The sequence below is a fragment of the Acidovorax sp. FG60 genome, assembly GCF_057808995.1.
This window is the reverse complement of the sequence record NZ_JBMDJC010000001.1, coordinates 452,372-639,782: the sequence shown is the minus strand read 5'-3', so window position 1 is coordinate 639,782 and position 187,411 is coordinate 452,372. Positions and strand designations below refer to the sequence as shown.

168 protein-coding genes and 2 tRNA genes (1 of these 170 only partly in view) are annotated in these 187,411 nt (G+C 65.1%); 83 read left to right on the top strand and 87 right to left on the bottom strand.

What is annotated here, in order from left to right; translation table 11 throughout:
* The 9 genes from ACODS0_RS02880 to ACODS0_RS02840 form a co-directional block, all read right to left on the bottom strand.
* Positions 1 to 223 (bottom strand): hypothetical protein (locus ACODS0_RS02880; protein ID WP_488832634.1); only part of this gene is annotated, 223 nt, incomplete at its 3' end.
* Positions 223 to 387, bottom strand: a complete 165-nt coding sequence (locus ACODS0_RS02875; protein WP_158603296.1) for a hypothetical protein — start codon at positions 385 to 387, stop codon at positions 223 to 225. The genes ACODS0_RS02880 and ACODS0_RS02875, both read right to left, overlap by 1 nt.
* Positions 388 to 409: 22 nt before the next feature.
* On the bottom strand, positions 410 to 1,606 hold the full coding sequence (locus tag ACODS0_RS02870) for a ribonucleotide-diphosphate reductase subunit beta (RefSeq protein WP_488832630.1): 1,197 nt from the start codon (positions 1,604 to 1,606) through the stop codon (positions 410 to 412).
* A gap of 135 nt (positions 1,607 to 1,741) precedes the next feature.
* The gene (locus ACODS0_RS02865) at positions 1,742 to 4,681 is read right to left on the bottom strand and encodes a ribonucleoside-diphosphate reductase subunit alpha (protein WP_488832628.1); all 2,940 of its coding nucleotides are present in this window, start codon (positions 4,679 to 4,681) and stop codon (positions 1,742 to 1,744) included.
* A gap of 369 nt (positions 4,682 to 5,050) precedes the next feature.
* Positions 5,051 to 5,680, bottom strand: coding sequence for a 1,6-anhydro-N-acetylmuramyl-L-alanine amidase AmpD (ampD, locus tag ACODS0_RS02860; protein ID WP_488832626.1), 630 nt, complete (start codon positions 5,678 to 5,680; stop codon positions 5,051 to 5,053).
* On the bottom strand, positions 5,664 to 7,181 hold the full coding sequence (locus ACODS0_RS02855; protein ID WP_488832624.1) for a sigma-54-dependent transcriptional regulator: 1,518 nt from the start codon (positions 7,179 to 7,181) through the stop codon (positions 5,664 to 5,666). Before ACODS0_RS02855 ends, ampD begins: the two co-directional genes overlap by 17 nt.
* A gap of 11 nt (positions 7,182 to 7,192) precedes the next feature.
* Positions 7,193 to 8,896 (bottom strand): ATP-binding protein, encoded by a 1,704-nt coding sequence (locus tag ACODS0_RS02850; RefSeq protein WP_488832622.1) that lies wholly within the window; start codon positions 8,894 to 8,896, stop codon positions 7,193 to 7,195.
* Positions 8,897 to 8,904: 8 nt separating this feature from the next.
* Entirely contained in the window at positions 8,905 to 9,132 is a 228-nt protein-coding gene (locus ACODS0_RS02845) for a PP0621 family protein (RefSeq protein ID WP_121421116.1), read from the bottom strand.
* Positions 9,129 to 9,926, bottom strand: coding sequence for a cytochrome C assembly family protein (locus ACODS0_RS02840; protein ID WP_055395019.1), 798 nt, complete (start codon positions 9,924 to 9,926; stop codon positions 9,129 to 9,131). The genes ACODS0_RS02845 and ACODS0_RS02840 overlap by 4 nt, the downstream gene beginning before the upstream one ends.
* A gap of 69 nt (positions 9,927 to 9,995) precedes the next feature.
* On the opposite strand from ACODS0_RS02840, the gene ffh reads away from it, so the two are divergent.
* Positions 9,996 to 11,375, top strand: coding sequence for a signal recognition particle protein (ffh, locus tag ACODS0_RS02835; RefSeq protein ID WP_121421114.1), 1,380 nt, complete (start codon positions 9,996 to 9,998; stop codon positions 11,373 to 11,375).
* Positions 11,376 to 11,465: 90 nt separating this feature from the next.
* Here ffh and ACODS0_RS02830 read toward each other — a convergent pair whose 3' ends face one another.
* The 13 genes from ACODS0_RS02830 to ACODS0_RS02770 all read right to left on the bottom strand — a co-directional run bounded on the left by ACODS0_RS02830 (position 11,466) and on the right by ACODS0_RS02770 (position 26,820).
* Positions 11,466 to 12,326, bottom strand: coding sequence for a C13 family peptidase (locus ACODS0_RS02830; protein ID WP_488832617.1), 861 nt, complete (start codon positions 12,324 to 12,326; stop codon positions 11,466 to 11,468).
* Between the two features lie 246 nt (positions 12,327 to 12,572).
* Entirely contained in the window at positions 12,573 to 14,582 is a 2,010-nt protein-coding gene (mdoH, locus tag ACODS0_RS02825; RefSeq protein ID WP_488832615.1) for a glucans biosynthesis glucosyltransferase MdoH, read from the bottom strand.
* Positions 14,555 to 16,126 carry a glucan biosynthesis protein G gene (locus tag ACODS0_RS02820; RefSeq protein WP_488832612.1) on the bottom strand — a complete coding sequence of 524 codons (1,572 nt, stop codon included), beginning with the start codon at positions 16,124 to 16,126 and terminating at the stop codon, positions 14,555 to 14,557. Before ACODS0_RS02820 ends, mdoH begins: the two co-directional genes overlap by 28 nt.
* Positions 16,127 to 16,307: 181 nt before the next feature.
* Positions 16,308 to 17,723 carry a sigma 54-interacting transcriptional regulator gene (locus ACODS0_RS02815; RefSeq protein WP_488832610.1) on the bottom strand — a complete coding sequence of 472 codons (1,416 nt, stop codon included), beginning with the start codon at positions 17,721 to 17,723 and terminating at the stop codon, positions 16,308 to 16,310.
* Positions 17,724 to 17,753: 30 nt separating this feature from the next.
* Positions 17,754 to 18,296: a hypothetical protein gene (locus ACODS0_RS02810; RefSeq protein WP_488832608.1), complete on the bottom strand. Its 543-nt coding sequence runs from the start codon at positions 18,294 to 18,296 to the stop codon at positions 17,754 to 17,756.
* 133 nt (positions 18,297 to 18,429) lie between these two features.
* Entirely contained in the window at positions 18,430 to 19,893 is a 1,464-nt protein-coding gene (locus tag ACODS0_RS02805) for a sensor histidine kinase (protein WP_488832607.1), read from the bottom strand.
* Positions 19,894 to 19,915: 22 nt separating this feature from the next.
* Positions 19,916 to 21,259, bottom strand: a complete 1,344-nt coding sequence (miaB, locus tag ACODS0_RS02800; protein WP_121422855.1) for a tRNA (N6-isopentenyl adenosine(37)-C2)-methylthiotransferase MiaB — start codon at positions 21,257 to 21,259, stop codon at positions 19,916 to 19,918.
* A gap of 105 nt (positions 21,260 to 21,364) precedes the next feature.
* Complete coding sequence (locus ACODS0_RS02795; protein WP_436131313.1) at positions 21,365 to 21,817, bottom strand: hypothetical protein; 453 nt, start codon at positions 21,815 to 21,817, stop codon at positions 21,365 to 21,367.
* 206 nt (positions 21,818 to 22,023) lie between these two features.
* Positions 22,024 to 22,100 (bottom strand) — tRNA-Met (locus ACODS0_RS02790).
* A gap of 25 nt (positions 22,101 to 22,125) precedes the next feature.
* Positions 22,126 to 22,905, bottom strand: a complete 780-nt coding sequence (locus tag ACODS0_RS02785; RefSeq protein ID WP_488832605.1) for an enoyl-CoA hydratase — start codon at positions 22,903 to 22,905, stop codon at positions 22,126 to 22,128.
* Between the two features lie 115 nt (positions 22,906 to 23,020).
* Entirely contained in the window at positions 23,021 to 24,826 is a 1,806-nt protein-coding gene (locus tag ACODS0_RS02780; protein ID WP_488832604.1) for a M61 family metallopeptidase, read from the bottom strand.
* A 78-nt stretch (positions 24,827 to 24,904) separates the two neighbouring features.
* Positions 24,905 to 25,633 carry a DsbC family protein gene (locus tag ACODS0_RS02775; RefSeq protein WP_488832602.1) on the bottom strand — a complete coding sequence of 243 codons (729 nt, stop codon included), beginning with the start codon at positions 25,631 to 25,633 and terminating at the stop codon, positions 24,905 to 24,907.
* Between the two features lie 53 nt (positions 25,634 to 25,686).
* Positions 25,687 to 26,820 carry an FAD-dependent monooxygenase gene (locus tag ACODS0_RS02770; protein ID WP_218301731.1) on the bottom strand — a complete coding sequence of 378 codons (1,134 nt, stop codon included), beginning with the start codon at positions 26,818 to 26,820 and terminating at the stop codon, positions 25,687 to 25,689.
* Positions 26,821 to 26,910: 90 nt separating this feature from the next.
* Between ACODS0_RS02770 and ACODS0_RS02765 the strand changes: the two genes are divergently transcribed.
* The 5 genes from ACODS0_RS02765 to ACODS0_RS02745 all read left to right on the top strand — a co-directional run bounded on the left by ACODS0_RS02765 (position 26,911) and on the right by ACODS0_RS02745 (position 33,228).
* Positions 26,911 to 27,780: an MOSC domain-containing protein gene (locus ACODS0_RS02765; RefSeq protein ID WP_431150629.1), complete on the top strand. Its 870-nt coding sequence runs from the start codon at positions 26,911 to 26,913 to the stop codon at positions 27,778 to 27,780.
* An 83-nt stretch (positions 27,781 to 27,863) separates the two neighbouring features.
* Complete coding sequence (ychF, locus tag ACODS0_RS02760; RefSeq protein ID WP_121421105.1) at positions 27,864 to 28,958, top strand: redox-regulated ATPase YchF; 1,095 nt, start codon at positions 27,864 to 27,866, stop codon at positions 28,956 to 28,958.
* A 126-nt stretch (positions 28,959 to 29,084) separates the two neighbouring features.
* The gene (gene rarD / locus ACODS0_RS02755; RefSeq protein WP_121505505.1) at positions 29,085 to 29,963 is read left to right on the top strand and encodes an EamA family transporter RarD; all 879 of its coding nucleotides are present in this window, start codon (positions 29,085 to 29,087) and stop codon (positions 29,961 to 29,963) included.
* 245 nt (positions 29,964 to 30,208) lie between these two features.
* Positions 30,209 to 31,450: a GGDEF domain-containing protein gene (locus ACODS0_RS02750; protein ID WP_055393383.1), complete on the top strand. Its 1,242-nt coding sequence runs from the start codon at positions 30,209 to 30,211 to the stop codon at positions 31,448 to 31,450.
* A 140-nt stretch (positions 31,451 to 31,590) separates the two neighbouring features.
* The gene (locus ACODS0_RS02745) at positions 31,591 to 33,228 is read left to right on the top strand and encodes a bifunctional aminoglycoside phosphotransferase/ATP-binding protein (RefSeq protein WP_488832597.1); all 1,638 of its coding nucleotides are present in this window, start codon (positions 31,591 to 31,593) and stop codon (positions 33,226 to 33,228) included.
* 22 nt (positions 33,229 to 33,250) lie between these two features.
* Here the strand turns inward: ACODS0_RS02745 and ACODS0_RS02740 are convergent, their stop codons facing one another.
* Entirely contained in the window at positions 33,251 to 33,733 is a 483-nt protein-coding gene (locus tag ACODS0_RS02740) for a YqaA family protein (RefSeq protein WP_055393381.1), read from the bottom strand.
* 153 nt (positions 33,734 to 33,886) lie between these two features.
* Between ACODS0_RS02740 and ACODS0_RS02735 the strand changes: the two genes are divergently transcribed.
* The 4 genes from ACODS0_RS02735 to purH all read left to right on the top strand — a co-directional run bounded on the left by ACODS0_RS02735 (position 33,887) and on the right by purH (position 37,585).
* Positions 33,887 to 34,450, top strand: a complete 564-nt coding sequence (locus ACODS0_RS02735; protein ID WP_488832594.1) for a D-Ala-D-Ala dipeptidase — start codon at positions 33,887 to 33,889, stop codon at positions 34,448 to 34,450.
* Positions 34,451 to 34,611: 161 nt separating this feature from the next.
* Positions 34,612 to 35,658, top strand: a complete 1,047-nt coding sequence (gene dusB, locus ACODS0_RS02730) for a tRNA dihydrouridine synthase DusB (protein WP_488832591.1) — start codon at positions 34,612 to 34,614, stop codon at positions 35,656 to 35,658.
* The gene (locus ACODS0_RS02725; protein ID WP_015015597.1) at positions 35,655 to 35,888 is read left to right on the top strand and encodes a Fis family transcriptional regulator; all 234 of its coding nucleotides are present in this window, start codon (positions 35,655 to 35,657) and stop codon (positions 35,886 to 35,888) included. The genes dusB and ACODS0_RS02725 overlap by 4 nt, the downstream gene beginning before the upstream one ends.
* A gap of 95 nt (positions 35,889 to 35,983) precedes the next feature.
* Complete coding sequence (gene purH, locus ACODS0_RS02720; RefSeq protein WP_488832589.1) at positions 35,984 to 37,585, top strand: bifunctional phosphoribosylaminoimidazolecarboxamide formyltransferase/IMP cyclohydrolase; 1,602 nt, start codon at positions 35,984 to 35,986, stop codon at positions 37,583 to 37,585.
* A gap of 81 nt (positions 37,586 to 37,666) precedes the next feature.
* Here purH and pobA read toward each other — a convergent pair whose 3' ends face one another.
* Positions 37,667 to 38,851 (bottom strand): 4-hydroxybenzoate 3-monooxygenase, encoded by a 1,185-nt coding sequence (pobA, locus tag ACODS0_RS02715; protein ID WP_488832587.1) that lies wholly within the window; start codon positions 38,849 to 38,851, stop codon positions 37,667 to 37,669.
* A 201-nt stretch (positions 38,852 to 39,052) separates the two neighbouring features.
* Here pobA and ACODS0_RS02710 point away from each other — a divergent pair, with 201 nt between their 5' ends.
* Entirely contained in the window at positions 39,053 to 39,832 is a 780-nt protein-coding gene (locus tag ACODS0_RS02710; RefSeq protein ID WP_488832585.1) for an IclR family transcriptional regulator domain-containing protein, read from the top strand.
* 8 nt (positions 39,833 to 39,840) lie between these two features.
* On the opposite strand, the gene ACODS0_RS02705 is transcribed toward ACODS0_RS02710, so the two are convergent.
* The 3 genes from ACODS0_RS02705 to thiD all read right to left on the bottom strand — a co-directional run bounded on the left by ACODS0_RS02705 (position 39,841) and on the right by thiD (position 43,988).
* On the bottom strand, positions 39,841 to 41,592 hold the full coding sequence (locus ACODS0_RS02705; RefSeq protein ID WP_488832583.1) for an alkaline phosphatase D family protein: 1,752 nt from the start codon (positions 41,590 to 41,592) through the stop codon (positions 39,841 to 39,843).
* A gap of 142 nt (positions 41,593 to 41,734) precedes the next feature.
* On the bottom strand, positions 41,735 to 43,045 hold the full coding sequence (gene hemL / locus ACODS0_RS02700) for a glutamate-1-semialdehyde 2,1-aminomutase (protein WP_431150606.1): 1,311 nt from the start codon (positions 43,043 to 43,045) through the stop codon (positions 41,735 to 41,737).
* Positions 43,029 to 43,988 carry a bifunctional hydroxymethylpyrimidine kinase/phosphomethylpyrimidine kinase gene (gene thiD, locus ACODS0_RS02695; protein ID WP_055393365.1) on the bottom strand — a complete coding sequence of 320 codons (960 nt, stop codon included), beginning with the start codon at positions 43,986 to 43,988 and terminating at the stop codon, positions 43,029 to 43,031. The genes hemL and thiD overlap by 17 nt, the downstream gene beginning before the upstream one ends.
* A gap of 94 nt (positions 43,989 to 44,082) precedes the next feature.
* Between thiD and ACODS0_RS02690 the strand changes: the two genes are divergently transcribed.
* The 7 genes from ACODS0_RS02690 to ACODS0_RS02660 all read left to right on the top strand — a co-directional run bounded on the left by ACODS0_RS02690 (position 44,083) and on the right by ACODS0_RS02660 (position 55,446).
* Positions 44,083 to 44,256 (top strand): rubredoxin, encoded by a 174-nt coding sequence (locus ACODS0_RS02690; RefSeq protein ID WP_008903269.1) that lies wholly within the window; start codon positions 44,083 to 44,085, stop codon positions 44,254 to 44,256.
* Positions 44,257 to 44,314: 58 nt separating this feature from the next.
* A complete protein-coding gene (locus tag ACODS0_RS02685; protein WP_034692846.1) occupies positions 44,315 to 44,713 on the top strand; it encodes a response regulator in 399 nt (132 codons plus the stop codon).
* Positions 44,713 to 45,078 (top strand): response regulator, encoded by a 366-nt coding sequence (locus tag ACODS0_RS02680; protein ID WP_010459520.1) that lies wholly within the window; start codon positions 44,713 to 44,715, stop codon positions 45,076 to 45,078. Before ACODS0_RS02685 ends, ACODS0_RS02680 begins: the two co-directional genes overlap by 1 nt.
* Before the next feature lie 15 nt (positions 45,079 to 45,093).
* Entirely contained in the window at positions 45,094 to 45,621 is a 528-nt protein-coding gene (locus ACODS0_RS02675; protein ID WP_055393363.1) for a chemotaxis protein CheW, read from the top strand.
* Positions 45,622 to 45,642: 21 nt separating this feature from the next.
* Positions 45,643 to 47,931: a methyl-accepting chemotaxis protein gene (locus ACODS0_RS02670; protein WP_055393361.1), complete on the top strand. Its 2,289-nt coding sequence runs from the start codon at positions 45,643 to 45,645 to the stop codon at positions 47,929 to 47,931.
* Between the two features lie 47 nt (positions 47,932 to 47,978).
* A complete protein-coding gene (locus ACODS0_RS02665; RefSeq protein ID WP_488832574.1) occupies positions 47,979 to 54,155 on the top strand; it encodes a hybrid sensor histidine kinase/response regulator in 6,177 nt (2,058 codons plus the stop codon).
* A gap of 112 nt (positions 54,156 to 54,267) precedes the next feature.
* Positions 54,268 to 55,446 carry a PilT/PilU family type 4a pilus ATPase gene (locus ACODS0_RS02660; protein WP_055393357.1) on the top strand — a complete coding sequence of 393 codons (1,179 nt, stop codon included), beginning with the start codon at positions 54,268 to 54,270 and terminating at the stop codon, positions 55,444 to 55,446.
* Between the two features lie 9 nt (positions 55,447 to 55,455).
* Here the strand turns inward: ACODS0_RS02660 and ACODS0_RS02655 are convergent, their stop codons facing one another.
* Entirely contained in the window at positions 55,456 to 56,940 is a 1,485-nt protein-coding gene (locus ACODS0_RS02655; protein ID WP_488832571.1) for a cryptochrome/photolyase family protein, read from the bottom strand.
* 21 nt (positions 56,941 to 56,961) lie between these two features.
* Here ACODS0_RS02655 and ACODS0_RS02650 point away from each other — a divergent pair, with 21 nt between their 5' ends.
* The 7 genes from ACODS0_RS02650 to ACODS0_RS02620 all read left to right on the top strand — a co-directional run bounded on the left by ACODS0_RS02650 (position 56,962) and on the right by ACODS0_RS02620 (position 63,015).
* Positions 56,962 to 57,561: a YqgE/AlgH family protein gene (locus ACODS0_RS02650; RefSeq protein WP_055393353.1), complete on the top strand. Its 600-nt coding sequence runs from the start codon at positions 56,962 to 56,964 to the stop codon at positions 57,559 to 57,561.
* Positions 57,558 to 57,977 carry a Holliday junction resolvase RuvX gene (ruvX, locus tag ACODS0_RS02645; RefSeq protein ID WP_121505516.1) on the top strand — a complete coding sequence of 140 codons (420 nt, stop codon included), beginning with the start codon at positions 57,558 to 57,560 and terminating at the stop codon, positions 57,975 to 57,977. The genes ACODS0_RS02650 and ruvX overlap by 4 nt, the downstream gene beginning before the upstream one ends.
* Positions 57,974 to 58,495: a bifunctional pyr operon transcriptional regulator/uracil phosphoribosyltransferase PyrR gene (gene pyrR / locus ACODS0_RS02640; protein WP_228896299.1), complete on the top strand. Its 522-nt coding sequence runs from the start codon at positions 57,974 to 57,976 to the stop codon at positions 58,493 to 58,495. The genes ruvX and pyrR overlap by 4 nt, the downstream gene beginning before the upstream one ends.
* Positions 58,496 to 58,497: 2 nt before the next feature.
* Entirely contained in the window at positions 58,498 to 59,460 is a 963-nt protein-coding gene (locus tag ACODS0_RS02635) for an aspartate carbamoyltransferase catalytic subunit (RefSeq protein WP_008903259.1), read from the top strand.
* Positions 59,461 to 59,539: 79 nt separating this feature from the next.
* Positions 59,540 to 60,835 carry a dihydroorotase gene (locus ACODS0_RS02630; protein ID WP_431150591.1) on the top strand — a complete coding sequence of 432 codons (1,296 nt, stop codon included), beginning with the start codon at positions 59,540 to 59,542 and terminating at the stop codon, positions 60,833 to 60,835.
* 27 nt (positions 60,836 to 60,862) lie between these two features.
* The gene (locus ACODS0_RS02625; RefSeq protein WP_488832562.1) at positions 60,863 to 61,600 is read left to right on the top strand and encodes a lysophospholipid acyltransferase family protein; all 738 of its coding nucleotides are present in this window, start codon (positions 60,863 to 60,865) and stop codon (positions 61,598 to 61,600) included.
* Positions 61,601 to 61,782: 182 nt separating this feature from the next.
* A complete protein-coding gene (locus tag ACODS0_RS02620) occupies positions 61,783 to 63,015 on the top strand; it encodes a Yip1 family protein (RefSeq protein ID WP_121421089.1) in 1,233 nt (410 codons plus the stop codon).
* 85 nt (positions 63,016 to 63,100) lie between these two features.
* On the opposite strand, the gene ACODS0_RS02615 is transcribed toward ACODS0_RS02620, so the two are convergent.
* Positions 63,101 to 64,180, bottom strand: coding sequence for an ABC transporter ATP-binding protein (locus ACODS0_RS02615; protein WP_055402047.1), 1,080 nt, complete (start codon positions 64,178 to 64,180; stop codon positions 63,101 to 63,103).
* A gap of 118 nt (positions 64,181 to 64,298) precedes the next feature.
* On the opposite strand from ACODS0_RS02615, the gene ACODS0_RS02610 reads away from it, so the two are divergent.
* The gene (locus tag ACODS0_RS02610; RefSeq protein ID WP_121505519.1) at positions 64,299 to 65,927 is read left to right on the top strand and encodes an ABC transporter permease; all 1,629 of its coding nucleotides are present in this window, start codon (positions 64,299 to 64,301) and stop codon (positions 65,925 to 65,927) included.
* Between the two features lie 82 nt (positions 65,928 to 66,009).
* On the opposite strand, the gene ACODS0_RS02605 is transcribed toward ACODS0_RS02610, so the two are convergent.
* The 6 genes from ACODS0_RS02605 to ACODS0_RS02580 all read right to left on the bottom strand — a co-directional run bounded on the left by ACODS0_RS02605 (position 66,010) and on the right by ACODS0_RS02580 (position 73,430).
* Positions 66,010 to 66,327, bottom strand: a complete 318-nt coding sequence (locus ACODS0_RS02605; RefSeq protein WP_055402051.1) for a hypothetical protein — start codon at positions 66,325 to 66,327, stop codon at positions 66,010 to 66,012.
* A gap of 111 nt (positions 66,328 to 66,438) precedes the next feature.
* The gene (locus ACODS0_RS02600) at positions 66,439 to 68,049 is read right to left on the bottom strand and encodes a PepSY domain-containing protein (RefSeq protein WP_488832557.1); all 1,611 of its coding nucleotides are present in this window, start codon (positions 68,047 to 68,049) and stop codon (positions 66,439 to 66,441) included.
* Positions 68,050 to 68,068: 19 nt separating this feature from the next.
* Positions 68,069 to 70,279, bottom strand: coding sequence for a TonB-dependent receptor (locus tag ACODS0_RS02595; RefSeq protein WP_488832555.1), 2,211 nt, complete (start codon positions 70,277 to 70,279; stop codon positions 68,069 to 68,071).
* 135 nt (positions 70,280 to 70,414) lie between these two features.
* Positions 70,415 to 70,777, bottom strand: a complete 363-nt coding sequence (locus ACODS0_RS02590) for a DUF2946 family protein (RefSeq protein WP_121422557.1) — start codon at positions 70,775 to 70,777, stop codon at positions 70,415 to 70,417.
* Positions 70,778 to 70,942: 165 nt separating this feature from the next.
* Entirely contained in the window at positions 70,943 to 72,382 is a 1,440-nt protein-coding gene (locus tag ACODS0_RS02585; RefSeq protein WP_488832551.1) for an aldehyde dehydrogenase family protein, read from the bottom strand.
* A gap of 319 nt (positions 72,383 to 72,701) precedes the next feature.
* Positions 72,702 to 73,430, bottom strand: a complete 729-nt coding sequence (locus tag ACODS0_RS02580; protein WP_121505524.1) for a FadR/GntR family transcriptional regulator — start codon at positions 73,428 to 73,430, stop codon at positions 72,702 to 72,704.
* 127 nt (positions 73,431 to 73,557) lie between these two features.
* Between ACODS0_RS02580 and ACODS0_RS02575 the strand changes: the two genes are divergently transcribed.
* From ACODS0_RS02575 to ACODS0_RS02540, 8 genes are all read left to right on the top strand, one after another.
* The gene (locus ACODS0_RS02575) at positions 73,558 to 74,376 is read left to right on the top strand and encodes an NAD-dependent epimerase/dehydratase family protein (RefSeq protein WP_488832548.1); all 819 of its coding nucleotides are present in this window, start codon (positions 73,558 to 73,560) and stop codon (positions 74,374 to 74,376) included.
* A 64-nt stretch (positions 74,377 to 74,440) separates the two neighbouring features.
* The gene (locus ACODS0_RS02570; RefSeq protein WP_121422561.1) at positions 74,441 to 75,430 is read left to right on the top strand and encodes a TRAP transporter substrate-binding protein; all 990 of its coding nucleotides are present in this window, start codon (positions 74,441 to 74,443) and stop codon (positions 75,428 to 75,430) included.
* Between the two features lie 81 nt (positions 75,431 to 75,511).
* A complete protein-coding gene (locus tag ACODS0_RS02565; protein WP_176886896.1) occupies positions 75,512 to 76,030 on the top strand; it encodes a TRAP transporter small permease in 519 nt (172 codons plus the stop codon).
* A gap of 2 nt (positions 76,031 to 76,032) precedes the next feature.
* Entirely contained in the window at positions 76,033 to 77,316 is a 1,284-nt protein-coding gene (locus ACODS0_RS02560; RefSeq protein WP_176886894.1) for a TRAP transporter large permease, read from the top strand.
* 167 nt (positions 77,317 to 77,483) lie between these two features.
* A complete protein-coding gene (locus ACODS0_RS02555) occupies positions 77,484 to 78,515 on the top strand; it encodes a lactonase family protein (protein WP_488832543.1) in 1,032 nt (343 codons plus the stop codon).
* 43 nt (positions 78,516 to 78,558) lie between these two features.
* Complete coding sequence (gene garD, locus ACODS0_RS02550; protein ID WP_488832541.1) at positions 78,559 to 80,136, top strand: galactarate dehydratase; 1,578 nt, start codon at positions 78,559 to 78,561, stop codon at positions 80,134 to 80,136.
* A 287-nt stretch (positions 80,137 to 80,423) separates the two neighbouring features.
* On the top strand, positions 80,424 to 81,359 hold the full coding sequence (locus ACODS0_RS02545; RefSeq protein ID WP_488832538.1) for a DMT family transporter: 936 nt from the start codon (positions 80,424 to 80,426) through the stop codon (positions 81,357 to 81,359).
* Positions 81,360 to 81,369: 10 nt separating this feature from the next.
* A complete protein-coding gene (locus ACODS0_RS02540) occupies positions 81,370 to 82,497 on the top strand; it encodes an aldose epimerase family protein (protein WP_488832536.1) in 1,128 nt (375 codons plus the stop codon).
* Between the two features lie 176 nt (positions 82,498 to 82,673).
* On the opposite strand, the gene ACODS0_RS02535 is transcribed toward ACODS0_RS02540, so the two are convergent.
* Positions 82,674 to 83,609, bottom strand: coding sequence for a LysR family transcriptional regulator (locus tag ACODS0_RS02535; RefSeq protein ID WP_488832534.1), 936 nt, complete (start codon positions 83,607 to 83,609; stop codon positions 82,674 to 82,676).
* A 128-nt stretch (positions 83,610 to 83,737) separates the two neighbouring features.
* On the opposite strand from ACODS0_RS02535, the gene ACODS0_RS02530 reads away from it, so the two are divergent.
* The 5 genes from ACODS0_RS02530 (at position 83,738) to ACODS0_RS02510 (ending at position 90,056) form a co-directional block, all read left to right on the top strand.
* Positions 83,738 to 84,523: an SDR family NAD(P)-dependent oxidoreductase gene (locus ACODS0_RS02530; RefSeq protein ID WP_121505534.1), complete on the top strand. Its 786-nt coding sequence runs from the start codon at positions 83,738 to 83,740 to the stop codon at positions 84,521 to 84,523.
* Between the two features lie 285 nt (positions 84,524 to 84,808).
* Entirely contained in the window at positions 84,809 to 86,329 is a 1,521-nt protein-coding gene (locus ACODS0_RS02525) for a DegQ family serine endoprotease (protein WP_488832531.1), read from the top strand.
* 344 nt (positions 86,330 to 86,673) lie between these two features.
* Positions 86,674 to 87,333, top strand: a complete 660-nt coding sequence (locus ACODS0_RS02520; protein WP_055394326.1) for a response regulator transcription factor — start codon at positions 86,674 to 86,676, stop codon at positions 87,331 to 87,333.
* A gap of 169 nt (positions 87,334 to 87,502) precedes the next feature.
* Positions 87,503 to 88,822: an ATP-binding protein gene (locus ACODS0_RS02515; protein WP_488832659.1), complete on the top strand. Its 1,320-nt coding sequence runs from the start codon at positions 87,503 to 87,505 to the stop codon at positions 88,820 to 88,822.
* 241 nt (positions 88,823 to 89,063) lie between these two features.
* Positions 89,064 to 90,056: a 2-dehydropantoate 2-reductase gene (locus ACODS0_RS02510; RefSeq protein ID WP_488832528.1), complete on the top strand. Its 993-nt coding sequence runs from the start codon at positions 89,064 to 89,066 to the stop codon at positions 90,054 to 90,056.
* Here the strand turns inward: ACODS0_RS02510 and ACODS0_RS02505 are convergent, their stop codons facing one another.
* Complete coding sequence (locus ACODS0_RS02505; protein ID WP_488832526.1) at positions 90,057 to 90,548, bottom strand: Lrp/AsnC family transcriptional regulator; 492 nt, start codon at positions 90,546 to 90,548, stop codon at positions 90,057 to 90,059.
* 89 nt (positions 90,549 to 90,637) lie between these two features.
* Between ACODS0_RS02505 and ACODS0_RS02500 the strand changes: the two genes are divergently transcribed.
* The gene (locus ACODS0_RS02500; protein WP_121420984.1) at positions 90,638 to 91,528 is read left to right on the top strand and encodes an EamA family transporter; all 891 of its coding nucleotides are present in this window, start codon (positions 90,638 to 90,640) and stop codon (positions 91,526 to 91,528) included.
* A gap of 130 nt (positions 91,529 to 91,658) precedes the next feature.
* Positions 91,659 to 91,880 carry a hypothetical protein gene (locus ACODS0_RS02495; protein ID WP_488832523.1) on the top strand — a complete coding sequence of 74 codons (222 nt, stop codon included), beginning with the start codon at positions 91,659 to 91,661 and terminating at the stop codon, positions 91,878 to 91,880.
* 38 nt (positions 91,881 to 91,918) lie between these two features.
* Here the strand turns inward: ACODS0_RS02495 and ACODS0_RS02490 are convergent, their stop codons facing one another.
* Positions 91,919 to 92,746: a hypothetical protein gene (locus tag ACODS0_RS02490; protein ID WP_488832521.1), complete on the bottom strand. Its 828-nt coding sequence runs from the start codon at positions 92,744 to 92,746 to the stop codon at positions 91,919 to 91,921.
* A 450-nt stretch (positions 92,747 to 93,196) separates the two neighbouring features.
* On the opposite strand from ACODS0_RS02490, the gene ACODS0_RS02485 reads away from it, so the two are divergent.
* Positions 93,197 to 93,595: a hypothetical protein gene (locus ACODS0_RS02485; protein WP_488832519.1), complete on the top strand. Its 399-nt coding sequence runs from the start codon at positions 93,197 to 93,199 to the stop codon at positions 93,593 to 93,595.
* A 93-nt stretch (positions 93,596 to 93,688) separates the two neighbouring features.
* On the opposite strand, the gene ACODS0_RS02480 is transcribed toward ACODS0_RS02485, so the two are convergent.
* From ACODS0_RS02480 to ACODS0_RS02420, 13 genes are all read right to left on the bottom strand, one after another.
* Positions 93,689 to 99,205, bottom strand: coding sequence for a DNA repair ATPase (locus tag ACODS0_RS02480; RefSeq protein ID WP_488832517.1), 5,517 nt, complete (start codon positions 99,203 to 99,205; stop codon positions 93,689 to 93,691).
* 221 nt (positions 99,206 to 99,426) lie between these two features.
* The gene (locus ACODS0_RS02475; RefSeq protein WP_233559216.1) at positions 99,427 to 101,553 is read right to left on the bottom strand and encodes a flotillin family protein; all 2,127 of its coding nucleotides are present in this window, start codon (positions 101,551 to 101,553) and stop codon (positions 99,427 to 99,429) included.
* Positions 101,554 to 101,654: 101 nt separating this feature from the next.
* Positions 101,655 to 102,299 (bottom strand): OB-fold-containig protein, encoded by a 645-nt coding sequence (locus tag ACODS0_RS02470; RefSeq protein WP_121505540.1) that lies wholly within the window; start codon positions 102,297 to 102,299, stop codon positions 101,655 to 101,657.
* Between the two features lie 83 nt (positions 102,300 to 102,382).
* On the bottom strand, positions 102,383 to 102,781 hold the full coding sequence (locus ACODS0_RS02465) for a hypothetical protein (RefSeq protein WP_488832514.1): 399 nt from the start codon (positions 102,779 to 102,781) through the stop codon (positions 102,383 to 102,385).
* A complete protein-coding gene (locus tag ACODS0_RS02460) occupies positions 102,778 to 103,509 on the bottom strand; it encodes a PspA/IM30 family protein (protein ID WP_488832512.1) in 732 nt (243 codons plus the stop codon). The genes ACODS0_RS02465 and ACODS0_RS02460 overlap by 4 nt, the downstream gene beginning before the upstream one ends.
* A gap of 60 nt (positions 103,510 to 103,569) precedes the next feature.
* On the bottom strand, positions 103,570 to 103,986 hold the full coding sequence (locus ACODS0_RS02455; protein ID WP_121505542.1) for a YjfI family protein: 417 nt from the start codon (positions 103,984 to 103,986) through the stop codon (positions 103,570 to 103,572).
* Positions 103,987 to 104,236: 250 nt separating this feature from the next.
* Positions 104,237 to 104,311 (bottom strand) — tRNA-Arg (locus ACODS0_RS02450).
* Between the two features lie 54 nt (positions 104,312 to 104,365).
* The gene (locus tag ACODS0_RS02445; protein WP_488832509.1) at positions 104,366 to 108,781 is read right to left on the bottom strand and encodes a translocation/assembly module TamB domain-containing protein; all 4,416 of its coding nucleotides are present in this window, start codon (positions 108,779 to 108,781) and stop codon (positions 104,366 to 104,368) included.
* 14 nt (positions 108,782 to 108,795) lie between these two features.
* Positions 108,796 to 110,751 (bottom strand): autotransporter assembly complex protein TamA, encoded by a 1,956-nt coding sequence (locus tag ACODS0_RS02440; protein ID WP_488832507.1) that lies wholly within the window; start codon positions 110,749 to 110,751, stop codon positions 108,796 to 108,798.
* Positions 110,752 to 110,884: 133 nt separating this feature from the next.
* Complete coding sequence (locus ACODS0_RS02435; RefSeq protein ID WP_121420979.1) at positions 110,885 to 112,072, bottom strand: vWA domain-containing protein; 1,188 nt, start codon at positions 112,070 to 112,072, stop codon at positions 110,885 to 110,887.
* An 18-nt stretch (positions 112,073 to 112,090) separates the two neighbouring features.
* Positions 112,091 to 112,693, bottom strand: coding sequence for a GNAT family N-acetyltransferase (locus ACODS0_RS02430; RefSeq protein WP_121420978.1), 603 nt, complete (start codon positions 112,691 to 112,693; stop codon positions 112,091 to 112,093).
* 16 nt (positions 112,694 to 112,709) lie between these two features.
* Positions 112,710 to 112,946 (bottom strand): hypothetical protein, encoded by a 237-nt coding sequence (locus ACODS0_RS02425; protein WP_055401590.1) that lies wholly within the window; start codon positions 112,944 to 112,946, stop codon positions 112,710 to 112,712.
* A 10-nt stretch (positions 112,947 to 112,956) separates the two neighbouring features.
* Positions 112,957 to 113,811: an AAA family ATPase gene (locus tag ACODS0_RS02420; RefSeq protein WP_055401588.1), complete on the bottom strand. Its 855-nt coding sequence runs from the start codon at positions 113,809 to 113,811 to the stop codon at positions 112,957 to 112,959.
* 106 nt (positions 113,812 to 113,917) lie between these two features.
* Between ACODS0_RS02420 and ACODS0_RS02415 the strand changes: the two genes are divergently transcribed.
* Complete coding sequence (locus ACODS0_RS02415) at positions 113,918 to 114,580, top strand: c-type cytochrome (protein ID WP_055401586.1); 663 nt, start codon at positions 113,918 to 113,920, stop codon at positions 114,578 to 114,580.
* Between the two features lie 60 nt (positions 114,581 to 114,640).
* On the opposite strand, the gene ACODS0_RS02410 is transcribed toward ACODS0_RS02415, so the two are convergent.
* The gene (locus ACODS0_RS02410) at positions 114,641 to 115,096 is read right to left on the bottom strand and encodes a DUF3429 domain-containing protein (protein ID WP_488832500.1); all 456 of its coding nucleotides are present in this window, start codon (positions 115,094 to 115,096) and stop codon (positions 114,641 to 114,643) included.
* 240 nt (positions 115,097 to 115,336) lie between these two features.
* Here ACODS0_RS02410 and ACODS0_RS02405 point away from each other — a divergent pair, with 240 nt between their 5' ends.
* The gene (locus ACODS0_RS02405) at positions 115,337 to 116,599 is read left to right on the top strand and encodes a putative Na+/H+ antiporter (protein ID WP_199726962.1); all 1,263 of its coding nucleotides are present in this window, start codon (positions 115,337 to 115,339) and stop codon (positions 116,597 to 116,599) included.
* Between the two features lie 26 nt (positions 116,600 to 116,625).
* Here ACODS0_RS02405 and ACODS0_RS02400 read toward each other — a convergent pair whose 3' ends face one another.
* Entirely contained in the window at positions 116,626 to 117,060 is a 435-nt protein-coding gene (locus tag ACODS0_RS02400) for a DUF1841 family protein (protein WP_010459392.1), read from the bottom strand.
* A 200-nt stretch (positions 117,061 to 117,260) separates the two neighbouring features.
* On the opposite strand from ACODS0_RS02400, the gene ACODS0_RS02395 reads away from it, so the two are divergent.
* Positions 117,261 to 117,482 carry a hypothetical protein gene (locus ACODS0_RS02395; protein WP_176886849.1) on the top strand — a complete coding sequence of 74 codons (222 nt, stop codon included), beginning with the start codon at positions 117,261 to 117,263 and terminating at the stop codon, positions 117,480 to 117,482.
* A gap of 140 nt (positions 117,483 to 117,622) precedes the next feature.
* On the opposite strand, the gene ACODS0_RS02390 is transcribed toward ACODS0_RS02395, so the two are convergent.
* Positions 117,623 to 118,423: an IclR family transcriptional regulator domain-containing protein gene (locus ACODS0_RS02390; RefSeq protein WP_426305005.1), complete on the bottom strand. Its 801-nt coding sequence runs from the start codon at positions 118,421 to 118,423 to the stop codon at positions 117,623 to 117,625.
* 91 nt (positions 118,424 to 118,514) lie between these two features.
* On the opposite strand from ACODS0_RS02390, the gene ACODS0_RS02385 reads away from it, so the two are divergent.
* The 5 genes from ACODS0_RS02385 to ACODS0_RS02365 all read left to right on the top strand — a co-directional run bounded on the left by ACODS0_RS02385 (position 118,515) and on the right by ACODS0_RS02365 (position 123,048).
* Positions 118,515 to 119,216 (top strand): 3-oxoacid CoA-transferase subunit A, encoded by a 702-nt coding sequence (locus tag ACODS0_RS02385; protein ID WP_488832496.1) that lies wholly within the window; start codon positions 118,515 to 118,517, stop codon positions 119,214 to 119,216.
* Positions 119,217 to 119,245: 29 nt separating this feature from the next.
* The gene (locus tag ACODS0_RS02380; RefSeq protein ID WP_488832494.1) at positions 119,246 to 119,899 is read left to right on the top strand and encodes a 3-oxoacid CoA-transferase subunit B; all 654 of its coding nucleotides are present in this window, start codon (positions 119,246 to 119,248) and stop codon (positions 119,897 to 119,899) included.
* Positions 119,900 to 119,933: 34 nt separating this feature from the next.
* Entirely contained in the window at positions 119,934 to 121,142 is a 1,209-nt protein-coding gene (pcaF, locus tag ACODS0_RS02375) for a 3-oxoadipyl-CoA thiolase (protein WP_488832492.1), read from the top strand.
* On the top strand, positions 121,139 to 121,882 hold the full coding sequence (locus ACODS0_RS02370) for an SDR family NAD(P)-dependent oxidoreductase (protein ID WP_462390627.1): 744 nt from the start codon (positions 121,139 to 121,141) through the stop codon (positions 121,880 to 121,882). Before pcaF ends, ACODS0_RS02370 begins: the two co-directional genes overlap by 4 nt.
* 161 nt (positions 121,883 to 122,043) lie before the next feature.
* Positions 122,044 to 123,048, top strand: a complete 1,005-nt coding sequence (locus tag ACODS0_RS02365; RefSeq protein WP_488832490.1) for a Bug family tripartite tricarboxylate transporter substrate binding protein — start codon at positions 122,044 to 122,046, stop codon at positions 123,046 to 123,048.
* A 99-nt stretch (positions 123,049 to 123,147) separates the two neighbouring features.
* On the opposite strand, the gene ACODS0_RS02360 is transcribed toward ACODS0_RS02365, so the two are convergent.
* Positions 123,148 to 123,750, bottom strand: a complete 603-nt coding sequence (locus ACODS0_RS02360) for a short chain dehydrogenase (RefSeq protein WP_488832487.1) — start codon at positions 123,748 to 123,750, stop codon at positions 123,148 to 123,150.
* Between the two features lie 127 nt (positions 123,751 to 123,877).
* Here ACODS0_RS02360 and ACODS0_RS02355 point away from each other — a divergent pair, with 127 nt between their 5' ends.
* Positions 123,878 to 124,771 (top strand): LysR family transcriptional regulator, encoded by an 894-nt coding sequence (locus ACODS0_RS02355; RefSeq protein ID WP_488832486.1) that lies wholly within the window; start codon positions 123,878 to 123,880, stop codon positions 124,769 to 124,771.
* 21 nt (positions 124,772 to 124,792) lie between these two features.
* Here ACODS0_RS02355 and ACODS0_RS02350 read toward each other — a convergent pair whose 3' ends face one another.
* The 10 genes from ACODS0_RS02350 to kefC form a co-directional block, all read right to left on the bottom strand.
* Positions 124,793 to 126,082 carry a type II toxin-antitoxin system HipA family toxin gene (locus tag ACODS0_RS02350; protein ID WP_488832484.1) on the bottom strand — a complete coding sequence of 430 codons (1,290 nt, stop codon included), beginning with the start codon at positions 126,080 to 126,082 and terminating at the stop codon, positions 124,793 to 124,795.
* Positions 126,079 to 126,711 (bottom strand): helix-turn-helix transcriptional regulator, encoded by a 633-nt coding sequence (locus ACODS0_RS02345; protein WP_488832482.1) that lies wholly within the window; start codon positions 126,709 to 126,711, stop codon positions 126,079 to 126,081. Before ACODS0_RS02345 ends, ACODS0_RS02350 begins: the two co-directional genes overlap by 4 nt.
* Before the next feature lie 224 nt (positions 126,712 to 126,935).
* A complete protein-coding gene (locus ACODS0_RS02340) occupies positions 126,936 to 127,379 on the bottom strand; it encodes a PaaI family thioesterase (RefSeq protein WP_488832480.1) in 444 nt (147 codons plus the stop codon).
* Positions 127,376 to 128,068, bottom strand: coding sequence for a transglutaminase-like domain-containing protein (locus ACODS0_RS02335; RefSeq protein ID WP_488832478.1), 693 nt, complete (start codon positions 128,066 to 128,068; stop codon positions 127,376 to 127,378). Before ACODS0_RS02335 ends, ACODS0_RS02340 begins: the two co-directional genes overlap by 4 nt.
* Before the next feature lie 105 nt (positions 128,069 to 128,173).
* Entirely contained in the window at positions 128,174 to 128,818 is a 645-nt protein-coding gene (locus ACODS0_RS02330; RefSeq protein WP_488832476.1) for a trimeric intracellular cation channel family protein, read from the bottom strand.
* Between the two features lie 172 nt (positions 128,819 to 128,990).
* Positions 128,991 to 129,365 (bottom strand): hypothetical protein, encoded by a 375-nt coding sequence (locus tag ACODS0_RS02325; protein WP_488832474.1) that lies wholly within the window; start codon positions 129,363 to 129,365, stop codon positions 128,991 to 128,993.
* On the bottom strand, positions 129,362 to 130,216 hold the full coding sequence (locus ACODS0_RS02320; RefSeq protein ID WP_488832472.1) for a hypothetical protein: 855 nt from the start codon (positions 130,214 to 130,216) through the stop codon (positions 129,362 to 129,364). The genes ACODS0_RS02325 and ACODS0_RS02320 overlap by 4 nt, the downstream gene beginning before the upstream one ends.
* Before the next feature lie 47 nt (positions 130,217 to 130,263).
* Complete coding sequence (locus ACODS0_RS02315; protein ID WP_488832470.1) at positions 130,264 to 131,412, bottom strand: PepSY-associated TM helix domain-containing protein; 1,149 nt, start codon at positions 131,410 to 131,412, stop codon at positions 130,264 to 130,266.
* Between the two features lie 31 nt (positions 131,413 to 131,443).
* Entirely contained in the window at positions 131,444 to 133,603 is a 2,160-nt protein-coding gene (locus ACODS0_RS02310; protein WP_488832468.1) for a TonB-dependent siderophore receptor, read from the bottom strand.
* 1,262 nt (positions 133,604 to 134,865) lie between these two features.
* The gene (gene kefC / locus ACODS0_RS02305; RefSeq protein ID WP_488832465.1) at positions 134,866 to 136,764 is read right to left on the bottom strand and encodes a glutathione-regulated potassium-efflux system protein KefC; all 1,899 of its coding nucleotides are present in this window, start codon (positions 136,762 to 136,764) and stop codon (positions 134,866 to 134,868) included.
* A gap of 253 nt (positions 136,765 to 137,017) precedes the next feature.
* Here kefC and ACODS0_RS02300 point away from each other — a divergent pair, with 253 nt between their 5' ends.
* The 4 genes from ACODS0_RS02300 (at position 137,018) to ACODS0_RS02285 (ending at position 140,064) form a co-directional block, all read left to right on the top strand.
* The gene (locus ACODS0_RS02300) at positions 137,018 to 137,656 is read left to right on the top strand and encodes a LysE family translocator (RefSeq protein ID WP_055398576.1); all 639 of its coding nucleotides are present in this window, start codon (positions 137,018 to 137,020) and stop codon (positions 137,654 to 137,656) included.
* Between the two features lie 108 nt (positions 137,657 to 137,764).
* Positions 137,765 to 138,385, top strand: a complete 621-nt coding sequence (locus tag ACODS0_RS02295; RefSeq protein WP_121505563.1) for a ParA family protein — start codon at positions 137,765 to 137,767, stop codon at positions 138,383 to 138,385.
* A gap of 96 nt (positions 138,386 to 138,481) precedes the next feature.
* Positions 138,482 to 138,946 (top strand): MaoC family dehydratase, encoded by a 465-nt coding sequence (locus ACODS0_RS02290; protein WP_488832462.1) that lies wholly within the window; start codon positions 138,482 to 138,484, stop codon positions 138,944 to 138,946.
* Positions 138,947 to 139,119: 173 nt separating this feature from the next.
* Positions 139,120 to 140,064, top strand: coding sequence for a LysR family transcriptional regulator (locus tag ACODS0_RS02285; protein WP_055398579.1), 945 nt, complete (start codon positions 139,120 to 139,122; stop codon positions 140,062 to 140,064).
* 49 nt (positions 140,065 to 140,113) lie between these two features.
* Here ACODS0_RS02285 and ACODS0_RS02280 read toward each other — a convergent pair whose 3' ends face one another.
* Together ACODS0_RS02280 and ACODS0_RS02275 are read right to left on the bottom strand one after the other, a co-directional pair.
* Positions 140,114 to 140,641: a tRNA (cytidine(34)-2'-O)-methyltransferase gene (locus tag ACODS0_RS02280; protein ID WP_055398580.1), complete on the bottom strand. Its 528-nt coding sequence runs from the start codon at positions 140,639 to 140,641 to the stop codon at positions 140,114 to 140,116.
* 85 nt (positions 140,642 to 140,726) lie between these two features.
* Entirely contained in the window at positions 140,727 to 141,449 is a 723-nt protein-coding gene (locus ACODS0_RS02275; RefSeq protein ID WP_488832458.1) for a ComF family protein, read from the bottom strand.
* A 23-nt stretch (positions 141,450 to 141,472) separates the two neighbouring features.
* Here ACODS0_RS02275 and ACODS0_RS02270 point away from each other — a divergent pair, with 23 nt between their 5' ends.
* The 8 genes from ACODS0_RS02270 to ACODS0_RS02235 all read left to right on the top strand — a co-directional run bounded on the left by ACODS0_RS02270 (position 141,473) and on the right by ACODS0_RS02235 (position 147,836).
* The gene (locus ACODS0_RS02270) at positions 141,473 to 142,378 is read left to right on the top strand and encodes a biotin synthase (RefSeq protein ID WP_488832456.1); all 906 of its coding nucleotides are present in this window, start codon (positions 141,473 to 141,475) and stop codon (positions 142,376 to 142,378) included.
* A 151-nt stretch (positions 142,379 to 142,529) separates the two neighbouring features.
* Positions 142,530 to 143,006, top strand: coding sequence for a DUF2244 domain-containing protein (locus ACODS0_RS02265; RefSeq protein WP_488832454.1), 477 nt, complete (start codon positions 142,530 to 142,532; stop codon positions 143,004 to 143,006).
* A gap of 59 nt (positions 143,007 to 143,065) precedes the next feature.
* The gene (coxB, locus tag ACODS0_RS02260) at positions 143,066 to 144,235 is read left to right on the top strand and encodes a cytochrome c oxidase subunit II (protein ID WP_055398584.1); all 1,170 of its coding nucleotides are present in this window, start codon (positions 143,066 to 143,068) and stop codon (positions 144,233 to 144,235) included.
* A gap of 30 nt (positions 144,236 to 144,265) precedes the next feature.
* Positions 144,266 to 145,897, top strand: a complete 1,632-nt coding sequence (ctaD, locus tag ACODS0_RS02255; RefSeq protein ID WP_488832450.1) for a cytochrome c oxidase subunit I — start codon at positions 144,266 to 144,268, stop codon at positions 145,895 to 145,897.
* Between the two features lie 11 nt (positions 145,898 to 145,908).
* The gene (locus ACODS0_RS02250; RefSeq protein WP_212742253.1) at positions 145,909 to 146,019 is read left to right on the top strand and encodes a cytochrome oxidase small assembly protein; all 111 of its coding nucleotides are present in this window, start codon (positions 145,909 to 145,911) and stop codon (positions 146,017 to 146,019) included.
* A 13-nt stretch (positions 146,020 to 146,032) separates the two neighbouring features.
* A complete protein-coding gene (locus tag ACODS0_RS02245; RefSeq protein ID WP_488832447.1) occupies positions 146,033 to 146,668 on the top strand; it encodes a cytochrome c oxidase assembly protein in 636 nt (211 codons plus the stop codon).
* Positions 146,665 to 146,889 (top strand): DUF2970 domain-containing protein, encoded by a 225-nt coding sequence (locus tag ACODS0_RS02240; protein WP_055398587.1) that lies wholly within the window; start codon positions 146,665 to 146,667, stop codon positions 146,887 to 146,889. Before ACODS0_RS02245 ends, ACODS0_RS02240 begins: the two co-directional genes overlap by 4 nt.
* 65 nt (positions 146,890 to 146,954) lie before the next feature.
* A complete protein-coding gene (locus ACODS0_RS02235) occupies positions 146,955 to 147,836 on the top strand; it encodes a cytochrome c oxidase subunit 3 (RefSeq protein ID WP_488832443.1) in 882 nt (293 codons plus the stop codon).
* A 117-nt stretch (positions 147,837 to 147,953) separates the two neighbouring features.
* Here ACODS0_RS02235 and ACODS0_RS02230 read toward each other — a convergent pair whose 3' ends face one another.
* A complete protein-coding gene (locus ACODS0_RS02230; protein ID WP_055398589.1) occupies positions 147,954 to 148,178 on the bottom strand; it encodes a twin transmembrane helix small protein in 225 nt (74 codons plus the stop codon).
* 15 nt (positions 148,179 to 148,193) lie between these two features.
* On the opposite strand from ACODS0_RS02230, the gene ACODS0_RS02225 reads away from it, so the two are divergent.
* From ACODS0_RS02225 to ACODS0_RS02205, 5 genes are read left to right on the top strand one after another with little or no spacing between them, the layout of a single operon-like run.
* Positions 148,194 to 148,979, top strand: coding sequence for an SURF1 family protein (locus tag ACODS0_RS02225; RefSeq protein WP_488832440.1), 786 nt, complete (start codon positions 148,194 to 148,196; stop codon positions 148,977 to 148,979).
* A complete protein-coding gene (locus ACODS0_RS02220) occupies positions 148,921 to 149,664 on the top strand; it encodes a hypothetical protein (protein ID WP_488832438.1) in 744 nt (247 codons plus the stop codon). The genes ACODS0_RS02225 and ACODS0_RS02220 overlap by 59 nt, the downstream gene beginning before the upstream one ends.
* Positions 149,664 to 150,845, top strand: coding sequence for a COX15/CtaA family protein (locus ACODS0_RS02215; protein ID WP_488832437.1), 1,182 nt, complete (start codon positions 149,664 to 149,666; stop codon positions 150,843 to 150,845). The genes ACODS0_RS02220 and ACODS0_RS02215 overlap by 1 nt, the downstream gene beginning before the upstream one ends.
* Positions 150,842 to 151,744: a heme o synthase gene (gene cyoE / locus ACODS0_RS02210; RefSeq protein WP_426304974.1), complete on the top strand. Its 903-nt coding sequence runs from the start codon at positions 150,842 to 150,844 to the stop codon at positions 151,742 to 151,744. The genes ACODS0_RS02215 and cyoE overlap by 4 nt, the downstream gene beginning before the upstream one ends.
* A gap of 8 nt (positions 151,745 to 151,752) precedes the next feature.
* A complete protein-coding gene (locus tag ACODS0_RS02205; RefSeq protein WP_121508606.1) occupies positions 151,753 to 152,370 on the top strand; it encodes an SCO family protein in 618 nt (205 codons plus the stop codon).
* Positions 152,371 to 152,503: 133 nt separating this feature from the next.
* Here ACODS0_RS02205 and ACODS0_RS02200 read toward each other — a convergent pair whose 3' ends face one another.
* Together ACODS0_RS02200 and rpoH are read right to left on the bottom strand one after the other, a co-directional pair.
* Positions 152,504 to 153,541 (bottom strand): Bug family tripartite tricarboxylate transporter substrate binding protein, encoded by a 1,038-nt coding sequence (locus ACODS0_RS02200; protein ID WP_436131685.1) that lies wholly within the window; start codon positions 153,539 to 153,541, stop codon positions 152,504 to 152,506.
* Between the two features lie 116 nt (positions 153,542 to 153,657).
* A complete protein-coding gene (rpoH, locus tag ACODS0_RS02195; RefSeq protein WP_488832434.1) occupies positions 153,658 to 154,599 on the bottom strand; it encodes an RNA polymerase sigma factor RpoH in 942 nt (313 codons plus the stop codon).
* Positions 154,600 to 155,309: 710 nt separating this feature from the next.
* Here rpoH and cutA point away from each other — a divergent pair.
* Positions 155,310 to 155,657, top strand: coding sequence for a divalent-cation tolerance protein CutA (cutA, locus tag ACODS0_RS02190; RefSeq protein ID WP_121508607.1), 348 nt, complete (start codon positions 155,310 to 155,312; stop codon positions 155,655 to 155,657).
* Positions 155,658 to 155,727: 70 nt separating this feature from the next.
* On the opposite strand, the gene ACODS0_RS02185 is transcribed toward cutA, so the two are convergent.
* The 3 genes from ACODS0_RS02185 to ftsY all read right to left on the bottom strand — a co-directional run bounded on the left by ACODS0_RS02185 (position 155,728) and on the right by ftsY (position 160,991).
* Complete coding sequence (locus ACODS0_RS02185; RefSeq protein ID WP_488832431.1) at positions 155,728 to 156,792, bottom strand: hypothetical protein; 1,065 nt, start codon at positions 156,790 to 156,792, stop codon at positions 155,728 to 155,730.
* Between the two features lie 112 nt (positions 156,793 to 156,904).
* On the bottom strand, positions 156,905 to 159,574 hold the full coding sequence (locus ACODS0_RS02180) for an EAL domain-containing protein (RefSeq protein WP_488832429.1): 2,670 nt from the start codon (positions 159,572 to 159,574) through the stop codon (positions 156,905 to 156,907).
* A gap of 133 nt (positions 159,575 to 159,707) precedes the next feature.
* Positions 159,708 to 160,991 (bottom strand): signal recognition particle-docking protein FtsY, encoded by a 1,284-nt coding sequence (ftsY, locus tag ACODS0_RS02175; RefSeq protein ID WP_488832427.1) that lies wholly within the window; start codon positions 160,989 to 160,991, stop codon positions 159,708 to 159,710.
* Positions 160,992 to 161,018: 27 nt separating this feature from the next.
* On the opposite strand from ftsY, the gene ACODS0_RS02170 reads away from it, so the two are divergent.
* From ACODS0_RS02170 to rsmD, 3 genes are read left to right on the top strand one after another with little or no spacing between them, the layout of a single operon-like run.
* Positions 161,019 to 162,464, top strand: a complete 1,446-nt coding sequence (locus tag ACODS0_RS02170) for a M16 family metallopeptidase (protein ID WP_488832425.1) — start codon at positions 161,019 to 161,021, stop codon at positions 162,462 to 162,464.
* A gap of 21 nt (positions 162,465 to 162,485) precedes the next feature.
* The gene (locus ACODS0_RS02165) at positions 162,486 to 163,841 is read left to right on the top strand and encodes a M16 family metallopeptidase (protein ID WP_488832423.1); all 1,356 of its coding nucleotides are present in this window, start codon (positions 162,486 to 162,488) and stop codon (positions 163,839 to 163,841) included.
* Positions 163,838 to 164,530 (top strand): 16S rRNA (guanine(966)-N(2))-methyltransferase RsmD, encoded by a 693-nt coding sequence (gene rsmD, locus ACODS0_RS02160; protein WP_488832421.1) that lies wholly within the window; start codon positions 163,838 to 163,840, stop codon positions 164,528 to 164,530. Before ACODS0_RS02165 ends, rsmD begins: the two co-directional genes overlap by 4 nt.
* Positions 164,531 to 164,559: 29 nt before the next feature.
* Here rsmD and ACODS0_RS02155 read toward each other — a convergent pair whose 3' ends face one another.
* The 8 genes from ACODS0_RS02155 to ACODS0_RS02120 form a co-directional block, all read right to left on the bottom strand.
* Positions 164,560 to 166,284, bottom strand: coding sequence for a DUF4832 domain-containing protein (locus ACODS0_RS02155; protein ID WP_488832419.1), 1,725 nt, complete (start codon positions 166,282 to 166,284; stop codon positions 164,560 to 164,562).
* Positions 166,285 to 166,341: 57 nt separating this feature from the next.
* The gene (locus ACODS0_RS02150) at positions 166,342 to 166,755 is read right to left on the bottom strand and encodes a hypothetical protein (protein WP_488832417.1); all 414 of its coding nucleotides are present in this window, start codon (positions 166,753 to 166,755) and stop codon (positions 166,342 to 166,344) included.
* Positions 166,755 to 167,225 (bottom strand): lysozyme inhibitor LprI family protein, encoded by a 471-nt coding sequence (locus tag ACODS0_RS02145; RefSeq protein ID WP_306554688.1) that lies wholly within the window; start codon positions 167,223 to 167,225, stop codon positions 166,755 to 166,757. The genes ACODS0_RS02150 and ACODS0_RS02145 overlap by 1 nt, the downstream gene beginning before the upstream one ends.
* Positions 167,226 to 167,281: 56 nt before the next feature.
* Positions 167,282 to 167,602, bottom strand: coding sequence for a hypothetical protein (locus ACODS0_RS02140; RefSeq protein WP_488832415.1), 321 nt, complete (start codon positions 167,600 to 167,602; stop codon positions 167,282 to 167,284).
* A 16-nt stretch (positions 167,603 to 167,618) separates the two neighbouring features.
* Positions 167,619 to 169,328: a TPM domain-containing protein gene (locus tag ACODS0_RS02135; protein WP_488832413.1), complete on the bottom strand. Its 1,710-nt coding sequence runs from the start codon at positions 169,326 to 169,328 to the stop codon at positions 167,619 to 167,621.
* A gap of 202 nt (positions 169,329 to 169,530) precedes the next feature.
* Positions 169,531 to 170,712 carry a helix-turn-helix transcriptional regulator gene (locus ACODS0_RS02130; protein ID WP_488832411.1) on the bottom strand — a complete coding sequence of 394 codons (1,182 nt, stop codon included), beginning with the start codon at positions 170,710 to 170,712 and terminating at the stop codon, positions 169,531 to 169,533.
* 125 nt (positions 170,713 to 170,837) lie between these two features.
* Positions 170,838 to 171,638 (bottom strand): hypothetical protein, encoded by an 801-nt coding sequence (locus ACODS0_RS02125; RefSeq protein ID WP_488832409.1) that lies wholly within the window; start codon positions 171,636 to 171,638, stop codon positions 170,838 to 170,840.
* Between the two features lie 168 nt (positions 171,639 to 171,806).
* A complete protein-coding gene (locus ACODS0_RS02120) occupies positions 171,807 to 172,268 on the bottom strand; it encodes an IPTL-CTERM sorting domain-containing protein (RefSeq protein ID WP_218300414.1) in 462 nt (153 codons plus the stop codon).
* Positions 172,269 to 172,580: 312 nt separating this feature from the next.
* Between ACODS0_RS02120 and ACODS0_RS02115 the strand changes: the two genes are divergently transcribed.
* Together ACODS0_RS02115 and coaD are read left to right on the top strand one after the other, a co-directional pair.
* Positions 172,581 to 173,810 (top strand): helix-turn-helix transcriptional regulator, encoded by a 1,230-nt coding sequence (locus ACODS0_RS02115; protein WP_488832406.1) that lies wholly within the window; start codon positions 172,581 to 172,583, stop codon positions 173,808 to 173,810.
* 148 nt (positions 173,811 to 173,958) lie between these two features.
* On the top strand, positions 173,959 to 174,459 hold the full coding sequence (gene coaD, locus ACODS0_RS02110; protein WP_055395514.1) for a pantetheine-phosphate adenylyltransferase: 501 nt from the start codon (positions 173,959 to 173,961) through the stop codon (positions 174,457 to 174,459).
* An 85-nt stretch (positions 174,460 to 174,544) separates the two neighbouring features.
* On the opposite strand, the gene ACODS0_RS02105 is transcribed toward coaD, so the two are convergent.
* A complete protein-coding gene (locus tag ACODS0_RS02105) occupies positions 174,545 to 175,483 on the bottom strand; it encodes a LysR family transcriptional regulator (protein ID WP_488832404.1) in 939 nt (312 codons plus the stop codon).
* A 112-nt stretch (positions 175,484 to 175,595) separates the two neighbouring features.
* On the opposite strand from ACODS0_RS02105, the gene lysA reads away from it, so the two are divergent.
* Complete coding sequence (gene lysA, locus ACODS0_RS02100) at positions 175,596 to 176,840, top strand: diaminopimelate decarboxylase (RefSeq protein ID WP_488832402.1); 1,245 nt, start codon at positions 175,596 to 175,598, stop codon at positions 176,838 to 176,840.
* A 478-nt stretch (positions 176,841 to 177,318) separates the two neighbouring features.
* Positions 177,319 to 178,005: an N-acyl amino acid synthase FeeM domain-containing protein gene (locus ACODS0_RS02095; protein WP_488832400.1), complete on the top strand. Its 687-nt coding sequence runs from the start codon at positions 177,319 to 177,321 to the stop codon at positions 178,003 to 178,005.
* Positions 178,006 to 178,034: 29 nt separating this feature from the next.
* On the opposite strand, the gene ACODS0_RS02090 is transcribed toward ACODS0_RS02095, so the two are convergent.
* The 4 genes from ACODS0_RS02090 to ACODS0_RS02075 all read right to left on the bottom strand — a co-directional run bounded on the left by ACODS0_RS02090 (position 178,035) and on the right by ACODS0_RS02075 (position 180,577).
* Positions 178,035 to 179,048: an NAD(P)H-dependent glycerol-3-phosphate dehydrogenase gene (locus tag ACODS0_RS02090; RefSeq protein WP_488832398.1), complete on the bottom strand. Its 1,014-nt coding sequence runs from the start codon at positions 179,046 to 179,048 to the stop codon at positions 178,035 to 178,037.
* Positions 179,049 to 179,267: 219 nt separating this feature from the next.
* Positions 179,268 to 179,726, bottom strand: a complete 459-nt coding sequence (gene secB / locus ACODS0_RS02085) for a protein-export chaperone SecB (RefSeq protein WP_055395502.1) — start codon at positions 179,724 to 179,726, stop codon at positions 179,268 to 179,270.
* A gap of 108 nt (positions 179,727 to 179,834) precedes the next feature.
* Positions 179,835 to 180,092: a glutaredoxin 3 gene (grxC, locus tag ACODS0_RS02080; protein ID WP_015015481.1), complete on the bottom strand. Its 258-nt coding sequence runs from the start codon at positions 180,090 to 180,092 to the stop codon at positions 179,835 to 179,837.
* Positions 180,093 to 180,169: 77 nt separating this feature from the next.
* Entirely contained in the window at positions 180,170 to 180,577 is a 408-nt protein-coding gene (locus ACODS0_RS02075; protein WP_121420926.1) for a rhodanese-like domain-containing protein, read from the bottom strand.
* A gap of 86 nt (positions 180,578 to 180,663) precedes the next feature.
* Between ACODS0_RS02075 and gpmA the strand changes: the two genes are divergently transcribed.
* From gpmA to ACODS0_RS02055, 4 genes are all read left to right on the top strand, one after another.
* Complete coding sequence (gene gpmA / locus ACODS0_RS02070) at positions 180,664 to 181,407, top strand: 2,3-diphosphoglycerate-dependent phosphoglycerate mutase (RefSeq protein WP_055395498.1); 744 nt, start codon at positions 180,664 to 180,666, stop codon at positions 181,405 to 181,407.
* Positions 181,408 to 181,528: 121 nt separating this feature from the next.
* The gene (locus ACODS0_RS02065) at positions 181,529 to 182,965 is read left to right on the top strand and encodes a S41 family peptidase (protein WP_055395496.1); all 1,437 of its coding nucleotides are present in this window, start codon (positions 181,529 to 181,531) and stop codon (positions 182,963 to 182,965) included.
* A 91-nt stretch (positions 182,966 to 183,056) separates the two neighbouring features.
* Positions 183,057 to 183,806 carry a HesA/MoeB/ThiF family protein gene (locus tag ACODS0_RS02060; RefSeq protein ID WP_488832395.1) on the top strand — a complete coding sequence of 250 codons (750 nt, stop codon included), beginning with the start codon at positions 183,057 to 183,059 and terminating at the stop codon, positions 183,804 to 183,806.
* A gap of 113 nt (positions 183,807 to 183,919) precedes the next feature.
* Complete coding sequence (locus ACODS0_RS02055; protein WP_055395489.1) at positions 183,920 to 184,345, top strand: response regulator; 426 nt, start codon at positions 183,920 to 183,922, stop codon at positions 184,343 to 184,345.
* A gap of 110 nt (positions 184,346 to 184,455) precedes the next feature.
* On the opposite strand, the gene ACODS0_RS02050 is transcribed toward ACODS0_RS02055, so the two are convergent.
* Entirely contained in the window at positions 184,456 to 185,088 is a 633-nt protein-coding gene (locus tag ACODS0_RS02050) for a response regulator (RefSeq protein WP_010463169.1), read from the bottom strand.
* Between the two features lie 125 nt (positions 185,089 to 185,213).
* On the opposite strand from ACODS0_RS02050, the gene ACODS0_RS02045 reads away from it, so the two are divergent.
* From ACODS0_RS02045 to ACODS0_RS02035, 3 genes are all read left to right on the top strand, one after another.
* Positions 185,214 to 186,620 (top strand): sensor histidine kinase, encoded by a 1,407-nt coding sequence (locus ACODS0_RS02045; RefSeq protein WP_488832393.1) that lies wholly within the window; start codon positions 185,214 to 185,216, stop codon positions 186,618 to 186,620.
* 197 nt (positions 186,621 to 186,817) lie between these two features.
* On the top strand, positions 186,818 to 186,982 hold the full coding sequence (locus ACODS0_RS02040) for a DUF1328 domain-containing protein (protein WP_010463174.1): 165 nt from the start codon (positions 186,818 to 186,820) through the stop codon (positions 186,980 to 186,982).
* Between the two features lie 54 nt (positions 186,983 to 187,036).
* Positions 187,037 to 187,411, top strand: the 5' portion of a protein-coding gene (locus tag ACODS0_RS02035) for a hypothetical protein (protein ID WP_488832391.1). Its footprint extends 18 nt past the window's final position; only the first 375 of its 393 coding nucleotides appear in the window; its start codon is at positions 187,037 to 187,039; its stop codon lies beyond the right edge, outside the window.

The following is a 187,411-nucleotide window of genomic DNA, read 5'->3' as shown; positions in this document are numbered from 1 at the left end:
CTACTGCCTTCTTGGCGGGAGCGGCTTTCTTTGCCGGTGCTGCTGCCTTCTTGGCGGGTGCGGCCTTCTTCGCTGCTACTGCCTTTTTGGCGGGAGCGGCTTTCTTTGCCGGTGCTGCTGCCTTCTTGGCAGGTGCAGCCTTCTTCGCTGCTACTGATTTTGTAGGTGCAGCTTTTTTCGCTGGGGTCGCCTTCTTAGCGGCTGGTTTTTTCGCAGTTGCCATCATGTTCTCCTTGGGTCAATTTGCAAAGAGCACTTCCTGTCTGCAGTGGACACGAAGCGATCCATGGCGATGGAGAAATCCCCATCGCCATGAACACGGGAACGCCCTGCACCGCAACGCACTGCAGCGCTGCTTGTGGTGGTCGGCGTGGTGTAAAAATCCATGGTGGTGTGTTGCGAAAAGGCGCTAGTCCCAGGACAGCGCACCACCGGACTGGTATTCAATAACCCGGGTCTCGAAGAAGTTGCGTTCCTTCTTGAGGTCAATCATCTCGCTCATCCACGGGAACGGGTTTTCTTCATTGGGAAACAGGGTCTCCAGCCCGATTTGTGTGGCACGGCGGTTGGCGATGTAACGCAGGTATCCCTTGAACATCGATGCATTCATGCCCAGCACGCCGCGCGGCATGGTGTCTTCAGCGTAGCGGTACTCGAGTTCAACCGCCTTGAGGAACAGCGCCTTGATCTCGGCCTTGAATTCAGCGGTCCACAGATGGGGATTTTCCAGCTTGAGCTGGTTGATCAGGTCAATGCCAAAGTTGCAGTGCATCGACTCGTCGCGCAAGATGTACTGGTACTGCTCGGCGGCGCCAGTCATCTTGTTCTGGCGGCCCAGTGCAAGGATCTGTGTGAAGCCGACGTAGAAGAACAGGCCTTCCATCAGGCAGGCAAAAACGATCAGCGACTTGAGGAGCGTCTGGTCGGTTTCGGGCGTGCCAGTGTGGAAGTTCGGATCCATGATCGCCTCGATGAAGGGGATCAGGAACTGGTCTTTGTCGCGGATGGACTGGACTTCGTTGTACGCGTTGAAAATCTCGCTCTCATCCAGCCCCAGCGATTCCACGATGTACTGATAGGCGTGCGTGTGGATAGCTTCTTCAAAGGCCTGGCGCAGCAGGAACTGGCGGCACTCGGGCGCCGTGATGTGGCGATAGGTGCCCAGCACGATGTTGTTGGCAGCCAGCGAGTCTGCCGTGACAAAGAAGCCCAGGTTGCGCTTGATGATGCGGCGTTCGTCATCGGTCAGGCCATTGGGGTCCTTCCACAACGCGATGTCGCGCGTCATATTCACTTCCTGAGGCATCCAATGGTTGGCGCAGGTGGCCAGGTATTTTTCCCAGGCCCACTTGTATTTGAACGGGACCAGCTGATTGACATCCGTCTGCCCGTTGATGATGCGTTTGTCGGCGGCGTTCACGCGGCGTTGCGTGGCTGCGGCAGGTGTTGCGTGCGGTGCTGCAGAGGCCGTCATTGGTGCGTGCACTTCCTGCAGTGAGGGGGTTTGGAAAGGCAAAGGCGGCTGTCCCGCCGGGTGGCTTTGGTTCAGTCCACCGTCCAGTTGATTTTGCGATGAGGGCTTGACTTCTTCGTCCCAGGTCAACATAGATTTTCCAGTGTTCGGATTATGAAAGCAGTGCTGCGAAAAGAAAAGCACTGAAGCGTTGTGCAGCAAGGATTTGTTGCTTCACAGCACATGCGCGACACCTCGGAAGAGCCCAAGGTGTCGCGTGCGAAGTTCTTATTGGCAGGCTTCGCAGCCGGGATCATCGATAGCGCAGAACTTGACGTCAGTAGCAGGCACTGCTGATGCTTGATGGGTGGCTTCAACAACTGCCGCATCGAGTGCGCTGGGTTTCGCTGCAACGGGCACCGACGCTGCCGATGCGCCACTGTCATTGCCCGATGAAACGGCATTGAGCTGGCGTGTATTCACGGTGCTCATTTCGACGTGTGTGGCGCTTTGTGTGCGCAGGTAATACGTGGTCTTGAGGCCACGGATCCAGGCCAGCTTGTAGGTGTCGTCGAGCTTCTTGCCCGATGCGCCGGCCATGTAGATGTTCAGGCTCTGCGCCTGATCAATCCATTTCTGGCGACGCGATGCGGCTTCCACCAGCCACTGCGGCTCGACTTCAAACGCTGTGGAGTACAGCGCCTTGATGTCCTGTGGCACCCGATCGATGGGGTGCAGCGAACCCTTGAAGTGCTTGAGGTCCATGATCATCACGTCATCCCACAGTCCCAGGCGCTTGAGGTCGCGCACCAGCCCACCGTTGATGACCGTGAATTCACCCGACAGGTTGGACTTGACCGACAGGTTGCCGAACGAAGGCTCGATCGAGGCATCAACGCCGATGATGTTGGAGATGGTGGCCGTGGGGGCAATGGCGACGCAGTTGGAGTTGCGCATGCCGTCCTGTGCAATTTTCTTGCGCAGGGCATCCCAGTCCAGGGTGGACGAGCGATCCACTTCCACATATCCGCCACGGGCCTGCGAGAGCATGTCCAGCGTGTCGAAAGGCAGGATGCCGCGATCCCACAGCGAGCCCTTGTAGCTGGAGTACTGGCCGCGTTCCCGGGCCAATTCGGTGGAGGCCCAGTAGGCGTAGTAGCAGATGGCCTCCATCGACTTGTCGGCGAATTCCACGGCCTCCTGCGAGGCGTAGGGAATGCGCAGTTCGTACAGGCTGTCTTGGAACGCCATGACGCCCAGGCCCACGGGGCGGTGGCGCAGATTGGAGTCGCGGGCCTTCTTGACGGCGTAATAGTTGATGTCGATCACGTTGTCGAGCATGCGCATGGCAACCGTGATGGTCTTCTTGAGCTTCTCGTGGTCGATCTGGCCGTCCTTGATGTGCTGCAGCAGGTTGACCGAACCGAGATTGCAGACGGCGGTTTCGGTGTCGCTGGTGTTGAGTGTGATCTCAGTGCACAGGTTGGACGAGTGCACCACACCAGCGTGCTGCTGGGGCGAACGCACGTTGCAGGCATCCTTGAAGGTGATCCAAGGATGGCCGGTCTCGAACAGCATGGTCAGCATCTTGCGCCACATGTCGGTGGCCTGCACCGTCTTGGCGGGTTTGATCTCGCCGCGCGCAGCCTTCTCTTCGTAGGCCACATAGGCCTTCTCGAAGTCGGCGCCGAACAGATCGTGCAGGTCGGGCACGTTGGAAGGGGAGAACAACGTCCAGGTGCCCTTTTCCATCACGCGGCGCATGAACAGGTCAGGGATCCAGTTGGCCGTGTTCATGTCGTGCGTGCGGCGGCGGTCGTCGCCGGTGTTCTTGCGCAGTTCCAGGAACTCTTCGATATCCAGGTGCCAGGTTTCCAGGTAGGTGCAGACGGCGCCCTTGCGCTTGCCGCCCTGGTTCACCGCCACAGCGGTGTCGTTGACCACCTTGAGGAAGGGCACCACGCCTTGCGATTCCCCGTTCGTGCCCTTGATGTGGGAGCCCAGGGCACGCACGCGGGTCCAGTCATTGCCCAGGCCGCCAGCAAACTTGGACAGCAGGGCGTTTTCCTTGATCGATTCGTAAATGCCATCCAGGTCGTCGGGCACCGTGGTCAGGTAGCAGCTGGACAGCTGCGAGCGCAGGGTACCGCTGTTGAACAGCGTGGGGGTGGACGACATGAAGTCGAAGGACGACAGCACTTCGTAGAACTCGATGGCGCGGGCCTCGCGGTCGGTTTCATTGAGTGCCAGGCCCATGGCTACGCGCATGAAGAACGCCTGGGGCAGTTCGATGCGGGTTTTCTTGACGTGCAGGAAGTAGCGGTCATACAGGGTCTGCAGGCCGAGGTAGTCGAACTGCAGGTCGCGCTCGGCCTTGAGCGCGGCGCCCAGGCGGTTCAGGTCATATTGCTTGAGCAGGCGCTCGTCCAACAGCTCGTTGTCCACCCCCTTCTGGATGAAGGCGGGGAAATAGTCCCTGTAGGCCTGACCCATGTCGCTCTGGGCGACCTCGCGTCCCAGCACTTCGCGCACGATGGTATGCAGCAGCAGGCGGGCCGTGGCATAGGTGTAGTCAGGGTCTTTTTCGATCAGGGTGCGGGCGGCGAGGATGGACGCCTTGTAGACCTCGTCCATGGGAACGCCGTCATACAGGTTGCGCATGGTCTCGGCGACGATGGGCGCGGCCTGGATGTCGGCGCCGAGGTTGGCGCAGGCCGATTCGATGAGCCCGTGCAGGCGCAGGATGTCCAGCTGCACGCGTTGGCCGTTGTCGATCACGTTCAAAATGGGGGTTGCGGGCGCGAGCTGTTCCTGGTGGTGAGCACGCTCTTGCGTGCGGCGCTCGCGGTACAGAACATAGGCCCGGGCGACTTCGTGGTGTTCGCCGCGCATCAGGCCCAGTTCAACCTGATCCTGCACGTCTTCAATATGGAAGGTGCCGCCACCGGGACGCGAGCGCATGAGGGCGCGGACCACATTCTGGGTGAGCGTGTCCACCACCTCGCGCACGCTGGCGGAAGCGGCGCCCTGCGTGCCGTGCACTGCCAGAAATGCCTTCATCATCGCCACCGCAATTTTTTGCGGCTCAAAGGGCACGACTGCTCCGTTGCGGCGAATGATCTGATAGTGCGCCAGCGAGTTACCCGCCTCCGCTGGTGCGGACTGGGTGTTTGGGGCCTCGGGGGAGGCGGCATGGGGCGTGGAAGGCGTGTTCAAAGCAGCTTGCATGGGGGGTCCTCTTCTGTGGGCTGTCTGGGGTGTGGTGCGCGGCCTGGATGCCATCGCAGCGTGTGAGTGGTGCGGCGGACTACTGTCTGGCGCACACTATATATGGTGTGTCACATGCATTCAAGACACTACCGGTAGTGTACCGTCGTATTGCCCTCAGAAAAACGAAACAGCATGTCAGCGGCGCCGCAGGGCCTTCTGCTGACCCCGCAGGAACCCGTTGCCCCTGCGGAAAAGCAGGACGAAAACCTCGCAAAGACAAGCGTTTCGAGCGGATTTTCTGCGCGAGGCCGCGTGGTGTCTGGGGACGCGACGATGTGCAAATGCACATAGAAAAAAGTCGCTGAATGTGGCGCTGCCACAGCGCCCTCAGCGGGCGGCTTGAATGTCAGGCCAGGTGGCTGCCGGAAAACGTTGCACGGGCCAGTTCAGTGCTTTTTGTACCTGCGCCCAATCGAAGCCGGAGCCTGGGTCCTGCTTGCGCCCGGGCGCGATGTGCTCATGCCCTGCGATGTGTTCAATGGGGTAGCGCTGTTCGATGTCCTGGCAGAGCGTTGTCAGGGTCTGGTACTGCGCGGGTTCGAACGCAAGCCCTTCAAGGCCTTCCAGTTCAATGCCAATCGAGTCATCGTTGCACTGGCTGCGGCCACGGTAGGCCGACTGGCCAGCATGCCAGGCCCGAAGATCACAGTCCACAAACTGCCAAAGGGCGCCGGTGCGGTCAATGAAGAAATGCGACGAAACGGCCAAACCACGGATGCTCTGGTAGTAGGGGTGTGCGTCCCAGTCCAGCGAGTTGGTGAATAGCTGTTGCACCGCATTCCCGCCATATGTGCCTGGCGGCAAACTGATGGAATGCACCACGATCAGGTCGATGGAGGAACTTGCCGGGGCAGGGCGCACACCATGGTTGGGGGATTCCAGCCTGGTTGCTGCACGGTGCCATCCACCGTCCCAAGGCGTTGATCTGCCTGGTGCCGCGTCAGCCGATCTCGTCATGCGGGTCCTGGTCATTGGGGACGGCGATGTTCAGCCGGGCGATGCGGTAGCGTATCTGGCGCAGGCTGATGCCCAGCCGGGCTGCGGTGGCGGTTCTGTTGAAACCCGCTTCGCGCAAGGCTCGTATCAGAATGTCCCGCTCCTGCTGGTCCAGCCAGGCCTGAAGGTCATTGGGCAGAGGGACCGAGCAGCCCGAGCTGGCGGCAGGCTGTGGTGGTTGATGGGCAGGCTGCGCCTCGGTGTGGTTGGGGGGGGGGGCGGCTGGCAGCGTCCGCGCCCCCAATGGGGTGGGGGTGCCAGAGGGCCAGTCCACATGCAGTTCGTCTCCGTCGCTGAGTGCCACGGCCCGGTGCAACAGGTTTTCCAGTTCGCGGACGTTGCCGGTCAGGGGATGTGCGGCAATGGCTTGGAGCGCATGCTCTGTCAGAGAAGGCACTGGCATGCCGGATTCCTGGGCGATGCGCGCCAGAAGTGCGGCACACAGCACAGGCAGATCTTCGCGCCGCTCGCGCAACGGGGGGATCACGATTTCGATCACGTTGAGCCGGTAATAGAGATCCTGGCGGAAGCGGCCCGATTGCACGTCGGCGGCCAGGTCGCGGTGTGTGGCGCTCACGATGCGCACATCCACGGTCTCCTCCTGGGTGGAGCCAAGAGGCCGTACGCTGCGCTCCTGGATGGCGCGCAGCAATTTGGACTGCATGGCCAAGGGAAGGTCACCGATTTCGTCCAGAAACAGCGTGCCGCCACGGGCTGCCTGAAAGTAGCCGTCCCGATCCTGGGTGGCACCGGTGTAAGAGCCTTTCCGGGCACCAAAAAATTCTGCCTCCAGCAGGTTTTCTGGGATGGCGCCGCAGTTCACGGCAACCAGGGGACCATCGGCACGCTGGCTGCTGGCATGCAGCGCTTGAGCAACCAGTTCCTTGCCCGTGCCGGATTCCCCATGAATCAGCACGGGCGCCATGCCCCGTGCCACCTTGGCCACGCGCTGCTTGACGTTGCGAATGGCCTCTGAGGTGCCCACCAGCCGGTCCAGTGCGGTGCCCGCCGCCAAGGGGTCTGCGCTGAACGCCCCCTGCCGACCCTGTACGCCGCCGGTGCGTGCGGCCCGGGGCGCGGGGACACCCCCGGTGCCTTGTACGGCCGATGCGACGACCGAGCGGAACTGCTTCAGATCCACGGGTTTGGTCAGATAGTCGAAGGCACCAGAGCGCAGGGCTTCCACGGCGTTCTCGGCGGAGCCATACGCTGTCATGACCACGCAGCGCTCGCGGCGCTGCTGGTCGCGCAGATCCTGCAGTAGTTCCATGCCGAAACCATCGGGCAGGCGCATGTCGGTGATGACGGCGTCAAAGCGGTGAGCCTTGAGCTGGTCGCGCGCCTCCTGGACGCTGGATGCGGTCTCCACCCGATAGCCTTCGCGCAGCAAGGTCAGTTCGTACAAGGTGCGCAGGTCGGGTTCGTCGTCCACGACGAGGATGGAAGCGGTAGGTGCGTTCATGGCAGGGCGTTTCAGACCACGATGGTGTCAAACAGCGTGGCAGCATCGGCAGGGCGTGTGGTGCGGCGAAAGCCGACGGTAAAGGCGTTGCCGCCCACCTCGCCCCGCAGGGTGGTGCGGGTCAGCCGCTGGTAGCTGATGGACGCTCCATGGCGCTGACACAACTCGCGGCAAATATAAAGGCCCAGGCCGCTGGAGCGGCTTTCGGAGGAAAAAAACGGTTCGAACAGGTGACGCTCCACGGACTTGTCCATGGGGGCACCGTCGCTCCAGACTTGCAGGCTGGTCTGGCCGGAGGGCAAGGTGCGGGTGGTCACCGTGAGGGAGTCAGGCTCCTGTCCCACATAGCGCAGGGCATTGTCCAGCAGGTTCACGAGCACGCGGCGCAGGTGTTCGGTGTCGAATTCCACCTGCGGATTGCCCGCTTCCAGCATCACTACCGCACGGCGCTGCACGGGGTCCTGGGCCTGCCAGTCATTCCATATTTGCGACACCGTTTCGTCCAGGGGCAAGGTGGACGCGGGCGCATGGCTGATCTGGTGCTGCACGCGGGCGATGTCCAGTACCTCCTCGGCAATGCGCGCGAGGCGGTCGGCGTTCTGCTGCACCATGTGGGCCAGGCGCTTGTGTGCCGGGTCGTGCAGGTCTTCTTCGAGCAAGGCATTGGCCTGTACGATGGCTGCCAGCGGGTTGCGAATCTCATGGGCCACGGCGGCGGACATGCGGCCCATGGCCGCCAGCTTTTCCGTGCGCAGGCGGGCCTCCATCTCGCGCAGGTCGTGCAGGAACATCACGCACAGGCGCTCGGTCTGCGTCTGCCGCGCTGCCTCGCGCGTCGAAGTCAACCACGTGCGTACATGCAGCCCGGTAGGGCTTTGTCCCGGGTGCAGGAGGTCTACGTCGGCGGTCTGGGGCTGTTCCTGGCGGAAGGTGCGCCGAGCCAGGATCACGAGCGGATTCCAGGGGGTCTCGGATGCCAGGATGAATGGCAGCTCGGGCAGCGAGGTACCCCCGAGCAAATGCAGCCCTGCGGGGTTTGCAATGCGCACAACATCGCTTTCGTCCACGACCAACACCCCATCGGTCAGGTTCTGGATGACCAGTGCGCTGACCTGCGTCTGCACGCGGGCAGCAACCTGGCTTTGCTGCGCCACTTCCTGCTCGCGCGCCAAGCGTGTTGCCAGTTGGTGCACAAGATAGCTCACGATGAAATAGCCTGTGCCAGTCAGCGCGCTTTGCAGGTAGCGCGGTGCGTCGTCGCCCGCAGTGCCCGAGCCGAGCCACCAGGCCCAGCCCAGCAGCAGCAGCGTGACGCCTGCTGTGGTGCCCAGTGCCAAGGTCAGCGTTCCCAGCACGGCTGCCATCAGGATGGGCAAGCCAAACAGGGGGGTGTAGTTCATGGTGCCCGCGTTCAGCAGTTGCAGGGCGACAATCGCTGCAAGGTCAACACCAATGGAGGGGAGCCACTGGGGGCCGGTCTTGGGTGAAGGCGGTCTGTGCCTGCCGAGCACGCGCAGCATGACGGCGGCCACCAGATAGGCCACACACACTGCCAGCACGGCGGGTTCGGTGGTCTGGTTGATGGCCTGCCCGGCCCCTTGCAGTACCAGCAGGGCCAGTGCGACCATGACGCGGCCTGTCAGAAAACCGCGCCACAGGCGCACAAATGGCGCATCCATGGTGGACGCAAAGGTGCTTGCGGACAGCGGTGGCATGGTCGGTTTCAGACCGGGCCCAGGCGCCGGTGTTCTGTGCAGCAGTAGGCTTGTTCGCCCACCATCAGTGCGTCTGCCTGCGGAATGTGAACGCCGCAGTGGGCGCAGGCCAGCATATTCTGCGGGAGGGCCAGCGGAGGTGCAGGCGTTTTGGAAGCGTTTGCCTCTGGCGCGCGTCGGCTGCGCCAGATACCGATGGCGATGGCCAGAACCACCAGCAAGACCAGGTATTTCATGCGCTGCGGCCCAGGACGACTTCCATGACAAAGCGGGAGCCCACATAGGCCAGCAACAGCAGCGCTGATCCGGCGTAGAGCACGCGCACGGCATTGCGTCCCCGCCACCCGAAGCGTGCTCGGCCCACCAGCAACGTGGCAAACGTGATCCAGGACAGCAGCGAGAACACGGCCTTGTGGTCCCACCGCCAGGCCCTGCCGTACAGCGTGTCACCAAACAGCCAGCCCGCCAGCAGCGTGGCAGTCAGCAGGATGAAGCCCGCCGTCACAAACCGGAAGGTCAGGCGCTCCAGCGTGAGCAGGGGGATGCCGCTGTGGGGATCTTCGGCCTGCCGGATGCGTTGCTCTGCCCGTGTCATCAGCCAGGCGTGCACCACGGCGGCGGCAAACAAGCCATAGCAGGCAATGCCCAGCGCCAGGTGCAGCGGCAGCCAGGCGGAAGCGGTCACATGCAGCGGCTGGCCCGGAAAGAGCATCGCCAGCACAATGGCAACCGCCCCCAGCGCTGCCAGTATCCAGCGTGACTGCATCTGCGGAAACAGCTGCCGCTCTACCGCGTACACCGTCAGCACCAGCCAGGCGGTCATCGACAAGGCGGGTGCAAAACCAAATCGGGGGGAATCGCCCCACAGGCCCCATACCAGCACGGCGCCATGCAGCAACCAGGCCACCAGCAGTGCATTGCGCGCCGCTGTAGCGCCCAGCCGCGAGGATGCGGCAGCCGGAACGGCGTATGCCACGGCAGCGGCCAGGGCCAGGAGCCAGCTGGCAGGGGAAGCACTGGGTAAAATCATGGATCGCAGTTTAGCCTTTCGCCCCACCGCCAGCACCCTGGCGCGCAGGCAACACCGGACATCTCCCCTATGGCCTCCGCCCTTACCGACAAACTCACGCGCCTCGTCAAGGAGATGCGTGGCCAGGCCCGCATCACCGAAACCAATGTGCAGGACATGCTGCGCGAGGTGCGCATGGCCCTGCTCGAAGCCGATGTGGCCCTGCCGGTGGTGCGCGATTTCATCGCCCGTGTCAAAGAGAAGGCCCTGGGCCAGGAAGTGCTGGGCTCGCTCAAGCCGGGGCAGACGCTGGTCAGCATCGTCAATCGTGAACTGGCCGCCACCATGGGCGAGGGCGTGGCTGACATCAACCTGGCCGCCCAGCCGCCCGCCGTGATCCTGATGGCTGGTCTGCAAGGCGCGGGCAAGACCACCACCACGGCCAAGCTGGCCAAGCACCTGATCGAAAAGCGCAAGAAGAAGGTGCTGACCGTGTCGGGCGACGTGTACCGCCCGGCCGCTATCGAGCAGCTCAAGACGGTGACCAAGCAGGCCGGTGCCGAATGGTTTCCCAGCACGCCCGACCAGAAGCCGCTCGACATCGCCCACGCCGCACTGGACTACGCCAAGAAGCACTACTTTGACGTGCTGCTGGTCGATACGGCGGGTCGCCTGGCCATCGATGAAGCCTTGATGAAGGAAATCAAGGACCTGCACGCCGCGCTGAACCCGGTCGAAACGTTGTTCGTGGTTGATGCCATGCAGGGCCAGGACGCGATCAACACGGCCAAGGCCTTCAAGGAAGCGCTGCCGCTCACTGGCATCGTGCTCACCAAGCTCGACGGCGATTCGCGCGGCGGCGCTGCGCTGTCCGTGCGCCAGATCACGGGCGCGCCCATCAAGTTTGCGGGGGTGTCTGAAAAGCTCGACGGCCTGGAGGTGTTCGATGCCGAGCGCCATGCAGGCCGCATTCTGGGCATGGGCGACATCGTGGCACTGGTGGAGCAGGTCACAGCCGGGGTGGACATGGAGGCCGCGCAAAAGCTGGCGGCCAAGGTCAAGAGTGGCGACGGGTTCGATCTGAACGACTTCCTGTCGCAGATCCAGCAGATGAAGCAGATGGGGGGGCTCTCCAGCCTGATGGACAAGCTGCCGTCTCAGCTGACTGCCAAGGCAGGCGCACTGGACATGGACAAGGCCGAGAAGGACATCAAACGCAAGGAGGGCATCATCCAGAGCATGACGCCGCTGGAGCGCCGCAAGCCCGAACTCATCAAGGCTACGCGCAAGAAGCGCATCGCCAACGGGGCGGGTGTGCAGGTGCAAGAGGTCAACCGCTTGCTCAAGGAGTTTGAGCAGATGCAGGGCATGATGAAGAAGATGAAGGGAGGCGGCCTGATGAAGATGATGAAGAAGATGGGCGGGATGAAGGGTATGGGCGGGGGCGGCATGCCCAAGATGCCTTTCTGAGCCCCCGGCGCTGAAATGCAAAAACCCTGAAGAGGCACGGCTTCTTCAGGGTTTTTTGCATTCGGGGGAGACGGGCTTGTGGCGGCCGGCTTATGGCGCTTTCGGTGCTTGCAACCAGTTCTTCAGAGGTTGATTCGCCCAGGCCTTGGCCTCGTCACCGACAAAGATGCGCGGCTGGGATGCGGGGACCTTGCGGCGCCTTTCCTGCGCTGCGATGGATTTCTGCGCCTCGCCCATCCAGTCGGTCACAGAACGGTTTTCTGCGCCCGCCTGGCCAAACAGCGCTTCGGCAAACGGTGTGTGGTCGCCTTTGTACTGGCAATTGAAAGTGGTGCGGCGGGCGTCCGTGGCAGTGAGCAGCACGCGGTTCGGAGCTTTCAGGGGCTCGATGAACGCGCCGCTGTAGCAGGCGGAAAGCACCACCAGCGTTGGCACATCGTTGAGCGGGGCCAGCGCATTGCTAAGGATTTGGGGGGTGAGCGGCGGCAGGTGTTTGCCGCCCGCGTTGATGTTGAGCAGACCGGGGTTGCTGTGGGTCGAAATGAGCAGCAGAACGCGGTCTCGCGGGCGCGCCACTTCGGCCATTTTGGACATCACCAGCGCGAAGTTCTCGGGGGTGGCCTGCGGCCAGTCGGCGCTCTGATCGCGTGCCGGGTTGGCCAGCTTGAGCATCAGCGCATTCGGATCGATGTCTTTGACCAGCTTTTCGGCCAGAAGCACGTCGTTGCGGAAAACCTTGGATTGCGAATGCATCGCAAATCCCGCAAAAATGATGCGCCCAGGGGGCTCGGGTGGTGGAGCCGGTGGCGTTGGTGCAACGACCGGGGCCGGTGCTGCCACAGGCGCCTGTGCCGTGGGCACGGCGCAGCCAGCGATGACAAGGGTCAGGGCGAGTGCGCTGGCATGGCGCAACCGCCGACGGGCGGCAGTGAAAAACAGAGACGATTGCATCGATAACAGGGCCGCTCACCGCAGAAACCGCGATGAATCGGTTTCACGCACAGGGGCCGGTTGGAAGGGATGCGTATCGTAACGGTGCCCCATCAGCGGGGGGCGCCGCCCTGTTGCCGGGGAATTTGCTGCTTTTTCGGTGCTAGCGCTTGTTGGTAAACATTTTATTGCTATAAATAAAATAGCAATCGCAAAAAAGCCGGTGCATGCACCGGCTTGTGGTTTTGTGGGGCAATTGTCACATGCCTACAACGCTGCCAGCGGCGCTGGCCGTGCCAGCCGGCTTGCATGCAGCCAGGCTCGGCGCAGCACCGGCGGTGACCAGGACTCCTCAGGGATCAGCAACAGGCGTTGTGCGCGCATCGCCTTGCCCAACGCGATCTGGCTGGTGAACACGGCCAGCGGTATGGCCAGCGCCAGGGGCAGGCCCACAGGCATGAGCCACAGCAGGGCGCTGCTATCGATCACGGCGACACCCACTGCCAGCAGGGCAATCACCAGGCTCATGGGTGCCAGCTGGCGCACGGCGTGGCGCCAGGGCACGGCATGGGCTTCGCGCGGGGGCGACTTCCATTCCAGCTTCAGGCCGGTGAGCGCAATCAGCACGAACAGCGAATGCGCCAGCATGCGGATGGGGGCCTGCAGGATGGCCAGCACACTCTCCAGCGCGGCGCTCTTGAGCAGGCTGACGGCACCGCCGTATTCCTTTTGCTCGCGGCGCATGAACACGGCGGCCACACCCAGGATGCGGGGCAGGAACAGCATGCACAGCGTCCAGGCCCACAGCGACAGCAATTCGGCTGGCAGGATGTGCCAGTCGGCCACGAGCTTGGCGCCCGACAGCCACAGCGCCGTGCCCAGTGTCAGGAAGGCGAGCCACAGCGGCGCCGACAGGTAGGCCATGGCGCCCGTGATGAACATCGAGCGGTGCACCGCGTGGATGCCGGGCTCGGCCATCAAGCGTGCGTTTTGCAGGTTGCCCTGGCACCAGCGGCGGTCGCGCTGCAGTTCGGCCAGCAGGTCGGGGGGTTGCTGTTCATAGCTGCCAATCAGGTCCGACACCAGCCACACGTGGTAGCCAGCGCGGCGCATCAGCGCGGCTTCGACAAAGTCGTGCGACATGATGCCGCCCGCCAGGCCACCATTGCCCTTGATGGGCGCGAGGGCGCAGTGTTCCATGAAGGGTGCCACGCGAATGATCGCGTTGTGGCCCCAGTAGTGGGATTCACCCAGCTGCCAGTACTGCATGCCCAGCGTAAACAGGCGACCGGTGACGCGTGAGGCGAACTGCTGCGCGCGGGCGTGCAGCGTGACGTGGCCGATGGCCTGGGTTGCCGTCTGGATGATGCCCGCCGTGGGGTTGGCTTCCATGAGCTTGGCCATCGAGACGATGCAGTCACCGCTCATCACGCTGTCGGCGTCCAGCACCACCATGTAGCGGTAGTCCTTGCCCCAGCGGCGGCAGAAATCGGCCACATTGCCCGCCTTGCGGTGCGTGCGGCGGGCGCGCAGGCGGTAGTACACCTGCACCTGGGGTTGCTGGCTGTGCTGCGCCAGGGCGCTGCGCAGTTCCTCCCAGGCGGCGCGTTCAGCCTGGGCGATGGCGGGGTCATAGCTGTCGGACAGCACAAACACGTCGAAGGTGGCCCCGTGGCCGGTCGATGCCACCGACTCGCAGGTTGCCCGCAACCCCGCAAACACGGTGGCCACGTCCTCGTTGCAGATCGGCATGATGATGGCCGTGCGCGCGTCGGGTGCCAGTTCATGCTCCACCACACTGCGCACGGACAGCGCATGCCTGTCGCCGCGCAGCATGACCCAAAAGCCCATCAAGCCGGTGAGAAAGCCGGTGACCACCCAGGCCGACAGCAGGGCGAACAGCGCGATCTGCCCAAAGCCCAGCCAAGGGTTCTCATACTCAGGCTGCACGCCGGCAAACAGGAAACTCGCCAGGGCCGTGGTCAGCACCGTCAGCACCGCAAAGGTCCAGCGGCGGCGCTGCGCAGCGCCCTCCCATTCCTGGGCTGGCCGGTTTTCGGGCGATGCGGGAGGGCTGGTTTCGGTGCGACCGGTCAGCTTGAGAAGCAGGGCTGTGCCCATGCTGTTCCAGAAGCCGCGCCAGGGCACGGGTGCCATGGACCCCCGGTGGACGGGCGGCGCGGTGACGGCATTGGGATGCCGTTCCTCGCGCAGCGTGCTGCGTTGGGGGTGATGGGGCACTGGGGGGCTTACTCGGGAAGAATGATGTGCGTCCATGTTTCACTCACAGCGTTGTTGTCGTGTTGAAGAAAAGCGCGCAGCTCGATCGGGCGATCGGCCTTTTGGCGCTGTACGCGAACGGTCATGCGCCACTGCTCGGTGGCGGGATTGCGGTAGACGATGTTTTCCAGCACCTTGCCGTTGGCATCGCTGGTCACCACGGCTTTTACGGTCGCGTCAGCGGGCAAAGCCTTGAGGGCGGGGCCGTCGAAATCGACCACGTACTGCGCCTGCTGGCGCAAGGCGGCAGCGGTCTCTTTGGTGTAGCCCACGCCCCGGCGCGATTGCGTGGCCCAGGCCCCGGGCGGCCGCTGTTGTTCATCGCCTTGCCAGCTCAGCTCGTAGGCAAATTCCAGGGGCTGGCCGGGGGCGGGCATCTGGGCAGGCACCCAATACGCCACGATGTTGTCGTGCGTTTCGTCGGGGGTGTTGAGCTGCACCAGTTCGACGCGGCCAGCGCCCCAGTCGTGCAGGGGGCGCACCCAGGCACTTGGGCGGCGCTCATAGCGGGCCTCCACGTCCTCATAGTTCGACCATTGGCGGTCGCGCTGCATCAGGCCAAAGCCTTTGGGATTTTTGGTGGCAAACGATGTGACCAGCGTCTGCTTGGGGTTTTGCAGCGGACGCCAGAGCCATTCGCCTTCGCCCGTGGCAATCATCAGCCCATCGGAGTCATGGACCTCGGGCCGAAAGTCTTCTTTGCGGGGCTGGTTCTCGCCAAAGAAAAACATGCTGGTCAACGGCGCAATGCCCAGCGTGGCGATGGGCTTGCTGCCCGTGCTGGGCCGCACAAAAATGCGGCTGCGCACGGTGGTGGTGGTCTGCGTGCCCGGCTGGATGTCGAAGCGGTAGGCGCCGGTGGCACGGGGCGAATCCAGCAGCGCATACACGGTGACCTGCGTCGACAAGGGATCCGGCCGCACCAGCCAGAACTCGGTGAAGCGTGGGAACTCTTCGCCACTGCCCCCCACGGTGTCGATGGCCAGCCCGCGCGCTGACAGGCCGTATTGCTGACCCTTGCCCAGTGCGCGGAAGTAGCTGGCGCCCTGGAAGACCACCAGCTCATCCTTGTAGGCGCTGGAGTTGAGGTGGTTGTGCAGACGAAAGCCCGCAAAGCCGAGGTCGCCCCAGGCCTCAGGCCGCACCTGGTTCTTGCCGTAGTCGAAGTCCGCGCGGCTGTAGCCGATGTGGCGCGCGCCCTGCGGTGTCACCTCGTTGATCAGCACCGGCTCCTTCTGGTACAGGCCCAGGTGGAAGAACATGGCCTCGAACGGCAGCTTTTCGGCGCGCCACAGGGCACGGTCGGGGCGCCAGCGGATGTCGCGCACCTGGTCGTAGTTGAGTTTGGCGAGGTCGGCGGGGAGCTTGTCGCTGGATGCGCGATAGGGCTTCTCCGCCCGTTCCCGGGCGATGCGGGTGACGCTGTCGAAATCGAAGCTCTGGGCCTGTGCGGCGCCTGCCAACAGGGTGGCGGCCAGCGCTATCGTGGCCTGTGGGAGGCGGCCGGTGAAGCGTGAACAGTGAGAAAAAACAGCTTGCATGCTGAGACTAGGGCAAACCCTGTGCCAGCTTCAAAAAACTGTTTTAAATCAATGGTTTAAGTCATCAATTGCATGTAAGCAGTTGTGCGACTCGTGGATTGGGGGGGAAATCCAGTGTTTTTGTCGCCGAATGGCGACAGTGTGGCAAGGCGCTAGAGAAAAACTGAATCAAATCAACGACCTAGTCGTGTCGCTCATCAGCGACGTCTTCGTTGTCCACAGCGTCGTTCTTGAAGTTTCCGGGGGTCAATGCGTGCTTTTGCAGCAGCCGGTAGAACTCCGTGCGGTTGCGCTGTGCCAGGCGCGCCGCGTCGGCTACATTGCCATCCGTCATCTTGAGCAGGCCCACCAGGTACTCGCGCTCAAACCTTTGCCGGGCCTCGGCAAAGCTCAGCACCTGGGTAGATGGCGTGCGCAGCGCGCGCTGCACCAGCGTCAGGGGCACCAGGGGCGTGGTGGACAGGGCACACACCTGTTCGACGACGTTGTAGAGCTGGCGCACGTTGCCAGGCCAGGCGGCCAGGGTCAGTGCCTTGAGCGCCTCGGGTGCAAAGCCTGACAGGCGCTTGTCGTACTTGCGCGCCAGCTTGTCGAGAAAGTGGTTGGCCAGCAGCGCGATGTCTTCGCGCCGATCTCCCAGGGTGGGCAGCGCCAGCGTGACCACATTGAGCCGGTAGTACAGGTCTTCGCGGAACTGGGCCGTGGCCATGGCGGCTTCCAGGTCGCGGTGCGTGGCCGAGATGATGCGCACGTCGATGGGAATCGACTGGCTGGCACCCACGGGGCGCACCGCGCGTTCCTGCAGCACCCGCAGCAGCTTGACCTGCAGGGCGGGCGGCATGTCGCCAATCTCGTCGAGCAACAAGGTGCCGCCTTCCGCCGCCTGGAACAGCCCCTTGTGGTTGCTCACTGCGTCGGTAAAGGCCCCTTTGACGTGGCCGAACAGTTCGGATTCGAGAAGGGCTTCGGGGATGGCGCCGCAGTTGACCGCCACAAAGGGGTGGCGCGCGCGCGGGCTGGCGCGGTGGATGGCCTGGGCCAGCAGCTCCTTGCCCGAGCCGCTATCGCCCAGCAGCAGCACACTCGCGTCTGACTGGGCCACCATGTAGGCCTCGGCCAGCAGGTCGGTCATGCGGTTGGAACGGCTCACGATGTCGGCACGCCATGCTTCATGGGCGTGGGCATGTGTGACGGCGGGGGCGCTCAGGGCAAGTGCCTGGGCAATCTTTTCCAGCAGTTCTTTGCCGTCGTAGGGCTTGGTGAGGTAGGTGAACACCCCGCGCGAAGTGGCTTCCACCGCGTCGGGAATGGTGCCGTGGGCAGTGAGCAGGATGACCGGCAGCGAAGGGTGTCGCGCACGCACTTCGTCGAACAGCGCGAGGCCATCACGCCCAGGTAGGCGCACATCGCTCAGCACGAGCTGTGGGCGTGCCACGTCCAGCTGCGCTAAGGCCGCCTCGGCCGAGCCCACGGCGACCACGTCGTATCCGGCGGCCTGCAAGCGCAGCGACAGCAGCCGCAGCATGTCGGCATCGTCGTCCACCACAAGGACGCGGGCGCGGGGCGTTGTGCGGGATGGGGTGGGGGCAGCTGCCATGGCGGTTTCCTTTGACACCTTCCTGAGCGATCAGGGCGTGGGGCGCTGGGGGCTACTGCCCGGGGGCGAGGCGGGGGCGGCAGGAAGCGGGGCCGGGCGCGTGGTCAGGCTGCGTTCGATGGCGCGCACGGCCTCCAGCCGTTCGTTGAGCTGGTCGTTGCGGCGCTGCGCCTCGCGCAGTTGCTGGCCCTGCCGCTCCAGCTGGTCTTCCAGCCTGCGTTGCTGCAGAAGCCGCGACTCCATCAGCCGCGCCAGGGGGTGGAGGGCTTGTGCCGCTGCCGTCGTGTTGCTCATCACCCGCTGCACCAGGCCCAGGGCACGGGCCGTATCGACGGGCTGGCGCGTCTGGGCCAAAGCTGCGGCCAGAAGGAGGGGGGTCTCCACCGAGGCATCTTCCGCCTCGCCCAGGCGGGCAATCTCTTTGGCCAGCTCTCCGGGGGCCATGCGCAGGGTACGGTCCGTTTGCGCCAGCACCTGCAGCACCGGGGCGGCATCCGAAGGAGCGCTGGTGGCGGCGGCCGGGTTGGGGTTGGGGGATTCCGTAGCCACCGGGGTTGGCGTGGGGGCGGTCATGGGCGGAACAGGCGCCGCTACCGCTTGGGGCGCCGTCGCATTGCATCCGGCCAACGTGATGGCTGCGGCCAGCAACATAACCCATACCGGAAAGTCCAGGGCGCGCATGTTGGAGGGGTGGACGGGAAGACAACTAGGCAGCATGCGGTAGTTCCATGCGAAAAAAGGTGTGGACGCCATCTTCCACCAACCGCACCTGGCCGCCGTGGGCGACGATGTACTCTTGGACGATGGAAAGCCCGATGCCGGTGCCGCGCACTGCGTCGTCCGGCTGGCGGATGCCACGGTAAAAAGGTTCGAACACGCGGTCACGGTCTGCCTGGGCCACACCGGGGCCCTGGTCCGAAACGTCCACGCGCACGCAGCCCGCATGGCGCGAGAGCGACAGCCGCACCGTTCCCCCTTTGGGCGAAAAACGAATGGCGTTGGACAGCAGGTTGCTGATTGCCGAGGCGATTTTGTCAGCGTCAATGGGCAGAGAGATGGCGGATCCTTCCACCAGCACCCGCAGGCCCCGGGCTTGCCATTGCAGCCGCTGGGCTTCCACCTGGGCTTCCAGCAGCGCGAGCAGATCGGTGTCGCGCCGCTGCAGCTGGCGTGCCTCAAAGGCTGCAGCATTAAAGCGCAGCAAGGCTTCAATCTCACCTTGCAAAACCAATGTGTTGTGGTGAAGGATCTGTGTAACTTCGCGCTGGCCGGCATTGAGTTCACCGGTCACACCGTCCTGCAGCAGCGCCACGCCCTCGCGCATCGCGGCCAGCGGCGTCTTGAGTTCGTGCGAGACATGGCGCAGGAAGCGGGCCTTGTCCGAATCCAGTTCCAGCAGCCTCAGGCGCAGCCATTCCAGCTGCTGCCCCACGCGGCGTACATCGTCGGGGCCGGAGATCACCACGGGCGCTTCAAGCTGGTTCTCGCCCAAACGCCGGATCGTGCCTTCCAGCCGCTTGAAAGGACGGGCAAGCCAGATGCCCAGCGCCAGGGCCAGGACGAGCGCCAGGACGATCACCCCTACCACCTGGTGCGTCACGTTGCGGCGGCTCGCTTCCACCCGGTCCTGCAGCGCGCGGTTACGTTGTGCGTTGATCTCCTGGACCGATTGCACGATGGTGGTATGCAGCGCTTCAAGCGTGACAAATTCTTCCGCTACCCGTTGCTCGTTTTCCAGGGCCCGTTCCGGCGGTGCATCCAGCAGTGCCTTCACGGCGTCAAGATGCGCACGCCACTGGCTGGCCTGGTCTTCGGGAAGGCCGCCCTGGTGCAACTGGCCGAGAACGGCTTGTGCCTCTACGGACATTTCGTTGAAGCTGCGCCGCAGCGGCGCATCCCGCAGCACCAGGGACTGGCGTGCCGCGCGTTCCAGGGCCTGCCCGCGCTGGTTCAATGCCTGGGCCGCTGTGCTCAGCGTGGTGGCCTCGGCGGCACCAAGCCGGCTTTGCACCATGAGCTGTTCCAGGGTGTACAGCGCCCGCAACGAGCTCACCCCCAGCAGTCCCGCTATGAGCAGAAAGGCCAGCAGCAAAAGCTGCTGGAACGAGAGGCCGTGCAGCGGGCCGTCGGCCTTGCGAAGATCCGCGCTTGGCGGGGTGTCTGCCGTCATTGCCAAGGGCGCCGGGTGCGCGTCAGGCTGCGACTGCCGCCTCGCGGGTGAGCACTTCGCCGCGCAGCGTGTAGGCCTTGGCTTCGGTGATGGTGACATCCACCATCTGGCCTACCAGGCGTGACTGACCCACAAAGTTCACCACGCGGTTGCATTCGGTACGGCCCATCAGCTCGGTGGTATCGCGCTTGGAAGCGCCTTCCACCAGGATGCGCTGCACCGTGCCCACGCGGCTCTCGCTAATGGACTTGATGTTGGCGTTGATGACGCCTTGCAGGTGCTGCAGGCGGCGCAGCTTTACGTCGTGCGGCGTGTCGTCGTGCAGGCCTGCCGCTGGGGTGCCGGGGCGGGGGCTGAAGATGAAGCTGAAGCTGTTGTCAAAGTGGATGTCGTCAATCAACTTCATCATCTTGTTGAAGTCGTCTTCGGTCTCACCGGGGAAGCCCACGATGAAGTCGCTGCTCATGGCCAGGTCGGGGCGGATGGCGCGCAGCTTGCGCACCGTGCTCTTGTATTCCATGGCGGTGTAGCCGCGCTTCATGGCCATCAGGATGCGGTCGCTGCCGTGCTGCACGGGCAGGTGCAAGTGGCTGGCCAGCTTGGGCAGCTTGGCATAGGCCTCGATCAGCCGAGGGGTGAACTCATTGGGGTGGCTGGTGGTGTAGCGGATGCGCTCGATGCCCGGGATGTCGGACACGTATTCGAGCAGCAGTGCAAAGTCGGCAATCTCGGCCGTGCCACCCATCTTGCCCAGATAGGCGTTCACGTTCTGGCCCAGCAGGGTGATTTCCTTCACGCCCTGGTCAGCCAGCCCAGCCACTTCCACCAGCACGTCGTCAAACGGGCGGCTCACCTCTTCGCCCCGGGTGTAGGGAACCACACAGTAGCTGCAGTATTTGCTGCAGCCTTCCATGATGGACACAAAGGCCGAGGCGCCCTCCACGCGCGCGGGCGGCAAGTGGTCGAACTTCTCGATCTCAGGAAAGCTGATGTCCACCTGCGGCTTGTCCAGGCGCTCGCGCTGGTTCAGCATCTCGGGCAGGCGGTGCAGGGTTTGGGGGCCAAACACCACGTCCACATAGGGGGCGCGCTTGATGATCTCGGCGCCTTCCTGGCTGGCCACGCAGCCACCCACGCCAATCTTCACGCCGCGTGCCTTCAGGTGTTTGATGCGGCCCAAGTCGCTGAAGACTTTCTCTTGCGCCTTTTCGCGCACCGAGCAGGTGTTGAAGAGGATGAGGTCGGCTTCGTCCACGTTCTGCGTGGGCTCGTAGCCCTGGGCGGCATTGAGCACGTCGGCCATCTTGTCCGAGTCGTACTCGTTCATCTGGCAGCCGAAGGTTTTGATGAAGACTTTTTTGGCCATGGCAGGCTCTCTTGCAATCAGAAAAAAAAGGGCAGAGCACCGCAGCGCACCGCAAACATTCAAGGACCGCGCCGGGACACAGGGCGCGGCTGATGGGTCAACGCATCACTTGCGGATGGCGTCGTACTCGGTGCGGTAGTTGCGCTCGACCGTGTCGCTGCCCTTGCGGGGCTGCTCGGCTTCGCCCTGGGTCAGGATCCAGGCGGTGATCAGCATGCCGGTGCTGTTTTCGATCACGTAGTTCACCTTGTAGCTCTGCCCCAGCACCGTGTGCATCATGACCAGCGTGTTCTGAGGGCTCAGCAGGCGCATGCCAGGCGCCAGGCGGATGGTGCGGCCATTGAGCGTGGCCTCCGATGCCGTGTTGAGGGTCAGGGTGCCGCGCTGGGCCGCATCGGGAAAGGTCCGCATGCCGCCAAGCCCGGGCTGAACCTGGGCGGACACCGGCAGGGCGCCACAGAGCAGGGCGCAGGCCACTGCCGCGATGAGCTTTCGCGCGGGTGCCGTCGGCGAAGTGAGGGAGAAAGCAGGCGAGGAAGTCGTGGTGCAGCGGTTCATGGTTTACATCCAGGGGCTGAAACAGCGATTCTAAAAGCGGGCCAATCCCGCAGTTCTCAAAAATAATAGCTGCTCGCGCTTGGTTTTAAAGGATTTCCAGCGGTTTCCCATTGAAAACCAATGGTACCAAGCGTCGGCAGCTATGATTTTTTCGGTGCGGCTGCCCAATAAAAAACCCACAGTGCGCAGGCACTGTGGGTTGGATTTGGTGGTCGTAGGTGGACTTGAACCACCGACATCAGCATTATGAATGCTGCGCTCTAACCAACTGAGCTATACGACCGCAATCCAAGATTATAGAACAAAAATTATTGGTGTGTGAAGTTCGCGGTGCGCTTGTTCATGAAAGCGTCCATGCCTTCCTTCTGGTCCTGGGTGGAGAACAGGGCGTGGAAGAGGCGGCGCTCGAACATCACACCGTCCGACAGGCTGCCTTCGAAGGCGCGGTTGACCGACTCCTTGGCCGCCATCCCGGCGATCTGGGAGAAGCCTGCAATGATGATGGCGGCACCCAGCGCTTCGTCCATGAGCTTGTCGTAGGGCACCACGCGGCTGACCAGGCCGGAACGTTCGGCTTCCACCGCGTCCATCATGCGACCGGTCAGGGCCATGTCCATCGCCTTGGATTTGCCCACTGCGCGCGGCAGACGCTGCGTACCGCCTGCACCGGGGATCACGCCCAGTTTGATTTCGGGTTGGCCGAATTTGGCGTTTTCAGCGGCGATGATGAAATCGCACATCATGGCCAACTCGCAGCCACCGCCCAGCGCAAAACCGCTGACAGCGGCAATGACGGGCTTGCGGATGGAGCGGATCGCTTCCCAGTTGCGGGTGATGTAGTCGCCCTTGTAAGTGTCTGCGAAACTGTATTTCGCCATGGCGCCAATGTCGGCGCCTGCGGCAAACGCCTTTTCACTGCCTGTGACGATGATGCAGCCGATTTTTTCGTCTGCATCAAAGGCCTTCAGTGCCGCGCCCAGCTCATCCATGAGCTGGTCGTTCAGCGCGTTGAGCTGCTTGGGCCGGTTGAGCGTGACGATACCAACCTTGTCCGCCTCAATGCGAACCTCGATAGTTTCGTAAGACATGAAATCTCCTGGGTTTATCGGTAGTTATGAAAGCACGAACGAATATACCCAAGCATGCCCGAACCTATGCGCTGGTAGGTAGAACACCGTACCGCTCCGGTGTCGTGTCCCTGGCTCAGTTCAACCAGCGCCCCAGGGCGGCAGCGTTGGCAATCGACAGGCTCACCGTGTCTGGCACCGTGGCGGTGGTGGTGCGGGTGGTCTTCTTGGGGGGCGTGGACGCACTGCGGGCCGACAGTTCGAGCGGCAATCGCAGCAGTCGGGCGTCCCGCGCCACCAGCGCTGTCAGGGATGTCTCGGTGCCAGCATAGAACGCCACATCTTCCAGCTTGCTGATGCGCCACCCCTGGCCTTTCACATCGATGCCCAGCCACTCATCGCCAGCCGCCATGCCCGCCTTTTCCGCAGGGCCGTCTCGCAGCACGGTCTTGATTTGCACGCTGTGGTTTTCTCCCACCCGCAGCCCCAGCCGCTGCGCCCATTGGGGGGTCTCCGCCTTGAGCAAAACGCCGTTGGCTTCCAGCAACTCTGCCAGCGGCAGTTCTGCGGTGCTGTGCACCCACCGCGCCAGTTCTGTGTCGAAGGGCCGGTCGGACAGTTCTTTCAATACTGCCAGCAAATCGTCTTGCGACATCGGGCCGCCCTGGCACCGCAGCCACAGCGTGCGCATGACCTCATCGAGGCTGGTCTTGCCTTCGCGGCGCAGGGCCAGGTCCAGGCACAGGGCCACCAGCGAGCCCTTGGTGTAGTAGCTGACCGTCGCGTTGGGGGTGTTTTCGTCCTGGCGGTAGTACTTGACCCAGGCGTCAAAGCTGGCTTGCGCCACGGTCTGCACGGCCCTGCCTGGTGTCTGAAGCACCTGGTTGATGGTTTTGGTGATGAGCTTCAGGTACGCAGCGTCGTCAATCAACCCTGCACGGCGTAGCAGCAAATCGTCGTAGTAACTGGTAAAGCCCTCGAAGAACCACAGCAGCTCCGTGTAGTTTTCGCGGGTGTAGTCGTATTGGGCAAAATCGGCGGGGCGCAGCCGCTTGACGTTCCACGCGTGGAAGTACTCGTGGCTGATCAGGCCCAGCAGTGTGGTGTATCCATCACCAGTGCGGGTCTCATCGACCCGTGGCAGGTCGCGCCGGCCACAGATGAGGGCGGTGGAGTTGCGGTGCTCCAGCCCTCCGTAGCCGTCGCCCACGGCGTTGAGCATGAACAGGTAGCTCTTGAAAGGCGCCTTGCCTTCGCCATGCCAGAAGCGGATTGCGGTCTCGCAAATCTTCTGGGTATCTGCCAGCAGGCGCTTGCCGTCAAAAGAGGGCGCTGCACCAGCCACCACAAAGCGGTGCGGAACGCCGCAGGCCGTGAAGCGGCCGGTCCAGAAGAGGCCCATTTCCACCGGGCAGTCAACCAGCTCGTCGTAGTTCGCCGCAGCGTAGAGACCAAAACCCTTCTTGTCTGTCTTGACGGGGGACAAGCCGGTGGCCACTGACCAGGTGGCCGTAGCAGGCGTGCTGGCAATATCGAGCGTGTGGCGCTGCGTTTCCTGGCCCTGCACGCGCAGGCACAGGCTGGTGCCGTTGAAAAACCCGCGCGATGTGTCCAGCCAGGCCGTGCGCACCGAGGTGTCGTAGGCGCAGACGGCGTAGGACAGCACAAGGGGTTTGTTGGGGCTGCATTCAGCTTGCCACCGATGCTTGTCCAGTTGCGTGAGCTTCACTTCCCGCGCGCCCTGGTGGGCTTTGAGCTCTTGCAGATTTTTGGAGAACTCCCGCACCAGATAGCTCCCCGGAATCCAGATCGGCAGCGAGACCTCTTGCTGCTCCGAAGGGTGGGGAATCGTCAGTGCAATGCGAAACAGATGACCGTGCAGGTCCGCTGGCTCAACGTGGTAGTGAATGGCGGCGGATTCTGGCTTGCGGGTTGAGGGCATGGGCAACTGCAGGTTCGGGCCTTGTGGTCAGATGGCGCGGCCCGTGGGAGCGGGGCCTGCGCGCATGCAAAACGCGTATTAGTTGGCGGCAGGGGTTTCGCTGCTGGCCTCGGCCAGGCGCTTTTCCACTTCCTTGGCGCCGATGGCTCCCGGCACGCGGGCGCCGTTGGCAAAAATCAGCGTAGGCGTTCCTGTGATCTTGTGCTTGCGGCCAAATGCCAGGTTGCGCTGCAAGGCGCTGGTATCGCAGCTCGCTGCAGGCACAGGCTTGTCCCGCACCATGAGATCCTGCCAGGCCGTCACCTGGTCTTTGGAGCACCAGATGTTGCGCGATTTTTCCGCAGAGTCGGGGCTGAGGATGGGGTACAGGAACAGGTACACCGTCACGTTGTCCACGTTCTGCAGGTCGCGTTCAAAACGCTTGCAGTAGCCGCAGTTGGGGTCCTCAAAAACGGCCAACTTGCGTTTCCCGTCGCCGCGCACAATGGTGAAGGCGTCTTTGAGGGGCAGTGCCGAGAACTCGACGGCTGTGAGCTTTGCAATGCGGTCTTCGGTCAGATTTCGGCGCACTTTCGTATCGATCAGTTCACCCTGGATCACATAGTTGCCCTTGGCGTCCGTGTAGAAAAGGTCCGTCCCGATGCGTACCTCGTAGAGGCCTTTCATGGGGGTGGGGCGCACCTCGTCAATCTTGTCCATTTGGGGAATGCGTTCAGCGAGCGCCTTGCGGATGTCCGCTTCTTGTGCGGTGGCGGTAAAGCCGGAGGCCAGTGCGGCGGCAGCGAGCAGGGTGGGAATCAGTTTCATGGTGTTCTCGTTAAAACGGTCTGGTGGCTTCCAGAGGGCAGCCACCGGTGTGGTCAGTAATTTCCCATGGCCTGGCGGGCCACGAAGTGCTTCAGCGGGCCGCTCAGTTCAAAGCCCTTCATTCCCCAGTTGCGCAGCGCCTGCAGCGGCCCTTCCTGGCGGGAGAAGAGTTGTTGCAGGCCATCCGTCGCCAATCCCATCGGCAGCAGAGCTGCCTTGCGCTCGCGCTCGTAGCCCCGCAGCAAACGTACATCAGCCACACTGCGCCAGTAGTCGCGCCCATGCAGTGCGCTGGCCAGGGCTTGGGCGTCTGCCAGTCCCAGGTTCAACCCCTGGCCTGCGAGCGGATGCACGTTGTGCGCCGCGTCACCAGCCAGCACCCAGCTGCGCGGGTTTTTTCCGGTGGATGGCAAGCTGCCACACCAGCGGTCTGCTTTTGCAAGCTGCAGGGGCCAGGCTGCTCGTTCCGCACTGAGCGTCAGCGACCCCAGGGATTCCTGGCTGGCCATCTGGAGCTTCTGCGCGAATTCTTCAGGGGACAAGGCCATCAGCGGCGCGACCTGTTCCTGCAAGACGGACCAGACAACCGCCACGGAGTTCCCCTGCGGCCCGCCCAAAGGCAAAAAAGCCAGAATGCCGTCGGGCAAAAACCATTGCCGTGCCACCTGTTCGTGGGCGCGTTCACACTGCAATCGGGTGGCGATGGCGTGTTGCCCATACGGCGTCACCTGAAAACCCACACCAAACTCTTCGCGCGTGCTGCTGGCGCGGCCCTCGCACACCACGGTCAGGGCCGCCGGCACGGGGGCATCGACCATTTCCACCTGGGGCTGGTAGCGCAGAGCTTCGGCGAGGCGGGCCTCCAGGGCGGGCACGTCAACGATCCAGGCCAGGGCTTCCACCCCTTGGGTGGCCGCATCAAAATGCACGGCGCCATCCCGGTCTCCCTGTACCTGCATGGATCGCACGGCTGTGGCGTGCTCTGCATCGGGCCAGCTGCGAAGAGAATCCAGCAGTTTGCGCGATGCTGCGTTCAACGCATAGGCCCGCACATCGGCGGTTGCGGGGGCCTTCGGGCCGGGGGCAGGTAGCAGGGCCACTTTCAGCCGTTCGCGGGCCAGCAGCAGTGCCAGCGTCTTGCCCACAATGCCGGTGCCGCGAATACAGATATCAAAGGTTTGGGCCATGGCGGCATTGTAGGAGCGGGCCTGGGCCCTTGGGCGCGGTGCAAAATCGGGCTCGCTGTCCAACCGGTCATTTTTGAGGAGCACCTTCGCGTGAGTTTCCACCCTGATTCCGATCTGTCGGGCACCATCGCGCGCCTGTTTGTCTATCCCGTCAAGTCGTGTGCCGGCATTGAAGTGCAGCAGGCCTTGCTCACCGATACGGGGCTCGATCTGGACCGTGCCTGGATGGTGGTAGACGCTGAGGGCATGTTTGTAACCCAGCGCACGCTGCCGCGCATGGCGCTGATTCGCCCGCAGCTCAAAGGCGATGAGATGGTGCTGCGTGCGCCTGGCATGCTGGCCTTGCATGTGGCCATCGATGCGGTCGAGGCGCCCGCCAAGGTGACCGTGTGGCGCGACACGGTGCCCGCATGGGACATGGGTGCCGTGGCGGCGCAGTGGTTTACGGACTTCCTCGGTCAGCCCTGCCGCCTTGTCCGTTTTGATCCTGAATACCGCCGCTTGTCCAGCATGGAATGGACGGGCGGTGTCGAGGCGCCGAACCAGTTTGCCGATGGTTTTCCGTTGTTGCTCGCCAGCCAGGCATCGATGGATGAGCTGAACGTGCGACTTCAGGCTGCAGGCCATGCCGCCGCTGGGATCGAGCGGTTTCGGCCCAATGTGGTCCTGGCCGGGGTGGACGCACACGACGAGGACCGAGTGGATCTGGTGCGTGTGGATGCGCAAGAGGGTGAAATCCACCTGCAGCCCGTCAAACCCTGTTCGCGGTGCCCCATTCCTGACATCGACCCCGCGACAGCCGAAAGCAACCCATCGGTGGGGGACACCCTGCGGACCTATCGGAAGGACCAACGGCTCGATGGCGCCATCACGTTCGGAATGAATGCCATCGTGCGCCAGGGGGCGGGCCAGATGCTGCGCGTGGGTCAGCGGGTGGCGGCCAATCTGCGCTTCGACTGACGGTGTGAACACGGCGTGAAAGGGTGATAGCTGGCTGGCCCGTAAAATCGGCGGTTTGTCTCCGAAATCCAGAAAGCCCTGCCATGAGCCTCCAATGCGGCATCGTGGGCTTGCCCAACGTCGGCAAGTCCACCCTTTTCAACGCGCTGACCAAGGCCGGCATCGCCGCCGAAAACTATCCGTTCTGCACCATAGAGCCCAATGTGGGCGTGGTGGAAGTGCCTGACCCCCGCCTGCAGCAGCTCGCCCAGATCATCTCGCCCGAGCGCATCGTGCCCGCCATTGTCGAGTTTGTGGACATCGCTGGTCTGGTGGCTGGTGCCAGCCAGGGTGAAGGCTTGGGCAACCAGTTCCTGGCCCACATCCGCGAAACCGACGCCATCGTGAACGTGGTGCGCTGCTTTGAAGACGACAACGTGATCCACGTGGCTGGCCGCGTGGACCCGATCTCGGACATTGAAGTCATCCAGACCGAGCTGTGCCTGGCCGACATGGGCACCGTCGAAAAGGCGCTCAATCGCTACACCAAGGCTGCCAAGTCGGGCAACGACAAGGATGCCGCCAAGCTGGTGGCGCTGCTCACGCGCATCCAGGCTGCGCTCAATGAAGGCAAGCCCGCCCGCTCGGTCGAGATCACCAAGGAAGAGCAGCCGCTGCTCAAGTCCCTGTGCCTGATCACCGCCAAGCCCGCGATGTTCGTGGGCAACGTGAGCGAAGACGGCTTTGAGAACAACCCTTTCCTCGACCGCCTCAAGGACTACGCCGCCAGCCAGAACGCCCCCGTGGTGGCCATTTGCGCCAAGATGGAAGCCGAGATGGCTGAAATGAGCGACGAAGACCGTGACATGTTCCTGGCCGAAATGGGCCAGACCGAGCCCGGCCTCGCACGCCTGATCCGGGGCGCCTTCAAGCTGCTGGGCCTGCAGACCTATTTCACTGCGGGTGTGAAGGAGGTGCGCGCGTGGACCATCCACATTGGTGACACGGCACCCCAGGCGGCCGGCGTGATCCACGGTGACTTCGAGCGCGGCTTCATCCGTGCGCAGACGATTGCCTTTGACGATTTCATCGCCTACAAGGGTGAGCAGGGCGCCAAGGATGCTGGCAAGATGCGCGCCGAAGGCAAGGAATACGTGGTCAAGGACGGCGACGTGCTGAACTTCCTGTTCAACGTCTAAAAATCACTGAAAACGCCATCGGGTTATGGCCCGGTGGCCCGCAATCCCTGCAGGGCCCCTGGCATGCAGGGATTTTTTACGACCGTTTGGCAGGGGGGCCACGCATCCCCCTGAGCATCGATTTCTATGAACACTGGAATCCTCTACGCCGCCCTGGCTTACATCGCCTGGGGCCTGTTCCCCCTGTATTTCAAGCAGGTGGCAGACGTGCCCTCGCTCGAAGTGGTGATGCACCGCACACTGTGGTCGCTGGTGTTTGTATTTGGCGTACTGATGGTGCGCAGGCAATGGTCGTGGATGGGGACCGTGCTGCGCCAGCCCAAGGTGCTGGCGGCATTTGTGCTGTCTGCGATGCTGCTGTCGGGCAACTGGCTTACCTATGTGTGGGCGGTGCAAAACCAGCACGTGGTAGACGCCAGCCTGGGCTATTTCATCCTTCCGCTGGTCAACGTCGCGCTGGGCTTTGTATTTCTGCGTGAGCGGCCTCGCTCGGGCCAATGGATGGCGGTGGCCGTGGCGGCCGCTGGCGTGCTGTGGCTGGCGGTGCAGGCTGGGCGCCTGCCCTGGATTGCACTGGTGCTGGCCTTGAGTTTTGGCTTTTATGGGTTGTTGCGCAAGGTTGCTGTGCTGGGCGCACTGGAGGGTCTCGCGCTGGAGACGCTGGTGCTCGCGCCGGTGGCCGCCGTCGTGCTGGGCTGGTGGGCGTGGCAAGGCCAGGGTGCGCTGGTGCAGGGCACGCCCGCCACCGTCGGCTGGTTGCTGCTTGCGGGCCCCATGACGGCAGTTCCGCTGCTGCTGTTTGCGGCGGGTGCGCGCCTGATCCCCATGTCCACCTTGGGCATCCTGCAGTACATCTCGCCCAGCCTGCAGTTTGCGCTGGGCGTGTGGTTGTTCCATGAACCGTTCGAGCCAGCGCGCCTGGTGGGGTTTGTCTTGATCTGGGCGGCGCTGCTGGTCTACAGCATGGAAGGCTGGTGGACGCGCCGGCGGGTTGTAGTGGTCTGAAGAAGGGCCGTGTTCTCCCCGCACCGCATGCGTGGAACCGGGGCTGGGAGTCTTTTCGATGGGCTCGCGTCGCATTCATTGCACAGATTTGCTGCGCCGCTGGAGGCGCTACTGGAAAACACGGAGCGTGAGGGTGTCAGTTCTGCGTAAGATGCGCGGGCTCGTCTGCCGGGTGTTGGTGCCTGCAGCCTGCGCATTTCGGTGAAGCATCACCCGAACGAACCCGGGCTCAGGCCTGCCTCCACATGTTTTTTGGTCGCAAGAATCCGTTTTCGGCGACGGACGCCTTTCCCCTGTCCGACGCTGTCATGGAGTTCGATGACTCGTCTTCAGCCATGGTGCGCCCGGCCCGCCGCGCGCTGGATGGAATGGGGCCCCGCAGTGGGCGCAGTGCGCGCGAAAAATGGTTGCTGGCCGCAGGGCTGATGGGGCTCTATGCGCTGGCGATGCTGGGGTTTTGTGCGCTGGGCATGGTGGACCTCCAGGTGCTCGCCGTGTTGGGCGTGCTGGTGGCGGTGGTCTGCGCGACCTTCTGGGGCATTTTCAACACGGGCTTGCACAAAAATGTGCGGCATCGGCACCTGAAGCTGGCCATGGTGGCTACAGCGCTCGCGTGCATGCTCGGCATTGTCTACCTGGCGCCCGTTACGCAAATCCTGTTGGCGCCATTCACCTTTGTGGCCGTGGCCTATGGCATTTTCACTGTGCCACGGCCCACCCTGCTGGCACTGGCGGCCTGCATGTTGTGCCTCTATGCCGGGGTGGTGGGGCTGCACTACCTGGAGCAGCAGAACAACGCCCTGCTGCGTCTGGAGGCATTGCATTGGGTGGCTCTGGCGGTCTCTTTGCCCGCCTTCATTGCCCTCATGGGCCGCGTGCAGCGCCTGTACCGCAGCCTCTACCATGCAAGCCGCAAGATCAAGAACATCCAGGAAGACGCCCAGCGCGATCCGCTGGTGGGATGCTTCAACCGCCGCTACGTGTTGGCCGCGCTGGAAGAGCAAAAACAGCTGGCCGACGAAAGTGGCATCCCGTTGTGCCTGGCCGTGCTGGACATTGACCACTTCAAGCGCATCAACGATGAGCTGGGGCATCTGGGGGGCGACGAGGTGCTGCGCACCTTTGCGCGCATCGCGCAGCAGGGCGTTCGCGGGGGCGACGTGTTTGGCCGGTATGGGGGTGAAGAGTTTCTGCTCATCTTCCCTGGCACTTCGTTGCTGCCTGCGCTCAATACCTGTGAGCGCATTCGCGCGCAGGTGGAAACCCATGCCTGGACCGGATTGCTCAAGGGCCGGGTGACGGTATCGGTTGGGGTGACGCAGTATGTGTTGGGCGAGTCGGTGCTGGAGTTCTTCTCGCGGGCCGATACCGCCATGTACATGGCCAAGGAAGGCGGGCGCAACCAGGTGGTGGTCGAGGAGCCAGTTGCCAAAGGCGATTCGCAGCTGTCGGACTTGTCGATCTCCAGCAGCAACGCTTTCCTGTAGCTGCTGGCCGTTGTTTGTGCTGGCCGGGTTGACAAGCGGCCTTCGGTGTTCACACTGAACGCCTGTTTCCATCCCCCACGTTGGGTGGCATGGCTGCCTTTCGCGCTTGTGCGTTGGTGCCTTTCCCCCGCGTCCGTTCCATGCCCTCATCCACCGACCTGTCGGCCGAATTCGCCACCGCCCAGCAGCGTGTGCGTCTGCTCCAGCAACAACCGCAGGCTTTTCCCCACCCTGTAGAGCGCGTGGAATGTATCGAGACCCACATCTCCTGGGTGCTGCTTGCGGGTGACTTTGCCTACAAGCTCAAAAAACCCTTGCAGCTGGATTTTCTCGACTTCAGTACCCATGCCCTGCGGCACGCCGCCTGCGAGGAAGAGCTGCGCATCAATCGCCGCACGGCGCCGGGCCTGTACTTGGGCCTTGTAGGTTTGGTGGGTCAGGTGACTGCTGGGGCGGATGGCGCCCCCACCACGCTTCAGGTCGTGCCGTGGAAAGACGCTCTGCCAGGCGCCGAACCCGTCGTGTGGATGCGACGTTTTGCCCAGGACGCACTGCTCGCCACTGCACTGGATGCGCATCGCGTGTTGCCTGCGCAGATCGACCAGCTGGCGTGCCATGTGGCGCAGTTCCACGACGCAGCCGCCATCGCTGCGAGCACCGACAGCTGGGGCATGGCGGCAGCGGTGCAAGCGCCAGTGGATGACTGTGTGGCGGCTCTGCGCGCACCCGTGGCAAGCGCGCTGCCCGGTCAGGGCCCTCTGCTGGCGCAGGTGGTCGGCTGGTGCCGGCACCAGGGGCGGGCCCTGGCCACCACGTTCGAGGCACGGCGGGCAGCCGGTCGGGTGCGCGAATGCCATGGCGATTTGCATCTGGCCAACATTGCACTCATCGATGGCGAGGCCCAGCTGTTCGATGCCATCGAGTTCAACCCCGCCTTGCGCTGGATCGACTGTGTGGCCGATATCGCCTTTGTGGTGATGGACCTCGCGGCCCATGGCCGGGCCGATCTGGCCTGGCGGTTTTTGAACCGGTGGCTGGAGCACACGGGAGACTACGCGGGCCTGTCCGTTTTGCGGTACTACGGCGCCTACCGCGCTTTGGTGCGGGCGCGGGTTGCTGCCCTGCGGCTGAACCCAACCTGCGGTGATGGCAGTGCGCAGGCGGTGCAAACCCTGGAGGAATATCTGGAATTGGCGGCGGGTTTTGCGGGGCAACGGCCTGCGCGCTGGCCGGTGGGGCGCCCTGCTGCGTTGTGGCTGGCCCATGGCTTTTCGGGGGCGGGCAAGAGCACCCACGCGCTGACCCTGGCGTGCCAGCGTGGATTGGTGCGCGTGCGGGCGGATGTGGAGCGCAAGCGCCTGTTCGGCCTGGCGCCTAATGCTTCCAGCGACGGCGTACCTGGCGGCATCTACACCGCCGAGGCCACATTCCGCACGCACCAGCGGTTGTCGCAAGTGGCGCGCGAGGTGCTGGCGGCAGGCTACTCCGTGATCGTGGATGCCACCTTGCTGGACCGCGATGCCCGCGCGCTTTTCCTGGCGCTGGCCGATTCTGTGCAAGTGCCCTGCCACATCCTGTCGTTCGAGGCCCCCTTGCCGGTGCTGCGCGAGCGTGTGCGCCAGCGCGCGCTGGCCGGAGCCGGTGCGTCAGAGGCGGACGTGGCCGTGCTGGACGCCCAGTGGGCCCGCGCCCACCCGCTGCAGTCCCACGAAGAGGCGATCACGCTGCACGTGGACACCACGGTGCCCGTGAACTGGGACCATCTATTGCCGCCCTGATCCAGGTGCCTTCGGCGGGCCACTACATCGCCAGATGCCCAGGCATGAAGTACAGCAACACGCTCGTCATAACCAGATAGCGGAAGAATTTGCCCACAGCCATATAGGCCAGGCAAGGCCAGAACGGCAGCTTAAGCCAGCCTGCCACAGCACACAGCGGGTCGCCCACCACGGGCAGCCAGCTCATCAGGCAGGCGGGGGCGCCAAAGCGCCGAAGCCAGTTCAGCGCGCGAACTTCAGTGGCATTGCCACGGGCCTTGTCCACCACCTTGTGAGCGCCCAGGCCCATCCACCAGCTCACACCACCGCCCAGCGTGTTGCCAACCGTGGCCACCAAGATGGCGGGCCAAAAGAGTTCAGGGTTGATTTTGATCAAGCCGAACACCGCAGGCTCCGAGCCCAAAGGCAGCAGCGTGGCGGAGATGAACGCCACCACAAAGACCGTGCTCAGGCCGAACTGCGGCAGCGCAAGCCATTCCAGCAGCTGGTGCATCCAGATTTCCATAGGGGCCAAGTGTAGGGCTGCGCAGCCGGTGCTTTGGTGCCAGAGGGCGCTGTCCTACGCCGGGCTGCGCCATCTGCGCATGGCTTGCAAGGGGCTCCTTTCTTATCGTGGTAACCACACCGTCCCCCGAAAAATTCCCAAGGAGGAGGCAGCATGCAACGTTTTGAACCCCACGTCTTCCCCAGCACCACCCCTCTGGCTGGCGCGCCTGTAGGCTCTCGCTGGCTGCCTCTGGCCCTGGCGCTGCTGATGGCTGCCTGTGTGCACAGCCCACGGGCAGCGGTGCCTGAACTCCAACCCGCTGAGGTGCATGTCGCCAGCCCTTGCAGCGAAACCCCTTCTGCGCGTGCCGCCTTGCAGCGGGTGGGCCAAGAATTGCAGGCGCTGGGCATGGTGTTGCAGGCTACCTGCCCGGCCACTGGTGGCGGCTGGGTGGTGCAGGTGCGTGTGGTGGACGGCATGAAGGCCAGCAAGGTGGTGCGCGGGCCACTGGCCGATGGGCACGATGTGGACATGGGAACGCCTGCGGGTGCGGCGCTGGCGGGGGCAGAGTCGGCCGCCCAGGGCTTCTCGCCCGATGTGCTGCACAACCGCGCCTGGCTGCGTGCGACGATGGCCCGCCACCAGTTTGAAAACACCCCCGATGCTTGGTGGCACTTTGCGCTGCGCGGCGCTGCAACGGTGCACACCGCGGACGCTGACCTCGCCGCGCGATGACCTTGCTCCCTGCGGGGTGGTACTCGCCCCGGCTGCGCGTGAGGGTGACAAAGCCGTCCGATTTTCAGCGGTCGAGATATTTCATTTGCTGAAATTTTGAGCAGGTACAATCCTGCCTCCTTTTTCAGCATCTGCTGCTGCCTCCCTATCCCACCCCGCCCATGCACATCGGCCACATTCCTTTGGCGAACCGGTTGTTCGTCGCCCCGATGGCGGGCGTCACCGACCGGCCGTTCCGCCAGCTGTGCAAGGCGCTGGGTGCGGGCTATGCGGTGAGCGAGATGGTGACCTCGCGCAAGGACTTGTGGAACAGTCTCAAGACCTCGCGCCGGGCCAACCATGAAGGGGAGCCGGGGCCCATTGCCGTGCAGATCGCTGGCACCGATGCCCCGATGATGGCCGAGGCTGCGGTCTACAACGTGGAACGCGGCGCGCAGATCATCGACATCAACATGGGTTGTCCGGCCAAGAAGGTCTGCAACAAATGGGCGGGCTCCGCCCTGATGCAGAACGAAGCGCTGGCAGTGGAAATTGCCGCTGCGGTGGTCGAGGCCTGCGCGCCCTTCAACGTGCCTGTCACGCTGAAGATGCGCACCGGCTGGTGCCAGGAGCACAAGAACGCCGTGGCATTGGCGCGGCAGTTTGAAAGCGTGGGCATCCAGATGCTGACCGTGCATGGCCGCACGCGCGAGCAGGGCTACAAGGGCCACGCGGAGTACGACACCATCGCAGCCGTCAAGGCGGCGGTGAAGGTGCCCGTGGTGGCCAACGGCGACATCACCTCGCCCGAAAAGGCGCGCGACGTGCTCGCTGCCACTGGCGCCGACGCGATCATGATCGGCCGCGCCGCACAGGGCCGACCATGGATCTTCCGCGAGATCGGCCACTTTCTGGCCACGGGCGAACACCTGGCGCCGCCGCTGGTGGCCGAGGTGCGCCGCCTGCTGCTGGACCACCTGCAAGACCACTACAGCCTGTATGGCGAGCTGACCGGCGTGCGCAGTGCGCGCAAGCACATTGCCTGGTACCTGCGCGCGCTGCCGGGCGGCGAGGCCTTCAGGCAACACATCAACACGATCGAAGACTGCACCACGCAGTGGCAGGCCGTGGCCGACCACCTGGACGCCCTCGGGCAACAGATGGACCGGCTGCCTGCCGCCACGGGCTTGGACGCAGAACCAGAAGAACAAGAGGGATTGGCTGCATGAGCAAGAAACACATAGAAGAATGCGTGCGCGAGAGCCTGCAGGGCTACTTTCGCGACCTGGGCGGCGAGACGCCCGATGGCATGTACGACATGCTGGTGCGTGTGGTCGAAAGGCCGCTGCTGGAAGTCGTGATGCAGCAAGCCGACAACAACCAGTCCCGCGCGGCCGAATGGCTGGGCTTGAACCGCAACACGCTGCGCAAAAAGCTCGTCGAGCACAAGCTGCTCTGACGTCGTTGTGTTATTTGCTATTTAATTTGTAGCTACTTGCGCTTGATGGATAAGCGCTAGAGCCTGTTTTTATTCAAACTCTCCCCTCCCACACCATGAACGCACTTCTCTCCGTCTCCGACAAGACCGGCATCGTCGAATTCGCCCAAGCGCTGCACGCGCTGGGCATCAAGCTCCTGTCCACCGGTGGCACCGCCAAACTGCTGGCCGACAAAGGCCTGCCCGTGACCGAAGTGGCTGAGGTCACCCAGTTCCCCGAGATGCTGGACGGCCGCGTGAAGACGCTGCACCCCAAGGTGCACGGCGGCCTGCTGGCGCGCCGCGAGCTGCCCGAACACATGGCAGCGTTGAAGGAACACGGCATAGACACCATCGACCTGCTGGTGGTCAACCTCTACCCGTTTGAAGCCACCGTGGCCAAGGCTGGTTGCACGCTGGCCGACGCCATCGAGAACATCGACATCGGCGGCCCCGCCATGGTGCGCAGCGCCGCCAAGAACTGGAAGGACGTGGGCGTGATCACCTCGGCCGACCAGTACGAGTCCGTGCTGGCCGAGCTGAAGGCCGGTGGCAAGTTGAGCGACAAGCTGCGTTTCGCGCTGTCGGTGGCCGCGTTCAACCGCATCGCCCAGTACGACGGTGCGATCAGCGACTACCTTTCGTCCGTCACCTTCGAAGAAGAAAAGCTGTCGGAAACCTACGTGCCCACGCGCACCCAGTTCCCGGGCCAGAGCAACGGCATCTTCACCAAGGTGCAGGACCTGCGCTACGGCGAAAACAGCCACCAGCAGGCCGCGCTGTACCGCGACCTGTACCCCGCACCCGGCTCGCTGGTCACCGGCGTGCAATTGCAGGGCAAGGAGCTGAGTTACAACAACATCGCTGACGCTGATGCGGCGTGGGAATGCGTGAAGAGCTTTGACGCCGCCGCCTGCGTGATCGTCAAGCACGCCAACCCCTGTGGCGTGGCCGTGGGCCTGGACGCGCTGAGCGCCTACAGCAAGGCCTTCCAGACCGACCCCACCAGCGCTTTCGGCGGCATCATCGCGTTCAACCGCGTGGTGGACGGCCCGGCCGCCCAACAGGTGAGCAAGCAGTTTGTCGAAGTACTGATGGCCCCTGACTTCACGGCAGAGGCGCTGGAGATCTTCAAAGCCAAGGCCAATGTGCGCCTGCTCAAGATCGCGTTGCCCGCACACGGGGGCAAGACGGACTGGGAACGCGGCCGCAACGCCATGGACGCCAAGCGCATCGGCTCGGGCCTGCTGCTGCAGACCGCCGACAACCACGAGCTGTCGCTCATCGACCTCAAGGTCGTGACCCAGAAGCAGCCCACGCTGGAAGAAATGGAAGACCTGCTGTTCGCCTGGAAGGTTGCCAAGTACGTCAAGAGCAATGCCATCGTCTTCTGCAAGGGTGGCATGACCATGGGCGTGGGTGCGGGCCAGATGAGCCGCCTGGACTCGGCCCGCATCGCCAGCATCAAGGCGGGCCACGCAGGCCTGACCTTGCAAGGCACGGTCGTAGCCAGTGACGCCTTCTTCCCCTTCCGCGACGGCCTCGATGTGGTGGTGGATGCGGGCGCCACCTGCGTGATCCAGCCCGGTGGCTCCATGCGCGACAACGAAGTGATTGACGCCGCCAACGAGCGCGGCGTAGCCATGGTGTTCAGTGGCGTGCGCCACTTCCGCCATTGATTCGACCGGCGGTCATCCAGCAAAAAGCGGCTTCCAAGGAGGCCGCTTTTTTTATGCCCGTTGTCAGGATGAAGTTGAGGTTCAGGTGCCGAAATTCATCGGCAGTCCGACATAGTTCTCGGCCAGCGACACCGAAGCAGCGCGTGAGTTCACTAGGTAGTCCAGTTCGGCCTCCTGGATTTTCTGCCCGAATTCGCCGGTCTCGGGAAAGCGGTGCATCAGCGAGGTGAACCACCACGAGAAGCGCTCTGCGCGCCACACGCGTCGCAGGCAGCGGTCGGAGTAGGTGTCGATGCCCACGGCGGATTTCTCTGTGTAGAACTCGGTGAGCGCGGTCCACAGGTAACCCACGTCGCTGGCCGCCAGGTTCAGGCCCTTGGCGCCCGTGGGCGGCACGATGTGGGCCGCGTCGCCCGCCAGGAACATGCGGCCAAAACGCATGGGTTCGGCCACAAAGCTGCGCAGCGGGGCAATGCTCATCTCCAGCGCCGGGCCGGTGACCAGATTGGCACGTGCCTCAGGGTCCAGGCGGTTGCCCAGCTCGGTCCAGAACTGGTCGATGGTCCAGTTGTCGATCTTGTCGGTGTTGGGCACCTGCACGTAGTAGCGGCTGCGGGTGGCGCTGCGCATGCTGCACAGCGCAAAGCCGCGCTCGGTGTTGGCGTAAATCAGTTCGTGCGAGACGGGCGGCACATCGGCCAGCACACCCAGCCAGCCAAAGGGGTAGACGCGTTCGTAAGTCTTGAGCAGGTCGGCCGGGGCGCTGGCGCGGCACACGCCGTGGTAGCCGTCGCAGCCTGCGATGAAGTCACAGGCCAGCTCGTGCGTCTGTCCGTCCTTCTGGTAGGTCACGCGGGGGCTTTGGCCTTCGAAGTCGTGCACTTGCACGTTCTGCGCGTCGTACACGGTCGTCAAGCCTTCTGCCGCGCGCGCGTCCATCAGGTCGCGCGTCACTTCGGTCTGGCCATACACCGTCACGCGGCTGCCGCCGGTCAGCTCGTGCAGGTCAATGCGGTGGCGCTGCCCCTTGAACAGCAGCTCGATGCCATCGTGGGGCAACCCTTCGGCATGGGCACGGGCCCCGACACCGGCCTTGTCCAGCAGGTCCATGCTGACCTGCTCCAGCACGCCAGCGCGGATGCGGCCCAGCACGTAGTTGGGGCTGCGCTGTTCGATGATGATGGCGTCAATGCCGGATTTGTAGAGCAACTGGCCGAGCAGCAGACCGGCGGGGCCTGCGCCGATGATGGCAACCTGGGTACGCATGGTGGACAACCTCACAAAGGCGTTAGAAAGCGGTAAAGGAACAGGGCCAAGCGTAGGTTGATCCATGTCAATTGAAGCCCGGCCCACGCCGCTATCGTGCGATTGATGGATCTGATGTGCGATCATCGCGCAATCTTCCATAGCCTCGGCTCACCTCCAGTCTTCGACCGGGCGACCGACCCCAAGCGCCCCAGGCAAACCATGACCACCGTTCCCATCGCCAAGGCAGATTTCATCGAAGGCATGGCCAAGGGTATGGCGGTGCTGGAGAGTTTTGACACCGAGCGCCAGCGGCTCAATGCCACACTGGCCGCGCAGCGCACGGGTCTCACGCGCGCGGCGGCGCGGCGGCACCTGCTGACGCTGGCGCACCTGGGGTATCTGGAGACAGATGGCAGCTACTTCTGGCTGGCGCCCAAGGTGCTGCGGTTTTCAGGCAGCTACCTGGCCTCAGCCCGCCTGCCGCGTGTGCTGCAGCCCACGCTGAACCGGCTGGCTGCCCAGACGCAGCAGTCGTTTTCGGCCGTGGTGCTGGATGGCAGCGAGGTGGTGATCGTGGCGCGCAGCGGGGTGTACGGCGCGCCGTCGCGCGTGCTGGCCTATGGCCTGCACCTGGGCGCGCGGCTGCCGGCGCACCCCACGTCCACGGGGCGCGTGCTGCTGGCGGCATTGCCTCCTGCCCAACTCACTGCGTGGCTCAAGGCCTGCTCACTGCACCGCCTCACGCCCCACACCATCACCCAGGTCGGCCCGCTGCGGCAGGTGATTGCCAAGGTGCGGCGCGATGACTATTGCCTTGCGGTGGAAGAGCACGAGCTGGGCGTGCACGCGCTGGCCGTGCCCCTGCGCAACCTTCAGGGCGACACGGTGGCGGCGCTCAATGTGGTGGCGTCGCCCAAGCAGGTGGATGAGAGCCGCCTGCAGCGCGACATGCTGCCGCTGCTGCAGGAGGCAGCCCGCGAATTGCGCGGGCTGCTGTAAGCCTGAGCTCATGCCGCGACAATGCGCCCCGTGCCCGCCGCGCCCGCCAGCACCTTCAGAGATTTGTCGGTGCTGGCCGTGTAGTTGCGGCTGGTGATGGTGCTCACGTAAACCCAGTCGGCGCGGCACTCAGTGGCGGTGGCAGTCAGCACCATGTAGCCACGGCGCGAGGTATCGCAGTACTTCAGCGGAGCGATGAGCTGCTGCAGCGCACCGGCCAGTGTGGCGGGGTTTTCGTTCGGCAGGTATTCCTCAAACCCCGGCGAGGTGACGGACGAGGTGGCAAATTCCACACCCACGGCATTGCCGCTCATGTCCCGCAGCTCGTTGGCCCAGGCGTTGTGGGTGTCGCCCGACAGCACCACCAGGTTCTTGCCCAGGCTGCGCGAGGTGGCCAGCACCGTCTCGCGTGCCACCTGGTAGCCATCCCAGGCGTCCAGGTTGTAGGGAATGGAGGGCTGCGCCAGGATGGCCTGCTCGGCCGGTGTGAGGCTGGCGGGGTCTGTCTGCGCGCGTCCCACCAGGGCCGCGTACTGGCTGACGGTGACGCCTGCGCCGGGTTGCAGCGTTTCCATCAGGATGGGCGCTGGAATGTTCATGCGACCCATCAGTACCTGCTGCCCCAGCACCTGCCAGGTAGCGCTGGATGTGGCCATCTGCTGCTGAAGCCACTGTGTCTGCGTGGTGCCCAGCAGCTGGCGACTGGTGCTGCCCACGGCGGCGGTGAATGCGGCGGCGTCAAAGCCGGTGGCAGTGAAAAACTGGCCGTAGTCGAGCTGCTCATCACGTGCCACCACGCGGGTGTCGAGCATGTGCAGCGCCACCAGGTTGCCAAAAGCAAAGCTGCGGTAGATCAGCTCGGGCTGCGCGTTGCGGGTGGGCATCCACTCGTGGTACGCCTGCATGGCCGCGGCTTTGCGCGCGCTGAAACTGCCTTCGGTGGCGCTCTGGTGGTTTTCTGCGCCGTTGCTCCAGGTGTCGTTGGTGATCTCGTGGTCGTCCCACACGGCGATCATGGGGGCGGCTGCGTGCAGGTCCTGCAGGTCGGAGTCGGTTTTGTATTGGGCGTGGCGCTGGCGGTAGTCGGCAAGGCTCAGGATCTCGTGGGCAGGCTGCGACAGGCGCCCCAACGCGCCTGCGTTGGCCGACGCATATCCACCCCGGGCATATTCATAGACGTAGTCGCCCAGGTGGACGGTGGCATCCAGGTCATTGCGGCGGGCCGCGTCGGCATACACATTGAAGTAGCCGGCGGGGTAGTTGGCGCACGAAAAAACGGCCAGCTTGACCTGCGCCACGCTGCCGGTGGGCAGGGTGCGCGTGCGGCCGGTGGCGGTGTGGGCAGCGTACGCACGAAAGCGGTAGTAGTACGCAGTGGCCGCCTTGAGCCCGGTGGCATCGACCTTGACGGTGAAGTCCTTGCTGGCCAGCGCCGTGGTCTTGCCTTGGGCAGCGATGGAGGTGAAGTTGCTGTCTGTGGCAAGTTCCCATTCGACAGGGATATCGCTGGTGTGGCCAGCGGGTGGGGTCACCCGTGTCCACAGCATCACGCGGTCGGCCAGCGGGTCGCCGCTGGCGATGCCGTGTGCAAACTGCACGGCAGGCGCATCGTCATCGCCGCCGCTGCAGGCCGCCAGCGGCAGGGTGCCCAGCGCGGCTGCAGCGATGCCGAGCTGGCGCACGAAGCGCCGCCGCCCGGCATCGGCCTGCGCAGCGTCGCGGAAAGGGTGGGAGGTAGAGACGAGGGGTTTGTGTGCCATGGCGCGGGTGGTGTGGGGTAAAACACCCGAGCCTGCCCGCATTGCATGACGGCCGCGTGAAGCGAGGGCGCTGCGCCCTCTGCTACAAAAAAATATCAATAAAAAAAGCCTCTAGCGCTTGGTGTTAAAGCGCTGGCAGCTATTATTTTGATAGTTCTTTGAACACTGCGCGCGCGGCAGCCACGGTGGCGGCAATGTCTTCGGGCGTGTGGGCGGCGCTGACAAAACCGGCCTCGTACAGCGCAGGTGCAATATAGATACCGCGATCAAGCAGGCCGTGGAACAGCTGGTTGAAACGCGCGCTGTCGGTCTTGAGCACCTGGGCGTAGTTCTGGGGGAGCTCGGGCATCAGGAAGAAGCCGAACATGCCGCCTTCGCTGTCGGTGCTGAAGGGCACGCCTTCAGCCGCCGCCGCAGCGGCGAGGCCATCAACCAGGGAGCGTGTGGTGGCCGACAGTGCGTCGAAGAAGCCCGGCTTCTTGATCTCGCGCAGCGTGGCCAGCCCGCAGGCCGTGGCCACAGGGTTGCCCGACAGCGTGCCTGCCTGGTACACGGCGCCCAACGGTGCGAGGTTTTCCATGATGGCGCGCGGGCCACCAAAGGCTGCCAGCGGCATACCACCGCCAATGACCTTGCCCAGCACCGTGATGTCGGGTTTGAAGCCGGGGATGCTCTTGGCGTACACGCTCTGCGCGCTGCCCAGGGCCACACGGAAGCCCGTCATCACCTCATCCAGCACCAGCAGCGCGCCGTATTCGGTGCACAGCTCGCGGCAGCGGCGCATGAAGGGCACACTGGCGCGCACCAGGTTCATATTGCCCGCGATGGGCTCGATCATCACGCAGGCCAGTTCCTTGCCGTGCAGGGCAAAGGCCTCTTCGAGCTGAGCGACATTGTTGTACTCGAGCACCAGGGTGTGCTGCACCACCTCGGGCGGCACGCCCGCGCTGGTGGCGTTGCCAAACGTGGCGAGGCCCGATCCGGCCTTGACCAGCAGCGAATCGGCATGGCCGTGGTAGCAGCCTTCGAACTTGATGAACTTGCTGCGGCCTGTGGCGCCACGGGCCAGGCGGATGGCGCTCATGCCCGCTTCGGTACCCGAGCTGACTAGGCGGATCATTTCCATCGACGGCACGAGGCTCAGGATTTCCTCGGCCAGCTCCACCTCGCGTTCGGTCGGTGCGCCAAAGCTGAAGCCTTCGAGCGCTGCGCTCTGCACGGCTTCGAGCACAGCGGGGTGGCCGTGGCCCAGGATCATCGGGCCCCAGGAGCCGATGTAGTCGATGAAACGCTGGTCGTTGGCGTCCCAGAAGTAGGCGCCTTTGGCGCGCTTCACAAAACGCGGCGTGCCGCCCACGGCCTTGAAGGCCCGCACGGGCGAATTCACGCCGCCGGGGATCAGCGCCTTGGCGCGTTCGAACAGGGGGATGTTGAGATCAGTGCTTGGTGTCATGGGGGGGCATCACAAAGCCTTCGAGGGCCTGTGCTTCGTCAATTGGGGGTTCTTCTTCGTCACCATCGGCCTCGTCATCGTCGGGCTGGGCCCAGAACATGCGGTCGGGCACGATATGCCCCATGCCGGGGCGAAAGCCGGCATCCAGGCAGCGGTCGAGGTAGCCCAGAGCTTCGCTGGTGGCTTCGCCCAGGTCGTTGCCGCTGGCCACCAGGGCTGTGAGGGCGGCCGACAAGGTATCGCCCGCGCCGGAGAACGTGGCGTCGAACAGTTCGAACTTGCCACTGCCCAGCACGGTCTGGGGGGAGGCCAGCACGTTCTCGACAAACTGCTCGGGCAGGGGAATGCCGGTGACCAGGGTATAGGGCACGCCCATTTCGGAGGCTGCCCGGGCAATGTCCCGGGCTGTGGGGCTGCGGTCGCTGGTCCAGTCGGGCAACAGCCAGCGCCACAGGGTGCTGTGGTTTCCAACCAACACCGAGGTCTGCGGTAACAACAATTCGCGGAAGGCATCCAGGTACTCGTCGATCAGCTCATCGCGCCACCAGGACAGGTTGGGCATGTACGCTATCACTGGGACTTCATCATAGTCTGTGGTTATCTCGGCGATGGTGCTGATGTTCTCCGGACTGCCCACGAAACCGACCTTGATGGCCTGGACCGGCAGGTCTTCCAGCACGGCCCGGGCCTGCTCGGCCACCGCCTCGTCGTCAAAGCTGAAGTGGTCGAAAATCTGCGCCGTGTCGCGGGCATAGGCGCCTGTGACCACGGCAATCGGATGCCCGCCCACGGAGGCAATGGTGGTGATGTCGGCTGTCAGTCCGCCAGCGCCGCTGGGGTCGCTGGCATTGAAGACGAGCACGCATGCAGGGCTTGCGTCCTCCAAACCGTCATCTTCAATATCTATGCTTTCGGGGGGGGGAGGGGATGCTTTGATGGTCATGGACCAGATCCTGCTTGAGGGGTGGCACCGAAGCCGCAGCCCACGGAGATGACTAGATACAATCGTTGCATTCTATGTGAAGGCCCTTTAAGCTGTGATCGACTCTAAAACTTGGATGTGTTTGATTTGCGGTTGGATTTATGACGAAGCAGAGGGTTCACCTGAGCACGGCATTGCACCCAATACACCATGGGATCAGGTTCCGATGAACTGGACCTGCCCCGAGTGTGGGGCCCGCAAGGAAGACTTCGAGATGGTTCAGATTTGAGGCGCACCAGCATCATGTGCTGCTGCGTTGTTTTTTTCTCCATCAGGAGCAGTAACAATTGACTACAACAGGCGCATCTTTCAAAGTGCTCGTGGTGGATGACAGCAACACCATCCGTCGAAGCGCCGAGATTTTTCTCAAGCAGGGGGGGCACGAAGTCTTGTTGGCCGACGACGGCTTTGATGCTTTGGCCAAAGTCAATGATTACCAGCCTCAGCTGATTTTCTGCGACATCCTCATGCCCAAGCTCGACGGGTACCAGACCTGCGCCATCATCAAGCGCAATGCCCGTTTTGCAGATACTCCGGTGGTGATGCTGTCCTCCAAGGATGGTGTATTCGACAAAGCGCGCGGGCGCATGGTCGGCTGCCAGGAATATCTCACCAAACCGTTTACCAAAGACCAGTTGCTGCAAGCCGTGCAGCAATTTGGCAATGCCCAACAAGGAGCGATGTAATGCCCATCCAGAAAGTATTGGTCGTCGACGACTCGAAGACCGAGTTGATGTTTTTGACCGACCTGCTTCAGAAAAAAGGCATGCAGGTACGCACCGCAGAAAATGCCGATGAGGCTTTCCGCCGTCTGGCGGAGGAAAAGCCCGACCTGATCCTCATGGACGTTGTCATGCCCGGCCAAAACGGCTTCCAGCTCACACGTGCCATCACCCGCGACCCGCTGTACGCCGATGTGCCCATCATCATGTGCACCAGCAAGAACCAGGAAACGGATCGCGTCTGGGGGATGCGGCAGGGTGCGCGCGGCTATATCACCAAGCCCGTGGATCCCGCTGAACTGCAGGCCAAAATTGACGCTCTGAACTAAGGCTGCGGCGCGTTCATGGCCAACCGCGAAGCCCTGCGAGAGCTCCAGACCCGACTTGCCAGCCGCCTTCAGGCTGCAAGAACCGAAGGGTCCTCTGTTTCATCCTGGCTGGCTGTCGAGTCGGCCGGGAGTTTTTACTTGCTGCCACTGGGTCAGTCGGGGGAGATCTTTCCCTGGGTCTCGATCCAGGCGGTGCCCTACACCCAGCGGTGGTTTCTGGGTGTGGCCAACCTGCGCGGCGGGCTGGTCGGCGTGGTGGATCTGGCAGGCCTTCTGGGTTCAGCCGCTCCGCGCACGGAGCAGGCCTTGTCCGAAGCCAGCCTGCTGGCCTTCAATGCCGCCCTGGAGGTCAATGCAGCGTTGCTGGTGGATCGCCTTGCAGGCCTGCGTGGGACCGATGCATTTGTGTCTTCTGAGCCGCCCGCCGAGGATTCGCCCGCGTTCTTTGGCACCACCTATATCGATTCCAGCGGCACACGCTGGCAGGAGCTGAACTTGCAGATCCTGTCCCAACATCCCGCTTTCCTGAGCATCAGTGCTTGAGTTTTTCTGTAAGGCTGCACCATGTCCGTCGTCAATCAATTTGGAAAACTGTTCAACCGGAAACCTGCCACGCCGGAAACCGGCGCGACTGCCGGCGCCGCCGACGACGGGCAGGATCTTCTTGCCACGGGTTCGCTGGATGGTGCGCAGCTGCGCGACACCTACCAGGCTGAAGCGATGAACAGCGTGCAGGGCGATCCAGATGGTTATTCGCCGGAACTGGCCGCATCGGACGCAGAGGAAGACCTGATCGCACTGCCGGTGCTGGGGCGTGCCACGGCCGCCGCTCACCAGCGTCGATTGCTCGCGCTGCTTGGTATCGGTGTGGCGGTTCTCGCGTTGATTGCCTTCTGGGTGCTGCAGCAGGCAGACCGATCAGCTCAGCAGCTTGCGGCTACCGGCCAATCCCTGATGCAATCACAGCGTCTCGCCAAGTCCGTATCTCAGGCCCTGGTGGGTAGTCCCCAGGCCTTCCCGGACGTGGTGGAAAGCTCCGGCGTGCTGGCGCGCAATGTGCGTGCCCTCAACGCGGGTGATGGCGAACTTGGCGTGGAATCCCTGGGCGAGCCCTACAAGCCCGATCTGGACGCCGTGAACCCGCTCATGGAACGTGCCGAGCGCAATGCCAGCGTGGTGATGGGTCAGCAGAAGATCCTGACCCAGGTGGGCGATGCTCTGCGCACCATCAACCGCCAGTCCTCGGACCTGCTCGAAATCGCAGAAACTGTGTCGTCCCTGAAGCTGCAGCAAAACGCCCCCGCTGCCGAGATTTCTGCGGCTGGCCAGCTGGTGATGTTGACCCAGCGTATCGGCAAGTCCGCCAACGAATTCCAGACCATGGAAGGCGTGAGTCCTGAGGCTGTGTTCCTGCTGGGCAAGGACTTGAATTCGTTCAAGGAAATCGCCCAAGGCCTGCTGGATGGCAGTCCTGAACTGCGTCTGGCTGCCACCAAGGATGCCCAGACCCGCGAACAGCTGGAAGCTCTGGTTAAGCTCTATGAGCAGACCCGCACCCAGGCCAGCGCCATTCTGGGTAACCTGCAAGGTCTGGTGTCGGCCCGTGAAGCGCAGTCCGCCATCATTGCTGACAGTGAGCCTCTGCGCCGTCAGCTCGAAGGACTGCAAACCAAACTGTCGGCCCAGACGGGTGTGGGTGGCGGCCAACTGGCAGCTCTTGCGCTTGCTGGTTTGTTTGTGATCTTTTGCGGTGTGGGCATCTCTCGTGTTCAGCTGCTTGACAGCCGTGGCCGCCAGGCGGCTGCTGAAATGCAGCAGAAGGACGCCAAGCGCCAGGAGCAAGAAGCCAAGCGCGTCAACGACGCCAACCAGGCTGCCATTTTGCGTTTGATGAACGAACTGCAATCGGTCGCTGAGGGTGACTTGACGCAAGAAGCCACGGTGACGGAAGACATCACGGGCGCCATTGCCGACTCGGTGAACTACACGGTGGAAGAGTTGCGCCAACTGGTAGGCAGCGTGCAGAACACGGCGACCCGCGTGGCACAAACGACGGCTCAGGTGGACAACACCTCCACCGAACTGCTGGCAGCATCGACCGAGCAACTGCGCGAAATTCGCGAAACCGGCCGCTCGGTGCTTGACATGGCGACCCGCATTAACGAGGTGTCTACACAGGCGCAAGAATCCGCCACGGTGGCCCGCCAGTCGCTGCAAGCGGCTGACTCCGGTCTGCAGGCCGTGCAAAACGCCATCGGCGGTATGAACTCCATCCGTGACCAGATCCAGGACACCTCCAAGCGGATCAAGCGACTGGGCGAATCGTCGCAGGAGATCGGTGAAATCACGGAGCTGATCTCTGACATTACCGAACAGACGAACGTGCTGGCTCTGAACGCAGCCATTCAGGCCGCATCCGCTGGTGAAGCCGGTCGTGGCTTCTCGGTGGTGGCGGAAGAAGTGCAGCGACTGGCCGAACGTTCCGCTGATGCGACGCGCCAGATTTCTGCGCTGGTGAAGGCGATTCAGACCGACACCCAGGATGCCGTGGCCGCTATGGAGCGTTCCACGCAGGGTGTGGTGGAAGGGGCCCGCCTGTCTGACAGCGCCGGTACCGCGCTGACCGAGATTGACCGCGTGTCGCGTCGCCTCGCCGAACTGATTGAGCAGATTTCGTCTTCAACTTCGCGGGAAGCCGTTTTGGCCAACGAAGTGGCCGACAACATCCAGCACATTTTTGCGGTGACCGAGCAGACGGGTGAAGGTACCCGTACCACAGCGCAGCAGGTGCGCGAGCTGTCGCACATGGCTGAGGAACTGCGCCAATCGGTGGCACGGTTCAAGATTGCCTGACGCTGTAGTCATCAACCAGCTGGCTCATAGCAGCCGGGGACGAATCCATGTCATCTATTGATGTCAACAATGCACCGGCCGCGGATGGGACCCAGGGGGATCAGGACCTGGGTCCTTTGGCGTGGGTGCTTGACGAACTGCGCAAATCTCTGGATGGCGCTGTCAAGGCCATGCGCCGTTTTGTGCGAGATGCAGAAGCCGCACGCGAGTCGGATCTTGCAGCGCTGGACGCAGGCCCACTGCGCATCGCTCGCCAGCAGTTGCACCAAGCGTGTGGTGCGCTGGAAATGGTGGGCATGGGCCCTCCAGCTTTGGTCCTGCGCGCCATGGAGTCGGCAGTCCAGAAGTTCGTTCAACGGCCTGAGACCTGCAGCGACGATGCTGCCGCAGTGATTGAGCGTGCGAGCTTTGCGCTGATCGAATACCTGGAAACCGTTCTGGCTGGCAAGGCAGCGTCGCCTGTCGCGTTGTTTCCCCAGTATCGCGATGCCCAGGCCCTGGCAGGTGCAGACCGTGTCCATCCGGCCGATCTCTGGCCCGTGGAGCGCAGGTTTCGCGAGCCTGAGGGGGCTGTTGCAGCCACGCCGCTGCCCTACGGGCCTGAGGCGCGTGCTCGCCTGGATGCGGCAGTTCTAAGAATCGTCAAATCTGGCGATCTCAGGGCTTCGTTGAGTTTGCGGGATACCTGCCTGGGATTTGTGGCATCCCAGCAAGACCGCCAGTCCCGCGCTTTCTGGAAGATATGCGCAGGCTTTTTTGAGGCTTTCGGCTCCGGCCTTTTGCCTGCAGACGTCTACGTCAAGCGTGTGGCATCCCGCGTGCTGATGCAGTACTCCACCCTTGCCAAGGGTGACACGACGATTGCAGACCGCTTGGTTCAGGATCTGCTGTTCTTCTGTTCGCAGGCTAAGCCAGCCGAATCCAATGACAGTGCTGCTCCGTCTTTGCAGGCGGTCCGGCAGGCTTTTGCCCTTGATCGGTTCAAGCCGGTGGACTATGAAGCAGCCCGTTTTGGCAGGTTTGATCCTGCCATGCTGGCGCAGGCACGCAAGCGAATAGCTGCTGCCACGGAAACCTGGTCTGCCCTGGCGGGCGGCGACCGCAACAAGCTCAAGCCGGCGGCGGACCAATTCAGTCTGGTCTGCGACTCGCTGCGCAAGCTGCACCCCGGTAGCGAAAGCCTCGCTCAGGCGCTGACCCGCGCGCTGGAATCCACCACCCGCTCGGGTGAACCTCCTTCGGCCGCGCTGGCCATGGAAGTAGCTACCTCGGTCTTGTATCTGCAAGCAGCCTTTGAAGAGCTGGATGCGGACGGCAATCAGATGGAAATCCGCGCGGGCCGACTGGCAGAGCGCCTGGATGCGGTGGGGGCGGGCGCTGAGCCAGAACCTCTCGAGCAATGGATGGAAGAGCTGTACCGCAGGGTCAGCGACAACCAGACCATGGGCAGTGTGGTGGACGAATTGCGCTCCACGCTCGGCGAGGCGGAAAAGGCGCTGGATCAGTTCTTCCGCAGCCCGCAGGACACTGCAGTCCTGGCAACCGTACCGGGGCATCTTGCCCAAATGCGCGGCGTGCTGTCGGTGCTGGGGCTGGACCAGGCATCGCTCGCCGTGGTTCGCATGCGCGACATGGTGGAGCGTTTGCTCATCAATGAAGTCCCGGAGTCAGACCGCCAGGGCGTGTTCGAGAAACTGGGCAACAGCTTGGGCGCCCTGGGCTTCCTGATCGACATGCTCAGCTACCAGCGCACCATGGCGCGCAAGCTGTTTGTGTATGACGAGGAACTGGGCGAGTTGCGCATTCTCACGGGCAAGAGTCGGCCGCGTGCCTCGGACGCTTTGGAAGAGACTCCTGCCAAGCTGGAGGAGCGGTCGGCCGTTCCCCTGCCTGACGTGGTGCCGCGTTTTCCTGTGCAGGAGCCGCTCAGCGAGCCGACCGATTTCGGTTCGCTGCCTTCGTTGCCAGACATGCCCGCAGCGACCGCCGCTGAGCCATTGGCTCCCGTAGAGGCGGATTCGCTGGCCCCTGATATTTCGTTCGATCTGCCCGCTGTAGCAGGCAGCGAGCCGGCGCCCTTGCCAATGGCTGCGTCAGCGCCCGCACCAGCCCCTGCGCAGGTGCCTGAGGTCGAGGACGAATTGCTGGAGGTCTTCCTGGAAGAGGCGCGCGAGGTGGTAGTCAATGGTCTGGCTGCGATCGAGGTGCTGAAGGACGATCCGGGCAACTTGAGTGAGCAGACCACGCTGCGGCGTGCCTTTCACACGCTCAAGGGCAGTTCGCGGATGGTGGGGCTGAACGATTTTGGTGAGGCCGCTTGGTCGATGGAGCAGTTGCTCAATGCCTGGCTGGCTGAGCAAAAGCCCATGCACCCTGGTTTGCTGGAGCTTTCTTCCGACGCGTTGCGGGCCTTCAGCCGCTGGGCGGACGACATTGCGGCGGGCCAAGCCTCTGGCTGGCAACCGGACGCGTTCCGGCAATCTGCGGATGCCATGCGCCTGGATGGAACCCTGTTGCCGCTGGTGGTGCCGTCTGCCGACGGAGAAGCCCCGGTCCTGGCTGTAGTGGCACTTGAGCCTGAGGTGGCTGTGCTGGATGACCTTCCTCCTGAGGTGCCCGCGCCAACGGTTGCAGAAGTTCCGAAGGTCGTGGAAGAAGAGCTGGCGATGCCGGACTTCGAAGCCACCGAAATTTTCGACCATGTGCCCGAACTGCCGGCAGAGGCTATCGCTCCAGCCCCCGAGGTGGCCGAGGAGATCGATTTCTCCGTGTTCGCCGCTGCGCTCAATGAGGCGCCTGCTGCTCCTGAAGCTATCGCCCCCTCCAGTGTCGACTTTGTTCTGGATCTCGAACTCCCAGACCTGGAACCTGTCGCGACCGCTCCCGAGGTGGAGGCTCTTTCGCAGGCACCCGTGGTGCCCGACGAACCTGCAGAGGATGGGGCCTTTGTTCTGCCTGTCGAGTCGCTCGATGACATCGAATCCCATGAAGTGCCGAGCGAGACAGAGCCCGAGCATCAGCTGTCGGGTGCCGATGGGTCGGAATCTGTGGGTCAGGATGTACCCGCCGAAGTCATAGAAGCCGCAGAGGCTGTGGCCTTTGAGGCTGCCTCTGAAGTGCCGCAGGCCATCGAAGCCGTGCCGCAGGAGCCGGAAGACAGCGCCAGCGATGAAGCGGTGAAGGTCATTGACACCCTGCGCATTGGCATCCCGCTCTATAACGTTTATCTGAACGAGGCCGACGAGTGGTCGCGCCGATTGGTGACCTGCCTGCAGGAATGGTCGCTGGAGCTGCACGAGCCTCTGCCCGATATGGCCGTGGCATTGGCGCACTCGTTGGCGGGCAGCTCCGCCACGGTGGGATTCAATGCCCTGTCAGAGATGGCCAGGGTGCTCGAACACGCGCTTCAACACGTGACGCTGCAGTCTGGCGGCACACAGGAGCAGGCCCAGGCCTTCATGGCGGCGGCGGAAGACATCCGTCGTTTGCTGCACCAGTTTGCGGCAGGTTTCCTCAAGGAACCAAGTCAGGAGGTGCTGGAGCAGCTGCGCCAGATCCTGCAAACCGAGGTGGACAACACCTTGTCACCGCCTGAAGAGGAGGCTGCAGACGAGTTGTTGTCGGTGCAGGACCAGACTGCTGCGGTGGAAGCAGAAGTGGCGCAGCCACTGCCGCTTGTCGAACCCGAGCCGGACCTGCAAGCCATGCCGGAGCCTGCAGCCGTTGTGGAGCCCAAAGGGCATGTGGCCCCTGCTTTGTCGGCCGTCATCCACGACCACGATCAGCGTATTGATGATGCGATCGCCCATGCTGTGGCGCTTGGCTCGGATGTGGACGACGATATCGATGCGATTGACGTTATCGACCCGGATCTGTTCCCGATCTTTGAGGAAGAGGCTGCCGAGCTGTTGCCACAGCTTGGTGGTGCGCTGCGCCAATGGGCCTCGCGTCCCGACAACCTTGGTGCCCGCAGTGAAGTGCTGCGTGCGTTGCACACCCTCAAGGGAAGTTCGCGCTTGGCAGGTGCCATGCGCCTCGGTGAGATGGCCCACCGGCTGGAATCCGCCATCGAGCAGCTTGATGCTGAGACGGTGACATCCGATCAAATCGAGCCTTTGCAGGGTAGTTTTGACGGCATCCAGGCGAACTTTGATGCGCTGCGTGCGATTGGCCAGGGGCCCGCCGATACGGTGGTTTCTCTGCCCGTGGAAACACCGCGCAGCCAGCCTGAAGCCTCCGAGGCCCCATCAGCTCCAGTGCCAGCAGCTGCACCCGCGTCTGCCGTGTCCTCTGCTCCAGCGGTGCGCCTGCCTGGTCCTTCGCAGCTCGCGCCTTTGCGTGTTGCTGCTAACCAGTCGGTGCGTGTGCGTGCCCAGTTGCTGGACCGGTTGGTCAATCAGGCGGGTGAGGTGATGATCAGCCGCTCGCGCCTGGATGTGCGGCTGGGTCAGTTCCGCAGCTCGCTGACTGACCTGTCGGGCAATTTGGACCGTCTGCGCCAGCAATTGCGGGACATCGAGCTGCAAGCTGAGTCGCAAATGCAGTCGCGCCTGGCCCTGTCGAAGGACTCGGCGGCGGGCTTTGATCCGCTGGAGTTTGACCGCTTTACCCGTGTGCAGGAGCTCACACGCATGATGGCCGAGTCGGTGAACGACGTGGCCACCGTGCAGCGCAACCTGCAGCGTGCCATGGAAGGTGCCGAAGACGACCTGATTGCCCAAGGCCGCCAGGCACGGGAGCTGCAGCGCGACTTGCTGCGCACCCGTATGGTGGAGTTCGAAGGCATTGCTGAACGCCTGTATGCCGTGGTGCGCCAGGCCTCCAAGGAAACCAACAAACAGATCAAGCTCGACATCACCGGCGGCTCCATCGAGATGGACCGTGGTGTGCTGGACCGCATGACCCCCGCGTTCGAGCATCTGTTGCGCAACTGCGTGGCCCATGGGATCGAAGATCCGCAGGTGCGCACGGCCGCAGGCAAGCCTGCATCGGGCACGATCACTGTGGAGTTGCACCACGAAGGCAACGACGTGTCGGTGGAGTTCCGAGATGACGGTGCCGGACTGAACCTGCCCCGTATCCGTGAAAAGGCGTTGGCGCAGGGCATTGTGGCGCCCGATACCGAGTTGAGCGATGCCGAAGCTGCCAACCTGATTTTCATGCCCGGGTTCTCCACGGCTTCCGAGGTGACCGGCTTGGCAGGGCGTGGTATTGGCATGGACGTGGTGCGTGCCGAGATCAATGCACTGGGCGGTCGGATCGAGACCTCGACAGAAGCTGGCAAGGGCGCGGCCTTCCGCATGGTCCTTCCCTTGACCACGGCGGTGACGCAGGTGGTGATGCTGCGCGCGGGTGACCTCGCGATCGGCGTGCCGGCCAACGTGGTCGAGATCGTTCGGCGCACGTCTGCGGCAGACCTGGAGGTCGCATACCGCACGGGCCATTTTGATGACGGCATGGAGCAACTGCCTTTCTTCTGGGCTGGAGCGCTCCTGCAGGCTTCTTCCCGCAGCAACGAGCCTGCTGGAAAGACGCGCCCTGTAGTGATCTTCCGCAGCGCATCACAGCGCATCGCCATGCACGTGGACGAAGTTCTGGGCAACCAGGAAGTTGTGGTGAAGAACCTGGGTCCGCAGCTGTCCCGTTTGCCCGGCTTGGCTGGCATGTCGGTGCTGGCGTCGGGTGCTGTGGTGCTGATCTACAACCCCGTGGCGCTGGCGACGGTGTATGGCGACCAGGTGCGTGCCGCCAGTGCCGGTCTGCCTTCAGTGCTGGAGGCCGATGGCTCTTCGGGTGCGGGCAAGTCGGTCGTCTCGCCCCAGTTGGCGGGCCCCAGCCAGGTGCCCCTGGTTCTGGTGGTGGACGATTCGATCACGGTGCGCCGGGTTACGCAGCGTTTGCTGCAGCGCGAAGGCTATCGTGTGGCGCTCGCGGCCGATGGCTTGCAAGCGCTGGAGCGTCTGCAGGAAGAGCGCCCCACCGTTGTGCTGTCCGACATCGAAATGCCTCGCATGGACGGGTTCGACTTGGCGCGGAACATCCGTGCAGACGGTGCCCTGCGCGACCTGCCCATCATCATGATCACGTCGCGCATCGCTGAAAAGCACCGCGAGCATGCGATGGAGTTGGGCGTTAACCATTACCTGGGCAAGCCTTACTCCGACGAAGAACTGCTGAGCCTCATTCAGCACTACGCCCGCATCGCGGCAACCGCAGAGGCCTAGACAGCATGCATGTGCACCACAGGTCTGCCTTGAACCGGCGGGCCTGTGGCCTGCCAATATGCCTGTTGGTGCGGGCCACGGCCACGGCAGCTTCCCTTTGGAGGCTGTCCTGATGGAGCCGACGGCAACTGTTCCTTCTCCGGATCCTCGCCTCCTGGCTTGTCTGGCTGTGGTGGTGCGGGAAAGGGCCTCTGATCTATTCATCATGGCGGGTGCACCACCCACGCTCAAGCGGCAGGGCGTGTTTGTGGCCATGGGGCAGCAGCAGCTGTCCGCCGACGATGTCAGGCAGATGGCGTATTCCATCCTCCGCGAAACGCAGCGGCAGGAGTTCGATGCCACCATGGAGTGCGACCTGTCCTTGCAGACCCCGGAGGGCGAGCGGTTTCGTGTGAATGTGCACCGGCAGCGTGGGCAGGTAGGCATGGTGATCCGCCATGTTATTGCCCAGATCCCCAGCCTGGCAGCGCTCGGCCTTCCGCCCGTGCTCCAGCAACTGGCGTTTCTCAAAGGGGGGCTGGTGCTCACGGTAGGGTCGGCGGGTTCTGGCAAGACCACCACGTTGGCCGCGCTGCTGGACCACCGCAATGCCCACACGGGCGGGCATATCCTGACGGTGGAAGACCCCATCGAATACCTTCATACCCACAAGAAGTCACTCGTGACACAGCGCGAGGTGGGGCTCGATACGCTGTCCTATGACGAGGCCCTGCGTCGCGCGATGCGGGAAGCGCCGAACGTGATCATGATTGGTGAAATCCGCGACCGGGCCACCATGCAGCACGCGCTGCACTATGCCGAGTCCGGCCACCTGTGTGTTTCCACACTGCATGCCAACAATGCGAACCAGGCGGTGCAGCGCATTGTGAATTTCTTCCCCGAAGACGCCCACCGCCAGTTGCTCATGGACCTGTCCCTCAACCTGCGCGCTGTCGTAGCGCAGCGCCTGGTGGCGGGGCTGGCGGGTGGCCTGGTGCCTGCCACCGAGATCATGCTGCTCACGCCCTATGTGGCCGAGCTGATCCAGAAGGGGCAGATCGACGAACTCAAGACCGCCATTACCCGCAGCGCAGAGCAAGGCATGTGGAGCTTCGACCAATCCTTGCTGGCCATGGTCGAGTCCGGTGCCATATCGCCCGAAGAAGCGATTGCCAATGCCGATAACCGCACCGATGTGCGGCTGCGCCTTCGGCTGGCGGCGGGGGCGCCGCTGGGTGGTGAGGGCATGCAGATGAGCCCGGATGAGCCCGCTGGGCCCGACAGCGTTCCACCGCCTGCCACCCGCCGGTGAGTGCGGGGATCAGGCCGCAGCAGACTTTACGACCGCATACCGCTCCAGGGTGCGGTGCCGCGCTGCGTCGTGCTCCACCACCGGCAGCGGGTAGGTATCCCCCAGCCGCACTCCCGCATCCTGCAACTCCAGCGGGCGCGCCAGCCAGGGCGCGTGCAACGCCTTGGTGGGCAAACTCGCCAGCTGCGGCAGATAGCGGCGGATGAACTTGCCCTCGGGGTCGAACTTTTCACTCTGGCTCACGGGGTTGAAGATGCGGAAATAGGGCTGGGCATCGCACCCGCTGGAGCTGGCCCACTGCCAGCCACCGTTGTTGGCGGCCAGATCGAAGTCATTGAGGTGTGTGGCGAAATAGGCTTCGCCCCAGCGCCAGTCGATGCCCAGATCCTTGACCAGGAAGCTCGCCACCACCATGCGCAAGCGGTTGTGCATGTAGCCCGTCTGGTTGATCTGCGCCATGGCCGCATCCACCAGCGGGTAGCCCGTGCGCCCCTCACACCAGGCGGCAAACAGGGTGTTGGCCTCGGGGCCTGATTCCCACTGGATCGCGTCATACGCGGGCTTGAAACTGTGGCCCACCACATGGGGATGGTGGTGCAGGATCTGAAAGTAGAAGTCCCGCCAGATCAGCTCGCTGAGCCAGGTGGCGGCGCCCGGGTTGCCTTGCAGCATCAGCCCGTGCGCGGTGCGGGCCAGCAGGCGCGGCGAGATGGTGCCAAAACGCAGGTGCACGCTGAGGTAGCTGGGCCCTTTGACAGCTGGAAAGTTGCGCGTGTCCTCGTACCGCTCGATGCGGCCCAGGAAGTCGTTGAACAGTCGCTGCGCGCCGCTGGCGCCCGTGGGCAGATTGAGCTGCGATAGGGCCGTGGCCTCAAAACCCAGGCGTGCCAGGGTGGGCACCGCCTGGCAGTGCGCCTGCGGGCGCGGTGCCAACCGGTGTGCATGGCGCTCCACGGGGTAGCCGGTGAGTTGAAACGCATCCACCTTCTTGAGCCAGGCGTTCTTGTACGGTGTGAACACGCTGTACGGATTGCCGGTCTGCGTCAGCACCTCGCTGCGTTCCAGAATGGTGTGGTCCTTGAACGTGTGAAATGCCCTTCCGGCAGCGGCCAACCGTGTGCGCACCAGGCGGTCGCGTTCCAGGGCCTGGGGCTCGTCATCGTGGTTGGCAAACACGGCCTGCACGCCCAGGGCGTTGGCCAGTTCTGGAATGGCATCACTGGCCACTGCATGCAGCACGATGAGGCCACCCTGTTCATGCCCGGAAAGCGTGCGCAGCGTTTCATCCAGCTCCACCAGCGACTCGCGGATGAACTCCACCCGCCGGTCAGCCCGGGGCAGGGCGTCGAGGATCTCGCGGTCAAAAACAAAGGCGCAGTGAACCTCCTGGCATTGAGTCAGTGCGCGGTAAAGAGCGGCCTGATCGTTCGCGCGCAGGTCGCGGCGGAACCAGACCAGACCGCTGGGGTACGAGGGCTCGGAGGAGGGTGCCATGTTCACCGTTAAAATTGCCGAATGTCTTTCGATTCTGCGCCCATCAACCTGACGCATCACTTCCTGATTGCGATGCCCGGTCTGGAAGATGAGTCTTTCTCGCGCAGCGTCGTTTACCTGTGCGAGCACAGCGAACGCGGTGCACTCGGCCTCATCATCAACAAGCCTTCGGACATCACCCTCAAAGGCCTTTTTGACAAGGTAGACCTGTCCCTGCGGCGCGAAGATCTCACCCAGGAACCTGTTTTCCAAGGCGGCCCAGTGCAGACCGAGCGCGGTTTTGTGTTGCATGAGCCCATGCTCATGGACAAGGCAGAAACCGATGAATCGGCATATGCCTCCACCATGACCATCCCCGGCGGGCTGGAGATGACCACCTCCAAGGACGTGCTCGAAGCGCTGTCCACGGGCGCAGGCCCGCGCCGCGTGCTCATCACGCTGGGGTATTCGTCCTGGGGTGAGGGCCAGCTTGAATCGGAGCTGGCCGAGAACGCCTGGCTCACCGTGGCGGCCGATCTGTCCGTGATCTTCGACACCCCTGTGCCCGAGCGCTACGACCGGGCCCTTTCGCTGCTGGGCCTCAAGGCCTGGATGTTGTCGCCCGAGGCGGGGCACGCATGACCGGCCTGCCCGTTCAGCCCGCCGTTCCTGCGCATTTCCAGACCTTTCTTGCTTTCGATTTTGGCCTCAAGCGGACGGGGGTCGCCACGGGCAACCGCATGTTGCGCAGCGCCACGCCGCAGGCCACCATCAAGGCCGAGGGTGACGCCCGTTTTGTGCAGGTGGCGCAGCGCATCAAGGAGTGGCAGCCCGACGCCCTCGTGATCGGCGTGCCCTACCACCCTGATGGCGCAAGCCACGAAAACACCGAGCGCGCGCTCAAGTTCGGCCGCCAGCTGCGCGGCCGCTTTGGTTTGCAGGTGTTCGAGGTGGACGAGCGTTACAGCACCACCGAAGCCATCGCAGGTGGCGCCAAGGATGCCGACGCCGCTTCGGCCTGCATCATCCTGGAACAGTTTTTGAGGAATCTCCCATGACCACCCCATCCCCCGGAATGTCCGGCAGCCTGGTGCTTGACGCCGAGGCGCTGTACCGCGAACTGCTGCGCGGCGTGCGCAGCATGCTGACCCCCACCACGCGCCTGGCGGGCATTGCCTCGGGCGGTGCCTGGCTGGCTGAGCGCCTGCAAAAAGACCTGGGCCTCGAAGGCCCCGCCGGTGTGCTCTCGTCGGTGATGCACCGCGACGACTTCGCCCAGCGCGGCCTGTCGGCCAGCGCGCAGACGGCGCTGCCGTTCGATGTGAACGGTGCCGATGTGCTGGTGCTCGACGACGTGCTCTACACCGGCCGCACCATTCGCGCCGTGCTCAACGAGCTGTTCGACTACGGCCGCCCCGCCAGCGTGCGCCTGGCCGTGCTGGTGGACCGGGGTGGGCGCGAGCTGCCCGTGCAGGCCGACTTTGCCGCTGCCCGCGTGGCCCTGCCTGCCGCCCAGTCGCTGGCCCTGGCGCGCGACGACAGCGGCATCTTCCAATTCCAAGTCAAAGAGGCCTGACCGTGCTGCACAAGCGCAATCCCCAACTCAACGGCAACGGCGAACTCATCCACCTGCTGTCCATCGAAGGGCTGCCGCGCGACATCGTCACGCACATCCTCGACACGGCGGCCAACTTCGTGAGCGTGAACGACCGCGAAGTGAAGAAGGTGCCCCTCTTGCGTGGCAAGAGCGTGTTCAACCTGTTCTTCGAGAACAGCACGCGCACCCGCACCACGTTCGAGATCGCGGCCAAGCGCCTGTCGGCCGACGTGCTCAACCTCGACATCGCGCGCAGCTCGGCCAGCAAGGGCGAGTCGCTGCTCGACACCATCGCCAACCTGTCGGCCATGGCGGCGGACTTGTTTGTGGTGCGGCACAGCGAATCCGGTGCGCCCTACCTGATTGCGCAGCATGTGGCGCCCCATGTGCATGTGATCAATGCGGGCGATGGCCGGCATGCCCACCCCACGCAGGGGCTGCTGGACATGTACACCATCCGCCACTACAAGAAGGACTTCAGCAACCTCACCGTGGCCATCGTGGGCGACGTGCTGCACTCGCGTGTGGCGCGCTCGGACATCCACGGCCTCACCACGCTGGGCTGCGCCGAGGTGCGCGTGGTGGGCCCGCGCACCCTGGTGCCGTCGGATATGGCGCAGATGGGCGTGCGCGTGTGCCACACGCTCGAAGAGGGCATCAAGGATGCCGACGTGGTCATCATGCTGCGGCTGCAGAACGAGCGCATGAGCGGCGCCCTGCTGCCGTCGAGCCAGGAGTATTTCAAGAGCTTCGGCCTCACGCAGGAGAAGCTGCAACTGGCCAAGCCCGACGCCATCGTCATGCACCCCGGCCCCATCAACCGCGGTGTGGAAATCGACTCCGCCGTGGTCGATGGCAAGCAGAGCGTGATCCTGCCTCAGGTGACTTTCGGTATTGCGGTCCGCATGGCTGTCATGTCGATCGTTGCTGGTAACGAAGCATGACGCTTGGAATGAATACTCCTGTTTTCATAGCTGCTAGCGCTTGTCCAATAAGCGCTAGCAGCCAATTTGGCTTGAAATCATGAAGATACTGATCCAGAACGGCCGTGTGATCGATCCCGCTTCGGGGCTTGACCAGACCTGCGACATCGCGCTGGCGGCAGGCCGCATCGTGAGCGTCAACCGCGTGCCCCCCGACTTTGCGCCCAACCGCACCATCAATGCTGCTGGCTGCATCGTGTTGCCCGGCCTGGTGGACCTGGCGGCGCGCCTTCGCGAGCCCGGCCACGAACACGAAGGCATGCTCGAATCCGAAATGGCCGCCGCCGTGGCCGGTGGCGTGACCAGCCTGGTCTGCCCGCCTGACACCGACCCCGTGCTCGACGAGCCCGGCCTGGTCGAGATGCTCAAGTTCCGCGCCGAGAAGTTGCACCAGGCGCGCCTGTTCCCTCTGGGGGCCCTCACGCGCAACCTTGCAGGCGAGGTGCTGACCGAGATGGCCGAGCTGACCGAATCCGGCTGCGTGGGCTTTGGCCAGGCCGAGGTGCCGCTGGCCAGCACCCAGGTGCTGCAGCGCGCGCTGCAATACGCCGCCACCTTTGGCTACACCGTGTGGCTGCGCCCGCAGGAGATGCACCTGGGCAAGGGCGTGGCTGCCAGCGGCCCGCTGGCCACGCGCCTGGGCCTGTCGGGCGTGCCCGTGGCGGCCGAGACGATTGCGTTGCACACCATTTTTGAACTGCTCAAGACCACCGGCGCCCGTGTGCACCTGTGCCGCATCAGCAGCGCGGCGGGGGTGGAGCTGATCCGCCGTGCCAAGGCCGAGGGCCTGAAGGTGACGGCTGATGTCAGCATCAACTCGCTGCACCTCACTGACGTGGACATCGGCTTCTTCGACAGCCGCGCCCGCCTGTCGCCCCCGCTGCGCCAGCAGCGCGACCGCGACGCACTCAACGCCGCGCTGGCCGACGGCACCATCGACGCCCTGGTGTCCGACCACACGCCCGTGGATGAAGATGCCAAGACCCTGCCGTTTGCCGAGGCCGAGCCCGGCGCTACGGGGCTGGAGCTGCTGCTGTCGCTCGCGCTCAAGTGGTCGCAGGACAGCGGTGTGCCCCTGCAGCGTGCGCTCGCCACCGTCACGTCTGAACCCGCGCGCGTGCTCGGCAGCGCCCTGGGCACACTGCAGGCCAGCGTCGGCCAGATCGTGGAAGGTGGCGTGGGCGACCTGTGCATCTTTGACCCGCAGGCGGCGTGGACGGTGCAGGACGACGCATTGCGCAGCCAGGGCAAACACACCCCGTTCTCGGGCTACGAACTGCCTGGCTGTGTGCGCATGACCCTCGTCGGTGGCCAGGTGGCTTTTGACCGGGGTTGAGGTAGTGCGACGCTGCGAGGCCCTGCGGTGAAGTCTTTGCGTGCCTGCTGGCGCCTGCTGCGCCTGTTGGGCCACATTGTCAAAGGGCTGGCCATCGTGGCGTTGCGTTTTCCAGCGCTCTCGCCGGATCAGCAGCATGCCCGGGTGCAGGTGTGGTCGTTGCAACTGCTGGCGCACCTTGGCATCAGCCTGCGCATCTTTGGGCAGCCGCCGCTCACCGGCCCGGTGATGCTGGTGGCCAACCACATCTCGTGGCTTGATATCCCGGTGATGCACGCGGCGCGGCATTGCCGCTTTGTCTCCAAGTCCGACGTACAGGGCTGGCCGCTGATCGGCACCCTGGCCACGGCCGCAGGCACGCTCTACATCGAGCGCAGCTCGCGCCGTGATGCGCTGCGCATGGTCCGGTCGATGCAGGAGGCGCTGGAGCGGGGCGAGGTGCTGGCCGTGTTCCCTGAGGGAACCACGGGCGATGGGCGCGAGATGCTGCCTTTTCACGCCAATTTGCTGCAAGCCGCTGTGGTGGCGCAGGCGCCGGTGCAGCCCGTGGGCCTGCGTTTTGCCGACAAGGCCACGGGTGCCACCAGTTTTGCGCCCAGCTACATCGGCGACGAAACCCTGGTGGGCTCCATCTGGCGCACGCTGTGCGCCCCGCCCATCGAGGCTGTGGTGCATTACGGCCCCCCCGAGCTGGCGGGCGAGCGCGACCGCCGTACCTGGACGCAGCACCTGCACGATACGGTCGATCAGTTGCGCAAAGCCTGAGCTGGCGCTCTGGGGGCAGGGGGTGGTTTCCGTGGGCAAAAGCGTGCATATTCCACGTTTGCAGCAGCGCGGTCTGCACATCCGATCTCTATTGCACGCAATTTCCCGTATCGTCCGCGTCTTTCGCCTGCAAGCGCTTGCAAATGCGTGGGCAGGCTCATCCACACTGCCGGGAGGGCACCATGAACCTGATTGAGCGCGCCAAGAGCATTCTTCTGCAACCCAAGGACACCTGGGTCACCATTGAGGCCGAGAGCACCGACGCCGCCACCCTGTACACCCGCTACGCCATGATTTTGGCCGCCATTCCGGCAGTCTGCGGTTTCATTGGCATGTCGCTGATCGGTTTTGGGGGCTTTGGCGTCACCATCCGCGTGCCCTTTGTCTCGGGGCTGGTGAACATGGTGGTGTCGTATGTGCTCAGCCTCGTGGGCATCTTCGTGCTCGGGCTCATCATCGATGCGCTGGCCTCCACCTTTGGTGGCCAGAAAAACTCCATCCAGGCCCTGAAGGTGGCGGTGTATGCCAGCACGGCGGCCATGCTGGGCGGGGTGTTCAGCCTGCTGCCTGCGCTATCCATGCTGGGCCTGCTGGCGGCTTTGTACTCCATCTACCTGCTCTACACCGGCCTGCCGGTGCTCATGAAAAATGCCCCCGACAAGTCGGTGGTCTACACCGTGGTGGTCATCATCGCGGCCATTGTGATGGGGGTGGTCATCGGCGCCGTCAGTGCGCTCTTCCTGCCCCGTGGCGGAGCGATGTTTGGCGGGGCCGATGCGCCCGCCATCACGATGAATACGCCGGGCGGCAAGGTGTCCATCGACACCGCCGGCCTGGAGGCCGCAGGCAAGAAGATGGAAGAGGCTGCGCGCAAGATGGAAGAAGCGCAAAAGAGCCAGGACCCCGCCGCCATTGCCGCGGCTGCTGGTGATGCCGCCAAGGCCGCCGCAGGTGCGCTGGGGGGTGGCCAGGCCATTGCGGCGCAATCGCTCAAGGCGGCACTGCCCGAGAAGCTCGCCGGCCTGCCGCGAACGGGCTTTGATGTGCAGGACGGTGCCGCCCTGGGCCTGCCCACCAGCCAGGCCAGTGCGCAGTACGGCAGCGATGACAAGCAGGTGCGCCTGGAGATCGTGGACATCGGCGGCCTGGGGCAGATGGCGGTCATGGCCATGGGCATGGCCCAGGGCGAAAAAGAAGACCCAACGAGCGCCGAGAAGACCTGGCAGGAGGGTGGCCGCACCCTGCACCAGCGCTATGAAAAGGACGGCAGCCATGCCGAGTTCAAGACCATCCTGAAAAACGGCCTGGTGGTCAGCATTGAGGGCGACAACATGGGCGTGAAGGATCTGCGGGGCTTCATGTCGCAGGTGGATCTCAATGCCCTGGAAAGCCTGCAGCGCAAGGGAAAATCCTGAAGACTGCAGTGCGCCGTGGCGCCATGGGGTATCAAAAATAATAGCAACCAGCGCTTTGTGGATAAGCGCTAGAGCCTATTTTGGCTTAGATGGTGGTTCCCTGTTCGCGGGGGAACGTCACCACATGGTCCACCTGGGCGCGGATGCCTATCCATTCGCCCAAGGCGTGGTCATGGTGGCTGGGCACATGCGCCAGCACCGTGTGGCCGCTGGCCAGGCGCAGCGTGTACAGAAACTCCGAACCCCGGAACGACTTGCGCACGATCTGCGCCTGCACGGGGGCATGGTCGTCGTGCACGATGTCATCCGCACGCAGCAGCACATCACATTCGCCACCGGGGTAGCTGCTGGGCAGGGGGCATTCCTCCAGGTCGGTCAGCTCGCCCAGCGGCGTCTGCGCCACCACGTTGTTGCCGCGCTGCAGCAGCGTGGCAGGGGCGAACACGCCATGGCCGATGAAGTCGGCCACAAACCGTGTGGCGGGGCGGTGGTACAGCGTGTACGCATCGTCCCACTGGTGCAGATGGCCTTCGTGCATCACGCCGATCACGTCGCCAATGGCAAAGGCCTCGAACTGGTCGTGCGTCACAAACAGGGCTGTGGCGCCAGCGGCTTTCAGAATGCCGCGCACCTCGTGGGCCAGGCGCTCGCGCAGGTCCACGTCGAGGTTCGAAAAAGGCTCGTCCAGCAGCATGAGCTGCGGGCGTGGTGCCAAGGCCCGCGCCAGGGCCACACGCTGCTGCTGCCCGCCAGAAAGCTCGTGCGGAAAACGGTTCTCGCTGCCCTCCAGCCCCACCAGCTGCAGCACCTCGGCCACGCGCGCGGCCTGCTCGGCACGGGGCAACTGGTGGATGCCAAACGCCACGTTGCGGCCTACCGACAGGTGCGGGAACAGCGCGTAGTCCTGGAACACCATGCCAATGCGCCGCAGCTCGGGCGGCACGCTCAGCGTGGCGCTGCTGACCACACTTTTGGTCAGGCGGATCTCGCCGCCCGTCACGGGCTCCAGCCCTGCCACAGCGCGCAGCAGCGTCGTTTTGCCGCAGCCCGAGGGGCCGATCAGCACACCGATATCGCCTGCATGCAGGCCCAGCGTGACGCCTTCCACCGCCGCGTTGGGGCGGCCTGCGTAGCGCACTTCGAGTTGGGAGACCTCTAGAAACATCGCTTGATTCTAGGCGGGCAGGGACGAATGCTTAAAATTCGCATTTGCATTCCTGATCGTTGCCCGGCCTGAGCCTGCCAGCGGGTGTGCGCTTTCTTACTTTGCCGAGCCACTCGCCTTGCGCCGCACGCCATTTTCTGCCCTTCGCACCATCCCTTTGATCCTGTTCGCGGGGTTTCTGGCGCTGCCCGTGCTGGCCGTGCTCGCATCGTGGTTGCCCGTGGGGCAGGGCGATGCGCAGGCGGGCGCCATCCTGCGCGAGATGGCGGCCACCGTGTTGCCTGGCTATGTGTGGACCACCTTGTGGCTGAGCGTGCTGGTGGCCCTGGGCGCGGCCATTGTGGGCACAGGCACGGCAGCAGCGGTGACGCTGTTTGATTTCCCGGGCCGCCGCACCTTCGAGTGGCTGCTGCTGCTGCCCCTGGCCATGCCTGCGTATGTCACCGCGTATGCCTACACCGACTTTCTGCAGTTCAGCGGCCCGCTGCAGGTGGGTCTGCGCAACACCTTTGGCCTGGAAGGCCGCCTGCTGCCCGAGGTGCGCAGCCTGGGCGGCGCGGTGTGGGTGTTCATCTTTTCGCTGTACCCGTATGTGTACCTGCTGGCGCGCACAGCGCTGGGCGAGCGTGCCGCGCACCTCATGGAGGCCGCGCGGCTGCTGGGCGCTCCGCTGTCGCGCCGCATCCGCGCCGTGGCGTTGCCCCTGGCACGCCCAGCAGTCGCTGCAGGCGTTGCGCTGGTGCTGATGGAAACGCTGGCTGACTTTGGTGTGGCCAGCTATTTCGGCATCCAGACCTTCACCACCGGCATCTACAAGGCCTGGCTGTCGATGGACAACCGCCTGGCCGCCGCGCAGCTGGCCACCATGCTGCTGGTGGTGGTGATGGCGCTGCTGCACCTGGAACATCGCGCGCAAAAGCGCATGCGTTTCGCCACAGGCGGCGGGCGCGCAGGCTCGGCCGAGGCACAACCCCTGGCGCTGCGCGGCGCACGCCGCTGGGCCGCCTGGGTGGTGTGCGCGGTGCCGGTGGTGATGGGTTTTGTCGCCCCGGTTCTCTTCATGCTGCGCCCGCTGGCGGCCGACTGGTCGGTGCTGCCGTGGGAGCGTTTCATGGAATGGGCCTGGCACAGCGTGCGCCTGGGGGGCATCACCGCCGTGCTGGCCGTGGTCATCGCCCTGGCGCTGGCATTTGCAGTGCGCCGCCAGCCGGACGCCATCACACGCGGCGTGGTGCAACTGGCCAGCGTGGGCTACGCCGTGCCGGGCGCCGTCATTGTGGTGGGCCTGCTGCTGCCCGTGGGCTGGCTGCAGGCGGCCATGCCGCAGTGGGGCGTGGGCGCGCTGGTCACGGCCACGGCGTTGGGCATCGTATGGGCGTACCTGGTGCGGTTCTGCGCGGTGGCGCTGCAGTCCATTCAGAGCGGATACGCGCGAATTCCCCCCAGCCTGGATGACTCTGCTCGCATGCTGGGCATGGGCAGCGTGGGCCTGATGGCGCGCGTGCATGGGCCGCTGCTCAAGCGGTCTACCGCTGCTGCCGCGCTGCTGGTGTTTGTGGACGTGATGAAGGAGCTGCCCGCCACCATGGTGCTGCGCCCCTTCAACAGCGACACCCTGGCCGTGGTGGCCTACCAGCTGGCGCGCGATGAGCGGCTGGGTGAGGCGGCGTTGCCGTCCCTGGCGCTGGTGGCCGTGGGGTTGGTGCCGGTGATCTTGCTGAGCCGCACGCTGCGCAGCCGGGGGTGACCTGCGCTGAGGCATCCCGCTCCCGTCCAACAAAAAGCCGCCCGAGGGCGGCTGGCAGTGCGCTGCTGTGAGCGGACCCTTTTCATTCGCTCCAATCGGAGTGCTTCTCGCACAGCTTGTTGGTTTCCTTGCCCTTGCGGGTTTCGGCGAACTTCACGAGGTTGCCCTTGAAATCTTCGGGCGTTTCGTTCCACATGCAGGTGCACCAGGCCTGGGCCTTGGTTTGGCCCTTGATAGGGCTGGGCTCGTTGCCACCCTCGTAGACGGTGGCAGAGTAGCTCAGGCACTGCCGGTATTGCGCGTCGCCTGCAGGTGGGCGGTTGTAGTCGGTGGCGGCCCAGGCCGAAGTGCCAGCGGCCAACAGGAGGGCGGCGCCAGTGATGGTGCGGATCAGTTGCATGGGGAAAATCTCTGCGAGGGATGGAGCCCCCGCACGCCCGGGATGGACGTGCGGTGGGTGAAGCCCAGTGTAGTTGTTTGAAACAAAAAGTATCAAACAAAAAATGACGGCTCAGCCACCTGTCGTAGGCAAGACACGGGCGCGCCTGCGGCGGCCCTGTCCGGCAAGCTGCGACGCCGGGCCCGCTGCGAATGCGAACTTGGCGCCCAGCCGCCGCAATCCAATGACCACCCCCGTCGCGCTCAGCAACGTACCGCCCAGGCTCAGCACAATGAGAACGATGTCCCACAGCGGGCGCCGCTCCAGCAGTGGCAGCCAGTCCCAGCTGTGCAGCATGGAGAACAGCCAGCGGCTGGTACGGCGATAACTGTCGGTGCGGCCGAGTACGGCGCCGGTGTGGGGGTCGATGTGGACCCAGGTGGCATGGGGGTCGTCAAACACCAGGCGCAGCGCGGGCAGGGGCTTGTCGCCCCCACCCGTCATGGTGTGGGTGGCGCGGTCGTAGTAATGCAGGTCGTAGGCGGTCAGCGTTTCGGTGCGCACCACGGCGTGGGGCAGCAGGCGCGCTGCGGCCTCGGCCACCGCGCCTGGGGGCCACTGGTGGGGTGCGGCGGTGGTCGCATCGAGCAGCGCGGGGGCGCCGGTCGGGCTGTACGCAAGTACCAGCGGGTGGCCCGCGCTTTGCACCCAGCGCAGCTCCCGCGTGTTCGGCGAAACGCCTGACAGCAAAGCCTGCACGGCGGCGGCTTGCGGGGGCAACACCAGCGGGCCGCCGTTCATGGCCTGCTGGCGCAGTGGCGCGGCGCCGCTGTCAAAAATCTTCCATGGGTTCATGGACATGAGGCCGCTGAAGATCCAGGTGAATGTGATCAGCGCAAACACCAGCCCGAACACATGGTGCCAGCGCATCATGAAACCCCGGTAGGGCGTGCGCGAACCGGTCTTGTACCGGCCCTGGAAGCGCCAGCGCAGCACACCCACCACGGTGCCCGTCAGCGTGAGCACGATGCCCGCAATGGACAGCCAGTTGACGATGTCCGTCCAGTAGCCGTTGAAGACATTGCCCCGGAAGGGGTAGAGCCAGTGGATCCAGGCGCCTGCGTAGTTCCAGGCGCGCTCCTGCAGCGGCGCATCGCGCACCACCTCGCCCGTGCTGCCCGACACATACACCACGGTGCCCGCGCTGTCGCTCAGGTGCAGGCGGTGCAGGGGGCGGTGCACGTCGAGCGCGCGCGAGTGGGTGAAGGCGTCTTCGTCGATCGTGCCCAGGTGTGCGATCCGTGCGCCGGGCTCCTGCGCGAAGGCGCGAGCCGAAGCGAGGGCGTGCTCGGCGTCTACGCGCTGCAACCGTTCGCCCGTGAGGGCGTCGATGACCGCAGGCGCTGGCGCCCTGCTTGGGCGTGGTACGGAGTCTCCGGCAGGGGCGGCGGGAACCACCATGTACACCGCGCGCGCGCCGCTGGCCACGGCGAGCCTCAGGTCCTGCAGCGGGCCTGTCAGGCCTGCGTGCGCCAAGGCGTCAGCGGGCTCCAGCAGAGGCTCTGTGCCCAGCGTTGCGCTGCGCAGCGGCGGCAGGTGGGCCAGCCGCTCGGCCTGCGTGAGCTTGGGGTAGCCCACGTACATCATCACTACGCCCGAGAGGAACCACATGGCGAAGAAGGCGCACAGCAGCACGCCCAGCCAGCGGTGGACGAGGTACAGCCAGCGTTTGGCGTGTGGCATGTCCGGTTCCTTGCCTGCGTCAGAACGCGGTGTGCAGTGTCACGTCCAGCGTGCGCGGTGCGCCCAGGTAGACCTGGTCGCGCGTCTCTGCAGCGTAGATGCGGTCGGTGGCGTTGCGCACGCGGGTGGTGAGCGTAGTGGTCTTGTTGACCTTCCAGGCCAGGCCCAGGTCCAGCAGCGTGTACGACGGCCAGAACTTGGTGTTGGCTGCGTTGCCGTACACCTTGCCCACATGGCGCACGCCCACGCTGGCCGTGACGGTGGGCGTGATCGCGTACGAGGCCCAAAGGTTGGCCACCTGCTGCGGAACCAGTTGGGGCACATTGCCCGCGCGCGAGACACCGCCCTGCACATAGTTCTCGTACCGCGCGCGGGTCAGCGCCAGGTTGCCCTGCAACTGCCATTGCGGCGTGGGCCGAATGCCAGCCGACAGTTCGACGCCCTTGGACGACTGTTCGCCCACCAGCACCGTGAGGTTGGGGTTGGACGGGTCTTGCGAGGCGATGTTCTTGCGGCGGATGTCAAAGGCCGCCACCGTGGCGCTGCCCTTGCCGTCCCAGAAGTCGAACTTGCTGCCCACCTCGACCTGGCGGCCCGTGGTCAGTTCGCTGTTGTTGCGCACATCGGCAAACGAGGCAGAGGCCAGCGAGCCCGAGGGTGGGTCGGCCGCGTTGGAGGCCTGCGCATACAGGTTGGCGCCGGGCGCAATGTCCCACACCACGCCCAGGCGGCCAGTGGTGGGGCTGTAGCTGCGGCTGAAGGTGGCGGGCGCGGTGGCTGTGACGGCGCGGCGGTTCACCAGGTCGAGATCGATGCGCTCGTGCCGCAGCGCGGTGACGACGTTCACGCCGGAGGCCACCAGGGTGCGGTTTTCCAGGTACAGCGCGGTGTTGGTGATCTTGTTGTCCTTGTCAGGGTTCAGGACGGGTGACATGCCGGGAATGTCGAAGAAGTTCTCGGTGGAGAAGTGGTACGGGTTGACCGTGCTCACGGTGACCGAGGGGCCGAACGGGAAGCGCGTCTGCTTGTTCACGCTCACGTCCAGGCCAAAGGCCCAGTCGCTCTTTCGGCCCGCGAGCTGGCCTTGGTACGTACCCTCCAGCCGGTCGCCCACGAGCTGTTGGTCGTGGCGTTGCAACAGCGGGGACGTGCGCGTGACCGCCGTGTTGGTGGCATTGAAGGTGTAGGTCTCCACGTTGCGGTAGTCGCGCAGGGCGTCGTACACGTAGAACGTGTTCTTGAGCTGCAGCGCATCCGACACACGCCATTGCGCCACCGAGCGCAGCCATTGCACGCGCTGCTCGTACATGCCGTCGGCGCTGTTGTAGTTCTTGAAGCGCGTGCCCGGGTCGATGGCCAGCGCGCCCACGGCGGGATTGAGCACCGGCGTGCCCCAGTACGGGCGGTCCACGTGGTCCTTCTGGTATTCGTAGGCCAGTGTGTGCGTGAAGTCGCCGCCCAGGTCCGACAGCAGCGAGGTCGCCAGTTGGGTGGACTGTGTTCTGGTGCCTTCGATCCAGCTGCCTGCGTTGCGGTGGTTGATGTCGATGCGCGCGTAGTGCGCAGGGCCTGCGCTGCCATCGCCGCCTGCAATGCGGCGGTTCAGGCCTACCGACACTTCCTTCAGGTCGTAGGAGCCCAGGCGCAGCTGGCCCTCGGTGAAGTCGCTGCGCTCGGCCGTCTTGGTGATGTAGTTGATGGAGCCGCCCACGCCGCCCGATCCGTACAGAAAACTCGACGCGCCGCCGATGGCCTCGACCCGGTCGTAGATCCAGCTATCGACCGCGCGTGTGGCGCTGCCGTACTGCGGGTTGATGCCGTTGTACAGCTGCGCGACCGAGTTGCTGGTGAAGCCCCGGTAGTGCGCGGACATGGAGCCCGGCGCGTTGTGCGCCACCACGCCCGGCACGGCGCGCAGGATTTCCTGCGTGTCCTGTGCGCCGCGTGCGTCGATGGTGGCGCGATCCACCACGGTGACGGAGGCCGGGTTCTCGCGCGCCGTCAGGCCCAGGCGGCTGCCGGTGTCCACGGGTGTGTCCAGGTTCAGCTTGCCGTTGGGGGATGCGGCGGTGTCCACCACGTCCACGGCCTTGAGCGTGGGCGTGGTGGTCTGGGCAGGGACGGAGAGGGAGGCCAGCGCGCAGGTGGCGAACACGCCCCAGCACGAAGGAGAAAGAGGCAGGCGCGGAGAGCCCGCAGCATGGCGGGAGGAGGAGTACGAACGGGACATGAAAACGCTCTTGTCTTGAGGCGACAGCGCAACCAGGCCCGCGTGGAGTGCACGCAGGGCTGCGCGGTCTGGAAACCAGCGGGAACAAGGCAGCGCCCGACCACCAGGTACGGGGTACTGCCAACAGGCATCAGATCAAGAGCGCGATGGGGGCCCGCGTGCGGGCAGGGGGGCTGCCGTGGCCGCTGCGATGCGGGCGGCCTCGACGGGCTGCAGCGCATGGGCCAGGGGGTGGGGTGGCAGCACGGCGGCTACCGGGGTGGGGGGCGGCGCGCTGGGAGTGGCGCACAAGGGGCAGTCCATGCCCATGGCGCCCATCTCCACCGTGCCATCGTCGGTCTGCACCAGCAGCTTGATGGCGCCGGTGCCCGAGCAGATCACTTCGAAGGATTGCGGGTTCACCAGCGGCGATGCAATCGCCACCCCCATCGACGCCACGAACCATGCCAGCACCCACAGGCGCAGCGCGGCAAAGGTTGTTCGTGGGAGGGCGGTCATGGGGCGCGATGATACTGCGGCCACACAGCGGTGCGAGGCGATTTGCTATAAATGTTATAGCGTTACTCGCTTTCTGCATCGGCGCCAGGGCCGGATTTTGTGGCAATTTGACGCAGGGCAAGCACCGTGGCTGCTGGCGCCGCCGCGTCGGCGGCGGCGCCAGGTTCAGGCCTGGGTGTAGGCCGTCTTGACCGTGGTGTAGAACTCGGCCGCATACCGGCCTTGCTCGCGCGGGCCGTAGCTGCTGCTCTTGCGGCCGCCAAACGGCACGTGGTAGTCCACGCCCGCCGTGGGCAGGTTCACCATCACCATGCCGGCCTGGGCGTGGCGCTTGAAGTGCGTGGCGTGCTTGAGGCTGGTGGTGGCGATGCCGCTGGCCAGGCCGAAGGGCGTGTCATTGGCCATGGCCAGCGCTTCCTCGTAGTTCTTGGCGCGCAGCACGCTCACTACGGGGCCGAAGATTTCTTCGCGGTTGATGCGCATGCCGGGCGTGGTCTCGGTGAACAGGGCGGGGCGCAGGTAGTAGCCGGGCGCGCCGTCGGCGTTCTTCTCCAGGGCTTCGCCGCCGTAGGCGAGCTTGGCGCCCTCCTGCTGGCCGATGCCGATGTATTCCAGGTCTTGCGCGAGCTGGCGGTCGTCCACCACGGGGCCGATGTCGGTGCCGGCCTTGCGGGCGTCGTCCACCTTCAGGGTCTTCATTTTCTCGACCATGGCGGCCACGAAGCGGTCGTGGATGCCTTCGGTCACGATCAAGCGGCTGCTGGCGGTGCAGCGCTGGCCGGTGGAGAAGAACCCGCTGTTGATGGCGGCGCCCACAGCAACGTTCAGGTCGGCGTCGTCCAGCACCACAAACGGGTTCTTGCCGCCCATCTCCAGCTGCACCTTGGCACCGCGCGGCACGCAGGCGGCGGCCACACGCTGGCCCGTGCCGACGGAGCCGGTAAAGCTCACGCCCGCAATGCGCTCGTCTTCCAGCAGCACGGCGCCCACATCCGAGCCCCGGCCCATCACCAGGTTGAACACACCGGCAGGCAGCCCTGCGCGGTGCAGGATGTCGGCCAGCGCCCAGGCGGAGCCGGGCACCACCTCGGCGGGCTTGAACACCACGCAGTTGCCATAGGCCAGGGCCGGGGCGATCTTCCAGGCCGGAATGGCGATGGGGAAGTTCCACGGCGTGATGATGCCGATGGTGCCCAGCGGCTCGCGTGTGATCTCGATGCCCACGCCAGGGCGCACGGACGGGATCATCTCGCCGCCGGGGCGCAGCGCCTCGCCGGCAAAGAACTTGAAGATGGCAGCGGCGCGGCCCACTTCTCCGATGGCTTCGGGCAGGGTCTTGCCTTCTTCGCGGGCCAGCAGGTCGCCCAGCTCGGCCTTGCGCGCGATGATCTCGTTGCCCACGGCGTCCAGGATGTCAAAGCGCTGTTGGGGCGTGGACATGCTCCATGCGGGGAACGCCGCGTGGGCTGCCGACACGGCCTCCAGCGCCTGCTCGCGGCTCGCCACGGCGTAGTCGCCTATCACATCGCGCGTGTCGGACGGGTTGGTGTTCTGGTAGGTGCGAACGCCGTCAGTCCAGGCGCCGCCAATCAGGTTTGCATGCATGGTGGTGGTGTGGTGGTGAAGAAGAGGGTGTTGAGAAAAAAAGGGGCGGTTGCATGCCGAGTGCGCAGCGCAAACTGGCGCTGCACCCAGGAAGGATGTCTTTCAATGTGCGCTGAGGGCTTTACGACAGACAACTCCTGGTGGTTTGAACGGCGCCGCAGCCCCGAACGCGCGAAAGCATTGCAACATTTCGTTGTATGTCATCGTACAACATAAGAAGTCCCCTGGGGTGTCGGGTAACTACTGATGGGACAACCGTGTACCTCACCTTGGCCATGATTCCCCAGGGTTCATGAAGGAGTGACTCGGCTGGGGTGATTCAGCCCGCTTCGGCCTGCGCGCGCCGCCGACGTTCGCGGCTGTTGGCCAGGTGGGTGCGCATGGCGGCCCGTGCACCGTCGGGGTCCTGCCCCACGATGGCGTCGTAGATGCTTTCGTGTTCGCCGTTGACACGGCGCAGGTACTGGCGCCGCTCGTCATTGGCCGAATCCATGGCGGCCAGGCGGGCGCGCGGGATGATCATGCTGCCCAGCGTGCCCATCAGTTCGGCGAAGTGGCTGTTCTGCGTGGCACGTGCGATTTCCAGGTGGAACTGGAAGTCCGCCGCCACCGCGTCGCGGCCCGCATCCACGGCGGCTGCCACGGCGTCCAGCGCCTCGCGCATGGCTTTCAGGTTGGCCTCGGTGCGGCGTTGCGCGGCCAGCGCGGCGGCTTCAGTTTCTACCCCAATGCGCAGCTCCAGTACGGCAATCACGTCACGCAGGGTGCTGAACTGGTCGGGGGTGATCTTGAAGCCGGGCGCCTGCCCCAGCCCCAGCACAAAGGTGCCGATGCCGTGCCGCGTTTCCACCAGGCCAGAGGCTTGCAGCTTGGAAATCGCCTCGCGCACCACGGTGCGGCTCACGCTGAACTCGGCCATGATGGCGGCCTCGGTGGGCAGCTTGTCGCCCAGGGCCAGGCGGCCGTCGCGGATGCGGTCTCCCAGGGATTCGACAAGCTCCAGGGCCAGTGTGCGGGGCTTGCGGCGAAGCGGGGTATCGGTGGTCATTTCTTGGTGTTATCCCTATGGGGCGCCGGGGGCAGAAGCAGTACATTGCTTTTCGTTGTACGACAACTGATGACGTTCAACGGAATCTGTTGCCACTGTACCAAGAACCTCTGCCTTTGTAACCGCCATGCCTTGCCATCCGACGCCTATTCGTTTCCAACGCCTGCTATTGACCGGAGCTGCCGGAGGCCTGGGCCAGGAATTGCGTGCACGCCTGAAAGCCTACTGCGCCACCTTGCGGTTGTCTGATATCGCGAACCTGGGCGACGAAGGCGCAGGGGAGGAGCTGCGCCCCGCACGCCTCGAAGACGCGGGCGCCGTGCTCAGCTTGCTGGAGGGCGTTGATGCCTTGGTGCACCTCGGGGGCGTCTCCACCGAGCAGCCCTGGGAGCCCATCCTGCAGGCCAATATCGTGGGTGTCTACAACCTGTATGAAGCGGCGCGCAAGCAAGGCGTCAAGCGGGTGGTGTTTGCCAGCTCCAACCACGTCACCGGTTTTTATCGCCAGGACGAAGTGGTGGGCCCCAACGACCCGGCCCGGCCTGACGGCCTGTACGGCGTGTCCAAAGCCTTTGGCGAAGATTTGTCGCGCTTCTACTTTGACCGCTATGGCATTGAAACCGTGTGCCTGCGCATTGGCTCATCGTTCCCCGAGCCGCGCAACCGCCGCATGCTGGCCACCTGGATGAGCTACGACGACCTGGAGCGCCTCGTCGTTGCGAGCCTCACGGCACCGGTGGTGGGCCACAGCATCATCTACGGCATGGGCGACAACACCACCACTTGGTGGGACAACACCCTGGCGCGCCACATCGGCTACCGCCCGCAGGACAGCTCCGAGCCCTTCCGCGCCAAGGTGGAGGCGGCCGACCCGCACCCCGACTTGAGCGACCCCGCCGTCATCTACCAGGGCGGTCCGTTCGTGCGCACAGGTCCTTTCGAATGACCCTTGGCGCCGGGATTCCCGTCCATTTCGCATCACTCAAAAACCATTCCACCGGAGACAAACCATGACCTTTCGCCGATCCCTGCTGACTGCCTGCGCCGCCGCTGTGGCCGCGATGGCAATGCTTCCCGTTGCCGCCCAGGCCCAGTCCATGGTGTTGAAGGCGGCCGACGTGCATCCCGCTGGCTACCCCAATGTGGTGGCGGTGGAGAACATGGGCAAGAAGCTTGACGCCGCCACCAATGGCCGCCTGAAGATCCAGACCTTCCCCGGTGGCGTGCTGGGCGGCGAGAAGGAAATGATCGAGCAGACGCAGTTCGGCGCCATCAACATCCTGCGCACCTCGCTCGGCCCGGTGGGCACGGTGGTGCCTGAGGTGAATGTGTTCAACATGCCCTTCGTGTTCCGCAGCCAGGACCATATGCGTGCAGTGATCGACGGCGCCATTGGCGATGAACTGCTGGCCAAGATCAGCGCGTCGCCCGCCAAGCTGGTGGCCATTGGCTGGATGGATGGCGGATCGCGCAGCCTGTACACCAAAAAACCCGTGCGCAGCCCCGCTGACCTCAAGGGCCAGAAGGTGCGCATGATGGGCAACCCGCTGTTCGTGGACACCATGAATGCCATGGGCGGCAACGGCATCTCGATGGGTTACGGCGAAGTGTTCACCGCCCTGCAGACCGGCGTGGTGGATGGCGCTGAAAACAATGCGCCCAGCTTCTTCACCAGCAACCACTACAGCACGGGTGCCAAGTTCTACACGCAGACCAACCACCTGATCATTCCCGAACTGCTGGTGGTCTCCAAGGTCACGTGGGACAAGCTCTCCAAGGACGACCAGGCACTGCTCAAGAAGTTTGGCCGCGAAGCGCAGCTGGAGCAGCGCGCCCTGTGGGACAAGAGCGTGGAGGACTACACCGCCAAGCTCAAGGCAGCCGGTGTGGAGTTCATCAACGTGGACACCAAGGCCTTCTATGACGCCACTGCCCCCGTGCGTGCCAAGTACGGCGCCAACTATGCAGACCTGATGAAGCGCATTGAGGCGGTGAAGTAAGCACTGGATTTGCGTCTTGCGCGGGCGAGCTCCTGGTGGGTTGCCTGCGCCTTTTTTTCTTTGTCTTTCAGACCTGCTTGTATGGACCACCCCTTTTTGCGCTGGATGGACCGGCTCTACCTGGCCACCATTTGGGCGGCCGGCACCGCCATCTTCTTCATGTCGCTGATCATCCCCTGGGGCGTGTTCAGCCGCTATGTGATGGGCACGGGCTCGCAGTGGCCCGAGCCCATCGCCATCCTGCTCATGATGGTGTTCACCTTCATCGGCGCTGCGGCGGCCTACCGTGCGGGCGGGCACATCGCCGTCAACATGCTCACCGAAAAATTGCCCGCCCCGTTGCAGCGGCTGCTGGCGGTGCTGGTGGATCTGCTCATGCTGGTCATCTGCGGCTTTGTGGCCTGGTATGGCACCAACCTGTGCATTGAAACCTGGGGCCAGGGCATTGCGGAGCTGCCCTGGTTGCCCGTGGGCGCCACCTATGCGTCGCTGCCCATCGGCGCGGCCGTCACGCTGCTGTTTGTGCTGGAGAAGATGGTCTTCGGACCGCAGAACCACCGGCGCATCGTGCGCTTTGAAGAACTGACGGAAGGCGCCTGATCATGGATACCTTGGTACTGCTGGGCACGTTCTTCGTGCTCATGATGATCGGTGTGCCGATCGCCTATTCGTTGGGCCTCTCGGCCCTGGTCGGTGCGTTGTGGATTGACCTTCCGCTCGATGCCGTGATGATCCAGGTGGCCTCTGGCGTCAATAAGTTCTCGCTGCTGGCTATTCCGTTCTTCGTGCTCGCTGGCGCCATCATGGCCGAGGGTGGCATGGCGCGGCGTCTGGTGGCGTTTGCGGGCGTGCTGGTGGGCTTTATCCGGGGCGGGCTGTCGCTGGTCAACATTCTGGCGTCCACCTTCTTCGGCGCCATCTCGGGCTCGTCGGTGGCTGATACGGCGTCCATCGGCTCGGTGCTGATCCCCGAGATGGAAAAGAAGGGTTACCCGCGCCCCTTTGCCACGGCAGTCACCGTGAGCGGTTCGGTGCAGGCCATCCTGATTCCGCCCAGCCACAACGCGGTGTTGTATTCGCTGGCCGCAGGTGGCACGGTCTCAATTGCTGCGTTGTTCATGGCCGGTGTGCTGCCGGGGCTGCTCATGGGCCTCACGCTCGCGGCGTTGTGCCTGTTCACCGCGCACCGTGAAGGCTACCCCAAGGGCGAGGTCATCCCGCTCAAGCAGGCGCTCAAGATCTGTGTGGAGGCGCTGTGGGGCCTGATGACCATGGTCATCATCCTGGGCGGCATTCTGTCGGGCGTTTTTACGGCCAACGAGTCGGCGTCGATTGCGGTGGTGTGGGCGTTCTTCGTGACCATGTTCATCTACCGCGACTACAAGTGGCGCGACCTGCCCAAGCTGGTGCACCGCACCGTGAAGACAGTCACGGTGGTGATGATCCTCATCGGCTTTGCGGCGGCCTTTGGCTACCTGATGACGATGATGATGATCCCGATGAAGGTCACAGCCTTCCTCACCAGTCTGTCGGACAACAAGTACGTCATCCTCGCCATGATCAACATCATGCTGCTGCTGCTGGGCTGCCTGATGGACATGTCGCCGCTCATCCTGATCCTCACGCCCATCCTGCTGCCCGTGGTCAAGCTGTTGGGTGTGGACCCGGTGCACTTCGGCATGATCATGATGGTCAACCTGGGCATTGGCCTCATCACGCCGCCCGTGGGCACGGTGCTCTTCACCGGTGCTGCCGTGGCCAAGCTGCCGCTCGGTGTGGTTACCAAGGCCATGATGCCGTTCTTTGTGGCGCTGTTTGTGGTGCTGCTGATGGTGACCTACGTGCCCGCCATCTCGCTGTGGCTGCCCCGAGCGATGGGACTGTGAAGAAATGAAGCACCCCCTGAGTCGCCTTCGGCGCCTTCCCCCTCAAGGGGGACGACGCCCTCACTGCGGGGCGGCCCTTGCTCGGCGCCTCTGGCCTAGTCCCTGCTCGTTCCATCGGCCGAGGGTAGTGGGCAGCTCCGTGGTGCACTGAAATGGTTACACACACGATGGCTACCGATACCCTGGTATTTGTCTCCTGCGCTGACAGCGGTGAGTTGCATGGGCTCCGTCTGGCGTCGGATTCGGGGCAGCTGCGCACCGAGCAGGTCCTGGCGCTGGGCGGGCAGCTCATGCCCATGGCGCTCAGCCCGAACGGCACCCGCCTGTATGTGGCGCGCCGCAGCGACCCGCTGGCCGTGGTCACCCTGGCGGTGGATGCGCGCGCGGGTTGCGCCGAGGTGTTGAGCGAGGCCGCGTTGCCCGCCAGCATGGCCCACCTGGCCACCGATAACACGGGGCGCTGGCTGCTGAGTGCTTCCTACGGTGCGGACTTGGTCGCGGTGCAGGCCATCGCTGCCGACGGGGTTGTCGCTGCGGGGCGTGGTGCCACCACGTACGCCACCGGTCGCCACGCCCACAGTGCGCTGGTCAGCCCCGGCAACCGCTTCGTGCTGGCCGCCTCACTGGGGGGCGGGCAATTGCACCGTTACCGATTCGACGCCGCCACGGGCGCGCTGCAACCCACCGACCCTGCGGTGTTCGCCCTGCCAGCAGGCACAGGTCCCCGGCACTTGCGCTTCAACGCGCGGGGCGACCGCATCTATCTGCTGGGTGAGCTGGATGCCTGCGTGCATGTGCTGGCCTGGGACGAAGCCAGCGGAGGCCTGGAGCTGCTGCAAAGCCTGCCCACATTGCCACCGGGCTTTGCAGGCCCGGCCTGGGGCGCAGACCTGCACCTGAGCGCTGATGGCCGCTGGCTGTACACCAGCGAGCGCAACAGCCACACCCTGGCCGGGTTTGCCATCGATGCGGTCACCGGCCTGCTGGCCCCCATCGACCACTGGTCTACGCAACTGCAGCCCCGGGGCTTTGCCATCACTCCGGACGGGCGCCACCTGATTGCCGCAGGCCAGATCAGCCACCGTGTGGGTGTGCACTTGATCGCGCCTGGCAGCGGTGCCCTGACCCAGGTGGCCGAGCACGATGTGGGGCTCAACCCGAACTGGATTACCGTGCTGCCCATGCAGCCTGATGCCTGATACCTAATGAGATTGCATCAATTGACGAGAGACCGCGCCACCGATGAACCGACCCGCCCTCACCATCCGCATGCACCCGGATGACAACGTCGCCATCGTCGCCAACGACGGAGGCCTTCCTGCCGGCACGGTGCTGCCGCCCGGCGTGCCAGGCGCAGGCATCACATTGCGCGACAAGGTGCCGCAGGGCCACAAGGTGGCGCTGCAGGACATGGCCGAGGGAGATGTGGTGCGCCGCTACAACGTGCCCATCGGCTATGCGCTCAAGGCCATCCCGGCGGGAAGCTGGGTGCACGAGCGCCTGCTGCAGATGCCCTCGGCCCGCGCGCTCGAAGGCCTGCCCATGGCCACGGTGAAGCCTCCGGTGCTGGAGCCTTTGACCGGCTACAACTTCGAGGGCTACCGCAATGCCGACGGCTCGGTGGGCACGCGCAACATCCTGGCCATCACCACCACTGTGCAGTGCGTGGCGGGCGTGGTGGCCCTGGCGGTGCGCCGCATCAAGGACGAACTGCTGCCGTTGTATCCGCAGGTTGACGACGTGATCGGCCTGGAGCACACCTACGGCTGCGGCGTGGCCATTGATGCGCCCGACGCCATCATTCCCATCCGCACCCTGCGCAACATCAGCCTCAACCCCAACTTTGGGGGCGAGGTCATGGTGGTGAGTCTCGGCTGCGAAAAGCTGCAGCCCGACCGCCTGCTGCCCCCGGGCAGCTTCCCCATCACCGACGAGCGCGACGCCGCACTCGGACCCGAGACGGTGTGCCTGCAGGCCGACCACCACGTTGGCTTCATGTCGATGCTCGACGACATCGTGCAAAGCGCCAAGCCCCACCTCGCGCGCCTGAATTCCCGTCGGCGCGAGACAATCCCGGCCAGCGAGCTGGTGCTGGGCGTGCAGTGCGGCGGCAGCGATGCGTTCTCGGGCGTCACCGCCAACCCGGCCGTGGGCTTTTGCGCAGACCTGCTGGTGCGCGCGGGTGCCACGGTGATGTTCAGCGAGAACACCGAGGTGCGCGACGCCGTGGAGCAGCTCACCAGCCGCGCCGCCACGCCTGAAGTCGCGCAAGCCATCGTGCGAGAACTCGGCTGGTACGACCAGTATCTTGACCGAGGCCGCGTGGACCGAGCCGCCAACACCACGCCGGGCAACAAGGCGGGCGGACTGTCGAACATCGCTGAAAAAGCCATGGGCTCCATCATCAAGAGCGGCACCGCGCCCATTGCGCACGTGCTGGCCCCCGGCGAGAAGCTGCGGCGCGACCAGCGTGGCTTGGTGTACGCCGCCACGCCCGCCAGCGACTTCATCTGCGGCACGCTGCAGCTGGCTGCGGGCATGAACCTGCATGTCTTCACCACCGGCCGGGGCACGCCCTATGGCCTGGCCGAATGCCCGGTGGTCAAGGTGGCCACGCGCAGCGACCTGGCGCGCCGCTGGCACGACCTGATGGACATCAACGCCGGCAAGATCGCCGACGGCGAGGCCACCATCGAAGACCTGGGCTGGGAGATGTTCCACCTGCTGCTCGACGTGGCGAGTGGCCGCAAGAAGACCTGGGCCGAGCAGTGGAAGCTGCACAACGCGCTGGTGCTGTTCAATCCCGCACCGGTGACCTGAAGTGACACCCCCTGAGTCGCTTCGCGCCTTCCCCCTCTCTCTACGCGCTGCGCGCTACGGGAGGGGGACGCAGCCAGCGCACACAAGCAAAGCGCCGCATCCGCGGTGGGGCGGCCCTTGCGCGGCTGCCCGTGCCTTTGCTGCGCCCTTCGCATGCGTCGGTGGTGGCGCGTAGCGCAACGGATCACTGAAACGGTGGTCTTGCTGGCTGCGTCCTGGGGCTGCAAGCCTCCCCCTCACAGCCCGTCTTTGCACGGGCTGTTTCACTAGAAAGACCAAGAACTCGCATGGGACATCCCCGTTTTTCCGACCCCAGGGTTGTCATCGCGCTGGCGCTGCTGTGTTGCCTGCTCTGGGGCAGCTCCTACCCCGCTATCAAGACCGGCTACGCCTGGTTCGGCATCGCCCGCAATGACATTCCCACGCAGCTGGTGTTTGCAGGCTGGCGCTTTCTGGGCGCGGGGCTGATCCTGCTGGCCTGGGCCGTGGCCACGCGCAAGGCCATCTGGGGGCTGGGCTTTGCGGCCGGGCGCCAGCTGGTGGTGCTGGGCCTGGCGCAGACCACGCTGCAATACGTGTTCTTCTACGTGGGCCTCGCGCACACCACGGGGGTCAAGGGCTCCATCATGAATGCCACCGGCACGTTCTTCAGCGTGTTGCTTGCGCACTGGGTCTATCACAACGACCGCCTGAGCCACGCCAAGCTGTGGGGCTGCGTGGTGGGGTTTGCGGGGGTGATGGTGGTCAACCTGGGGCGCGGCACGCTGGACATGGACTTCACGCTGCTGGGCGAAGGTTTTGTGGTGATCGCCGCCTTCGTGCTGGCCGCTGCGAGCATCTACGGCAAGCAGGTGTCGCAGCGCATGGACTCGGTGGTGATGACGGGCTGGCAACTGGGGCTTGGCGGCGTGGCGTTGCTGGCCATTGGCTGGGGCCTGGGCGGCTCGCTCACGGGCTTTACCTGGGGCACCACCGTGCTGCTGGTGTACCTGGCGCTGCTGTCGTCGGCCGCGTTTTCGCTGTGGAGCATTCTGCTTAAGCACAACCGCGTGAGCCAGGTCACGGTGTTCAACTTCACGGTGCCGATCTTCGGCGCGGCGCTGTCGGCGGTCTTCCTGGGCGAGGCGCTGCTGGAGTGGAAGAACCTGCTGGCCCTGGTGCTGGTGTGCGGGGGCATCTGGCTGGTCACGCGCGATGCTCCCGCCGCATCCGCCACCAAATAGACTCGCAGCCATGGCCTATTCCCTTTCACGCAAAGCGTTTCAGCAAGAGCTTCACGGCCAGCCGACTGACCTCTTCACCCTGCGCGGTGCTGGTGGCCTGCAGGTGGCCGTCAGCAACTACGGCGCACGACTGGTGCAAGTGGCGGTGCCCGACGGGCAGGGCGGCCTCGTTGATGTGGCGCTGGGCTACGACAGCCTGCAGGGCTACCTGGACGGGCAACTCTCCATGGGCGCCCTCATCGGCCGCTGGGCTGGGCGGTTGCGCAGTGGCTTGTTGACTCTGCCCGATGGCGCACAGCGGCAACTGCCCACCAACAGCGGCCCCCACCACCACCATGGCGGGCCCAAGGGCAGCCGCTTTCAGGTGCTTGCGGTGGATGACGTGCAGGCCGATGCGCTCACCCTGAGCCACACCTTTCGCACCGAGGACGACGGCGTGCCGGGCACGCTCCGCCTGCAGCTGCGCCTGCACCTCACCGCCGACAACGCGCTGCACATGGCGTGGACGGGCGAGGCGCTGGACGCCCCCACGCTGCTCAACATCACCGGGCATGCGTTCTTCAACCTGGCGGGCGCTGGCAGCACCCACGGCCACACCCTGCAAGTGCCCGCCAGCCGCTATGTACCGCTGGCGGCTGATGTGTGTCCTAGCGGGTTGGTGCAGCCTGTAGATGCCACGCCTTTCGACCTTCGCGAAGCCCGCAGCGTGGGTGCCGCCGTGGCGGAGCCCAGCGAACAGCTGTCGCTGGCGGGTGGGCTGGACCACTACCTGGTGCTGGATGACCATGTGTGGGACGAAGAGGGCGCGGTGCGGACGCCACCGGTGTCACCCGTCACGCCCTCGCAAGGCCTGCGTCTTGCGGCGCTGCTGAGCGAGCCCCTCACTGGTCGCACCATGGAGGTATGGAGTACCGCGCCCGGGGTGCAGGTTTACGCAGGCCACGGCCTCAAAGCTGATCCGGTGCGCGACCTGGGGCGGGGCGCAGAGCAGGGCGTCTGGCTATGGCAGCCGGGCGACGGCATCTGCCTGGAGCCCATGGAGTATCCCGATGCGCCCAACCAGCCCGGGTTTCCGGTGCGTTGGCTGGCGCCGGGCGACGTGGTGCAGGGGGCCATCGTGTACCGCTTCACCGGGTGAGGCTGGGCGGGACTTGGTGAGGGTTGCGATGACACTGTTCATGTGATTTTTAAGTGATTTTTGCCTCTAGCGCTTATCCAGTAAGCGCTAGTAGCTATTCAATTAATAGCTGTTGATTCGGTCTCAATCCACTGGAAACCGTTGACTGCGCGTAGTCGAAGCGCCGCGCGAAACCTTCATGCGGCGGCAGGTGCGCCATGGGCCTCGCTCTGCAGATGCGCCTGCACCACGGCGGCCAGCCAGTCCATCACCACCCGCACGCGCTGGGGCAGGTGGCGCCGGTGGGGGTAGATCAGCGTCACCGGCATGGGCGGGGCAGGGTGGTGCGGTAGCACCTCCACCAGCAGTCCCCGGTCGATCAGCTCGCGCACGCCCAGCAAAGGCGCCTGGATCAGGCCCAGCCCTGCTGCACAGGCGCCCAGGTAGGCCTCGGCGCTGTTGACGGTGACACGCCCAGCCATGGGGTGAAACTGCGGGCTGCCGTCGTCGCCCATCGTTTCAAATCCGGCGGACTTGGTGCCCAGCGTGCTCACGTAGTGCACCAGGTCATGCTGCGCCAGGTCGGCCAGTGATTGGGGTGTGCCCTTGCGCGCCAGGTAGCCCGGGCTGGCGCAGCTGGCCACGCGCACCAGGCCCAGAGGGCGGGCCACCAGCCCGGGTTCTGCCACCGGGCCCACGCGGATCACGCAGTCAAAACCCTCGCGCACCAGGTCCACGCGGCGGTCTGTGCTGCTCAGCTCCACCTCCAGCAGCGGGTGGCGGGCCAGCAGATCGGGCAACGCGGGCAGCACCAGCTGGCGCGCGATGCCGGTGGACATGTCAATGCGCACGCGCCCGCGCAGCGCCGCGCCATCGGGCTGCTGAAACATGGCCTGCAGTTCGTCCACATCGTCCAGCAAGTCCTTGCAGCGCTCGTAAAAGGCCTGCCCGTCTTGCGTCAGCTGCACGCGCCGCGTGGTGCGGTGCAGCAGGCGCGTGCCCAGGTGGGCCTCCAGCTGCTGCACGGCCAGAGAGGCGCTGGCCTTGGGCAGGCCCAGCACCTGCGCAGCCTGGGTAAAGCTGCTCAGCTCGGCCACACGGGCAAAGATCTGCATGCGGTCTAAAGGGTTCATTGTTCTTCGTGGATGGACAATGAATCATATTTTGCATGGTTTATCTTTGATTGGCACTCCAATAAAGTTCATCTCCAGCCCCGGTCACGCGGTGTGACCGGGCTTCAGACACTGCAAAGGACCCTGCCATGACAAGCGCTTCATCCCTTTCTTCAGCCCCCACCCCCGTCGTTTTGATCACCGGCGGCAGCCGCGGCCTGGGCCGCAGCGCAGCGCTGGCCGCTGCACACAGCGGCATCGACGTGGTGCTGACCTACCGCCATCAGGCCGCCGAAGCCCAGGCTGTGGTGGCCGACATCGAAAAGCTGGGCCGCCGTGCTGTGGCTTTGCCACTGGATGTGGGCGATGTAGCCAGCTTCGAAGCCTTCGCTGCGCAGCTGCAGCAAACCCTGCGCAGCCACTGGCAGCGCGAGCGGTTTGACTTTCTGGTCAACAACGCGGGCATGGGCGTGCATGCGCCCATCACCGAAACCACCGAAGCGCAGTTCGATGCGCTGGTCAACGTGCACCTCAAGGGCGTGTTCTTCCTCACGCAGCGCCTGCTGCCGCTGATGAACGATGGCGGCCGCATCCTGAACCTGTCGTCGGGCCTGGCCCGCTTCGCCTTGCCCGGCTACGCCGCTTACGCGGCCATGAAGGGCGCTATCGAGGTGCTGAGCCGCTACTTGGCCAAAGAACTCGGCCCGCGTGGCATCACCGTGAACGTGGTGGCCCCGGGCGCCATCGAGACTGACTTTGGCGGCGGCGCGGTGCGCGACAACGCGCAGCTCAATGCGTTCGTGGCCGCGCAAACGGCACTGGGCCGTGTGGGCGTGTCGGACGACATCGGCCCGCTGGTCGCTTCGCTGCTGCAACCGGCCACACGCTGGGTGAACGCCCAGCGTATCGAGGCGTCGGGCGGCATGTTCCTGTGAAGCAGAGAACACCCCCCTGAGTCGCTTCGCGCCTTCCCCCCGCTCTCGCATCGCTCCGTGATGCGGGCAGGGGGACGCCACCCGTGCGGCGGGGCGGCCCTTGCACGGTGGCACTGGCGTGGGGCCGTGCGATATCAAAGACTGAGGTAGTTGCCGGGCCGTAGAAAACCAGGATGCGGCACCGATACCCGCGGGTTCATGGCTTACCGACTCCGCCTAAGTTTCGTCTAAGTGTCCGTGCCCACACTGCCTTCCATCGCAACCCTGATTGAAAAGGCAGACACCATGAACAACACGCTTGCATCCACTCCCCGCCGCCTGATCCTGGCCCTGGTGGCCGCGGGCGCTGTGGGCGCCACCGGCGCCGGCCTCATCAGCGGGCACCAGGCCCGCGCGGTCACACCCTCCACGCCCATCGTGGCGCAGACGGCCATGGCCCCGGGCGGTGCGCTGCCCAGCTTTGCGCAGATCACCGCGCAGAACGGCCCGGCCGTGGTCAACATCAGCGTCACGGGCAGCACCAAGACGGCGATGGCCAACGATGACGACGATGACGAGCAACCCGCTGCCCGCCAGGGCCGTGGCCCGCAGATCGACCCCAACGATCCGTTTTACGAATTCTTTCGCCAGTTCGGTTTCCCCGGCGCGGGCCCGCAAGGCCAGCCCAACGTACCCACCCATGGCCAGGGCTCGGGCTTCATCGTCAGCCCTGATGGCCTGGTGCTGACCAATGCCCACGTGGTCAAAGGCGCGAGCGAAGTGGTCGTCAAGCTCACTGACCGGCGCGAGTTCCGCGCCAAGGTGCTGGGCGCCGACCCCAAGACCGACGTGGCCGTGCTCAAGATCGACGCCAAGGATCTGCCCACCGTGCGCCTGGGCAGCACGCGCGAGCTGCAGGTGGGCGAATGGGTGCTGGCCATCGGCTCGCCCTTTGGCTTTGAAAACAGCGTGACGGCGGGCGTGGTCAGCGCCAAGGGCCGCTCGCTGCCCGACGACAGCCTGGTGCCTTTCATCCAGACCGACGTGGCGGTGAACCCCGGCAACTCGGGCGGGCCGCTGTTCAACGCGCGGGGCGAGGTGGTGGGCATCAACTCGCAGATCTACAGCCGCTCGGGCGGCTACCAGGGCGTGTCGTTCTCCATCCCCATCGAGCTGGCCGCCAAGATCAAGGACCAGATTGTGGCCACCGGCAAGGTGCGCCACGCCCAGCTGGGCGTGGCCGTGCAGGAGGTGAACCAGGCGTTTGCTGAATCCTTCCAGTTGGACAAGCCCGAGGGCGCGTTGGTCGCCAGCGTCAGCAAGGGCAGCCCGGCCGAGAAGGCAGGCCTGCAGGCGGGCGACGTGATTCGCCAGGTGAACGGCCAGCCCATCGTGGCCTCGGGCGACCTGCCCGCCTGGGTGGGCCAGGCGCAGCCGGGGCAGCAGGCCAAGCTGTCGGTGTGGCGCCAGGGCAAGCCCTTGGAGCTGACCGCCACGCTGGGCGACGCCAGCGACAAGGCGACCAAGCAGACGCGCAACGACGATGCCGTGGGCAAGGGCCAGCTGGGCCTGTCGCTGCGCCCGCTGGACCCCGAGGAGCGCCGAGAGGTAGGCGTGGCCGAGGGCCTGGTGATCGAACAGGCGCGCGGCCCTGCTGCGGCGGCCGGTGTGCAGCCGGGGGATGTGCTGCTGGCCATCAACGGCGCGCCCGCCAAGAACATCGAGCAGGTGCGCGCGGCAATGGCCAAGGCCACCACGGGCAAGTCGGTGGCGTTGCTGATCGAGCGCGATGGCAACAAGATCTTTGTGCCGGTGCGTTTGGGCTAAGCGGTCCCAAAGGCTCTCCTGGCGTCGTTGTTCCGTCTTGCCGTACTTTCGGTACCGTCTGCGACGAAACGCGTAGGAGAGGAGGCTGTCGGACTTGGAAATCGTCGGCTGCAAATTGGCCGCAGCGGTCCATTTTTTACCGTCTTTTTGCCCCATAGCTCGGCTATGAGGCTGCAAATCCGGCAAAAACTGTCCTCGCTGGGGCCAATTTTCGCTTCGACGCTCCAAGTCCGACAGCCTCCTAGCCAGGACCGCTGCGCTGAGCTTTGTGGTCCTCTGTGATGCGATGCCTGCACGGGCCACTTCGGTGGCCCGATTGATTTCATTGGCTATGCTTGCCCACCATGCGCCTCTTGCTAGTTGAAGACGACCCCATGATCGGCGAAGCCGTGCAAGACCTGCTGCGCGCCGAACACTACGCCGTGGACTGGGCGCGTGACGGCGACGCCGCCGACACTGCATTGCGCACCCAGCCCTATGACCTCGTGCTGCTGGACCTGGGTCTGCCCAAGCGCGACGGCCTGGCCGTGCTGCGCGACCTGCGGGCGCGCAAGAACCGCACCCCGGTGCTGGTGGCCACCGCACGTGATGCCGTGGCCCAGCGCATCGAGGGGCTCGACGCGGGGGCGGACGACTACGTGCTCAAGCCTTACGACCTTGATGAATTGCTCGCCCGCATCCGCGCCCTGTTGCGCCGCGCTGCAGGGCGGGCCGAGCCGGTGTATGAGCACAAGGGCGTGTGCATCAACCCCGCCACGCGCGAGGCCACGGTGAATGGAGTTCCTGTTGTGCTGTCGGCGCGCGAATGGGCGGTGCTGGAGCCGCTGATCGCACGGCCCGGCATGGTGCTGTCGCGCCAGCAGCTCGAGGACAAGCTCTACGGCTGGGGCGACGAGGTGAGCAGCAACGCGGTGGAGGTCTATATCCACGGCCTGCGCAAGAAGCTGGGGCCCGAGCTGGTGCTGAACGTGCGCGGGGTGGGCTACCTCGTGCCGAAGGCATGACCCCCCTGAGCGGCTTCGCCGCTTCCCCCCAAGGGGACGACAGCCTTTGCTGCGGGGCGGCCCTTGCTGGCTGCCCCCGCGCAATCTCCCGCCCTGAGCATGCGGCGGGGATGGATGGATAGAGATGAAGAACGTGCCAACTACCTCCTGGCGCAGCGCGCTGCAGTCCATGCTCCCGCGCTCTCTGCGCATGCGTCTGCTGGTGTTCCTGCTGGCCGCCATCGTGCTGGCCGGCGCAGTGCAGGGCGCACTGGCCTACCGGGGGGCGCTGGACGAGGCCGATGCGCTGTTCGACTACCACATGCAGCAAACCGCACTGGCCTTGCGCTCGGGCCTGCCGGTGGATGCGCAAGGGCTGGGCCCGGGCCTGGACCCCGAGGACGAAAACCACGAATTCATCGTGCAGGTGTGGACCAACGAAGGCCTGCGCATTTTTGAATCCGCCGTGGGCGCGGCCCTGCCGCAGATCGCCGTGCTGGGCTTTGCCAACGTGCAGGCGCGCGGCGGCACCTACCGGGTGTTTTCGATGCAAACGCGTTCGCAGGTGATCCAGGTGGCGCAGAACATGGCCGCGCGGCGCGACATGGCCCGCAGCCTGGCGCTGCGCACGCTGGCGCCGCTGGCCATCATGGCGCCGCTGCTGGTGCTGGCCGTGTGGTGGGGTGTGAGCCGGTCGCTGGCCCCGGTGGAGCGCGTGCGCCGCCAGCTGGCGCAGCGCCAGGCGGATGACCTCTCGCCCGTGAGCGATGCGCAACTGCCCGACGAAGTGCAGCCGCTGGTCAGTGAACTCAACCTGCTGTTCGAGCGCGTGCAGCGCGCCTTTGACGCGCAGGAGCATTTTGTGGCCGATGCCGCGCACGAACTGCGCTCGCCCCTGGCCGCGCTGCGCCTGCAGCTGCAGGGCCTGCAGCGCGCGGGCGATGATGCCGCGCGTGCCGTCGCCATCGAACGCCTGTCGGCCGGCATCGACCGCGCCACGCGCCTGGTGGAGCAATTGCTCACCCTGGCCCGGCAAGAGGCCAGCACCGCCACCACCGAACCCGTGGACCTGCACGCCGTGGCGCAGCTGGCCCTGGCCGACGTGGCCCCCGCCGCGCAGGCGCGCAGCATGGATGTAGGCCTGCTTCACTCCGACGCCGCCAACGTGCCCGTGACCGTGCGTGGTGATGCCGAAGCCCTGCGCATGCTGGCGCGCAATCTGCTGGACAACGCCATCAAGTACACCCCGCCCGGCGGCCGGGTGGACCTGCAGGTGCGCCGCGAGGGTGATGCTGCCGTGCTCACGGTGGAAGACAGCGGCCCCGGCATCGCCCCCGAGCACCGCGAGCGCGTGATGCAGCGTTTTGTGCGCGAAACCTCGGAAGGCGCCCCGGGCAGCGGCCTGGGCCTGGCCATCGTGCAGGCCATTGCGCAAGGCCATGGCGCCACGGTGCAACTCAGCGCTTCGCCGCGTCTGGGGGGACTGCTGGTGACGGTGCGGTTTGGCTGAGGGCTGCTGCTGGAAGTCCCGTTGGGCGCAGGTGGTGTTTGTTGATGGTGCTTCTATTTTGATAGCTATCGGCGCTTGATGAATAAGCGCCAGGGGCCAAAAAAGCTCAAAATATGCAGGCTGCAGGTGTCTGCAGATACCGTCGCCTCTGCGCCAGGCCCTGTGGGCGTGTCGCCGCACAATGCGCAGGCGCCGCATCCATCGCGGGGCACCGTCTTCCGTTGATCCAGAAAGCATCCGCATGCACTTCATCGTTCTCGGCGCAGGCGCCATTGGTTGTTATGTGGGTGGGCGCCTGGCCGCGCACGGCCAGCCGGTCTGCCTGGTGGGCCGTCCGCATGCGCTGGAGCCCATCGCGTTGCACGGCCTCAAAGTCACGGACCTGGATGGCTTTGACCGTACCGTGCCCGTGTCTGCGCTGCAACTGGCACACACACTGGCCGACGCTGCGCCGGGCCCGGACAGCATCATCCTGCTGTGCGTCAAAAGCGGCGCCACCGAATCCGCTGCGCGCGAACTGGCCGACGCCTGTGCGCCGGGAACGCCCGTCATCTCGCTGCAAAACGGCGTTGACAACGTGGCCCGTGTCACAGCCCGGGCGCCGGGCCTGAGTGTTCTGGCGGGCATGGTGCCTTACAACGTGGTGCTGCGCGGCGCCCAGGTGCACCGCGCTACAGCGGGCCATTTGCAACTGCAGCGTGATGCCGTCGCCGAACGCATCGCGCCGGTCTTCAACGCTGCAGGCCTGGCCACCGTGTTGCCCGCCGACATCCGTGCGGTGCAGTGGGGCAAGCTGCTGCTCAACCTCAACAACCCGGTCAATGCGCTGTCCGACCTGCCTCTGCGGCAAGAGCTGCTCGACCGCGACTGCCGCCGCGTCTTTGCTGCCCTGCAAACTGAGGCGCTGCGTGTGATGGCGCGCGCAGGCATCGCACCCGCCCAGGTCACCGCCGTGTCGCCCACGCTGCTGCCCCATGTGCTGCGCCTGCCCAACTGGCTCTTCACCCGGCTGGCAAAACGCATGCTGCAGATCGACGCCAAGGCGCGCTCGTCGATGTGGGACGACCTGGAAGCCGGGCGTGTGACCGAGATTGATGCACTCAGCGGGGCTGTGGTGAGGCTGGCGGCTCAGCAGGGCATGGAGGCGCCGCTGAATGCGCGCATGTGCGAGCTGCTGGGCGGCCCGCGCCAGCGCCTCACGGGCGCGCAGATGCGCAGGGCGTTGGGGCTGTAGTCAGGCAGTTGGAAGCGCGTGGTCCAGCGGCACACGCAGCCCGGTCTTCAGGCTGGCCAGTGCGACCGACGTTCTGAACCGCTTGATGTTGTCATCCCCCTCAAACAGCCGCTGCGTCAGCGCCTCGTAGTCGGCCATCGACGCCACGTTCACCACCAGCAGATAGTCCGCCTCGCCCGTCACGCTGTAGCACTGCTGCACCGCGTCTTCGGCGGCAATGCGCGCGCGCAGGGGAGCGGTGCGGTCGGGACGCTCGTTTTCGAGGTGCGCTTCCAGCACGATGGTCAGCGGTTTGCCCACTTTCACCGGGTCCAGCACGGCCACGTTGGCGCGGATCACGCCGCTGTCTTTCAGCCGCTGGATGCGCCGCTGCACAGCGGGTGCCGACAGGTTGACCGCCTGCGCAATCACGCGCTGGGGTGTGGTGTTGTCGGCCTGCAGGATGTCCAGGATGGCGATGTCAAAGCGGTCGAGTGCTGGGGTGGCGGGCATGGGGCGCCTCGTGGTGGTGAGCGAAAGTTGCGCGCGGGCCCTGAAAATCGAGCAAAAAGCACGCAGGGGTCACACTATATTTTCAACCCATGAGCGCTTCCCTTCTGCACCGTTTTTTCCCATTTCTCGCCGTTCTGGGCTCCGTCACCGCGTTGGGCATTGGTACCTCATGGGCCAAGCACTGGCTGTTTCCGGTGGTGGGGGCGCAGGGCACCACCGCCGTGCGCGTGGGCTTTTCGGCGTTGCTGGTGCTGTTGCTGTGGCGGCCGTGGCGCTGGCATCTGTCGCGGGCCGATGCGCGTGCCGTCATGTTGTACGGCGCAGCGCTGGGGGGCATGAACCTTATGTTCTACATGTCGCTGCGCACCCTGCCGTTTGGGCTGGCGGTGGCCATCGAGTTCTCAGGGCCGCTGGCGGTGGCGATCTGGTCTTCGCGGCGCGCCGTGGATTTTGTGTGGGTGGCGCTGGCCATGGCCGGGTTGGGCATGCTGCTGCCGCTGGGTTTGAACGGCAGCACGCTGGACCCGGTGGGAGTTTTGTATGCCTTGGGCGCGGCGGTGTTCTGGGCGCTGTACATCGTGTTCGGCAAGCGCGCCGGGCACCTGCACGCCGGGCACACGGTGTCGCTGGGCCTCTTGGTGGCGGCGCTGGTGGTGGTGCCGGTGGGCGTGGTACATGCGGGCGCTGCGCTGCTGTCGCCCACCGTGCTGCTCATCGGCTTGGCGGTGGCGGCGGTGTCCAGCGCCATTCCGATCTCGCTCGAAATGATGGCCTTGAAGCGCCTGCCCAAGGAGGCCTTCGGCATCATGATCAGCATGGAGCCTGCGGTGGCTGCTGTGCTCGCCTTGCTGCTGCTGGGCGAGCACCTCAGCGCCATCCAGTGGCTGGCCATTGGCTGCATCGTGGCGGCGTCCATGGGCAGTGCGATGACTGCTGGTCGGCCCTCTGGCGCCGACCGCGCAGCGCCTCAGGCGGCCTGAAATCGCGCACCGCCTGGGCATGTCCAGACCTCCGGGATGGCCATCACGCTGACACCCGGCCGTCGGCAAAGGATGACACGCACAGAGCGCGCTCCGTGGCCAGAATGGGTCTATCTCACAGGAGCCGCCCATGATGCGCACTTCGCCGTTGCCACAATCCAAGGTCGCTGAGGCTGAACGCAAGGTCAGCGCCATCCTGGCCGACCTGGAAGAAGTGACCCATTCAGAGGTCAAAGACATCGCTTTGGAAGACGTGGTGGAAACCGACGCCGCTAGCGGCCAGCCTGCCGTGCACCAGAGCGTCGACATCACCGTACAGCCGCGCGCGCAGCGCAAGTGGCTCACCAAATAACGCAATAGCCCGACGCCCTTGGCTGGGCTGCCAGCCGGTCAACCGGCGGTAGGTCGGCCGCCTTGGCGCAGCTGCAACACCCGTGCAATGAGGTTGGCATACCCTTCGTCTGCCTGCGCCAGCAGCGGTAAACCTGTCTCGCGCACGGCATGGTCCACCGCGTCGGTCCATGCGGGCGTACCGGGCGCCGCCTGTGCGCTGGCCATGGCACCCAGCACCAGTTCTTGCCCCCAGAAGTACACCTGGTCGGCGTGCACGTTGGCCTGCATGCGCTGCACCTCCGCCAAGGTTTGTGGCTCCGCCAGGTACAGCCAGATGTCTGCATACAGGAAGTCAACGGGCGTGCCCTGGGGGTGCCACTGCAGCGCGTCGGCCTGCACCAGCTCTACCTTGCGCGCTGCGGACTCCGGCAGCCCCTCCAGCACGCGGCAACGGCCAAACAGCTCCAGCACATCCCCATCCCGCTCCACCACGGTCACGCGCTCCACCGTGGGCTGCAGCGCGATGTTGGCCGCCACCCAGCCCATGCCCAGGCCCATCACGACTGTGTGGCCCCGCGCATGGCGGCAGGCCAGTTCCTGGCTTTCCACTTCCATCGGCGACAACGACATCCAGGTTTCCCACCCGCCCGCAGCGCTCTGGCGCATCAGCACCGTCGAGCTCGAGGTGACACACGGGCCGCTGTGGTAACCACGGTCCAGCCCCACCCCAGTGCGCTTCATCTGCCACGGCCCCACGGCCCCATCGGGGTATTGCGGCATGTGCCAGTGCGGGGAAAAAACGGGAATCCCCAGCGCCTGCGCCAGTGCGCTGGCGGAGGGCTGTGGGGCAAAGGGAAGGATGGAGGGGGAAGGGGATGCCGACATGGGGTGATCTTAGAACCTGTTCAAGCTCTTTTCGGGGATCGCATTGGAGTGCAATCGGGATGAGTGGATGCAGCGGATGCGCCGCATGGGCTTGTGCCCATGCAAGCAGCCGGGGCTTCCAATCGCCCGATTTCACTCCAACCCTTCGGGCAAGTGCCTTGCCGGGCGGTCTGCAGCGTTGCGGCGCTTGCCAATAGCCGAGCTATTGGCTACGCACCGCGCCTTGCATCCTATCCCGGCAAGGTACTTGTGCGACCCCGAAAAGAGCTTGAACAGGTTCTTAGGTGGGCAAGTGGCGTATTGACTTGAGAAAGTGCGCATCTGCCGGGGCACCGGGCATTGTCCGACAGCCTCACGGTCTGCAGGATGGCGCACACGGCGCTGAGTGGACCCTAAAAGAGAGGGAGATGAAACCGTTTTGTTTTGTCACCCACTTCCCAGGAGACGCACATGCATCCATCCACACTCCCTCATCCGGCCACCCCACCGGTGGATGAAGACCTGGCCGACCAAGCCCGCCCCGGCTACGGCATCCCGTCGCAAGACCCACGATCTGGCGCCCAGACCGCCCTGGAGCCCGAAGACGCAGAGCGCGAGGCCCATTCCGTGCTGGTGGGCGGCGGCATGATGGCGGGCGCGGCTGCCGGTGCGGCCGTGGGCGTTGCAGTCGCTGGTCCGGTCGGCGTGGTCGTCGGAGGCACCTTGGGCGGCATTGCGGGTGCCCTGGGCGGCGCGGCAGCGGGTACGGCGGTCAATACCGAAGAGGCTGGTGAGGTCCCCGATCCTGCCGTTAAAAACGCTGAGCACCCGGTCGCTGCAAAAGGCGGGCGGGGTGATCCGTCTGCCTGATCCGCCTGCGGCTGCGTCCCTCGCGAATGCAAAGCGGCAACCCAATGCGACTGCTGGCGGCAAGTGCGGTCCCGCGAGCGAGTTCGGTCGCCGTTACGCCTTCGGCGCACGCTCGCGCAGGTTATCGATCATGTTCTCCAGCCGTTCGACCTCCTGGTGCATCTTGGCGTCTGTGCCCACCCGTGCTTCCACGGCCCGCACCAGCGGCATGATGAGCTGGCGGTAGGTGACTGACAGGGACAGCAGCGCATCCACCATGCGCTGGTTCTGTGCCTGGTCGCTGTGGCTGTGCAGGGTCTGGGTGCTGGCCTGCAGGGCTTGCAGGGCCTGAGCAGTCGCTTCCAGGCTGGCGCGCATCTGGGCCTGCGTCTGCGTCGTTCCCGATTGCAGATGCTGGGCCATCTCCGCCAGGGCGGCCAGCGAAGGTTCGATGCGTGAGAGCGTGGCCGCCTGGGCCTGGGCCAGCTGCTCGGAGACCTTGCGGGGCTGCAGCGCTTCCACGCTGCGGGCAATGTCCAGCAGCCCGCGTGTTACGCGCACGCTGGGGTCGTCTTCGGCGCCGCCCATCTTGCGCTGGCGCTGGTAGTCGCCCCGGATCTGGTCCCAGCGCTCCTGCTCTTCGGGCGTGGGGCGGCCAATCAGTTGTGCCAATTGCAGCAGGTTTTCTTCGGCCCCGGTGGTCAGCGTTTGTGCCTCACCCCGGTAGTGGTCGCGCAGCAGTGCATCCAGCTCATCGTCCTGCATCAGCGGCGTGACCTGCGGCACCAGGCGCGACATGTTGCGATAGCTGCCCTGCAGTCGGAAAGGCGGTGCCTCGCGGTAGCGGTCGTCCTGGGCAGCCGAGGCAATGTAGGCCAGGTTCACCTTCAGCAGCACATCGCGCACCTTGAACAGGCGCTGCAGCAGGCCCTTGAGCTCCTGCAGCTCCACCGCGCTGTAGGGGTGGGCGAAGCTGTTGGTGTCGATGGCTTCTCCCTGCGCCATGTGCACCAGCAGGTGCACGTCCTGCGGTTCGCGTGCGGCTAAGGGCTGGGTCACGGGGTGGGCGGTCAGGCTGTTTTCGATGTACGACAGCGCAAACACGGCCTCGCGGCCCGAGAGCACGTCGCCCAGGTTGTAGATGTCGGCCCGGTTGGCCAGCATGTCGGGGATGCGGAACACGTCGCCGGACTCGGTGTACGGGTTGCCCGCCATCACGATGGCAAAGCGCTTGCCGCGCATGTCCCAGGTGCGGGGCTGGCCCTGCCACACGCCTTCGATGCGGCGGGTGCCGTCGGCCAGGGCGATGAACTTTTGCAGAAACTCGGGGTGCGTGTGCTGGATGTCGTCCAGGTACAGCATCACGTTGCTGCCCATGGCCAGGCCCAGGTTGAGCTTTTCCAGCTCTTGCCGGGCGGCGCTGTTGGGCGCGGTGCTGGGGTCGATGCTGGTCACGCCGTGGCCCAGGGCCGGGCAGTTAATGCGCACGAACACCAGGCCCAGGCGGTTGGCCACGTATTCCATCAGCGTGGTCTTGCCGTAGCCGGGCGGCGAGATCAGCAGCAGCATGCCCATGCGGTCGGTGCGTGCGTTGTCGCCTGCGGCGCCCAACTGTTTGGCTAAGTTGTTGCCCACCAGCGGCAGGTACACCTCGTCGATGAGCCGGTTGCGCACAAAGGTGGCCAGCGGCTTGGCCTGGAATTGCGCCAGGTGCAGACGCGCTTTTTCTTGCACGAGCAGCTCGTGCCGCAGGGCCTGCAGCTGGGTGAAGCCCTGCACCGCGTGGCTGCGGTGGTGGCGCACGCGGCGGCGGAAGTCGTTGAGGTTGAACACCAGCGCGCCATGCTGGATGCGCGTGTGTTCGCTGCGCAGCCCGGCCACCTGCGCGTCCAGCGTGGTATTGATACGGCGGCGTGTGCCCTGAAAGGTGAGCGCCGTGGCAGCGTCGTCAATCCAGGCCAGGCCCGGTGCGGCGCCATCGGCCGTGGCTTGTGTGGCTGCAAATGCGCGCAGCCAGCCACGCGCCAGGCGCCAGCGTTCCAGCGGCTCTGCTGCGGCCAGATCGCGCTGCCAGGCGCTGGCCAGGCCGCCATGGTCCAGCGCGCGCTGCAGGGCTTGCACCAGGTCGGCGCCGGTGTTGCTGATGACCCACTGGGGTGTAACGGGCGACAGCTCGGCGGTGCCGATCTCGGTCTGCGCCAGCTCACGCACCAGGTACGCACCGGATTCTTCCACCAGGGTGCGCAGCAGGGCCTCGTCGCTTGCACCTTCCGCGTTGCCGGTGCTTAGTGCCTGGGCCAGTTCGGGCAGCCATTCCGCGGTCAGCACGGGGTACTGCTCCACAAACTGGCGCAGGCCTCGTGCAGCTTCGGCCTCCAGCGTGTCGCGCAGGTGGGTCTTTGAAAACAGCTGGGCAATGTGCTGCGCGCTGCGGGCGCGGCGCGCCAGGGAGTGGCGGCTTTCCTCGCGCAGGCCCAGGTGCCAGTAGAGCTTGGCCAGCGCGCGCTCGGCCGGGCCATAGACCAGCAGCCCGGCCGCATCCTGGATGGGTGCGAGCACCCGCACGATGGCCAGGGCGTCGTCGTCATGAATGCCGCGCTGGTAGCCCTCTTGATAACGGCTGGCGGCAAAGCGGCGCAGTGAATCGAGCAGCACGGCGGGCGGGGCAGTGGGCTCGGTTCCATCGGTGCGGGCATGTTCGGCCAGTTGCACCAGCAGCTCGCTCCAGCCGGGTTCGGCCTCGCCGCGCTGCAAGGCGTCGAGCCATTCGACGGCCAGGTATTCGGCGCGCGCAAGCTGCGGCGTTTCGGACACCAGGCCCTGTTGCCAGAAAGGGCGCAGCGCCTCCAGCCGCGCATCGTGCGCCGGGGCCAGGTAGTCGGTGCCGGTGATCTGCCAGGCCAGGCCGTCGCCGTGGGCCACCAGGGTCAGGTCCAGCGGCTGTTTGTTGATGGTGAAGGTGTGGCTGCCCAGCTTCAGGCCGCCTTCTGTGCCGGCAGACAGGTCACGCTGGTCGCGCACCGCACGCACGGCCTGGTCGCGGGCGGTTTTGAGGCGCGTGTCGATGTCGTCCGCCGCCACGGCCGCGCCCAGGCGGCGCAGCTCGGCTATCTGCTCGCGCAGCTTGGCCAGCATGGGGTCGGATGCAAAGTAGCTGTGCACCTGGGCCAGCTCGCCAAAACCGGCGATGCGGCGCGGCACGCCATCCAGCACGCGTGTGGCCGCATCGGCCAGCGCCTTGGCGCGGCGCTGTTGTGCATCCACCAGGCTCTGGCGGCGGGCCGACAGGGCCTCGTACACGCTTTCGCGCTGGGTGGCGATGTCGGCCAGAAACTCTTCCTGCTCGGCAAAGCGGCCTTCGATGTCTTCCAGCTGCGCGAGCAGGCGTGTCAGCGCTTCGTCGCACTTTTCGGGCGTGTCCGACAGTTCTAGCGCGTTCTCCACGGCTTGGCCAAACAGCTTGAATTGCGCGCCAAACTCGGCGCGTTGCTCGGCCGCACCCAGGTTGCGGCGGCGCGCGCGGGCATCAGCGCGCAGGCGGTTGATGTCGGCATACAGCAGCGCAATGCGGTCGAGGATGGTGGTGCGCTGCACCGCGTCGCCGCCGGGCAGGCTGCCCAGCTGCTCGCTGAGCAAATCGAGACTCGCGGCCTCGGTGTCCAGCGTGGCCAGGTGCTCGGCCAGCTGCCCCGCCGTGGCGGCCTGGGGCAGGGCGGCGGCCACCTTGGCCAGGGCCTGGCGCTGGCCGTCAAAGGCTTTTTCGTCGGACAGGAACTGCAGGGCGCGTTCGCCCACACGCTGCTGTTCAGCCGTCAGTTGCGCGGCCATCGCATCGATGGTGGCCAGGTCGGCATAGCGCAACTCGCGCAGCAGGTGCAGCTCGCCCTGGCGCTGGCGCAGGCGGTTCAGCGCCTGCACAAAGTCGCTGGGGCTGCGCCATAGCTGGCTGGCGATGGCGGTCATCAGCTCGCGCTGCTGGCCTTCGGCCTTTTGCAGAGCGCGGGCCGTGTCCTGCCGGATGCTTTCGACCTTTTCAAACTCGCCCAGCGTGGCCTGCGCGGCCTGCTCGATGCCAGCGAGGTCGGCCGCAGCGTTTTGTACCTCGCCAGCGTCCAGCCAGAAGTAGGCATCGCGCGAGCGCTGGCACTGGCGGATCAGGTCTTCATACGCAGTGCGTGTGGGCACCTGCTCGCGCACCATGCGGGCAATGCCCAGCAGGTCCGAGATGCCGCGCACCAGGTCGGCATTGCCCACGCGCCCGAAAAAGCCCGTGCCTGCAGGTTGGCGGCTGGCGTGTTCTTCGGTCGCAAACGGCGTGCGCCACAGCTGCATGGGGTGCACGCGCGTGGCCTCCCCGCGCGCAGCCTGGAACACCAGCATGCGGCCGTCGGGGAAGGTGCTGTATCCGTCCGCCAGGATGGGCGGTGCGAGCGATTTTTCGATGAGGTTGTAGGTGAAGATGGCATAGCAGCCCGCATCCAGCGTAGCCGGGCTGCCCTGCGGCGGGGGCACGGTGCCGTAGAAGATGTAAGCCACGTCTTCACCGTTGGGCGAGCGCTTCATGCGCGTGAAGCGCAGCTGTGCGGTCAGCTCGGGCGGCAGGTCAAAGCGCTTGGTCTCGCCCGACTGCAGGTAGTACCCGCCGGGGAAGATGATGCCGTGGTCCTCCGGCAGCTGCATGCACGACGCGCCAATCGCGTCGATGCGCACCACCTGCTGCGTGCGCTGGTTGAACACCAGGTAGCGCGTGGTGCCTTCGCGGTAGGGGCGCACCTGCAGCAGGATCAACAGGCCCAGCTTGGCATACGCAAACTCGGCATCGCCCAGCGCCTGGTTGGCGTCGTCCACCGGTTCCTCGTAGATGCCCAGACCGGTTTCGGTGTTGTTCTCGACCTTGACGGTGAGCGTGCCGCCCACGGTTTCGACAAACACCGTGTCCAGCACGTTGATGTGCGGGTGGGCGCCGCCTACATGGTGTTCGCGTGTGAGTGGAATCCAGCTGAAGTCGTGGCTGGGCGGGGGCGTCAGGTCGCGCTCGCCCCGGTTGTCCACGTATTTGAGCAAACCATCGCTCTCGCGCCGCCAGCGGAACACGCGGATGTCCTGCGCCTGCTGTCCGATCTGGAACGCGGCCAGCAGAAACTCGGGCGTGGGCCGCAAGAGCTGCAGCGTGGCCTGCTTGTAGTAGGTGTACAGCTCGTTGAAGTCGGCCACAAAGCGTGGGTCGTCCAGAAAGCTGCCTGCGATGGGCACCTGCACCAGCTCATCGCTCTCGGGCGCGCCGTTGGCATCGTGGTGCGCCATCTCGTACAGCGCAAACACATCCTCAACCCGCGTCTCGCGCTTCAGCCCCATGAACACGTTGTAGCCAAACAGCAGCCGGTTGCCGCCGATGTAGGCCAGGTCGCGCGCCACGCAATTGTGCTCGGTGCGCGCACGCAGCCGCATCAGCAGCTGCTGGTCACGCTGGCCGAACTGTTCAATGCGTGCCGCATTGAGCGCCTGGGCCTTGGACAGCAGCTGGTCGCCCTGGGCTTCCAGGCGCTTTTTCAGCAGCTCGTAGCTGCTACTTTCGGCCACGCTGGTGTCGATGGCGTTCCTGGGGTCTGTAGGGGGGGCGTGATCGGTCATGAGCCGTTTCAGTTAACTTGACGGACTGGGCGCCTCAGGCGGCAGAAGGCGCTACCCTCGCTCACCCACAGAAACCATGCAGCAGCCTTTTCGCAAGGTCTGTGCAATCTGGGGCGGTGAGGGTGCTTCAAAATCAGGAGCGGCTGGCGCTTTTTCTTGTTCGGTTTCGGCTCGATAACAACCTGAATTCCTTACAAAAAAAGCGCAAGCAGCTATGGTTTTTATTTGCGCAAGCTCTGCACCAGCTGCTGCAGCGCCTGCTTTTGGCCATCGGTGCCCTGGGTGGCAATGCGGGTCAGCAGGGCCGAAACGCTCAGGTTCTGCAGCTCGCTGGCTGATCCGCCCGCAGCGCCGAGGATCTGTTTGAGGTCGTCCACGACATCCCGCTCGCCGCTTAACTGGTCCTTGAAGGCGACCTGTAGCGTCTGGCTCTTGCCCACCGTGGCGTCGATGCCCTTGCCCACCGACAGGGCGCGCACAAAGCTGTCGAAATAGTCACCCTGGCCGCCCACGATGTCGATCTTGGCGTTTTGCAGCGCTACGCCCAGCACCTCGGCCTGTTCCTTGGCGATGGCGGTTTGCGCCTCGATGCCCTTGAGGGTTTCGGTGTGTGCGCGCTCCAGGCGCATGCGATATTCCTCGTGCTCGCGAGTCTCGGGACTCATGGCCTTCATGGCCTCGAACTTTTCCTTCAGGCCGCGTGCTTCGGCGTTGAACTTCACGTCGATGTTGTGCGCCTCGGCATCGCCCATCTTGGCCAGGGCTTCGGCGTCCACGGTGCGCACCAGGGCTTCGGCCTGGCCAACTTTTTCCTTGCCGGCAGCTTCGGCCTCCATGCGGGCGCGCAGGCCCACGGCTTCGGCCTGGGCCTGGGCCTCGATCACCTGGGCCTCGGCACGGCCCACTTTTTCCTTGCCGCTGGCTTCGGCCTCCATGGTGGCCAGCTTGGCGCTGGCGCTGGCCATCTGCACCTTGGCTTCGGCCAAGCCGGGCGCTGCGGTCAGGGCTTCAATGCCTTCGGCATCGCGCTTTTTGGCTTCGGCATCGCGTTCGGCAACCTTCAGGCGGGCATCGGCCAGCACCAGGTCTTCGGCGGCCTTGTGGCGGGCCTTGCGTTCCTGCGCCTCGGCGGTCTTCACTTCCATGATGACTTTTTCTTCGGCAGCGGCCTCGGCGCCAATCACGATGGACTTGCGCGTGCGGTCGGCCTCTGCCACTTCCCGCACTTCCTTGATGGCTTCTTCCTGCTCGGCCACCGTGCGTTCGACCACGATGCGCTCGCGCACCACGTCGGCGATGGCCTTCTTTTGCACTTCCACGGCCTTGTCTTTTTCAATGCGCTGCAGCGTCACTTCCTTCTCGCGCGCCACCACTTCCAGCTCTTGCGCACGGGTTACGCGTTCCTGTTCGATCACCACGGCGCGTTTGCGGTTGTTTTCGGCCACTTCCTTTTCGCGCAGCACGTTTTCCTGCTGAACAGCGAGTTGCTGCTCCGACTGCAGGCGCGCCATTTCGGAGCGGGTGCGCTCCTCGGCCTGGATCTTGGAGGTTTCGGCTTCTTCGCGTGCCTTCACGGTGGCTACTTCGCGGGCCTGGCGGGCGGTGGCGTCGGCCTGCTGGCGCTCTAGCTCCAGCAGGGCTTCCTGTGTCTCCACGTTTTTCTTCTTGATCTGCATTTCCTCGTTGCGGCGCAGCTCGTTGGTCACCACGTGTTCCACGGCCGTGAGCTGGGTGATCTTCTTGATACCTTGCGCGTCAAGGATGTTGTTGGCATCGAGCTTGGACAGCGGCGTCTGCTCCAGGTAATCGATGGCCGCGTCTTCCAGCACATAGCCCGAGAGGTCATCGCCAATCTGCTCGATGATCTTGTCGCGAAAACGGTCGCGCGCTTGGTACAGGTCCACAAAGTCCAGCGACTTGCCGACGGTTTTGAGCGCCTCGGAGAACTTGGCCGAGAACAGGTCTTCCAGAATCTCATGGTTGGAGGCGCGCGCGCAGCCAATGCCCTGGGCCACGCGCAGCACGTCCTCGGCCGTCTTGTTCACCCGCACGAAGAACTTCACCTTGATGTCGGCGCGGATGTTGTCCGCGCAGATCAGGCCCTGGTCGCCAGAGCGGTCGATCTCGATGGTCTTGACCGAGATGTCCATCAGCTCGGCCTTGTGGATGATGGGGTAGACCATGCGGCCGGTGAAGGTGACTTCGGGCTCGGAGCGCAGGGTGTTGATGATGAGCGCGTGGCCTTGCTCCACCTTACGGTAGAACTTCGCGAACATGGCGAACATCGCCAGGATCAGGAAGACAAGGACGCCAACGGCAATCAGGATGACCATGAAGGATTGCTGCATGAGAACGCTTTCTGCTGAAAGGGTTGAATTGAAGAGAACGGAAGATCAGGGACCGGCTGGCGCACGGTTTTGGTTGTCGCACGCCATGGGTGGCTGCAAGGTCACGCGGGCGGCAGCGGCATGACGAGGTAGCGGTGGCTGCCCGAGTCGTAGTCGGTGATCAGCGCGGTGTCGCCGCGTTTGAGCAGGTTGGGGCTGGGCGACCACACGCGGATATTGATGCTGGCGCCGCGCTGGGCCACCTCGGCACGGCCCTGGCGCTCGTCCACCACGCCGGTCAGCACCTTGCAGGTCTGGCCCACCAGCGACGCATTGGTTTGCGCTGTGTGGCTCACAAACAGGCCTCGCAGCGGCCGCACGATGCGCGCGGTAATCACCAGCGACAGCGCGGCCGACACCACCAGAATCACCAGGCCCGCCAGCCACCGCAGGATGTCCGTCGGGATCCACGCCTGCAGCGTGACGCCCGCCATGCACGACAGCGTCCAGCCCACCAGCACCAGCAGGCTCACCACAATGGAAAACGGCACCCCGTTCAGGCCGAAGGCCACCACGTAGCTGGCGATGGCGCCCAGGTCGTCGGCGCTGGCATCGGCATGGGCCTCGATGTCCAGGTCAATGCCGCTGGACTCGAAATCGACCATGCCCACAATGGCCAGCAGCCAATACACCAGCACCACGCCCAGCAGCACGGTATAGATGGCGGTCGGAAACCCGGTGGCCGCAGCAACAAGATTGGCGAACATGAAACTCCCTCCTCCTCGTTGTGTTGGTTCTTGATCGAGGATTGCTTGTTTTTGATTTTGTTTTTTTGCGAGTCGGTGCCGTGTCAGGGCCTTGTCTCGCCTTTGCCTTTGCCCCTGCGGGCCGCCTTGGCCGGGCCAGGGCTGGGGGCAACTTGCGGCACTTGCTCTACAAACGCAATCAGCTCGCGTGTTGCCGCTTCCTTGATGCCCAGCCGGTCGTCGGGCGCCAGGCCGTAGCGGCTGGCCAGTACGGTGTAGTCGGCGGTGTCCAGCGTGACCGTAAGCCGGGGCCGCTTGGGACGCGCCGCCACGGGCAGGTTGAGCACGCTGCGGATTTGTGTGGAGGTCGACACGTTGGCATGGAAGGCCGCGACCCGGATGGCTTCCATCACCGCTTCCTCCACATCAAAGGCCACCTGCACGGCGCGCAGCGCGGGCTCGGAGCCCTGCCACCGCACCGGCTTGCGCGGGGCGGGGCTCATGGCGTGGCCGGGGGCGTGGTGGTGCCCGCAACGGCAGCTGCTTGGCGGGCACGAATGCGTTCCATCACCTGGGCGGCGCGCACCTTGTCGCTGTCGCCAATGCCCGCGTCGGCCAACTTGCGCTCCAGCGCGCGGTGGCCAAACTCCTGGTCCAGCTGTTCCGCCGCCGCCATGCGGTCGGCCAGGTCTTCGTGGCGCTTCTTGATGCGCTCCAGCGAATCGCGGGCGCTGGTCAGCTGTGAGCCCGTGGCGCCAATGCTTTCCGAAATGCTCTGGGTGGCGCGGTACACGCTCTCGGTGGTCTTGGCGATGCCAATCTCACGCTCGTGTTCGCGCACGCGGGTCTCTGCGGCGCGGATCAAGTCCTTGAGCCGCGACACCTGCATGGCGTAGCTGGCATGGGCCTGGGTCTGCGCGTTCAGCTCCGTCTCCAGGCCCGCCACGCGCTCGGCCACTTCCAGCGCCAGGTTCTCCTGCGCCTTGTCCAGCGCCTGCACGGCCAGGTCTTCGTGGCGCAGCAGATCGGCCTTGATACGCTCAATGTCGCGCGCCGTCTGCATCTGTTTGGCCATCACGCCCGTGAGTTCGGTCTTGGCCTCGGTGATGCTGGCCTTGGCGTCGATGATTTCCTGTTCGTAGATGCGCGTGGCATTGCCATCGACCACGCTCTGGCCCAGTTCGCGGGCGCTGCCGCGCAGCAGGGTGACGAGTTTCTTGATGACCGACATGGTGTTCTCCTGTCAACGTCGAAAGATCATGAAAAAGGGGACTGCAAGAGGGGCAGCCGTTCAGCGCAGAAATTCAGCCAGCGCATCAAGTGCATCCAGCGCGTTGTCGCTGAGCACCGCCACCTCGTGCGCCACATCTTCAGCGCGCGCCGCACGGGCCAGCGCACCCACCAGCACAAAGCGCCCATCCACACGGCCAAAGGCAGACAGCGGCACCGAAGGGTTCAGGTCCAGCAGCGCTTCCATCAGCTCGGCGCGCCGCTCGGGGCGCACATCGGCATCGGTCCACAGGTAGCACAGGCATATGACCTGCATGTCCGAGCAGGTCACAAAGATAGGCAGCTCATCGCGCCCCTCGATGCTGACCTGCACCACAGGCACATCCCCTGCGATGGGCTGCAACTGCACCGCTGCGCCGCCCATGAGTGCGGAGGTCAGCACGTCCAGGTTGTTGAGTTGTTCCAGCAAAGTGGGCACAGCGTCTCCTTCATCACACGGGTGGGACAGGCGGCCGGGGAAGATCCGTGTGCCTGCATGGATGGGGAGAATAGGTGCGTTGACATATCATGTCAATCTACGCATTTGTGACCAAATGCAAACGGCGATTGGATAGCGCAGCTCGATGGCTTGGTGCGCATTCTGCAGGCTGCGGATGCAGTGTTGGCTATTGATTAAATAGCTGCTAGCGCTTATCCACCAAGCGCTAGAGGCCATTTCGCCATGAATTTGGTCCCCTCGACAGGAATCGAACCTGTATCTAGCGCTTAGGAGGCACTCGTTCTATCCATTGAACTACGAGGAGCAAGACAGCCGCGCATTGTAGTGGGCACGCGCACGCTCTCTGGTGTGCTCAGCCTCAGTCGTACTTCACCGTGTAGATGATGTCCACCGCGCTCTTCTCGCCCGTTTGCCCGCGCAGCGTGAGGCTGCGGGTAAGGTCGTAAAAGATGTACAGCGTGCCCAGCGTGCCCGACAAGCTGCGTTCGTAGGTCACATACAAATCCTTGGACAGGCGTTTGCCGAAGGTGAGGGCGGCTGCGCTGGCGTCTTCGCCTGTGGTGGCGCTGCGAAAGCCGATTTCGTCCAGGCCAATGCGGCTGGCGATGTTGGCGCTGGTGTTGCCGCCGCCACGGCGGCCCAGCAGGGCCAGGGCGGCCTGCTGCATCACGGCGGCTTCGGCGCCGCCGGCGGAGGCGTTGCGGCCCAGGACCACCCACGAGAGTTTTTCGGCATCGGGCAACTCGGGGTCGGAATACAGCTTGACGCGCGGCGCCTGGGCGCTGCCGGTGACCTGCACCCCAGCGCGCACGCTGATGTTGGGGCGCAGTGCCAGGATATCGAGCGAGGGGTTGTTGTAGGGGCCGTTGAAGCGGATGAGCCCCGTTTCCACGTCCAGCATCTGGCCCCAGGCGCGGTAGCGGCCTTCGTCGGTGCGCACTTCGCCGGTCACGCGCGGTGGGGCGCCGGGCACGGCGCTGCTGCGGATGTCCACCTCGCCCGTGAGCCGCGTGGTGATGCCCTGGCCGCTCAGGGCAAAGTCGCGCCCCAGGTTCAGGGTGATCGCGATGTCGGGGGGCTTGGCGGTTTCGGCCTGGGCCGCCACTTGGTTGGCCTTGGCGGCGGCCTGGGCCTTGGCCTGGTCTTCGCGGTCTTTGGCGGCAGAGCGCACGACCACGTCGGAGCCCAGCGTAGGCGCGGTTTCATCGGGCAGGATGATGGTGGCGCGGTCTGTGGTCAGCTTGCCGCGCAGGCTGATCTGGCCTTGCTGGAGCTGTGCTTGCAGTTGGCCTGACACGCTGATTTGCCGGTCGGCCCGCACCAGCACTTGCAGGGCCTTGGCCTGCAGCGACATGGTGATGCCCGACAGGCCCGTGGTTGCGGTGGCGCTGTCGCCCCAGCTCACTCGGCCAGTAGCGGTGAGCATGCCGCCGTCTTGCGGTGCGGAAGTGCGGTTGCCGCTGAAGCCCGCAATGCGCGCGCCGCTGCCGCGCCCACCCTGCAGGCGGAACTCGGTGATATTGAGCTGGTTGCCTTGCAGCGTGGCGCGCAGGCGGCCGCCTTGCAGGTCTACACCATCGACCACCGAGCGCACGGCCATGTCGTCGGCGCCCAGCGTGCCGGCCCAGCGCGGCGCATTGCGGGTGCCTGACAAGGTGGCGCTGGCGTCCAGCGTGCCGCGCACGCGCCAGCCGGGCGGGGCCAGGGCCGACCACACGCCCACGTCGGGCAGGCGCGCGCGCAGGGTGCCAGCCAGGGGGGAATCGGGCGTCCAGGTGAAGGGCGAAGAGTTGACGGGCGAGGAGGGGCTGGCGCCCGCAGCGGCGGAGGCGCCGGGCGCTCCGGGTGTGAGACGGGTGCTGACGTTGGCCTGCACCTCGCCCGCCCGGTCGCTCGCCCAGGCGAGTTGGGCGCGCAGGGCCTCGCCTTCGATCTCGACGGTAACTTCGGCCTGGCGCACACCGGCGGCGGTGCCTGCCCCTGCACCGGATGCAGCAGCTGATGCCGAGGGGCTTGCCGAGGCCTCGGTGGCGATCACCGCCGTGGCGCCTGCGCCCGCGCCCTGGCCGCTGCTTTGCACGGCGGTGATGGCGGTGGCGTCGCCCGCCAGGATGCGCAGGTCGCCACTGGCGCGGCGCAGGCTGGCGCTGGCACGCAGGGGGCCTTGGGTGTTGTCCACTTTCCATTGCCCGTCCAGCACGATGCTGGTGGCCAGCCCCATGCGGGCCAGCAGCGGCTGGGCAGGGCGTCCTGCGGCGGCCGGGGTGTTGCCCAGGCCCAGCGCATCGACCCAGGCCATGGGCAGGCCCTGCACGGTGCCCTGGGTTTGCAATTGCACAGGGTTCGCGTCGGTGGCCACGCGCAGGGGCTGCCACCGCAGCACGGCGGTGCCGGGCAGGGGGCCGGTCAGGCGGGCCTGGCCTGCAGTGGCCAACACGGTGTAGCCCGCTGTTGGCGAGCGTGTACCGGTGGTGGCGCGTGCGGTGATGGATACGGGCTCGGCCAGTTGCAGCGTCCAGGGGCCGGGGCGTGCGGTGTCTTGTGCCACCAGCCGCAGTTCGCTGATCTGCACATGCGCCCCTTGCGTGGGTGTGGTCAGCCCGCCCGTGGCGCGGGTTTGCAGGGCCAGCCGCTGCATCTGCTGGGGCTGGGATGCATTCAGCCGGGCTTCGCCATCCAGCGTCAGCGTGGCCTGCGCCAGGGTGCCCGAGAGGCTGGCCTGCACAGCGCGCAGTTGCACGGCTGTGGAACCGCCGCCCTCATCTTTACCGGGAGGCAGTGACAGGTCCAGCAGCGGGGTGGAGAGCTTGGCTTGCAGCTCGAAGGTGGCTTTGTCCGATGGCGGCGTGCCGCCCGCACGGCTGGCGTTGGGGGATGTGCTGTCGCTGGTGGTTGCGGTGGCGGCTTGCAGTTGCCGGGCCGCTGTCTGCCAGCCACCTTTCCATCGCGCGTTCAGTTGCGCGGCGCCTTTGGCGGTGGCGCCCTGCAAGGCTTCTTGTAAACGGGTGCCCACCAGCGGCAGGCTGGCCAGCCAGCGTTGGGTTTGGTCCATGTCGGTCCATTGGACCTGCAGGTCGCCCGTACCCGCCTGGGGCGCTAGGCTGCCTTGGGCGCGCGCTGTGGCGCCGGGCACGGTCAGCGCAATCTGGCCCTGGCCCGACAGATCGCCGGGGGCCACACGCAGGTTGGTGGCTTCAATGCGGGCCTGCAGAGCGTCCAGCAGCAGGCGTTCCAGCTGCAAGGTGCCGCCGGGCTGGGTGGGTGACGGGGGTTGCCAGCTACCTTGGGTGGTCAGCGTGTTGATGCGCAGCAAGGCGGGGCGGTTGGTGGGGGTTTTGCCGGAGGCGGCGGTGCCGGTGGCGCGGATATCTGCCGTAAAGCGCACCACGTCGCCCTGCATCTGCGCGCCCACGCGGCCCGCCAGCGGGGCGGCTGCCCAGGCGGTGTGCAGGGCGTCTGGGCGCAGGTTGCGCAGTTCAGCCTGGCCCTCCAGCGCGCCAGTGCCAGGGGTGTAGCTGCCTTGCAGGGTGACTGCGCCGGTGCCTGTATTCACAGTGGCGCCGGGCACCGTCCAGCGGGTGCCGTCGTAGCTGGCATCGGCCTGCAGGGCGGTGATGGGCAGACGGGCCTGGTCCCACGGGCCTGCTAGTTCGTTGCGCAGCTGTGCCTGCAGGGACCAACCAGTGCCGGCCGTTGCTCCGCTCCCGGTGGGCCCGGCCTGCACGGTGCCATGCAGCCGGGTGGTCGGGGCCTGGGGCCACAGAGCTGCCAGGTTGACGGCACGCAGCGTGGCCTGGGCCGATTGCAGGGGCTGTGGGGACCAGGGTGCCAGCGTGGCCTGCAGGTCGGCCTGCATGGGTTCTGCGGCGGGTGGTGGCGGTGCTGCTGGCTTGGCGGTGGGTGGTTTGGCAGGGGCAGGGGGTGGCTGCGTGGGCCCGGCCTGGGCGGCGGTGGGGCTGATGCGCGCCTGCAGCTGTAGCTGCGCTGCCGCTGTGGCCAGCGTGCCTTGCAGGGTAGCGTGTGCACCCACCTGCAGGGCGGTGGTGCCGCCGGGCACGGCGGCGCTCACCGTGCCGTCCACAGTGGCGTTCAGCGCCATGGGGGCCTGGGCCTCCAGCGTCAGCCGCGCGGTGTATTGACCCTGGGCCAGCGCCACGCTGGCGATGTTGAGGCGGTGCTCGCGCCCGTCAAAGCGGTAGTCGCCGGCCAGGCCCTGGGCCTCCACGGCCGGGGCACCCGCCCATTGGATCTGGTCTACGCGGAACGGCACGCCGATCTGCAAGGGCAGCACCAGCTGTGTCAGGGGCGTGGGTGGCTCTGCACTGGGCTGGCTGCCCAGTGGCGTGATCTGCACGCGTGCGGCATGCACCTCGCCCAGCTCCAGGCGGCGTTGCAGCAACGGGGCCAGCTGCCAGCCCAGGCGGATGTCGGTCACCTCAACCGACAGGCTGGGGCTGCGCCAGCGCAGCCAGCCAATACGCCCCCCGCTGCGCAGTGATCCGGTGACCTCGCGGCTCTCCAGTTGCTGGTTGGCGGGCAGGTACTGCGCCGCGCGCGCCAGCGCCAGGGCCAGCGACGTGCTGCTGCCCGCCCACCACCACACGGCCGCTGCGGCGGCGATCAGCAGCGCAATCATTGCGACCAACAGCCAGCCCAGTGCACGCAGCGCACGGCGGCCACGGCGTGGCGAAGGGTGCTGGCCACCCTGGTGGTGCGATGCCCCTGCGCTGAAATCGGAGGAGCGTGCGCGGGGTGTCGGGGAGTGGGGGGGCATGGGTGCAGCGCTCATCAGAAGCTGAACCCCAGCCGCAGGTGCAGCCGCACCTCCTTGGTTTTCACGCCATAGGCCAGGTCGGCCTGCAGCGGCCCCACAGGGCTGCGCCAGCGCACGCCAGCGCCAATGCCCACGCGCGGGTCCAGGTCGCCCAGGCGGTCGGCCACCGCGCCAGCATCCACGAACAGCGTGCTCTCCCAGTCGGTCATGGCGCCCTGGTAGACGATGGGGCGCTGCCATTCGACGCTGCCCACGGCCAGGTAGCGGCCGCCGTAGAGCTGGCCGTTGTCGGTGCGGGCGCCGATGCTGCGGTAGCCGTAGCCACGCACCGTGGTGTCGCCCCCGGTCAGGAAGAGTTGGGTGACAGGGATCTGCGCGCCATCGCGCGCCAGCACGGTCCCGCCCTCTGCGCGCAAGGCCACGCGGGCACTGCGGCCCACGCCAGCGGCGTCCTGCACGCGGCCTGCGGGGATGAACGACTGCCAGCGCACCAGGGTGCGCACAAACGGGTCGCGCTCAGGCCGCAGCGTGGTGCCCAGCCCCAGCTCCACGGCGATGCCATGGCCGCGCGTGGGGGCGGTGGCGCTGTTGAAGTAGCGGCCCGTCCAGCCGTAGTTCACGCTCAGGGCCGTGCTGGTGTCGGAGGGTGACTGCACGTTGGCGGCAAGCCCCTGGCTGTTGGCGTAGTCGTACTGCAGGAAGTAGTTGCGGTCGATGTTCTTGGTGCTTTTGCTGCGGCCGTAGCGCACGCGCCCGCTGTTGACGTCGTAGTCGCCCGTCGCCTCGCGCTGCAGCTGGGCGCCTGCAAACCAGCGCCAGCCGTTGTTGTTGGGCAGGTCGGTCCATTCGCTGCTGGCGTGTTTGGTCTCGCGGTCCAGCGAGAGCTTGCTCACCGCGCGCCAACCGATGACGGGCAACTGGTTGTGGATGTGCTCCAGCGACAGGCGCGCGCCGCTGTCCGTCGAGAAGCCGGGGCCGAACACCAGCTTTTGCATCGGTGCCTCACGCACCTGGGCCACCACGGGCGCGGCCTGCGGGTCAGTGCCCTCGGTGTCGAGCGTGAGGAACACCGAATCGTAGTAACCGCTGCTGGCCAGCCGCAGCTGGGCGTCGAGCAGTTCGGCCTCGTCATACACCGCACCTGTGGCCAGGCGTGCCAGGCGCCGGGCGCCATCGGGGTCGTAGCGCTGGCTGCCCTCTACCCGCAGCGGTCCGAAGCGGTAGGGCGGGCCGGGCTCGTAGGTCACGCTGAGTTTTGCCGCGTGTTGGTCGGCATCGATCTCGGCCCGGCTGCTGGCGATGCGGGCGGTGGGGTGGCGGCGCGCCTGCAGCTGGCGCAGGCCGTCGTTCTTGGCCGAGTCCCAGGCAGACTGGGTGAACGGCTGGCCCGGCTGCAGGGACCAGTTGCGCTGCACGCGCTGCTGCTGGCGGATGCTGGCGCTGGTACCAGTTTCTTCTGTTGGTCGCTCCGCGCTGGAGCTGTCCGTACCGCCCGTGTTGCCCGTGAAGTCGATGTCCGCGCTGGCAATGCGGGTCTGCGGGCCGGGCTGTACCGTGACCACCACCGTGCGCGGGACAGCCTTGCTGTCGGGCGTTTCGGTCAGTTCCACCGTGATGGTGGGTGCAAAGTAGCCCATCGTGCCCAACAGTTCGCGGGCGTTGGCATTGGCTGCGCCCAGCAGGCGCTGCAGCTCGTTGGCGTGGAGATCGGGCAGGTGGCGAAAGCGCTGCAGCTCCAGGTGGCGCTCCAGCGTCTCGCGCACGTTGGCGGGGGCGTTGACCTGAACGGCGAAAGACGGCTTGCCCGATTCGGCAATGGCAGGGGTGGGCGCCGAGCCTGTGCTCTCGCTATCCTCACCGCGCGGCAGCAGGCTGCAGCCCTGCAGACACAGCGCGCTGAAAAGCAGCAACGCCGACCATGGGGCCGGCGTTGAGAAAAGGGCAGTGGGGCGCAGGACGCGAAAAGGCACGGCAGGAGAAGGTGGTTTGGGTGGTTGGGGCTGGCTTCAAAACCGGCCCACCGCCACTATGCACCCAAAATCAGCCCCGTCGTGTCAGACAGTTCCGCGCGATGGGCTCCAAAGCGCTGCGGCCCCATCCCGCCTACTTCGACAGCAGCCGCATGGTCTCTTCCAGCCCCTTGAGCGACAGCGGGTACATGCGGTTGCTCACCAGTTGCTGGATGATGCTGATGCTCTGGCGGTACTGCCATACGCCCTGGGGCTCGGGGTTGATCCACGCAAACTTGGGGAAGGCGTGCGTGAGGCGCTGAATCCACTCGGCGCCCGCTTCCTCGTTGTTGTATTCCACACTACCGCCGGGCTGCAGGATTTCGTAGGGGCTCATGGTCGCGTCGCCCACAAAGATCAGCTTGTAGTCCTTGTTGTACTTGCGGATGATGTCCAGGGTCGGAAACTTCTCGGCAAAGCGGCGGCGGTTGTTCTTCCACATGAAGTCGTACACGCAGTTGTGGAAGTAATAGAACTCGAGGTGCTTGAACTCGCTCTTGACCGCGCTGAAAAGCTCTTCCACCCGCTGGATGTGCTCGTCCATGGTGCCGCCCACGTCCATCAGCAGCAGCACCTTCACGTTGTTGTGCCGCTCGGGCACCATCTTGATGTCCAGGTAACCTGCGTTGGCGGCAGTGCTGCGGATGGTGTCTGGCAGGTCCAGCTCCAGCTCATGCCCCTCGCGCGCAAACTTGCGCAGGCGGCGCAGCGCTACCTTGATGTTGCGCGTGCCCAGCTCCTGCTGGTCGTCGTAGTCCTTGTAGGCGCGCTGCTCCCACACCTTCACCGCGCTCTTGTTCTTGCCCGCGCCGCCAATGCGCACGCCCTGCGGGTTGTAGCCGCCGTGGCCGAACGGGCTGGTGCCGCCCGTGCCGATCCACTTGCTGCCGCCTTCGTGGCGCTCTTTCTGTTCTTCGAGGCGCTTCTTGAGCGTTTCCATCAACTCGTCCCAGCCCATCTTCTCGATGGCGGCCTTCTGCTCGGGCGTGAGTTCGTTCTCCAGGATCTTGCGCAGCCAGTCGGCCGGGATCTCCTTGGTGAAGTCGGCCACCATCTCCACGCCCTTGAAGTAGGCGCCAAAGGCCCGGTCGAACTTGTCGTAGTGCTTCTCGTCCTTGACCAGCGTGAGGCGCGAGAGGTTGTAGAAATCGTCCAGGCTCCACGCGTCGTCCGACTTGGGACCCACCACACCGGCCTGCAGGGCTTCGAGCAGGGTGAGGTATTCCTTGACCGACACTGGCAACTTGGCCGAGCGCAGGGTGTAGAAGAAGTCGATCAGCATGATTTTGGCCTCCAGCGCTTATTTGGTAAGCGTTCGACGCTCTAAAAGATATAGCAACTGCGCCTTGGCCTCAGGCCACTCGCCTGAGCGCATGCTGTACATCACCGTGTCGCGAATGGTGCCGTCGCGGCGCAGCGCGTGGCCGCGCAGCACGCCGTCCTTCTTGGCGCCCAGGCGTTCGATGGCTTTTTGCGATGCAAAGTTGTAGTTGTCGGTGCGCCAGCCCACCACATGGCAGCCCAGCGTGTCGAAGGCGTGGCCCATCATCAAGAGCTTGGCGGTGGTGTTGACGTGGGTGCGCTGCACACTTTGGCAGTACCAGGTCCAGCCGATCTCCACGCGCTTCACGGCCGGCACGATGTCGTGGTAGCTGGTGGAGCCGAGCACCTTGCCGGTGGCGTCATCCACCACAGCAAAGGCAAAGCGGTTCCCGTCTTCGCGCATCTTCAAGGCGGCTTCGATGTACGCGCGGGTGTCCTGGGGCTCGGGTACCGAGGTGATGCGCAGCTTCCACAGCTCGCCATCGGCCGCAGCGGCGGCCAAGCCGTGTTCGTGGGAGAGCGCCAGGGGCTCCAGGCGGATGCCTCGGTCGCGCAGGGTGACTGGTTCTACAAAAGCCATGGGTCTTTTCTCTTCGTCAATCCTTGGAGGGCTTGTTGCGCCGACTGGTCTGCCAGCGCCGCGCAGCGTGCAGGCCCAAGCCGCCGCCCAGTCCCACCAGGGCAATGCCCACCAGGGCCGGGGTGCCGTAGCCTGGCGCAAAGATGTCCATGCCCAGCCACTGACCCAGCCAGAAACCGGCGAGTGCGCCGCCAACAAAACCAATGGCGTCGGCAATGCCGTCTGCCAGCGAAGGGGTAGGGTGTTGGGACATTGCCGGGGAGTCAGCGGTTGCGCTGATTCATGAACACCAGCTTTTCGAACAGGCTCACGTCCTGTTCATTCTTGAGCAGCGCCCCCACCAGCGGGGGTACCGCCACCTTGTTATCGGCGCTTTGCAAGGCGGTGAGCGGAATGTCTTCTGCCACCAGCAGCTTGAGCCAGTCGATCAGTTCGCTGGTCGATGGCTTCTTCTTGAGGCCCGGCAGATTGCGCACGTCATAGAACGTCTTCATCGCCACGCTGAGCAGCTCGCTCTTGAGCGTTGGGAAGTGCACGTTGATGATCTGCCGCATGGTGTCGGCTTCGGGGAACTTGATGAAGTGGAAGAAGCAGCGGCGCAGGAAGGCGTCGGGCAGCTCCTTTTCGTTGTTCGACGTGATGAACACCAGCGGGCGGTGCTTGGCCTTGATGAGTTCGCGTGTTTCGTAGCAGTAGAACTCCATGCGGTCGATCTCGCGCAGCAGGTCGTTCGGGAATTCGATGTCGGCCTTGTCGATCTCGTCGATCAGCAGTGCAACGGGCCGGTCGGCCGTGAAGGCTTGCCACAGCACGCCCTGGATGATGTAGTTGCGGATGTTTTTCACGCGCTCGGCGCTGTCGCCGTCGTTGAGCTGGCTGTCCCGCAAGCGACTCACGGCGTCATATTCATACAGGCCCTGCTGGGCCTTGGTGGTGGACTTGATGTGCCACTGCAACAGCGGCATGTCCAGCGCTTGGGCCACTTCCTCGGCCAGCATCGTCTTGCCCGTGCCGGGCTCGCCCTTGATCAGCAGCGGTCGTTGCAGCGTGATGGCGGCATTGACGGCGAGCATCAGGTCCTGGGTGGCGACGTAGTTCTGGGAGCCTTGGAATTTCATGGGGGAAAACACCGGATCGTTGATGAATGGGCTTGACAGGGCGCTGGCTATAATCGGCGGCTGATCAGAGCCCAGAGCTGAACTTCCACGAGATTGTGCGCGCAAAATGAACAAAACGCTGACCACGCTATTTGCCCTGGCTGTCGCTTCCGTGACCGCCTTGTCCCATGCCCAGGAAGCCAAAGGCGACGTGGAAGCCGGCAAGCAAAAGATTGCCATGTGCATTGGCTGCCACGGCATTGTTGGCTACCAGGCCAGCTTTCCTGAGATTCACAAGGTACCCATGATCTCGGGCCAGAGCGCCAAGTACATTGCGGCAGCGCTGGTCGCCTACCAGAAGGGCGAGCGCAAGCATCCCACCATGCGCGGCATTGCCGAGTCGTTGTCCGAGAAGGACATCGCAGACGTGTCGGCCTATTACGAACAGCACGGCAAGACGGGGGCCGAGCTGCCCGCCAAGCCCGGCCGCGAACCCAGTGTGCAGGTGGCCGAGCTGTTGAAGAAGGGCGCCTGCGTGTCCTGCCACGGCGACAACTTCGCCAAGCCCATTGATCCCTCGTACCCCAAGATCGCCGGCCAGCATGCCGACTACCTCTTCGTGGCCCTCAAGTCCTACAAGGTCGAGAAGAACGCCAACGTGGGCCGTGGTAACGCCATCATGGGCGGTGTGGCCAAGCAATTCACCAACGCTGAGCTGAAGGCGCTGTCCAACTACATCAGCGGCCTCGAAGGCGATCTGCACACGGTGCCCCAGTCGCGTTTCCGTTAAGCGACACCACCGTTGATAAAAAGCCCGCTTCGGCGGGCTTTTTGCTGGGCCATCCAATCGTCAGCGGCTGGCGGCCATGGCGCCAACGGCCAGGCACACGCAGGCCGTGGTTGTCAGGCGCCAGCGCAGCGGCAGGTACCACGCTGGCAGCGATGTGCGTGCGGCCAGCCGATGGTCTTGCACCAGGTGCGCCACAAAGCCTGTCACCAGCAGCGCTGCCCCTCCCGCTGGGGGTAACAGCGTCGCAGGCCAGGCCATCAGCGATGGCACCACACTCCACACAAAGCAGCGTGTGCGCTCGGCGGTGCTGAGGCCGCTCTGCGCCATGGCGAAGCCCCAGTGCAGCGCTCCCACAAAGCTCAGAATCACCGCGCCATAGGCCAGTAGCGCCGCGCTCCACCAGGGCGTGGTGGGTGCCAACAGGCCCACAGCCGCCAGTGCCACAAACGGCAGCAGGCCACCATAGCCCAGCCAGGCCACGGGACCAGGGATCGGCGCAGGGGGCGGTGAAGTCAAGGGTTGTGCGGATGGGTGACTGTGCATGGTGCCTCCGGGTGCGGTGCCCGCATTGTCTGGAAAGCGCGACTCCCGAGTGCGGTGCATGGTTGTGTGTATGCCGTGAGCGGCGTTCCAAGCGCGCTGCGCCTACACGGAGCCGCCGTTGTGCAACGGTAAAATGGAAGCTGGGTGTCGGCGCCATGGTGGCCTGGCAGGTTCATGCGCTGGTCGGGCCGCCACGCGGTTTTTCTGCGACCCATGAACTCCTCTCCCACCCTGATCCAGGTGATCGGTGCCGTCCTGTTCGGCCTGGCCATCCTCCACACCTTCTCCACCAAGTATTTCGAACGCCTGGCGCATACGCAGCCCAAGCATGCGGGCATCTGGCATTTGCTGGGCGAGGTCGAGGTGGTCTTCGGCTTCTGGGCGCTGGTGCTCATGCTGTTCATGTTCTCCATCAGCGGCAAGCAGGAGGCCACGGCCTACCTGGACTCGCGCAATTTCACCGAACCGCTGTTTGTGTTCGCGATCATGGTGATTGCGGCTACACGGCCGATTCTTCAGATGGCTGGCTCCGCGGTGCGGGTGTTGGCAAGGTGCATGCCTTTTCAGCGCGGTGTGGCGATGTACTTTGTGGTGTTGTCCGCCGTTCCGCTGCTGGGCTCCTTCATCACCGAGCCTGCTGCGATGACGCTGGCGGCACTGATGCTGCGTGACATCCTGTTTTCGCAGCCTTTGTCGAACAAGCTCAAGTATTCGACCATTGGCGTGCTGTTCGTCAACATCTCGATCGGCGGCACCCTCACGCCGTTCGCTGCGCCGCCGGTGCTCATGGTGGCGGCGCAGTGGAACTGGGACCTGTGGTTCATGGTGTCCAACTTTGGCTGGAAGGCGGCCGTCGCAGTGGTGGTCAACGCCGGTATCGCCACGCTGCTGTTTCGCCAACAGGTGGGGCACATGGGACGCAAGATCACGACGCACGAGGCGCCCGTGCCTGTGTCTGTGATGCTGGTGCATCTGGTATTCCTGGGGCTTGTCGTGCTGTTTGCGCACCACCCAGCAGTCTTCATGGGCCTGTTCCTGTTTTTCATGGGGTTCACCACGGCCTACCAACGCCACCAAAACCCGCTGATCCTGCGGGAGGCCTTGCTGGTGGCTTTCTTCCTGGCCGGGCTGGTGGTGCTGGGTGGTTTGCAGCAGTGGTGGCTGCAGCCGGTGCTCATGAAGATGGACGCCAATGCCGTGTTCTTTGGGGCGGCGGCGCTCACGGCCTTCACAGACAACGCTGCGCTGACCTACCTGGGCTCTTTGGTCGAAGGCCTGAGCGACGAGTTCAAGGTCGCGTTGGTGGCGGGTGCAGTAACGGGTGGGGGGCTGACTGTGATTGCCAATGCACCCAACCCCGCAGGCGCGGCAATCCTGAAAGAGAAGTTCGCTGACAACGCCATCCACCCCTTGGGGCTGCTGCTGGGTGCCTTGCCACCTACCATGGTGGCGGTGCTGGCGTTCAAGTTATTGTGACCGGCCAGCGGACGTAGCGTGGGTGGTCAGTCCCGTGTGGCGCGCCGCTGCACGCAGGCGATGTAGGCGTCGCCATCGGGCGGACGGCCTGCGCGCTGGCTCTCCCACAGCATCTCGCCCAGGCAGTCCATGGCGGCATGGTGCGCGTCGTGCAAGGAGTCGAGCCGTGCCGTCAGCAGCTCCACCGCCTGGCGGATGCCGCGCGGCTGGTCGATGCTGCACTGCTCGCTGATGGACAGGTGCATCGAGAGGTGCAGGAAGGGATTGGTCTGCCCCGGTGTTTCGTCGTAGTTGCGGGCCACGGCCGCATCGGCGTCGGACAGGTCGGCGTGGTACTCGGGGTGCTCGGCGATCCACAGGCTGGCCAGCGTCTCGATGGCTTCCATGGGGGCGCCGCTCTGGGTCTTGGCGTGCACACCGCATAGAAAGCGGCGCACATCGGCTTGGGAGGGGCTGAACATGGGGCGTGAGGGTAGCACGCAGGGCAAGAGCCTGGAGCGCACAGGGGAAGGCGGTTCGGATCGCGCCCGCCTGCTACATCGCGCCGGGGCGGCGTCCTACGCTGGCCCTGCGCTGGCGCACCTACATTGGGCTGGCGCAAAGGTCGGGAGCCGGGTCCACTTTGTCGCAGTCCTCCAAACCCGGCATCGGGAGAAGTGTCATGAATGCAATGCGAATCGTTGGTGTGCTGTTGTTGGTGGTGGGGCTGGCCGGGTTTTTGACCGGCGGCTTCAGCTTTACCAAGGACACCACCCAAGCCAAGCTGGGCCCGCTGGAGCTCACCGTGAAGGAAAAAGAATCCGTCAATATCCCCCAGTGGATGAGCCTGGGTGCGATGGTGCTGGGCGGCGTGGTGCTGGTGCTGGGGTTTCGCAAGAACTGATTTCACCTGTCATGGCGAGCGACTGGGGTTACGACTCCGGTTCTTGCCCTCTCCAACTAAGACGGGAGTCGGTGCTTTAGCACGGGCTGCTCGTTGCGAGGGTGATCACCGGCTCTTCTCGGTGTGCCTTCCTCCCTTCATCATCCCCTCGGTGCGCCCATCATCCGCGAGATGGTCCGGGCCGCGCTCAGCAGTGCAGGCAGCAGCGTCTCCTGCATCACCGCCGCACTCGTGCGATTGGCCTGGCCGCTGATGTTGAGCGCCGCCACCGTCTGCCCCGTGCGGTTGGTCAACGGCGCAGCAATCGATATCAAACCCTCTTCCAGTTCCTGGTTCACCAGGCACCAGCCCTGCTGCCGCGCCTGGCGGATGTGGGCCAGCAGCGCATCCACATCGGTGGTGGTGTGTTCGGTAAAACGCTGCATCGAGTGGCCCTGCAGCCGGGCCTGCAGTTCGTCGTCCGGCAACCCGGCCAGCAGCATGCGGCCCATGGACGTCCAGCACGCAGGCAGGCGCGAGCCCACGCCCAGCGTGGTGCGCATGATCTTGTGCGTGGGCACGCGCAGCACATAGACGATGTCCAGGCCGTCCAGCACGGCGGCCGATGACGACTCGCGCACCTCTTCCACCAGGTCTTCCATCACCGGCTCGGCCAGGTTCCAGATGGGCAGCGAAGACAGGTACGCAAACCCCAGGTCCAGGATGCGCGGGCTCAAACGAAACAGCTTGCCATCCGTCTCCACATAGCCCAGCGTCTGCAGCGTGAGCAGGATGCGGCGCGCGCCGGCGCGCGTCAGGCCGGTCTGCGCGGCGACTTCACTCAAGGTCTGCTGCGGTGTGGCCGCGCTGAACGAGCGGATCACCTCCAGCCCGCGCGCGAACGACTGCACATAGCTGTCGCTAGGTTTGGGGTCTTTGGCTTCAGGGGTTTGTGAATTCATACGTATGCCAACTATAATTCTTTAAGCGAACATTTGTTCTATATGCGAACAAATTTCAAAGAGACAACAGAGAAACCAAGAAAGCGTTGCAATGATCAACAAACTGGCGGACTCGGTGGCCCAGGCCCTTGCGGGGGTGAAGGATGGTGCCACGGTGTTGATAGGCGGGTTCGGCACGGCCGGCATTCCGGGCGAGCTGATCGATGGCCTCATTGCCCAGGGCGCGCGGGACCTCACGGTGGTCAACAACAACGCAGGCAATGCCGACCAGGGCTTGGCCGCGCTGCTCAAGGCAGGGCAGGTGCGCAAGATCATCTGCAGTTTTCCGCGCCAGGTCGACAGCTACGTGTTCGACGAGCTGTACCGCAATGGCAAGCTGGAGCTGGAACTGGTGCCCCAGGGCAACCTGGCCGAGCGCCTGCGTGCTGCGGGTGCGGGCATCGGCGCCTTTTTCTGCCCCACGGCCTATGGCACCGAACTGGCTGCGGGCAAGGAAACGCGCGAGATCAACGGCAAACACTACGTGCTGGAGTACCCCATCCATGGCGATGTGGCCCTGATCAAGGCGGAGAAGGGTGACCGCTGGGGCAACCTCACTTACCGCATGTCTGCGCGCAATTTTGGTCCGGTGATGGCGACCGCAGCCAGGACCACGGTGGCCACCGTGCACGAGGTGGTGGAGCTGGGCGCGCTCGACCCCGAAGCCATCGTCACCCCGGGCATCTACGTGAGCCATGTCGTGAAGATCGCGCGCACGGCCACGCAAGCGGGTGGTTTCAAGAAAACAGCATGAAATTGGTACCTACCGCCTGAGGAATAAGCGTGAGCAGCTATCAAAAACGTAGTAAAGAAGAACTGGCGAAGCGCGTGGCGCAGGACATCCACGACGGCGCCTACGTCAACCTGGGCATCGGCCAGCCGACCCTGGTCGCCAACCACATCCCGGCAGGCCGCGAAGTCATCCTGCAAAGCGAAAACGGCATCCTGGGCATGGGCCCTGCGCCCGCTGCGGGTCTGGAGGACTATGACCTGATCAACGCAGGCAAGCAGCCCGTGACATTGTTGCCCGGCGGTGCGTACTTCCACCACGCCGACAGCTTCGCGATGATGCGCGGCGGGCACCTCGACATCTGCGTGCTGGGCGCCTTCCAGGTCAGCGCCACGGGTGACCTGGCCAACTGGAGCACGGGCGAGCCCGGCGCCATCCCCGCCGTGGGCGGCGCCATGGACCTGGCCATCGGCGCCAAGCAGACCTGGGTGATGATGGACCTGCTGACCAAGCAGGGCGCGAGCAAGATCGTGACGCAATGCAGCTACCCGCTCACCGGTGTCGCCTGCGTGAAGCGCATCTACACCGATCTGTGCACACTGGCCTGCACGCCCACCGGGCTTCAGCTCATCGACACCGTGCCCGGCCTGTCGCACGCTGAGCTGGAGCAACTGGTGGGCCTGCCCATCCAGGCCCCTGCCGCCTGACCCAATCCCACCCGAGAACTGAGGAGACAACACCATGACCACACGCCAAGCCTTCATCTGCGACGCCATTCGCACCCCCTTCGGCCGCTACGGCGGCGCGCTCTCCAGCGTGCGCACCGACGACCTGGGCGCCATCCCCATCAAGGCGCTGATGGACCGCAACCCCGGGGTGGACTGGGCGGCCGTGACTGACGTGCTCTATGGCTGCGCCAACCAGGCCGGTGAAGACAACCGCAACGTGGCCCACATGAGCAGCCTGCTGGCGGGCTTGCCGATCGACGTGCCCGGGGCCACCATCAACCGCCTGTGCGGCTCGGGCCTGGACGCCGTGGGCACCGCAGCGCGCGCCATCAAGGCGGGCGAGGCGGGCCTGATGATTGCAGGCGGCGTGGAGAGCATGAGCCGTGCGCCCTTCGTCATGCCCAAAGCAGAGTCGGCCTTCAGCCGCAGCAACGCGGTGTACGACACCACCATCGGCTGGCGCTTCATCAACAAGCTGATGAAGGAAAAGTACGGCGTCGACTCCATGCCCGAAACCGCCGAGAACGTGGCCACCGACTTCAAGATCGAGCGCGAAGCCCAGGACCAGATGGCGCTGCGCAGCCAGCTCAACGCCGTGGCCGCCATCCAGGCCGGGCATCTGGCGCGCGAGATCGTGCCGGTGCACATCCCGCAAAAGAAGGGCGACGCCATCATCGTGAGCCAGGACGAACACCCGCGTGAGACCAGCATCGAAGCGCTGGCCAAGCTCAAGGGTGTGGTGCGGCCCGATGGCACGGTCACGGCGGGCAACGCGTCGGGTGTGAACGACGGCGCCTGCGCGCTGCTGCTGGCCGATGAAGCCAACGCCGCCAAACATGGCCTCAAGCCCCGCGCCCGCGTGGTGGGCATGGCCGTGGCCGGTGTGGCGCCGCGCATCATGGGCTTTGGCCCCACGCCCGCCACCCTGAAGGTGCTGGCGCAGACGGGCCTGACCATCGACCACATGGATGTGATCGAACTGAACGAGGCCTTTGCTGCGCAAGGCCTGGCCGTGCTGCGCGCGCTGGGGCTGAAGGACGACGATGCCCGCGTGAACGCCTGGGGCGGTGCCATTGCGCTGGGCCACCCGCTGGGCGCCAGCGGCGCGCGCCTGGTCACCACCGCCGTGAACCGCCTGCACGAACACGCCGGACAGTACGCGCTGTGCACCATGTGCATCGGCGTGGGCCAGGGCATTGCCGTGATCCTGGAGCGCGTGTGACCGTGATCGAGCGCAACCCCACGCCCGTCACCGTCATCACCGGCGCCAGCAACGGCATCGGCCGCGCGATTGCCGAGGCCGTGCTGGCCCAGGGCCACGCGGTGGTCAACCTGGACTACGTGTTGCCCACGTGGAGCCACCCGCAACTCACCTCGTACCAGGGCGATCTGACCGACGAGGCATCGACCCGCGAGCGCGCGGCCGAGATTGCGGCCAAACACAACGTCACCGCGCTGGTGAACAACGCGGGTGCCACGCGCCCCGGCACCATCGACACCGCCACCACCGCGCAGCTGGATGACGTGGTGGGCTTGCACCTGCGCGCGCCCATGCTGCTGGTGCAAGCGTTTCTGCCCACGCTGCGCGCCAGCGGTCAGGGCCGCATCGTCAACATGTCGTCGCGCGCCGCGCTGGGCAAAGGTGAGCGCATCGTCTACTCCGCCACCAAGGCCGGGATGATCGGCATGACACGCACGCTGGCCATGGAGCTGGGGCGTGACGGCATCACCGTCAACGCGATTGGTCCCGGGCCCATCGCCACCGAACTCTTCCGCCAGAGCAACCCCGACGGAGCGCCGCAAACGCAGCGCATCCTGAACAGCATTGCCGTGGGCCGCATGGGCACGCCCGACGACGTGGCGCGCGCAGCGCTGTTCTTCCTCTCGCCCGACAACGGTTTCGTGACCGGGCAGGTGTTGTACGTGTGCGGAGGCACCACGCTGGGAGTGGCGCCTGTTTAACAACCTGAACTGATCTTCCCTGCCGCCCCGCCAGGGGCACCCCCGTTCTCGCCCGGAGGCCTCGACGCCCGGTTGAGGCCATGGCGCGGCCAGACGCGGGTCAACGCGGCACTGGTGGCACCGACCCATTCATTCATCCACCTTCTTGAAGGAGACAAACCATGACCCGTTCCATTCACACCACCCGCCGCTTCGCGCTGTCGGCCGCTGCTGTCACCGCCCTCGCAGGTATCGGCCTGCTGGGCAGCAGCTCCGCACTGGCCCAGGCCTACCCGAGCAAGCCCGTCACCATCGTCGTTCCTTTTGCGGCAGGCGGCACCACCGACATCCTGGCCCGCATCATCGGCCAGGCGCTGACCACAGAGCTGGGCCAGTCGGTCATCGTGGACAACCGCGCGGGCGCGGGCGGCAACATCGGCGGCGCCATGGCGGCCAAGGCGCCGGCCGATGGCTACACCCTGTTCATGGGCACCGTGGGCACGCACGCCATCAACGCCAGCCTGTACAAGAAGATGCCGTTCGACCCCATCAAGGACTTTGCCCCGCTCACGCGCGTGGCCAACGTGCCCAACCTGCTGGTGGCCAACCCGGCCCAGCCCTACAAGAGCGTGAAGGAGCTGATCGCCTACGCCAAGGCCAACCCCGGCAAGGTCAACTTCGGCTCGTCCGGCAACGGCAGCTCCATCCACCTGTCGGGCGAGCTGTTCAAAAGCCTCGCCAAGGTGGACATGGTGCACGTGCCCTACAAGGGCAGCGCCCCGGCCGTCACCGACCTGCTGGGCAACCAGATCGGCATCATGTTCGACAACATGCCCTCGGCCATCCAGCACGTGCGCAGCGGCAAGCTGGTGCCCATTGCCGTGACCACGGCCAAGCGCTCGCCCGAGCTGCCCAATGTGCCCACCATCGCCGAAGCCGGCGTGGCGGGCTACGAAGCGACTTCATGGTTTGGCATGTTCGCACCCACCGGCACGCCCGCGCCGGTGCTGGCCAGGCTCAACACCGCGTTGGTCAAGGTGCTGAACCAGGCCGAGGTGAAGAAGAAGATCAACGAGCAGGGCGCCGAGACGTACAGCGAAACGCCCGAGCAGTTTGCTGCCTTCATCCAGGCCGAGTCGGTGAAGTGGGGCAAGGTCGTCAAGGAGTCGGGCGCGAGTCTCGACTGATCCGCGCCTTCGATCACTGCAGCTACCAAATTGATAGCTGCTGCCGCCTGTTCGACGGGCGGCAGCAGCTATTTTTCTTTCAAATCCAGGTGGTGTGGCTCACTGAACCCGGTACACCCGCCCCGTCTGCGCCCCTTCCACGCTGCGCTGGTAGCCGCGCGCGGCGCGCTCGGCAGACACCGTGTCGAACCCCGGGAAGAACGGCCCGTACACGCCCACGGATTCGGTGAGGATGGTGGGGCTCACGGCGTTGATGCGCAGGCCGCGCGGCAGCTCGATGGCGGCGGCGGCCACAAAGCCCTCGATGGCCGCGTTCACCGCCGTGGCATTGGCGCCGTTGCGGATGGGCTCGATCGAGAGGATGCCCGCCGTCAGCGTGATGGAGCCGCCATCGTTCAAGTACTTCTGGCCGACCAGCGCCAGTTGCACCTGGCCCAGCAGTTTGTCTTGCAGGCCCAGGTTGAATTGCTCGGCTGTCATCTCGGCCAGCGGGCCAAAGTGCAGGTTGCCTGCAGTGCTCACAATGGCATCGACTTTGCCCACCGCCTCGAAAAGCTTTGCGACCGCACCTGGCTGCGAAAAGTCTGCGCGGTGCGTGCCGCTGCTGCGGCCCACGGTGATCACCTCGTGGCGTGCGCCCAGGTTGGCCAGCACGGCCTGGCCGATGGTGCCGCTGGCGCCGATGAGAAGAATCTTGGACATGGTGTTTTCCTTGAAGGTTGAAAAAGAAGGGTGGAGGAACAGACAGGCCCCGATTCTTTTGCGAATCAATCAATGCATAAAGTACATTGAAGTTCTTCTTGTGCTAACCATTAATTAGGAATCCGCCGTGGACAAACTGCGCAACATGGAAGTCATGGTGGCCGTGGTCGAAGCCGGCAGCTTCGCCGCCGCCGCGCGCCAGCTGCAGATCTCCGCCGTGATGGTGGGCAAGCACATCCAGCAGCTGGAGACGCACCTGGGCGCGCGCCTGTTCCAGCGCAGCACGCGCCAGAACAGCCTGACCGAGGTGGGCGCCGCGTTCTACGACGACAGCAAACGTGTGCTGGAGCAGGTGCGTTGGGCCGAGTCCGCCGTGGAGCGCAGCCGCGCCGTGCCGCAGGGCCTGCTGCGGGTGAGTGCGCCTTTTACCCTGGGCAGCCATGTCATCGCGCCACTGGTGGCGGAGTTTCTGCAGCGCCATGAGCAGGTGCGTGTGGACCTGCAGCTCACCGACAGCGTGGTGGACATGGCGGGTGAGGGGTTCGATGCCGCCATCCGCATCGGCCGCATCGTGGACGAAGGCCTGGTGGCCCGCTCACTGCGCCCCTACCGCATGGTGATTGCCGCCACGCCCGCCTATCTGGCGCGCCATGGCACGCCACAGGGCGCGGCCGACCTGGCCCGCCACCAGTGCCTGAGCCACTCGGTGTGGCAGCGCCGTGTGGAATGGACGCTGCGCGATGGCAACGAGGAGTTCTTCTGGCCCGAGAACGCGCGCTTCGTGTGCAACCAGGGCGATGGCCTGCGCCAGGCGGCGCTGCGTGGGCTGGGTCTCGTCATGCAGCCCGAGGTGCTATTGGCCGACGACCTGGCCAGCGGCGCGCTGGTGCCCGTGCTGCAGCATTGCCTGCCCGCACAGCGCGATGTGCACTTGGTGTACGCGCCCGACCGGCGGCAACTGCCCAAGCTGGCGCGGTTTGTGGAGTACGTGGTGGGGACGCTGGGCGTAGATGGCCACTGACTGAGCTATACGGCAGCAGGCTCAGCAGAATGCTTTGCGCTGGTCCTTGAGTGCATTGCGGTCGATGCTCGCCGCGAGCTGTTCCATGTCGGCCGCGCAGACGCCGTGCTGCGCAAAATGCAGCGGCCATTGCTCTATCGCGTGAGCAACCTCCTGAATCAACCCGATGGCCCGGGAGCGGGTGAGACCGAAATCGCTCAAGTCGGTCAGCGCGTTGTCCAGCGTGGACTGCGCACCGTGCTGGCCCACCACCATGGCCTGGTAGCCCATGTTCTGCAGCGTGGGCACCACGTCGAACGCGGGGGCCAGGTCGTAGTAGCCGTCAAAGCCCAGGCGCAGGCAGTGGTTGCGCTCGTGGTCGTCGGTGTTGTCCATGAGGATGTTGAACACCATGCGCCGAAACAGCTCTTCGCGCTGCGCCTTTTGCCGGTCGGGGTGCGCCTGGCGCAGCAGCACGGTGGCCAGTGCGCCATAGCTTTCGGCCAGGCCCGCCGCAGCCAGTGCCGTCTTGGCAGAGATGCAGTGCACGCGCAGGCTCAGGGCACCCATCTGCACCCGGTCAAACCGTTGGATGGTCAGCGCATGGCGCTGCGCCCCCCGGCCCCGCCTGGATGGGATGGGCAGCACACCCGTGGTGGCAACGTGGATGCCTGCCAGGGCTGCCAGCGTCATGGTGGCGTGTTCGATGAGAGGCGTATCCACGGTGTCGTCCAGCTCGCTGAACTTGATGACGCAAGGCCCGCTGTCGGTTTGCAGCAGCGCCTTGGGCCGGGCGCCGCCCAGCGTCACGCCGGGCTGCACCAGCCGCTGAATTTCTGGTGTGACCGGGGCTTGCGACTGCACGTCTTCCACCGCCCGCACCATGGCCTCCAGATCACGCAATTGCGGGTACGGCCCGATGCGCCGGGGGATGTACTGTTCGGCTGAGGTGGAGATACCCAAGGCGCCAAAGCGGTCGTCACCAGCGAACAGCAGCATCTCCAGAATCGACAGGCGCGCAGGGCGGTCGATGTGGCGGATGATGCGCTCGCCCCAACGGTCGGGGCGCGCATCGTCAATGGCGCCGGGCGCGCTGTCCTTGTGGCCTGCGCTGAACATCTGGCCAGCCAGCAGGGGCAGGTCTTCGCTCAGCGCAAATTGCCACCAGTCTGCGGCATAGGTGAAGGTGGCGCAGTTGGGTACCAGCTGCGACAAGCCCACCGCCCCGGTCAGCACCGGCTGGGCGGGGTTGACCAGCGTCCAGACATACAGCGTGTCGTGCGGCACATAGGAGCGCGGCGTGACCTGCTGCGCGTGGTGCTGCTGGCTCATGGCCGCGCTTTCTTCTGGCCCGCGATCAGTGCGGCCAGGCCTGCGGCGGTGCTGTTGGGCTGGCGCTTTGGCGCGCCGAGTCCTGTAACTCGAATGGCTTGCCGGATCTGTTCTTCGGGGCCCAGTCCAGCGACCTTCTGCGCGGCCCCAATGGTTGGTTTGGCAGGGCTTGCTTCCTCGAAGGAGCCCTTCATCTCTTCGGCAACGTGCACGGTCCCCAAGTGGGCAGGTGCGTTGGTTTTGGAGACGGACGGCAAGGCGGCAGGCTTTGCGTTGCTTGCAGGCGTCTTTGCGTCTTTCTGCGCCGTCTTCTGTGCAGCGCGCCGGGGGCGGGCTTTGGCTACCTCAAGCTCCAGCGATGTGAGGTCGTTCTGCGGCGCAATCAGGTCGGCTAACCCATGGGCCTGGTTGATGAGCCACATGCACATCACATACGACGCCATCGACACCGACGGGTCGCCCCGCTCAATGCGCGCCATGGTCGGCTGGGACACGCCCAGCCGCTGGGCCCACTGGGCTTGTGTTTCCTTGCGGCGCTTGCGTGCAATCACGATGTTCTGCGCGAGCAACGCGATCTGCTGGAGGACCGCCTGGGGGTAGTCAGCGGGCTTGGTGTTTTGAGATGGCATTCATAGATATTAGTTCAAGAAGGATTTTTTGAGCATCTATGAATTATTTGCAGGTGACTAAAGGCAAGAGTTGAATGGTATAAATTATTCATATATGCACGTAAATGCGAGAAAAAATAATATCTATGATTAAATGGTGCTGAGCTGTCGGCATGGTCGTGCAACAAGGGGGCAATCAGCACAAGGACGTGCTGCTACGCGCCGCCATGCCGGGCCTACAGGGCTCACTCCACAGCGTCGCTGGGCACCGCAGGCCCGATCTTGAACACCCCGCTCACCCGCGCACAGGGCACGCCATCGGCCGTCACCAGTCCCTGAGCAAACACCAGCGAACGCGTGACGCGCAGCGGCTCGGCCTCGCCCTGCACCCAGGTGCCCAGCGGGGCGGGGGCCAGGTAGTCGATCTGCAGGCTGATGGTGGGCAGGAAACGGTCGGCCACCTGATCGCTTTTGCGGTGCACCGACAGCGGCAGCAGCATGTCGCAAAAGCTGGCCATCATGCCGCCGTGAAGGTTGTTCACGGGGTTCACATGGCGGCGCTCCACGCGAAAGCCGAACTGCACCACGCTGCCTTCGTGGCGCAGGTAGAGCGGGCCGTTGTGCTGGATGAACGGGCCGCCAGACTGCAGTGGCGCAAAGCCCGGTGGGATCTCGGCATGGCTGCTCATGCGCGGGCCTCCTTCTCCACATCCTGCGCAAAGCTGGCGCCCTCCAGGCTGCTGTGGGTGGCGCCGTCCTCGGGCAGCCAGCCGCTGTACACCGTGCGAAAGTCCGCCACGATCTGCGCCAGCGGCATGTCGTCAAACGCGCCGCGCTGGTGCACATACTCCATGTGGCGCGCGCCGGATTTGTCGAACGGGTGGTAGATCGAATCGTTTTCGCCATCGAACTCCAGCGGCAGCAGCCCAAAGCGCTCGCACAGTTCGATGTTGAAAGCGGGCGTGGCCTTGCGCCAGGCGCCATCCAGCCAGATGTCGGTGTAGCCGTGCCAGATGAAGAGGTCGGTCTTCATGGTCTCGCGCATGCGCTCGGTGCTGAGGTGGTTGCGCACGTCGGCAAAGCCCATGCGCGCGGGGATGCCCGCCGCGCGGCATGCGGCGGTTAGCAGCGCGGCCTTGGGCACACACCAGCCGTGGCCGTTGGCCAGCACGGTGCTGGCCGCCATGCCCTGGGGCGAGAGGTCGATGCGGTAGGGGTCGTAGCGAAAGCCGTCACGCACGGCCAGGTACAGGGCGACGGCGCGTTCGCGGTCGGTGGTGCCGCGTGCGTGTTGGGCGGCAAAGGCCTGGATGGAAGGTGCGTCGCTGTCGATAAGGGCCGTGGCACGCAGGTGGGCGGGCGTGGGGGTGCTGGTCATGGGCGGGTGTCTCCTGCAGTCTGTCGGGAATCAGTGTGTGGCTTCTGTGCACCCGATGCTGTCACAGGCGCGCCAGCCAGGCGCGGCTGGGGCTCGATGCCCCCATCACACCCGCCACGCAGGCAGCTCCCAGTTGCGCCACAGCGCCAGCCCGCGCAGCCCGGCCGTGAGCAGCACGCAGACCACCAGCGGTGCCCAGTCGGGCGCTTGCAGGTGGCGCAGGGCCACGTCGGCCCAGCCACCGGCAAAGGCACACAGGGCATACGGCCGGTGGTCGCTGAAGGCCTGGGGCACCTCGTTGCACAGCACATCGCGCAGCACGCCGCCGAACACGCCGGTGGTCACACCCATCATCACGCTGATGATGGGCGGCATGCCGATGGCGGTGGCAATGTCCACGCCCACGGCGGCAAACAGGCCCAGGCCGATGGCGTCGGGCAGCAGCATGGCTCGCTCGGTGGGCTGAAAGTGCCGCTGGCGCATGAACAGCATGGCGCCGATGCACAGCGCCAGAATGCCCCATACGAATTCGGTGTGGCGGATCCAGAAGAAAGGCCGCTGGTCCAGCAGCAGGTCGCGCAGCGTGCCCCCGCCAAACGCGGCCACAAAGGCCACGACACACACGCCCACGGCATCGAGACGCTTGCGCGCGGCCATGATCACGCCCGACAGGGCAAACGCGATGGTGGCGGCCACTTCCAGCGCGAAGCGCAGGGTGTGAATCCAGGGGGCGTCGAGCGGCAGGTCCATGGGCGCAATTGTGCCGTGGCGCTGTAGGAGCGGGCAGGGGCTTGCAGCACGCTGCCTGTCAAGTTTTTGCTACTGAAAATATAGCTTATAGCGCTTGCTGATCAAGCGCTGGCGCCTGTTTTTATCCAAAAACAATCTGCCAACGTCCCCGCTCCTGGGCAACTGGGGTGCTTCATGACACCAAGCCCCCCACCCGAAGAAGCTGCCAGGCCAGCGCCAGCAAACAGCCCGTGCCGCCCAGTGTGCCCAGGCGGTGTCCCCAGCGCAGGCTGCCCGCGGGCCATTGGTTCATGGCCAGCACCAGCAGCCAGCCCAGCACCATCCAGGCCGCCACCACCAGCGCCAGCCCCGCCGCCGGCCCCGCCGCAGCGGTGGCCGCAAGGGCCTGCAGCACGAGGGTGGCCAGAACCACAGCCCAGGCGCGCCGGGATGCCGCAGTGGCTGGGGGCGTGCCGTCGCCCCAGGCGCGCGTGGGCACGGTGCGCGCCCAGCGGGTCAGTGCGATCAATGAGGCCAGCGCGGCGCTGGCGCCGATGAGTTCGTTCATGCGGCCTCCGGCGGGTGGCGGTCGGGCCCTGGGTTGGGCGCGTGCGGCGCCCCGTGGCCCGCCCGCCGCCAGCGCAGCGCCCGCCGCGCGCGCGACCGCAGCGGTGCACCCACAGCCAGGGCACACAACGCCGACGCCACGGCCCACTGCACCATCCCCGCCTTGGCCGCCAGGCCGCCATAGGCCAACGCGGCCAGTGCCCACAGCAGCACGGCGGTGCGGGGCGTCCAGTGGCGCAAGGTGGCAGCGGGCAGGGCCACGAAGAAGGCGAGCAGCAGGCCCAGCATGCCCGACGAACGTGCGGGCTCGGTCGCCACGATGTGGGCCAGGCGGAAGGATTCCACCGCTAGTACACCGGTCAGCCAGAAGGGCCAGTGGGCTGACCCCACCCAGCGGGCCCAGCCGCGTGGGTGCCAGCGCGGGGGGGCGGTGGTTGTGTGCACTGCAGAGCCCGGTCGGGCCACGGCCGCAGACCGCGACGCCCTGCGCCGGTGCGCCTGCACCCGCTGGGGCCCGATAAAAACCGCGATGCCCCCGCAGATCAGCCCCATGGCGACCAGGCTGACCAACATGGCGGGTCCTTGGGCACTGCCCAGCACCAGCCCGGCCACACCGGCCACGGCCAGCAGCGCGCCCGCGCTACCCAGCGAGACGCGCCACAGCGCCAGCGTGCGCAGCGCCCACGCCGCCGCTGCCGACAGCAGCAGCCACACGCCGATGAGTGCCCACACCGCCCACACGGGCCGTTGCGCCAGCGAGGGCAGGCCCGCAGGCCCCCACAGGTGCACGAACACCGCCACGATGAGCGCGGCGGGCGTGGTGGCATGCAGGGCCAGAAGGAAACGTTGCATGGGGAGCGAAGCTGCGAAGCTATGAAGGGGGACGCTTGGCGTTGGTGTCAGCCCGCAGCCGCGATGCCGCCCGCTGTGGCCTGTGCAGCCTCCGCCTCGCGCCTGCGCTGCTGGCGCGCATCCAGCCAGATCAACGTACCCGAGATGGACAAAAACGCGGGCGTCATGCCCAGAAAGAAATACAGCCACTTCAGCGCCAGCCCGCCAAAGTCGCCAAAGTGCAGCGGCTCCATCAGGCCGTTGACCAGCGACCAGAAGCCCGCCGTGCGCGGGTCGTGCACCTTCTTGGGTACGCCGGTGGTGGCGTGGATGTCCACCCGCGCCGTGCTGGCCAGATGGTTGCTGAGATTGCCGGTAAAGCCCGCTTCGGCCGTGCTGGTGCCCCAGCGGCGCAGCGACACGTAGCGCGCCTCCAGGCCGGGCACGGCCTGCTGCGCTGTGGCGTACAGCGCATCCAGCGATTGCATGGGCACCGGCTCGGTGGCGTCACCGCCCGCCTTGCGCGCTGGCTTGGAGGCGGTGGCATCGGTGCTGGTGGTCACGTATTTGTAGCCCTGCTCAAACAGCGGCGCCAGTCCCATCCACGCCCCCGTGGCCGCAATCAGGATGTGAAAGCCCAGCCCCCAGATGCCCGCAGACTTGTGCAGGTCTGACATCACCACCCGAAAGCTGCGACCCCAGCGCTGGGTGAACAGCTCGGCCAGGATCTTGCGGTGGATGACGATGCCTGTGGCAATCAGCACCAGCATCGCCACCCCTAGGAAACCCACGATCCACCGCGGCCCGAAGAACAGGAACACATGCAGCATGCGCAGGTACTGGCCGAGCTGGCTGTCCACCGGGCCCACCACCGTGCCGGTGTCCGAGCGCAAGGCGACCTTGGTGCGGGTGTTGGCGGGCGCGCCATGCTCGCGCACAAAGGCGAAGTAGCTGGGGTTGACGGTATCCGGCAGCGCGATGGTCTCCACCATGGCGCCGGGGTAGCGGGTGTGCAGCTGTGCCAGCACCATGTCGAGCGACGCAGGTTTTTGAGAGCGCGGCAGCTGCGCCAGCGACGGATTGGCCCACAGGTCGATCTCGTGCTTGAACACCACCACCGCACCCGAAAAGCACACGATGAACATCAGCAGCCCCGTGACGATGCCCGCCCAGGAGTGCAGGGTGAAGAGGCGGTTGAGCGTGCGCTGGCTGGTCATGGCGTGCGGGCGGCTGGGGTGGAGCGTTGCGTCAGAAGAAGTACGTCACGCCCAGGCTGAAGTTGCGCGGCAACGCGGGCGAGACCACGTTGGCGTTGATCGCGCCGTCGTAATACGCCTTGTTGAATACGTTCTTCACGCCCGCGGTCACGCGGTAGTTCTCGCCCACGTAGCTCACGGACGCATCGGCCACAAAGTACGAAGGCAGTGTGAACGGGTACGAGCCAATCTGCTCGCTCACATACCGCCCGCCCAGGCCCAGCGTCACGCGCTGGTACTGCGGCAGCTTGTACGTGGCCCAGGCCGTGAGCGTGTGGCGCGGCGTGAGGTTGAGTGGCTTGCCCACGATGGCGGCGTTGGTGTCGCGCGTGACCTTGGTCTGCGTGTAGGTGTAGGCACTGGTCAGCTTCCAGCCGTTCTTCAGGTCCGCGCCCAGCTCCAGCTCCAGCCCGCGCGCGCGCTGCTCGCCGGTCTGCACGCTGAAGCCCGTGTTCACCGGGTCGGCCGTGGTCACGTTCTCGCGCACCAGGTCAAACACGGCGAGCGCGCCGGTGACCTGGCCGCCGGGGGCTTCGTACTTCACGCCCGCCTCCCACTGCTTGCCGGTTTCGGGCGCAAAGGCCGATCCCGCAAAGGTCAGGCCTGACTGGGGCAGGAACGACTCTCCGTAGCTCCCGTATGCGGCCCAACCCGGCTTGAACTCGTACACCAACCCGGCAGATAACGTGGTGGCGTTGTCCTTCTGGCGCGTTTGCGTCTTGGCTACGCGGTTGTCGGTGTCGGTGGTGGACCAGTCGCGGCGCAGGCCCACCAGGGCCGTCCAGCCCTGGCCGAACTTGATCTGGTCCTGCGCATACAGGCCCGCCACCGTCAGCTTGGCCGGTGCATCGGCGGTCAGCGCCTCGGGGCAGGTGGCCTGCATGCCATACACGGGCGCAAACAAATCCAGCGCCCCAATGCGGCAGGTGCGGCTGGCCAGCAGGCTGGTGCCGCTGCGCGCATCGAGGCCCGTCACCAGCTGATGCTTCACGCCCAGCGCTTCAAAGCGCGACAGCAGCGAGGTGTCGGTGGCCAGCAGGTCGTAGTCCATGTACTGGCGCGAGGCCTGGCGGTTCTGGAGCCGCTGGTTGGCCTGCAATGCCTGGTTGGAGACAAAGTTGCCCGTGCCCTTCTCGGTCTCGTAGCGCACGTTCTGGCGGAAGGTCATGGCCTCCGACATCTTGTGCTCCAGCGTGTAGCCCACGGTTTTGCTCTCCACGTCATACCCGCCAAAACTTGGGTCGCCCGTGAACATCGTGACGGGCAGCGTGCCGTTGCGGTTGGGCAGCAGCGTGCCGTAGGGCGTGATGCCCTGCTGGCGCATCCATTGGCTCTGGCTGTAGGTGGCAAACAGCACCAGGTCGGTCTGCGGGCCCAGGTCGATGGAGAGCGATGGCGCGAACCACCGGTCCTTGCGGTAGACGAACTGGGTGGGGTCGTCGGCGTTGGACACCTGGGCATTGATGCGCAGCGCCGTCTTGCCCGATTCGGACAGCGGCTTGTTCACGTCGGCCTGCAGCGTGCGCTGGCCGAAGCTGCCCACCTCCACGCCCACCTCGTTGATCGCCTCCTTCTTGGGCCGCTTGCTCACCGCGTTGACGATGCCGCCGGGCTGCACCTGGCCGTACAACACTGAGGCCGAGCCTTTGAGCACCTCGAAACGCTCGTAGCCGTAGGGCTGCAGCTTGGCCCACATGCCCGGGCTCTGCACCAGGCCATCGACCAGGATCGATTCGGTGGAGCGAAAGCCCCGGATGTTCAGGTCGTCAAACCCCCGGCGCCCAAAGTTGACCGGGCTGACCCCCGCCACCGTCTGCAGCGCTTGCTGCACGTTGGTGATCTGCCGCGACTCCATTTGCTCGCGCGTGACCACGCTGACGGACTGCGGCGTTTCCAGCCGCCGCATGGGCGCCTTGCTGGCGGTCTGCGCCTCGACGGGGGCAAAGCCCATGTCTTTTTCGGTGCTGGCGTTGATGCGGACTTCTTGGAGCTGGGGTGCGGTCACTGCCGCGTCTGCTGCAGGTGTGCTGGGCTGCTGCGCCATGGCGGCCTGGGCGAGGCACAGGGCCAGCGGGGTCAGGGTGAAAAGAGTGGCCGCGCGGACGGATGGCAAGCGCGGGGCGTGCGCGAAGCGCAGGGGCTGAGAAGACATGGGGGTCCCGATGGAGGTGAGCGGACAACAAACGCTGGGGGCGCTGGCTCACGTGGCAAGGGACGTTGGCTGGCGAGAAAGTGATGAATTATAATGCGAATGGTTATCGTTTGAAATTCTTCAATGAAGTGACTGGAGTGCGAGAAGTCGCAGTGCCTTCTTGAGGGAGTTGAGGTAACCACCACCGCCATGCGGCGCGAAAACTGGGACTTTCTGGGCTATTCCGGGACAACGCGAAACGTATCGTTGAAACGAAGTTGCAATCCATGTAGCAGCACGCGGCCCCGCCAGGAGCCCAATCTGAACTCCGAGGCTAGACTTCTGCCTTCGGCCAATAGCGGACATACTTTCATGAGCCACTCCAATCTCAGATTGTCTTGCGTCCGAATGGTCGCGATGCTGATTGTCTTAACGCTGGGCCTTGCTGGAAGTGCTCTTGCGTGTTCGTGCATCGCAGCTAGGTCGACATCCGAGCGCGTTGCAGATGCCACTTTTATCGTCGTGGCTCAAGTTATCGCGACGGATGCAACTAGCGATATAAAAGAGCCGCAAGGCTGGCCGGGTTTTGTCGCCCGCTACAGATTGTTAGAAGTCATCAAGGCGTCCACGCCTCCGCCCACCAAGCTCTATTCAGGAAAAGGCGCAGGTGACTGTGGCGTCCCTTTGTTCCCAGCAGTTACGTATATTTTCTTGGCTGGACCCGAAGGCAACGTCACTATGTGCTCCGGGACTTCTATCCTCACCGACGGTAGCAAGTTTGCAGGCGCCTACCTTTCACACGTTCGGTCTTTGTCTGACCAAACTGCGCCTCCGTCACCGCCCCCCTGGTCATGGGGGTACCAAACTTTCAATGCGCCAGCTGAATACGACGCGCTTTTCTTATTGGGTGCGAGCAATTGACGGAAATGGAATGACTGGTAGTACGCAACTTCTGCTCAGGGCTCATAGCGTAAGTTGCGACATGCCCCAGAAGCAAATCTTGCGGTGCTTGACGTCTAGGCATTGACCTAACGATTAGGCGTGGTGCGCTGGATGTCAGTAGGCCAGCACCGATGCGTCAGTTTGTGTGTCGCGAAAAGAAATCGCGCCAAAAGTAGGTGGCGCGAAAGCGATTTGTAGCTGGCGCGAAAGCGGTTTGCGCGCCACTTTGTTGAGCTGGTCACCCCTGCAGAAGCGCTTTCTGGAGCCCTCCGCACCGCGCGAGGTTTTTGCTATTAAATGTGTAGCTAAAAGTCATGATGGTCGAGCGGAGAAACCTATTTTTAATCCAATTTTTGGATGGAGGTAGCCCCCTCCCCATCCTCGGCCCCCTCCGCCCCGCCATACCCTGGGTACGCCCCTCCCGCCGCATTCAACGTCGCACTTTCCTGCCGCTCCCGCGCCATCTGCTCCGCAAACTGGTTGCGCCCTTCTCGCGCCACGGCGATGAACTTGGCGCGGTCCTTGTGGTGCGGGTACATGCGGTCGGCCAGCGCGATGTTGTGGGTGCGAAAGCGCTGGGTGATGGCGGTGGCTTGCGCGGGTGGCAGGCCCATCAGCTCCAGCACGGTGTGAGCGCTTTGCAGGCTGGACTCGAACAGCTCGCGCTGCACCAGTGTCACGCCCAGGTCGCGCAGCTTGTTCCAGTGCGTCACATCGCGCGCGCGGGCCACGATCTGCAGGTGCGGGAAGTGCTCGCGCGCCAGTTTGGCGATCTGCAGGGACTGCTCGGCATCGTCCACGGCCACCACCAGGATGCGCGCGTGTTCTGCCCCGGCGATACGCAGCAGGTCGAGCCGCGTGGCGTCGCCGTAGAACACGCGGTAGCCGAAGGTGCGCGCCACTTCCAGCATGTCCACGCTGTGGTCCAGCACGGTGGTGGGGATGCCTTGGGCCAGCAGCACGCGCGAGACGATCTGCCCATAGCGGCCGAAGCCCGCGATGATGATGGGCGCCTCTTGGGGTTCGGAAATTTCCTCGGCCTGGGGCGTTGTGTTTTTGAGCTGTGCGTAGCGGCGCAGCAGCACGCGGTCCAGCAGCACCAGCAGCAGCGGGCTGATCAGCATCGACAGCGCCACGGCCCCAATCAGCAGCGAGGCAGTCTCGGCCGGGAACACGCTGGCGCCGGCGGCGGCCTGGAACACCACAAACGCAAACTCGCCGCCCTGGGCCAGCAGCAGGGTGAACACCGGACGCTCCTGGTAGGGGATGCCGACGATCTTGGCCAGCGTGTAGATCACCACGGCCTTGGCCGCCAGAAAGCCGACCAGGATGGCGGCCATGAGGCCTGGCGAGCGCAGGATCACGCCGAAGTCGATGCTCATGCCCACGGCGATGAAGAACAGCCCGAGCAGCAGGCCCTTGAAGGGCTCAATGTCAGCCTCCAGCTCGCGGCGGTATTCACTGTCGGCCAGCAGCACGCCGGCGAGAAAGGCGCCCAGCGCCATCGACAGGCCCACCAGCACCATCAGGTAGGCGATGCCCACCACCAGCAGCAGCGCGGCGGCCGTGAAGATCTCGGGGGTGTTGCTCTTGGCGATCCAGCGCAGCACGGGGCGCAGCAGCAGGCGCCCGCCGAGGATGATGGCGGCGATCACGCCGACGATCTTCAGCACCTCCAGCACCATCTCACCTGGCGAGTGGCCCGCGCCTTCGCCGGCGGCTGCGCCCAGCACGGGCAGCAGGGCCAGGATGGGGATGGCGGCCACGTCCTGGAACAGCAGGATCGAAAAACCTGCCTGGCCGCTGCTGGTGCGCATCAGGTTGCGCTCGGCCAGCACCTGCAGCGCAATCGCCGTGGACGACAGCGCCAGGCCTAAAGCGCCCACCAGGCTCACGCGCCAGGGCAGGCCCGCCAGCGCACCCAGCGCAAATAGCACAGCCGCGCAGCCCAGCACCTGGGCGGTGCCGGTGCCGAAGATGGGGCGGCGCAGCGCCCACAGGCGGCTGGGTTGCAGTTCCAGCCCGACCAGGAAGAGCATGAGCACCACGCCAAACTCGGCAAAGTGCAGGATGTCCTGTACGTTGCTGACCAGCCCCAGGCCCCAGGGCCCGATGGCGATGCCCGCCGCCAGGTAGCCAATGATGGCGCCGAGGCCCAGCGCCTTGGCGATGGGCACGGCCAGCACGGCAGCGGTGAGGTACAGGAAACCGTAGGTGAGCCAGGTGGGGGCGTGTTCCATGGAGGCGCGGCAATAGTGGTGGCGTTGGGAGGGGCGTCGCAGGGGGCGGACCGGCGGGCGTGGGCGTGTCAGGATTCTGGCATTGCCGTAGCGATGCGGGGGTGCGCGTGGCATAGCATTGAAATGCTTCTATTTTGATAGCATGTAGCGCTTTATGGTCAAGCGCTAGCAGGCATTTTTATCCAGATCATGGCAGTGACACGGGGGCGTTGTTAAGATGCTCGCCCTTCTTCGCACACGGGCTTGGTGATTCATGGACTTTCAGACTTGGCTGGCTTTTTTTGCGGCATCGTGCCTGATTGCGGTGTCGCCGGGTTCGGGGGCCGTGTTGTCGATGAGCCATGGGCTGTCGTACGGCGTGCGCAAGACGGGCGCCACCATCCTGGGCCTGCAGCTGGGCCTGTTGCTGATTTTGCTGATTGCCGGGGCGGGCGTGGGTTCGCTGCTGCTGGCGTCCGAGGTGGCTTTCAGCGTGGTGAAAGTGCTGGGCGCCTGCTATCTGATCTATGTGGGCTTTGCGCAGTGGCGTGCCGGGGACAAATCGCCGGTGCAGGGCGATGAAGCAGAGTCGGCCGGCACCTGGCAAAAACGCTGCCTCACGGGTTTTTTGACCAACGCCACCAACCCCAAGGGCATCATCTTCATGGTGGCGGTGTTGCCCCAGTTCATGACCGACACGCGCCCACTGTGGACCCAGCTGGTGGTGATGGCCGCCACCACGGTGACGGTGGACGTGGTGGTGATGCACGGCTACGCTGCGGGGGCCAGCGCGCTGCGCCGCCTGATGCGCAGCGCGCGTGCGGTGCGGGCGCAAAACCGTGTGTTTGGCGGCTTGCTGATGGCGGTGGGCGCCGGGCTGTTCTTCGTCAAGCGCGGCGGGCAGCACGCTTGATAGGATGGTTGTGCTTCGATTTTAATAGCTGCTTGCGCTTGCCTATAAAGCGCTAGAGGCTGATTTGGCTTGGTTTTTCATGGATACGCAGATTCCAAGGAGGGTGTCATGCCAGTAGTTGTTGTCGCCAACCCGAAGGGCGGTGTGGGCAAGTCCACACTGTCCACCAACATCGCGGGCTACTACGCCAGCCAGGGGCATCCCGTGATCCTGGGCGACACCGACCGGCAGGAATCCGCCAAGCTCTGGCTTGGTCTGCGCCCGCCAGCCGCGCGCCCCATTGGCGCCTGGGATGGCATCAGCTCGGACGTGATCAGCCGCCCGCCCAAGGGCACCACGCACGCGGTGCTCGACACCCCTGCCGGGCTGCACGGCTGGCGGCTGAACGATGTGCTCAAGCTGGCCGACAAGATCATCGTGCCGCTGCAGCCCAGCGTGTTCGACATCTTTGCCACACGCAGTTTTCTGGATCAGCTGGCCGAGCACCGCCGCGCCGAAGGGGTGCAGATCGGCATCGTGGGCATGCGCGTGGACGCCCGCACCAAGGCCGCCGAGCAGCTGCACCATTTTGTGGACAGCCTGGGCTTCCCGGTGCTGGGCTACCTGCGCGATACGCAGAACTACATCCACCTGGCGGCGCATGGCCTCACGCTGTTTGACGTGGCGCCCGGCCGCGTGGCGCGCGACCTGGAGCAGTGGCAGGGCATCTGTGCATGGCTCAATTCTTGAAGGACAGCGTGAAGCAGAACGTACAACCAGTCCCTCGGGAAAACACCTGTCACCCGGCAGACAAGGCGCGCCTGGGTGCGGGGCTACATTGCGACGATGAAAATCTTCCGCTCTTATTCCGAAGTCAGCGCCTGCGTGGGCCAGGAGGTCGCCGTGACCGACTGGATCACCATTACGCAGGAACAGGTCAATCTGTTTGCCCAGGCCACGGGCGACCACCAGTGGATCCATGTGGACCCCGAGCGTGCCAAGGCCGGGCCGTTTGGCGCGCCCATTGCGCACGGGTTTCTCACGCTGTCGCTGATCCCGCAGTTTTTCGAGACGGGCCTGACCATCGAGGGGGCGCGCATGGGCGTGAACTACGGGCTGAACAAGGTGCGCTTCACGGCGCCCGTGCCTGTGGGCAGTCGCCTGCGCGCGCGCCTCACCTTGCAGGCTGCCGAGCCCGTGGCGCCCGATGGTATGCAGATGACCTGGCTGGTGACGGTGGAGCGCGAGGGCAGCGAGAAGCCGGTGTGCGTGGCCGAGTCGCTGGCGCGCAACTTCGGCGCTCCGGCATAAAGGGCACAGCAAACTCCCTCTCCCCTTGTGGGAGAGGGTGGGGGAGAGGGGGAGCGCAGGCACAGCGCCCAGATTGCAACCCCCTCTCCCCCGGCCCCTCTTCCGCGAGGGGAGAGGGGAGGTGTTGGGTGCGTCGGTTGGGGGCTGGCGCTGTTGGCCGGAGGGCTTGAACCATGGACCGCCTGCAAGCCATGAAAATTTTCGAGCGTGTGGTGGAAGAGGGCGGCTTTGCCGCCGCCGCCCGCGCCATGGACATGTCACCCCCTGTGGTCACCCGCATGGTGGCCGAGTTGGAACAGCATCTGGGCACGCGGCTGCTGCAGCGCACTACCCGCAAGCTGGCGCTCACCGACGCGGGTGATGCCTATCTGCAGCGCGTACGCACCATCCTGCACGAGATCGACGACGCCGAAGCGGCAGCGGCGGCCAACACGCGCGATCTGCGCGGCACCATCCGCATCGTTGCGGCGCCCGTGCTGGCGACCAACTTTCTGGCGCCCATGGTGGCGCTGTGGCATGCGGAATTCCCCAAGCTATTGCTTGACATCGACCTGGACGCCTATGCCTCGGCGAGGGTGGATGAATATGATGTGACCATCATGGTGGCAGGCGAGGATTTTGATGCCAACATCGTGGCACGCCCCCTGTTGAAGGGGGAGGCGATTGTTGTCGCATCACCCGACTACCTGGAGCGCAAGGGCATTCCGCGCGAGCCGCAAGACCTGCTGCAACACGACTATCTGCGCGACTCCGGCATGGCCGCGCGAGCGCAGTTGGGGCCAGCGCGCAAGCTGCGCCTGCAATCGCTCAACGGCAGCATGCCCGCGCAAGAGGTCGATGTGCCGGCAGTGCTGCAGTCGGTCAGCACCGAGCTGCTTCTGCGCGCGGCGGTAGACGGCGCGGGGGTGGCTGTCACCTCGCGCCTACTGGCCGAGGAACACCTGGCCCGTGGCGAACTGGTGCACATCCTGCCTGCGTGGATTTTTTCGCGCTACACCATCTATGCCGCGCTGCCGTCCGGCCGCATGCTGCCCGCGCGCACCAAGGTGTTTCTGGACTTTCTCAGCGAGCAGGTGCCCCTGGCCGTGGCGGACCAACGCGGGCAGCAGGCCAAGTAACCCAAGGCCATCGGCCAGGGTGGCGCGCCCACCAACAATCAGCCAGGCATCAACCCAGCTGCGCAAATCCGCTGATGATGGTGCCCTCTGGCTCCACGGCGATTTCGCCGTCGGGCATCGCAAAACTGTTCTGGCGCCAGGCTTCGAACACCGTCACAGCCACGGCGTTGGACAAATTCAGGCTGCGCTGGCCCGCCACCATGGGCAGGCGCAGGCGTTGTGCGGGCGGAAAACTCTCGCGCAGTTCGGGCGGAAGCCCCCGCGTTTCAGCGCCAAACACCATCCAGTCGCCCGGCAGGAAGCAGGTGGAATGCACGGGCTGCGAGCCGTGCGTGGTCATCGCGAACATGCGGGTCGGGTCTGGTTGGGTATCCCGCAGGAAGGCGGTCCAGCCTGCATGCACTTGCACCTGGGCGTATTCGTGATAGTCCAGCCCCGCACGGCGCATCTGGCGGTCTTCCATCGAGAACCCGAGCGGCTCGATCAGGTGCAGAGTGCACCCCGTGTTGGCCGCCAGGCGAATCACATTCCCCGTGTTGGGCGGTATCTCGGGTTCGACGAGGACGATATGGAACATGCCGCCAATTGTCATCGCTGGACGTGTGAGTTGAGCAACCGCTCGTAATCAAAAGTATCCCGCTGGTACTTCGAGGTTGCGGGGCTCAGTCGAGCCCCGTGCGCGCCAGGACGGCGGCGGTGACATGCGTCACGCCTGCCTCGCGCAGCGCCAGGGTGGCCGCCTGCAGCGTGGCACCGGTGGTCATCACGTCATCGATCAGCACCACCCGCTGGCCGCGCAGGGCTGCCGCGCGGCTGGGTTCAACGGCGAAGGCGCCGCGCAGGTTGCGCAGGCGCTGGGCGCGGGGCAGGCTGCTTTGCGCCTCGGTGGCGTGCAGGCGCAGCAGGGTGTGGAGGTCGGTTTTGGGGCCTACCAGGTGCCTTGCCAGCAGGGCCGACTGGTTGAAGCCCCGCTCGCGCAGGCGTTCGGTGGACAGCGGCACCGGAAGCACGCGGTCAGCCGCTTCCAGCGCCGGTTCCATCCACGGCGTGCTGCGCATCAGTGTGGCCAGCGCCTTGGCCCAGCCCGGATCACCGCGAAACTTGAACTGCGCCAGCGCATCGGCCCAGGGGTAGGCGTAGTCCACTGCTGCAATGCAGGCATCAAAGCTGGGCGGGGTCTGGATGCAGGCGCCGCAGACCTCTACCCCTGCAGGCACCCGCAGGGCGCAGCGCTGGCAGCGCGTGGTGGGCTGGGCAAACCGCGCCACGCAGGCGTTGCAGATGCGCTGCGAGGGCCAAGTGTGGCAGAACGCGCACTGGCCGGGCACTTGGTTGGCCCAGGTGTGGAGACGGCGCGAAATCCCTGTCAGGCCCGTAAAAAGCATGAATCAATATACTCGCGCGGCCCATGACGTCCTCCGAGCGCCCCCCCACCATTGACCCCGTTGCTGCGGCCCGCTGGCATGCAGCAGCCCCCGCCGTATCTCCCTGGCTTCATGAAGAAGTGGCCCGCCGCATGGAGGACCGCTTGCAGTGGATTCGCCAGGCCCCTGAATCGTGGTGCCATTGGGACGCAGTGCGTGGCGGCCTGCAGGCGCATGCGCTCGTGAGCGCACGCTATCCCAAAGCGCGTTGCCAGATCTACGAAACGTCAGCCCATTGCGAGGACTCTGCCCGGCAGGCGCTGGCCAAGCCGTGGTGGAGTCCTGCGCGCTGGAGCGCAGGCAACCCCCAGCTGGGTATGCCAGCATATGCGAGTGTGCAGATGCTATGGGCCAACATGGCGCTGCACACGGCAGCCGACCCGCAGGCGCTGATCGCGCAATGGCACCGTGCCCTGGCGGTGGATGGCTACCTGATGTTCTCGTGCCTGGGGCCCGATACCCTGCGTGAACTGCATGCGGTGTATGCCGAGCTGGGCTGGCCCCCGGCCGGGCATGCCTTCACCGACATGCACGATTGGGGTGACATGCTGGTGCATGCCGGTTTTGCCGAACCGGTGATGGACATGGAGCGCATCACGCTCACGTTTGCCACGCCCGAGCGGCTGGTTCAAGAGCTGCGCGAGCTGGGTTGCAATCTGCACCCTGATCGCTTTCCCTCATTGCGCGGTCGGCGCTGGCGCGAGAAGCTCTACCAAGTGCTGTCCGACCGGTTGGCAGATCCGCAACAAGGTGGTCAGTTGGCACTGACTTTCGAAATCATTTATGGCCATGCCTTCAAGCCCGCGCCTCGGGTGCGCGTCAGTTCCAGCAGCGCTGTGTCGCTGCAGGACATGCGCACCATGTTGCGCCAGGGCGGCAAAGAGAACTAGCCTGTAACGGCGTGTCAATGACATGGAACAAGGCACGCTACAATTCCGGGTTATTGAGATTTCGGGCATCTTCCCGCGCAACTTTGCGGGCTGCGTCTGTCTTGCCTTTGGCATGACAGGCACCCAGCTGGCAGTCTTGTGAGCACTTCTGGTGACGGGCTTGGTTTTTCGTTTTGCCACGGTGTCGGGTCAACGCATTGACTGGCGTCTCGTTCGCAACTGTTCGGTTACGCCGGTGCAGTTGGGCTGGATGTATCTGTCCTTGTGTGTGGTGTCCCTGGGTATCGCCACGTGCTTCTGGATACTCGGTGCTCGTCTGGTCATGCCCTTTGCGTGGCTGGAGATGGTGGCGGTAGGAATTGCATTCGCCGTGTACGGTCGCCATGCGGCGGATGGCGAGAGGATTTCGCTGCAGGGTTCGCGCCTTGTGGTGGAACTGGAGACAGCAGGCAAGCTGGAACGCGCCGAGTTTGACCGGAGTTGGGTTCGCGTAGAGCCCAAGTCTGGGGACCGTTCGCTGATCATGCTGTCTGCGCAGGGCCGAACGGTCGAAGTGGGGCGCTTCATGCGCCCCGAACTTCGACCGGCTCTGGCATCGGAGATCCGCATGGCCTTGCGCGCAGCCTGACCCCACGCAGGCGCGCGAAAGGGATTGGTTAAATTGAGGCTTAGAAGTAAGTGAGAACTATGAAGAGCATTTCCAACAAGCTGGCTTCTCTGCTGCTGATTGCCGGTGCATGGGTGGGCTCCGCAGCCCATGCCGTTCAGGACCTGCCTGGCGGCCCTGCAGTCAACCAGCTGAACCTGCATCCCCCGGTCACCAAGATCGCAGAAGAGCAACATTTTCTGCACTGGATGATGCTGATCATCTGCACGGTGATCTTTGTTGCAGTGTTCTCCGTGATGTTCTACTCGATTTGGAAACACCGCCGTTCCAAGGGCGCCAAGTCGGCCAATTTCCATGAATCCGTGACGGTGGAAGTGGTCTGGACCATTGTTCCGTTCATCATCGTGATCCTGATGGCCCTGCCTGCCACCAAGGTGCTGGTGGCCCAGAAGGACACCACCAACGCCGATCTCACCATCAAGACCACGGGCTACCAGTGGAAGTGGGGTTATGACTACATCACCGGCGAAGGCGAGGGCCTGGCCTTCATCTCCACGCTGGACAGCAGCCACCGCGTGATGTCCGACAGCGGCAATGTCAAGGATGCGCCGACTGACTACCTGCTCAAGGTGGACAACCCGATGGTGGTGCCGGTGGGCAAGAAGATCCGCATCATTACGACGGCCAACGACGTGATCCACGCCTTCATGGTGCCTGCCTTCGGTATCAAGCAGGATGCGATCCCCGGTTTTGTGCGCGACACCTGGTTCCGCGCCGAGAAGATTGGCGACTACTACGGCCAGTGCGCCGAGCTGTGCGGCAAGGAGCACGCTTACATGCCCATCCATGTGAAGGTCGTGTCTGCTGAGGACTACACCGCCTGGGTGGCTGATCAGAAGAAGAAGGCTGCTGCCAAGCTGGACGACCCCACCAAGGTCTGGGCGCTGGACGACATCATGAAGCGTGGCGAGAAGGTGTATGCCGCCAACTGTGCGGCCTGCCACCAGGCCAACGGCAAGGGCGCTGGCCCCATCAAGCCATTGGACGGTTCGGCCATCGTGCTGGACGCGGACCATGTCAAGCAGATCCAGGTTCTGCTCAAGGGCGCAGCCAATGGTGCCATGCCTGCATGGGCGCAACTGAGCGATACCGATATCGCAGCCGTTGCCACCTACACCAAGAATTCGTGGTCCAACAAGACCGGCCAGCTGGTGCAGCCTGCTGAAATCGTGGCCCAGCGCGGCAAGTAATCAGCGCCCTAACGTATTGAGGAATCCAAGATGAGTGCAGTTCTCGACAACCACGGGCATGCGGGCGACCACGCACACGACGACCATGGGCACCATGGTCCCACCGGCTGGCGCCGCTGGGTGTATGCCACCAACCACAAGGACATCGGTACCCTGTACCTGCTGTTTGCCTTCGCCATGCTTATGGTGGGCGGCGTCCTGGCGCTGGTGATTCGCGCCGAGCTGTTCCAGCCCGGCCTTCAGCTGGTGAACCCCGAGCTGTTCAACCAGCTCACCACCATGCACGGTCTGATCATGGTGTTCGGCGCCATCATGCCGGCCTTCGTGGGCTTTGCGAACTGGATGATCCCGCTGCAGATCGGCGCATCCGACATGGCTTTTGCCCGCATGAACAACTTCAGCTTCTGGCTGATGATCCCTGCGGCCATCATGCTGGTGGCATCGTTCTTCATGCCCGGTGGCGCTCCTGCTGCGGGCTGGACGCTGTATGCGCCGCTGACGCTGCAGATGGGCCCCTCCATGGATGCCGGCATCTTCGCCATGCACATCCTGGGTGCCTCGTCCATCATGGGTTCGATCAACATCATCGTGACCATCCTGAACATGCGCGCACCCGGCATGACGCTGATGAAGATGCCCATGTTCGCCTGGACCTGGCTCATCACCGCCTACCTGCTGATCGCCGTGATGCCCGTGCTGGCTGGCGCCATCACCATGACGCTGACGGACCGCCACTTCGGCACCAGCTTCTTCAACCCCGCTGGCGGCGGTGACCCGGTGATGTACCAGCACATCTTCTGGTTCTTCGGCCACCCTGAGGTGTACATCATGATCTTGCCGGCCTTCGGCATCATCAGCCAGATCGTGCCTGCGTTTGCCCGCAAGAAGCTGTTCGGCTACGCCTCCATGGTGTACGCCACGTCGTCCATCGCCATCCTGTCGTTCATCGTGTGGGCCCACCACATGTTCACGACGGGCATGCCCGTGACGGGCCAGCTCTTCTTCATGTACGCCACCATGCTGATCTCCGTGCCCACGGCAGTGAAGATCTTCAACTGGATCGCCACCATGTGGCGCGGCTCCATGACCTTTGAGACCCCCATGCTGTTCGCCGTGGGCTTCATCTTCGTGTTCACCATGGGTGGTTTCACCGGCCTGATTCTGGCCATGGCTCCCATCGACATCCAGTTGCAAGACACGTACTACGTAGTGGCCCACTTCCACTACGTGCTGGTGGCAGGCTCGCTGTTCTCCATGTTTGCTGGTGTCTACTACTGGCTGCCCAAGTGGACGGGTGTGATGTACTCTGAAACGCGCGGCCAGATCCACTTCTGGGGCTCGTTGATCACGTTCAACATCACCTTCTTCCCCATGCACTTCCTGGGTCTGGCCGGTATGCCCCGCCGCTACGCCGACTACCCCATGCAATTCGCTGACTTCAACGCGATTGCCTCGGTCGGCGCGCTGGGCTTCGGTCTGATGCAGGTCTACTTCTTCCTGGCGGTGATTGTTCCGGCCATGCGTGGCAAGGGTGAAAAGGCAGCTGCGAAGCCTTGGGACGGTGCTGAAGGTCTGGAATGGGAAGTTCCCTCCCCAGCGCCTTTCCACACTTTTGAGAATCCACCCAAGCTGGATGCCACGGCCACCCGTGTGATCGGCTGAGGATCACGACCATGACACCCGAGCAGAAAAAGAGCAACCTGCGGATGGCGCTGATCCTGGCGTCGATTGCGGTGGTGTTCTTCGTCGGGTTCATGGCCAAGGTGTTCTTCCTTTCCCGTTGAGTCCACACCTGCCATGAGCCTGCACCGCGAAAACGCCAAGATGGTCGGCAAGCTGGTCGTGATCGCGGCTGGCATGTTCGCCTTCGGCTATGTGCTGATTCCCATCTACAAGCATATCTGCGAGATGACGGGCATCAACATTCTGTCGCTCTCCGAGCGTCAGGTGCCTGGTAACGGCGTGGCGGGCAAGGATGTCAAGGTTCCTGCCAACACGCAGGTGGACAAGACCCGTACGATCACGGTGGAGTTTGATGCCAACGCGCGGGGTCCCTGGGATTTCAAACCTGCCCAGCGATCGGTGCAGGTGCACCCGGGTGAGCTGACAACGGTGATGTACCAGTTTCAGAACATCCAGAACCGCCGCATGGCTGCGCAGGCCATTCCCAGCTACGCGCCCCGCCAGGCTGCTGCACACTTCAACAAGCTGGAGTGCTTCTGCTTTAACCAGTACACGCTGGAGCCCGGCGAGAAAAAGGAATGGCCGGTGGCGTTTGTGATTGACCCCCGTATTTCAAAGGACGTGACGACCATTACGTTGTCCTACACGTTCTTTGAAGTGGGTGGCAAGACACCCGCAGCACCGCAGTCCACAGCAGCCGTGGGTGTATCCCTTCCGACCATTTCCTCATTGGAAGGGGCTGGCTCATGAATACCCCCCTGGAGCAGCCCGTGGTGAAGCCGCATGCGCGCAAAGGCTCGTTGCTGCGCACCGTGCGCGCCGTGGCCTGGTCGCTGATCGGCCTGCGCAAGGGCAGCGAATACCAGCAGGATGTCGAAAAACTCAACCCACTGCACATCATCGTGGTGGGATTGATCGCGGTCTTTCTGCTGGTCATCGGCCTGATCGGGCTGGTGAACTGGATCGTGTGAGTGAGTGTGTGTTGGTTGGTACGAACAAATACTGAAAACAAAGATTTTGAGAGTCAGGAGCTGAAATGAGTGCATCAACCCACGGCGGAACCCCGTACTACTATGTGCCTGCCGAGTCGCGTCACCCTGTGATGGCGGCTGCAGGCCTGTTCTTCGTCATTCTGGGCGCAGGGCAGTGGATCAACGGCCACCACTGGGGCAAGTATTCCCTGGCGCTGGGCCTGGTGTGGTGGCTGTTCACGCTGTACCAATGGTTCGGCGATGCGGTGCGTGAGAGTGAAGGTGGCCTGTATGGCCACAAGATCGATCTGTCGTACCGCTGGAGCATGAGCTGGTTCATCTTCTCGGAGGTGATGTTTTTCGGCGCGTTCTTCACGGCCCTGTGGTGGGCGCGTTCGCACTCTGTACCTGCCCTGGGAAGCCTGGACAATGCACTGCTGTGGCCTGATTTCAAGGCGGTCTGGCCCAGTCTGGCTGCTGGCGTGACCGCTTCGCCGGCTGGCATCGTCGAGCCCTTCCAGACGGTGGGCCCCTTCTGGCTGCCCACCATCAATACGGCTCTGCTGCTGACCTCGGGTGTGACGCTCACCATTGCCCACCACGCCCTGCGCGAGAACCAGCGTGGCAAGACGATTGGTTTCATGTGGGCAACCGTGCTGCTGGGTTTTGTCTTCCTGCTGGTGCAAGGCTATGAGTACTACCACCTCTACACCGACCTGAACCTCAAGCTCAACTCGGGCGTGTTCGGTTCGACGTTCTTCATGCTGACCGGCTTCCACGGTTTCCACGTGTTCCTGGGCATGCTGATGCTGCTGGTGATCACGCTGCGATTGCAAAAGGGCCATTTCACCGCCGACAAGCACTTCGGTTTCGAGGGCGCTGCCTGGTACTGGCACTTTGTGGACGTGGTGTGGCTGGGTCTGTACGTGCTGGTCTACTGGATGTAAACCGCGCCTGCCGTGTAAAAAAAGCGCCTCGCGGCGCTTTTTTTGTTGGCATGCATGCTGTCAGCGCAGAGTCTGGTCCATCGCTGGCGGCGTCCTGCTCGCCACGGTTGGAGGGGGTTAGCGGGCGGTTGCCGGCAGGCCAGTAGGCTGGATGTAGCCCAGCTGCCAGGCGACCAGGATACACAGGAACAGCACGATGGAGATCCCCACCCGCACGGCCAGCGCCTTGGCCATGTGGTTGCCCTTGGACTTGTCATCGCGTCCATTGCGCATCATGAAGAACAGGGCGGATGCCAGGCTGGCCAGAATGGCGATGAACGCCAGCACTACGAGGTATTTCATGGAGCACATTATCCCGTGACCACTTTCCGCCGTCCCGCAGACCTGCGTTTCTGGTTGATCACACTCGCCGCAGTGGCGGGCATGCTGGTCACGGCATCGCTGGGCCGCTGGCAGCTGTCGCGCGCAGCCGAAAAAGAGGCGCTTCAGGCCGCGCTGGACGAACGGGGGCGCATGCCTGCCATTGACGGCCGCGCCTTGCTTGCTGCTGCGGTGGCAGATCCATCCTCGAAGGACGCCTCTTCGTTGGTGCACCGTGCCGTGGTTCTGGAGGGGCGGTGGCTGTCGGAGCACACGGTGTACCTCGACAACCGCCAGATGCACGGGCGTCCGGGCTTTTTTGTGGTGACGCCCTTGCAGCTGGCAGGGCAAAGTGGCGCGGCGGTGCTGGTGCAGCGTGGCTGGGCGCCGCGCAATTTCCAGGACCGTACGCGGCTGCCACAGGTGCAGACGCCACAGGATGTGACGGTGCGGGTGCAAGGCCGTGTGGCGCACGCGCCTTCACGTTTGTATGAGTTCCAGGGCGCCGACAGTGCCCAGGGGTCTTCTCGCATCCGGCAAAATCTCGATCTGGCAGCGTTTCGCACCGAAACCGGTCTGGCGCTTGCCCACCTCACGGTGCTGCAGACGGGCGAAGCAGGCGAGGGGCTTCAACGCGACTGGCCCGTGGTCGGCGCAGGCGTCGACAAACACTACGGTTACGCATTTCAATGGTTCGGGCTCTGCGGCCTGATTGCACTTCTCTATGTCTGGTTCCAAATCGTCCGACGGTTCATTCGCCCGCGCAGCCACCCTGCCGCCTGAAGCCCAGGGGGACCATCCCCTGGGGCTCACCGTGCACACGCTGCCCGAAGCGGCGGGCGCCGTGGCCCTGACGCAGCGCACGCGCCATGGGCGTTTGAAGATGCTGGGCGTGCTGCTCATCTGCGCGGCGCCGGTCATCGCCTCGTATTTCACGTACTACGTCATCCGCCCCGAAGGCCGGCGCAACTATGGCGAGTTGATCAACCCGCAGCGCACCCTGCCGGACCTGAGCGCCACGGCACTCGATGGCCAGGCCGTTCCCCTGGCTTCGCTGAAGGGGCAATGGCTTTTGGTCAGCGTTGCGGGAGGGGCCTGTGATGCCGCCTGCCAGAAGCACCTGTACCTGCAGCGGCAACTGCGCGAAAGTGTGGGCAAGGAGAAAGACCGCGTGGACTGGGTCTGGCTGGTGAACGACGCTACCAGCGTGCCACCGGAGCTCACGCCCGCATTGCAGAAAGCGACGGTGCTGCGCATGGATGCCGCTGCACTCAATGCGTGGCTTGCGCCCGCCGAGGGGCACCAGATAGCGGACCACCTGTATGTGGTGGACCCCATGGGCAACTGGATGATGCGTTTTCCGGCAGCCATGGACGCGGCAGGCGCGGCCAAGGCCAAGCGGGATCTTGAACGCCTGTTGCGTGCATCCTCGTCATGGGATGAGGCCGGGCGTCCCGGGAAGCCGTGATGGACACCCCACAGCCGCTCTACGATCTGGCGCCCATCGCCCGGCTGATGCTGCTGGGCGTGCTGATTGCGCTCGGGCCGCTCGCCTGGGTGGGTTGGCGCAACCGCAACAGCTCCCCCATGCGGCGCCTGCAGGCACTCACGGTGCTCACCCTGTTCCTGACGTTTGATCTGGTGCTTTTTGGCGCCTTCACCCGCCTGACCGACTCGGGCCTGGGCTGCCCCGACTGGCCTGGGTGCTACGGCAGCGCCAGCCCCGTGGGGGCGCGCACCGAGATCGCGGCGGCCCAGGAGGCCATGCCCACGGGCCCTGTGACCCATGGCAAGGCCTGGGTTGAAATGATCCACCGTTACCTGGCCACGGGCGTGGGCGTGCTCATCATCGTGCTCACGGTGTCGGCGTGGGTGCAGCACCGCAAGGCGTTGCGCATGGGGGGCGAGCGTCCCCCCATCAGCCCGTGGTGGCCCACCTTCACGCTGTTCTGGGTGTGTCTGCAGGGGGCTTTCGGGGCGCTGACGGTGACGATGAAACTCTTTCCGGCCATCGTCACGCTGCACCTCATCGGCGGGCTGGTGCTGCTGGCGCTGCTGTGCGTGCAGGCAGTGCGCCACACCCAGAGCGCTCAGGGCAAGCTGCCTGTGCGTGTCTCCACCGGGTTGCGCTGGGGCCTGGTGATCACCGGCGTGCTCGTGGCGGTGCAGGTGGTGCTGGGTGGCTGGGTCAGCACCAACTACGCGGTGCTGGCTTGCACCACCTTTCCTACCTGTCAGGGGAGCTGGTGGCCAGCCATGGACTTTGGCCAGGGTTTTCAGGTCTGGCGCGCGCTGGGTATGCTGCAGGACGGCAGCCACATCAGTTTTGCCGGGCTCACAGCCATCCACTATGTACACCGGCTCATGGCTTATGTGGTCCTCTTGGCCCTGGGCATCGTTTGCTGGCGCCTTCGCCAGGCGGGCGTGCTCCGGGTTCAGTCCCGCTGGCTGGCCGCGTTGGCGCTGCTGCAACTGGCCACCGGCCTCTCCAACGTGGTGCTGGACTGGCCGCTGCTGGCCGCCGTGCTGCATACCGGTGGCGCTGCGGCGCTGGTGGTGGTGTTGACCTGGGCCTTGGTGTCCAGCCGCGCGGTGTCCGCGCCGCAAGAGTTTTCCGCGCCTTCGGGTGCATCGAGAGTTTCCGTATGAGTGTTGCTGCCCCCGCCGCTGTTTCTACGCCGTCGCGCATTGCGCAGTTCTATGCGCTGACCAAGCCGCGCGTGGTCCAGCTCATTGTGTTTTGTGCCCTCATTGGCATGGTGCTGGCTGTGCCTGGGCTTCCGTCGGCCTCGCAACTTGGGCTGATGGCCCTGGCCTGTGCCGGGGTGTGGCTGGTGGCGGGCGCTGCCGCCGCCTTCAACTGCATCGTGGAGCAGGGCATCGACGCCAAGATGAAGCGCACCGCCTGGCGTCCCACGGCCAAAGGCCAGCTGTCCAACGCCCAGACGCTGCTGTTTTCTGCCGTGTTGTGTGCTGCGGGGTCCGCACTGTTGTACTTCTGGGTGAACCCTCTCACGATGTGGCTCACGTTCGCCACATTTGTGGGCTATGCGGTCATCTACACAGTGATTCTCAAGCCCCTTACGCCGCAGAACATTGTGATTGGTGGTGCGTCAGGCGCCATGCCGCCCGTGCTCGGTTGGGCGGCCATGACCAACGATGTCGGCCCGGAAGCGCTCATCCTGTTCCTCATCATCTTTCTGTGGACGCCTCCTCACTTCTGGGCGCTGGCCCTGTACCGGGTGGAGGACTACCGCAAGTCTGGCCTGCCCATGCTGCCGGTGACCCATGGCAACGAGTTCACCCGCCTGCAGGTGTTTCTGTACACCCTGATCCTGTTTGCCGGGTGCCTGATGCCCTTCGTCTACGGCATGAGCTCGTGGATCTACCTGGCCGCCGCGGTGGTGCTGAGCGCAGGCTTCTGCGGCTACGGTTTTGCCCTGTGGCGCAACTATTCGGACGCGCTCGCGCGCAAGACCTTCCGCTTTTCCCTCATCCACCTGAGCGCCCTGTTTGCCGCCCTCCTGGTGGACCACTACGTGCTGTGAAGACCGCCATGACCATGCTGAAAAGAAGTGCTCTTAAAACGATAGCCGTTAGCGCTTTGTCTATAAGCGCTGCGGGCATTTTTAGTGCCTGTTCCGAGAAAAAGGCAGAGTTTCGTGGCGTGGACATCACCGGTGCGGACTATGCCCGTGACATCCCGCTGACCGACCACAACGGCCAGGCGCGACACCTCAAGGACTTTGCGGGCAAGGTGGTGGTGGTGTTCTTCGGCTTCACGCAGTGCCCGGACGTGTGCCCCACCTCCATGCAAGAGCTGGCCGAGGTGAAGAAGATGCTGGGCAAGGACGGCGACCGCCTGCAGGGCATCTTCGTCACGGTAGACCCCGAACGCGATACGCCGGAAGTGCTCAAGGCCTACATGGCCAATTTCGATCCCAGTTTTCTGGCCCTGTATGGCTCGCCAGAGCAACTGGCTGCGGTCGCCAAGGACTTCAAGATCTACTACAAGAAGGTCGATGGCAAAACGCCCACCAGTTACACCATGGACCACTCGGCGGGCAGCTACGTGTATGACACGGCGGGGCGCCTGCGCATCTATAACCGCTATGGCAGTGGCGCGCAGGCCCTGGCGGCAGACGTCAAGGCACTGCTGGCCGAGGCGGGCTGAGGTTTCTGCGGGCCCGCCAGTCCGCCTGCTGGTTTGACAGCACCTGCAACAAAAAACCCGGGCAGGCGCATCGGCCAGACCCGGGTTGATGTTTGCTAGCAGCAAAGGCGTGCGGCGTTTCCGTCGCGCAGATTTATTCCGCCTTGATGCCGCGCATCGCGATCACGCCGCCCAGCAAGTTGGTGTCGGCCTTCACGCGGTTGGCCAGCCCCTCGGGCGACGAGCCCACCGTCTGCCAGCCCTGCTGGAACAGCTTGCCGCGCACCTCTTCGCTGCGCGCAATCTCGCTGATCAGCGCCGCCAGCTTGGCCTGGATGGGCTTGGGCAGGGTCGAAGGCGCCGCAAAGGCATTCCAGATTTCCAGGTTGAAGTTGCTGATGCCGGCCTCGACCAGGCTCGGCACATCGGGTGCCAGCGGGCTGCGCCCGGAAGACGTCACGCCAATCGCGCGCAGCTTGCCCGCACGCACCTGGGCCTGCGCCAGGGCCGGGGGCAGCAAGGCCATCTGCAACTGCCCGCCCAGCATGGCGGTGGCCACCTGTGGGTAGCCCGGGTAGGGCACATGCACCGGGTTGATGTTGCTGCGCGACTTGAGCAACTCGGTGCCAATGTGGCCCACCGTGCCCACGCCGGGCGTGCCATAGCTCCACTTGTCGCCGCCATTGCGGGCTGCCACAAAGAAGTCGCGGGCGCTGCTGTTGGCGGGCACCCCGGGTTGGCTCACGGGTGCTGTCAGGATCAGGGGCGATGTGCCGATGAGGCTCAGCGGTGCCAGGTCCTTGAGCGGGTCGTAGGGCACGGCCGGGTTCAGCAGCTTGGCAATGGTCATGTTGCCGTTGATCATCAGGCCGATGGTGTGGTCATCACGCGCTTTGGCCACGGCATCAGCCGCAATATTGCCGCCTGCGCCCACCTTGTTTTCCACGATCACCGGCTGGCCCAGGGCCTTGGACAGCGGCTCGCTGAACGTGCGCGCCGTGAGGTCGGGCGAAGACCCGGCCGGAAAGCCCACGATGATCTTGAGCGGCTTGGTGGGCCATGCCAGGGGCGCGGCGGCTGCTGCGGCACCGGGCTTGGCGGCGTTCTGGGCGAGAGCCCAGGGGGAGGCGGCTGCCAGGGCAATCAGCAGCGTAGACGCACGGCGAGAAACAACAGGACGTGACGACAACATGGGAAGGGGTCTCCTCAACAAGAACATTCAGGGGCCAAAACGACACGGGGCCCCAGAACTGGGGCCCCGTGAGGCAACTTCTGCAGCCGGGGATATTAACCCCGCCGCCCTCAGGCTCAGGCGTACTCCGCCAGAGCCTTCTTCATCTTCTTCATTGCAGCCACTTCAATCTGCCGGATGCGCTCGGCGCTCACGCCATACACAGCTGCCAGCTCGTGCAACGTCATGCCGCCCGTACCGTCATCGTTGACCTTGAGCCAGCGCTCTTCCACGATGCGGCGGCTGCGGCCGTCCAGGCTGTCCAGCGCCGTGGCAATGCCATCGGTGGCCAGGGCATCGCGCTGGCGCGACTCGATCATGGCCGTAGGTTCGTGCGAGGCGTCGGCCAGATAGGCAATCGGCCCAAAAGCCTGTTCGCCATCGTCGGAGGGTGCGGGGTCCAGCAGCACATCACCGCCCGACATGCGGGTTTCCATCTCGATGACTTCCTCGCGCTTGACGTTGAGCTGCGCAGCCACCGTGTCGATTTCGTGGTCCGACAGCGTATCGCGGTGTGTGGCCGCATCAGCGGCAGACGCATCGGCCTTGAACCCCTGCTTCATGGAACGCAGGTTGAAGAAAAGCTTGCGCTGCGCCTTGGTGGTGGCAACCTTCACCATGCGCCAGTTTTTCAGGATGTACTCGTGGATCTCGGCCTTGATCCAGTGCATGGCATAGCTCACCAGACGCACGCCCTGGTCGGGGTCAAAGCGCTTGACGGCTTTCATCAGGCCCACATTGCCTTCCTGGATCAGGTCGCCATGGGGCAGGCCATAGCCCAGGTACTGGCGCGCAATCGAAACCACCAGACGCAGGTGCGACATCACCAGCCGACCGGCGGCGTCCAGATCGTTGTTGTCCTTGAGCTGCCGAGCGTAGGTCTGCTCTTCTTCGTGCGTGAGCAGCGGCAGGCGATTGACGGCGGAGATGTACGCGTCCAGGTTGCCCAATGGGGGCACCAGCGCCCAGGGGTTGGCGGGCGCCAAAGTCGTCGTAGCGGTTCCAGATTGAATGTTCATTCCGGGAATCCTTTCCTCTAAGCCATGATATTAGCACTCCATAGGACAGAGTGCTAAGCCAGGAGTTCCCCTCCGGTTGTGGGCGATGCTGCCTGCCTGTCGCCTGGACCATTGGCCCAGGAATCCGAACGCGATATGGTTGGATGGTTCTGCTAAGCCATTGATTCAAAAAGAAATTTTATGGCTGCAGAGGCCGCGATGAACGCAGTATTTCGTTGTCAGAGCGCGTTCTGGGTTCAGGGTTCCAGCCCTTTGTAGCCAAGTTTTTCCGATTGTTGCGACAAATAGAACAGTGTTTTCATGATCTAGGGATGACCTGCATAACTCCCTATGGTCTGTGATACGCGGCCCCGGGCGTTTCGCTGCGTTGCTTTTCTTGCCAATAGCCCGTCTATTGGCTGCCAAAAGACGCCTTGCGCCCCACCCGATCCGCACTACCACCGCCTCGCGAGGGTTGTGCAGGACATCCCTAGGGACCCTCTGCACGAATCACCGCACCGTGTGCATCTGCGGACTCGCGTGGTCTGCGGTGTTGCAAGTACTCGCAATAGCTACGGCTATTGCTGCGTCTTGCGCCTGGCAGCCCCTCCTGATCCGCAGCGCACACTTACCGCTCGATTCGTACAGAGGATCCCTGGCGGTTTCGCGCCGCTGGCATTGCATCCCCCGCTATGGCAGACTGCACCGCCCAACGCCTTCGGGAGACGCGCATGACTGAGCCGACCGCACTTTGCGACATTCTCGTTGTCACTACCACGGTGGCCACCGAAGCGGAAGCGCGGCGGCTGGCACAGCTGGTGTTGCAGGCGCGGCTGGCGGCCTGTGTGCAGGTGGAGCCCATCACGGCCTACTTTCGTTGGCAGGGCGCGTTGCAGGAGGACCGCGAGCTCCGGCTGGTGTGCAAGACCGTGCCCCGTGCGCTGCACCCGCTGCTGGCGCTGCTGCGGGCGCAGCATCCCTATGCGCTGCCGCAGCTGGTCACGCACGCGCTGCAGGGGTCTGCGGAATATGCTGACTGGGTGGATGCGCAGGTGGCCCACGCTACGGTGCTGGCCTGAAGCTTGGGCATTCCCCAGTTTGCGGACGTCTCGGCCGCTGGTACGGGTCGCTCAAACTCTTGGATCGCGATCACACGCTCAGGTCGATCTGCTGCACCGTGCCCGCGCTGCCGTTTTCTCGCAGGTAGATGCTGGTGGAGCGCACGGCGCCCAGGCTGTGGTTGTCCGCCGTGCGCAGGGCGAAGGGCGTTGCCTGGGCGGTGAGTTGCACCGCGCCCACGCCCAGTTCCTCCAGGGTCTGCAGGCTACCGCTGCCATCTGCATTCGGGGTCCACACGCGCAGCTGATGGAAGACCGGGTCGGCCTCATCGATCCAGCCGTTGCCGTCGCTGTCATGCCGGGCCAGTTCTGTAAAGCCGTTGCCCGTGTCCGGGCCGAAGAGTTCCAGGCCGCTGTCGATGCGCGCGTTCTGGTTGGTGTCCAGCGCCAGATAACCCCGGTTGCCGGCAAGCAGCGGCACTTGTTCGGTCTGCCCGTCGCCGTCCAGGTCGAAGGCAAAGCGCAGGTCCTGCAATTGGGCGGCGGTGCCGTCGAAGTTGATGACCAGCGGGTCCACCGCCACGGCGTCGCCCAGCCGCAGGCTCACGGAGGATTCCTCGCGGTAGCTGCGTTGCATATCCAGCTGCAGCGTGAACCGGATTTCCCGGCCATCGGCGGTGCGCACAGTGCCCGCTGCAGCAAACTGGGTGCGCTCGGTTTCTTCCAGCACTTCGCGCTGCTCATAGATCAGGCCAAAGCCCGCGCGCTGGCGCGGGGCTGCGGCCGTGCTGTCCGTTGGGGCCAAGGGGGGCGGGGGAGCTGCGGGCGCCTCGGTAGACTGCGGCCCGGCATAGACGCGGACGAGCACCCCGGTCATGCGTTCGATCAGATCGCGGATCATGGCGAGCTGGGGCGTCAGGCCCTCGTCGCGGGCGCGCTCCGGCAGAGGCTCGACCGAGGTGGTGGCCCCATGGGGTGCATGGGCGGCCTGGGCCAGGCGGGCAGCGGTGGAGATTTGCAGCGGCGGTGCCTGGCGGGCGAGGGGCGTACTGGCGGGGCGGTCGCCCACCCACATTTCCAGGCGGCTTGTCTGGCTGTGCATGCGCGTGGCGACATGCTGGGACTGCATCTGCAGGGTGGACGACTCGATTCTCATGGGGCACCTCCATGGTTTCCACGGAGGTCCGGCGCGGTGCGGGCTGGCGTGGCCCCTGGTTATCGGCACTTCTGCGCGGTACCTTGAATGCAATCCCGATACCGGCCCAAGGTCAGCTGGAGGTGCCTTCCGGGCCCAGCACCTCCCGCGCGACCCCTTCAAAGTCTTCCAGCGCCATCGGCCTGCCAAACAGATAGCCCTGAAACGCCTTGCAGCCGTGCGCCAGCAGAAACTGGTGGTGCGCTGCCGTTTCGACCCCCTCGGCGATCACGTCCAGACCCAGGCTGCCGGCCAGCGCGATGATGGAGCGTGCGATGGCTGCGTCGCTGGGGTCCAGCAGCACGTCGCGTACAAAACCCTGGTCGATCTTGATCTGGTCCAGCGGCAGGCGCTTGAGGTAGCTCAAGGACGAATAGCCGGTGCCAAAGTCATCCAGCGAAAAGCCCAGGCCCTGGGCTTTGAGTGCGCGCATGGTGGCGATTACGCTGTCCACGTTGTCCAGCAGCAGGCTTTCGGTCAGCTCCAGCTTGATGTGCGCCGGGTCGGCGCCAGTCCGCTGCAGCAAGGCCAGTACCTGTGTCACAAAGTCTTCCTGCAGAAACTGCCGCGCGCTGACGTTGATGGCCAGGCTCAGGTGGGCCATTGCCGGGTCCAGCCGCCACCGGGCTTGTTGGCGCAGGGCGGTTTCCATCACCCAATAACCCAAGGGCAGGATGAGGCCGGATTCCTCTGCCAGCGGGATGAACTCCGATGGCGGCACCATGCCGTGCGCGGGGTGTTGCCAGCGCACCAACGCCTCTGCGCCGGTAACCCGCCCCTGCGCGTTCACCTGGGGCTGGTACAGCAGCAGGAACTGCGACTGGCGCAGGCCGTTGTGCAGCTCCGTTTCCAGCAGCGCGCGGCGGTTCACGGCCTGCTGCATGTCAGGGTCAAAAAAGCGCAGGGTGTTGCGGCCCGCGTCCTTGGCGCGGTACATGGCCATGTCGGCCTGTTTGAGCACCTCGTCCACCGAATCACGGTGCTCGCGCAGCAGCGTCACCCCGATGCTGGCTGTGAAGTGGTGTTCATGCCCGGCCAGGTCGTAGGGCTGGCGCAGCTGGGCCAGGATCAGTTCGCCCAGCGTGCGCGCCTGGGCGGCGGCTTCCGGCGGGTCACTGCTCAGGTTCTGCAGCACCACCACAAACTCGTCGCCCCCCAGCCGGGCCACCGTGTCCTGCTCGCGCACGCAGCCGCGCAGGCGCAGGGCCACTTCCTTGAGCAGCAGGTCGCCCACCTCATGGCCCCGGGTGTCGTTCAGGGTCTTGAAGTTGTCCAGGTCCACAAACAGCACGGCTGTGGTCAAGCCCGAGCGCGCGCCGCTGGCCAACACCTGCTGCAGACGGTCTACCAGCAGGCGCCGATTGGGCAGCTGCGTGAGGGCGTCGTAGAAGGCCAGGTAGCGGGCCTCGTCCTCGGCCGCCTTGCGGCCCGAGATGTCGATGTCGATACAGAACATCTCCGGTGGGTGGCCCGGCACCCGGATGTAGGCATGGCTCGAGAAGACATGCACGGGCGTACCGTCCTTGCGTTGCAGCTGCAGCTCGCCGGCGGGAATCACCTCGGCCGTGGCGAACATGTGGCGTACGTGTTCACGCACGGCGTCGCGCATGGGGGGCGGAATGATGAGGTCGAGCAGGTTGCTGCCCAGTGCCTCCTCGGCCGTGTAGCCATACAGCTCCTCGGAGGCCTGGTTCCAGTAGCTCGTGGTGCCATCTTCCAGATAGCCTTGCACCGAGATGGACGGGATATTGCGCAGCAGCGAGCGAAAGCGAAGCTCTGACTCGCGCAGCGCACTTTCGGCGCGCTTGCGTTGGGTGATGTCCCGCGCCAGGAAGACCACGGCCGCCTGGCCTCCCACTTTCACACCCAGGGGCTGCGCGCGCCCTTCAAATTGCCGCGTTCCCGAGAGTGTCTGCATCTCGTATTCCACGCTCTGCGTCTGGCCCGACAGCAAGGTGCTGCGGATCAGTTCCACAAATCTGTCGGCCTCCTCTGCGGGCAACACGTCATGCATCCGCTTGCCCACAAGTTGGGCAGGGCTGGCGGCCAGCGGGGCGTCGTCGGGCGATAGCACTTCCACATAGCGCCCCTGGGCATCCAGCACCAGCAGCACATCGGGAATGGCCTGCGCAATGGCCCGCAGCCGGGCGGCCGTGCCGTGCAGTGCGCGTTCGGTGGCCAGGCGTTCTTCCACGTCGTGCAGCAGCAGGCCCAGCGCCACCGTGGCGGGTGTGAAGGTCAACAGAAAGGGCAGGGCCAGGGTCTGGTTGACGCGCTGAACCACTTCGGTCGGCAGCAGCTGGAACACCGCCAGCACGGCGGTGTGCACCAGCAGTCCGAACAGCGCCAGCGTCACGGGCTCGACCCCCAGGCGCCCACGCGCCCGGCCCTCGCGGTAGACCAGGCCCAGTGCGGTGCATAGTGCGATCACCATCAAGCCCACCTCCGCCCCCGCGCCGCCCAGCCACAGGCGGCCGGTGGCGGCCATGGCGGCGGCGATGCAGGCCACCAGCGGGCCGCCAAACAGGCCTGCCATGCTCAGCACCACCGAGCGGGCGTCAAAGATCACCCCGGGCATCAGCACCACCGGCGTGAGCATGCCCACCACGCAGATGGTGCCAAAAAGAATGCCCGAGAACACCTGCCCGGTGCGCGGATGCTGGCGCCAGACGCGGATGTTGAACCCATGCAGAAAGCACAGCGCCAGCAGCAGGGCAACACCTTTGACCAGCTCAATGAACATGGGCCTCCGTGCCTTTCCAGGGGGAAGCCCATCATGGGGGAATTGCCGCAGTTCGTAAACGTGAAAATGGCCCCCGAAGGGGCCATGGATCACGCTGGCGGGGGAAGGGGGCGGCCAGGACCGCCGGGCTGCATCAGGTGAGCAGCGCCTGCGCGAACTCGCGCGCGTTAAAGGTTTCCAGGTCTTCGAGCTTTTCGCCCACGCCGATGAAATACACCGGAATCGGGCGCTCCTGCGCGATGGCGGCCAGCACACCGCCCTTGGCCGTGCCATCGAGCTTGGTCACGATGAGGCCTGTGAGCTGTAGCGCGTCGTCAAACGCCCGCACCTGGGCCAGGGCGTTCTGGCCAGTGTTGCCGTCGATCACCAGCAGCACCTCGTGCGGGGCCGTGGCGTCGGCCTTGGTCACCACGCGGCGGATCTTCTTGAGCTCTTCCATCAGGTGCAGCTGCGTGGGCAGACGGCCGGCGGTGTCCACCAGCACCACATCCTTGCCGCGCGCCTTGCCGGCCGTGACGGCGTCAAAGCTCACGGCGGCCGGGTCGCCGCCTTCCTGGCTCACGATTTCGACCGTGTTGCGGTCGGCCCAGACGCCGAGCTGCTCGCGCGCTGCCGCGCGGAAGGTGTCGGCCGCCGCCAGCAGCACGGCCGCCCCTTCGCCAGCCAGGTGTTTGGTGAGTTTGCCAATCGAGGTGGTCTTGCCCGCGCCATTGACGCCCGCCACCATGATCACCGTGGGGGTGTGTTCGCCGATGACCAGGGCTTTTTCGAGCGGGCGCAGCAGGTCGGTCAGTGCGTCGGCCAGCAGGCCCTTGACGGCGGCGGGGTCGGTTGCCTTGGCCTCCTTCACGCGGCGCTTGAGGTCGGCCAGCAGGTGGGTGGTGGCCTTGACACCGGTGTCGGCCATCAGCATGGCCTCTTCCAGCTCTTCATACAGCGCATCGTCGATCTGCGTGCCGGTGAACACCGTGGTGATGCTGCTGCCGGTTTTGCGCAGGCCGGCCTTGAGGCGATCCAGCCAGCCCTTGCGTTCCGTGGGGGCGGCTGCCGGTGCGGAAGCGGGTGTGGCCGGGGGCGCTGCGGCTGGCACTGGCGCAGGCGGTGGGGCTGGCGCTGTTGCGGGCGTGGGCGCCGGAGCTGCCTCGGGCGCCTTGGGGGCAAACGGGTTGCGCAGCCAGCCAAACGCTGCCGGTGCTGCAGCCGGGGCTTCGACGGGCGGTGGCGAGGGCACGGGTGCCGGGGCGGGCGAAGTAGCCGGAGACGGCGGCTGCGCCACCGCAGCTGTCGCCGCTGGCACGACCGGGGTGTGGGGGGCGGCAGGCGCCGGAGCGCCGTGCGAAACGGCCGGGGAGGGCGCATCGGACGGTGCAGGCGTCGATGGCGGAGCGGCGGGCTTTTTCTTGAAAAAACTGAACATTGGAGGGTTCTTAGAATCATCCATTCTATGAAACGTGCTTTCACCCTACTGGGCCTGCTGGCCTGCCTCTCGTCCGGGGCTGCCTTTGCGGCAACGCCTCCCGCCTCTCAACCCCCCGCTGCGCCTTCCACCACGCCGTCCGCCGCGGCCTCTGGCGCGCAGCAGTTCACGCTCAAGAACGGCATGCAGCTTATCGTGCAGCCCGACCGGCGTGCCCCCACTGCGGTGCACATGGTGTGGGTGCGCGTGGGCTCCATGGACGAGGTGGATGGCACCACGGGTGTGGCCCATGTGCTGGAGCACATGATGTTCAAAGGCACCAAGACGTTGCCGCCGGGCGAGTTCTCGCGGCGTGTGGCGGCTTTGGGCGGGCGCGAAAACGCATTCACCAGCCGCGACTACACGGGTTACTACCAGCAGATCCCGTCCAACCGGCTCGAAGATGTGATGAAGCTCGAATCCGACCGGTTTGCCAACAACCACTGGCCGGACGACGAGTTCAAGAAGGAGCTGGAGGTCGTCAAGGAAGAGCGCCGCCTGCGCACCGAAGACCAGCCCCGCGCCATGCTGGCCGAGCAGCTGTTTGCCGCCACCTTCACCGCATCGCCCTACCGCCGCCCGATCGTGGGCTGGATGAGCGACCTGAATGCCATGACACCGAATGATGCGCGCGCCTTCTACCGCCAGTGGTACACGCCCACCAACGCCGCCGTGGTGGTGGCAGGTGATGTGGACGTGGCCCAGGTCCGCGCACTGGCCGAGAAGTATTACGGCAGCCTGCCCGCCCACACGCTGCCTGAGCGCAAGCCCCGCACCGAGCCCGCGCAGCAGGGTCTGCGCCGCATTGCCGTCAAGGCTCCGGCCGAGCAGGCCTACGTGGCGCTGGCGTTTCGTGCGCCCAGCCTGAACCGCGTGGAGAACCTGACCGAAACCGACCGCGACGCTCTGGCGCTCATGGTGCTGTCGGCGGTGTTCAACGGCTACGACGGCGCGCGGCTCGACCGTGCGCTGACCCAGGGGGAAAACCGCGTGGCCGACAGCGCCAGCAGCGGCGCGATGGTTACCGGCCGTGGCCCCAGCCTGTTCATGCTCAGCGGTGTGCCCGCTGCAGGCAAGACGGCCCAGCAGGTGGAAGACGCCCTGCGCGCCGAGGTCACCCGCGTCGCCCGCGATGGGGTCAGCGAGGCTGAGCTGACCCGCGTGAAGACGCAGTGGATCGCCTCGACCGTGTACGAACGCGACTCGGTGATGAACCAGGCGCAGGAGCTGGGGGGCAACTGGATTCAGGGCTTCCCGCTCGATGCCAACGAACGCCTTCTGGAACTGCTGCGCACCGTGACGCCCGCCCAGGTGCAAGCCGTGGCCGCCAAATATTTTGGCGACGACCAACTCACGGTGGCCACCTTGCTGCCCCAGCCGCTGGATTCCCCCCGCCCCCGCGCACAGCCCGCACCCGGTGCGTCCCGCCACTGAACCCGCTTTGCGCCCTATTTCATGATTACTATTAAAAACATAGCTGCTCGCGCTTTACTGATAAGCGCTGGAGCCATTTTTTGTTCAAATTCTGCCTGGGCGCTGCTGCCCATCCAGCACTGGACGGAGGGGAACGGCGCCAAGGTCTACCTGGTTGAAAGCCCGGTCATCCCCATGGTGGACGTGCAGATCGACTTCGATGCTGGCAGCCGCCGCGACCCGACGGGCCAGTCGGGCCTGGCCAGCGCTGTGGCCGCCATGGCCAGCAAGGGCGTGAAGGCCGGGCGCGACACAAGCACCGAACCCGCGCTGGACGAAAACGGCCTGGGCGAGGCCTGGGCCGACCTGGGCGCCAGTTTCGAGGTGGCCGCCGACAACGACAGGCTGCAGTATTCACTGCGCTCGCTCACAGACCCGCCGCTGCTCGACAAGGCCGCCCGTCTGGCCGCGCGCCAGATCGGCGAGCCCAGTTTTCCGGCCGACGTGTGGCCACGCGACCGCGCCCGCTGGAGCGCCAGCATCAAAGAGTCGCTGACACGCCCGGCCACCGTGGCCAACCACGCGTTTGAAGCCGCCGTGTACGGCAGCCATCCCTACGGCGTGCAGACCACCGCAGAGACGCTGGCGCGCATCAGCGTGGCCGACATGCAGGCGTTTCACACCCAGCACATCGGCGCCTGCCGCGCCAAGGTCAGCATTGTGGGCGCCGTGTCGCGCACACAGGCCCAGGCGCTGGTGGCCACGCTGCTGTCGCGCCTTCCCGCCAGCACCGGCTGCGCGCCGCTGCCGCCCGTGGGCGAGATCGCAGCGCTCGCTGCCCCCGCCGAGCAGAACATCCCCTTCACCTCGGCCCAGGCCCATGTGCTGATTGGCCAGCCGGGCTTCCAGCGGCGCGACCCGGACTTTGTGGCACTGCTGGTGGGCAACCACATCCTGGGTGGAGGCGGTTTTGTCTCGCGCCTGACCAACGAGGTGCGTGAAAAGCGCGGCCTCAGCTACAGCGTGTACAGCTACTTTGCCGCTGGCATGCACGCCGGCGCCTTCACCGTGGGCCTGCAGACGCGCCCCGACCAGGCGGCCCAGGCCGTGAAGGTCTCGCGCGACGTGATCGCACGTTTTGTGGCCGAAGGCCCCACCGAGGCCGAGCTGCGCGCCGCCAAGGACAACCTCATCGGCGGCTTTGCGCTGCGCATCGACAGCAACAAGAAGCTCCTGGGCAACGTGGCCAACATCGCCTGGAACGAGTTGCCGCTGGACTACCTGGACCAGTGGACGAAGAAGGTCGAAGCCCTCACCGTAGCCGATGTGCGCACGGCCATGGCCAAGAAGCTGCAACCCGAACGCATGGTGACCGTGGTGGTGGGGGGCAAGCCATGAGCCGCTCGACCCTGAAGACCACCGCCATCAACGCCGAGATCCGCAAAGCCCAGGCTGCAGCGGCCACCCCCCCGGTTGCCGCTGGCAAAAAGGGCGCGCCCAAGGACAAGGCCGTTGCCGCAGCAGCGCCCAAGGGCGCGGGGGAAATCCGCATTATTGGCGGGCAATGGAAACGCACCCGCCTGCCCGTGGCCCAGCGCCCCGGCCTGCGCCCCACGCCCGACCGCGTGCGCGAAACGCTGTTCAACTGGTTGGGCCAGGACCTGACTGGCTGGCGCTGCCTGGATGCCTTTGCGGGCACGGGCGCGTTGGGGCTCGAAGCCGCGTCGCGTGGAGCGGCCGCCGTGCAGCTGGTGGAAAGCGATGCCGCTCTGGTGGCCCAGCTGCACACCCTGCAGCAGCGCCTTTCGGCCACGGCCGTGCGTGTGCAGCGTGGCGACGGGATTGCCGCCCTCAAACAGGCGGCGCCCGCCAGCATCGACCTCGTGCTGCTGGACCCGCCGTTTGACAGCGACCTGTTCGTCGCTGCCCTGCAGGCCGCTTCCAAGGCTGTGGCCGCCCAGGGCTTTGTCTACCTCGAAGCGCCCCGCGCCTGGACGGACGACGAGCTGGCCGCGAGTGGCCTGGTGCTGTACCGCCACCTCAAGGCCGGCGCCGTGCACGCGCACCTGCTTCAGCGCAGCGCCTGAAGCACGCAGGGCCGCAGACCCGCAGCGGCCTACCTTTTCAACGTCGCCAGCCGGGCGCTGCCGTCGGCTTCGATGCCCGCCATGTTCCAGCGCAGCATCTGCGGCAGCCCCGCCAGCGTGGGCTGGCGCACCCAGGCCAGGTGCACCGTGTAGCTGCCCGCAGGTGGGCTCGGCAAGGTCCAGGTGGTGTTGATCTGCGCGGGCACACCCGGAAGAATGGCACGCGCCTGGGCGGTGCTCAGCAGCTCCCGGCTGGCCACCACCTGGCCGGAGCCATCGCGCAGCTGAGCCTGCAGTTGCCAAGGGGTGTAGAGCGGTGCGTTACCCGTGTTGTCCACGCGCACCTGCACCTGCACCGTGCTGGGCGTGGGGGCCGTGACAGTGATGGGCCCCAGCGCAAAGCGGTAGCCCGCCTCGCGCCCCACGGCGGCCAGGTGGGCCTGTTCGGTGCCCGTAAAGCTGGACCACGGCGCGTTCAGGTTGCCATTGCCCACGGTGGAGACATGGAAGTCGCGCACCTGCTGCAGCGCGGTGGCGGCGTTGGTCTTGGACTCGCCGGGGCCGAAGGGGCAGAACTCCGCGATCCAGGGGGCGGTCTGCCAGCGGTCCGAGATCTGTGCCCAGTCGCTCGGGCGGTCGGTCCACTGCTTCATGAAGCCGTCCTGCGCCAGGCAGTCCCAGCGCAGGCCCACCGGCAGCGTGGTGGTGGTCTGCTGGAAGAACGCGTACTGGAGCGTGTCCAAGTTGGCATGCGGGATGAACATCGCATGCTGCGCATCCGGGAACCTGTCGAAATGCATCTGCGCAATGCTGCGCTTGGTGGCGTTGGAGGCCGGGGTGATGCCTTGGGTTTCCAGGGCCGGTGTGTAGACCACGTTGCTGGTGCTCATGGCCCACTCGCCGTACTGCCCGTACAGGCCCACGTCGATCCAGGCCAGGTCCGACGTGTCGCCCAGCGCGGCGGCCACGGCCTGCAGCAGGGCCTGCATGCGCTCCAGCACATAGGGGTGGTTCCAGTTGGGCACCAGCGTGGGAGGCAATGCGGGCGCGGGCGGGGTGGGGGCGGGCATCGGGGCCGCCCACACGCAGGCGGGGTTGGGTGCCGAGCATTGCGGCTGCGCCGTGCCCGCACCGTGCAGGTAGGTGGGCACGTCCAGCGTGTTGGTGCCGTAGCCGCGCATGGCCTGGATGCGAAACGCAAACTGCCGCCCAGCGGCCCGGGCGGCATCGCGCGCGGCCACCAGGTTGCCGAGGGTGTATTGGCCGGGTGTGTTGCCTTCCAGGTCTTTCCAGAGGTAGCGCTGGTAGGCGGCCTGGGGTGGTGCCGATTGTGCGAGCGGCACGTCACCCGGGTCCGAGCGCCACTGGTAGTAGCCCCGGCCGGGGTTGGGGGTCAGGTCGCTGGCGATGGCCAGGGGCGCGAGCAGGGAGTTCACTGAAACCACGCTCCATCCCGCGCTGGGCGGCGGGGGCGCAGGAGGTGGCGGTGGTGGTACCGAGGGTGGCTGCGACGGCGGCGGCGATGGGGGTGGTGCAGACGGGGGCTGCACCGGCGGTGCCGTGGGGGCCGGCGGGGGCGGTGGTGGGGGTTCCGGCGTGGGCCCTGGTGCGGGCGCCGTGCCTGGGGCTGGCGTGGGAGTGGGAGTGGGTGCCTCGTTGGCATCCCCGCCGCCACAGGCCGCCGCAAACAGGGCGGCCGCCAGGGCCGTGAGCCGCGCCATGCGGACGGGGTTCAAGGTGCTGAAGGTGTTCATGGACGCCGTTTTTTGAATGAAATTGGGCTCTAGCGCTTATCTGATAAGCGCTAGCAGCTATTGTTTTTGATGTGATCTGTCCGGCGCGGTGGTCTCGGCTTCCGGGATCACCGTCAACCGCAATGCATCTCCCTCCAGCGTGTAGGCGAAGGTGTAGCGGCCCGGCTCCAGGGTGGCGCGGCCTTGTGGGAAGGAGGTGTCGGTCACGTCGGTGAGCTGGCGCTGGGCCAGCTGGATGCGGGTCTTGCGGTAGTGCGCCAGCGTGGCCGGAACGGCGTGCCACCGGCTGGTCTGGCCGGGCCGCAAGGGGCCCAGGTCCACATCGCTGCGGGTGCGCGGCAGGCCTTGCCAGACATGCTCGAACACCTCCTGGCTGTGGTTGCGCACGCGCAGCCACACCGTGGGGTGGTCCTGCGCGTAGGCCAGTCCGGGTGCCAGCACGGGCAGCAGCCGCAGGAGTGTGCGACGCATCATTCCGAATCCTTCAGGCTTTGCAGGTCCCTGCTCAGGTCGCACACCCGCGCGCGTCGGCGTTCCAGCGCGGCACCGGCGATGTTGAGCGCGGCCGATGTGCCCTGGTCGGCATGCAGCATGGCGTCCCACTGGCCCTGCGCGGTGTCGAACGCCAGCCATGCGCGCTGCGCCGCACGCAGGGCGTCACGCCGTGCGGGGCCAGCGGCCTTGAGGGCCTGGGCGTAGACGCGGTTGAGCTCCTTGTCCCACGCGGCGTAGGCGGCCGACTGCGCGTCACGCAGGTCCACCGTCACGCCACCGCTGCGTTCGGCGGCCGCAGCCAGGGCCTTGTCGATGGGGTGGGCAGAGGTCTGGCCGCAGAAGTGTTCGGCGGCGTGGGCTGTGTGTGTCCCGGCGGCCAGCAGGGTGAGTGCGGCCAGCAGCGCAAGGGTGGTGTTGTACAAGGGCTGGTGCAGGGGGTGGTGCATAGGGGGGGTGTCCTTCTTTCTGGCGTTCTTCTCTTTTCAGGGGGAGTGCAGAAAGCTCATGCGCCCACCCACAGGAGCGCTGCCAGGGTGGACAGCAGCGCCAGCACGGTGAAAGCGACTACCGCGCCACCGCTGGCCGCTGCCACGCTGACCACGGTGGACCAGCCGCGCGCCTGGCCCCAGTGGGCAAGGTGGCGGGCCAGCCCCAGCGCGGCGAGCCAGCCCAGCACCAGCAGCACGGCCAAGGCGCCCAGCAGCTTTCCGCCCTGGGTGGAGTTCATCCCGTTGCTGCCGAGCAGTGCCGTAAACATGAAAAACAGCGCGGGCAGCAGATCGGCAGCGCCCGCCAGGAGCATGGTGAGGGTCGTGGCTGACATGCGGTGGGCCTGCGGCTTACTCCGTGACGGCGTAGCTCAGCACATCCAGCGACTGCGTGTGCTGGGGGTTGCCCGAGATCCAGTCCGCACGGGCGATCACCGTGTACACCCTGCCCTGTTCCAGCTTGCCGCCAGGTTGCAGGGCGGCGGTGCGCGGGTCTACGTAGAGCATGGCCGTGAACCCTTCGGCGCTGCGAAGCAGCACGGCCTGCTTGCCGTTTTTCACCTTGATATCGTTCACCCAGGCCGCCTTGTTGCCGGTGGGCGGGTTCAGGCTCTCCACGGTACCCGACAGGCGCACGATCTTGCGCCAGACCTTGCTGTCCTTCGGGTTGGTGACCTTGCCGCTTTCTGCGGCATCGGCCTTCTGAATGTCGCCCAGCGACTGGTAGGCGATGGTCCAGTCCGCGTGGCTGGTATCGCGGCGCAGGTGGTCGGCGGCGAGCATCAGGGTTTCGGTCCAGCCGCCACAGGCGTTCTTCTTTTTGCACAGCGGCCAGGCCGCGCTGATCCAGCGCTTGAGCTGCTCGGCCTTGTCCTGGTGGCCGTCCATCTCCAGCGCCACGCCCGCGCCCAGCACGGCGGCGGCCTGGTTCTGCTCGGGCGCCACCACCAGCACGGCGCCGTTGCCCACATCGAGCTTGCCTACGCGCAGCTGGCGCATCATGGCGTGGGCATATTCATTGGCGCTCTTGCCGCCCAGGTCTTTCACCAGCAGGGTGACGATCTCCACGCCCGTTTTCTGCGCGTGCTCGTACATCTGCTTTTCAAACTGCGCGCGGATGGCCGGGTCCAGGATGCCGAACTCGTCGTAGATGAACTGTGTGCCCTTGGACGGGATGGCGGCCGCGTCCACCTTGGGCAGGTTTTCGGCCGCGGCGGCGAGGGCTGGGGCGGGCGTTTTGGTCGAGGGGACCGCCGGTGCTGCCGTGGGCGCTGGCGCCTTGGCGACCGTGGTGGCGGGTGCCGGGGCGGGCGATGCGGCAGCCGGTGCCGGTGCAGCGGGGGCAGCCGCTGCGGTGCGCACCGGCAATCCGCCAGAGCACTGCGGCCCACCGCCTTGCAGCTCGCAGGCTTCTGTCCAGCCGCTGGCAATGGCGGCCAGGCGCTTCTTGCGGCCCGGGTGGGTTTCGCCGTCCTTCTCGGGGATCAGCGTGGCAATGGCGCGCTGGGCATCGGCCAGCGGCGCGCCCATCTTGTAGAGCACAAAGCCGCTGAACTTGTCCGACTCCAGCTCGATGGGTGGCTGGCTGCCGCCGGGCACGATGGTGTGGCCCGAGAGGTGGTGCCCGATCTCGTGGGCCATGATGCTCACGGGCGCCCAGTTGTTGGATTTGGTGGCCTGAATGACTTCGCCCATGAAGGCCGGGTTGTAGGCAATCACGCGGCGCGGCACCTTGTCAGGCCCCTGCATGATCACCGCCGCCGCATTGGGCACCTTGCCCTCCACCACCACAAAGTTGGCGGGCAGTCCGGTGTATTTCATGATCTCGGCCACCACCTGTTTGCCGGTGCCGCCGCCCTTGGACAGGTCGGGTGGCGAGAAGGCCAGTGGGCTGCCGTCGTACGAGCAGGCCTGCAGCGTAGCGGCCAGCTCGGCCGCCAGCTGGGCCTTGCTGGGCTTGGCCACGGCAGCCGTCTTTTGGGCCATGGCCAGGCCGCCCACGGCCAGGCCCAGCATGGTGGCGCAGGCGAAGGCGACAGGGCGAACAATGCGGTGTTTCATGGGGATGGGTTCCTTGGGTTGGGATCAGTGAATGCGGTGGCCGGTTGCGCTGCGTGTTGCGCGCAGCCGTCGATACTGTCGCGCCCCAAGCCAGGGCGGCCGAGCAAGGGCCGCCCCGCAGTGAGGGCCGCGTCCCCCTGCCCGCGTGGCGCAGCCATGCGAGAGCGGGGGGAAGGCGCCGAAGGCGACTCAGGGGGGTGTCTCATACCGTCACCAGTGCCGCCACGCGCAGCACGCGCTGGGCCAGTTCGGCCTGGCCGCGTGTGCCGGTCTTGGCGTACAGGCTGGCCAGCTGGGAGCGCACGGTGGGCATCTTCACGTGCCGGTTGTCGGCCATTTCGCGCGGGGTCATGCCCTGCAGCAGCAGGGGCAGCAGGGCGGCTTCGGCGGGGGTCAGGCCATAGAGCGCGCTGCACACCGACACCGTGGCGCCCGCGTGGGGTGGTGCCTCGGGCACCAGGATGAACTGGGCCAGCGGCTCGGCGGCGGGCCCCGGGCCATTGCGCAGCGGCGCGGCCAGGGCCACCAGTGTCCCCGGCGCGGTGTCGTGCTGGGTCTGCAGCCGGGCCGAGACGGGCGAGCGTGTGCTCAGGCTGGCGGTGAGCAGTGGCGTCAGCCCGGGGTGGATCTGCGCCAGCTGCAGGGGCTGGCGCGCCTGCCAGCCCGTGGCGTTGCGCAGCAGGATGCGGCATTCGTCCTCCACCCCCAGCCAGGCGCGGGCGTGTTCGTTCAGGTAGCGCACCTCGCCACGCTGGTTCACATGCATCAGCCCCAGCGGCAGCTGGTCCAGCGTGCGCTCCAGCGCACTGCTGTGGCGGCGGGCCTGCTGCAGGCGGCGCTGGGCGCGCATGAGGCTGCGCACCCAGGGCGTCACGGCGCGCAGCCGGGCAAATTGTTCGGGCGTGAACTCGTTCTGGCCCAGGTCGTTGTACATCGCCAGCACGTGCATGCCCACCTCGGGCGAGGCCTCCACGATGCTGTTGACCATGGCATCGATGCCCAGGGGCTTGAGGTAGTCGGCATAGAACGCGCCACGGCGCAGGGCCGGGGTGCTGACGAGCTGTTGGCTCAGCGAGCCGCCGCGTGCCAGCGCCTCACCCTGCTGGCGCGCGAGCGCTTCGCTCCACGCATCGCTGCCCTGGATCAGGTTCGCATAGCGCGCCAGAAAATCATCGGGCATGCCCCATTGGTAGGCCGCCAGCGGGTCGTCCGAGCCGGGCAGGGGGCAAAACAGCACCACCTTGTGGCTGCCCAGAGATTCGCCCACGCGGTGCAGCAGGCGCTCCACCATGCCGGGCTCGCCCAGGGCCTCCAGGCTTTCGGCCATCAGGGTCTCGAAACCCGGTATTCCCACAGGCTGCGGGTCCCGCTCTTCACCGCTCAATGGGTGCTCCTCATCAGGTTGAATGAACTGCGCCGGATGGTAGGGTTGATGCCTGCGCCGCAACATCATTCAGGTGAAGGATGTGGCTGCGGCCCGACAGGTTTTCATGAACTTGTTCACGCTTTTCACGCGCCCATTTGCCACAGCACGAGTTCGACCACTGCGCGGGCATAAAGCTGGGTGGCCTGCCACTTGAGCGCCGCGAACAGCGCACCGGCCAGCAGCAGCCGCCAGCCATCGCGCCGCCAATCCAGCACCAAAAACTGCCGCAGCGCCACCATGAGCATCAGCGTCTGCAGCGCCGTCATGTACCAGGGAGACCAGGCCTTGTGCCACCTGAACAGCTCGGGCGACGACGCCAGCACCAGCGGCAGCTGGTTGACCATCTGCAGCGCAATGAACACCGCCTGGCAATACAGTGCCAGGGTCAGCAGCTCGGCCACGTTGTAGCCCCACCGGCGGAACACCAGCCACATGCTGGCAAACGCCGCCACCGCGCCCAGCGAGAACGACCACTTGGAGTAGCCCGTGACCAGAGCGACCATACGCTGCGCCTCTTCGCTGGGGAGCTCGGGCCGCAAGTAGTCGGTGTGGCCCAGCACGATCAGCAGGAAGCCGATGGCCAGGCACAGCAGGGTCAGCGGGTGGGGGTGGTCCTTGCGCTGGCCCAGCACGTATTCGCGTGCGGTGGTGCCGGGCTGGGGCAGCACGCGCAGTGCGTTGCGGATGGTGTTCCATTCAAACCAGCGAAAACGCTCCCACGCTTCCTTGCGCACGGTGCTGCTGCCCATGCGCGCGGCCTTCTTCTGCCCGCACTGCGCGCAAAACGGGCCAGAGAGCGTCGCGCCGCAGTTCAGGCAGGCCTGGGTGTCGAACAGCGTGTCGCTGACGGTGGTGGGAGTGGACTGGGGCGGACGGGGAATCACAAGGAAGAAACGGCGCAGGCCGGGCTGGGGTGGGCTGCGGATCGTAGGCTGTGGCCCGGCAGCCGCCATCGTTCACATGAACGACGATGAGCGACGGCGCTGCGTGGATTTGCTATGTTTTGTGTAGCTATTAGCGCTTGATGGATAAGCGCTAGCGCCCAAAAAACCTTAAAACTTCTTGCGACGCAGTGCCCCCATGCCCAGCGTGGCCGCCGCGAGCGACAGCAGGATCAGCGCCCATTCACCCAGGGTGGGCACGGCGGTGGCGCCGACGGGGGGAACGTTGGGCGCGTTCACCGTGAAGTCGCAGGTGGCCGTGGGTGGGTTGGCGGGCCGGGGGCCCACCTGGTACAGCCAGGTGTTGGGGCGGGCCGGGTCATCGACCATGCGGACGTTGCCGCCGCAGTTGCCGCGGACCGTGCTGCCCACGGGGAGTGGCGGCGAAACGGCGCAGACCTGTTGGGGGCCGGGCACCGGGAAATCGGTGCAGGTAATGGTGAACGCGCCGGGCGGGTTGCTGATGGTGTTGATGGTGGCCCACTGGGCCTGGGCGCTTCCTGCGGCTAGGCAGGCGCTGACGGACACGGAGCGGAACAGGGCAACGCGGAAAATGCGGCGGCGGAGTTTCATGGGTGCGAGGCTTGGAAAAAAATGGACCATGCCGCCCGCTGGCGCGAGCGGCGACACGCAGGGACTGTAGAAAGCCCCGGCGCCCTTGCCCATCCGCTACCTGGAGGAGCCTCGCTCGCTGTGTTCTCATTCGGGTAGATGATGACGGCAGCCAGGGGCGGCTCCTACGATCCGCCGCGTTCTATGAAACACATGGCCTGTGCGAAGCCGGGTGCCTGCGTCCGGCCCGCCTGCCTGCCTTTTGCAAAAGGTAACGGGCAGGGGCAAACGCTGGGGCAGCATTCCGGCGGGCGCAGGCTTTGCATAAAGGGAATGGGTTTGCATCCTGCTTTTTGCGATCTGCTGGCATCGGTGTCGGACGGCACCCGGTTTGGCGACACGCTGGCCCGCTACGCCGCCAGCTTTCGCGCGGACCTGCTCGGCGGCGCCTTCCTGGCCAGCGATCTGGACCAGCTGGCGCAGTGGGGCGCGGAGTTTGCCGCGCACCCCGAGGTGGACTACTGGCTGCAGTCGCCATCGAGCGACGGCGCGCCCGCGCTGCTGGCGATGGGCGTGACACCCGAGGCGGCGCAGCGCTATGCCACGCACTTTCGCCTGCAAGACCCGCTGTGGGACGACGCCATGGCGCAGCGTGCGCGCACGGGCCCGTCGGGCGCCTGGGTGGCCACGGACGCGCCCGTGCACGCCACGCGCGGCTTTCGCCGCAGCGAGATCTACAGCGACTTCCTGCGCGAGTACGGCATCGGCACCCGCATGTTTGGCGGCAGCCAGGGCGCGTCGCACCCGGTGGGCAATTTGTTCATGTCGGTGTACCGCCAGGGGGACGACGAGGGCTTCACACCGGAGGAAGTCGCGCGTTTTCGCGCAGAGTTTGGCGGCGTGCAGCGCGCGGCCTTTCTGCACCGCGAGATGGTGGCGCTGCGCGCGCGCACCCAGGGCCTGGAGTCGCTGATGGAGCAGATGCCCATGGGCCTGCTGTTTTTTGACACTGCCGGCCGCCTGCTGCACGCCAATGCACGCGCCCGGCTGCTGAGCGCCCGGCCCGAAAGCGTGGCCCTGCGCACGCTGCTGCGCCGCCCGGTGCTGGCCAGCACGGCCGATGCCGCGCTGCGCGCGCTGTTCCAGCAATCGCTGCAGGGCCGCAGCGGCTGTGTGGAGCTGCCCGGCACCGAGAGCGGCTTGCTGCTGGTGACGCTGCCCCTGAGCGACCTGGCCGCGCTGGGCCTGTGCCACCGCGCGCCGGGCGTCGCCTGGGTGGTGCTGGAGCGCAGCCTGTGCGGCGAGGCCGCCGTCGCCCTGGCCCGCCAGGCCTACCGCCTGAGCCCGTCCGAGGCCGACCTGCTGCTGGCGCTGATGCGCGGCCAGACCCCGCAGGATTTTGCCGACGCACGCGGCTCGCGCATCTCGACCGTGCGCACGCAGATGAGCGCGCTGCTGGCCAAGACGCGCACCCAGCGCCAGCAGGATCTGGTGGCGCTGGTGGCCCGGCTGATGCTGCTGGCACCGGGCAACGTGGCACTGCAGGGGATTGCGGTGGTGTGATCTCGTGGGGAGAGGGCGGCCCGCCGGTTCATGTTGCAGTGCACTGCATAATGCGCGCACGCGGCCCGCAGGCCCTGCGGCACGGGTGGTTCATCCGCTCCCAGGGCCCGGGCCAACGTCTATACAGCCAGACAGGAGACAACCAGCCATGGCCCAGAACGTGCTCGCCGTGTACCCCGGAACCTTTGACCCCATCACGCTGGGCCATGAAGACGTGGTGCGCAGGGCCACCCAGTTGTTCGAACGCGTGATCGTGGCCGTGGCTGCGGGCCACCACAAGAAGACGCTGTTCACCCTGGAAGAACGCATCGACATGGTCCGCGAGGCGGTCAAGAACTACCCACAAGTGCAGGTCGAAGCCTTCTCGGGCCTGCTGCGCGACTTTGTCGTGGAGCGTGGCGGCAAGGCCATGGTGCGTGGCCTGCGCGCCGTGACCGACTTTGACTACGAATTCCAGCTGGCGGGCATGAACCGCAGCCTGATGCCGCAGGTGGAAACCGTGTTCCTCACCCCCAGCGACAAGTACCAGTTCATCAGCAGCACCTTTGTGCGCGAGATCGCCGTGCTCGGCGGCGAGGTGACCAAATTTGTGTCGCCCTCGGTGGAGCAGCGGCTGGCCGAGAAGGTGCGCACGCTCACGCCGCCCTGATTTTTGGCAAAAACAGCCTCTGGCGCTTATCTGGTAAGCACGAGATGCTATATAAATAGTAGCAAATTCTCTACGGCGGCAGTGGTCACGCCACGGCCTCCAGGCGGCGCGCCACCTCCGCCGCCTCTGCCCGCAGGGCCTCCAGCATGGGCGCCACCTCGGGCAGCGGTGGGCGGTACAGCGGCAGCACGGCCGCCACGCTGAACGGGATCGACAACGCGAGCCGCCGTACCACCAGCCGGCCATTGGCCGCAGCGGTCAGGGCCGTCAGCGGGTTGACGATGGCCAGCCCCAGGCCGTGCTCCACCATCGCGCACACGGCGGCCGCGCTGTGGGTTTCCATGCGCAGCGTGCGTGGCACGGCGGCTTCGGCAAAGCGCGCGTCAATGACGCGGCGATAGGGGTCGTCGGCCGACAGGCTCACAAAGGGCTGGTCGGCAAAGTCCGCCAGCTGCAGCACGGGTTGGCGGGCCAGGGCGTGGCTTGCGGGCAGCACGGCCACTTCGTCCAGGGTGAGCAGCACCTCGGCGCGGGTGCCGGGCGGGGCGGCGGTTTGCTCGCACAGGCCCAGGTCAAAACGCTGGGCACTCATCCATTCTTCGAGCAGCGGCGAATCCTGCGGCGTGACCGACAGGCGCGCGTGGGGCTGCACCTGCATCAGCCGCGCCGCCGCGCCGGGCAGCAGCGCATGCGCCAGCGCGGGCAGGCACAGCACTGCCAGCTGCACGGCGTCGGGCCGGCCTAGCGCCACGGCGCGGTCCACCACGCGCTCCAGCCCCTGCCACGAGCGCTGTACCTCGTCCCACAGCGCCAGTGCCCGCGCATTGGCGCGCAGGCGGCCCTGTATGCGCTCGAACAGCGCATAGCCCAATAACGATTCAAGCCGGGCCAGCTCGCGGCTCACCGTGGGCTGCGAGCTGTGCAGCAGGTCGGCGGCGCCGGTGGCGCTGCCGGCGGTCATCACGGCGCGGAACACCTCGATGTGCCGGTGGGTGATGCGGTGGGCCAGTGCGGGGTCGGTCATGGGCAAAGCATATCCATATTGAATAGAGGATGTAAATCAAAGCATTCGACCAAATACCGTGGAAGGGGCATCATCCGCGCTTCCCTTCAGTCTTTGTGCCTTCGGAGTCCCCATGTCCAACCCCTTCTCGCCCGCCCAGCTGTGGTCCCTGGCCGACCAGTTCGGCACCCCCTTGTGGGTGTATGACGCGGCCACCATCCGCCAGCGCATTGCGCAGGTGTCCAATTTCGAGACCATCCGGTTCGCGCAGAAGGCCTGCTCCAACATCCACATCCTGAAGCTCATGCGCGAGCAGGGCGTGAAGGTGGATGCGGTCTCGCGCGGCGAGATCCTGCGTGCGCTGGCGGCCGGCTACGCGGCCGGCGGAGAGTCGTCGGAGATCGTCTTTACCGCCGACCTGTTCGACGCCGCCACGCTCGACTGCGTGGTGGAACACGGCGTGCCCGTCAACGCTGGCTCGATCGACATGCTGCACCAGCTGGGCGCGCGTTCGCCGGGCCATGCGGTGTGGCTGCGCATCAACCCCGGCTTTGGCCATGGCCACAGCAACAAGACCAACACGGGTGGCGAGCACAGCAAACACGGCATCTGGCACACCGACCTGCCTGCGGCGCTGGCGGCGATCAAGCAGCATGGCCTGAAGCTGGTGGGCCTGCACATGCACATCGGCTCGGGCGTGGACTACGGCCACCTGCAGGAGGTGTGTGGCGCCATGGTCAACCTGGTGCGCACGGCGCATGCGGCCGGGCATGACCTGCACGCCATCTCGGCCGGTGGCGGCCTGTCCATCCCCTACCGCGGTGGCGACCCGGTGGTCGATACGCAGCATTACCACGGCCTGTGGGACGCCGCGCGCCAGCAGGCCGAGGCCATCGTGGGCCACAAGCTGGGCCTGGAGATCGAGCCCGGCCGCTACCTGGTGGCCGAATCCGGCGTGCTGCTGGGCCAGGTGCGCGCCACCAAGAACGCGGGCAACAACCACTTTGTCCTGGTCGATACCGGCTTCAATGAACTCATGCGCCCCTCGATGTACGGCAGCTACCACGCCATGAGCGTGCTGCGTCGCGATGGCTCGGCGGCGGCAGAGCAACCCACGGTGGTGGCAGGCCCGTTGTGCGAATCGGGCGACGTGTTCACCCAGGGCGACGGCGGCGTGGTGCTGCCACGCGACCTGCCCGCCGCCCAGGTGGGTGATCTGCTGGTGATCCACGACACCGGGGCCTATGGCGCATCGATGTCCTCCAACTACAACACGCGTCCGCTGATTGCCGAGGTGCTCGTTGACGGTGGCCAGGCGCGCCTGATCCGCCGCCGTCAGACGGTTGACGAACTGCTGGCGCTGGAACTGGGACTTTGATCGTGCTGTGGGGCGGGTGCCGCTCCCACAGCCGGTAGGCGCGCGCCTACGGCCACGCGCCGTGCTGGCGCACACGGGCGGGAAAAGGAGGGCCCTACAGTGAAATCACTTATCCCCTTCAACCCTTTTCAGGAGATCACTATGCCCATCATTGCCTGGCTGCTCGGCGTCCCACTGTCCGTTGTTCTGTTGCTCATGCTGTTCGGCGTGTTCTGATCCTGCCCCGCAAGGGGATTGCCAAAAAAGCCGCAGGGCGCCTATCCATGGTGCCCTGCGGCTTTTTTGCTGGGCATGCCTTTCGCCAAGGTCGTGCGTCCGTTCGTCCGCTTGCCATGCCAACCCGGGCTCCAGGGAACGAGAGAAGCCGCTAAGCTGGCCTTTCGCCCTGTTTTCAACGGAGCGACGAGGCCCCGGCTGCCTCGCGCCACGCACGGCGCGCGGGCGGGTAGAGGCCACTTTGCCCACCTCTGGAGCCGCCATGGACGCCGAAGAACAGACCATTGTCGAGCTGGACTACCCCGGCGAATACCTGAGCCGCCTGGGCTGTGCCGAAACCAAGACCTGCAAGATCCGCCTGTCCCGCAAGGGCCAGGGGCTGCTGGCCCGCATGTACGCCCGCAAGGGCTACAGCATGCAGGCCACCTTGTCGCACGACTGCGACTTGAGCAGCCTGGTGGTGCAGATTGATGGGCAGTCGCAGGGGACGATTTCGGTCCGCATGGATGACGGGCACCTGGCGGCCGAGGAGCAGTACCCCGAGTTCATCGCCGAACTGCGCCAGCGCGGCGCGCGCATCTGCGAGATGGGCAAGCTTGCAATGGACCCCGGGGTGCGTTCCAAGCATGTGCTGGGTGCCATCTTCCACATTGCGTGGATCGTGGCCTTCCGCGCCCGGCGCGCCACCGACATCGTCATCGAGGTGAACCCGCGCCACGCCCCGTTCTACCGGCGCATGCTGTGTTTTGACCAGATCGGCCCCGAACGCATGTGCGAGCGTGTGGGTGCGCCCGCCGTGCTGCTGCACATCGGCGCCGACAAGGGGCGCCGCCTCATCGACCAATTTGGCGGCCAGCCCAAGCCGGCCAGCGTGGAGCGCAGCTTCTACCCCTATTTCTTCCACCCCGACGATGAAGAGGGTCTGCTGCGGCGCCTGTCGGTGGGGTAGCCGTCAGGTCTTGCGCGGGGCCTCTACCGTCAGAGCTCGCCCCGGGGGCCGCGCCCCATGAGCTGCGCCACGGCCTCGGCAGGTTGCAGGCGGCCGTCAAGCAACGCCACGGCGGCCTCGGCGATGGGCATGTCCACACCCAGTGTCTGCGCGCGCTGCACCACGGTGCGGGCGCTGTAGACGCCTTCCGCCACATGGCCCAGGGATTCCACCGCCTGCGCCAGGGTCTGGCCCTGTGCCAGCAGCATGCCCACGCGCCGGTTGCGCGACAGGTCGCCGGTGGCGGTCAGCACCAGGTCGCCCAGGCCGGACAGGCCCATGAACGTGTCGGGCCGCGCGCCCAGCGCCAGGCCCAGCCGCGTCATCTCAGCCAGGCCGCGCGTGATGAGTGCGGCGCGGGCGTTGAGACCCAGCGCCAGCCCGTCGCACAGGCCGGTGGCAATGGCCAGCACGTTCTTCACCGCGCCGCCCACTTCCACGCCCACGATGTCTTCGTTGGCATACACGCGCACGCTCGGGCTGTGAAAGGCGTTGACCAGCGCATCGCGCACGGCGGCATGGGCGCTGGCGGCCACCAGGGCTGTGGGCTGCCCCAGGGCGACTTCCTGCGCAAAGCTCGGGCCGCTGAACACGCCTGCTATTAAATCAGGAGCTACTTGCGCTTGTACTTCGTGCGCCAGCAGCCCAAAAGATGCTGAATTGGCACCTACAGGCACCGCCTCGAAGCCCTTGCACAGCCAGGCCACAGAAGCCGTGCACCCGCGCAGCGCCAGCAGCATGCCGCGCAGGGCGGCCATGGGCGTGGCCACGATGACCAGGTCGGCACCGGGCAACAGCGCGCGGAAGTCGCCATCGACCACTGAGAGGGCCGGGGGGAGGGCAATGCCCGGCAGGTAGCGGGCGTTCTGTGCCTGGGCGCGCATGCTTTGCGCCTGGGCTGCATCGCGGGCCCACAGGGTGACCGCGTGCCCGGCAGGGTGCTGGGCTGCGCTCATGGCGACCGCAGAGCCCCAGGCACCAGCGCCCAATACTATGATTTTCATAGCTGCTTGCGCTTATCTATCGTGCGGTAGAGGCCAAAAATAGCATTGATTTCAAGGGCCCACTGCGCTGTGCTTCGTCGGCCGTCCGTGGAACCGGCGTGGCCCAAGCGCGGTAGCCGCGGAACTGGCTTTGCCAGGCCGCTGGCTGCGTCCCCCTCCCGTAGCGCGCAGCGCGTAGAGAGAGGGGAAGGCGCGAAGCGACTCAGGGGGCGTTTTACATCACTGCGTGATGATGGGCGAGGCTTGACCGGCGGCCTGCGCTTGCTGCTGCTCGTACATGGCCTGGAAGTTGATTTCGGCCAGGTGGACGGGCGGGAAGCCAGCGCGGTTGATCACGTCGGCCACGTTGCCGCGCAGGTACGGGTACACGATCTGTGGGCAGGCGATGCCCATGATGGGGCCCATCTGGTCTTCGGGCACGTTGCGGATTTCGAAGATGCCGGCCTGCTTGGCTTCGACCAGGAACACGGTCTTGTCCTTGATCTTGGTCTGCACGGTAGCCGTCACGGCCACTTCAAAAATGCCTTCGGCCACGGGAGTGGCTTCCACACCCAGCTGGATGTCCACGCTGGGTTGCTCTTGTTCGAGCAGGATGCCGGGGGAATTGGGTTGCTCCAGCGACAGGTCCTTGAGGTAGACGCGTTGGATCTGGAACACGGGGTTTTCTTGATCGGCCATGGTGAAGTCTCTTTGAGCTTACAAAATTGCTAGCAAAACAAAACCCGCCGGGGAGCAGCTCCCGCAGCGGGCACATGGGGCTGCATTATGCAGCGCCCGGGGAGGGGGTCAGGCGCCCAACAAGGGCATGAGCTCGCCACGGCTGTCCAGCGCCACCAGATCGTCGTGGCCGCCCACATGGGTGTCACCGATGTAGATCTGCGGCACCGTGCGGCGGCCGGTGATCTCCATCATGTGGCTGCGCGCGGCGGGGTCGGTGTCGATGCGGATCTCCTCAATCTGCTCCACACCCTTGGACTTGAGGATCTGCTTGGCCCGGATGCAGTAGGGGCAGACGGCGGTGGTGTACATCTTCACGGGTTGCATGGCGGACCTTCCTCTTTCTTCCTGTGGGGCTAAAAATCAGTGGCAAGACTATCGCGGACCCAATAACTGGGGGCGGATCAGGCTTTTTCCACAGGCAGGCTGGCTTCGCGCCAGGCCTTCAGGCCACCAGCGAGCGACTGGGCGTTTTCGTAGCCCAGCTTTTTGGCAATGGCGACGGCGCGGTTGGAGCGGGCGCCACTGGCACACACCAGCACCACGGGCAGGGCCTTGTTCTTGACCACGGTGGGCAGGCGCTCTTCGAGCTGGCCCAGGGGCACGTTCTTGGCTCCGTTCACGTGGCCGGCGGCGAATTCCTCGGTTTCGCAGACGTCGATGACCACCGCTTTTTCGCGGTTGATGAGCTGCACGGCGCGCGCTGGCGTCAGCGAGCCGCCACTGGCGTTCTTGAGGACCGGCCACAGCAACATGCTGCCCGAAGCCAGTGCAACGAGGAACAGATACCAGTTATCAATAATGAATTTCACGAAGCTTCCTTGGGTTGGCGAACAGCGTAATTCTAGAATGCTGGGTTTTGGCCCGCATTTTTTGACCTGCCTTTCCTGGGGAAACCATGTACAAGCTCGTTCTGATTCGCCACGGCGAATCCACCTGGAACCTTGAAAACCGCTTTACCGGCTGGACCGACGTGGATCTCACGCCCACCGGTGTTTCCCAGGCCATGTCGGCCGGCAAGCTGCTCAAGGCCGAGGGCTACGAGTTCGACCTGGCGTTCACCAGCGTGCTCAAGCGCGCCATCCACACCCTGTGGTACACGCTGGACGAAATGGATTGCACCTGGCTGCCCGTTGTCAAGGACTGGCGCCTGAACGAGCGCCACTACGGTGCCCTGCAGGGCCTGAACAAGGCCGACATGGCCAAGCAGTACGGCGACGAGCAGGTGCTGGTGTGGCGCCGCAGCTATGACACCCCGCCGCCAGCGCTGGAAGCCACCGACCCCCGCAGCGAGCGCAGCGACCGCCGCTACGCCGCTCTGGCCGAAGGCAGCGTGCCGCTCACGGAATGCCTGAAGGACACCGTGGCCCGCGTGCTGCCGTTCTGGAACGATGCCATGGCACCGGCCATCCGCTCAGGCAAGCGCGTGGTGGTCGCCGCGCACGGCAATTCCATCCGCGCGCTGGTGAAGTACCTGGACAACATCTCCGAGTCGGACATCGTGGGCCTGAACATTCCCAACGGAATCCCGTTGGTATATGAACTGGACGCCGACCTCAAGCCCATCCGCCACTACTATCTGGGCGATGCAGAAGCGGCTGCCAAGGCAGCTGCAGCAGTGGCATCGCAAGGCAAGGCGTAAAGCCTGGGTAAAGACGGGGAAAACCCGCCGATACCCTGTCTAAAGTGAGTGCCTGCGCGGAACTGCAGCGGGTTTGGTCCTTCCAAGGTGTATATTGGTTTTGAAGCGGTAAAGGTGTTGTATGGGCCACAAACTCAAAATTGCGGGATGGGTATCGGTTGGTGTCGTGGCTGGGGCTCTGACGACGGTTTCGTTGCAGACGGTCGCGCGTGGTGCGATGACTCCGTTGCCGCTGGAAGAAATCCAGCAGCTGTCGGCAGTGTTTGGCCTCGTAAAGACCGACTATGTCGAACCGGTGGATGACAAGAAACTCATCACCGACGCCATCTCCGGCATGGTCGCCAGCCTGGACCCGCACTCCCAGTATTTCGACAAGAAGTCCTTCAAGGAATTTCGCGAAGGCACTTCCGGCCGGTTTGTGGGGGTTGGTATCGAAATCACCCAGGAAGACGGCTTGATCAAGGTGGTGTCGCCCATCGAAGGTTCTCCCGCCTTCCGCGCTGGCCTCAAGACCAATGACCTGATCACCAAGATCGACGAAACGGCGGTCAAGGGCCTGTCCTTGAACGATGCCGTTAAGCGCATGCGGGGCGAGCCCAACACCAAGGTCACGCTCACCATCTTCCGCAAGGACGAGAGCCGCACCTTCCCGGTCACCATCACGCGCGAAGAGATCAAGACCCAGTCCGTCAAGGGCAAGGTGGTGGAGCCCGGCTACGCCTGGATCCGCCTGTCGCAGTTCCAGGAGCGCACGGTCGATGACTTTGTGCGCAAGGTGGAAGAAGTCTACAAGCAGGAACCCAACCTCAAGGGCCTGGTGCTCGACCTGCGCAACGACCCCGGCGGCCTGCTGGATGCGGCTGTGGCCGTGTCGGCCGCGTTCCTGCCAGAAAACGTCACGGTGGTCACGACCAACGGCCAACTGGCGGACAGCAAGGCCACTTACAAGGCCTCGCCCGACTTCTACCAGCGCCGTGGCGGGGGTGACCCGCTGCGCCGCCTGCCCGCAGCCCTCAAGTCCGTGCCACTCGTGGTGCTGGTGAATGAAGGCTCTGCGTCGGCCAGCGAGATCGTGGCGGGCGCTCTGCAGGACCACAAGCGCGCCACCATCATGGGCAGCCAGACCTTTGGCAAGGGCTCGGTGCAGACCGTGCGTCCGCTGGGGCCTGATACCGGCATCAAGCTGACCACCGCGCGCTATTACACCCCGAGCGGCAAGTCGATCCAGGCCAAGGGCATCGTGCCCGACGTGATGATCGACGAATCGGAAGAAGGTAACATCTTCGCTGCTTTGCGCATGCGCGAGGCCGATCTGGACAAGCACCTGGGCAGCGGCCAAGGCGAGGAAAAGAAGGATGAGGCCCGTGAAAAGGCCCGCGAAAGCGCCCTCAAGCGCATGGAAGAAGAAGCCAAAAAGCCTGCAGCAGAACGCAAGGCTCCAGAGTTCGGTTCGGACAAGGACTTCCAGCTCGTGCAGGCGCTCAACCAGCTCAAGGGCCGCCCCGTGCTGGTCAGCAAGACACTGACGGAACGCAAGGACGAAAAGAAAGAAAATTGAGCTTTCGCTCCCTGTGCTGAAGGCCGGATTTCCAGCGAAGTCCGGCCTTTTTTCTTGTCCTTCTTGCTCTTCTTTTCTTGAGACTCTCGCCATGACCGATGACCAGCTCCTGCGGTACTCCCGCCACATCCTGCTCGATGAGATGGGCATCGAGGGGCAGGAGCAGGTGCTGGCGTCCCATGCCCTCATCATCGGTGCGGGTGGCCTTGGCTCGCCTGCAGCGCTGTACTTGGCGTCTGCTGGTGTGGGGCACATCACCCTGGTGGACGACGATGTGGTGGACCTGACCAACTTGCAACGCCAAATCGCACACACCACCGCGCGCGTCGGCCAGCCCAAGGTGGCGTCTGCAGCCAGCGCCATGGCAGCCATCAACCCCGAAGTGCAGGTGACCGTGCTCCAGGCGCGCGCAGATGCCGCTGTGCTCGATACCCTGGTGCAAGACGCTTGCGTGGTGCTCGATTGCAGCGACAACTACGCAACACGCCACGCCGTCAATGCGGCCTGTGTGCGCCATCGCAAGCCCCTTGTTGCGGGGGCCGTCATCCGCTTTGATGCCCAGATCACGGTGGTGGACCCGCGCCAGGCTGCGTCGCCCTGTTACGCCTGTATTTTTCCGCCTGAGGCGGATTTTGAAGAGGTGCGTTGCTCCACCATGGGCGTGTTTGCCCCGCTGGTGGGCGTGGTGGGTGCCCTGCAGGCGGCCGAGGCGCTCAAGCTGCTTGCGGGCATCGGAACGTCACTGGCTGGGCGTTTGTTGATGCTGGATGGACGGTCCATGGAGTGGAGCACGATGAACGTGGCGCGTACGCCGCACTGCACGGTGTGTGTTGCTCGGTAGGATTACTCCTACAGCGTCCGCGTGCGGCGGCTGGCAGAATCCGCTCAGCTGAGCCACTAAATTTGAGGCTCGACCAGCGTAAATGTGCGTTGGTAGTGAAACGGGACCCTTCTGTGAAACTCCGCACCTATATCGTTGAAGACAACGCTACCATTCGAGAGAACCTGATCGGGACGCTCGAAGAGTTGGCGTCCGTAGAGGCGGTAGGGGTCGCTGAGACCGAGGACGAGGGCAAGAACTGGCTCGCTACCCATGGTGAGCAGTGGGATCTGGCAATAGTGGATCTTTTTCTGCGCCAAGGCAGTGGGCTGGGGGTCCTGGCAGCATGCCGCTCGCGCCGCCCTGGCCAGAAGATGGTGGTGCTGAGCAACTACGCGACACCCGATGTGCGCATGCGTTGTGCACAGCTTGGGGTGGATGCGGTCTTCGACAAATCCAACGAAATTGATGCGCTGGTGGACTACTGCATCCAGCACAGCAGCAGTCCTGCGGGAATGGAAGCTGGCCAGTCCCTGTCGTCGCCCGGCCATTCGCTGTGATGCTGCGCCCTGCAACGCGGGTGCGCGCGGCGGGGCTTTTTATTTTCTACTCTTCTCGCCAGCGGGCTGAGTCAGGCCCAATGACCCCGGACTGAGGCCACTGCTCCATGTCAGTCAATCAAGCGGTTCTTGAGCGCGTAGTAGGTCAGATCGCTGTTGGACGACAGGCTCATCTTCTCCATCAATCGCGTGCGGTAGGTGCTCACCGTCTTGACGCTGAGCGACAAGGCCTTGGCGATATCGCCTGCCGTCTCTCCCTTGGCCAGCTTGAGGAACACCTGGAACTCGCGTTCCGACAACTGCTCGTGGGGCGGTGCGTCGTCCTTGCGATTGAGTTGCTGGGCCAGCAGTTCGGCCACGGCAGGCGTCAGGTAGCGGCGGCCCAGCGCAATGGTGCGGATCGCCTCCACGATTTCAGAGGGTTCGCACTCCTTGTTCAGATAGCCGCTCGCGCCCTGGCGGATCAGGTTGATCGCATAGTGCTCTTCGGGGTAGCCGCTCAGAATCAGGATGCCCATGTCCGGGGCCTTGGCCCGCAGCATGGCCAGCGCATCCAGCCCGCTCTGTCCGGGCATCGACAGGTCCATGAGCAGGACATCAATTTCCTTGTTGCGCACCAGGTCGATGGCTTCACGGCCGTTGGAGGCCTCACCCTCCACCCGCAGATCCACATGCTCGGACAGGAACTGCCGCAGCCCGGAACGAACTATCGCGTGGTCATCCACAATGCCAATCTTGATCATCGATCTTTCTTTCGCAGGGCGGTGATGCCGCTCCTGATGTTTGTTGGTTGGAAAGCTTATCCGGCACGTCATCCCTGTTGGCAGGGTGGTACCCGGGTCTTCACACATTATCCAGAATACCGCGTATGAGTCTTAAAGAAAACACCCGCATCTGGCTGCCCAAGGTCCGCAAGATGGCCTTGAGCCTGCCCATGGCGTTGCTGGCGGCCATGGTGCTGGTGGGTATCAACGAAACGGGTCACATGCGCTCACAAGATGCGGTGGAGCAGATGAGCCACGGTCAGAACACGCGCAAGGCCGTCAACCTGTTGCTGCAGAGCATGCTGGACGCAGAAACCGGGCAGCGTGGCTATCTGCTCACCGGCAACGAGACTTATCTGGAGCCATACGACAAGGCGGTGGCTACCGTGCAGACCAACCTGGACGGCTTGCGCGCGCTGTTCATGGATGCCCCCGAAGACATGCAGGAATTTGCGCTGCTGTCGCGGCAGATATCCCGCAAGCTCGCGGAGATGGAACTGAGCCTGCGTTTGCGCCGGCAGGGCAATGAAGATGCCTGGAAGTTCATCCTGCATACCGATGTGGGCAAGGAGCATATGGAGGCCATCCGCAAGCACGCGCTGGAGTTGATTGCCCGCAGCGACATGCACGTGAAACAAGGCCAGGACCAGATCGAGCAGTCGCTCATGCTGTCGCGCATTGGCATTGCCACGGTGACGGTCATTGGCTTGCTTGCGTTCTACATGTATCTGCGCCAGGCGCAGGCGCTGCAGGTCGTCAACCAGCGCGAACAGGCCCTGCTGGAGCGCGAACGGGACCGCCTGGAAGGCCTTGTAAAGGCCCGTACCGCAACTCTTTCCGAGCTGGCAAACCATCTGCAGCAAGTACGTGAAGATGAGCGTGGGCACCTTGCGCGCGAGCTGCACGATGAGCTGGGTGCACTGCTCACTGCGGCCAAGCTGGATGTTGCGCGGCTCAAGTCCAGGATCGACGCCAACGCCCCCGAGGTGGCAGAGCGGCTCAAGCACCTGACCGAAACGCTCAACAGCGGTATTGCGCTCAAGCGCCGCATCATTGAAGACCTGCGGCCCTCATCGCTCTCCAACCTCGGACTGACGGCCGCGATCGAGATCCTCACCCGCGAATATGCCGAACGCGCAGGTATCGAAGTGGAAACGAGCCTGGAATCCGTGCAGTTGCCTGATGCCTCGCAACTCACGGTGTACCGCATGGTGCAGGAGGCGTTGACCAACATCGGCAAATACGCCAAAGCCAACAAGGTGCTGGTGTCGGTACACGGTTACCCCACGCATGTGGCAGTTCAGGTGCGCGACGATGGCGAGGGGTTCGATCCCGCCACGGTGCGTCCTACCTCGCACGGGCTGTCGGGAATGCGCCACCGCGTGGAGTCTGCGGGCGGCAGGCTGTCCATCACCTCGCGCCCGGGCAACGGCACCCTGGTCTCTGCCGTGCTCCCGCTGCAGCGCCATGGCGCCGAGGCGTCGTCGCAGCCGCCCTCTCTGGCCGCTTGACCTAGCGGCCTTGGGCCAGGGATAGCGAGCCGCAGCGCGCCGTCCTACAGGCGGCCCGCTGCACCGCCGACAGGCTTGCGCGCCGGGCACCGGCATCTTTGACTCTCCATGCTCCTTACAGTGGATTCCAGGCGCTGAATTCATGTGCCAACCCACCCGCCGGCAACCGGCCCCCTCAAGAGGAGAAGGAGAAAGAAATGTTGCACTACGCAGTTGTTTTTCTGGTGATCGCGCTGATCGCAGCCCTGTTCGGCTTTGGCGGTATTGCTGCCGGTGCCGTGGGCATCGCCAAGATTCTGTTCTTCGTGTTCGTCATCATGGCGGTTGTGACCTTTGTACTGGGTCTGCTCAAAAAGGGCTGACGCCCCGGCCGTGAAACCAAACATTCCGCATCCACCCCTTCAAGGAGTTTCCGCATGAGTATCCAGACCGCTACCGACAAAGTTGCCAACGGCGCACGCCATCTCGCAGATGATGTGCTGCAAAGCGCCCAAGACGCCGTGCAGTCCACCCGCACGGCCGCTAACACCTCGCTGGAAAAAGCAGAAGAAGGCGTACGTGCCCTCCGCAGCCAGACCGCCCCCGTCATTGACGACTTGGCAGCGCGTGCCCAGGATCTGGCAGCCCGCAGCATCGGCTATTGCGCAGAAACCAGTGCCCGTGCCCGTCGCCAGATGCAGCATGCAGCAGACGCCACCACCAAATATGTGGCGGAGCAACCCGGCAAATCGATGGTGATCGCCGCAGCATCGGGTGCCGTACTCGCAACCCTGGTGCTCTGGATGTCGCGC

Excerpts from the sequence above, each read along its gene's own strand:
- ACODS0_RS02875 (WP_158603296.1), bottom strand. The coding sequence starts at position 387 with ATGGATTTTTACACCACGCCGACCACCACAAGCAGCGCTGCAGTGCGT.
- ACODS0_RS02870 (WP_488832630.1), bottom strand. The coding sequence starts at position 1,606 with ATGTTGACCTGGGACGAAGAAGTCAAGCCCTCATCGCAAAATCAACTG.
- ACODS0_RS02865 (WP_488832628.1), bottom strand. The coding sequence starts at position 4,681 with ATGCAAGCTGCTTTGAACACGCCTTCCACGCCCCATGCCGCCTCCCCC.
- ampD (WP_488832626.1), bottom strand. The coding sequence starts at position 5,680 with ATGACGAGATCGGCTGACGCGGCACCAGGCAGATCAACGCCTTGGGAC.
- ACODS0_RS02855 (WP_488832624.1), bottom strand. The coding sequence starts at position 7,181 with ATGAACGCACCTACCGCTTCCATCCTCGTCGTGGACGACGAACCCGAC.
- ACODS0_RS02850 (WP_488832622.1), bottom strand. The coding sequence starts at position 8,896 with ATGCCACCGCTGTCCGCAAGCACCTTTGCGTCCACCATGGATGCGCCA.
- ACODS0_RS02845 (WP_121421116.1), bottom strand. The coding sequence starts at position 9,132 with ATGAAATACCTGGTCTTGCTGGTGGTTCTGGCCATCGCCATCGGTATC.
- ACODS0_RS02840 (WP_055395019.1), bottom strand. The coding sequence starts at position 9,926 with ATGATTTTACCCAGTGCTTCCCCTGCCAGCTGGCTCCTGGCCCTGGCC.
- ffh (WP_121421114.1), top strand. The coding sequence starts at position 9,996 with ATGGCCTCCGCCCTTACCGACAAACTCACGCGCCTCGTCAAGGAGATG.
- ACODS0_RS02830 (WP_488832617.1), bottom strand. The coding sequence starts at position 12,326 with ATGCAATCGTCTCTGTTTTTCACTGCCGCCCGTCGGCGGTTGCGCCAT.
- mdoH (WP_488832615.1), bottom strand. The coding sequence starts at position 14,582 with ATGGACGCACATCATTCTTCCCGAGTAAGCCCCCCAGTGCCCCATCAC.
- ACODS0_RS02820 (WP_488832612.1), bottom strand. The coding sequence starts at position 16,126 with ATGCAAGCTGTTTTTTCTCACTGTTCACGCTTCACCGGCCGCCTCCCA.
- ACODS0_RS02815 (WP_488832610.1), bottom strand. The coding sequence starts at position 17,723 with ATGGCAGCTGCCCCCACCCCATCCCGCACAACGCCCCGCGCCCGCGTC.
- ACODS0_RS02810 (WP_488832608.1), bottom strand. The coding sequence starts at position 18,296 with ATGACCGCCCCCACGCCAACCCCGGTGGCTACGGAATCCCCCAACCCC.
- ACODS0_RS02805 (WP_488832607.1), bottom strand. The coding sequence starts at position 19,893 with ATGACGGCAGACACCCCGCCAAGCGCGGATCTTCGCAAGGCCGACGGC.
- miaB (WP_121422855.1), bottom strand. The coding sequence starts at position 21,259 with ATGGCCAAAAAAGTCTTCATCAAAACCTTCGGCTGCCAGATGAACGAG.
- ACODS0_RS02795 (WP_436131313.1), bottom strand. The coding sequence starts at position 21,817 with ATGAACCGCTGCACCACGACTTCCTCGCCTGCTTTCTCCCTCACTTCG.
- ACODS0_RS02785 (WP_488832605.1), bottom strand. The coding sequence starts at position 22,905 with ATGTCTTACGAAACTATCGAGGTTCGCATTGAGGCGGACAAGGTTGGT.
- ACODS0_RS02780 (WP_488832604.1), bottom strand. The coding sequence starts at position 24,826 with ATGCCCTCAACCCGCAAGCCAGAATCCGCCGCCATTCACTACCACGTT.
- ACODS0_RS02775 (WP_488832602.1), bottom strand. The coding sequence starts at position 25,633 with ATGAAACTGATTCCCACCCTGCTCGCTGCCGCCGCACTGGCCTCCGGC.
- ACODS0_RS02770 (WP_218301731.1), bottom strand. The coding sequence starts at position 26,820 with ATGGCCCAAACCTTTGATATCTGTATTCGCGGCACCGGCATTGTGGGC.
- ychF (WP_121421105.1), top strand. The coding sequence starts at position 27,864 with ATGAGCCTCCAATGCGGCATCGTGGGCTTGCCCAACGTCGGCAAGTCC.
- rarD (WP_121505505.1), top strand. The coding sequence starts at position 29,085 with ATGAACACTGGAATCCTCTACGCCGCCCTGGCTTACATCGCCTGGGGC.
- ACODS0_RS02750 (WP_055393383.1), top strand. The coding sequence starts at position 30,209 with ATGTTTTTTGGTCGCAAGAATCCGTTTTCGGCGACGGACGCCTTTCCC.
- ACODS0_RS02745 (WP_488832597.1), top strand. The coding sequence starts at position 31,591 with ATGCCCTCATCCACCGACCTGTCGGCCGAATTCGCCACCGCCCAGCAG.
- ACODS0_RS02740 (WP_055393381.1), bottom strand. The coding sequence starts at position 33,733 with ATGGAAATCTGGATGCACCAGCTGCTGGAATGGCTTGCGCTGCCGCAG.
- ACODS0_RS02735 (WP_488832594.1), top strand. The coding sequence starts at position 33,887 with ATGCAACGTTTTGAACCCCACGTCTTCCCCAGCACCACCCCTCTGGCT.
- dusB (WP_488832591.1), top strand. The coding sequence starts at position 34,612 with ATGCACATCGGCCACATTCCTTTGGCGAACCGGTTGTTCGTCGCCCCG.
- ACODS0_RS02725 (WP_015015597.1), top strand. The coding sequence starts at position 35,655 with ATGAGCAAGAAACACATAGAAGAATGCGTGCGCGAGAGCCTGCAGGGC.
- purH (WP_488832589.1), top strand. The coding sequence starts at position 35,984 with ATGAACGCACTTCTCTCCGTCTCCGACAAGACCGGCATCGTCGAATTC.
- pobA (WP_488832587.1), bottom strand. The coding sequence starts at position 38,851 with ATGCGTACCCAGGTTGCCATCATCGGCGCAGGCCCCGCCGGTCTGCTG.
- ACODS0_RS02710 (WP_488832585.1), top strand. The coding sequence starts at position 39,053 with ATGACCACCGTTCCCATCGCCAAGGCAGATTTCATCGAAGGCATGGCC.
- ACODS0_RS02705 (WP_488832583.1), bottom strand. The coding sequence starts at position 41,592 with ATGGCACACAAACCCCTCGTCTCTACCTCCCACCCTTTCCGCGACGCT.
- hemL (WP_431150606.1), bottom strand. The coding sequence starts at position 43,045 with ATGACACCAAGCACTGATCTCAACATCCCCCTGTTCGAACGCGCCAAG.
- thiD (WP_055393365.1), bottom strand. The coding sequence starts at position 43,988 with ATGACCATCAAAGCATCCCCTCCCCCCCCCGAAAGCATAGATATTGAA.
- ACODS0_RS02680 (WP_010459520.1), top strand. The coding sequence starts at position 44,713 with ATGCCCATCCAGAAAGTATTGGTCGTCGACGACTCGAAGACCGAGTTG.
- ACODS0_RS02675 (WP_055393363.1), top strand. The coding sequence starts at position 45,094 with ATGGCCAACCGCGAAGCCCTGCGAGAGCTCCAGACCCGACTTGCCAGC.
- ACODS0_RS02670 (WP_055393361.1), top strand. The coding sequence starts at position 45,643 with ATGTCCGTCGTCAATCAATTTGGAAAACTGTTCAACCGGAAACCTGCC.
- ACODS0_RS02665 (WP_488832574.1), top strand. The coding sequence starts at position 47,979 with ATGTCATCTATTGATGTCAACAATGCACCGGCCGCGGATGGGACCCAG.
- ACODS0_RS02660 (WP_055393357.1), top strand. The coding sequence starts at position 54,268 with ATGGAGCCGACGGCAACTGTTCCTTCTCCGGATCCTCGCCTCCTGGCT.
- ACODS0_RS02655 (WP_488832571.1), bottom strand. The coding sequence starts at position 56,940 with ATGGCACCCTCCTCCGAGCCCTCGTACCCCAGCGGTCTGGTCTGGTTC.
- ACODS0_RS02650 (WP_055393353.1), top strand. The coding sequence starts at position 56,962 with ATGTCTTTCGATTCTGCGCCCATCAACCTGACGCATCACTTCCTGATT.
- ruvX (WP_121505516.1), top strand. The coding sequence starts at position 57,558 with ATGACCGGCCTGCCCGTTCAGCCCGCCGTTCCTGCGCATTTCCAGACC.
- pyrR (WP_228896299.1), top strand. The coding sequence starts at position 57,974 with ATGACCACCCCATCCCCCGGAATGTCCGGCAGCCTGGTGCTTGACGCC.
- ACODS0_RS02630 (WP_431150591.1), top strand. The coding sequence starts at position 59,540 with ATGAAGATACTGATCCAGAACGGCCGTGTGATCGATCCCGCTTCGGGG.
- ACODS0_RS02620 (WP_121421089.1), top strand. The coding sequence starts at position 61,783 with ATGAACCTGATTGAGCGCGCCAAGAGCATTCTTCTGCAACCCAAGGAC.
- ACODS0_RS02615 (WP_055402047.1), bottom strand. The coding sequence starts at position 64,180 with ATGTTTCTAGAGGTCTCCCAACTCGAAGTGCGCTACGCAGGCCGCCCC.
- ACODS0_RS02605 (WP_055402051.1), bottom strand. The coding sequence starts at position 66,327 with ATGCAACTGATCCGCACCATCACTGGCGCCGCCCTCCTGTTGGCCGCT.
- ACODS0_RS02600 (WP_488832557.1), bottom strand. The coding sequence starts at position 68,049 with ATGCCACACGCCAAACGCTGGCTGTACCTCGTCCACCGCTGGCTGGGC.
- ACODS0_RS02595 (WP_488832555.1), bottom strand. The coding sequence starts at position 70,279 with ATGTCCCGTTCGTACTCCTCCTCCCGCCATGCTGCGGGCTCTCCGCGC.
- ACODS0_RS02590 (WP_121422557.1), bottom strand. The coding sequence starts at position 70,777 with ATGACCGCCCTCCCACGAACAACCTTTGCCGCGCTGCGCCTGTGGGTG.
- ACODS0_RS02585 (WP_488832551.1), bottom strand. The coding sequence starts at position 72,382 with ATGCATGCAAACCTGATTGGCGGCGCCTGGACTGACGGCGTTCGCACC.
- ACODS0_RS02580 (WP_121505524.1), bottom strand. The coding sequence starts at position 73,430 with ATGACCACCGATACCCCGCTTCGCCGCAAGCCCCGCACACTGGCCCTG.
- ACODS0_RS02575 (WP_488832548.1), top strand. The coding sequence starts at position 73,558 with ATGCCTTGCCATCCGACGCCTATTCGTTTCCAACGCCTGCTATTGACC.
- ACODS0_RS02570 (WP_121422561.1), top strand. The coding sequence starts at position 74,441 with ATGACCTTTCGCCGATCCCTGCTGACTGCCTGCGCCGCCGCTGTGGCC.
- ACODS0_RS02565 (WP_176886896.1), top strand. The coding sequence starts at position 75,512 with ATGGACCACCCCTTTTTGCGCTGGATGGACCGGCTCTACCTGGCCACC.
- ACODS0_RS02560 (WP_176886894.1), top strand. The coding sequence starts at position 76,033 with ATGGATACCTTGGTACTGCTGGGCACGTTCTTCGTGCTCATGATGATC.
- ACODS0_RS02555 (WP_488832543.1), top strand. The coding sequence starts at position 77,484 with ATGGCTACCGATACCCTGGTATTTGTCTCCTGCGCTGACAGCGGTGAG.
- garD (WP_488832541.1), top strand. The coding sequence starts at position 78,559 with ATGAACCGACCCGCCCTCACCATCCGCATGCACCCGGATGACAACGTC.
- ACODS0_RS02545 (WP_488832538.1), top strand. The coding sequence starts at position 80,424 with ATGGGACATCCCCGTTTTTCCGACCCCAGGGTTGTCATCGCGCTGGCG.
- ACODS0_RS02540 (WP_488832536.1), top strand. The coding sequence starts at position 81,370 with ATGGCCTATTCCCTTTCACGCAAAGCGTTTCAGCAAGAGCTTCACGGC.
- ACODS0_RS02535 (WP_488832534.1), bottom strand. The coding sequence starts at position 83,609 with ATGAACCCTTTAGACCGCATGCAGATCTTTGCCCGTGTGGCCGAGCTG.
- ACODS0_RS02530 (WP_121505534.1), top strand. The coding sequence starts at position 83,738 with ATGACAAGCGCTTCATCCCTTTCTTCAGCCCCCACCCCCGTCGTTTTG.
- ACODS0_RS02525 (WP_488832531.1), top strand. The coding sequence starts at position 84,809 with ATGAACAACACGCTTGCATCCACTCCCCGCCGCCTGATCCTGGCCCTG.
- ACODS0_RS02520 (WP_055394326.1), top strand. The coding sequence starts at position 86,674 with ATGCGCCTCTTGCTAGTTGAAGACGACCCCATGATCGGCGAAGCCGTG.
- ACODS0_RS02515 (WP_488832659.1), top strand. The coding sequence starts at position 87,503 with ATGCTCCCGCGCTCTCTGCGCATGCGTCTGCTGGTGTTCCTGCTGGCC.
- ACODS0_RS02510 (WP_488832528.1), top strand. The coding sequence starts at position 89,064 with ATGCACTTCATCGTTCTCGGCGCAGGCGCCATTGGTTGTTATGTGGGT.
- ACODS0_RS02505 (WP_488832526.1), bottom strand. The coding sequence starts at position 90,548 with ATGCCCGCCACCCCAGCACTCGACCGCTTTGACATCGCCATCCTGGAC.
- ACODS0_RS02500 (WP_121420984.1), top strand. The coding sequence starts at position 90,638 with ATGAGCGCTTCCCTTCTGCACCGTTTTTTCCCATTTCTCGCCGTTCTG.
- ACODS0_RS02495 (WP_488832523.1), top strand. The coding sequence starts at position 91,659 with ATGATGCGCACTTCGCCGTTGCCACAATCCAAGGTCGCTGAGGCTGAA.
- ACODS0_RS02490 (WP_488832521.1), bottom strand. The coding sequence starts at position 92,746 with ATGTCGGCATCCCCTTCCCCCTCCATCCTTCCCTTTGCCCCACAGCCC.
- ACODS0_RS02485 (WP_488832519.1), top strand. The coding sequence starts at position 93,197 with ATGCATCCATCCACACTCCCTCATCCGGCCACCCCACCGGTGGATGAA.
- ACODS0_RS02480 (WP_488832517.1), bottom strand. The coding sequence starts at position 99,205 with ATGACCGATCACGCCCCCCCTACAGACCCCAGGAACGCCATCGACACC.
- ACODS0_RS02475 (WP_233559216.1), bottom strand. The coding sequence starts at position 101,553 with ATGCAGCAATCCTTCATGGTCATCCTGATTGCCGTTGGCGTCCTTGTC.
- ACODS0_RS02470 (WP_121505540.1), bottom strand. The coding sequence starts at position 102,299 with ATGTTCGCCAATCTTGTTGCTGCGGCCACCGGGTTTCCGACCGCCATC.
- ACODS0_RS02465 (WP_488832514.1), bottom strand. The coding sequence starts at position 102,781 with ATGAGCCCCGCCCCGCGCAAGCCGGTGCGGTGGCAGGGCTCCGAGCCC.
- ACODS0_RS02460 (WP_488832512.1), bottom strand. The coding sequence starts at position 103,509 with ATGTCGGTCATCAAGAAACTCGTCACCCTGCTGCGCGGCAGCGCCCGC.
- ACODS0_RS02445 (WP_488832509.1), bottom strand. The coding sequence starts at position 108,781 with ATGCCCCCCCACTCCCCGACACCCCGCGCACGCTCCTCCGATTTCAGC.
- ACODS0_RS02435 (WP_121420979.1), bottom strand. The coding sequence starts at position 112,072 with ATGCTGATCGACTTCTTCTACACCCTGCGCTCGGCCAAGTTGCCAGTG.
- ACODS0_RS02430 (WP_121420978.1), bottom strand. The coding sequence starts at position 112,693 with ATGGCTTTTGTAGAACCAGTCACCCTGCGCGACCGAGGCATCCGCCTG.
- ACODS0_RS02425 (WP_055401590.1), bottom strand. The coding sequence starts at position 112,946 with ATGTCCCAACACCCTACCCCTTCGCTGGCAGACGGCATTGCCGACGCC.
- ACODS0_RS02420 (WP_055401588.1), bottom strand. The coding sequence starts at position 113,811 with ATGAAATTCCAAGGCTCCCAGAACTACGTCGCCACCCAGGACCTGATG.
- ACODS0_RS02415 (WP_055401586.1), top strand. The coding sequence starts at position 113,918 with ATGAACAAAACGCTGACCACGCTATTTGCCCTGGCTGTCGCTTCCGTG.
- ACODS0_RS02405 (WP_199726962.1), top strand. The coding sequence starts at position 115,337 with ATGAACTCCTCTCCCACCCTGATCCAGGTGATCGGTGCCGTCCTGTTC.
- ACODS0_RS02400 (WP_010459392.1), bottom strand. The coding sequence starts at position 117,060 with ATGTTCAGCCCCTCCCAAGCCGATGTGCGCCGCTTTCTATGCGGTGTG.
- ACODS0_RS02395 (WP_176886849.1), top strand. The coding sequence starts at position 117,261 with ATGAATGCAATGCGAATCGTTGGTGTGCTGTTGTTGGTGGTGGGGCTG.
- ACODS0_RS02390 (WP_426305005.1), bottom strand. The coding sequence starts at position 118,423 with ATGAATTCACAAACCCCTGAAGCCAAAGACCCCAAACCTAGCGACAGC.
- ACODS0_RS02385 (WP_488832496.1), top strand. The coding sequence starts at position 118,515 with ATGATCAACAAACTGGCGGACTCGGTGGCCCAGGCCCTTGCGGGGGTG.
- pcaF (WP_488832492.1), top strand. The coding sequence starts at position 119,934 with ATGACCACACGCCAAGCCTTCATCTGCGACGCCATTCGCACCCCCTTC.
- ACODS0_RS02365 (WP_488832490.1), top strand. The coding sequence starts at position 122,044 with ATGACCCGTTCCATTCACACCACCCGCCGCTTCGCGCTGTCGGCCGCT.
- ACODS0_RS02360 (WP_488832487.1), bottom strand. The coding sequence starts at position 123,750 with ATGTCCAAGATTCTTCTCATCGGCGCCAGCGGCACCATCGGCCAGGCC.
- ACODS0_RS02350 (WP_488832484.1), bottom strand. The coding sequence starts at position 126,082 with ATGAGCCAGCAGCACCACGCGCAGCAGGTCACGCCGCGCTCCTATGTG.
- ACODS0_RS02345 (WP_488832482.1), bottom strand. The coding sequence starts at position 126,711 with ATGCCATCTCAAAACACCAAGCCCGCTGACTACCCCCAGGCGGTCCTC.
- ACODS0_RS02340 (WP_488832480.1), bottom strand. The coding sequence starts at position 127,379 with ATGAGCAGCCATGCCGAGATCCCACCGGGCTTTGCGCCACTGCAGTCT.
- ACODS0_RS02335 (WP_488832478.1), bottom strand. The coding sequence starts at position 128,068 with ATGACCAGCACCCCCACGCCCGCCCACCTGCGTGCCACGGCCCTTATC.
- ACODS0_RS02330 (WP_488832476.1), bottom strand. The coding sequence starts at position 128,818 with ATGGACCTGCCGCTCGACGCCCCCTGGATTCACACCCTGCGCTTCGCG.
- ACODS0_RS02325 (WP_488832474.1), bottom strand. The coding sequence starts at position 129,365 with ATGAACGAACTCATCGGCGCCAGCGCCGCGCTGGCCTCATTGATCGCA.
- ACODS0_RS02320 (WP_488832472.1), bottom strand. The coding sequence starts at position 130,216 with ATGCAACGTTTCCTTCTGGCCCTGCATGCCACCACGCCCGCCGCGCTC.
- ACODS0_RS02315 (WP_488832470.1), bottom strand. The coding sequence starts at position 131,412 with ATGACCAGCCAGCGCACGCTCAACCGCCTCTTCACCCTGCACTCCTGG.
- ACODS0_RS02310 (WP_488832468.1), bottom strand. The coding sequence starts at position 133,603 with ATGTCTTCTCAGCCCCTGCGCTTCGCGCACGCCCCGCGCTTGCCATCC.
- kefC (WP_488832465.1), bottom strand. The coding sequence starts at position 136,764 with ATGGAACACGCCCCCACCTGGCTCACCTACGGTTTCCTGTACCTCACC.
- ACODS0_RS02300 (WP_055398576.1), top strand. The coding sequence starts at position 137,018 with ATGGACTTTCAGACTTGGCTGGCTTTTTTTGCGGCATCGTGCCTGATT.
- ACODS0_RS02295 (WP_121505563.1), top strand. The coding sequence starts at position 137,765 with ATGCCAGTAGTTGTTGTCGCCAACCCGAAGGGCGGTGTGGGCAAGTCC.
- ACODS0_RS02290 (WP_488832462.1), top strand. The coding sequence starts at position 138,482 with ATGAAAATCTTCCGCTCTTATTCCGAAGTCAGCGCCTGCGTGGGCCAG.
- ACODS0_RS02285 (WP_055398579.1), top strand. The coding sequence starts at position 139,120 with ATGGACCGCCTGCAAGCCATGAAAATTTTCGAGCGTGTGGTGGAAGAG.
- ACODS0_RS02280 (WP_055398580.1), bottom strand. The coding sequence starts at position 140,641 with ATGTTCCATATCGTCCTCGTCGAACCCGAGATACCGCCCAACACGGGG.
- ACODS0_RS02275 (WP_488832458.1), bottom strand. The coding sequence starts at position 141,449 with ATGCTTTTTACGGGCCTGACAGGGATTTCGCGCCGTCTCCACACCTGG.
- ACODS0_RS02270 (WP_488832456.1), top strand. The coding sequence starts at position 141,473 with ATGACGTCCTCCGAGCGCCCCCCCACCATTGACCCCGTTGCTGCGGCC.
- coxB (WP_055398584.1), top strand. The coding sequence starts at position 143,066 with ATGAAGAGCATTTCCAACAAGCTGGCTTCTCTGCTGCTGATTGCCGGT.
- ctaD (WP_488832450.1), top strand. The coding sequence starts at position 144,266 with ATGAGTGCAGTTCTCGACAACCACGGGCATGCGGGCGACCACGCACAC.
- ACODS0_RS02250 (WP_212742253.1), top strand. The coding sequence starts at position 145,909 with ATGACACCCGAGCAGAAAAAGAGCAACCTGCGGATGGCGCTGATCCTG.
- ACODS0_RS02245 (WP_488832447.1), top strand. The coding sequence starts at position 146,033 with ATGAGCCTGCACCGCGAAAACGCCAAGATGGTCGGCAAGCTGGTCGTG.
- ACODS0_RS02240 (WP_055398587.1), top strand. The coding sequence starts at position 146,665 with ATGAATACCCCCCTGGAGCAGCCCGTGGTGAAGCCGCATGCGCGCAAA.
- ACODS0_RS02235 (WP_488832443.1), top strand. The coding sequence starts at position 146,955 with ATGAGTGCATCAACCCACGGCGGAACCCCGTACTACTATGTGCCTGCC.
- ACODS0_RS02230 (WP_055398589.1), bottom strand. The coding sequence starts at position 148,178 with ATGAAATACCTCGTAGTGCTGGCGTTCATCGCCATTCTGGCCAGCCTG.
- ACODS0_RS02220 (WP_488832438.1), top strand. The coding sequence starts at position 148,921 with ATGTCTGGTTCCAAATCGTCCGACGGTTCATTCGCCCGCGCAGCCACC.
- ACODS0_RS02215 (WP_488832437.1), top strand. The coding sequence starts at position 149,664 with ATGGACACCCCACAGCCGCTCTACGATCTGGCGCCCATCGCCCGGCTG.
- cyoE (WP_426304974.1), top strand. The coding sequence starts at position 150,842 with ATGAGTGTTGCTGCCCCCGCCGCTGTTTCTACGCCGTCGCGCATTGCG.
- ACODS0_RS02205 (WP_121508606.1), top strand. The coding sequence starts at position 151,753 with ATGACCATGCTGAAAAGAAGTGCTCTTAAAACGATAGCCGTTAGCGCT.
- ACODS0_RS02200 (WP_436131685.1), bottom strand. The coding sequence starts at position 153,541 with ATGTTGTCGTCACGTCCTGTTGTTTCTCGCCGTGCGTCTACGCTGCTG.
- rpoH (WP_488832434.1), bottom strand. The coding sequence starts at position 154,599 with ATGAACATTCAATCTGGAACCGCTACGACGACTTTGGCGCCCGCCAAC.
- cutA (WP_121508607.1), top strand. The coding sequence starts at position 155,310 with ATGACTGAGCCGACCGCACTTTGCGACATTCTCGTTGTCACTACCACG.
- ACODS0_RS02185 (WP_488832431.1), bottom strand. The coding sequence starts at position 156,792 with ATGAGAATCGAGTCGTCCACCCTGCAGATGCAGTCCCAGCATGTCGCC.
- ACODS0_RS02180 (WP_488832429.1), bottom strand. The coding sequence starts at position 159,574 with ATGTTCATTGAGCTGGTCAAAGGTGTTGCCCTGCTGCTGGCGCTGTGC.
- ftsY (WP_488832427.1), bottom strand. The coding sequence starts at position 160,991 with ATGTTCAGTTTTTTCAAGAAAAAGCCCGCCGCTCCGCCATCGACGCCT.
- ACODS0_RS02170 (WP_488832425.1), top strand. The coding sequence starts at position 161,019 with ATGAAACGTGCTTTCACCCTACTGGGCCTGCTGGCCTGCCTCTCGTCC.
- ACODS0_RS02165 (WP_488832423.1), top strand. The coding sequence starts at position 162,486 with ATGATTACTATTAAAAACATAGCTGCTCGCGCTTTACTGATAAGCGCT.
- rsmD (WP_488832421.1), top strand. The coding sequence starts at position 163,838 with ATGAGCCGCTCGACCCTGAAGACCACCGCCATCAACGCCGAGATCCGC.
- ACODS0_RS02155 (WP_488832419.1), bottom strand. The coding sequence starts at position 166,284 with ATGAACACCTTCAGCACCTTGAACCCCGTCCGCATGGCGCGGCTCACG.
- ACODS0_RS02150 (WP_488832417.1), bottom strand. The coding sequence starts at position 166,755 with ATGCGTCGCACACTCCTGCGGCTGCTGCCCGTGCTGGCACCCGGACTG.
- ACODS0_RS02145 (WP_306554688.1), bottom strand. The coding sequence starts at position 167,225 with ATGCACCACCCCCTGCACCAGCCCTTGTACAACACCACCCTTGCGCTG.
- ACODS0_RS02140 (WP_488832415.1), bottom strand. The coding sequence starts at position 167,602 with ATGTCAGCCACGACCCTCACCATGCTCCTGGCGGGCGCTGCCGATCTG.
- ACODS0_RS02135 (WP_488832413.1), bottom strand. The coding sequence starts at position 169,328 with ATGAAACACCGCATTGTTCGCCCTGTCGCCTTCGCCTGCGCCACCATG.
- ACODS0_RS02120 (WP_218300414.1), bottom strand. The coding sequence starts at position 172,268 with ATGAAACTCCGCCGCCGCATTTTCCGCGTTGCCCTGTTCCGCTCCGTG.
- ACODS0_RS02115 (WP_488832406.1), top strand. The coding sequence starts at position 172,581 with ATGGGTTTGCATCCTGCTTTTTGCGATCTGCTGGCATCGGTGTCGGAC.
- coaD (WP_055395514.1), top strand. The coding sequence starts at position 173,959 with ATGGCCCAGAACGTGCTCGCCGTGTACCCCGGAACCTTTGACCCCATC.
- ACODS0_RS02105 (WP_488832404.1), bottom strand. The coding sequence starts at position 175,483 with ATGACCGACCCCGCACTGGCCCACCGCATCACCCACCGGCACATCGAG.
- lysA (WP_488832402.1), top strand. The coding sequence starts at position 175,596 with ATGTCCAACCCCTTCTCGCCCGCCCAGCTGTGGTCCCTGGCCGACCAG.
- ACODS0_RS02095 (WP_488832400.1), top strand. The coding sequence starts at position 177,319 with ATGGACGCCGAAGAACAGACCATTGTCGAGCTGGACTACCCCGGCGAA.
- ACODS0_RS02090 (WP_488832398.1), bottom strand. The coding sequence starts at position 179,048 with ATGAAAATCATAGTATTGGGCGCTGGTGCCTGGGGCTCTGCGGTCGCC.
- secB (WP_055395502.1), bottom strand. The coding sequence starts at position 179,726 with ATGGCCGATCAAGAAAACCCCGTGTTCCAGATCCAACGCGTCTACCTC.
- grxC (WP_015015481.1), bottom strand. The coding sequence starts at position 180,092 with ATGCAACCCGTGAAGATGTACACCACCGCCGTCTGCCCCTACTGCATC.
- gpmA (WP_055395498.1), top strand. The coding sequence starts at position 180,664 with ATGTACAAGCTCGTTCTGATTCGCCACGGCGAATCCACCTGGAACCTT.
- ACODS0_RS02065 (WP_055395496.1), top strand. The coding sequence starts at position 181,529 with ATGGGCCACAAACTCAAAATTGCGGGATGGGTATCGGTTGGTGTCGTG.
- ACODS0_RS02060 (WP_488832395.1), top strand. The coding sequence starts at position 183,057 with ATGACCGATGACCAGCTCCTGCGGTACTCCCGCCACATCCTGCTCGAT.
- ACODS0_RS02050 (WP_010463169.1), bottom strand. The coding sequence starts at position 185,088 with ATGATCAAGATTGGCATTGTGGATGACCACGCGATAGTTCGTTCCGGG.
- ACODS0_RS02045 (WP_488832393.1), top strand. The coding sequence starts at position 185,214 with ATGAGTCTTAAAGAAAACACCCGCATCTGGCTGCCCAAGGTCCGCAAG.
- ACODS0_RS02040 (WP_010463174.1), top strand. The coding sequence starts at position 186,818 with ATGTTGCACTACGCAGTTGTTTTTCTGGTGATCGCGCTGATCGCAGCC.